This is a genomic window from Williamsia herbipolensis, from assembly GCF_036153515.1.
Taxonomy (GTDB): Bacteria; Actinomycetota; Actinomycetes; order Mycobacteriales; family Mycobacteriaceae; genus Williamsia_A; species Williamsia_A herbipolensis.
Map to the genome: position 1 here is coordinate 4,470,849 of NZ_CP108021.1, position 230,686 is coordinate 4,701,534.

The window sequence follows — 230,686 nt, forward strand, 5'->3', positions numbered from 1 at the left end:
CGCGGATCTCACCGATCAGATCGGCGTGGCGCGGACGGTCGAGCACGACGACGGTCACGTCACCGACCTCGATGCCCTTGGCGTCGGCGACGGCGCGGACGTTCCACTCGACGGGCTTGGTGATGTCGATCGATCCGGCGGCCTCGGGACCGACGGCGATCTTCTCCATGTAGAACACCGCCGACGGGTCGAACATGGTGCCGCGCTCGGACACCGCGATGACGGCGATCGAGTTGGGGCGGCCCTCGGCCATCAGGGTGGTGCCGTCGATCGGGTCGACGGCGACGTCGACCTCGGGCCCCTGGCCGTTGCCGACCTCCTCGCCGTTGTAGAGCATCGGCGCCTCGTCCTTCTCGCCCTCACCGATGACCACCACGCCGCGCATCGACACCGTCGACAGCAGTTCGCGCATCGCGTCGACAGCGGCCTTGTCGCCACCGTTCTTGTCTCCGCGACCCACCCACCGGCCCGCGGCCAGCGCCGCGGCCTCGGTCACACGCACCAGCTCCATCGCCAGGTTGCGGTCCGGGGCCTGCGGGTTACGGGTGGGGGTGGACATCTACGGCCTCCTGGGGTCGTCTGGTGTGGTGGGGTAATCCTGTCACGAGCGGGGTGGATACTGGTCTGGTGGCTGCCAAACCCCGGATCCTCACCGATCACAAGGACATGATCTGGTCGCTGATACCGCTCATAGCGATCTGCGCCATCATCGCCGTCGTCTCGGGCAACTGCTCGGTGGGTCTCACCGGGGGTGCGAGCGACGACAAGACGCCCGCCTACGACGTACGGGCCGGGCTCACCGCCAACGCCGCGTCGCTGCCGTTCCCGGTACGTCTGCCCGAGACACCGCAGGGCTGGAAGCCCAACACCGGCAGCACCGCGGGCATCGACGCCACCTCGGTGAGCAACACCGGATACCTCACCACCGACGGCGCGTACATGCAGCTCAGCCAGACCAACGCGCCCGAGGACTCGCTGGTCGGATATCTGTCACCGGGCCAGGCCCTGGGCCGCGGGACCATCACGGTCGGCGAGAAGCAGTGGGTGCAGTACCGCACCGACAACGACCGGTCGATCTGGGTCGCCAACCTCGGCGACGTCCGCATCGGGCTCTACAGCAAGGGCGGTGACGGGGACTTCACCACGATGGCCATGGCGGTCCTGGCCGCCCCCGTCATCCCGCGCAGCGCGCTGCCCGTCCCGACGGGATAGGCCGCGGCGCGCGGGCGCTCAGTCGTCGAGGTCGTCGTCATCGGCGAGATCGCCGTCTGCGTCGTCCGCGTCGACGTCACCGAGCGCGGTCTCGATCCGCTCGCGAGCACCCTCGAGATGTTCCTCACATCGGCGCGCCAACGCCTCGCCGCGTTCCCACAACGTCAGCGACGCATCGAGATCGAGGCCGCCCTGCTCGAGGGTCCGCACCACACCGATCAACTCGTCGCGCGCCTGTTCGTAGCCCAGCGACTCGATCGACTCCTCGGCGTCCGACCCCCCGGAACTTCCGTCGGTCGCGGCGTCGGGCTTGCGGGTGGCCATGATCAGCGGTCCTCACGTCGGGTGATGGGTTTCTCGGCGGCCTGCATGACCGCGGCGCGCATCGCGCCGTCGGCCACGCGGACCCGGATCTGCGACCCGATGGGCATGTCGTCGACCGAACCGACCACGTGTGGGGGGTCGTCGCCCGAGATGCGTTGCACCACGGCGTAACCGCGGGCGAGGGTCTGTGCGGGTCCCAGTGTGGCCACCCGCGACGACAGGTTCTCGATGCGCTGCTCCTCGTAGCCCACGAAACGCGCCACCTCGCGGCGCAACTCGCCGCGGGCGCGCTCGATGCCGGCCACGCGTTCGTCGATCATGCGCAGGGGATCGGCGAGTACCGGCCGGGCACGCAGGCCCGCGAGCCCGTGCTGCTCGCGCGATACCCAGTTCCGCAGCGCGCCGGCGCATCTCGCACGCAGCTCACCCAGCAGGGCCAGTTCGGCGGCGACATCGGGAACCACGCGTTTGGCGGCGTCGGTCGGGGTCGCGGCACGCAGATCGGCCACGAGGTCCAACAGCGGGTGGTCGGGTTCGTGGCCGATCGCCGAGACGATCGGCGTGCGGGCCCGCGACACCGCGCGGCACAGGGCCTCGTCGGAGAACGGCAACAGATCCTCCACCGAACCACCGCCACGGGCGATCACGATGACCGACACCGACCGATCCGAGTCGAGATCGGCGAGAGCCTTGAGTATCGCCGGCACCGCCGTCGGTCCCTGAACGGGCGTGTTGCGCACCACCATCCGAACCGACGGCCACCGGCCCTGCGCGACGCTCACCACGTCCCGCTCGGCCGCACTGGCCCGTCCGGTGATCACACCGACGCCGTGCGGCAGGAAGGGCAGTGGTCGTTTGAGCCGGTCGTCGAAGAGTCCCTCGGCGGCGAGAAGGCGGCGCAGACGCTCGATGCGCGCGAGGAGTTCCCCGATGCCGACGGGCCGGATCTCGGTGACCCGCAACGAGATCGTCGCCCGCCCGGCGTAGAAGCTGGGTCGACCGGCCATGATGACGCGGGCACCCTCGGTCAGCGGTACCTCACAGCGGTCGATCACCGTCGGCGAGCACGTGATGGTCAACGAGATGTCGGCCGACGGGTCCCGCAGCTGCAGGAACGCCGTCTTCGTGCCCGGCCGTCGGCTGATCTGGGTGATCTGACCCTCCACCCACACCTGCCCGAGCCGGTGGATCCAGTCACCGATCTTGGCGTTGAGCGTCCGCACCGGCCACGGCGCCTCCGGTGTGGACTTGCCGGGCGCGGTCACCGTGTGGAGAAACGGGTTCGGGAGTCGGCGGGGACGGTGTCCACGCTGATCACTTCGCCGATGCGGCGGTGATCCGGTTGTCGAGCATCGTCTGGAACGGGGCGCGTCCGCGGTGGCCGCGCTCGTAGTCGGCCAGCGCGCGCAGGTCGTCGAGATCGACCGAACGGATCTTCGCCCGCAGCTGGGCGAGGGTGAGGGCGTCGTAGTCGAGGAACTCGACGATCTCGGGGGCATCGGCCGCCGGGGCGGCGGGGGAGGACTCGACGTCGGACTGCAGCACGGTCTCGGGGGCAGAGCTGTAGAGCGCGAAACGGCCCTTGCCCGGGGCGCCGGTCTCGTCGTCCGATGCGTTCGCGGCCGGTGCCTTCGCGGCGGCCTTCTTCGCGGGCGCCTTGGCCGGGGCCTTCTTCGCGGGTGCCTTCGAAGCAGCGGCCTTCTTGGCGGGTGCCTTCTTCGCCGGGGCTTTCTTCACCGGCGGGGTGGGCTCGACGGTCTCGGCCTGGTGCTCGGGCATGTCGGCGGGTGTTGCCGCCGCGGCACCCGGTGCGGCCGAGATCGGCGTGACGGTGGCGCCGCCGTCGGCGTCGGCGGTCCGGCTGTCGTCGGGCTCCGGCGAGTCACCGGCGTCCTGGGCGGCGGCAGGGGAGCGGTCGGCGCGTGTCGGCGACGGGTCCATGAACGCGTCGTCGTCGTCGAAGGTCGCCCACTCGGGCTTCTCCTCGGCGCGGTGGAAGAGGGTGTCGAACACCTCGTCGCCCTTGATGGCCAGTTCGGCGATGTTCTGTTGCCACCGCATCGCCGCCTGCACCGTGGAGCTCACGGCGGTCATGGGCAGTGTGACCGCGGTGGTGGGAAGCTTTTTCGTCTCCTCGATCGCGGTCACTATCAGACCGGTGACCACTCGAGCCGCAAACGGTGGGCGAAACATGGCTCAACTCTGCCTCATCAGGGCGGCGGTGACCACTGACGGGGTGGTCGCCGACACCATCGGCGTCGGATCCGCCGGAACCCCGACCATCGAACGGGGGCCGTAGGCTGGAGTACATGACCACCACTGCCGAGCCCACCAAGCGAGTGCTGTTGGCCGAGCCGCGCGGATACTGCGCCGGCGTGGACCGCGCCATCGAGACCGTCGAGAAGGCCCTCGAGAAGCACGGCGCGCCCGTCTACGTCCGCAAGGAGATCGTCCACAACCGCCACGTGGTGGAGACGTTGACCGAGAAGGGCGTCGTCTTCGTCGACGAGACCGACGAGGTGCCCGAGGGCCAGCTCGTCGTGTTCTCCGCGCACGGTGTGTCGCCCGCCGTCCACGAGACGGCGGCGTCGCGCAACCTGCGCACCATCGACGCGACCTGCCCCCTGGTGACCAAGGTGCACCAGGAGGCCAAGCGTTTCGCCCGCGACGACTTCGACATCCTGCTCATCGGCCACGAGGGCCACGAGGAGGTCGAGGGCACCGCGGGTGAGGCCCCCGAGCACATCCAGCTCGTCGACGGACCCCAGAGCGTCGACGGCGTCACCGTCCGCGACGAGTCGAAGGTGATCTGGCTGTCGCAGACCACGCTGTCGGTCGACGAGACGATGGAGACGGTGTCGAAGCTGCGCGAGCGGTTCCCGCTGCTGCAGGACCCGCCGAGCGACGACATCTGCTACGCCACCCAGAACCGTCAGGTCGCGGTCAAGGCCATGGCCCCGCACTGCGACCTCCTCATCGTCGTCGGGTCGACGAACTCCTCGAACTCGGTCCGGCTGGTCGAGGTGGCGCTGCAGGCCGGCGCCCGGGCCTCGTACCTGGTGGACTACGCCCGCGACATCGACACCAGCTGGTTCGAGGGCGCGCAGACCGTCGGTGTCACCTCGGGCGCCTCCGTGCCCGAGGTGCTGGTGCGCGGTGTCGTGGACCTGCTCGCCGAGCACGGTTACGGCTCGGTCGAGACCGTGACCACCGCCAACGAGACGCTCACCTTCGCCCTGCCGCGCGAACTGCGACCGGCCCGCAGCGCGGGCTGAGGACCACCGGTGTCGGGGGACGCCCACGAACGATCCGAAAACGCCGACCACCGCGACACCGTGACGGTCGAGCGGTCGCCCGTCGTCGATGTCGCCTACGCGCGACTCGAGGTCGGCGGGCGACCCGGTGTGCGGGTCGGCACCCTCATCGAGTCGATCGACAGCGACCACGTCCAGCTCCACGGCGCCCCGCGCGGGATCGGTGACGCGTGGGCGCAGGCGTTCGGCGACGTCGTCGGACCGCACCTGCCGCAGTCGCTCACCATCGCCCACCCCACCACGTGGGGGAGTCGACGCGCGGGGATCGTGATCGACGGGGCGAGGACCGTCGTCGCACGCGCCGCAGCCGCGACGACCGTGCACGCCGCCCCTCGCGCCGTCCTCGTGGCGGCGACCCATCTCGAACCGTCGGCGCGGGTCTGCGTGGTGGCCGAGACCCACGACGGCCGCCTCGACGTGCATCGCATCACCCGCGACGACGACGGATGGCACGTGGCACGGACCGACGTCCTCGACGACCCCTCCGACCCCGCGGTCGTGGGCGAGCTGGTCGACGACACGGTCGAGGCGATCCTCGTCGACGGCGACAACCGTGACCGGCTCGCCGCCGCGATCCGCCTGTTCGAGGACGCGACCCCGACCGGCCGTGTGGCCGCCGTCGAACGGGCACTGATCCACCGATTCGGGGGAGAGGTGCTCCCCTCGAGCCCACCGCCGCGACCCCCCGACACCACCGCCGCACGAGGGCCGAGCCGTCGCGCCCTCGTCGTCGGCGCGGTCGCCGTCGGTGTCGTGATCGCCGCCGTCGTCGCGGGCACGGTCGCCTTCGGCGGGTCCGACGACACGCCCTCGGTGACCGCGGCCCCGGCGACCTCGGTACGCGCCGACGTGGGCCGGGTGTCAATGGTGGTGCCCGTCGACTGGCGCCGCACGAGCGACGCCGTCGACGACACCGGCGCCATCCCCTTCACCACCTTCGCCGCGCGCACCGACGACCGCCGGATCATCGTCGTGCAGAACGCGGTGCGGATCGATTCGACCCCGACGACGGTCGCGACCAGCCTGCGCAACCGGCTGCGGCAGAGCGGCGGTGACACCGTGTCGGAGTTCTCGGCCGTCACCCGGTACGCCGACCGCGACGTGATCAGCTACCGGGAGACGCCCGGCTCGGGTGCGGCGATCCGGTGGTACGTGATGGTCTCGGCGGCACTGCAGGTGAGCGTCGGGTGCCAACCCGGTACCCGCGGTGAGTCCGTCGACGACGCGTGCGCCGCCGCGGTCGGCTCGGTCACGATCGCGCCGCTGCGCTGAGGAGCATCAGAGCAGGTGAGGCGCCCAGGGAGGCGTTTTGACCGGCCCGGGGCGACCCCGTACTCTGAACCGCTGGTGCGCGGCACCCCGCCATGCGGGGCGAACCGGGTCCCCGGGTCCCCACTGGTCGCCGGGAATCACCCCGCCGTCGCATCCGACCAGCTCCACACCAACGGAACGGAACACCTGTGTCCACCTACACCCCGAAGGCCGGTGACATCACGCACGCGTGGCACGTCATCGACGCCACCGACGTGGTGCTCGGCCGGCTCGCCGTGCAGACCGCCCATCTGCTGCGCGGCAAGCACAAGCCGACCTACGCCCCGCACATGGACGGCGGTGACTTCGTCGTCATCATCAACGCCGAGAAGATCGTGCTCACCAGCAACAAGGCCGAGCGCAAGCTCAACTACCGGCACTCCGGGCATCCGGGTGGTCTCACCTCGCGTACCACCGCACAGCTGCTCGAGACCCACCCCGAGCGCGTGATCGAGAAGGCCGTCAACGGCATGCTCCCCAAGACCAAGCTGGGTCGGGCGATGTTCGGCAAGCTCAAGGTCTACGCCGGCCCCGACCACCCCCATGCGGCACAGCGTCCCGCTCCCTTCGAGATCAAGCAGGTGTCCCAGTGACCGAGCCCCAGTCCGACGTGTCCCCGTCGACAGAGAACACCATCGGCGATGCCGTCGAGGGTGAGTACGCCCCGGTCGATGTCGCCGCGGCCGAGGTCGCCAGCGACGACTACGTGGTCGACGAGGCCACCGGTACCGAGGCGCTCGACGCCACCCCGGCGCCGGCCCCGATCCACCTCGACCGTCCGATCCAGACCGTCGGTCGCCGCAAGGAGGCCGTCGTCCGCGTGCGGATGGCCCCCGGTTCGGGTCAGTTCACGCTGAACGGCCGCACCCTCGAGGCGTACTTCCCCAACAAGGTGCACCAGCAGCTGATCAAGGCCCCGCTGGTCATCGTCGAGCGCACCGAGTCGTTCGACGTCCACGCCAAGCTCGTCGGCGGCGGACCGTCGGGACAGGCCGGCGCGCTGCGTCTGGCGATCGCCCGCGCCCTCATCGAGGTCGCCCCCGACGATCGTCCCGCGCTCAAGAAGGCCGGGTTCCTCACCCGTGACCCGCGCGCGGTCGAGCGCAAGAAGTACGGCCTCAAGAAGGCCCGCAAGGCATCGCAGTACTCCAAGCGTTGATCACGGCGCCTGTGCGCTGATCTCCGCCTGCACCGAGCAGGTGTTCAGGATCCTCTGGACACCTGCTCGAGTGCGTTCTGTGACACCTTTCTCCCGATCGAACAGGGGTACCCCATGGGACGACTCTTCGGCACCGACGGCGTTCGCGGTCTCGCCAACGCCGACCTCACACCCGAGCTGGCCGTGAGCGTGGCCCGCGCGGCCGCCGACGTGCTGGCCACGCCGTCCACCGACGTCGGCTCCCGTCCCCTGGCGGTCGTCGGGCGTGATCCGCGAGCCTCCGGTGAGATGCTCGAGGCCGCAGTCTGCGCCGGTCTCGCCGCCGCCGGGGTCGACGCGTTGCGCGTGGGTGTGCTGCCGACGCCCGCCGTCGCCTTCCTCACCGATCATCACCGCGCCGCCTTCGGCGTGATGATCTCGGCGTCGCACAATCCCATGCCCGACAACGGGATCAAGCTCTTCGCCGCCGGCGGCCACAAGCTCGCCGACGACATCGAGGAGCGCATCGAGGCGGCGATCGCCGCCCCCGCGGACGCTCTGACACGGCCGGTGGGCGCGGGCATCGGCCGGATCCTCGATGCCGCCGACGCCGCGCGCCCCTACCTCGACCACCTCGCCGCCGCGGTGTCCGCACCCCTCGACGGCATCACCGTCGTCGTCGACTGTGCCCACGGCGCAGCGAGTCTCACCGCCCCGGCCGCCTACCGTGCGGCCGGCGCCACCGTCATCCCACTGAACGCCGAGCCCGACGGGCTCAACATCAACGACGGGTGCGGCTCGACCCACCTCGACGTGATCCGCAAGGCCGTCATCGAGCACGGCGCCGACATCGGGTTGGCCCACGACGGCGATGCCGACCGCTGTCTCGCCGTCGACGCGACCGGTGACGTCGTCGACGGCGACGCGATCCTGGCGGTGCTCGCGGTGGCGATGAAAGAGTCGAACACGCTGACGCACAACACCCTCGTCGCCACCGTGATGAGCAACCTCGGCCTGCACATCGCGATGCGGTCGGCCGGTATCGACCTGCGCACCACCGCCGTCGGCGACCGGTACGTGTTGGAGGAACTGCGCTCGGGTGCGTTCGCGCTCGGCGGCGAGCAGTCCGGACACGTGGTGCTCCCGTCGTTCGCCACCACCGGCGACGGCATCCTGACCGGGCTGATGCTGATGGCGCGCATGGCGCAGACCGGACGCGATCTGGCCGACCTGGCGTCGGTCATCACCACGCTGCCGCAGATCCTCATCAACGTCCCCGTCGCCGACAAGGACGCCGTCGCCGGTGCGGAATCGGTGCGCGAGGCGGTCGTCACCGCCGGCGCCGAACTCGGCGATTCCGGGCGAGTTCTGTTGCGCCCGTCGGGAACCGAGCAACTCGTGCGAGTGATGGTGGAGGCGACCACCGCGCACGAGGCCGACAGCATCGCCCGGCGGATCGCCGACGTCGTCGGATCGGTCGGGCAGTGACCGGAGACGACGGGCGGTCTCCGACCGGGGACGACGGGCGGTCTCCGACCGGGGACGACGGGCGGTCTCCGACCGGGGACGACGGGCGGTCTCCGACCGGGAAACCCGCGGCGGTCCTCTTCGACTTCTCGGGCACCCTGTTCCGCTTCACCGAGCGGGCCGAGTGGTTCACCGAGCTCCATGACGAGGACGGCGCCCCGATCGACGGGCACCTGCAGGCGGAGTTGATCCGCCGGATGACGGCCCCCACCGGTGTACCCGCGGAACTCGACGACGAGATGCGCGCGGCCTGGCTGCGCCGCGACCTCGATCCCGCTCTGCACCGGGCGTCCTATCTCGCGGTGCTGCGCGCATCAGGTCTTGCCGTGCCCGGCCACGCCGAATCCCTGTACGAGCGGGTCCTCGCCGCCGAGTCGTGGGATGCCTACCCCGACACGGTGTCGGCGCTGACACTGCTGGCCGAGCGCAGCATCGCCATCGGCATCGTCAGCAACATCGCCTTCGACCTGCGGGCGGTGTTCGCCCGCCACGGCGTCGACCACCTCGTCGACGTGTGGGCGCTGTCGCACGAGGTCGGGATCACCAAACCCGATGCGGGGATCTTCCGATTCGCGACCGATCACCTCGACGTCGATCCCTCCCGCACGCTGATGATCGGTGACAGCGAGGAGGCCGACGGCGGCGCACGCGGCATCGGTTGCTCGTTCGCCCTCGTCGAACCCCTCCCGGTGCCCGACCGCCCACGCGCGCTCCTCGACGCACTGTCCGCGGCGCACATCGCCTGAGGCGCCTGCCCACCGATCTGTCGTATCAGGGGAACCCATCGGGCCCGGTCGGCGTCCTATCATCGTCGAACCGAGAATCGGCGGGTCAGGGACGGACAGAGGGACAGGGGGCGCGCATGGACGAGTCGTTGCGGATCGACGTCGGCGGCGTCGTGGAACTGGCCGACGAGGTGCATCGGGCCGGCGAGTCGCTCGCCGCCGCCACACGCGCCGTCGACATGCCGGTGTTCGGCCCCCGATCGGTCGGCGCCGCATACCTCGGCCACGCCGAGGCGTACGTCGCGGGCATGCACGCACTGCACCGGGAGATCTCGGCGATGTGTTCGTCGATCGAGCGGCTCGCCGACGGATCGCGCACGGCGGCAGCTGTTCTCGCCGACACCGACTCTGGATCTGCCGGCCGGATCGGTGGATCGGGACTGCCATGACCACCGCACAACCCATCGACAACCGTGTCGACACCCTGCGTCCCGCCGCGCTGGCGGGGCTGCGCTGGTTCGCGGTCGTGCGCCCCATCGCCACCGCGATCGGGGTGGCGGTCCCCTCCGACGCCGACCTCGCCGCCCGGTTCGAGGTGACCGAAGGGATCGACCTGTCCGCGCTCATCCACGACGCGTCGGCCCTGCGGTCGGTCGTCACGGCCGCCACCGACGCCACCAGGAGCGTCGATGCCGTCGGTGACCGGATCCCCGCGGTGTGGACCGGCGTGGCCTCCGACGCCATGGGCGCGGCACTCGACCGACACGTGGTGCGGGCCGACGACGCCATCGATCAGATCCGCGACGTCGCCACCACCGTCGAGGCGACGGCTGCGGCCCTCTCACGTGTGCTGGTCGCGAAGTACCTCTCGATCGCGGCCCTCGCGACCGACCTCGTGGCGGGTCGTCCGATGACGTCGGTCACGGTCGCCGACGCCGAGGAGAACCGCGATGCGATCGCGGCCGACATCGCCGCCAAGACAGCGTTGTTCGGTGCCGCCGTCGAGGTCGCCGACGCCGCCGTCGGTGAGATCCTCACCGTCCTCGCCGCGTCGTTCGAGGGACTCGCGACCCGCGCGCCGTATCCGGACGGTCTCACCGTCGTGGCGCAGGGCGTCCGATCCCACCGCCCGACGTCCCCTCTCGGCGGGACGCGAACCGACATCGCGCTCGCGGCACCCGCGGGCGGGGCGGTGTCGCGAGCGGTCGCGCCGACAGGTCGAACCGGCGGCGGTCGCGGTGACGGGGCCCGCATCGTCGAGCCCGACGTCGCGCCGGCCGGCGTGGGGCACCCGGCGACGATCGGGGGAGTCGACCCGGTACCGCTGGCGTCGGCCCTGGCCCAGGCCGCCGTGGCGTCGGTATCCGCGGTGGGGATGGCGGCCGCCGGGGGACTCGGCGCCGTGTTGAACCTCGCCGTCGAGGCACTCGGTGGCGCGCAGGATCAGGGCCGCGGTGGCCTCCTGCCCGACGCGTCCACGAGATCTGGTCCGACGCTGTCGCTGAACCTCGACCTCGGCCTCGACATCGGCCACGACCAGGACCAGGGCCGTGATCGCGACGCCGGCGACTCGGATCACCCGCGCGACACCGCGCCCGAGGGCCCGCAACCGAGATCGGTGCCGCGCGCGGTCGTGCCCGAGACCGTGTCGCCACCCGCCCCGCCGTCACCCTCTCCGGTGTCGCCGACTCCGCCGACGCCTGCGCCGGCAACGCCGTTCGTCGACGAGGAGAGCCGGGAGGCACCGACGCCTCCCGATCCGCTGTCACGTCCCGAGCCGACCGTCGGCCCCGGTTCGTCGGCCGAACCGAGAGTCCGTCCCGATCGCGTCGAGGAGCCCGCCGCCGACACGAGCCGTCCACCGCGTGCGAGCCCCGACCCCGGAGACGACGGCGGTCTGGCGCTGGCCGGTGACCGGTGAGACCCGCCGATCAGATCGAGGAGATCCTGCACACGGCGACCGAGACGCTGGAACGTGCACGCAACCGTCACCACCGCGCGTCGATCACGGCCGCGCAGGCGTGGCGGGACCCGGCGCCCTCTGATGACGATCCGGACGACGACGATCGCACCGAACGCGACTCCGACGGTCGCGACCGCGACCCGGGTGAGGACAACGTGAAGGTGCGGCGCCGACGACCGATCCTGGACTCCGAACCGCGATGACCGGGGCCCGGTGAAGCGGGAGCCGCCGGGTCAGCTGCGCAGCAGGCGGGTGATCGGATCGGTGGTGTCGATCTCGACACCGGCGGGATCGACGGTCTCGAGCTTGCCGATGGCGACCGACGGGTCGGCGAAGTCGGAGTAGGTGGGGTCGCCGATCGCGGTCTTGCCGCGTACCGCCGTGCCCCCGAGGTGCGCGAGCAGGAATCCGGTCAGCATGGCGCGCGTGGCCTTCTGCGTCTTCGAGTGGTCCGAGCCGTCGCCCAGGCGCTTGCGCACGCTGAACCCCTCGGCGAGTCCGCGGTTGGTCGACTTCGGGACCGTGCGCAGCGCGACCCGGTCACCCTGCAAAGAGTTGCGCAGCGCCAGCGCGTTGGAGGTGATGCCGTCGAGGTCCTTCGGCGCCGCGAGGATCAGCGCCGGCACGCGGGCGCGGTGCGCGGCGGGCAGTACCGCCGGCCCGGTCGGGGCGGGGAACAGTGCGGCCAGCGCCTTCGCTCGCTGTGAGTCGCCGGCGGCGAGGACGGCCGCCGAGGCGCCGAGACCGTGTCCGGCCAGTGCGAGTCGCTCGGGGTGCACGGTGATCGCACCGGAGCCCAGTCGAACACTCGAGATGATCGCCAGCGCGGTCTCGAGATCGACGGCGAGTGCGCGGTCCGACGCCAGCGGGCCGCGCTCGGTGTCGGGGACGGCGACGACGATGCCCCACGAGGCGAGGTGCTCGAGGGTGTCGCGGTACTGCCTGCTGTGGGTGAGCCATCCGTGGCCGAACGCCACGCCGGGCAGGTCGTTGCCCGATTCGGGGGTGTAGACCAGGCCCGGGAGTCCGACGATGGCCATGTCGCCCCGCAGCACACGGTGCGGTCCGCGACGGGACAGCTGCGCAAACAACTTCTTCACCGAGGTCACGGCTCGACCCTATGACACCCGGGGTGCCGAACGTGCCGCCCGACCCCCGGTAACCTGTGTCGAATGTGCGGAATCGTCGGATACGTGGGTCACCGGGACGCCCTGGAGATCGTCGTGGAGGCCCTGCGCCGGATGGAGTACCGCGGATACGACTCCGCGGGCGTCGCCATTCTCGACGGAGCCGGTCACACCGCCGTCGAGAAGAAGGCCGGTCGGCTCGAGAACCTCGACAAGCAGCTCGCGACGGTGGGTCGCGAGGCGTTCGCGGGTACCAGCGGGATGGGCCACACACGGTGGGCGACCCACGGGCGGCCCACCGACCGCAACGCCCACCCGCACGTGAGCCGGGACGGCAAGTTCGCCGTGGTCCACAACGGGATCATCGAGAACTACGCCGCGCTGCGCGCCGAGGTGGAGGCGGCCGGGGTCGAGTTCAGCTCCGACACCGACACCGAGACCGCGGTCCACATGCTCGACCTCGAGTACGCCAACGGTGCGAATGCGGGTGACTTCGTCGCGTCGGCCTACGCCGTCCTCGGTCGGCTCGAGGGTGCGTTCACGCTGGTGTTCACCCATTCCGATCACCCGGGCACCATCGTCGCCGCCCGGCGGTCGACCCCGCTGGTGGTCGGCGTCGGGGTGAACGAGATGTTCGTGGGCTCCGATGTCGCCGCGTTCATCGAGCACACGCGCGACGCCGTCGAGCTCGGACACGACCAGGTGGTCGTCATCACCGCCGAGCGCTACACCATCACCGACTTCGACGGCACGCCGCAGGAGGGCAAGCCGTTCCACATCGACTGGGATCTCGCCGCCGCCGAGAAGGGTGGCCACGACTTCTTCATGCTCAAGGAGATCGCCGAGCAGCCGCAGGCGCTCGCCGACACCCTCGTGGGCCACTTCGAGAACGGTCGCATCGTCCTCGACGAGCAACGCATCACCGATCAGGACCTGCGCGACATCGACAAGATCTTCGTCGTCGCGTGTGGCACCGCCTATCACGCGGGCATGTTGGCGAAGTACGCGATCGAGCACTGGACCCGGCTGCCGGTCGAGGTCGAGTTGGCCAGCGAGTTCCGCTACCGCGATCCGGTCCTCGACCGCTCCACGCTCGTGGTCGCCATCTCGCAGTCGGGGGAGACCGCCGACACCCTCGAGGCGGTCAGGCACGCCAAGGAACAGAAGGCGCGCGTGCTGGCGATCTGCAACACCAACGGTGCGCAGATCCCGCGGGAGTCCGATGCGGTGCTCTACACCCACGCCGGACCCGAGATCGGCGTCGCGTCGACCAAGTGTTTCCTCGCGCAGATCGCCGCGGCGTACCTCGTCGGCCTGGCGCTCGCGCAGGCCCGGGGTACGAAATACCCCGACGAGGTCGCGCGCGAGTTCCGTGAGCTCGAGCAGATGCCGCACGCGGTCGAGCGCGTTCTCGAGACCGTCGAACCCGTTCGTGCCCTGGCCCGTTCGCTCGTCGACGCGCGCACCGTGCTGTTCCTGGGACGCCACGTCGGCTATCCGGTGGCGCTCGAGGGCGCGCTCAAGCTCAAGGAACTGGCCTACATGCACGCCGAGGGCTTCGCGGCGGGCGAGCTCAAGCACGGCCCCATCGCGCTCATCGAGGACGGCCTGCCGGTGATCATCGTGATGCCGTCGCCGAGTGGCCGACCGCTGCTGCACTCGAAGATGGTCAGCAACATCCGGGAGATCCAGGCGCGCGGCGCCCGCACCATCGTCATCGCCGAGGAGGGCGATGTCGCCGTGGCCGGGTTCGCCGATCACCTCATCGAGATCCCGGTGACCTCGACCCTGTTGCAACCGCTGGTCTCCACCGTGCCACTGCAGGTGTTCGCCGCGGCGGTCGCGCAGGCGCGCGGTTACGACGTCGACAAGCCGAGGAACCTCGCCAAATCGGTGACGGTCGAGTAGTCGGCGTGATCGGCCATCACACCGCCGACGAGATCCGGGCGGCCGAGCAGGCGACGGGTGAGCTGTTGACCTCGGGCGTGCTGATGCGCCGCGCCGCAACCGGTCTCGCGCACGTGATCCTCTCCGAACTCCGCCTCCGGCGGGGCGCGATCTACGGGGCGCGGGTGGTGCTGATCGTCGGCGCCGGTGACAACGGGGGCGACGCGCTCCACGCCGGTGCACTCGTACGCGCCCGGGGTGTGGCCGTCGACGCCGTGCTCACCGCACCCGACCGCGCGCACCCCGGCGGTCTGGCCGCGCTACGGCGAGCGGGTGGTCGCGTCGTGTCGGTCGCCTCCGGGGCATACGACCTCGCCGTGGACGGAGTCGTGGGTATCGGGGGATCGGGTCCGCTGCGCCCGACCGCGGCTGCGGCATTCGAGCATGTCACCGCACCGATCATCGCCGTCGACATCCCGTCGGGTGTCGACGCCGACACCGGACAGGTGCACGATCCGTCGGTCGTCGCCGAGGTGACCGTCACCTTCGGTACCCGTCGCCGAGCCCACGCACTGGCCGCGCACCGCTGCGGTCGCATCGAGTGCATCGACATCGGTATCGACCCGCCCGCAGCGCATCTCGTCGCCCTCGGCGACGCCGAGATCGGTGACCTGTGGCCGGTCCCGGGCCCCGCCGACGACAAGTACACCCAGGGCGTGACCGGGGTCATCGCCGGATCGGATCGCTTTCCCGGTGCTGCGGTCCTGTGCACGGGAGCCGCCGTCGCCGCGACGTCCGGAATGGTCCGGTACGCGGGATCGGCCGCATCGCAGGTGGTGTCGCGTCATCCCGAGATCGTCGCGTCGATGGTGCGCGAGGCGGGCGATCTCGACGACGTGGGTCGGGTCCAGGCGTGGGTCATCGGTCCCGGGGCCGGGACCGACAGCCGCGCCGCAGATCTCGTCGCTGCCGTGCTCGACACCGATGTCCCCGTCCTGCTCGACGCCGACGCCATCACCGTCGTCTCCGAGCACCGGTCGTGGGTCGCCGACCGCGTGGCGCCGACCCTGCTGACGCCGCACGCGGGCGAGTTCGCACGACTCGCCGGACGCCCGGTGGGTGCCGATCGGGTGGCCGCGGTGACCGACCTTGCCGTCGAGCTCGGCGCCACCGTGCTGCTCAAGGGCCGCGCGACGCTCGTCGCCGACGGCGCGGGACCGGTACTGGTCAACGACGCCGGATCGTCCTGGGCGGCGACCGCGGGCGCGGGAGATGTGTTGTCGGGCATCGCCGGTGCGTTGCTGGCGGCCGGCCTCGCCCCGCGGCCGGCCGCCGCGGCGGCCGCACGTGCCCACGCCCGGGCGGCGTCGCTGGCGGCACAGGGCGACGGTGACGGCCGGGGCGCGCCGATCGGGGCATCGGATCTGCTGGCTGCGGTGCGCCCGGCCATCCGCGTCCTGCGCAGCGTCGGAGACGGGCAGCGATGACCGCCGACATCACCGCAGCGCCCGCGCTCTCGGCGCCCGCCCTCGAAGCCGTGGTCGACCTCGACGCGATCGCCCACAACGTGGGGGTGCTGCGTGAGCGCGCGGGCGCCGACGTGATGGCGGTCGTCAAGGCCGACGGCTACGGTCACGGCGCGGTCGAGGTCGGTCACGCCGCGCTCGCCGCCGGTGCCCGCGCCCTCGGTGTCGCCACGGTGACCGAGGCCCTCGCCCTGCGCGCAGGTGGTGTCGTCGCTCCCGTTCTGGCCTGGTTGCACTCCTCGGCCACCGATTTCGCGGCCGCCGTCGCCGCCGACATCGACATCGCGGTCTCCTCGACCGCGCACCTCGACGCCGTCGTGACCGCGGCACGGGGGCTCGGACGAACGGCCACGGTGACGATCAAGATCGACACCGGACTCGCCCGCAACGGAGTCGGCCCGGCCGACTGGCCCGACCTGCGCGACGCCGTCGCCACGGCCGTGGCCGAGGGATCGATCGTGCTCGGCGGCATGATGTGCCACCTCGCGCACGGCGACACCCCCGACCACCCGCTCAACGACTCCCAGGCCGCGCGACTCGACGCCTGCGTCGCCGAGATGGCACGCCTCGGGGTCAGACCGCAGACGGTGCACATCTCGAATTCCGCTGCGGCACTCACTCGTCCGGACCTCTCGCGCGACCTCGTCCGCCCCGGTATCGCGGTGTACGGGCTCTCCCCGCTGCCCCACGGCTTCGACGACCTCCCGCTGATCCCCGCGATGACGCTGACGGCCGAGGTGGTGATGGTGAAGGCCGTTCCCGCAGGACAGGGTGTGTCGTACGCGCACACGTGGACCGCGCCGCACGACACGACGCTCGGGCTGCTTCCGGCCGGATACGCCGACGGTGTCCCGCGCCTGCTGTCGAACCGATTGCGGGTACGCATCGGCGACCGCGTCTACCCGGGCGTCGGGCGGGTGTGCATGGATCAGATGGTGGTCGACCTCGGCGCGGACACCACCGTGCGCGAGGGCGATCGGGCCGAGCTCTTCGGTCGCGGCACGCAGGGCGGACCGACCGCCACCGAGTGGGCCGACACGATCGGCACCATCGACTACGAGATCGTCAGCGGCATCCGCGGGCGCACGGTCCGCCGCCATCGCGGCGGACCGCAGAGTGGCTCGACGCGATGACCGTCCACCGTGGGAGGAGTCCAGGATGAGCGGAGACCAACGGCCACAACGACTCGGGATCCTCGCCGGTGTCGCGGGCGTCGCGGCGCTCGGCGCGGTCACCATCGGCGGTGTCGCCCGCAACCTCACGCGCCGCCCGTCCGGCCGTGCCGACCCGAACGCGGAGGAGAACTTCCGCACCATCTACTCCGACCGCGCCAGCATCGTCACCGCCGACGACGGGGTACCCCTGGCCGTCCGCGAGGTGGGACCGCCCGATGCGCCGGTGACCGTCGTGTTCTCCCACGGGTTCACAATGAGACTGTCCAGCTGGCACTTCCAGCGCCGGCGGCTCGAGGAGGTGTGGGGCGACCGTGTGCGTCTGGTGTTCTTCGACCACCGCGGGCACGGGAAGTCCGGTGCGGCACCGGCGCACACGGCGACCATCGCCCAGCTGGGCGCCGACATCGCCACGGTCATCCGCGCCGTGGTCCCCGACGGCCCCGTCGTCCTCGTCGGTCACTCGATGGGCGCCATGGCCATCATGGGTCTCGCCACGCGTCGTCCGGAACTGTTCGGCGACAAGATCATCGGCGTCGGGCTCATCGCGACAGCCGCGAAGGGCATCACCGAGGCCGGCCTGGGTCAGGGATTGCAGAACCCGCTGATCGACGCGTTCCGGTACTCGGTACGCACCGCGCCGCGCGCCGTACAGGCCGGACGCGGGGTGACCCGGGTGATCATGTCGCCGATGTTCACCGCCGCGGCGTTCGGTTCGACGTTCCACTCACCGGCGACGAGTGCGTTCGTCTCGGCGATGATCCAGAGCACCCCGATCGACACCGTCGTCAACTTCCTCCGGTCGCTCGAGAGTCACGACGAGACCGGCGCGCTTCCCGTCCTGGCCCGGATACCCACGGTGGTGGCGTGCGGTTACGAGGACAAACTCACCCCGCTGCCCAACTCGGTCGACCTGCACGCCGCGCTGCCCGGCAGCGAACTCGTCGGCGTCCCCGACTGCGGGCACCTCGTGCTCCTCGAACGGCCTGCCGTCGTCACCGACGCGATCGAGAGACTCGTGCAACGCAGCGTGGCCCCGTGACGACCGACCGGACGCAGACGCTGGCGACGGTTCACGACACCGAGGCCTTCGGGGCGGGACTGGCCTCCGAGCTCTCCGCCGGTGACCTCGTGATCCTCGACGGGCCGCTGGGTGCGGGCAAGACCGCCCTGACGCGGGGCATCGGCGCCGGACTGCGCGTGCAGGGACGCATCACCTCACCGACGTTCGTGATCGCCCGCGTGCACCCGCCCGGCACACCCGACGGGATCGGACTGGTGCACGTCGACGCCTACCGGCTCGGCACCACCGGGTCGGACGTGCTCGCCGACCTCGACGCCCTCGACCTCGACACCGAACTCGACACCGCCGTGGTCGTCGTCGAATGGGGCGCCGGTGTCGCCGAACGACTCACCGACCGGCATCTGCTCGTACGCCTACAGCGCAACCCCGACGGATCCGATCCCGACTCGGACGAGCGCACGGTCACCTGGGGTTGGCGCGCGTCGGCCGACCTCACCTAGGCTCGGCGACCGTGCTTGTTCTGGCCATCGACACCTCGACACCCACGGTGACCACCGGGGTCGCCGAGGTGATCCCGGGCGACGGGATCGTGGTGCGCGCCGAACGCGCCGTCGACACCCCGCGCGGCCACGCGGAGATCCTCACCACCCTGATCCTCGACTGTCTCACCGAGGCCGGCGTGGCCCGCGCCGACCTCGACGCCGTCGTGGTGGGGTGCGGGCCGGGTCCGTTCACCGGGCTGCGTGTGGGGATGGCCACGGCGGCGGCATTCGCCGACGCGCTGGGACTGCCGCTGCACGGGGTGTGTTCGCTCGACGCGATCGCCTCCGACGCCGCCACGACCGGCGCAGGGCGGGTCCTCGTCGTGACCGACGCCCGTCGTCGTGAGGTCTACTGGGCGCTATACGGACCCGACGGCCGCCTGGCCGGTCCCGCCGTGGACACCCCTGCAGACCTGATCGAGTGGTTGCGCGGCGAGCAGGCCCCGGACGTCACGGTCGGGTCGCCCGACCACGTCCGCCTCATCGGAGCGCAGCACGTCGACGCGGCCACGTCACCGACCACCGCAGGTCTGGTCGCGACGGCGCGTCCCTCGGTGGAATCGTGGGCCACCCCCGAACCCGTTGTCCCGCTGTATCTGCGGCGCCCCGACGCCGTCGCCACCGCGGATCGCGCCCGATGATCGGTCCACTGGCCCCCGCCGACGCCGCGCGCTGCGCCGAGCTGGAGGCGATGATCTTCCCCGACGAATCGCCGTGGCCGGTCGAGGCGTTCACCGCGGAGATCGCCTCGCCGCACAATCGCTATTTCGCCGCCCGTGACACCGACGGGCAGACGCTCATCGGGTACGCGGGGATCTCGCTGCTGGGTCGGATCGGGACGTTCGAATGCGAGATCCACACCATCGCGGTCGATCCTGTGCACCGCGGCGCCGGGCACGGTGCAGCGCTGATGGCGGCCATGCTCGAGGTGGCCGACTCCCATCGGGCCGAGGTGTTCCTGGAGGTCCGCACCGACAACGACGTCGCCATCGACATGTATCGCCGAAACGGCTTCGAACAGATGGGGCTGCGCAAGCGCTACTACCAACCCAGTGGTGCCGATGCGTACACGATGCGACGACCGCCGCGCAGCAGCGGCGAGGCGTCGTCGCGGCAGGGGGGCGGTGACTCGTGATCGTGATGGGGATCGAGAGTTCGTGCGACGAGACCGGTGTCGGTATCGTGCGGTGGAACGACGACGCGACGACCACCCTGCTCGCCGACGAGGTCGCCTCGAGCGTCGCCGAACACGCGCGCTTCGGCGGCGTGGTGCCCGAGGTCGCCTCGCGTGCCCATCTCGAGGCGATCGTGCCGACCATGACCCGCGCCCGTGATGTCGCCGGCGTCGACCGTCCCGACGCGATCGCGGTGACGATCGGGCCGGGTCTGGCGGGCGCCCTGCTCGTCGGGGTAGCGGCCGCGAAAGCCTATGCGGCAGCGTGGGACATCCCCCTCTACGCGGTGAACCACCTCGGCGGACACGTGGCCGTCGACACCCTCGAACACGGTCCGATGCCGCAGTGCGTGGCGCTGCTGGTGTCGGGTGGGCACACCCACCTGCTGAGGGTCGACGATCTCGGTGCGCCGATCGTCGAGTTGGGCACCAGCGTCGACGACGCGGCCGGCGAGGCCTTCGACAAGGTGGCCCGCCTGCTCGGGCTCGGCTACCCGGGTGGCCCCGCGCTCGATGCCGCCGCCGAGCAGGGAGATCCGACCGCGATCCGGTTCCCGCGCGGCATGACCGGCCCGCGGGACGCGCGCTACGACTTCTCGTTCAGCGGACTGAAGACGGCGGTCGCCCGATTCGTCGAGAAGTGTGAGCGGGCCGGCGATCCGATCCCGCTCGCCGATGTGGCCGCGTCGTTCCAGGAGGCCGTCGCCGACGTGTTGAGCCTCAAGGCGATGCGTGCCTGTGAGGACTCCGGCGTCGACACGCTCGTCCTCGGCGGTGGCGCGACCGCGAATTCCCGCATCCGGTCGTTGACCGCGCAGCGATGCGCCGATGCCGGTGTGACGCTGCGGGTCCCGCGTCCGCGCCTGTGTACCGACAACGGGGTGATGATCGCGACGCTGGGTGCCCACGTCATCGCCGGAGGTGCACAGACCTCGCCGCTGACGGTGGCCACCGATCCGGGGATGTCGGTGCAGATCAGCGCGTACTGACCCGCGAACCGTCGTCCACGGGGGCGGCGGCGGCCGCGAAATCGTCGGCGCCGCAGAGCGACCCGGTGTCGGCGTCCACCGTGGCGGCACGAAGGATCGCACGCTGCACGGGGCGCGCTCGCTCGTAGAGGTCGCGCCCGGCTGTGGTCAGCGCGGTGAACACCGATCGACGGTCGTTCTCGCACATGGTCCGCTGCGCGAGGCCGTTCTTCTCCAGACCCGCGACCAGTCGCGACAACGCGCTCTGACTGAGGTGCACCTGGCCGGCGAGTTCACTCATCCGCAGGGAACAGTCCGGTTGCGCGGCAAGCAGTTCGAGGACCTCGAACTCGCTCCCGCTGATCTGGTGGCTCGCCTCGAGGGTCCGGTCGATCTCGCAGTGCAGCCGGTGATACCGGACGGTGAGCTGATGCCACGCGGCCGCGAGGGCGTCCTCGTCACAGGAGCCACCCGAGGTGGGTGTGTGCACGTCGTCGGACATGGGCCGATGCTACCAGATGTGGTCGCATTATTTGCAGGCAAATTATTTGTAGACACATTCAATGCAATTGCATATGGTTCTCCGCATGACAGTTCATTCACCGGTCACACCAGCGGACGACCCGACCGACGTCGGGTCACGAACAGAGGGGGAAGCCCGGGCGGGGACGGCGCATCAGGGGAGCGACGCGCACGAGGTGACATCGGCGCGAGGGTGGGCGACGGCGACGTGGATCCTGCTCGTCGTGCTTGCCGGCGCCCTGTTCCTCGACGGTCTCGACATCTCCATGGTGGGCGTGGCGCTGCCGTCCATGGGCGCCGATCTCGGCATGGATCAATCGCACCTGCAGTGGATCGTCAGCGGTTACGTGCTCGGGTACGGCGGGTTCCTGCTGTTGGGAGGACGTGCGAGTGACCTCTTCGGGCGTCGGCAGGTCTTCCTCGCGGCGCTCGCGGTGTTCGGTGTCGCGTCGATCGTCAGCGCGGTCGTCCAGGTCGATGCGGCGATCATCGCCCTGCGTTTCGTGAAGGGGGTCGCCGCGGCGTTCACCGTCCCGGCGGGCCTGTCGATCATCACCACGACGTTCGCCGAGGGCCCGGCCCGCAACCGGGCGCTGAGCATCTACACCGTCTGCGGCGCCAGCGGGTTCTCGCTCGGCCTCGTGTTCGGTGGTCTGCTCACCGAGGTCTCGTGGCAGGCCACGCTGCTGTTCCCCGGACCCGTCGCCGCACTGCTGTTCCTCGCCGGCATGAAGGTGATCCCGAGGACCGGGCGCCCGGCGATCACCTGGTCGCACCTCGACGTCGGCGGAGCCCTCGCCAGCACCGGCGCGCTGCTCGTCCTCGTCTACGCGGTGGTCGCTGCCCCGGAGGCGGGGTGGGCCGCGCCCTCGACGATCGGGCTCTTCGTCGCCGCGGCGGCGTTCGGTGTCGCGTTCGTGCTGATCGAGGCGCGTCACGGCAACCCGCTCCTGCGACTGGGCATCCTGCGGTCGTTGACCCTGGTGCACGCGAACGTGTCCGCGGCGGTGATGTTCGGCAGCTACGTGGCCTTCCAGTTCCTCGTCACCCTGTACCTGCAGGACACGTTGGGATGGTCGCCGATCGCGATGGCGCTCGGGTTCCTGCCCGCCGGTCTGCTGGTGGTCGCCAGCGCCCTGCGGATGGATCGGGTGCTCGACCGGGTGGGCACGCCGATCCTGATCGCGGTCGGGCTCACGGCGTTCGTCGGTGGGTACCTGCTGTTCCTGCGTGCCCAGCCGGGCATGGGGTACGTCGACTTCCTGCTGCCCACCATCGTGTTGCTGGGCATCGGCTTCGCGCTCTGCTTCCCGTCGGTGAACGCCCAGGCGACCACCGGGGTGTCCGACGACGAGCAGGGCCTCGCGTCGGGGCTGGTGAACACCAGCATCCAGGTCGGCGGTGCGGTGATGCTCGCGGTGGTCACGGCCATCGTGACCAGTGCGCAGGCCGGCGGTGAGCAGGGTTCGGGGCTCCCCGCGGGCATGTCGTCGGCGATCGTCCTGATCTCGGTGTTGTCGGTGCTCGGCGTCCTCGGGAGCCTGGTCGTCATCGCGGTGCGGCGTCGGCGGGCCACGGTCGCGCCGCTGGCACTCCCGGGTACTTGAGTGCTGGCACTCGCATGTATAGAGTGCCAGGTGGCACCGAGTGAGGTTTCGGCTCCCGCGACGACGGAACCGAGCAAGGCGCCGTAATCATCTGTCATCAGAAAAACGGGCACGGACGCCCCAGTCCGGCCCAGTACCCCGAAAGTGGAGGGCTCACATCGTGGCGAGCGTGAACATCAAGCCCCTCGAGGACAAGATCCTCGTCCAGGCCAACGAGGCCGAGACGACGACCGCCTCCGGTCTGGTCATCCCCGACACGGCCAAGGAGAAGCCCCAGGAGGGCACCGTCATCGCCGTGGGCGAGGGACGCGTGACCGAGCAGGGCAACCGTGTGCCGGTCGACGTCAAGGAGGGCGACACCGTCATCTACAGCAAGTACGGCGGCACCGAGATCAAGTACTCCGGCGAGGAGTACCTGATCCTCTCGGCACGCGACGTGCTGGCGGTCATCTCCAAGTAGTCATCACCCACCGACCCGCCACCGCCCTGCGGTGACGGATCGGTGACGGTTCCCGCCCCGGGCGCTCCCTCACGGGGGCGACCGGGGCGGGCTCGTCTGTTCGCCCGCCCGACCTCGCATCACCGAAGCACCCGCACCACCCACCACCTCTCAGGAGTGCAGCCACACATGGCAAAAGACATCGAATTCAGTGACGCGGCGCGTCGCTCCCTCGAGCGCGGCGTCGACAAGCTCGCCGACACGGTCAAGGTCACGTTGGGGCCCCGCGGCCGCCACGTGGTGCTCGCCAAGGCCTTCGGTGGACCCACCGTCACCAATGACGGCGTGACCATCGCCCGCGAGATCGACCTCTCCGACCCCTTCGAGGACCTCGGCGCGCAGCTGGTGAAGTCGGTCGCGACGAAGACCAACGACGTCGCCGGCGACGGGACCACCACGGCCACCGTGCTCGCACAGGCCATCATCAAGGCCGGACTGCGCAACGTCACCGCCGGCGCCAACCCCATCGAGCTCGGCTCGGGCATCTCGAAGGCCGCCGACGCGATCTCCGAGGCACTGCTCGCCGCGGCCACCCCGGTCGAGGGCGCCACCGCCATCGGCCAGGTCGCCACGGTCTCCTCGCGTGACCCCGAGATCGGCGAGATGGTCGGCAAGGCCATGACCGAGGTCGGCGTCGACGGCGTCGTCACCGTCGAGGAGAGCTCGGGGCTGGTCACCGACCTCGAGGTCACCGAGGGCGTGCAGTTCGACAAGGGCTACCTCTCGCCGTACTTCGTCACCGACGTCGACAGCCAGGAGGCCGTCCTGGAGGACGCCCGTGTGCTCCTCTTCCGCGACAAGATCACCTCGCTGCCCGACTTCCTCCCGCTGCTGGAGAAGGTCGCCGAGGCCGGCAAGCCGCTGCTGATCATCGCCGAGGACATCGAGGGCGAGCCGCTGTCGACGCTGGTCGTGAACTCGATCCGCAAGACCATTCACGCCGTCGCGGTCAAGGCGCCGTTCTTCGGCGACCGCCGCAAGGCCTTCCTCGAGGATCTCGCGGTCGTCACCGACGGCACCGTGATCAGCTCCGACATCGGGCTGTCGCTGGCCGAGGCGGGTCTGGACCTGCTCGGTTCGGTGCGCCGCGTGGTCGTCACCAAGGACTCGACGACCATCGTCGACGGCGCGGGCACCAGCCAGGCCATCGCCGACCGGTCGGCGCAGCTGCGACGCGAGATCGAGGCGAGCGATTCGGACTGGGACCGCGAGAAGCTCTCCGAGCGTCTGGCGAAGCTCTCCGGCGGCGTCGCGGTGATCCGCGTCGGTGCGGCCACCGAGACCGCGCTCAAGGAGCGCAAGCACCGCGTGGAGGATGCGGTCGCCGCGGCCAAGGCCGCGGTCGAGGAGGGCATCATCCCCGGCGGTGGCTCGGCCATCGTCCAGGCCTCGGCGGCCCTCGACGATCTCCAGGCGACCCTGTCGGGTGACGAGGCCCTCGGTGTCTCGGTGGTCCGCACCGCCGTGCGGGCCCCGCTGCACTGGATCGCCACCAACGCCGGCGTCGACGGCTCGGTGGTCACCGCCACCGTCGCCGCCGCCGAGAAGGGCCACGGCTTCAACGCCGCGACCCTCACCTACGGCGATCTGCTGGCCGAGGGCATCGTCGACCCGGTCAAGGTGACCCGGTCGGCGATCGTCAACGCCGCATCGGTGGCACGCATGGTGCTCACCACCGAGAGCGCGATCATCGAGAAGCAGGCCGGCTCCGACGAGCACGCCGGCCACGGTCACGGACACAGCCACTGAGCGGTCCGACATGATCGGCTGAGACAGAGCGAACACGAAGGGCACCCGGGAGAACCCGGGTGCCCTTCGTCGTGGACATGGTGTGCGGCGCGATCAGCCCGCCATGCGGCGACCGACGCCGCGCTTCATGAGGATGCTGCGCTCGCTCTCGGAGAGGCCGCCCCAGATCCCGTAGGGCTCGGCGACGGCGAGCGCGTGCTCGCGGCACTGGGCGATCACGGGGCACTGGTGGCACAGTTCCTTGGCGCGGCGTTCGCGGTGTGCCCGTGCCCGGCCGCGCTCACCGTCGGGATGGAAGAACATCGACGAGTCGACACCGCGGCACAGGCCCTTCATCTGCCAGTCCCAGATGTCGGCGTTCGGTCCGGGAAGGTGGTTTGGCTGAGGCAATGTGGAGCTCCTTGTACGTGCCGATTTCGGCGTGAACTGGTTGGGTGAAGCAGTTCTCCGGAGTCGAGTACGACGTTGTCCCCGCCCGACTCGCTCAACGTAGGCGACGGTCGGAAAACCAGTCAACAAGCCCGCACGGCTGAGCAAAACCCTTGGTGGGACACCAGATGTTAAGCAGATGTTGCGTCGGTGCCCGGTCTGATCGAAGGCCACATCGGACGTCGCGGCGGGCCGTGAACAGAGGTGAATCGCCACGCCACAGGGCACTTCGCGCCGTGCGTGGCAACCGTGTCGGCACGCGGCCGGATGTCCGTCGGTGTCCGATCGGGTCCGAGTGGTTAACGTCGCGGACATCCGCGGGTGACCTCGGGGTGACACCCGGGCCGAAATCGGTCGGTCACGAGCAGGTTAACTTTTCGCTAAATCGGGGCTCGGATGCCCTGAAGGAGGCCCACAGCTGTGATCGACATCGCTTTCGGGGCCCGTCCCGACGCCGTCGTCGGTGCCTCGTCCGGGGTCGACGACGGCGTGACCGGCCACGACAGATGGCTGCGCGCGGTCGCCCTGGGCGCGGGCGGTCACTACGCACGCGCACTAACAGAACTGCAGCGGTCGCGCGCAGCGACGGCGGCCGGGCCGCACTCGTCGGCGCTGCTCTCCCTCGTCGCCTCGACGCAGGCGTCGCATCTGCGCCAGTGCGGCCGGCATGCCGACGCGCGTCGTCTCGACGGGGACGCCCTGGCGCTCGCGGTGGCGGCGCCCCCGTCACCCACGGCGACCTCGGCGACCGCGGACGCCCTCGTGGGGCTGGCCGCCGATCATCTCGGACTCGCCGCCTTCGATGTCGCGGAGCGTCTCCTGGATCGCGCCGTGTCGGGGTCGGCGGATCGCGACGGGATCGGACGGGCTGAGTCCGAGGGCGACGCGCACCTGTGGACATGGGTGCACGGCGGCCGACTCGCGCTGCGCGCAGCGTGGGTGCGGACCGAGCTGTGTCTGTATCGCGGCGATCCCGTGGGCGCCCGGCGCAGCGCGGACACCGCCATCGCCGCGGCGCAGGGGTGCCCGTCGGTGCGGCACGTGCTCAAGACCGACCTCATCGAGGCGGCGACGCGCGCGACGTGCGGCGACATCGGCGGCGCGATCGATCTGGCCGCCGACTGCGTCCGAGGGGCCGATCGTCTGGGGCTCGACCCGTTGCGATGGGCTGCGGCGGCGCTGCTCGTGGGTCTGTCGCCGCACCTGGACCAGCCCACTTCACGCTGGGCGGACGAGCAGGAGGCGCGGGCACGTCAGGCGGTGAACGCACGCGGCGGGCACCTGCAGCCGGCTCGGTAGGTGCAGAGGTGTCCGGTCGGATGCCAGGACACCGATGTGACCCTTCGACCGCTCGCTAAGCTGACTACCGAGTTGGCGCCGCACGACGGCCCACCCCGCCGGCTCTCCTCCGCCGCACGCCGGTCCGACCACCCGAACCGCCCCGCCCACCCGAACTCCGACGCATGTAACGCAGGGACCTCACTCGACGATGATTCTCACAGGTGACGAGTTGGATCGCGCTGTCGCCGCCGCAGGGCGGGGTAGTCGGTCTGCTCTCTCCGATGTACTCGAGAGTGTTCGACCCCTCGTCGTGCGGTATTGCCGGGCGAGGGTGGGGGCAGGCGAACGGCACACGCTGTCCGCCGACGATGTGGCGCAGGAGGTCTGTATGGCCGTGATGACCGCGCTGCCCAGGTATACCGACCAGGGGCGGCCGTTCATGGCCTTCGTGTACGGCATCGCCGCACACAAGGTGGCGGACGCGCATCGTGGTGCCGCGCGGATCAAGTCCGATCCGTTCGAGACCATCCCCGAGACGATGGACGTCGACGACGGCCCCGAACAGGCCGCTCTGAACGCCGATGCGAGCAGGCGGATGGATCGCCTGCTGAGCAGGCTGCCGGAGAAGCAGCGCGAGATCCTCGTGTTGCGCCTGGTGGTGGGGCTGTCGGCCGAGGAGACCGCCGATGCGGTCGGGAGCACGCCCGGCGCGGTGCGCGTCGCGCAGCACCGGGCCCTGAACAAGTTGAAGAACGAGATGACGAGAGCAGGTGAGGGACGATGAACGACGACGATCGCACGTCGCCCTTCGGTCGAGGTCCGTCCGGACGTGACCGCTCTGGTCGGTGGGAAACAGTGAACGCACACGGCGGAAACGCACCCGACGGAGCCGACGCGGTGACGGTCGACATGGAGGCCGTCCGCGCCGACGATCGCCTCCTCGACGCGCTGGCCCGCAACCAGATGCCCGGCGGCTTCGGTGCCGACGCGTCCGATCAGCAGCTCGCTTCCCTCCTCGCGGGCTGGCGGCACGAGATCGACGCCGTCCCGATGCCCTCGGGACCGACGATCGACGAGATCGAGGCGGAGATCGCCCGTGGCGGCCGAATGGACTCGCGGAGGACGGCCATGCGTCGCCTGCGGGTCGTCGCCGGTGCGGCCTCGGTCGCGCTGGTGGCGTTCGGTGCGGTCACGGTGCTGGCCCAGAACTCCAACCCCGGCGATCCGCTGTGGGGTGTGAAGCAGGCGATGTTCGGTTCCGCGGCCAGCGCGACCGTGGCCTCGGCCGATGCGCAGTCGAACCTCGAACAGGCCGAACAGGCCCTGTCGACGGGAGACAAGCGCCGTGCTGCGGAACTGTTGGTGGAGGCGCAGAAGAAGGTCGGCGGCATGTCCGGCGACGACTCGCGTCAGCGGATGCAGGACTGGACGCAGCGTCTGGCCCAGCAGGTCGGACCGATCCCGAACAACCCGCTGACGTCCATCACGAATCTGCCGTCGATCTCCGGGATCCCGCCGATCCAGCTGCCGTCAGACGTCACGCTTCCCTCGATCGAGATCCCGTCGAACGTCCCGGACCCACGCACGCTGTTGCTGCGTCCGATGCCCCCGAAGTCGACCGCGCCGACCACGACGACCCCGCTTCCGTCCAGTGCGGCGCCGTCGGACACGACCACCACCACGACGACCACGACCCCGGCGCGCTAGCTACCGGAGCCCTCGGCCAGGTGAGGACCGAGGTTCGCGAGCTCAGTCCTCGTCGGTGTGCATGACCGCGTCGGCGTAACCGCGGCAGTAGTCCCACGTCACGTACGCCTCGGGCGACGGGTCGACGGCGGGCTCGTGCGGGCGGACGGTGCCCTCGACCAACAGCTGCAACAGGTTCGCGCGCAGCATGTCCCAGTCGTGGTAGTGGTCGAGCTGACAGTCGTCGCAGACGACGACGAGACCCCGGACACCGCGTCGGGCCAAGAGGGCCTCGTACACCGCGAGATCGGCGAGATCCTCCTCGACCGCGAGGCGTTCCTCGGCGTCGAGCGGCTGCGCCGGTTCCACCGAATCCAGGGCCGCGCAGGGGTCGCTCGGATCATCGGCGAAGGGATCCGGGGGCAGGCCCGGCGGCAGGTGGTCGCGCACACGGCCACCGTAGTCAGCGACACGCGTCGGGCGCCACCTCAGTACTCCCGCTGATCGCAAATGCCACCGACGGATCCTCGTCACCCCGGTCTTCTCGGGGCTTATACGATGGGACGACACGTCGGCACCCCACGGCAGCGTCGTCCATCCCGAGGACGTCGCGCGATCGCCACCCACGCCCGTTGAGATCGGCGCGGACGGTTGACCCCGGAATCCGACGACACCATCGAGAGGTTGATCTGACGATGACCCCACCCACCGACCACCAGGCCTCCCTCGACACCACGCCGAGCACACCGGCCGTGCGCACCGGCGGCGACGACCCCGGCAAGGTCGCGATGATGGGTCTCACCTTCGACGACGTGCTGCTGTTGCCGGCGGCGTCGGACGTGATCCCCAGCGAGGTCGACACCTCCTCGCAGGTGACCCGCGAGATCCGACTCAAGGTGCCGCTGGTGAGCTCCGCCATGGACACCGTCACCGAATCGCGGATGGCGATCGCCATGGCGCGGGCCGGCGGTATGGGCGTGCTGCACCGCAACCTGTCCATCGACGACCAGGCGGGTCAGGTCGAGACGGTCAAGCGGTCCGAGGCCGGCATGGTCACCGACCCGGTCACGTGCAGCCCCACGAACACCCTCGCCGAGGTCGACGCGATGTGTGCGCGGTTCCGTATCTCCGGGCTGCCGGTCACCGACGCCGACGACAACCTGCTGGGCATCATCACCAATCGCGACATGCGGTTCGAGGTCGACCAGAACCGCCCGGTCTCGGAGGTCATGACCAAGGCGCCGCTGATCACCGCCCAGGAGGGCGTGTCGGCCGAGGCCGCGTTGGGTCTGCTGCGGCGCAACAAGCTCGAGAAGCTGCCCATCGTCGACGGCAACGGCAAGCTCACCGGTCTGATCACGGTGAAGGACTTCGTGAAGACCGAGCAGCACCCCGACGCCACGAAGGACTCCGACGGTCGCCTGCTCGTCGGCGCCGCCATCGGCACCGGTGATCAGCAGTGGGCCCGGGCGATGGCGCTCACCGACGCCGGCGCGGACGTGATCATCGTCGACACCGCCCACGCCCACAACCGTCTCGTCCTCGAGATGGTGGCCAAGCTCAAGGCCGAGGTCGGCGACCGTGTGCAGATCGTCGGCGGCAACGTGGCGACGCGCGAGGCCGCCCAGGCACTCGTCGACGCGGGCGCCGACGCGGTGAAGGTCGGCGTCGGGCCCGGATCCATCTGCACCACCCGTGTGGTCGCCGGCGTCGGGGCGCCGCAGATCACCGCGGTGATGGAGGCGGTCGCGGTGTGCAAGCGCGCCGGGGTCCCGGTGATCGCCGACGGCGGCTTGCAGTTCTCCGGCGACATCGCCAAGGCGCTGGCCGCCGGTGCGTCGACGGTGATGCTGGGCTCGCTGCTCGCGGGCACCGCCGAGGCGCCCGGTGAACTCATCCTCGTGAACGGCAAGCAGTTCAAGAGCTACCGCGGCATGGGATCGCTCGGCGCGATGCAGGGACGCGGCGAGAAGAAGTCGTTCTCCAAGGACCGCTACTTCCAGGACGACGTGCTCGCCGAGGAGAAGCTCGTCCCCGAGGGCATCGAGGGTCGGGTGCCGTTCCGCGGCCCGCTCACCCAGGTCATCCACCAGCTCCGCGGCGGGCTGCGCGCGGCGATGGGCTACACCGGTTCGGCCACCATCGAGCACCTGCAGGAGGCCCGCTTCGTGCAGATCACCGCGGCCGGACTCAAGGAGAGCCACCCGCACGACATCACCATGACGGTCGAGGCACCGAACTACTATTCGCGCTGATCGCCCCGATCAGAGGGTGCCGCCGGTCTTCGGCGACACCCGCGGGGGAGCGGCTCACAACGGAAAGGTGCACCGGTGCGTGACCTGGTGGACATCGGCATGGGCAGAACGGCCCGGCAGACCTTCGAACTCGACGACATCAACATCGTGCCGTCACGGCGGACCCGCTCGTCGAGCGAGGTGTCGACGGCGTGGCAGCTCGACGCCTACCGCTTCGACACCCCGATCCTGACCCATCCGACCGACGCGTTGGTCTCGCCGGAGTCGGCGATCGAACTCGGTCGACTGGGGGCGCTCGGCGTCCTCAATGGTGAGGGACTGTGGGCGCGGCACCGCGACGTCGAGGCGAAGATCGCCGAGGTGATCGCGATCGCGATCGAGGAGGTCGATCCGTCGGCGGCCATCCGACGCCTGCAGGAACTCCACGCCGCCCCGCTCGACACGGGACTGCTGGGGGAGAACGTCGCCCGCGTCCGCGAGGCCGGGGTGACGACCGCGGTGCGCGTCAGCCCGCAGCACGCGCAGGAGATCACGCCGACACTCGTCGCCGCCGGGGTCGACCTGCTGGTCATCCACGGCACGATCATCTCCGCCGAGCACGTCTCGCACGACGGCCGTGAACCGCTGAACCTCAAGACATTCATCAGCGAGCTCGACATCCCGGTGGTCGCCGGCGGCGTCCACGACCACCGCACCGCGCTGCACCTGATGCGGACCGGCGCGGCGGGCGTGATCGTCGGATACGGCTCGGCCGAGGGGTCGACCACCACCGGCGAGGTGCTGGGGATCGGTGTGCCGATGGCGACGGCGATCGCCGACGCCGCGGCCGCGCGCCGCGAGTACCTCGACGAGACCGGTGGCCGCTACGTGCACGTGATCGCCGACGGCGACATCCACACCTCGGGTCACCTCGCCAAGGCGATCGCGTGTGGCGCCGACGCCGCGATGCTGGGTACCCCGCTCGCCGCCGCCGCGCAGGCGCCGGGTCAGGGCTGGTTCTGGACCGCAGCGGCCGCTCACCCCTCGCTTCCCCGCGGCGCCCTGCTGCAGGTGGCCCTCGGCGACGACCGTCCCGGCCTCGATGTGGTGCTGCACGGTCCGTCGTCGGAGCCGTTCGGGCAGCTCAACGTCGTCGGCGGTCTGCGCCGGTCGATGGCGAAGGCGGGCTACTCCGATCTGAAGGAGTTCCAGAAGGTCGGGCTCACCGCGCACTCCTGACCGGTGTGACGAGGGCTGTGCGGGAACGTGGACAGTTCGTCGAATCTGACAATGGGTGTTGTACGATGAGGTCTGCGTCATAGCGGTTCAGTCCGTCTCCGGTGACGCGATCACACGATCTGTCGCGAGGTGACCCGATGCCCACTCCCGGTACGCACGACTACGACGTCCTGATCATCGGATCGGGTTTCGGCGGCAGCGTGAGCGCGTTGCGGCTGGTCGAGAAGGGCTATCGCGTCGGTGTCATCGAGGCCGGCCGTCGGTTCGAGGACCCGGATTTCGCCAAGACCAGCTGGCGTCTCAACAAGTTCGTGTGGGCGCCCAAGTTGGGGCTGTTCGGGATCCAGCGGATCCACATGCTTCGCGACGTGATGGTGCTCGCGGGCGCCGGCGTGGGCGGCGGTTCGCTGAACTACGCCAACACCCTCTACAAGCCCCCGACGCCGTTCTTCACCGATCCGCAGTGGGGACACATCACCGACTGGGACGACGAGCTCGAATCGCACTACGACCAGGCGCGTCGCATGCTCGGCGTGGTCACCAACCCCACCTTCACCAATTCCGACCGTGTCATGAAGGAACTCGCCGAGGAGATGGGTGTCGCCGACACCTTCGGCCCCACCCCGGTCGGTGTGTTCTTCGGCGAGAAGACCGGTGGCGAGGGCAAGCCCGGGCAGACGGTGCCCGACCCCTACTTCGGGGGCGCCGGACCGGAACGCACCGCCTGCACCGAGTGCGGGTCGTGCATGACCGGCTGCCGGGTGGGCGCCAAGAACACCCTGCTGAAGAACTACCTGGGTCTCGCCGAGCGGAACGGCGCGCAGATCCTCGACCGCACCACCGTCACCGGGTTGCACCCGCACGCCGACGGTTCGTGGTCGGTCGACACCGAGCGCACCGGCACCTGGACCCGTCTCGGCGCGCGTCGGCGCACGCTGACCGCCGGTCAGGTGATCGTGGCCGCCGGCACGTACAACACCCAGAAACTGCTCCACCTCGCCAAGGACGACGGGTCGCTGCCCGCCCTGTCCGACGCGCTCGGTCAGCTGACCCGCACCAACTCCGAATCGATCCTGGGGGCCATGCGCAGCAAGGTCGACCCGACCGACGACTTCTCCGAGGGCGTCGCCATCACCTCGTCGATCCACCCGGCGTCGGACACCCACATCGAGCCGTGCCGATACGGCAAGGGCTCCAACGCGATGGGGCTGCTGCAGACGATGCTCACCGACGGTGAGCCCGGGCGGAACCGCTTCCTCAAGTTCCTCGACGAGGTACGGAAGAACCCGTTCGCGTTGCTGCAGCTCATCAACGTGCGCAACTGGTCGCAGCGCACGGTGATCCTGCTGGTGATGCAGAACAAGAACAACTCGCTGTCGACGTTCGTCCAGCGGTTCGGGCCGTTCCGGTTCGTCAACAGCCGCCAGGGCCACGGCGAACCCAACCCGACGTGGATCCCCAAGGGCAACGAGGCGGCACAGCGCGTCGCGGCGAAGCTCGGGGGACTGGCCGGCGGGACCTGGGGCGACGTGTTCAACATGCCGATGACCGCGCACTACCTCGGCGGGTGCGTCATCTCGGACTCGCCGTCGAACGGCGTGATCGACCCGTACCACCGGGTGTGGAACTACCCGACGCTGCACATCACCGACGGTGCGTCGATCAGCGCGAACCTCGGCGTGAACCCGTCGCTGTCGATCAGCGCGCAGGCCGAACGTGCGATGTCGTTCTGGCCCAACAAGAACGAGGCCGACACACGTCCGTCGCAGGCTCAGCCCTACCGTCGCCTCGAGGCCGTCGCCCCGCAGGCGCCGGTGGTCCCCGACAGTGCACCGGGTGCCCTGCGGCTGCCCATCGTGGCGATCACCTCGGGTGGAACGGCGCCGCGATCCGATGACGCCCTGCTGCCCACCGCGCAGGTCAGCCGCGACGGGGTCAGCGCCTAGACTGAGCGGCGTGACCGCACCCGAACAGTCGAGCCCGGCCGCTTCGTCGCCTGCCGAATCGGCCGCCCCCCGCCCCGTCCTCGTCGTCGATTTCGGCGCGCAGTACGCGCAGCTCATCGCACGGCGGGTCCGCGAGGCGCGTGTCTACTCCGAGGTGATCGCCCACTCGGCCTCCATCGAGGAGATCAAGGCCAAAAACCCGGTGGCGCTGGTCCTCTCGGGCGGCCCGGCGTCGGTCTACGCCGAGGACGCGCCGGGTCTCGACCCCGCCGTCCTCGACCTCGACATCCCCGTGTTCGGCATCTGCTACGGCTACCAGGCCATGGCCAACGAGCTCGGCGGGGTGGTGGCCAACACCGGCGGCCGTGAGTTCGGCCGCACCACCCTGTCGCTGACGGGGGAGTCGGTTCTGCACTCCGGTCTGCCCGAGAGCCAGCCGGTGTGGATGAGCCACAACGACGCCGTGCAGGAGCCCCCCGCCGGGTTCACCGTCACCGCGTCGACCCCGGGTGCGCCGGTCGCGGCGTTCGAGAACCTGGAACGCCGGATGGCCGGAGTGCAGTACCACCCGGAGGTCATGCACACCCCACACGGCCAGCAGGTGCTCACGCGCTTCCTCTACGAGGTCGCCGGGCTCGAACCGAGCTGGACGGCGGCCAACATCGCCGACGCCCTCGTCGAGCAGGTGCGCGCCCAGGTCGGCGAGACCGGTCTCGCGCTGTGCGGTCTGTCGGGCGGCGTCGACTCCGCGGTCGCCGCGGCGCTGGTGCAGAAGGCGATCGGGGATCGGCTCACGTGCGTCTTCGTCGACCACGGTCTGCTGCGTGCCGGCGAGCGCGAACAGGTCCAGAAGGACTTCGTCGCCGCGACCGGGGCCCGCCTGATCACCGTCGACGCCGAGGAGACCTTCCTCCGTGAGCTCGCCGGGCACAGCGATCCCGAGACCAAACGCAAGATCATCGGTCGCGAGTTCATCCGGTCGTTCGAGGGTGCGGTCTCCGACGTGATCGGCGATGCCGACTCGAGTGTCGATTTCCTGGTGCAGGGGACGTTGTATCCCGACGTCGTCGAGTCCGGCGGGGGCAGCGGCACCGCGAACATCAAGAGTCACCACAACGTCGGCGGACTGCCCGAGGATCTCGAGTTCGCCCTCGTCGAACCCCTGCGCCTGCTGTTCAAGGACGAGGTGCGGGCGGTCGGTCGCGAGCTGGGTCTGCCCGAGGAGATCGTTGCGCGCCAACCGTTCCCGGGTCCCGGCCTGGCGATCCGCATTGTCGGTGAGGTCACCGCGCAACGGCTCGACATCCTGCGCGCCGCCGACCTGATCGCCCGTGAGGAACTCACCGCGGCCGGACTCGACGACACCATCTGGCAGTGCCCCGTGGTGCTGCTCGCCGACGTCCGCAGTGTCGGGGTGCAGGGTGACGGGCGGACCTACGGACACCCGATCGTCCTGCGGCCGGTGTCGAGCGAGGACGCCATGACCGCCGACTGGACCCGCGTTCCCTACGAGACCCTCGAGCTCATCTCGACCCGCATCACCAACGAGGTCGCCGAGGTCAACCGCGTGGTCCTCGACGTCACCAGCAAGCCCCCGGGCACGATCGAGTGGGAGTAGCCCCCCAGTTCGGCGCCCGACAACGCCAGCTGGGCACGTAACGACGCCGGTTGGGCACGTAATGCCGTCGGTTGGGCGGGTAGTGCAGCCCCGGTGCAGTGTGGTGCCCAACTGCGTTATTTACGTGCCCAACTGCGGTATCTACGTGCCCAACTGCGGTATTTACGTGCCCAACTGGGGTGGGGTCAGTGTTTGCGGCGACTGACGCCGCCGACGACGATCAGCGCCACCCCGAGGATCACGGCCACCCCGACCGCGGCCCATCGCAGGACAGCGGTGTCGGTGACCTCCGGTGATCCGGCGAGTCCCCAGAGGGCGATCGCGAGACCGGCGACCCCGACGAGTGCCTGGGCGGGCCGCAGGCCCCGTTCGTCATCCACGATCCACCGTCACCTGTCCGAGGACGTTCGAGATGTCCACGCGCAGAACCGGACCCGCGGTACCGTCGTCACCGCCGTCGACACCGCTCGGGCACGTCTGGTCACCCACGATCACCCGGCACCGGGTGTCGAGGTTCATCCCCTTCGCAGCGATGACCCGGATCTCGCCGACGCCGCCGCGTACCCGCACCGACCGGTCGGCGGTGAGCGTCACCGATCGTAGGTCGAGTGTCGCCTGCCCCACCGAGTGGTCGTATTGCGCGGCGATGTCGGCCTCGGTCAGCGGTCGCCATTCACGTTGTCCCACGCCGCCTCCGGGCAGCAGATCGCTGCCCGACAGCAGTGACCCGCCGACGACGCCGACCGCGAGGATCACCGCGAGCCCGACGAGGCCCGAACCGCGCCGCGACACCACCCCGACGAGCAGACCGACACATACGACGGCCAGCGACAAGGCCATGATGCGGACCGGTGTGAGGGCGGAGACGCCGGCGAATGCCGCGGTCGTCGCTGCGGCCGCGACCAGTAGGGCGACACCCAGGGTGATCGGGGTGAGAGCCGAGCGCGGTCTCCGTGTGGCGGGCGGATAGGTCGGAGCGGGATCGGAGGGTTCGGGCAGATCCCAGGCGAACGGGGCGACACCCAGGGGATCCCACGCCGGTGGTGTGCGCTGCATCTCTGTCGTCGGCCCGGTGTCGGAGTCCGTGTCGGCGGTTGCCGAGCGGTCCTTCGTCAGGTCGACAGGTGCTGCGGCCGTGGCGCCGGCGGCGGCCGGGTCGGTCCAGGCACGGGGAGTCCAGCGGGTGAAGGTCTCGGTGGCTGCCAGGGTGGCCGCGCCGACGGTGTCGGCGGAGGTGCCGGCCACGGGATCGGGGCACCGTTGATACAGCAGCCACCACGCGAGGAGCATCAGCGCTGCTCCGAGGAGGCCACCCGATCCCCAGGCCACGTTCGGGCCGAACGAGGTGACGGCGACGACGAGTATCACCAGCACCACGACCGGCGGCGACAGGTGCGGCCCCCGACCGTCCTGTCCGTGAACGTGCCGCCGGCGCCCGCGACGACCACGCGCGGCCCGGAACCGGTCGCGCCGATCGCGTCGCGACACGCCGTCGGAGACGCCGTCGGACGGGAAGGTGACCCACGCGGCGATGTAGAGCACGATGCCGCTGCCGCCGAACAACGTGGCGACGACGAACGCGACCTTCACGAGCGTCGGATCGATGCGGTATCGCTGTGCGACACCGCCGCACACGCCGGCGACGGTGCGGTCGCCGCCTGTGCGGACGGGCCGCGTGTCCCACATCCGGTGCAGCGTCTCGGAATTGATCGCGCCGGGATTCGGCGTGCCCGGGTTCCGGTTCGGAGTCTCCGTGTCCATGCCGACCATCCTGGTGCGCCGACGGGTCGCGCACCATCGGTGTTCACCCTGAATCGGTGCGTCGATTCCGCGCGCCCGGTCAGGGTCGTCCCTGATGTGCGGTGCGGGGTGTGCGTGTCACCATCTAGGCGTGAACGGGCAGGACGAGGGGCGCGCGCACGACGCCGCGGTGCGCGCGGGGGTGCCCGGCCGTGTCCTGCGTCGCGACGGCGGCCGGATCATCGGTGGCGTCGCCGGCGGTGTCGCCGACCACCTCGGCGTCGACGTGGTGGTCGTGCGGATCGTGTTCGTGGTGCTCAGCGCCCTCGCCGGCGCCGGGGTGTGCGCGTACGGCCTGCTGTGGTTCTTCTGCCCACCGGGTACCGACACGCGACCACCGCCGCGCGGCGAACGTGCCCAGGCCTACGGTCTGGCGCTCGTCGGTCTCGCCGCGGTGGTGGTCGTCGGCTTCGCGGCATCGGGGACGCCGGCGGAGTACCTGGTCCCGCTGGTGGTGGTCGCGGTCGGCGCGAGCCTCGTGTGGCGCGAGTTCGACACCGGCCACGGCGGTACCCGCAGCCGGGTGATGACCTGGACCCGCGTCGCCGGCGGAGGCGTCCTGGTGATCGGTGGACTCGTCGTCGCGGTCCTCGCCACCGACCGGTCGTTCGGCGGTCTCGGGACCACCCTGCTCGCCGTGGTCGCGACCCTGCTCGGCGTGGTGCTGCTGACCGTCCCGCTGTGGATGCGGATGCTGCGCACCGTGAACGCGGAACGCGCCGCGCGGATCCGCGCCGCCGAGCGCGACGAGATCGCCACCCACCTCCACGATTCGGTGCTGCAGACACTCGCGTTGATCCAGAAGCAGGCCCATCGCCCCGAGGAGGTCACCCGACTCGCGCGCGGACAGGAACGCGAGTTGCGGCGATGGTTGTTCGGCGAGACCGACCGGGCGGGCAGTTCACTCGCCGCGGCGGTGAAGCTGATGGCCGGCGACGTCGAGGACGCGTACGGCATCGAGGTCGACGTGGTGACCGTCGGCGACCTCACGTGGCCGCACGGATCGCCGCGGTCCGACGTGCCCGACACCAAGCGGTGGGCCGCGCTCGTCGCAGCCATACGCGAGGCATTGATCAACGCGGCCAAGCACTCCGGTGAGCACAAGGTCGATGTGTTCGCCGAGGTCACCGCAGACGGCGTCGAGGCCTTCGTGCGCGACCGCGGGCGGGGTTTCGATCCCGACGCGGTGCCCCACGACCGACAGGGTCTGGCGAAGTCGATCCGCGGGCGCGTCGAACGCCACGGGGGCTCGGTGGTCGTGAAGACCGCGATCGGCCGCGGCACCGAGGTCGTCTTGTCGATGCCGCGTGAGCATCACGCATCCGAGAACGCGACCGACGGCGTGCACACCGTGCCCGCCGAGAGCGGGGAGAACCGATGACCGACGTCACCACGACGTGCCGGGTGTTCCTGGTCGACGACCACGCTGTGTTCCGCTCCGGGGTGCGCGCCGAACTCGCGACGGCGAGCGGCATCAGCATCGTGGGGGAGGCGGGGACGGTGGCCGACGCGGTGGCCGGGATCGTCGAGGCCACACCGGATGTCGTGCTCCTCGACGTCCACATGCCCGACGGGGGCGGCGTCGCCGTCGTCCGCGGTGTCGCCGATTCGCGTATCGCGCAACCGCCGGTGTTCCTGGCGCTGAGCGTGTCCGACGCCGCCGAGGACGTCATCGCCACCATCCGCGCCGGTGCCCGCGGGTACGTCACGAAGACCATCGCCGGCACCGAGCTCGCCGACGCCGTGCGCCGGGTCGCCGACGGTGACGCGGTGTTCAGCCCTCGCCTGGCCGGGTTCGTCCTCGACTCGTTCACCGGACGCTCACCGATGCCCGAACCGCACCTCGACCCCGAGCTGGACTCCCTCACCCCGCGGGAACTCGAGGTGCTGCGCCTGCTGGCCCGCGGTTACACCTATCGCGAGATCGCCGAGGACCTCTTCATCTCGGTCAAGACGGTGGAGACCCACGCCTCCAACGTGTTGCGCAAGACCCAGCAGTCCAACCGCAACGCATTGACGCGATGGGCGGCGAACCGCCACATCCGTTGACACGGAACCGACGTGGTGTGACGGCAGGCACGTAGCGACCCCACAGCAATCGTCGCGGTGACCGCACAGATTCGGTTCCTACCTTCACGGGTGTCGGCAAGAGATGCCGACACGAGAGAAGGAGTCCGACATGGCATTCGCACAGCAGAACCCCACCCCCAACCGCACCGCCCCGAAGCGTCGTCAGCGCACGTGGGATCCGCGCACCCGTCGGTGGACCTGGATCTGGCGCTGACCCGGTCCCTCGCCACGCCGGTGTCACACCGTTCTCTGGGGCCCGCGATCATCGCGGGCCCCAGAGCTGTTGTGCGCCCGGATCACAGCCGTCACCTCGACAACCGGAGAACCCCATGACCTTCACCGCCGCCCTACGCCGTTTCGGGCCCCTGTTGCGTCCCGATCGCGCCACGATCGGACTGGCCGCACTCCTCCTGTCGGTGGCCGCCGCGTGCGAGATCGCCGCGGTGTTCTTCCTCTCCGACCTGATCGACTCCGCGCTGAGGGCGGAGTCCACCGCCGACTTCGTCGAGTCGGCCGTCATCTGGTTGATCGTCACCGCTGTCGCCGCCGCAGCCGGCTACGTCGGTCTGCTCACCGCGGTGGGTACATCGGAACGCTTCGTGCTGGCATTGCGCACGAAGCTCTATGCGCACATGCAACGGCTGAGTCCCCGCACGCATCGCCGCATCGGGATCGGTGATCTCGTCGCCCGCCACACCGGCGACATCGAGGCCGTCGAACACATGACCGCGTCGGGGCTGTTGCAACTCGCGATCGGGCTCGCCCATGTCGTGGGACTGCTGGTGGTCGCGATCGTCATGAGCTGGCAGGTGTCGACCGTCGCCGTGGCGGCCATCGTTGTCCTGGCGGCGTCGTCGGCGCTGTTCGGTCGGTCCCAGACCGCGGCCACGCGTGCCGAGCGGGTCGCCACCGCCGACATCGGTGTCGCGGTCCACGAGAGCCTGGCCGGCCTCGAGACGACCGTGGCGTACAACCAGCAGGACCGCGAGCAGCACGTCCTGTCCCGTCACGGTCGGTCGTGGCTGGCGGCCCGGATGTCGCAGACCCGCGTGGAGGCGGGCTTCGGTGCCGTCATGAACGTCGGCCAGGTGCTCACGATGTTGGCCGTCGCCGTCGTCGGTGCCTGGCAGATCCGCGCGGGCGCACTCAGTGTCGGTGGTCTCGTCGCTCTCACCGGCTACCTCGGGTACCTCTATCCGAAGGTCCAGGAGATCGCCGAGATCCGCCTCGCGATCGCCTCGTCGGTGGTCAGTGCCGACCGCGTCGCCGAGATCCTCGACATGCCGCCGTCGACCGTCGACGAACCCACCGCCCATGCGCTGCCCACCGTCCGTCCGCGCCTGGAGCTGTCGGGCGTCGCCTTCGGCTTCGATCGGCCGCTGCTCACCGACGCGACGCTGTCGGTGCGTCCCGGAGCGATCGTCGCGCTCGTCGGGGCCAGTGGGTCCGGGAAATCGACTCTGGCGGCGCTGATCACGCGCCTCGAACGCCCCCACGGCGGGACGATCCGAGTCGACGGGAACGACATCGCCTATGCCACAGCGGAATCAGTGCGCAACACGATCACGTTGCTGCCCCAGCAGGTGGTGATCCGCACCGGCACCATCGCCGACAACATCGCCTTCGGGCGACCGGATGCGACCCCCGAACAGATCGCCGACGCCGCGCGCGCGGCCGACGCCCACGGCTTCATCTCGGCCCTGCCACAGGCCTATCAGACGGTGGTGACCGACGGCGGTCTGTCGTTGTCCGGTGGTCAACGTCAGCGGATCGCCATGGCTCGCGCCCTCATCCGCGACACACCGGTCCTCGTCCTCGACGAGCCGACGACCGGTCTCGACGCCGAGTCGGTGCACCGGGTCATCGCGCCGATCCGGCGACAGGCGGCCGGACGGGCCACCCTCATCATCACCCACGACCGCCGCCTCGCGGCGATGGCCGACGAGGTGATCGAGCTGCGCGACGGGGTCACGCGACGCATCGATCAGAAGGCGACGACGACGATGACGAGCAACACCACGAGGAGAACCACCACGGCCACGCCGATCAGGGCGGGTGAGATCGGGCTGACCGGTTCGGGAGTCGGCGGCGGTGGCGTCACCGGAGGAGGTGTGGCCGCCGGTGGTGCGGGGGAGACGGTCGCGCCGGTGATCTCACTGCGGGGACGGCTCGGTGCACCGGTGGGCTGACCGGTCGGACGCGGACCCGTCGATGACGGTGCATGCGACGTCGTCGGGTGTACGCGCGCCGCGGGCAGTCCCGTCTCGGTGCGGGGCGCGCTTCGTGAACCCCGTGTCGTCGAACGTCCTCCGAGACCCCAGATCGGGATGGCGCTGTCGGTGCGCGGCAGTGGAGAGGCGAGCACCGCCGCCGGGTTGCCGCCCGGTCCGGCCGCCACGGCGGCGAGCAGATCGCGAGCCCGGGCCATCGTCGGTCGGTTGCCCGGGCTCGGCTCGAGCATCGCCAGCAGTGCCGGCGTCAGATCACCGGCGCGCACAGGCGGATTGATCTCTCCGCGCGCGACGCGGTGCAGCAGTTTCAGGGAGTCCTCGTCGACACCGAACGGCGGTTCGCCCTCCACCATGGTGAAGACTGTCGCACCCAGCGAGTACACGTCGGAGGCCTCGGTGGGCTCCGCCCCGCGGGCCACCTCGGGCGCGAAATAGGCCGGGGTACCGGTGATCACGCCGGTGTCGGGTCCGGCCGCCTCGTCCTTGGCGCGGGAGATGCCGAAGTCGGAGATCTTCACCGTCCCGGCGTCGCGGCCGGTGTTGGCGATCAGGATGTTGCCGGGCTTGATGTCGCGGTGGACGATGCCGTCGCGGTGCGCGGTCGCCATCGCCGATGCGACCTGGGCGCCGATCTGCGCCGCGTGGCGCATCGACAACGTGCCGGTGGTGTGCAGGATCTGCGCGACGCTGCGCGAGGGCAGGTACTCCATCACCAGCCAGGGCTCGCCGCCGTCGACGGCGATGTCGTGCATGGCGATCGCGTTGCGGTGGGCCAGACGCGCCGCCATCCGTCCCTCCCGCAGGGCGCGGGTACGCACGTCGTCCGCGGACTCCTCGGTGAGCCCCTCGGTCGACACCACCTGCTTGACGGCCACCTCGCGGTCGAGCAGCTGATCACGCGCCAGCCACACCGCACCCATGCCGCCGCCACCCAGCTTCGACCGCAGTCGGTACCGGCCGGCGACGAGCGAGCCGGGGCCCCGGATCTCGCGGGGTGTACGTGGAGCGGTCACGGGAATCGAGGTTAGTGGACGAACTGTGTGCTCGTGCGGATGTACACCTCAATCGACCCGCGGCGTCGGTCCTCAGCGGGCGATCACGTGGGAGGCGGTGACCTCGGCGAGTTTGTCGGGGTTGCGGACGACGTACACCCCGGAGATGGTCGTACCCCTGCTCTCGAGGACGAACACCGAGTCGACGGCGCCGGCGGAGGTGATGATCACCGCGGGTGACCCGTTGTAGCGCGCGGGCTCGAAACCGGGTTCCGGGATCCCCCGCCGGGCGATGCCGACGAGGAAGCGGCTGACGGCATCGGCGCCGTGGATCGGTCGACGGGCCGCGTGGACCTTGCCGCCACCGTCGGAGATCAACACCGCATCGGGCGCCAACATGTCCATCAGCCCCTGGACGTCCCCGGTCATCGCCGCGGTGAGGAACGCGGTGGTGACCTCGGTGACATCACCGTCGGCGTCGAAGCGTCGCCGACGCGACTGCACGTGCGACCGTGCACGATGCGACATCTGACGGACCGCGGCGACCGAACGTCCCACGGCGGCGGCGATCTCGGCGTGGGAGAACCCGAATACCTCCCGCAGCACGAACACCGCCCGCTCGTCGGGACCGAGGGTCTCGAGGACGACCATCATCGCCATCGACACCGACTCGCTCAGCACGACATCGGCCTCGGGGTCACTGTCGTCGAGACGCAGCGGCTCCGGAAGCCACGGCCCGACGTAGTCCTCGCGTCGACGGGATGCCGAACGCAGCGCGTTCAACGATTGGCGCGTGACGATCGCCGCGAGATACGAGCGGTCGGCGTCGACCGTGTCGAGATCGACGTCGGCCCACCGCAGGTAACTCTCCTGCAGGACGTCGTCGGCGTCGGTGGTCGAACCGGTGATCTCGTAGGCGATCGTGAACAGCAGCGGTCGCAGCGCGGTGAAGACCTGCGCGTGATCCCGGACCGGACCGGTCACCGCCGGGGTCCGCGTGTCCAGGAGTACGAGCCGCCCTTGCGGCCCTCGCCGGCGAGCCATCGCACCGTCATACGGCACACCTGCTCCTTCACGAGCCCACCGGCGCGCCCACCGATGTGCACTCGCCGAGGTCGGTCGGATCGATCGGTGAGCACGACGGTGCCGCCGTCGCGGCCCAGACCGATGCACTGCGCCGCGAAGCCCTGGTCGACACGGCGGGGTGGCGTGCCGTCGAGCAGCGCGGTCACCGTGCCCGCGGCCTGCGCCCCCAGCGGCAACGCCGCCTGGCAGCTCATCCGCAGGTCGATGCCGTCGACCACCACAGCGTCCCCGGCCCCGACGACCCCCGGATCGGACACGCTCACCAGGTGGTCGTCGACACGCAGTCGACCGGAGTCGTCGGTTGCCAGCCCGCTGTCGCGGGCGAGTGGGGGAACACCGAATCCCGTTGTCCAGACGGTGATGTCGGCGGCCAGCGTGCGACCGTCGGCGAGAGTGACCTTGCTGTCGGAGACCTCGCTCGCCGTGGTGCCGTCGACGACGTCGACCCCGAGACGTCGCAGGCGCCGCGCGACCGATCGTGCCCCGCTCGCCCCGGCCGTGGGCACCAGACCGCCACCGGCCACCAGCGTCACCGACCCGTGCGGTCGGACCTGTGCCATCTCGGCGGCCACCTCCACACCGGTCAGGCCGCCGCCGACCACCACGATCGCGGCGTCGCGGGGTGCGCCGGCCAGTCGGTCGGCGAGCCGCTGCGCCTCGTCGGCGTCACCCACCCGGTCCGCGAACTCCGCGACGCCGGGAACCGACGACGAGCCGGTCCCGCTGCCGACGGCGTAGATCATCGCGTCGTAGGTCAGTGATCGTTCGCCATCGCCAGCGCCATCGCTATTGCCATCGAGGACGACGCGGCGGGCGGGTCCGTCGATCCGCGTGACGGCGGCCTGGACACGGGTGATCTCCGGATGCAGCAGGGTCGCGAAGTCGAGAGTCGCGGCGCCGGTGCCCGCGGCGAGCTGGTGGAGCCGGATGCGTTCGACGAACTGCGGATGCGGATCGATCAGGGTCACCCGCGCGGCACCGGTCGCCTGCAGTCGGTTGGCGGCCATGCATCCCGCATAGCCGGCCCCGATGACGATCACGTGATGGTCGGTCATGGTCTTCCTCTCGCCGGGTCGGTGGCGACACTTGTCGGCGTCGTCACCCCCTTCAGACACCGGTCGGACCGAGAACGTGACAGGCGCTGGTCTACGGGGTGTTGTCGAACCGGCTGCGCGCGGCCACCCATCGGTGGAGCACGTCGTCGGTCGGCACCACGTCCCCGTCGGGGGAGCGGGTGTCGGAGCCCCGGATCTCCTCGTGCAGGTGTTCCATCGTGGCATCGAGTCGGTGTGCGGTCTCGGCCGCCTCGGCGAGTTCGTCGAGCAGACCGGCGGGCACCACCGTGTCGTACTTGTAATAGATCTTGTGCTCGAGGCTGGCCCAGAAATCCATGGCGATGGTGCGGATCTGGAGTTCCACGGTCACGGTGACCACCCGGTCGCTCATGTTGACCGGGATCGCCAGCAGCGCGTGCAGGCTGCGGTAGCCGTTGGGTTTGGGGCGGGCGATGTAGTCGCGGATCTCGATCACCGTCACGTCGTCCTGGCGGGTCAACATGTCGAGCACGCGGTAGACGTCGGACACGAACGAGGTGGTGACGCGGACCCCGGCGATGTCGGTGATGGCCGCGCGGATGCCGTCGAAGGTCGGCGGGCACTTCTTACGACCGATCTTGTCGAGGATGCTGTCGGGTGACTTCAGTCGCGAGGACAGGTTCTCGATCGGGTTGTAGTCGTGCAGGTGGGTGAGCTCGTCGCGCAGGATGGCGATCTTCGTGTGCACGGTGTCGATGCCGAATTTGTACTCCATCATGAAGCGCGCGAAGTCATCTCGCAGCTGCCGCATGTCGGCCTGCCCCACACCGTCGGGGAACATCTCGGTGGGGATCAGGTCGGGCAGCCGTGGGTTCGAGACTGTGATGTCCGATTCGGTCACGCCACGACTGTACGTATCGCCAGGGGAGTCAGTCATCGGTGCGCACGTGCGCGCGCTCGCCCTGCTTGCCGAACAGCATGAGCACCTCGGCCGGGCCCCGATCGGTGGTACCGATCCAGTGCGGTAGGTGGGTGTCGAATTCGGCGGCCTCACCGGGAGCGAGTTCGAGGTCGCGGTCGCCGAGGACGAGGCGTACGCGGCCGTCGAGCACATAGAGCCACTCATAGCCCTCGTGCGATCCGGTGGTCACGCGGTCGCCGGGGCGTGCGGTCGGGATCACCACCTTGTAGGCCTGCAGTCCGCCGGCTCGACGGGTCAGCGGGAGGTAGGTCCGGCCGTGTCGGTCGATGGGCCGCAACGTGATCCGCGGATCCCCGGTCTCGGGCGCCCCCACCAGATCGTCGAGGGCGACGCGGTACTCGCGCGCGAGGGGGAGCAGCTGCTCGAGCGTCGGCTTGCGCTGGCCGGATTCCAGTCGCGAGAGGGTGCTGACCGAGATCCCGGTCGCGTCGGAGACCTCGGTGAGGGTGGCCTCGCGCCGGGTGCGGAGCGTGCGCAGCCGTGGTCCGACGGCGGCGAGCACGGAGTCGGTGTCGGTGATCGGATCGGTCATTCGCTCACTTTGCCATATCGGCAAGAATGTTTGCCAGTATCCGCGGTGGGGTTGCAGTGTGGTTCTCACAACCGATGACCGGAGGAGAACGTGGTGGACGAGATGGTGGATGTGGCCGTGATCGGCGGCGGGGCAGCAGGGTTGGCGGCGGGGGTGACCGCGAGTCGGTCACGTCGATCGGTGCTGGTGATCGACGCGGGATCGCCACGCAACGCCACCGCCGCCGGGGCGCACAACGTCCTCACCCGCGAGGGGATCTCACCAACCGAGTTGGGGTCGCTCGGCCGTGCCGAGGTGGAGCACTACGGCGGTGTGGTCGTCAGCGGGACCGCGGTGCGCGTCGACGGCGGCATCGGGGACTTCACGGTGGTCCTCGACGACGGACGCACGGTGCGGGCTCGGCGGATCGTGATCGCCGCCGGCGTCGCCGACGACCTGCCCGACATCCCGGGCCTGCGCGAGCGCTGGGGGCGCGACGTCCTGCACTGCCCGTTCTGTCACGGGTGGGAGGTGCGTGATCAGGCCATCGTCATCATCGCGACCGGGTCGACGTCGGCGCATCAGGCGCAGATGTTCCGTCAGTTGAGCGAGAACGTCACGATCGCCCGCAACACCGCACCCGAGTTCGACGCCGAGACCCTCGAGCAGCTCACGGCCCGCGGCATCCGCGTCGTCGACGGGGCCGTGGCAGAGGTGGTGGTGGTCGACGACCGGCTGGTCGGGGTGCGCCTGGCGTCGGGTGAGGTGATCGACTGCGACGCCGCGGTCGTCGCGACCACGGGTCGCGTGTTCGGTGCGGTGGTCGAGTCGCTCGGTCTCGCGGTGTCGGAGGTCCGCTTCGGCGACCATCTGATGGCCACGGCGATCGACACCGACCCGATGGGCGCGACCACCGTTCCCGGCGTCTTCGCCGCGGGCAACGTCGCCGACGCCCGTGCGACGGTGATCGCCTCGGCCGCGGCGGGGGTCAACGTCGCGATGGGCGTGCACGCGAGCCTCATGGCCGACGACATCGCCGGCGCGCTGGCCGCGCATCGGGAACGGTCCGGCGCGGCCGTCTGAGAGGTCGTACCCGATCGGCGCACTGCCGATTGACGGTTGTCGGACCCCGCACCTACGATCAGAATCGAAAACCTGTTCGAACGGTCGTGAGTGTTCGCACCTTCCCTGCGCACACCTTCCCCGCGACTCCCATGAGGTGTTGAGGCTCGAGGTGTTGAGGAATGGTGCGATGACGTCTGTAGACGTGAGGGAAGCCGACAAGCGGGTCGCGGACACGCTGGCGGAATTGCGCAAGAAGCTCGCCACGGTCTCGTCGACCAAGGCGAAACCCGTTGTCCCGCAGAACCAGAGAACGGTCACGGTCGCCGCCTCGGAGCAGGTCGACAAAGAGATGCTGCCGATCCCGGCCCCACTCGCGCAGATCATGCCCGGTGGGGGCCTCGCGCGGGGATCGGTGGTCGCGGTCGACGGCGCGCGGTCGGTGCTGGTCTCGATCATCGCCGAGATCACCGCCTCGGGCGGATACGTGGCGGTGATCGGCCTGCCCCACCTGAGCCTGCACGCGGTGGAGGAGATGGGCGGCGACCTGGCGCACGTGGCGGTGGTGTCCGGACAGGGCGATCCGGGGGTCTTCGACCCCGTGGAGGTGGCCGCGGTGTTGCTCGACGGGCTCGATCTGGTGGTGGTCGGTCTGGGCGGGGTGTCGGTGCCGCCGTCGCGGGCGCGGGCGGTGATGGCCCGGGCTCGGGCCAAGGGGTCGACGCTGATGGTGACCGACGGACGGTGGTCGGGTGTGCAGGCGACGCTCAGCGCCCAGGTCGCCGATTATCGGCACCTGCCGTTCCGGGCGGCCGGGCACGGTCGGATCTCCGGGTTGTCGTTGTCGGTGCAGGCGCGTGGTCGCGGTACGCGGGTGACCGAGACCCGGATCGATGTGGTGCACGCCGACGATCGGGTCCGGTTGGTCGCCGCACGCCCGGTCGGCGCCGTCGCCGCCCCGGTCACCGCCACCGGTGGACTCACGATCGCCCATGCGAACTGATGTCAGGGGCGAACTGATGACGTCCGCACCCGCGGGGAGGCCCCGACGCACTCTGGCGCTGTGGTGTCCGGACTGGCCCGCGGTGGCCGCCGCGGCCGACGCCGACATCTCCCCGGACGAACCGGTCGCGGTGATCTCGGCCAACCGCGTGGTCACCTGTTCGGCGACCGCGCGGGCGGCCGGGGTGCGCCGCGGGATGCGCAAGAGGGAATCGCAGGCGCGCTGTCCCTCCCTGCACGTGATGACCGCCGATCCCGGGCGTGACGGCCGACTCTTCGAGCCGCTGGTGGCTGCGGTGGCCGAGGTGATCCCCATCGTGGAGGTGTTGCGACCGGGTCTCATGCTGCTCCCCGCCGCGGGCGCGGCCCGGTACTTCGGGGGCGAGGAGGTGGCGGCGGAGAAACTCATCGACGTCGTATCCGTCTGCGGTACGGAGTCGTTCACCGGGATCGCCGACGAGCTGTTCACCGCCGTGGTGGCCGCGCGGCACGGTCAGATCGTGCCCGCCGGCGGTGACGTCGATTTCCTCGCACCGCTGTCGATCGCGGAGCTCGGAGCCGAGCCCAGCCTGTGCGGCGACGACCGGGACCACCTCATCGATCTGCTGTGGCGGTTGGGTGTGCGCACGATGGGCGCCTTCGCGGCGTTGTCGGTGACCGACGTCGCGACGCGCTTCGGTGCCGACGCCGTCGTCGCCCACCGGGCCACCCGTGCCGAGGCCGGCCGGTCGGCGTCGGGTCGCCTGCCCAGCACCGACGTCGTCATCGACCACGAGTGCGATCCGCCGATCGACCGGGTCGACGCCGCGGCGTTCGTCGGTCGCCGACTGGCCGATGAACTGCACCGTGCGCTGATGGCGGCGTCGGTGGCCTGCACCCGACTCACCGTCCACGCCTCCACCACCGGTGGGCAGCACTCGTCACGCACCTGGCGATGCGCCGAGCCGTTGACCCCGGAGGCCACCGCCGACCGCATCCGATGGCAGCTCGACGGATGGCTCAGCGGGAAGGATTCCGGCAACCGCCCGGACTCACCGATCTCCCGTCTGCGGCTGGAGCCGGTGGAACTCGTCGACTCCGGTGCCCTGCAGTTCGGCTTCCGCGGGGCGGGGATCCCCGGCGGCGACGGCGAGGTGGCCGATCGGGCCCGTCGGGCACTGGTGCGCGTGCAGGGTCTCCTCGGTGGTGAGGCCGTCCGTGTCCCGGTGCGCAGCGGCGGACGCGGTGTGGCCGAACGGATCACGCTCATCCCGCTGGGGGACGAGCTGACACCGGCGTCCGACCCCGACGCCCCCTGGCCGGGGCGGATCCCCGAACCGGCGCCGGCGGTGGTGCTCAGTGCGCCGGTGACGGTGCGCGATTGCAACGACGACCCCGTGCAGGTCACCCGCCGCGGGATGTTCAGCGCCGAACCGACCACGGTCACCTGGGGATCGCGGAGCTGGGATCTGCTCTGGTGGGCCGGTCCGTGGCCGGCCGACGAACGCTGGTGGGCCGCCCCCGGTGAACAGGTGGGCACCCACGCGAGAGCGCAGGTGCTGCTGAACGATTCGCGCGCCCTGCTGCTGCGATACCAGCAGCAGGGATGGACGGTCGAAGGCGTCTACGAGTGAGCCGCGGTGTGCACTTCTACGAGGCGGACGGGTCGTTCATGGTGCCGAGGAACACCGGCAGACCCGTTGCGGTGTCGACGATCTGGTAGACGAACGCCCGATCAGCGGTGAAGGTGACCGTCGGAGGTTGCGGAACACCGGTGATGGTCGTGACGCCGGTGGCCGCCGCGGCGACGGTGCCCCGTTCGCCGATGGTGATGACGCCGGCCTGCGCGGCGCCGCTGACCACCGCACCGGGTGCGATGCCGTCGAGCGACCCCGGTGCGAAGATCCGCCCCATCCCGAGCGCGCGCAACACCGGGCCGAGATCGATCGACGCCTCGGTCTTCCAGCGCGGCACCGTCACCTCCACACCCGGTGTCGGCGTCGCCGCGCGCAGGGCCCCCGACACCGACGCCAACACGGTGTCGGACAACACCGATCGCGTCGTGGCACCGGACGCCGGCAGGATCACCTGCATCGCCAGACCGGCACCGGCATACGGGAGTTCGGCGGCAGTCCACCCGGGCCCGTTCGCCAGACGGGTCGAGAAGGTCCCACCCATCAGCGGCGCCGACACGGTACGACCCGTCGCCGTGGTGAACGGCTCGTCACGCGTCGCGTCCGGACTGAACGGCGACGCCCAGGCGGCCGCCAGATAGACGGTGGTCAGCAGCGCGAGGTCGGTGTCGGAGCCGATCGGCACCGGTGCACGGGTGATCTGCCCGCCGGTGTTGACCGCCACCCACTCGTTCACCGCCTCCTGTGCCTGCGGTGTCGCGAAGTCCAGGGGATAGACACCGGAGTCGAAATAGCGTGCGAGATCGGTGAGATACGCCCGACGTGGCGGATGTGACCGCGCGATGAACGCGCCCGCACCCTGCTGATACACCGGGGGACTGGGCGGGTTGTCCACATCCACCGTGCCGGGATCGCCACCGATTGCACCGAGCTGACCCAACAGCGCCGCGATCGCCTCCGGACGGCTCGTGCCGAGCACACGGTCGATCTCCGCGGCCCCGGTGTCGTCGGCACCGGCCCGCACCATCCCGATCGCCGTCACCGCGCTCCACGGGGAGACGACGGTGTTCGGCGACCCCGTCGACGACGATGCCGACGCCATCGCGACGCCGACGCGCCGGACCCCGTCGACCAACGCCTCGGTGGCCGCGCGCTCGGTGTCGATGCCGATCTGTGCGAATGTCACACTCGGTGCCTTACTCAGTTGTGCCGTGTCGGGTGGCACCGCATCGGTGGCACACCCGCTGAACAGCAGGACCGTAGCCACGGCCACCGACACGGCCGTCCGTCGTCGAGAGGCGATGGAGCTCACGAGTTCGCTCCGGCATCCTGGGGAGCTCACGAGTTCGCTCCGGCATCCTGGGGAGCTCACGAGTTCGCTCCGCGAGCGAGGAGGGGCCATCGCCCGACCTCGCCCGCATCGGTCACCGCGACGAGGTCGTCGACGAGATTGACCGTGATGCACACATGGTTCGGCACCACCCGGACCACCGATCCGGCGTCGGGGAGCCGACCCTCGCTCACCACGGTCGCGTGGTGCTCGGACAGCGCGACGATGCGTGCGTCGGGAAGGTCGGGGAGCAGTCCGAAACCCGGTACCCAGTCGGGCTTCTCGGAACCCAGGATCTTGCTCCCGCAGTCGAGAACGGCGCGCCCCGGCTCACGACGGATGACCGTGGCGGCCACCGACAACGACACGTCGTCGAGTCCCGCGCGCCCCAACGCCACCTGCTGGGCGTCGTTGAACGGGTACACACCCGGACGGACCTCCGTCAGGACATCGGGATGGGCGAACTCGACCGTCGGCGTGGAACCGCCGCTGCGGACGATCGGATCGACCCCCACCGACGCCAACGCATCGGCGGCGTCGGAGATGGCCCGGGCCTCCTGATGCGCAGCGGTCTCGCGCCCGGCGGGGGAGTAGCCGTGGCCCGGGAACGTGAACACACCCACCACCCGCAGACCGTGCGCAACAGCCTGTGCAGCAACGATTCCGGCGTCGGCCGGGGCGGTACCCGTGCGATGCTGACCACTGTCGACCTCGACGAGCACCTCGACCGATTCGCGGGCGTCGCCGAGTGCCTGCGCCATCGCGATCGCACCGGCCACCGAGTCGACCGCCACCCGCAACGAGGCGTCGTGTGCCACCGACCGCAACCGCTCGGCCTTCGACGCGGTGAGCCACAGGGGATAGGCGATGAAGAGGTCGTCGAAGCCCGCAGCGGCGAACGCCTGCGCCTCACCGATCGTCGCGACGGTCAACCCGACGGCGCCGGAGGCGATCTGGCGCCGTGCGATGTCGGCGCACTTGTGGGTCTTGGCGTGGGGCCGGAGCGCGAGTCCCTGAGCGGCGACGCGCGTCGCCGTGGTCGCGATGTTCGCCTCGAGCACGCCGGTGTCGACGCGGACGTACGGGGTGTCGGCGAGAGGGGGTCGGGTCGGCATCACCGAGGACTCTACGACCCGATCCTGCCGCCGAGCGGACACCTGACCAGTTGTTTCCGATCGGTAACGATTGCCGTACGCCTGTTCTCGTATTCGGTACGTATGCGTACCGTGAGGGTCCCAGGTCGCGCACAGGGCGCGGCCCACCACGGAGGTCTGACATGCGTCTGCCCCGCGTTCTCGGCACGATGGTCGCCGCTCTGCTGGTCGCCGCCGCGGGTTCGGCCGCCGCGGTCGGCTCAGCCCACGCCGATCCGGTGGAACCCGTCTCACGACTCATCGCCGCAGGCGTCCCGGTCGATGTCGCGGTGCTGGTCCCGTTCGCGGCCCCCGCCGCGGCAACCGCAACCGTTCCGTTGTCCTCGGGCGGGTTCCCCGGAGTCGGGCTCGACGCGGTCATCGATCGCCAGGCCGGCACCGTCACCGTCATCCAGCGCTGGCTCGACTACCAGCCGTCGCGGCTCACCGTGGGGTGGGTCAACCTCGCCAACGGTCGGTCGGGCGTCTCGACGTTCTCCCGCACGCTGCCGGGGAAGGTGCCCGGGACCTCGTACCCGACGCTCGATCGGGCGGCCCTGCTGCGGACGGGAACCGGTCCGGTGGCGATCGTCGTCTACGGCGAGGTCCCGGGAACCGTGGCCCTCATCGGACTGTCCTCGGAGGCATACGGATACCTCACCCCGATCGTGCGGCTGCTCCAGGTGTGAGGCGGTGCAAGCGACGAACCGGACTTCGGGCAAGCACATCACCCGGGACGGGTCGCGGCGGTTACGCTGTGCGCATGCTCAAACGATCCTTCATGGCCATCCTGTGCGGCGTGATCGCCGCGGTCGGCCTGTCGGCGACCACCACCGTCACCGCTGCCTCCGCCGCGCCGTCGTGCGCGAACGTCGAGGTGCTCTTCGCCCGCGGTACCGCCGAGCCCGCGCCCCCGGTCGGACTGACCGGTCTGTCGTTCGGGCAGGCCCTTCGCGGTGCGTTGCCCGGTAAGTCGGTCGTGGTGCGCGGGGTGAACTACCCGGCGAGCGCGAACTTCCGCGACCGGATCGGCCTCGCGCAGACGGTGATCAACGGCGTGAAGGACACCCAGAACCGCATCACGTTCCTCGCCCGCACCTGCCCGCAGACCCGCATCGTCCTCGGCGGGTACTCCCAGGGCGCGGTCGTGGCGGGCTATGCGATCGCTCCTCGCGTTACGCTGCCCGCGCAGTACCGCGGCTCTGCGCCGACTCCGCTGCCGGCGTCGGTGGCCCGCAACGTCGCCGCGGTCGTGCTGTTCGCGCCGCCGAGTGCCCGTTTCCTCCGGGACGCCCAGGCGCCTGCGATCGAGGTCGGCCCGCTGTACCAGGGCAAGACGATCCGCTACTGCATCGCCGGCGACACCATCTGCAACGGCGCGCCCCTGGGCCAGCCGAACGGTCTGCACGTGCTCTACGCGGTCAACGGCGACACGGTGAACGCCGCCGGTCGCGTCGCCGCACGCATCTGACGCGGAACCGGTGCACCCGCGGGTTCTCTCCGACGGGTCGGTGATCCGCGCCGCGCAGCCCGGTGACGAGGCGGGCCTGCTGGCCGCGATCACCGCCCTCGCGGAGTACGAGCGCGAGCCCGACGCGGTCGACAACTCCGTCGACGCGCTGACCGCGGCACTGTTTGGCGACGACCCCGCGGTGTTCGCCCATGTCGCCGAACGCGACGGCGCCGTGGTGGGGATCGCGATCTGGTTCGTCACCTACTCCACGTGGACCGGGCGTCACGGCATCTGGCTCGAGGACCTGTTCGTGTACGAATCCGAGCGGGGACGCGGGTACGGCGTGGCCCTGCTGGCGTCGCTCGCCGCGGTGTGTGTGAACCGCGGATACGCGCGGCTGGAGTGGACGGTCCTCGACTGGAACGCGCCGAGCATCGCGTTCTACCGCTCGCTCGGTGCGCGCCCGATGGACGAGTGGACCACGCAGCGGCTGGTCGGGGACGACCTCGCCGCCCTCGCCGACCGCTGAGGCCGGCACGCGGATTCGACTCGAATACGTGTTCGATTCTCGGTACAGTCGGGTGTGGGTTGGAACGAGGGCCCGCCCACCTGGGCGGAGATGGAGCGGGTGCTGTCCGGGCGCCCGAACCAGGGCGGCCGACCGGGTGAGACGTTCCCCGGCGACGGCAGCGACAGCCCTGCGTGGTCACGCAAGCGCGAACCGTTCCGGGCCGACGACATCGAGCGCGGGCGCACCAGCACCCCGTACGCCGAGTTGCACGCCCACACCTCCTACAGCTTCCTCGACGGCGCGAGTTCTCCCGAGGAGATGGTCACCGAGGCGCACCGCCTCGGACTGTCGGCGCTCGCGGTCACCGATCACGACGGGTTCTACGGGGTCGTCCGGTTCGCCGAGGCCGCCCGCGAGTGGCGCATGCCGACGGTCTTCGGCGCGGAGCTGTCGCTGCAGCACGACGCCGCGCGCACCGGCGTCGCCGATCCCGGTGGCGCACATCTGTTGGTTCTCGCGCGCGGGCAGGACGGATACCGCCGGTTGTCGCGTCAGATGGCGGCCGCGCACATGGCCGCGGGTGAGAAGGGGTTGCTGCGCCACGATCTCGACACCCTCGCCGCGGCGGCCGACGATTCCTGGCTGATCCTCACCGGGTGTCGTAAAGGTGCGGTGCGACAGGCGTTGTCGACCGGTGGTCCCGACGCCGCCGCGATCGAGCTGCGGACTCTGATCGACCGGTTCGGCCGCGACAACGTCGTCGTCGAACTGTCCACCGCCGGATTGCCCACCGACGACGAACGCAACGCGGCGCTCGCCACGCTCGCCGCCGCCCACGGTCTGCACACGGTGGCGACCACCGGAGCCCACTTCGCCGCCCCGAACCGGCGGCGTCTGGCGATGGCCCTCGCCGCGGTGCGCGCACGGTCGAGTCTCGACGAGATCGCCGGGTGGCTCGGCCCGCTCGGGGGCGCGCACCTGCGCAGCGGCGACGAGATGGCGACCCTGCTCGCCGCACACCCCGAGGCCATCGACAACTCCGCGCAGTTCGGTGTCGACTGCGCCTTCGAGCTGCGTCTGATCGCACCGGAACTGCCGCCGTTCGACGTGCCGGCCGGGCACACCGAGAAGACCTGGCTGCGGGAGCTGACCATGCGTGGTGCCGCCGACCGCTACGGCACACCCGCGACACACCCCAAGGCCTACCGACAGATCGAACACGAACTGGCGGTGATCGATTCGCTGAACTTCCCGGGATACTTCCTGGTGGTGCACGACATCGTCGACTTCTGCAAACGGTCCGACATCCTCTGTCAGGGCCGGGGCAGCGCCGCCAACTCCGCGGTGTGTTTCGCCCTCGGTGTCACCAACGTCGACCCGGTGCGCAACAGCCTGCTGTTCGAACGGTTCCTGTCGCCCGAGCGGGACGGTCCGCCCGACATCGACGTCGACATCGAGTCCGATCGGCGTGAGGAGGCCATCCAGCACGTCTATTCGAAGTACGGCCGCGAGTACAGCGCACAGGTCGCCAACGTCATCACCTACCGTGGGCGGTCGTCGGTGCGGGACATGGCTCGCGCACTGGGGTATTCGATCGGACAGCAGGACGCGTGGAGCAAACAGGTCAGCCGATGGGGACGCACGGTCGACGAGGACGAGAACCCCGAGGCCGACATCCCCGCCGATGTCCTCGATCTCGCCGGGCAGGTGTCGGGGATGCCGCGCCATCTCGGCATCCACTCCGGCGGCATGGTGATCTGCGACCGCCCCATCGCCGACGTCTGCCCCACCGAATGGGCGCGGATGCCCGGCCGTAGTGTGCTGCAGTGGGACAAGGACGACTGTGCGGCCATCGGTCTGGTCAAGTTCGACCTGCTCGGCCTCGGCATGCTCTCCGCGCTGCACTACGCGATCGACCTCGTCGCCGAGCACAAGGAGCTGCACGTCGATCTCGCGCGGATCGACCTGGGGGAGAAGGCCGTCTACGACATGCTCTGCGCCGCCGACTCGGTCGGCGTGTTCCAGGTGGAGTCGCGCGCGCAGATGGCCACCCTGCCCCGGCTGAAACCCCGCGAGTTCTATGACCTCGTGGTCGAGGTGGCGCTCATCCGTCCCGGTCCCATCCAGGGTGGGTCCGTCCATCCCTACATCCGGCGACGCAACGGACTCGAGGTGACCGGATACGAGCACCCGTCCATGCGGGCGGCGCTCGAACGGACCCTCGGGGTCCCGCTGTTCCAGGAGCAGCTCATGCAGCTCGCCGTCGACGTCGCCGGATTCGACGCCGCCGAGGCCGATCAGCTTCGACGCGCGATGGGATCGAAGCGGTCGCCGGAGAAGATGCAGAAACTCAAGGAACGCTTCTACACCGGCATGGAGGAGACCCACGGGATCACCGGCGAGATCGCCGACCGGGTGTTCGAGAAGATGGCCGCGTTCGCCAACTTCGGCTTCCCCGAGAGTCATTCGCAGAGTTTCGCGGCGCTGGTGTTCTACTCCTCGTGGTTCAAGTACCACCATCCGGCGGCGTTCTGCGCCGCGCTGCTGCGGGCGCAACCGATGGGGTTCTACTCGCCGCAGTCACTGGTGGCCGATGCGCGCAGGCACGGTGTCGCCGTCCACGGCCCCGACATCAACATCTCACTGGCCCACGCGAATCTCGAGAACAGTGGTCTCGACGTGCGGATGGGGTTGGGATCGGTGCGTCACATCGGCGACGAGGTGGCGCAGGTCATCGTCGACCGCCGTGTCGCCGACGGCCCCTACCGCACCCCGGCCGACCTGGCCCGTCGCGCCGAACTCGGCGAGAGGCAACTCGAGGCGCTGGCGACCGCGGGTGCGTTCGACTGTTTCGGTGGCAGTCGGCGGCAGGCGCTGTGGGATGCCGGGGCGGCTGCGTTCGAGCGAGCCGATCAGCTCGCGCTCGAGGCGTCGCTGACCGCGCCGACACTGCCCGGTCTCACCGATGTGGAGACCGCGGCCGCCGATGCGTGGGCCACCGGGGTCACGCCGAACGTCTATCCCACCCAGTTCCTGCGGCCCCGCCTGACCGCGATGGGTGTCGTCGCGGCCGACGGTCTGCTCGCCGTGCCCGACGGGTCACGGGTCGTGGTCGCCGGGGCGGTCACCCATCGGCAACGCCCGGCCACCGCGTCCGGCGTCACCTTCATCAACCTCGAGGACGAGACCGGCATGGTGAACGTGGTCTGCTCGGTGGGCCTGTGGAAGCGCTACCGCCGCCTCGCCCAGAACGCCACCGCGCTGGTCATCCGCGGCACGGTGCAGAACGCCGAGGGCGCGGTCACCGTGGTCGCCGAACACCTGGAGAAGATGGACCTCAAGGTCGGCACCCGATCCCGCGACTGGCGATAGTGAGCCATGGCAACATGATCAGATGCGTGGTGGGCGAGACGAGAACGGGGTGACACACCCGTCTCAGGGGCAACCCCTGGGTACACCACACAGCGAGACCCTGCGTCCGACGCCGGACCGCACGCTGCGCGTGCCGAACGGCGCCGTGGACAGGAGAATTCGGTCGACTCGCCCGCCACGCATCCGGTGACGATCGAGGCCGTGCGAAAGTATCCGCGCTCGACGGCCGAGATGCTCGCCGCGATCGTCGATGCGGCCGATCCCGAGTGGACGCGAGCGGGTCTCGCCGATGCGCTCTCGGCGCACCGTCGCGGTCTCGACGACGCTCAGGCGGACGCCGTCGCGGGTCACCTTCTCGTCGCGTTTCCCCGCCAACCTCCGGATCGGCGTGACGCGATCGCCGGGCGCATCGTCGAACTGGCGATGCCGCCGCCGCGCCCGCGCCCGGCGCCGCGCGAGCTGTGGGACGGTCTGCCGCGCTACGCCGACTACTCCGCCCTCGCACTCGCCTATGACATGACCGTGCCCGAGCTCGACTGGCTGGCGGACCGCGGAACCTGGTTGCGGTCGAGAACCGGTCCGTTGCAGCACTATCGCGTGACCCCCATCCCCAAACGGCGAGGTGCCCGCGTCCTCGAGATCCCGAAACCGCGACTCCGTGAGACACAGCGACGCATCCTGCGCCGTGTCCTCGACCGGCTGCCGCCTCACCCTGCCGCACAGGGATTCGTCGCCGGGACGTCGCCGGCGACGTTCTCGAGCCCCCACGCCGGTCGGCCGGTGGTCATTCGCATCGACCTCCGCCGGTGCTTCGAGACGATCACCGTCGCCCGCGTTCGTGCGGTGTTCGCCGCGGTCGGATACCCACCCGCCGTAGCCGGCGCGCTGGCCGACCTGTGCACCACGACAACACCGGCGGAACGCCTCGTCGGCGTGGACCCCGTGCACGCGGCGATCCTGCGATCCCGCCACCTGCCGCAGGGGGCGCCGACCTCGCCCGCTCTGGCCAACCTCGTGATGCGCACTCTCGACCGCCGCATCACCGGCTATGCCCACCGACACGGACTCGTCTACACGCGCTACGGCGACGACATGGCCCTGAGCGGCACCATCGACGACCCGTCGGCAGTCGTGTGGGTGGTGGGGCAGATCGTCGCCGACGAGGGTTTCACCGTCCACGGCGACAAGACGCGCATCATGTACGCCCACCAGCAGCAGCGCCTCACCGGATTGGTGATCAACGATCGTCCGCGCGTGTGCCGATCCGAATACGACGATCTGCGGGCGTTGTTGCACAACGCGATACGGACCGGGGCCGGGGCCCAGAATCGCGACGACGTCGGGGACTTCGAGGCCCACGTCCGCGGACGGATCGCGTGGGTCGGGGCGACGAGCCCCGCCCGGCGGCAGAAGCTTCTCGAGATGGCGTCCCGCGTGGACTGGAGCAGAGACTGATCCCGCTGTCATGGGCTCGATCTCGCGTGTCGGGGGTGACTCGCACGCTTGCGTGTCGTTCGCATGCCGTCGGGGGCGTGCGACCAGTGAGCAGGCGTGCAAACGGTGAGAGAGCGCGCGAACGCGATCAGCTAGACCGCGCCCTCGAAGCCGTTCTGACGCCAGGCCTCGTACATCACGATGCTCGCGGCGTTGGCGAGGTTGAGCGATCGGCGACCGGCGAGCATCGGGATGCGCAGTCGTTCGGTGACGTGCGGGTCGGCGAGGACCTCGTCGGACAGGCCGGTCGGCTCGGGCCCGAACAGCAGCACGTCACCCGGCCGGTAGTCGACCGCGGTGTGGAACTTCTCGGCGTGCGCGGTGAACGCGTAGACGCGTTCGGGGGCGAGCGCCTCCCAGGCGGCGTCGAGATCGCGGTGCACCGTCACCGACGCCATCTCGTGATAGTCCAATCCCGCCCGCTTCACCTTCGCCGCATCGAGATCGAAGCCGAGCGGTTCCACGAGATGCAGCTCACACCCCGTGTTGGCCGCCAGACGGATGGCGTTGCCGGTATTGGGGGGTATGCGAGGTTCATGGAACAAAATGCGGAACACAAGCGTCTACTGTGCCTGAGCACCTGTCGAGCACGACGGGGCAGGGCAGACCCAGCGCTTGGCGGTGGTCACGAAACGAACCGGGTGGGACATGCGGGACACGGTGCGCACCACGGCTGGCGTCGTCTGGCGTTATGTCCGGTCGGCGCCCGGCACCTATCTCTGGTTGGCCGTCCTGTTCGTCACCACGGTGATCGCCCATCGCGTCGCGCCCGACCAGCTGACGCACATCCTCCAGAACCGCTCCACCAACCTCCGACACCTGCTGCACAACCCGCTCCCGAGCCTGTTCCGCAGCGCCTTCTGGATCGACGGCAACGGTTGGTTCCTCTACGCGATCGTGTTCTCCCTCATCCACGCACCGGTCGAGCGCTGGCTCGGGACGGCGCGCTGGGTGGCGGTCGTGGTCATCGCCCACGTCACGGCGACCTACATCAGCCAGGGCATCCTCCTGTGGGCCATCGACAGCGGGCGTGCACCGCAGAGCGATCTCGCGGTCATCGACATCGGCGTCAGCTACGGGCTCGCCGGTGTGGCGGGGATCCTCGTCTACCGGATCGCGCGCCGCTGGCGCTGGCTCTACGGCGGTGCCCTGGCCGTCGTCTGCCTCACCCCGATCGTGTGGCCCCTGGTGCACGGCACCCACTTCACGTTCACCGACATCGGCCACCTCTGCGCCGCGATCGTCGGGCTCGCCTGCTACCCGATCACGCGGATCGGTCGACGACGGCCACGGGTCGTCGGCGACCTCCCGCCGGTGTCGCCGCTCCTCGTCGAGCACATGACCACCGAGCCCGCACTGCCCCCGGTGTCACCCCACCTGCTCGAACGCATGCCGGCACCCGCGGTCACGCCACCGGCCCGGCGACGGCGCATGATGGGCATCCATGACCGCCTACGTCGACCACACCTTCGACGAGGAGGACCTGTCGGGCCAGACGTGGTCGGGTGACACCTTCGACGACTGCACCTTCCTCGACTGCGACCTCTCCGAACTGACCACCGAGGCGGTGGTGTTCACGCGCTGCTCGTTCGTCGGCTGTCGTCTCGCCGACTCCGAGCACCGCAGGACCGCGTTCCGTACGTGCACCCTCGACCGTTGCCCGATGCCGGGCGCCACCTTCACCGACTGCAGCCTCCTGGGATCGACCATCACGCAGTCGCTGATGCGGCGGGTGGCCATGACCGACTGCGACATGTCCCTTATGTCGCTGGGTGGTCTCACCCTGCACCGGGTCGATCTGACCGGCTCGCGTCTGCGCGAGGCCAATCTGGCGTCGACGACCGTCACCTCGTCGACTCTGGCGGGCGTCGACCTGACCGGGTCGCGTGCCGTCGGTGCGACGGTCACCGACTCCGACCTGCGTGGGGCGCGGATCGACCCGGCGTTCTGGGTCGCGGCGAGGGTCACCGCCACCGTCGTCGACCACGACCACGCCGTCGACTACGCGCTGGCCCACGGATTGCGGTTGGCCTGAACGCAGGCCCACGGCCCCGATCGGGGACACTGGTGGCGTGACGGCGACAGCACTCGACGGCAAGGCCACCCGCGACGAGATCTTCGTCGACCTCGCGGCGCGCGTGGCGACGCTCCGTGAGGCCGGGGTCACCCCGGGCCTCGGCACGGTCCTCGTGGGCGACGACCCCGGATCGCAGGCCTACGTCCGCGGCAAACACGCCGACTGCGCGAAGGTCGGCATCGCGTCACTGCGCCGCGATCTGCCTGCCGACACCACCACCGAACAGCTCAACGCCGTCATCGACGAGCTGAACGCCGATCCGGCCTGCACCGGCTACATCGTGCAGTTGCCGCTGCCCCCGCAGCTCGACGACAACGCCGCGCTCGAACGCATCGATCCCGGCAAGGACGCCGACGGTCTGCACCCGATCAACCTCGGCCGCCTCGTGCTGGGCACCGACGCGGCACTGCCCTGCACCCCTCGCGGTGTCGTGCACCTGCTGCGCCGCTACGACATCCCCATCGCCGGCGCGCGCGTCGTGGTGGTCGGTCGCGGCGTCACGATCGGTCGCCCGATCGGACTGCTGCTCACCCGCCGCAGCGAGAACGCCACGGTCACGCTGTGCCACACCGGTACCACCGATCTCGCCGCCGAGGTCTCGCGCGCCGACATCGTCGTCGCGGCGGCGGGCGTACCCCACCTCATCACCGCCGACATGGTCAAACCCGGTGCGGCCGTGCTCGATGTCGGGGTGAGTCGCACCGACGCCGGTCTCGTCGGTGACGTCGCCCCCGAGGTGTGGGACGTCGCCGGTCACGTCTCGCCGAATCCCGGCGGTGTGGGCCCGCTGACCCGCGCATTCCTGCTCGTCAACGTCGTCGAGCGGGCCGAGGCCCTGCTGCGGCAACGCACGTCGTGAGCGGTCGCCGACGATGAGCAACCGCGGCCCCGGCCGCTCGGTCGACGATGTCCGTCGTGCGCGCCGTCGACGCTCGGTCCTGGTGCAGATCCCGTTCGTGATCGTGCTGGCGTTCGTGGCCGTGGCGCTGATCTTCCTCATCCTGGATCGCTGGCGACGGGGAGCGTTCGTGTTCGGCGGCGGAGCACTGATGGCGGCCCTACTGCGCGCGGTGCTACCGAGTTCGCGCGTGGGATTGCTGCAGGTGAGGGGCCGTTTCGTGGATGTGGTGGCCATGGCGATCGCCGGTGGCGCGATCATCTGGTTGGCCGCCTCGATCGACGCCCTGGGCACCGGTATCGATCAATAGTCGGTCGCTTTCGCATCGGCCCACCGACTATTCTGGGTCGCGATGACGGCCACTTCTTCGACCGATCCGCGGTCGCCGATCACCACTCTGGGGGTGTCGGCGGGCGGGGGCATGACGCACTTCGCCCTGGTCACCGTCGACGACCACGAGCGCCTCGTGGTCGATTCGCGGGTCATCGAGGTCGACGACACCGACCGGCTCGACCGTGCGGGCAGGGTGAACGCGGGCATCGATCTGATGCTCGGCAGCGCCGCGTCGGCGGGCCTGTCGGTTGCCGCGATCGGCGTCGCCTCCCGTGACTCGGGTCGCCGTGGGGGGTTCTCCTCGCCCGGCTCGGGTCCCCGACGGCAGATCCACCTCCTCGGCGACGCCGAATCGGTCGCCCATGCGCTGGCCGAGTCCGGCGAGATCGCCGCACACGACGAGACGATCCTGCTCGACTGCGGTGACACCGGTGTGACGATCTCGCGGCTGAACCCGGCGACGGGAAAGCTCACCGCCACAACGCGTTCGACCGTGATGTCGGGACACGCCATCGATGGTGCACTCGCCGATCTGGTCGGCGACGCCCTGCCCTCGACCACACGCGCCTCACGCCGGGCGCTGATCGGCGCCTGCCGTACGGCGAAAGAAGAACTCGCCGAACAGGATGCGACGACCGTTCTCGTGCGGGGACGATCGGTACAGCTCACCGCGGACATGGTCTCGGCGGTGAGCGAGCCGATGGCCGAGCTCCTCGCCGACGAGGTCACGGACTACGTTCGTGCCCAGTCGATCCCGGAGAGCACGCCTCTGGTGGTGGTCGGTGGTGTCGCGAACATCGCCGCGGTGCGGCGGGTTCTCGAGCGCGCGACGGAGCGGGCGGTCGTCGTCGCGTCGACGCCCGATCTCCTCGGCGCCGTCGGGGCCGCGCTGCTCGCGCGCCCCAACCGGTCCTCGGCGCTGCGCCTGGCGTTCATCGGTGGCCGCGGACACCGTGACTGGTGGTCGGCGGTACCGCTGGCGATCGTGGGGTGTTTCCTCGCGGTCGCGATGCTCGCGGTCTACGCCTTCACCGCCGCCCTCGACGGATCGTCCTCACCGGTGCGCGACGTCGAGATCACCGCGTCGACGGCAGCGCCGTCCGACGTGCCCACCGGAGGCCGGCCCGACACCGCCACGCCGGTCGTCCGGACGACCTCCGCCGGGGTCGGGGTGCCGAACGACCGGGTGCCCCCGCGGTCGACCGTCGTACCGCCGGCCGGGACGGCCGAGCTGCCCACCACCACGACATCGCCGACGCTGGGCTATCCGAACGGTGGGATGGACCGACGCGAGGAACGTCCCTGGGCGACAACCGAACTGGCGACCCCCGAGGACACCTCCGGTCCGACGTCGACCATCGCTCCCACCAGTCCGCCGCTGACCCCGGATGTGCCGGGGACCCCCGGACCATCGTCGGGGTCGGGTCCGCAGACCTCGCCACCGCTGGTGTCGCCGGTGGTGCCGTCGGATCCCCTCTCGCTCACGCCGTACCCGTTCGTCGCGATACCTGCACCGCGGTCGACGCCGGCGCCGGCGTCGGTCACGCCGACGGTGACACCCGCACCCTGACGCGCCGGGAACCCCGCTGTCCGACGGGTCAGCGGCGGGCGAGTTCCATCGTCCGCTTCAGCAGGTCGGCGATCGCGTCGAACTCGGTGAGGAAGCCGTCGTGTCCGCTGTCGGACTGGATGACGTGCAGCCCACCGACGCAGCCGGGCATGAGGTCGGCCAGCTCGGCCTGGGTCCGCAAGGGATACAACCGATCCGACGAGATCCCGCCGACGATCACCGGGACGTCGCAGCTGCGCAGCGCGGCTTCGGTGCCCCCGCGGTTGCGTCCGACATCGTGGTGGTTGAGCACCTCGCTGAGGACCACATAGCTGCTGGGGTCGAAGCGGCCGGCGAGCTTGTCGGCCTGGTGTTCGAGGTAGCTCTGCACGGCGTAGCGGCCGCCGGAGAGCGGGATCTCGTCTCCCTGAGCATCATTGGCGAACCGCTGGTCGAGTTCGATCTCCGAGCGATAGGTCAGGTGGGCGATGCGACGGGCGATGCCCAGGCCGGCGACCGGGCGCACATCGGTGCCGTGGTAGTCGCCGCCCCGCCAATCCGGGTCGGAGGTGATGGCTGCGATCTGCGTGGTCTGGGTGCCAATCTGATCGGCCGTGGCCCGCGGTCCCACGGCCAGCACGAGCCCGCTGCGGACCCGCTCGGGGTAGCCGATGAGCCACTCGAGTGACCGGGCGCCACCCATCGAACCGCCGAGAACCGCTGCGACCGCGCCGATGTCGAGCGCGTCCATGAGGGCGACCTCGGCGCGCACCTGGTCGAGCACGGTGATGTGGGGGAAGCGGGAACCCCAGGCCCGGCCGTCGGGCCCCGGCGACGCCGGTCCCGTCGACCCTCCGCAGCCACCCAGGACGTTCGCCGAGATCACGCACCACTCGTCGGTGTCGACCGCGCAGCCGGGTCCGATGAGCCCGTCCCACCATCCGGGGAGCGGGTGACCGGGCCCCGGGGCGCCGACGACGTGTGAGTCACCGGTGAGCGCATGGAGCGTCAGCACGACGTTGTCGCGGGCCGGCGACAACGTGCCCCAGCGCTGGAACGCCAGGGTCACGTCGTCGATCCGGCCACCGTTGTCGAGTTCCACCGAACCCACGGACGCGTACGTCAACTCACCGTCGGGGAGACTCTCCCAGTCGGGCGGCGTGGAGGCGCCACCGGCGACGGTGGACGTTCGGGATTCGGTGGTCACGATCAGTTCGCCGCCCGGAATCCCGTCTCGAGGTCGGCGATGATGTCGTCGATCCCCTCGATGCCGACCGCGAGACGCACCAATCCCGGTGTGACGCCTGCGGAGACCTGCTCCTCGGGCGTCAGCTGCGAGTGGGTGGTGGAGGCCGGGTGGATCACCAGCGACCGCACGTCTCCGATGTTGGCGACGTGGCTGTGCAGGGTGAGCGCGTCGACGAAACGCTTGCCGGCGTCGACGCCGCCGACGATCTCGAAGGCGACGATCGCGCCCTGGCCACGCGGTGCGAGCTGCTGTCCGCGCTCGTACCACGGCGACGACGGCAGGCCCGCGTAGGCGACCGACTCGACCTGGGCGTGACCCTCGAGGAACTCGGCCACCTTGCGGGCGTTGGCGACGTGGCGCTCGATGCGCAGGCTCAGGGTCTCGAGGCCCTGCGCGATGAGGAACGCGTTGAACGGAGCGATCGCCGCACCGGTGTCACGCAGCCACTGCACGCGCGCCTTGAGTGCGAACGCCGGTGCGCCGAGATCGGCGAACACCGCACCGTGGTAGCTCGCATCGGGGGTGGTGAAACCGGGGAAGAGGTCCTGTCCGTCGCGCTGTACCCGCCAGTCGAAGGTGCCGCCGTCGACGATCACGCCGCCGACCGCGGTGCCGTGGCCACCGATGTACTTGGTCGCCGAGTGCACCACGATGTCCGCACCATGGGCCAGCGGCTGGATGAGGTACGGCGTCGCCACCGTGTTGTCGACGATCAGCGGCACACCGGTCTCGTGCGCGAGCGCCGAGACGGCCGGGATGTCGAGGATCTCGTTGTTCGGGTTGGCGATGGTCTCGCCGTAGAACGCGCGGGTGTTCGGGCGGATGGCCGCGCGCCACGACTCGATGTCGTCGGGCTGCTCGACGAACGACACCTCGATACCCAGCTTCGGCAGGGTGTAGTGGAAGAGGTTGTACGTGCCGCCGTAGAGACGGGGGCTCGACACCACGTGACCGCCGGTCTCGACCGCGTTGAGGATCGCGTAGGTCTCGGCAGCCTGACCCGACGACACCAGCAACGCGGCGACGCCACCTTCGAGGGCGGCGAGACGCTGTTCGACGGTGTCCTGCGTCGGGTTCATGATGCGCGTGTAGATGTTGCCGGGCTCGGCGAGTCCGAACAGGTCGGCGGCGTGCTGGGTGTCGCGGAAGGTGTATGAGGTGGTCTGGTAGATCGGCAGTGCACGGGCCGAGGTCGCCGCGTCGGCGGTCTGCCCGGCATGGACCTGCTTGGTCTCGAAGGCCCAGTGGGAGGTGGGGTCGACCTCGACGGCGTCGACGGTTGCTTCAGACATCTTCGGAAACAGCTCTCTTTCGGTCGGTGGGGCGACAGTGCCCCGTGGGTCCGACCATCGGACCCGCGCTTGCTGCGGAGCGTCGCCTGCGGCGAACGCCCACAACCTGGTCTTTCACCCGGAGCACCCCACCGCGGTTGGAGGGTTGCCGATCAGCGAGCCGGGGCTTGGCGCTGATACTCATGACCTGGCGTCAAGGATATAACATCGCCGATTTCGTCCCGAAAGGATCCCGCGCAGCCGGATTCGAAAGAATCGACCTCGCGTACCGTGTGCGCGGAATCTTTTCCCGACCTCATGACGTTGAGAATCCCTGTGCGCGGCGACCGATCGCCGTCGATGCCCTGGCGCCCACCGGTGTGCGCCTCCCGAGTTCTGTCGCGAGAGGTTGCCTCATGCCCGTGTCCACCACCGCCCGCCGCAACGCCATCCTCGCGCTGGCCCTGGGTGGCTTCGGTATCGGCACGACCGAGTTCGTGTCGATGGGACTGCTGCCGAGCATCGCCGACTCGCTGCGGATCTCCGAGCCCACCGCCGGCCACGTCATCTCCGCCTACGCACTCGGCGTCGTCGTCGGGGCACCCCTGATCGCCGCGGCCACCGCGCGGATGTCGCGACGTGCCCTGCTGATCACCCTGATGGTGGCGTTCACAGTCGGCAACGGCGCGACCGTCGTCGCCCCGACCTACGGCACCCTCATGGCCGCACGCTTCGTCGCGGGCCTCCCGCACGGCGCCTACTTCGGCGTCGCGGCCCTGGTGGCTGCGCACCTCGCCGGGCCGGGCAGCCGCGCCAAGGCGGTCGGTCAGGTGATGCTGGGACTCAGCGTCGCCAACGTCGTCGGTGTCCCGGCCGCCACGTGGCTCGGTGAGGCGTTCGGCTGGCGCACCGCCTTCGGTGTGGTCGTCGTCATCGGTCTCGCCACCATCGCGTCACTGCTGCGGCACCTCCCGTCGCTGACGGGCATGACCGCGAGCAACCCGGTCACCGAGCTCGGCGCCCTCGCGCGCCCGCAGGTGTGGTTCACGCTGCTCATCGGCGTGGTCGGATTCGGTGGCATGTTCGCCTTCTACACCTACATCCACACCACTCTGACCGACGTCTCCGGTCTGCCCGGCGGTCTCGTCCCGTTCGCGCTGATGCTGTTCGGCATCGGCATGGTGGTCGGCAACATCGTCGGCGGTGCGCTCGCCGATCGATCGGTGATCGGCACCATGGTGGCGGGACTCGTGGCCATCCTGGTCAGTCTGGTGGTGTTCGCCGTGGTGGCGGGGACCGTGTGGGCCGCGCTGCCGTTGGTGTTCGCGGTCGGGGTGACCGGCTCGGCGCTCGTCCCGGCGTTGCAGACGCGTCTGATGGATGTGGCCGACGACGCACAGACACTGGCGGCCGCACTGAACCACTCGGCGCTCAACATCGCCAACGCCGCCGGTGCGTGGCTCGGTGGCCTGGTGATCAGCGCCGGGTACGGCTACCGCGCCCCGTCGCTGCTCGGTGCGGCGCTCGCCGCGGCCGGGCTGGTGGTCCTCGGGGTGACGCTGCTGGCGCACCGTCGCTCCGACGAGGTGGTGGCCCACGACACCCACGCCGATCGCGGGAGCGCCCTCGGCGAGACGAAGCCGGTTGCGGCGCAGGAGATCACCGCCGTCCACTGATGTCGGGACCCCTCGCTACACTCGCCGCGTGTCCCTCACCATCACCTCGGTCAACGTCAACGGCATCCGCGCCGCGGTGAAGGAGCGCAATCCCGACAACCCGGGGATCCTGCCCTGGCTGGGCGCGCCCACGGGCCGTCGGTTCGTGCTCCTGCAGGAGATCCGCGCGTCCCGTGATCGGGCCGCCGAGGCGCTCGCACCGGCCCTCGACGCGGGGTGGTCACTGTCGATGACGGAATCGTCGGTGAAGGGCCATGCGGGCGTCGGGGTCCTCGGCACCGTCGCCCCCGATGCCGTGCGCGTCGGCTTCGGCAGCGAGGAGTTCGACGGCACCGGCCGCTACCTGGAGATCGACGTCGCCGCCGACGGTGACGTCCCCGCGCTGACCCTGGGGTCTCTCTACCTGCCCAAGGGCGCCTCCGACGGACCCAAGCGGGACGAGAAGTTCCGCTTCCTCGACGAGTTCGGCGCCCACCTCGACACGTTGTCCCGGCGACGGCGCGGGGTGGTCGTCGGTGGCGACTGGAACATCGCGCACAGCGAACTGGACCTCAAGGCGTGGAAGACCAATCAGCGCAGCCCGGGATTCCTCCCTGAGGAGCGTGCGTGGGTCGGGGGACTGCTCGACCGCTCCTGGGTCGACGTGACACGAGCGCTCGTCGGCGACGAGCCCGGTCCCTATTCGTGGTGGTCGTGGCGCGGCAAGGCGTTCGACAACGACTCGGGCTGGCGTATCGACTACCACCTCGTCAATCCGGTGATGGCGCGTCGGGCGCGCGCCACCCGCGTCGAGCGTGCCGACGCCTATGACCGGCGGTGGTCCGACCACGCACCGGTCACCGTCGAATTCGCTTGAGGCCGGATGAAACAATGCCCCTCATGAGCAACACCGCACGCGTCCTCTCCGGTATCCAACCGACAAGTGACTCCTTCCACCTCGGCAATTACCTGGGTGCGGTGCGGCAGTGGGTGGCGCTGCAGGACGATTTCGAGGCCTACTACTTCATCCCGGACATGCACGCGATCACCGCGCCCCACGATCCCGTGGCGTTGCGCGAGCGCACGCTGATCAGCGTGGCGCAGATGCTGGCCGTCGGCGTCGATCCGGACCGGTCGACGATCTATGTCCAGTCGCATGTGCCCGAGATCGCGCAACTGACGTGGGTTCTGTCGTGTATCACCGGCTTCGGTGAGGCCAACCGCATGACGCAGTTCAAGGACAAGGCGGCCAAGCAGGGCACCGATTCCGCGGGCGTCGGCCTGTTCACCTACCCCATCCTGATGGCCGCCGACATCCTCGCGTTCCAGGTCGACCGGGTGCCCGTCGGCGAGGACCAGCGCCAACACCTCGAGCTCACCCGAAACCTGGCGCAGCGCTTCAACTCCCGGTTCGGTGAGACGTTCACGGTGCCCGAGGCGCACATCGTGGCCGAGACCGCGAAGATCTACGACCTGCAGAACCCGACGGCGAAGATGAGCAAGTCGGCAGACTCCGACGCCGGCCTCATCAACCTGCTCGACGACCCGAAGCGTTCGGCGAAGAAGGTCCGCTCGGCGGTCACCGACAACGAGCGCGAGATCCGACTCGACTGGGAGAACAAGCCCGGTGTCAGCAACCTGTTGAGCATCCAGTCCGCGCTGACCGGCACCCCTGTCGACGATCTGGTGTCAGGATACGAGGGCAAGGGGTACGGCGACCTCAAGGTCGACACCGCCACCGTGCTGGCCGACTTCGTGGCACCTCTGCGTGGGCGTGTCGACGAGCTGATGTCCGACCGCGCCGAACTGGACGCGATCCTCGCCCGGGGTGCCGACCGTGCCCGGGAGGTCGCCGCGCAGACGCTGGCGAGCGCCTATGACAAGGTGGGGTTCCTGCCGCGACGATGACGCGCGCGAAGACGAGTCGACGAGCGGAGTGACCATGGCCGACACCGACGAGACATCGACCGAGAAGGGACCGTCGCGCCTCGAACAGCTGCGGGCGCGGTATCCCTGGCTCGACCACCTGGTGCGGGCCGGTGGACGCTACCAGGATTCCAAGGGCGACTTCTTCGCCGCCGGTGCCACCTACTTCAGCATCCTGGCGCTGTTCCCGCTCCTCATGATCGGTTTCGCCGCAGCGGGATTCGTCTTCACCGCCAGCCCCGGGCTCCTCGACGACGCGAAGAACAAGATCGCCGACTCGGTCCAGGGCGACATGGGCAATCAGCTCCAGGACCTCATGGACCAGGCAATCAGTTCCCGTGCGTCGATCGGCGTGATCGGTCTGGTGCTCGCGCTCTACTCCGGGCTGGGGTGGATGGCCAACCTGCGCAACGCCCTGACCGTGCAGTGGGGAGCCGAGCCCCCGGCGTCGACGTTCCTCAAGACCAAGATCGGCGACCTGGGTGCCCTGCTGGGGCTGTTCCTCGCGCTGGTGGTGTCGTTCGGACTGTCGGCGATCGCGGGGAGCGGACTGACCACGACGATCCTCGAGTTCGTCGGGCTCGATCACGTGCCCGGAGTGTTCATCGTCGTCCGCGTGCTGTCGATCGTGGTGTCGTTGGTCGCCTCGACGCTGCTGTTCACCTGGGTCATCGCCCGGCTGCCGCGGATCCCGCTGCCGTATCGCAACGCCGCGAAGGCCGGTCTGCTCACCGCGGTGGTCTTCGAGATCTTCAAGTTCATCGCGACCTTCTACCTGAAGGGCGTCACCAGCGGTCCCGCCGGAGCCACCTTCGGCCCCATCATCGGCATCATGGTGTTCGCCTTCTTCACCACGCGGATCATCCTTTTCGCGACCGCATGGGCGGCGACCGATCCGATGAACGCGCAATACCAGGCCGCTGCGGTGCCCGATCCGGTGACGATCGCACCCGTGGTCGCGATCCGGCCCGAGCCGTCGGCGGTCACCCTCGCGGCGACCGCGCTCACGGGCGCGGCGGCCGCACTCGGGTACTCACGACTGCGCGCGCGCCGTCACCGACGCTGAACGCGTCAGCGTGATCGGCGGTTGACCCGCAACGCCGCGTAGACCAGCCCGAGGATGACGACGAGCCCCACGCCGCCGAACAGCAGTCGGTCGGTCCACGGCGAGCCGGAGGCGCCGTCCTCGGACGAGGGGTAGGCGACCGCACCGCTGTGGCCGTCGCCCGACGACGCCCGGCCGGCCGACGGGTCCGACGCCGACGAGTCGGAGGTCGTCTCGTCGACCAGCCGCCCCACCGACTCGCCCGTCGGGATGCCGAATCCGAGATCGAGGAGCCCTTTCGCCTGGTCCCAGTAGGAGTCGTCGACCTCGTTGAGGCCATACATCTGCACCACGATCAGCGTGCGACCGGACCGCTCGACCGCGCCGACGAACGTCTTGCGGGCGTCGTCGGTGTACCCCGTCTTCCCGCCGATGATGCCGGGGTAGTCGTCGAGGAGCAGTCGGTTCTGGGTCTGCATCATGTAGCCCGGGTGCGGTTTGTCGTTCGGCACGTCGGCGAGCGGCGGGTAGCCCGGGAACGGCGCGTTCACGTGCGAGATGAGGTCGCGGAACGTCGAGTTCTTCAGGGCCGCGCGGAAGATCAGCGCGAGATCGTAGGGGGAGGTGCTCATCCCGGGGGCGTCGAGCCCCGAGGGTGACGCCGCGCGGGTGTCCTCGGCGCCCAGTCGGTGGGCCATCTCGTTCATCTTCCCGACCGCGACCTCGTAGCCGCCGAGTTCCCGGGCCAGTGCGTTGGCGCAGTCGTTGCCCGACACCATCAGCAGACCCTGCAGCAGTTGTCGCACGGTGTAGCGGCCGTCGGGACCGATCCCGGCCGAGTCGCCCTCCATGCTGTAGTCCGCGCGGGTACCGGTGACGGTGGTGTCGAGATCGAGTTCGTCGAGGGCGACCAGTGCCAGCAGCGTCTTGATGGTGCTGGCGGGACGGTAACGGCCGTGCGGGTCCTTCGCGGCGAGGACGGCGCCGGTTCCCGCGTCGGCGACCAGCCAGCCGGCCGAGGTGATGCCGCGGGGGATCGACGCGGCGTTGCCGGCGGTGACGACGCCACATGCGCCGAGCTTCTCGCCGCCGACCGGCGGGTCGGGCACCGGTAGCGGAGCCGGGGCCGCCTGCCCCGAGGGCGGTACCTCCGAGGTGTCCACGGCCGCCGCAGGGGATGTGCGGTAGGGGCACCTCTCGGTGTCGGGTGTGCTCGGCGGCCCTGCCGTCGGCGTCGGGACGACGGGGTCCGCCGACACCGCGGGGGCGCCGAACGTCGCGCACGCGACGACCACGGCGACGGCCGACACCGACGCGGCGAGGATTCGGGACGATCGGCGCAGGGCTGGCATCGAGGTCGAAAGTACCCCGACGAACCTCAGGCCCCGAGGAACCGCGCGGCGCGTGCTCCCCACTGTCGGACGTGGTCGGGTTCGGTGGCGATCTCGAGCGTCGCGTCGGGGAGGAGTTCGGCGAGCCGTTGTGCGGTGCTGACCGGGTGTCCGGCGTCGGTGTCCCAGGGCAGCAGCAGCGTGGGGTGGGTGATCTGCGTGACGCTCTCGACGTCGGGGAGGTCGGACTGCGCCGCGCCTCTCATCACCGAGGGCAACAGCCCGACGTCGACGGCGGGAGGACGCGGCTCGGTCGACCATCCGCCCGCGGTGATGATCGGCGGCGGAGGCATGGCGGACACCATCGCGAACAGGGCATCGAGACCCTCGTTCTCGAGGAGGGTCGCGGTGCTCAGGTACCCGCTCGAGTGGCCCGCGCGAGTTTCCCAGGCGGTGGGAGTGAGCGACAGGACGAGTCGTCGGAAGCGGTGGGGAGCGCGCAGGACGGCCCAGAGGATGGCCGCCGAGCCCATCGATGCACCGATGGCGTCGACGGGTTCCTCGGGCGACACCGCGTCGATCACGGCCAACAGGTCGTCGGCGAGCGCGGTCCAGATGTAATCCGCCGGGACCGGCCGTCCGGTCGACTCGCCGTGGCCGCGCGCGTCGAACCGCACGAGCTCGCGGTCGTCGCCGTCGACGGGCGTCCAGTCGAAGATGCCGCTCTCGTCGTCGAACCGGCGGCTGGAGGACATGCCGTGGGCGTAGACGGCGATCGGTCGCGCCCCCGACGGGCGGTCGACAGCGAGATCAGCACCGTCGCGGGGGATTCGGAGGTCGGTCACCGGGCAGACGATAGGCGTAGGCCGAAACTGTACGGATGTCGGGAACCGTTTTCGGGCTCGGGAACAATCCTCGGCCCGGATGGCGTTACATCACCCGACGGGCCCGATTCACTGCCCCGGGTACCACCCCATTTGCCGCCACGAGCGGCCTTCTGCCGAGAGGCGCAATGGCGGGTCCGTCCTCCGCGTGGCCGTCCACCCCCGATCGGGGTGGGCGGCCCGCTGTGCGTCGGCACCCGGTGAGCCGGTCAGATCTTCCCGGTGAACCGGTCAGATCTTGCTGTAGGCCTCGGTGAGGACGCCACGCAGGATCGATTCGATCTCGTCGAACTCGCGCTGCCCGCAGATGAGCGGCGGCGCGAGCTGCACGACGGGATCGCCGCGATCGTCGGCGCGGCAGTACAGCCCGGCCTCGAACAGTGCGTGCGACAGGAACCCGCGCAGGACCCGTTCGGACTCGTCCGCGGTGAACGTCTCCTTCGTGGCCTGGTCCTTGACCAGTTCGATCCCGTAGAAGTAGCCCTCTCCGCGGACGTCGCCGACGATCGGCAGATCCTTGAGTCGCTCCAGGGTCGAGCGGAACGCGCCGGCGTTGTTCTTGACGTTGTCGGTGATGCCCTCGCGCTCGAAGATGTCGAGGTTGGCCAGCGCGACGGCCGCCGAGACCGGGTGCCCGCCGAAGGTGTAGCCGTGGGCGAACGAGGTCACGCCGTCGTCGAACGGCTCGAAGAGCCGGTCGCTGGCGATCATCGCGCCGATGGGCGAGTACCCCGAGGTCATGCCCTTGGCGCACGTGATGATGTCGGGCACGTAGCCGAAGTCGTCGCAGGCGAACATCGAGCCGATGCGCCCGAAGGCGCAGATGACCTCGTCGGAGACCAGCAGCACGTCGTACTCATCGCAGATCTCGCGCACCCGCTCGAAGTACCCGGGCGGCGGCGGGAAGCAGCCGCCCGCGTTCTGTACGGGTTCGAGGAACACCGCGGCGACGGTGTCGGGGCCCTCGAACTCGATGGCCTCGGCGATGCGGTCGGCGGCCCAGCGCCCGAACGCCTTCGGGTCGTCGGCGTGTTCGGTGGCGCGGTAGAAGTTGGTGTTGGGCACGCGGAACGCCCCGGGTGTCAGCGGCTCGAAGTCCTGCTTCATCGCCGGGATGCCGGTGATGGCGAGCGCTCCCTGCGGCGTGCCGTGATAGGCGACGGCACGGGAGATCACCTTGTGCTTGTACGGCTTCCCCGTCAGCTTGAAGTATTTCTTGGCCAGCTTCCACGCACTCTCGACCGCCTCGCCACCGCCGGTGGTGAAGAAGACGCGGTTGAGGTCGCCGGGCGCGTGGTGGGCGAGTCGTTCGGCGAGCTCGATCGCCGGCGGTGTCGCGTAGGACCAGAGCGGGAAGAAGCCGAGCGTCTGAGCCTGATTCGCGGCGGCGCGCGCGAGCTCTTCACGACCGTGGCCGACCTGCACGACGAACAGCCCCGACAGTCCGTCGATGTAGCTGCGACCGCGGTCGTCGAAGATGCGATGCCCCTCGCCGCGCGTGATCACCGGCGGGGTGATGTGTTCGCCGTGACGGGCGAAGTGGCCCCAGAGGTGTCGGGCGCTGCGGGCGCCGAGGTCGGAACCCGCGGCATCGGAGGAGGAGCTCACGGGCATTGCTGTGGTGGTCATCGGGTTCCCCAGTTGTATTGCTGTTTGACGAGTTTCAGGTAGACGAGCGTCTCGGTCGCGGTGACACCGGGCTGGGTGCGGACCGTGCGGTTGAGCAGGTCCAGCAGGCCGTCGTCGTCCTCGCAGACGACCTCGATCATGATGTCGAAGCTCCCCGCGGTGAGGACGACGTAGTCGATCTCGGGGATCTCGGCGAGATTCTTGGCCAGTGCCACCGAGTCGCCCGTGCAGCGGATGCCGATCATGGCCTGCCGGGCGAATCCCACCTGCAACGGGTCGGTCACCGCGACGATCTGCAGAACGCCACTGTCGCTGAGCTTTTGAACGCGATTGCGCACCGCGGCCTCCGACAACCCGATCGACTTGCCCACCGAGGCGTAGGACCGACGGCCGTCGGTCTGCAACGCTTCGATGATCTGTTTGGAGACGTGATCGAGGTCTTTGGCCACAGCGCCATCGTGACGGATTCCGCAGATTCGTGCAACAAAAACCACCGATCCAGTGGTTTGCGACCAGATTTGATGGTGCATTTCGTCGTCATTCCCCTACGATCGAACGCATGCCGTCAACTCTGCCCGCCGGATGGATGTCCGGGAGGGACTTCGTCGCCGCGGGCCCCGTACACACCGTCGTCGACCCCTCGACCGACCTACCTGTCGCGCAGATGGCTTTGGCGACCGCCGCCGACGTCGACACCGCTGTCACCGTGGCGCGCGCCGCTCTACCCGGCTGGTCGGGTGCCACGCCGGCGACGCGCAGTGCCGTGTTGCGGCGTCTCGCCGCCATCCTCGAGCGCGAGTCCGCTGCCCTGGCCGCGCAGGAGGTGAGCCAGACGGGCAAACCGATCCGTCTGGCCACCGAGTTCGATCTCCCGGGCGCGGTCGACAACACCGACTTCTTCGCCGGCCTCGCCCGCGCACTCGAGGGAAAGGCCGCCGCCGAGTACTCCGGTGACCACACCTCCTCGATCCGCCGGGAGGCCGTCGGCGTCGTCGCGTCGATCACGCCGTGGAACTACCCGCTGGGCATGGCGGTCTGGAAGGTGATGCCCGCGTTGGCCGCCGGGTGCACCGTCGTCCTCAAACCGGCCGAGCTCACGCCACTCACCACGCTCACCCTCGCGCGCCTGGCCACCGAGGCCGGCGTCCCCGACGGAGTCCTGAACGTCCTCACCGGTACCGGCGCCGAGGTGGGCGCCGCACTCGCCGGTCACCGCGGCGTCGACGTGGTGACCTTCACCGGCTCGACCGGTGTGGGACGGCGTGTGATGGCGGCCGCCGCCACACGGGGTACCCGCGTACAGCTCGAGCTCGGCGGCAAGGCGCCGTTCCTCGTGTTCGACGACGCCGACCTCACCGCCGCCGTCCACGGAGCGGTCGCCGGGGCGCTCATCAACTCCGGTCAGGACTGCACCGCGGCCACCCGCGCCATCGTCGCGCGGCCCCTCTACGACGACTTCGTCGACGGCGTCGCCGAGGTGATGTCGCGGGTGACGATGGGCGACCCCACCGATCCCGCCACCGACATGGGCCCGCTCATCTCCCGCGCCCATTGCGACAAGGTGGCCGGGATGGTCTCGCGCGCAGCCGCTTCGGGCATCCGAGTGGTGACCGGCGGGACCGTCCCGTCGGGTCCGGGCGCGTACTACCCGCCGACCCTGCTCGCCGAGGTCGACGAGGACGCGGAGGTGTACCGCGACGAGGTGTTCGGTCCGGTGCTCACCGTGAGCGCCTTCGACGACGATGACGACGGCATCCGGCGCGCCAACGACACCGACTACGGGCTGGCGGCCTCGGCGTGGACACGTGATGTCTACCGCGCGCAGCGGGCTGCACGCGACATCCGTGCCGGATGCGTGTGGATCAACGACCACATCCCGATCGTCAGCGAGATGCCGCACGGTGGTGTCGGGGCGTCGGGATTCGGCAAGGACATGTCGGCCTACTCCCTCGACGAGTACCTCTCGATCAAGCACGTGATGAGCGACATCACCGGGGTGGCCCGCAAGCCCTGGCATCGAACGGTGTTCGCGGCAGCGGAGGAGGCGTGACCGTCTCCGCCTGGGCCGAGGAACCGACCGAACGTGGCCGTCGGATGATCGCCGATGCCGTGCGCCGACCGTTCTGGCTCGACCGTCCCGAACGCCCCGAGGCCCGTCCGGCGCTGCGCGGGGACCGTCGATGCGACCTGCTGGTGATCGGCGCCGGCTTCACCGGACTGTGGGCCGCGGTGCAGGCCATCGAGGCCGACCCCGACCGCCAGGTGATCCTCGTCGATCGCGACCGGGTGGCCGAGCAGGCGTCGGGACGCAACGGAGGATTCTGTTCGGCGAGCATCACCCACGGGCTGTCGAACGGGATGTCGCGCTTCGCCGACGAGCTGCCGACGTTGCTGCGCATGGGGGACGAGACACTCGACGAGATCGAGAAGGCGGTGCACCGCCTCGGTGTCGACGCCGACCTCGAACGGACCGGCGAACTCGACATCGCCAACTTCGACTGGCAGGTCGATGCGGTCCGTGACGGGGTGGAGGAGGCCGTCGCCCTGGGACGCGACACCACCTTCCACGACAAGGACGACGCCCGATCGAAGGTGCGCTCGCCGATGGTGGCGGCCGCCGCCCACGACCCGGCGGTCATCATGCTCGACCCGGCCAAGCTCGCGTGGGGGCTCGCCGCCGCCGCGGAGCGCCTCGGCGTCGTGATCTGTGAGAACACCGAGATCACCGGCCTCCGTCGCCGTGGCCGAGGTGTCCACGCCGAGTCACCGCGGGGGTCGGTGACCGCGAACAAGGTCATCGTGGCCACGGCCGCGGCGCGGCCCCTGCGGCGATGGAACCGGTGGGGGACGGTCCCGGTGTGGGACTACGTGCTGATGACCGCGCCGCTCACCGACGCCCAACGGGCATCGATCGGCTGGGACGGCCGCGAGGGGCTGGCCGACGGCGGCAACCGCTTCCACTACTTCCGGCTCACCACCGACAACCGGATCCTCTTCGGGGGATGGGATGCGGTGTACCGCTACGGATCCGACCGCGACGACCGCCACAGCAGCGACGACCACGAGTTCGCCGTCCTCGCCGAACATCTGCTGCAGATGTTCCCGCAGCTCGAGGGCATCGAGATCACCCACGCATGGGGCGGGGCCATCGACACCAGTTCGCGGTTCTGCGCCTACTGGCACACCAGCATGCGCGGACGGGTCGTGTCGGTGCTCGGATTCACCGGGCTGGGCGTCGGCGCATCGCATTTCGGCGCCCGCACCGCGCTCGACCTCGTCGACGGTCACGACACCGAACGCACCCGCCTGCAGATGGTGCGCACCCGGCCCATCCCGTTCCCGCCCGAACCACTGCGCTGGATCGGCATCACCATCACACGCCGACAGTTCGCGCGCGCCGACCGCTCACAGGGTCGCCGCGGGATCTGGCTGCGCACCATGGACAAGGTCGGGCTGGGCTTCGACAGCTGATCGCTCCGCGATCGGTTTCGACAGTTGATCGTCCGCGATCGGATGTACGGCGAACGACCTCGCGTACGTTTGGTGGGGTACGTCACCGTCGACTGCGAGGATCCCCTCATGACCGATCAGACCAGCGTCACCGTCGAGCGTCTCATCGACGCATCCGCCAAGGACGTCTTCGACATCCTGTCCAACCCCAAGCGCCACGTCGAACTCGACGGCTCCGGTTTCGTTCGCGGCGACGAGAACGGCGAGCGGATCAGTGCCGTGGGCGATGTGTTCACGATGAACATGGACGGCCCGCACATGGGTGGCGAGTACAAGACCGACAACCACGTCAGCGGTTTCGCCAAGGACAAGTTGATCGCGTGGAAGACCGCGCCCGCCGGCACCGAGCCGCCCGGATGGGAATGGCTGTGGGAGCTCGATTCCCAGGGCCCCGACTCCACCCTCGTGCATCTCACCTACGACTGGTCGAAGGTGACGGACAAGAAGCTGCTCGAGCAGATCACGTTCCCGCTCGTCAGCGAGGGTGAACTCGGGGACAGCCTCGGCCGCCTCGCGGCCGCGACGACCGGCTAGTCGCCCGGCCACCGAGGACGCCGACGCCTCAGTCGGCGGCCTTGGGCACCACGATCATCGGCGCGGTGGTGTTCCGCAGGATGCGAGCCGCCGTCGATCCGAGGAACGCGCGACTCGGCGGGCCCAGGCGCGCCGAACCGACCGCGACGAGATCACCCTCACCCCAGCGCAGGCTGTCGAGTGCCTCGGAGAGGGTGTCGCCGTCGGCGACCACCGATTCCACCGACAGCGTCGACGGCGCGCGCCGTGTCGCCTCGTCGAGGATGTCGGTCGCCGCGGAGATGTGGCGAGCACGGGTCTGCGCCGACGTCTCGGTGTCGAGATCGCCTGCGTCGTCGAGGGATACCAACGACACCAGGCGCAGCGCGAGATGTGCCTCCTCGGCGAGGGCCACCGCGAACGGCAGTGGGTTGTCGCTGCGACCGGTCGTCGGTACCGCGACGGTGAGGGAGTCGAGGACGACCTCGTCACGCTCGGCGTACCCCCGGGGTGCCAGCGCCACCGGCAGCGGTGACCAGTGCACGAGTTCGGAGCTGATGGAGCCCAGCGTGTGGCGGCCGAGCAGTCCGTCGCGCGTCCCGCCGACCACGATCAGGCGCGCACCGGAGGCGTCCGCGAAGTCGATCAACCCCTCTGTGAACGACTCCGCGACCGGTGTGTGGGCCTCGACGGTGAGGTCGTCGGGCACGAGATCGGCACCCGCCGCGACCCACTCGCGGGCGCGACGGATCAACATGTCCTGGTACGAGGCGCGGCCCGGCGTCCCGTCGGGCTCCTCCGACCGCACCACGCACACGAGATCGATGCAGGCCCCGGTGGCGCGGGCCAGGGCGACGGCGAGTGCGACACCGTCGTCGCCGGATGCGGTGGCCAGATAGCCGACGGTGATGCGCGCGGGCGTCGCGGGGGAGTCGACGGAGTTCGTCGTGTCAGTAGACATCGGGGACCTTCACCTCGGTGCCGGCGTTGAGAGAGCGGCCGCTGAAGAACTCCCGGCCGCCGGCCACGCACAGCAACATCAGGGGTATACCGAGCACCAGCATCCCGACGCCGAGGATGAACACCCCGCCGATGCCGCCGAACGACGTCGACCCGTAGTCGGGCTTGACCATGTCGATGGAGCTCTGCACGAACGCCCACGTCATCGCGAGTGCTCCGAGCAGCGGGAACAGCCCGCGCATCAGGAAGTTCCGCACCGAGGCGAACAGGGTGCGACGGAAATACCAGACGCAGGCGTAGGCGGTGATGCCGTAGTAGAAGGCGACCGCCAGCCCCAGCGACGACACCGAGTCGCCGAGCGTGTCCTCGCTGGCGAGGGCGAGCACCAGGTAGAAGAACAGGGCGGCTCCACCCATGACCGCGGTACCGAACGCGGGCGTCATGTACTTCGGGTGGATGCGGGCAAAACGTTGCGGCAGAGCCTGATAGACCGCCATCGACAGGGTGCCACGCGCCGTCGGCAGGATCGTCGACTGCGTGGACGACAACGCCGAGATCGACACCGTCAGCAGCAGCAGGGACGACATGACCACTCCGGCAACGGGATCACCGAGGATGGTCAGCACGTCGTCGGCGTTGTCGGGGTTGTTGAGGCCGATACCCGTCTCGCCGAATCCGGCGAACGACTGCACCGCGTAGGCGACCAGCACATAGGTGCACACGAGGATCAGTGTCGTCAGGACGGCCGCACGACCGGGGGTCTTCGTCGAGTCCTTCGTCTCCTCGCCGACGGCGAGACAGGCATCCCAGCCCCAGTAGATGAAGATGCACAGGATGATCGCCGCCGCGAGTTGCGAGGAGGTCACCCCGCTCGGCCACAGCCAGTCCCAGCTCGGTGAGATCGCCTGCGGTCCGGCCTTGTCGAAGCCGACCTTCACCAGCGCGATGACGCTGGCGACGATCAGGACCCCGAACTGCACCGCGATGAGGACGTTCTGCATCCGCTCGCTGATGAGGATCCCGCGGATGCTGACCCAGGTCATCGCGATGATGAAGAAGCACCCGACGCCGACCTTCACGAGGAGGTTGTCGGCCAGCGACTCCAGGCCGAGGAACTTGAAGAGGTAGATCGCGGCGATCTCGGCCACGTTGGCCAGCACGATGATCGCCGACACGGCCAGGCCCCAGCCGCCCATCCACCCGATCCAGGGACCGAAAGCCTTCGTCGCCCAGGTGAAGGTGGTGCCACAGTCGGGGGTGTCCTCGCCGAGTTCCCGGTACGCGAAGGCGATGAGCAGCATCGGGATGAACGCGAGGACGAACATGGCCGGCGCTTTCGTGCCGACCTCGGCCACGACGTAGCCCAGCGTCGCGGCGAGGCTGTAGGCCGGTGCCACGGCGGAGAGTCCGATGACGACGTTGCCGACGAGCCCCAGGGAACCGGCGCGCAGACCCTTGTCGGACGCGGGGGCCGGGAGCATGGGCGACGGCTTCGATACTGCCATGTGGGAACAGTACGGTTTCGGTCGTGATCACGCGTGACAACGACGGATTTGTTTTCTGTGCGGTAACACAACGACTGATTCAGTCGTCTCACGAACTGTGGCGGTAGTTTTCGTCGACCGCGTTCCGGCGCGGCTACTGTCTATGGGTGATCGATGCACTCGTCGAATGGTTGCTCGACCTGCCCCCATGGGTGGCGTTGGGTATGGCGTTCCTGTTCCCGGCCCTCGAGGCCTCGATCTTCATCGGCGTGGTGGTGCCCGGCGAGATCGCGGTTCTCATCGCCGGCGTCATCGCCAACGGCGGCCGACTCGAGCTGTGGGAAGTCCTCGTCGCCGCCGTCGCCGGAGCGATCATCGGCGACTTCATCGGGTTCGAGGTGGGTCGCCGGTGGGGCACCACCCTGCTCGAGAAGCTGCCCGAACGCCTCGTGAAACCCGAGCACGTCGAGCGCGGCCGGGAGGCGTTGCGCAAGCGCGGTGCCGTCGCGGTGCTGTTCGGCCGATGGATCGCGGCCCTGCGAGCGCTGATCCCGGGGCTCGCGGGGATGAGTGAGGTCCGGTTGCGGACCTTCGTGATCGCCAACGCCATCGGTGGCACCATCTGGGCGTGCGTGGTCGGATCACTCGGCTACATCGCCGGCAAGTCCTACAAGACCGTCGAGAAGGATCTCGGGTACACCTCGTACGTCTTCATCGCACTGTTCGTCGTCGTCGCACTCGGCCTCTACATCCGGCACCGCGTGCGGGCCGGCCGTGCACCGCAGTCGAATCCGCAGGCCGCCGATCAGTCGAAGAGTATGACCTGACGGATCGCCGTCCCGTCGGCGAGAGCATCCATCGCCGAGTTGATGTCGCTCAGGCGGATCCGCGACGAGATCAGCCTCTCGACCGGTAGCCGCCCCTCGCGCCACAGCTGCTCGTACACCGGGATGTCGCGGGCCGGGACCGCCGAGCCGAGGTAGCTGCCGACGATGGTGCGCGCACCGGCGACCAGTCCGAGCGGGGCGATCGACGACCGCGCATCCGGTGAGGGCAGGCCCACGGTGACGGTGATCCCGCCGGGTGCGGTCGCGGCGACGGCCGTCTCGAACGCCTTCGCGTTGCCCGCGGCCTCGATGACGATCGGTGCGGTGATGCCCTGTTCGGCGACCTCGGCGGGGGAGTAGACCGCAGCGGCGCCGGCATCGGTGGCGGCGGCGAGTTTCTCGGGCAGGGAGTCGACGGCGATCACGTCACCGGTCTCCAAGGAGAGAGCGGTCAACACCGCGGCCATGCCGACGCCGCCGAGTCCGACCACCATCACCGACTGCCCGGGCTCGGGTTTGCCGGCGTTGATGACGGCGCCGCCTCCGGTGAGCACGGCGCATCCGAGGACCGCGGCGATCTCGGCGGGTACGTCGGCGCCCACGACCACCGCCGACCGACGGTCGACCACCGCGTGGGTGGCGAAACCGGAGACCCCGAGGTGGTGGTGCACGGTCGCCTCGGGATCGGCGGGGTCGTGCAGGCGACGGTCGCCCTCGAGGAGGGTGCCGGCGTTGTTGGCCGCCGATCCCGGCGCGCACGGCAGCCGTCCGTCGGTGGCGCACTCGGCGCACTCGCCGCAGCGGGGCAGGAACGCCATGACCACGCGGTCGCCGATCGCGATGTCGTCGACGCCCTCGCCGAGGGATTCCACGATGCCCGCGGCTTCGTGTCCGAGGGCCATGGGCAGGGGGCGCAGGCGGTTTCCGTCGACGACCGACAGATCCGAATGGCAGACGCCTGCCGCTTCGATGCGGACGCCGATCTCCCCGGGGCCGGGCTCGTCGAGGTCGAGCTCGCGGATCACCATCGGGGTCGAGTCGGTGTAGGGCCGCGATCGGCCCGATTCCACCAGAACTGCTGCGTCGATCTTCATCGGTCGTCCCTGTCTCGTGTGTCGGTCTCGTCGGACGTCGTCGTGCGGCCGCTGATGTCGGCGGTGGTCAGCAGTGCGCGGATCTCGTCGGGGATCGGGACGGGTCGGCGCGTGGTGGTGTCGACGTAGACGTGCACCCACCGCCCCCGTGCGGCGATGGTGGGGGGTGCGGCCTCGGAGTCGGTCGGCCCGGCGAAGAGCCCGAGGTCGTAGGTCACGCTCGACGAACCGAGACGGGCCACGGCGATGGCGACGGTCACCGGTTCGGGGAACTGCACCGACGAGAAGTAGCGGCAGCCGGATTCGACCACGACGCCCTGCGCGGCAGATCGCGTCGGGTCGACCCCTGTCGCCTCGATGATCCAGGCGTTGATGGCGGTGTCGAACAGTTGGTAGTAGACGGCGTTGTTGAGATGGCCGTACATGTCGTTGTCGGCCCAGCGCGTCGTCATCGGCCGTGCGACCGGGAAGTGGCCGAGTGCGGGCCTGTCGTCGTTGTTCACCTGTGGCGCTCCTCGTCCCCGCTCCGGTCTGTCCCGTCGGCACACCTCGAACCCGATTTCCGCCCGGTCGGTACCGGTGGGACGATATGCCGTGATGAACCCGCCACCGACACCCGCCGCCGATCTCGAACCCGAGGATATCGGTTCCCGCATCGACCCCGTGCTCGCCCGTAGCTGGCTCCTGGTCAACGGGATCGCCTTCGATCGATTCCAGGCCGCGTCCCATTCCCGCGCCGACATCGTGGTGCTCGACATCGAGGACGCCGTCGCCCCGAAGGACAAGGTCGCCGCGCGGGAGAACGTCGTCCGATGGCTCGAGGCGGGCAATCGCGACTGGGTGCGTGTCAACGGGTTCGGCACCCAGTGGTGGGAGGCCGATCTCGCGGCGCTCCACGACGTCGGTGACAACCTGGGCGGCGTGATGCTCGCGATGGTCGAATCGGTCGACCACGTCACCGAGACCGCCAAGAAGCTGCCCGGCATCCCGATCGTGGCGTTGGTGGAGACCGCGCGCGGCCTCGAACGGATCAGTGAGATCGCCTCGGCGAAGGGCACATTCCGCCTCGCCTTCGGCATCGGTGACTTCCGCCGCGACACCGGCTTCGGGGAGCATCCCGCCACTCTCGCCTACGCCCGTTCGCGTTTCACGATCGCGGCGAAGGCAGCGCACCTGCCGAGCGCCATCGACGGCCCCACGGTGGGGTCGTCGGCGTTGAAGCTCAGCGAGGCCACCGCGGTCAGCCGCGAGTTCGGGATGACCGGCAAGATCTGCCTGAGCCCCGACCAGTGCGCCTCGGTCAACGAGGGACTCTCGCCCTCGCAGGAGGAGATCGCCTGGGCGCGTGAGTTCTTCAGTGAGTTCGAACGCGACGGAGGTGAGATCCGCAACGGCTCGGATCTTCCCCGCATCGCTCGTGCGACCAAGATCGTCGACCTGGCGCGGTCCTACGGCATCGAGGTGCACGCCGAGTACGACGACCCCGATCACGCCCCGGCGCCCTCGGACACCTATCACTACTGAGGCTGCGCACTCGTTCTCGCGCAACGGCATCCGGTGGGCGGCGAACCTCAGCCGATCCGCAGCATGGCGGTGTCGCCGCCGGCGACGGTGATGCGGATCGGTGCGCCCGCGTCGACGATCTGACGTCCGGTCCAGAGGTCGGTCACCGCTCCCTGCGCACCGACGGCAGAGCGATCGACCGTCACAGTCCGGGCGTCGGCGGACGAATTCGTGACCGACACAGCCGTTGTCCCGTCGGCCATCCGCTTGGTCCGTGTCAAGCCGTCGGCAGACACCGACCGCGCCGGGGCGGTCGTGTCCTGATCGATCGCGAGGATGCCGGGCGAGGAGAGCAGTGACCGTGTCGCGGGGTCCATGCGGGTGAGGTCGTTGCCGGCGATGAGCGGTGACCCCGCCATCGCCCACAGCGCGAGTTGCGACCGCTGTTGAGCCTCGGTGAGCGCGGTGCCGACACCGATCTCGAGCATGTCGAGATCGAGCCATCGTCCGGAGCGGGTATCGGCCGATGCGCTCGCCGACGCCGCGGCGATGTCGAGAACCCCCTGATATCCCGAGACACCCGCTGACGTACTCCACTGCGCGGTGATGTCGTTGGTGAGGCGCGTCATCGTCGCGACACCGCCCCAGTCGTGGGCCGCGCCGGGGACCGCGGCGGTGTCGGCGTCGGCGGGGAGCGCGATCCCGCTGTTGGGGTTGATGCTGTAGACCATCGGCCGTCCGGTCGCGCGGATCGCGTCACGCATGGCCACGAAGGCGTCGCGCTGGTCGCCGACATCGGACTCCGACGAGCACCAGTCGTATTTCACGTAGTCGACGCCCCAGGAGGCGAAGGTCGCGGCGTCGGTGGCCTCGTGGCCGCGGCTGCCCGTGGCCCCGGGATAGGTCCCCGACAACTGTGCGCAGGTGCGATCGCTCGCGCCGGCGTAGATGCCGAATCGAAGACCCCGGGCGTGCAGGTAGGCGCCGAGTGCGGCCATCCCCGACGGGAACCGCGACGACGACGCGGTCAGTCGGCCTCCGGCGTCACGGGTCGGGGTGTACCAACAGTCGTCGACGACCACGTAGCGGTAGCCGGCCGCCGCGAGTCCGGACGAGACGAGGGCATCGGCCTGCGCCCGGATCGTCGTCTCGTCGATGTCGCAGCCGAAGGTGTTCCAGCTGTTCCACCCCATCGGTGGTGTGGCCGCGACGCCCGCGATGGCGGGGGCGGAGCCGCCGAGGTCGTGGGGGAGTGCGGTGGCGCATCCGGACACGACCGCGGCCGACACCACGAGCGCAGACGCGGCGCGACGCAGGCGGTGGGTGGTCATCGACGGCGAGTGTAGGGAGCCGACCTGGCAACCGACTGCGGTGTGACTGTGCGGCCTCTTATAGCGTGGACATGTCCACGGTGGATGGACCTGCTGACGAGGGGTGGGAGTGTTCAAACGGCTCGACGCCCTGCAGCGTCGCAACCGCGGTGTGGGTTTCGTCTTCGCGGTGATCTACAAGTTCGTCGACGACCAGGGCGGCTACCTCGCGGCTCTGGTCACCTATTACGCCTTCCTGTCGCTGTTCCCGCTGCTGTTGCTGTCGACGACGATTCTCGGGTTCCTCCTCGCCGGTGATCCCGGTCTGCAGGAGCGGCTGCTCAACTCGGCACTGGGTGAATTCCCCATCATCGGCGATCAACTCGGCGAACCGCGCCGCCTCGGTGGCGGGTCGACCGGTGTCGTCATCGGTGTGATCGGTGCCCTGTACGGCGCGTCGGGTATCGGGCAGGCCACGCAGAACGCCATGAACACGGTGTGGGCGGTCCCGCGCAACAGTCGCCCCAACCCGTTCCTCGCCCGCATCCGCAGTGTGCGCCTGCTGCTGGTGCTGGTCGTCGCCCTCGCCGGGACGACGACGTTGTCGTTGCTGGGCAACATCTTCGACTCGTTCGGGTCGGTGTGGACCGCGGTCTCCGTGGTCGGCGCGGTCGTCATCAACGCCGTCGTGTTCGCCTACGGATACCGCATCGGGACGTCTCGTGATCTCGCGATGCGTCAGGTGCTCCCCGGTGCGGCGGTGATGGCGGTGGTGTGGCAACTCCTGCAGACCTTCGGCGCCTACTACGTCGAACGGGTGGTCCGGAACGCCAGCGCCACCAACAGCGTGTTCGCCGTGGTACTGGGCCTCATGGCGTTCCTCTACCTCACGGCCATCTCGGTGGTGTTCACCGCCGAGATCAACAGCGTGCGCGTCGACAAGCTCTATCCCCGCGCTCTTCTCACCCCGTTCACCGACGACGTCGTGCTCACCCGCGGCGATCGCCGTGCCTACACCAATCAGGCCAAGGCCCAGCGCGCCAAGGGTTTCGAACAGATCGACGTCACCTTCGACAAACGCCCACCGCCCGAGGATCCCGACGACGACCCTCGGGGCTGATCGCACGGACGCAGTGCGGCCCGCAACGCACGATCCCGGCGACCTGATCGGTCGCCGGGATCGGGTGGAGATGCGCGAGTCGTCTAGCGCGAGAACATCAGTGCGCGCTTGACCTCTTGGATCGCCTGGGTGACCTGGATGCCACGGGGGCATGCGTCGGTGCAGTTGAAGGTGGTGCGGCAGCGCCAGACGCCGTCGACATCGTTGAGGATGTCGAGACGCTCGGCGGCACCCTCGTCACGGCTGTCGAAGATGAACCGGTGCGCGTTGACGATGGCTGCCGGACCGAAGTAGCTGCCCTCGTTCCAGAACACCGGGCAGCTCGTGGTGCAGCAGGCACACAGGATGCACTTGGTGGTGTCGTCGAACCGCGCGCGATCGGTCTGGCTCTGGATGCGCTCGCGGGTCGGCTCGTTGCCGCTGGTCATCAGGAACGGCTTCACGGCGCGGTATGCGTCGAAGAACGGCTCCATGTCGACGATCAGGTCCTTCTCGACCGGCAGACCACGGATGGGCTCGACGGTGATGGTGACCTCTTTGCCCTCCTTGAAGGCGCCGTCTTTGTCGGTCGGGAGCATGTCCTTCATCAACAGCTTGCAGGCGAGACGGTTCACGCCGTTGATGCGCATCGCGTCGCTGCCGCAGACGCCGTGTGCACAGCTACGACGGAACGTGAGGGTGCCGTCGAGGTAGCCCTTCACGTACAGCAGCAGGTTGAGCATGCGGTCGGTCGGCAGCGCCGGTACGCGGAAGCTCTCCCAGCCGTGCGCGTCCGGGTTCTCCGGATCGAAACGGGCGATCTTCAGGGTGACCATCGTCGCCTCGTCGGGGACGGGCGGCAACGGCGGATCGTCGGACGCGGGGGTCTTCGAGACCTCGGGTGCGATGGTCATCAGTACTTGCGCTCCATCGGTTCGTAGCGGGTCTGCACCACGGGCTTCCAGCCCAGTTCGATGTCCGAGAGCAGCTCGCTGCCCTTCTTGTAGGCCATCGTGTGGCGCATGTAGTTGGTGTCGTCGCGATCGGGGTAGTCCTCGCGGGCGTGTCCGCCGCGCGACTCCTTGCGGTTGAGCGCACCGACGACGGTGACCTCGGCCATCTCCAACAGGAACCCGAGCTCGATGGCCTCGAGCAGGTCGCTGTTGTACCGGGTTCCCTTGTCGTGCACCCGGATGTGGTTGTACCGCTCCTTGAGACCGTGGATGTCGGTCAACGCCTGCTTGAGCGTCTCCTCGGTGCGGAACACCGACGCGTTGGCGTCCATCGACGCCTGCAGCTCTGTGCGGATGTCGGCGACACGCTCGTGACCGTGCTCGGACAACACCAGCTCGAGCCAGTTGTCGACCATCGAGGTCGGGTTCTCGGGCAGCGCGACGAACTCCGCCTTCTCGGCGTACTCCGAGGCGTAGATCCCGGCGCGACGACCGAACACGTTGATGTCCAGCAGCGAGTTGGTGCCCAGACGGTTCGCGCCGTGCACCGAGACGCACGCACACTCACCGGCGGCGTAGAGACCCTTCACCACGGTGTCGGGGTCGGAGAGGACCTCGCCGCGGATGTTGGTCGGGATACCGCCCATGGCGTAGTGGCACGTCGGGAAGACGGGCACGTACTCGGTCACCGGATCGACACCGAGGTAGGTGCGGGCGAACTCGGTGATGTCGGGGAGCTTCTCCTCGAGCACCTCGGCACCCAGGTGGGTCACGTCGATGTAGACGTAGTCCTTGTTCGGTCCGGCGCCGCGGCCCTCCAGCACCTCCAGGACCATCGAGCGCGCGACGATGTCGCGAGGTGCGAGGTCCTTGATGGTGGGGGCGTAGCGCTCCATGAACCGCTCGCCGTCGGCGTTGCGGAGGATGCCGCCCTCGCCGCGGACCGCCTCGGAGATGAGGATGCCCAGGCCCGCGAGGCCCGTCGGATGGAACTGGTGGAACTCCATGTCCTCGAGGGGGAGTCCCTTGCGGAAGACGATGCCCATGCCGTCACCGGTGAGGGTGTGGGCGTTCGACGTCGTCTTGTACATCCGACCCGAACCGCCGGTGGCGAGGATGACCGACTTCGCGTGGAACACGTGGATCTCGCCGGTGGCCAGCTCGTAGGCGACGACGCCGGTGGCGACCTGCTCGCCGGCCTCGTTCTCCGACAGGCAGAGGTCGAGAGCGTAGAACTCGTTGAAGAACTCGACGTCGTTCTTCACGCAGTTCTGGTAGAGCGTCTGCAGGATCATGTGACCGGTGCGGTCGGCGGCGTAGCACGACCGGCGGACGGGGCTCTTGCCGTGGTCACGGGTGTGGCCGCCGAAGCGACGCTGGTCGATCTTGCCCTCGGGGGTGCGGTTGAACGGCAGCCCCATCTTCTCGAGGTCGAGGACGGCGTCGATCGCCTCTTTGCACATGATCTCGACCGCGTCCTGGTCGGCGATGTAGTCGCCGCCCTTCACGGTGTCGAACGTGTGCCACTCCCAGTTGTCCTCTTCCACGTTGGCCAGCGCGGCACACATGCCGCCCTGGGCCGCGCCGGTGTGGCTGCGCGTGGGATAGAGCTTGGTGAGCACGGCGGTCCGCGCTCGGGGGCCGGCCTCGATGGCTGCGCGCATACCCGCGCCACCGGCACCGACTATGAGGACGTCGTAGCGATGTTCTTGCATCTGTGGTTCCCCTCTGGAGCCTGTGGCTGATGGCTGGATGTCAGACGGATGTCAGCTGACCGAGTTCACGTCGAAGGTGAGGATCGCGTAGGTGCCGAGTCCGACGGTCAGGATCATCGACAGCGCGAGGACCACGTTGAGCCAGAAGCGGGTCGAGTCCTTGCGCGAGTAGTCGGCGATCACCGTGCGGACGCCGTTGCCGCCGTGCAGCTGCGCGAGCCACAGCATGCTCAGGTCCCAGATCTGCCAGAAGGGCTGGCTCCACCGCTGGGCGACGAACGATGCGTCGATGCGATGCACGCCGCTGTCGAGCGTCAACATGATCGTCATGTGACCGAGCGTCAGGAAGATCAGCGCGATGCCCGAGAAGCGCATGAACAGCCACGCGTTCTTCTCGAAGTTGCCGCTCTTCGGACGCCGCGGCGACCGCGGGTTGTCGAGGCTTGCGGGGCGGTCGTGGGCGGTGCCGACCGTCTTGGCGAGCTTGGGTGCTTCTGAGGTGGTCATCGTTGTCCTCCCCTCCTAGACGTGATCGATCAGGATCGCGAGCAGCCGGACTGCGGCTGCGGCGAAGACGACGAAGAAGATGCCGAGGATCGTCCAGAGCATCTGACGCTGGTACTTGGGGCCCTTCGACCAGAAGTCGACCAGGATGATCCGCACGCCGTTGAGCGCGTGGTAGAGCACGCAGGCGACCAGACCGATCTCCATGAGACCGATGATCGGCGACTTGTAGGTGTCGATGATCTGCGTGTACGTGTCCGGGTTCACACGGATCATCGCGGTGTCCAGGACGTGGACGAACAGGAAGAAGAAGATCGACACGCCGGTGATGCGGTGCAGGACCCAGGACCACATGCCTGGATCACCGCGGTACAGGGAGCGGCGGCGGATCGGCTCCGGCGCGACCTCGGTCTGAGTACTCATCGAAAAAATGGCCTCCAACATCGGCGGTGGATGCGATGAACCCGGCGTGCTCCGGCTCAATCGTCGACCTACCTCATCGACTTTAAACCTAAGCTGACGGCGGTAAGAATCGGTATGAGTCGAAGCGCGAACAGCGGTGTTTGCGAATAAGGCTTGCCTTACTTGAGTTTCGGCGCCGGGAGTCGCCCCGGACGCCCCGCGAAGGCCGGACGGGGAGGGCCCACGGTGACCGCAGAAATCGACTGGGATCTGTTGCGTGACAAGGCGACAGAGGTGATGCGCACGGCCTATGCACCCTATTCGGACTATCCGGTCGGTGCGGCCGCACTCACCTCCGATGGACGTGTCGTCGTCGGATGCAATGTGGAGAATGTCTCATACGGTCTGGGTATCTGCGCGGAGTGTTCCCTGGCCGCGGACCTGCACCGGACCGGTGGAGGCCGTCTGAGAGCGGTCAGCGTGGCCGACCGACGTGGTCAGATCCTCATGCCCTGCGGTCGCTGCCGACAGATCCTGTTCGAGCACGGCGGAGGCGAGCTCCTCGTCGACCACCGCGCGGGACCGCGCCCGCTCGCGACGCTGCTGCCCGACGCGTTCGGCCCCGACGACCTGTCGGCCGGCCGCACGACCGACCCGGCGGCGGGGTCATGACGGTCCCCGACGCGGTGTCGGTGATCGCGGCCAAACGTGACGGCCACGCACTGACCGACGAGCAGATCGACTGGGTCGTCGACGCCTTCACGACCGGCGGCGTCGCCGACGAGCAGATGTCGGCGCTCGCGATGGCGATCCTGCTCCGCGGGATGGACCGTCGGGAGGTCGCGCGGTGGACCGCGGCGATGATCGCCTCCGGGGAGCGGATGGACTTCACGGGTCTGCGGCGCGGCGACCGCTCGCTGCCGACGGTGGACAAGCACTCGACAGGCGGTGTCGGGGACAAGATCACGCTCCCGCTCGCACCCCTGGTCGCCTCGTACGGGGTGGCGGTCCCGCAGCTGTCGGGCCGGGGCCTGGGCCACACCGGCGGAACCCTCGACAAGCTCGAGTCGATCCCGGGCTGGCGGGCGGACCTCACCACCGACGAGATGATGACGCAGCTCCGCGACGTCGGCGCGGTCGTCTGCGCTGCGGGTGCGGGTCTCGCTCCGGCGGACAAGAAGCTCTACGCCCTGCGAGACGTGACCGGCACCGTCGAGTCCATCCCACTCATCGCCTCGTCGATCATGAGCAAGAAGATCGCCGAGGGCACCGGCGCGCTGGTCCTCGACGTGAAGGTGGGTACCGGCGCGTTCATGAAGACCCTCGACGACGCACGCGAGCTCGCGCAGACCATGGTCGCTCTCGGCGCCGACTCGGGCGTGGCGACGGTGGCGCTGCTGACCGCGATGTCGACACCGCTGGGACGGACCGCCGGCAACGCCCTCGAGGTCGAGGAGTCCCTCGAGGTACTCGCCGGCGGCGGCCCCGCGGACGTGGTGGAGCTGACCGTCACCCTGGCGCGCGAGATGCTCGCGGCGGCCGGCGTCGACGTCGATCCCGCCGAGCACCTGCGCAACGGACGGGCGATGGACAGCTGGCGGTCGATGATCTACGCCCAGGGCGGCGATCCCGACGCCCCGCTTCCGACCGCGCACCACACCGAGGACGTCCTCGCCGCCGACGACGGCGTCGTGACACGGCTCGACGCGATGGCCGTCGGGGTGGCCGCCTGGCGCCTGGGGGCCGGTCGAGCACGCCAGGGGGCACCGGTGCAGGCCGAGGCCGGGGTGCGATGGCATGTGGTGCCTGGTGATCGTGTCCGGCGCGGCCAACCGCTCATGACGCTGGCGACGCAGACCCCCGAGCGATTCGACGCCGCGCGTGCCGCTCTCGCCGACGCCGTCGACATCGGGCCCGTGCCCGCCGGCGACAGCGATGCGATGTCGGCCACGATCGGCGGGCCGTTGATCATCGAGCGCGTTACCGTCGGGTCATGACCGCCGCCGCTGATCCGTCGTTCTCACCCACCCCCGCCGCGATGGATCTGTCGTCGGTGGCGCTGGCCCCGAAAGTGTTGCTCCACGACCACCTCGACGGTGGTCTGCGCCCGGCGACCGTACTCGAGCTCGCGCACGAGGTCGGGTACTCCGAGCTGCCCGCCGACGACGCCGACGGTCTGGCCCGCTGGTTCCGCGAGTCGGCCGACAGCGGGTCGCTGGTGCGGTACCTCGAGACCTTCACCCACACCGTCGCGGTGATGCAGACCGCCCCCGCCCTGGCGCGGGTGGCCCGCGAGTGCGCGCTCGATCTCGCGAACGACGGTGTCGTCTACGCCGAGATCCGCTTCGCCCCCGAGCAACACCTGACGACCGGCCTGAGTCTCGACGAGGTCGTCGAGGCCGTTCTGCGGGGGTTCGACGAGGGCGCCGCCGAGGCCGCCGACGCAGGACGCCGCATCGAGGTCCGCTGCCTCGTCACCGCCATGCGCCACGCCGCACGGTCCCGCGAGATCGCCGAGCTGGCGGTGCGGTTCCGTGACCGGGGGGTCGTCGGCTTCGACATCGCCGGCGCCGAGGCGGGCTACCCGCCGAGCCGACACCTCGACGCCTTCGAGTACATGCGAGCCAACAACGCGCCGTTCACGATCCACGCCGGCGAGGCGTTCGGACTGCCCTCGATCCATGAGGCGATCAGCTTCTGCGGCACCGATCGGCTGGGCCACGGGGTGCGGGTCATCGACGACATCACGCTGCCCGCCGGGACCGATCTCGCCGCCCACCAGTTCGCTGGTGCGGAACTGGGCGTCATCGCGAACTATGTGCGCGACAAGCGCATCCCGCTGGAACTGTGCCCGAGTTCGAACGTGCAGACCGGGGCGGTCTCGAGCATTGCCGAGCACCCCTTCAACGTGCTGGCGCGTCTGCGTTTCCGTGTGACGGTGAACACCGACAACCGACTGATGAGTGACACGTCGATGAGCAAGGAGTTCATCACGCTGCACAACCAGTTCGGTTACGGCTGGGCCGATTTCGAACGTTTCACGGTCAACGCGATGAAGTCCGCATTCGTTCACTTCGACGAGCGCCTCGCGCTCATCGACGACGTGATCAAGCCCGGCTACGCGGTGCTGATCGGCTGACCGGCCCCGTGGCGCCGACCGCTCACTTCACGGTGAGGCGGTCCTCGAGCTCGTGCACCAGCGCGCGCCACGCCTCGGACTCGTTGTCGAAGGGTCCGCTGGGAGCCAGCCGCTTCGGGTCCGGGTTGATCGCGTAGTTGACGAACCACCCGAGTGGGGTGGTCGATCCCAACGCCTCGGACACCGAGTCGTCGTCGGCGAAGTCGGCTGCGTCGTTGAGCAGTTCGACCGCGAGCTCGAGCTGCTTGCGGTCGATGCGACGCGGGCCGTCGGTGATGTCCTCGGCGAGCCCGGGGAGCACGTAGACGTTCTCGTCGAAGACGTCGATCTCGAGGGAGCCGTCGGTGGCGGCCACCTGGATCTCCGGGTAGGTGCTCACCTCCGACAACTCGTGGTCGGTGTTGTCGGCGAGGTACCGGACGAGCGCGCGCTCGGACGTGAAGACGTAGATCGAACCGTCCTTGCCCAGGAAGATCGGGTCGTCACCGAGGTAGCAGCGCAGCGTGAAGTACTCCGAGGCGTCGGTGACGATGCGGATCGGGTCGATGCCGACCCCACCCCAGAAGTCGTCCTCGAGGTCCTGCTCGTCGGCGTCGTCCTCGTCGTCGGCGGCTGCGGCGTGGCGGCCGCGCGACTCCGACGCGTCCGAATCCTCACCGGGCGTGACGATCTCGACGTCGTCGTCCTCGCCGGGCTCGTCCTCGTCCTCGGCGCTCGCCGCGGCCTCGAGCTCGGCTTCGGCCACCGACACCGCCGATGCGTCGACCTCGGGCGTGGAGATCACGTCGTCGATGGCGTCGACCACGTCGTCCCAGTGCTTGTCGATCAGGCCGCCGATGCGTCCCCAGAGCTCCTGGCCCTCTTTGCCGATGAAGTTGCGGGTGCCGGTGGTGACCGCACCCAGGATCGGGTTGCCGTTGAAGAACTTGGTGACGGTGGTGAGTTCGCAGACCTCGCCGATGATCCGCACGATCTCCAGGACGTCCTCGAGCTCGGCGATCACCTCGGGGGAGGGGTCCTCGGAGGCCAGTTCGGGCACACCGATCAGGTCGTACGACTTGTCCTCCGCGGGGACCAGTTCCTCGGCCTGCAACCCCACCACGGTCTCCCAGGCGGGGTGTTCGACGAGATCGTTGTCGTCGTTGGTGCGGATGAACGCCACGAGATGGGCGACATCGCCGAAGCCGTAGAGGTCCTCGTCGAGCCCGAGGAAGGCCTCCCACTCGTCGTCACCCTCACGCCACCGAGGCGCCCACAGGGTGAAGGCGTTCCCGTCGGTCAATCCGAGTTCGATCGGTACGATGTCTCCGGCCATGGGAACGAAGCCTAGCCACCGATTCTGATGAGCGGCCACGTGCCCTGGTGAACATCGTGTGTGCGTCTCGTTCGCACCGTATGCCCGGTCATCGCGGGCGGTAGAAGCCCTCGAAGGTCTGATCGAGATTCGTGGTCCGGATGGGTGACAACCCGACCGGATCGCCCGCCTCGATCATCTGGCCGTTTCCGACGATCATCGCGACATGCCCCGACCAGACGGCCAGGTCTCCCGGTAGCAGTTCCGACCGATCCACACGGAACCCTGCGGTGTCCTGGTCCTGCGCGAGCCGGGGGAGCTCGACCCCGGCCTGGCGATAGGCGTATTGGGTCAGGGCGCTGCAGTCCAGTCCGCGCCCCGGTGTGGTGCCGCCCCAGGCGTATGGGACGCCACGCTGGCTCAACGCGGCACGAACCGCCGTGGCCGCACGCTGGTTCGGCGCCCAGGCGACCGAGCCGTCGGGCAACGTGACCGGTACCGCGCCGGGGGTGGGTGGGCGCCCAGCGGGCGCGGTCGCGTGGGGATCGCCGGCCGACGCCGCGTGGGTGGACGCGCCGGACGAGGTGGCGGGACGGTCGGTCTGTCGACCGGGTCGCGACGACGACGGTCCGGCAGACGTGCCGACCTGTTTCATCAGCGTGGCGAGATCGGGCATCGATGCCGGTGCGGCCTGCCGACCCAGGCGCTGCGCGCGCCGGGCCAGCGCACCGAGGCGATCGTGGGTGCGCCGCACCACCGCGAGGGCGCGTCGGAGGTGTTCGGCGGCGATCGGGATCAGCGCGGCGACACCGTTCGGGGTGTACACCGACGGCCCGAGGGCGTCGGCCGCGGTGACGAACGAGTCGAGAACGGTCCGCAGCTCTCGGGCGGCCGCGGCGACCTCCGCCCGACCCTCGTCGAGGAGGTCGGCGACGTCGGCGCTGTCGTCGGCGAGTTGCCGGCCATGGCGGCGGTGTGCCCCGATGGTCTGCTCGGCGGAGTCGGCCGCCCGTGACCGCCACTGCGACAACGCCTTCTGCGTCGCACCTTCGAGGTCGCGCGACGACCCCTCCAGACGACAGCAGCAGTCGCGCAGTTCCGCCGCGGGATCGGCGCCCGGCATCTCGCCGGTTCCGACCGAGGCCAACAGCGTGCGGATCGGCGTGGCCAGGAGATCGATCGGGCTGCTCATGCGAGCCTCCCGTCGAGGGACCGTGCCGCATCGGTGTCGGAGCGCAGGTACGCCACCCGCGTCGCCTCGACGGCTGCGCCGATCAGGGCGAGCCGACGCCCGTGATCGGCGACCGATGTGGTGTGTCGGGTGGTGGTGTCGAGGATGGCCTCGGCGAACTCGGCCCCGATCGGGCCGATGGTGGCGGCGAACGGCGCCATGGCGGCGACCGCGGCGTGCGGCGCGACGACGGACGCGGCGAGCGCGGTGACGGTGTGATGTAACTGCGACAGTGCATCCGGGGTGACCGATACGGAATCCATGCCCCCTACGACGGGGTGGTGGCCCGCGCGGTTCCCGCGGATCTCCATTCGTCGTCGCGACGGCTCTAGGATCGCCCCATGGACGTGACGGTCGTCGACCACCCACTGGCCCGAGCTCGACTCACCACCCTGCGTGATCGACGCACCGACAACGCGTCGTTCCGCGGGGCGCTCGCCGACCTCACCCAGATGCTGATCTACGAGGCGCTGGCGTCGGCCGAGGTCGCCGACGTCTCGATCACCACCCCGGTCTCCGACACCGTGGGCGCGCGGTTGGCGAACCCGCCGCTGCTGGTGCCGGTGCTCCGTGCCGGACTGGGCATGGTGGAGCAGGCCCACGCAATGGTGCCCGAGTCGAACGTCGGCTTCGTCGGCATCGCCCGCGACGAGGCGACACATCAGCCGGTCCCGTACCTGGAGTCGTTGCCCGCGGACCTCTCGACGACGCCGGTCTTCGTTCTCGACCCCATGTTGGCGACCGGGGGGTCGATGCTGCACACCATCGACCTTCTGCGGCAGCGCGGTGCGGTCGACGTGACCGCGGTGTGTGTCGTCGCCGCTCCCGAGGGTGTTGCCACGCTGGAGGATTCAGGCCATCCGATGCGACTGATCACCGCGGCCGTCGACGACGGCCTCAACGGCGACGCCTACATCGTGCCCGGCCTCGGCGACGCCGGCGACCGTCAGTTCGGCCCGCGCTGACCCGGTGAGGTGGCCGACCACCGTCCGTCGGTGCGGCGCAACTCCACCGGGTGCGCGAAGCACTCGGTGATCGTCGTCGAGGTCAACGAGTCCGCGACCGGACCCTGCACCACGCTGCGACCGTCGCGCAGGAGCAGGGCGTGTGAGGTCGACGTCGGCAGGTCCTCGAGGTGGTGGGTGACCAGGATGCTCGCGAGATCGGCGACCTGAGAACGCAACTGATCGATCCCGGCGAGGAGTTGTTCCCGGGCGGCGAGATCGAGGCCGGTCGCCGGCTCGTCGAGCAGGAGCAGCGACGGTTGCGCCATGAGGGCACGGGCGACGAGGGTGCGTCCCCGCTCGCCCTGGCTCATCGTGGTCCACCGCAGTTCGCGCCGGTCGGCCATGCCCAGGATGGCGAGCAGGTCATCGGCGCGCTCGTGCTCGGCGCGGGTGTAGGTGCGGCGGTGGTCGAGCTCGGGGGTGTTGGTGAGGCCGGTGAGGACGACGTCGTGGACCGGCAGCGGCAGGTCGAGCCGATGCCGTGGGTCGACGTGGCCGATGTGGGTGCGCAGCTCCCGCATGTCGACTCGTCCGAGCCGGGCCCCGAGGACGTCGACCGTGCCGTGGGTGGGATGTCCGAAGGCGCCCAGGATGTGCAGCAGCGTCGACTTCCCCGCGCCGTTCGGACCGAGCAGCGCCCAGTGTTCCCCGGCGGAGACCTCGAGCGAGATGTCCCGCAACAGGAACCGCCCCCCGCGGACCACGTCGACACCCGACACCGCGACGACCGGGCCGATCATCGGAGGTCACCGAGTTCGCGCGCTGCGGCGCGCAGGTCGTCCAGCAGGGTGTCGGCGCGACGCTTGTCCTCGTCGAGACGTTCGGGGCCGCCGGCCGCGACGACGACCTCGAGATAGAACTTGACCTTCGGCTCGGTGCCCGAGGGGCGGACGATCACGCGGACGTCGTGGCCGGGGGAGTGGCCGGTGAACTCGACGGCGTCGGTGCGCAGATGGTCGGTGCGCGTGGCGAAGTCGCAACGGGCGACGGCGACGCCGCAGAGCGTCGCCGGGGGACGGTTGCGCAGGCGGGTCATGATGGCGGTGATGTCGTCGGCGGTGTCGGTGCGGACCGACACCTGCCCGGTGCGGTGGACGCCGTGGCGCGCGAACAGCTCGTCGAGGGCTGCGGCGAGATCCTGTCCGGCAGATCTCTGTTCGTGCGCGAGCGCCGCGAGAGCCACCGCCGCACTGATGCCGTCCTTGTCGCGGACGGCGTCGGGATCGACACAGTGTCCGATGGCCTCCTCGTAGGCGTAGCGCAGGCCCTCACCGGCCCGGACCAGCCATTTGAAGCCGGTGAGCGTGCGGGTGTGCCGCGCTCCGGCGGCCTCGGCGATGCGGCCGAGGAGGCTGCTCGACACGATGGTCGTGGCGACCAACGGCATGCTTGCATCGGTCGACGAATCGTGCTGCGACAGTGCGGTCGTGGAGAGCAGCGCACCCGTCTCGTCGCCGGTCAGCATCCGCCACGCGCCGTCGACGACGGCGCCCACGGCGCACCGATCGGCGTCGGGATCCAATGCGAGCGCGATGTCGGCGTCGGTTCGGGCGGCCAGCTCCAACAGCAGATCCGCCGCTCCCGGCTCCTCGGGGTTCGGGAAGGCGACGGTGGGGAAGTCGGGGTCGGGGGCGAACTGCTCGTCGACCACCACCACATCGGTGACACCCGCGGCGGCCAGCGCGCGGAGAGCGAGATCACCGCCGACACCGTGCATCGGCGTCAACGCCACGCGCAGGGTCGACGAGCGGGAGCCGTGTCGCTCGAGCAGCCGCGACAGGTAGGCCTCGACCGCGTCGACGGCCCGCGGATCGGAGACCGCCGCTCCGGCGGCGGGCACCACGAGCGAGTCGACGGCGATCCGCGCGATACGTTCCTCGATCTCGGCGTCGACGGGCGGGATGATCTGCGCCCCGGCGTCCATCGGCCCACCACCGAGGTAGACCTTGTACCCGTTGTCGGCCGGCGGGTTGTGGGACGCGGTGATCATCACCCCGGCGACCGCGTCCAACCGACGGGTGGTGAACGCGACGACAGGCGTGGGAACCGATGTGGCGAAGGCGATGACGTCGAATCCGCGATCGCGGAGCACGCCGGCGGCGTCGGCGGCGAAGGGGAGCGAACCGTGGCGGGCGTCGTGCCCCACCACGACCGATCCGCCGGCGTGACCGGCGTCGATCAGCCAGTCGGCGAGAGCAGTGGTCGTGTGGATCACCACCAGGCGGTTCATCCCGTCGGGCCCGCCGCGGACCGGCCCGCGCAGTCCCGCGGTCCCGAAATGCAGACGGTCGGCGAAGCGCTGCGCCAGCGCGGTCGGATCGAGTCCGGTGAGCTCGTCGCGCGTCACCGGGTCGGGATCGGCGGCGATCCACGCCTCGACGGCTGTCGTGTGGTTCGAGGTCACAGGCGCTCGATCACCTGCGCCAGCAGGTGACCCATGTCGCCCGCCGACCGACGGCCGACATCGAGGACCTCGGTGTGATCGAGAGGCTCCCCGGTGATCCCGGCGGCGAGGTTGGTCACCAGCGACATGCCCAGGACCTCCATGCCCGCGGCGCGGGCGGCGATGGTCTCGTGCACGGTCGACATGCCCACGAGGTCCGCGCCCATCGTGCGCAGCATCCGGATCTCGGCGGGGGTCTCGTAGTGCGGGCCGGGCAGTCCGGCGTAGACACCGTCGGCGAGGTCGCCGCGCACCTCGCGGGCGATCGCGCGCAGCCGCGGCGAGTAGGCGTCGACGAGGTCGACGAACTGCGCGCCCACGAGCGGTGACCGCGCGGTGAGGTTCAGGTGGTCGCTGATCAACACCGGTTGACCGACCGACATGTCGTCGCGCAGCCCGCCCGCGGCGTTGGTGAGCACGACCGTCGTCGCCCCGGTGGCGGCGGCGGTGCGCACCGCGTGTACGACACGCGCCAGGGGATTGCCCTCGTAGGCGTGGGTGCGTCCGAGCAGGACCAGCACCGATCGGGAACCGATGCGCACCGAGTGGACGAGGCCGGAGTGTCCGGCGGCGCTCGGGGCCGTGAAGCCCGGCAGGTCCGCCATCGCGACTGTCGCGACCGGGGAACCGAGGGCGTCGGCGGCCGGCGCCCACCCCGAGCCCAGCACGACGGCGACGTCGTGTGTCGGCACGCCGGTCGCCTCGCCGATCGAGGCCGCGGCCGCGTCGGCGGCGGCGGTGGGGTCAACGGTCGGGTCGGGATCGCTGGACGCGGGTCCGCTGCTCATGGGTCGAGGGTAGATCGACGCCGACGCCTGCGCCGCGGGAGGATATGGTCGTGCGATGCCGTATCTGACCCGCACCGATGACATCTGGGAGCTCTACCTGGGTGCCGAGGGATCCGAACTCGATCCGGACAACCCGGAGAACCGATTCGCAGGTTCGTGGATCACCGAGGTCCGCGGTCTGCTCGAGACCGTCGCCGACGACGCCACCGGGGCACTGGTGATCACCGCGACCGGGAAGTTCTTCAGCAACGGACTCGAGATCGCCGAGGTCGCCGATCCGACGAAGCTCGAGGGCTACCTCGATTCGGTGCACGACATCTACGCCCGGGTCCTCACGCTCCCGGTGGCCACGGTCTCCGCGGTCAACGGCCATGCCTTCGGTGCCGGAGCCATGCTCGCACTGTGCGCCGACCACCGTGTCATGCGCACCGAGCGCGGCTACTGGTCGCTGCCCGAGGTGGCGCTCGGCATGCCGTTCCCGCTGGGAATGGCGTCACTGCTGCACGAACGGCTGCCCGAGTCGGTCCGCACAGAGGCGATGACGACGGGACGCCGCTACGGCGGCTCCGAGTCGGCGCAGCTCGCGATCGTCGAGGAGGCCGTCGACGTCGACGAGCTGCTCACCCGCGCCCGCGCCGTGGCCGCCGAACGCACCGCATTCGCCGGCGCCAACCTCCACGCCATCAAGAAGGGGATGCGTCGGGCTCTGCTCGCCGACCTCGCGCCGCAGACGTCGTGATGGACCTCGTCGACGCGTGGCTCGCGACGCACGAGACCGAGATGATCGGCTGGCGCCGAGACCTCCACGCCCACCCCGAGCTGTCACGCCAGGAACACCGCACCACCGAGTTCGTGATGGCCGAGCTGACAAGCGTCGGTCTGCACCCCCAACGGCTGCCGCTCGGCACCGGTGTCGTGTGCGACCTCGGTCCGGCGGGCCCGCGTATCGCACTGCGCGCCGACATGGACGCGTTGCCGATCGCCGAGCGCACCGGGTTGCCGTTCACCTCCACCATCGACGGGGTCTCGCACTCCTGCGGCCACGACGCACACACCGCGATCCTGGTCGCCGTCGCGAAGATCCTGGCCGCCGCCGGCGATCTCCCGGTCGGTGTGCGCCTGGTGTTCCAGGCTGCGGAGGAGGTGATGCCCGGAGGCGCTCGTGACGCCGTCGAAGCCGGTGTCACCCAGGGCATCTCACGATTCTTCGCACTGCACTGCGACCCGAAGCTCGAGGTCGGCAAGGTGGGACTGCGGGTCGGCCCCATCACCTCGGCAGCCGACCACATCGATCTGCAGCTGCACTCGCCCGGCGGCCACACCTCGCGACCACACCTCACCGGTGACCTCGTGCACGCCATGGGGACGGTCATCACCGGCCTGCCCGCCGTGCTGTCGCGCCGTATCGACCCGCGCACCGGGACGGTGATGGTCTGGGGGTCGGTCCATGCCGGCAACGCCGCCAACGCCATTCCCCAGGAGGGACGTCTGCGCGGCACGGTTCGTACCGGCGACCACGCGACGTGGGCTCTGCTGGAGCCGCTGGTGACCGAGGTGATCGCCGGTCTGCTCGCCCCGCTCGGTGTGCGTCACCAGTTGAACTACCACCGCGGCGTGCCGCCGGTGGTCAACGATCCCGAGGCCACCGAGATGTTGCGGCGCAGCGCGCAGGCCGTGGGTCCCGACACCGTCGCCGACACCGCGCAGTCCGGTGGTGGCGAGGACTTCTCGTGGTACCTCGAACACGTCCCGGGATCGATGGGCCGTCTCGGCGTGTGGAGCGGCGACGGTGCGCAGGTCGACCTGCACCAGCCGAATTTCGACCTCGACGAACGCGCCATGGCCGTCGGCGTCCGTACCCTCGCGGGACTCGTGCTCGGCGCTCCCGCGGCCTGACGGTCAGGTGTTGAAGCTCTCCCCGGGACCGGGACCGACGTTGCGGGCGTCGCGCACGCGCAGGGCGTGCACGTAGTCGGCCGGTGCGCCGGCGATCTCGGCCGCCTCGGCCATCACGCCGATGTAGCGGGCCGAGGGCAGTCCGCCCTCGAAGGCGTCGAGCACATAGAGCCACGCGAGTACGGCGCCGTCGGCGGTGTCGATGCGTGCGCGGATCTTGCGGTGGATCCCGAGTTCGGATCCCTCCCAGCTGTCCAGCGAGCTCTCGTCCTCGGGTGTCACGTCGTAGAGCACGACGAACACGCGCGCGTCGGGATCGGACTTGTCCTCGGTGACCGTGGCGAGGGCGCCCTCCCAGCCGATGTCACCGCCACCGAAGGTGAGTCGCCACCCGTTGAGCCAGCCGGTGCCGGCCATGGGGGAGTGCGGGGCGCGTTCCATCATCTGGTCCGGATGCATGTTCGATCCGTACGCGGCGTAAATCGGCACGGCGAAAGCCTAGATGGTCCCGTCCGCACGGGACAGGGCGCGGTCGGCGAAGTCGTCACCGATCGAGCTCTCGTGTCGGATCGACTAGGTTTTGGGTCAGGGCGGGCACAACCCGGCGCCGTGGACGACGCCGGATTCGAGGATCCAGGAGTGATGCACACGTGACGACCATCGCGATCATCGGCGGCGGACCGGCCGGTTACGAAGCGGCCCTGGTGGCCGCCGCGTACGGGGCCGAGGTCACGGTGATCGACGCCGACGGCATCGGTGGCGCGTGCGTGCTGTGGGACTGCGTCCCCTCGAAGACGTTCATCGCCTCGACCGGTATCCGCACCGAGGTGCGCCGTGCGGTCGACCTGGGCATCAACCTCCACCACGACGACGCCGTCGTCTCCCTCCCACAGATCCACCAGCGGGTACGCGACCTCGCCTACGCGCAGTCGGCCGACATCCGCTCGCGACTGCTCAGCGAGGGCGTGACGGTGATCGCCGGACGCGGCCGGCTCGGTGACGTCGAGACGGGCATGTCCACCCACACCGTGATCGTCACCCCGATCGGTGACGACGGTGCCGCCGACGGCGAGGAGCAGACGGTCCTGGCCGACGTGGTCCTCATCGCGACCGGGGCGTCGCCGCGCGTGCTGCCCTCGGCCCAGCCCGACGGCGAACGGATCCTCACGTGGCGTCAGCTCTACGACCTGGAGGACTTGCCCGAGCACCTCGTGGTCGTCGGATCCGGTGTCACCGGCGCGGAGTTCGTGCACGCCTACACCGAGCTCGGCGTGCAGGTGACCCTGGTCTCCAGTCGGGATCGCGTGTTGCCCGGTGAGGACGAGGACGCGGCGCTGGTCCTCGAGGACGTCCTGGCCGAACGCGGGGTCACGCTGATCAAGCATGCCCGCGCCGATGCCGTCCGACGCACCGACGACGGTGTCGACGTCCACCTCGCCGACGGCCGGGTCATCACCGGATCGCACGTGCTGATGACGGTCGGGTCGGTGCCCAACACCGAGAACCTGGGGCTCGACAAGGTCGGGGTCGAACTGTCGTCCGGCGGCTACCTGTCGGTCGACCGGGTGTCGCGTACCGGGGCATCGGGGGTCTACGCGGCCGGCGACTGCACGGGACTGCTACCCCTCGCCTCGGTCGCCGCGATGCAGGGCCGTATCGCGATGTACCACGCCCTCGGCGAGGGGGTGGTGCCGATCAAGCTCAAGACCGTCGCCTCGGCGATCTTCACCCGTCCCGAGATCGCGACCGTAGGTGTGAGCCAGCAGGCCATCGACGACGGTGAGTATCCCGCCCGGACGGTGATGTTGCCGCTGGCGACCAACCCCCGCGCGAAGATGAGCGGACTGCGTCGCGGTTTCGTGAAGATCTTCTGCCGACCCGCGACCGGTGTCGTGATCGGTGGTGTCGTGGTGGCGCCCAACGCATCCGAGCTCATCCTGCCCATCGCTCTGGCCGTGCAGAACAAGCTGCCGGTCAACGATCTCGCGCAGACGTTCTCGGTGTACCCGTCGCTCACGGGTTCGGTGACCGAGGCGGCGCGGCAGCTGATCCGCCACGACGACCTCGACTGATCTTTCTCAGATATCGGGAATCGTATTCCATTTCCTGGAGGCGGCGGCGTAGCGTCGTCGACGGGACATCCCCGCCATCTCTGGTGACCACACGCATCACCGACTCTTCTCGCCCCTGTCGGAGTGTGTCGTGCCTTCCTCCTCTTCTCTCGTCTCGCCGCCTGTCCACCCGTCGCGTTCGGCTGCCGCCGTGCCGGGATCGGCCATCCGAGACCTGCTGCGGCTGACCGAAACGCCCGCGGTCCTGAGCATGGCCGGAGGACTGCCCGCGACCGAGCTGATACCGGCACAGCGCATCGCCGACGCCACGGCCGCGGCCGTCGGTGACCGGGATCTGCTGCAGTACACCGCCAGTGCGGGTCTGCGGCGCACGCGCGAGTCGATCGCCCGCCACGAGGCCGTGGCTCCCGAGCAGGTCCTGGTCACCCACGGTTCGCAGCAGGCGCTGTCGCTGCTCGCCGCGGCGCTGGTCGACCCCGGCGACGTCGTCGTGGTCGATGACCCGGTCTACGTGGGCGCGATGCAGGTCTTCGCATCGGTCGGAGCCGACATCCGAGGGCTGCCCCTGACCGAGAAGGGCATCGACGTGTCGCTGCTCGCGCGGTGGTGCGCCGACGGGCTTCGGCCGACGATCGTGCACACGGTCACCGCCTTCCACAATCCCGGGGGCGTGAGCGCCGACGCGGCTCGACGACGTGACCTCGCCGAGCTCGCCGATCGTCACGGCTTCTGGGTCATCGACGACGACCCATACGGCCGCCTGCGATTCCGTGGTGACGTGCCGGCACCGACGCGCAGCTTCGGCGACCGCGTCATCACCCTCGGTTCGGCGTCGAAGATCCTCGCACCCGCCCTCCGCGTCGGATGGCTGATCGCCCCGCCGCAGGTCGTCGCACTCGTCGAGCGGCTGCGCCAGAGCGCGGACCTGTGCGGCTCGGCCTTGTGCCAGGCCGTCGTCGGCGACCTGCTCGACGACACGGACTGGCTCTCCGCGCACATCGCCGCGGTCGCCGGAGCCTACAGCCGGCGTGCCCATGCACTCGTCGCTGCCCTCGACGACGTCTTCGGTGAGGCCATCGAGACGTCGGTCCCCGACGGCGGCATGTTCTGCTGGGCGCGGCTTCCCGGCGTGGACACCACAGCGCTGCTCGACGCGGCGGTCGGTCATGGGGTGGCATACGTTCCGGGACAGGCATTCTCGGTGCGTCGAGATCTGTCCGATCGACTCCGTCTCAGCTTCGCGACGTTGACCGAGGATCAGTTGCGCACGGCAGCGGGCCGGCTACACGCGGCGACGGCCGCTGGTTAGAGTGAGGTGCCCGTTCGTCGTGTCCGGTCGTGAAGGAGCACCCATGCCCACAGTTCTCGTCACCGGAGCCGGCCGCGGAATCGGCCTCGCGACGACCGAGCGGCTCGCCTCCGCAGGCTGGCAGGTCTACGCCGGAGCGCGGTCGGCCGACCATCTCGCGGCCCTGGGTGCGCTCGCCGACGTGCACCCGGTCCGCCTCGATGTCACCGATCCCGATGACGTCGCCGCTCTCGTCGACGTTCTGCCCGACCGTCTCGACGCCGTGGTGAACAATGCGGGGATCGTGGTGCAGGGACCGGTCGAGGGTGTCGCGCCGGCCGACATCTCCCGCCAACTCGACGTGAACGTCACGGGTCAGATCGCGGTGACGCAGGCGGTGCTGCCGTTGCTGCGGGCGAGCGCGGGTCGGATCGTGTTCATCTCCTCGGTGAGTGGGCGTGTCACCACGCCGGGTACCGGCGTGTACAGCGCATCGAAGTACGCGCTGGAATCACTGGCCGACGCCCTGCGGATCGAGTTGCGTCCGTGGAAGATCGGGGTCAGCCTCATCGAGCCGGGCACCACACACACCGACATCTGGACCGGCATGCTCGACGACTTCGATGCCATGGTGTCGGGGCTGAGCGACGAGCACCGCCGCCTCTACGCCTCACAGAACGCAGGGATGCGTCGACTCCTCCCGCGTCTGCAGAAGACCGCCGTGCCGCCGGAGAAGGTCGCCACCGCCGTCGAGAAGGCGCTGACCGATCGGCGGCCGAAGCCGCGTTACCTCTGCGACGCACCGAGTCGTGCCCAGGTCGCGCTCAGCGCCGTGACCCCGACGCGTGTCACCGATCTCGTGTTGTCGGTCGCCACGCGCAAGCGCTGAACCGCGGTAGGTCACATCCGCGGCCAGGAGGTGCCGGTCTCGGTCTCGGCGCGTTGCCAGAGGCGTTGCGCGAGAGCGTAATCACTGGCCTGGGCGGTTCGTCCGGCCAGAGTGGGACCGCCCTTGAGCCCGAGGCGGCTGTCGATGCCGACATAGCTGCCCGGCGGGATCGGTTCGGTCATGCAGTAGAGCGTGGGTGCCGCGCCGGCGTCGGTGTCGTTGGCGAGGGTCTTCGCGATCGTCTGGGTCATGGTGTGGAACACCGACATCAGCGGCGCGTCGGAGACGTTCGACAGATTCGACGCGACCCACCCCGGGTGGGTCAGAGCGGTGGTGACCGTCGAGCCCGACTCGCGGAGGCGTCGGTCGAGTTCGAGACCCCACAGCATGACGGCGAGCTTCGACCGGCCGTAGGCGCCCATCGGGTTCCACCGCGCGCGGGTGAGGTGCAGATCGTCGAGGTCGAGCGTCGCGAACTTGTGGGCGTCGGAGCCGACGTTGACGATCTGCGAACGGACACGCGGTGCCACGAGGTTGGTCAGGGCGAACGGCCCGAGGAAGTTGGTCCCGATCGACATCTCGAAACCGTCGGTGGTCGTCTCGCGCTTCTGCGCGACCAGTCCGGCGTTGTTGACGAGGACGTCGACGTCATCGGTGAGCCGGTCGGCGAACGCGTGCACCGACGCGAGGTCGGACAGGTCCACGTGGGAGACCTCGGTGGACCCACCCATCTCGGCGGCTCGCCGTTCGCCGAGTTCGACGTTGCGCACCGCGAGGATGACGTGCGCACCGGCCCGGGCCAGGGCGTGGGCGGTCGCGAGCCCGATGCCGTTGGTCGCGCCGGTCACGATCACCCGCTGACCGCTCCGGTCGCCGAGTCGTGCGGGTGTCCACTGCTGATCGCCTGCCATGCGATCCACAGTAGAGGCGGACTCACCCTCGCAGGTCAGGCCGCCCAGGGTCCGACCCCACCGACCTTGTCGATGCGGATGCGGGTGATGAAGCCGGGAGGTGCGTCGGGCGGCGGGAACGCGGTGCCGGGTGGGGCGAGGGTCGCGGCGAGTTCGGTGAGGAGTTCCGGCGCACCACCTTCGATGATCTCCGCGGTGCCGCTGATCGACAGATAGGGCGTCATCATCGACCCCGGGTCCGAACCCAGGATGGTCAGCGCGACCCGTCCGTCGCGACGGACGTTGCGCACCTTGCGGTAGACACCCAGGTGGGCGGTGTGCAACTCGTCGCCGTCGGGCGTCCGCCGCAGGGCGACCCACACCACCGACACCTGCGGGCTGCCGTCGGGATCGATCGTCACCAGCGTCGCATCCGCTCCCGCGCCGATCAGGTTCCGTGCCGATTCGTCGAGTTCCATGCCGAGATCAACGCGTGGGTGCCGCGTCCATTCCGGGGTTGTGCCCTCGACGGTCAGGTCTGGCAGGTGGTGCAGTGGTAGAGCACGCGGTCGGTGTCGGAGAAGCCGTCGGGCTCGCCCAGGAAGTTGCGGCTCACCGGCGTCCCGCATCGGAAACACGGCCGACCGCCGCGCCCGTAGACGTGATACCGCCTGCCGCTGACCGTGACCCCGGTGGTCGTACGGACGCGATTGGTGCGGTTGGCCTGGAGGAGCCGATGGCACAGATCGACCATGGCCGGGATGTCGACATCACCGACCGAACGGCGCGGATCGACGCCCCGCAGGAAACAGGCCTCACAGCGGAAGACGTTGCCCACCCCGGCCATCAGGTGCTGGTCGAGCAGGGCCAGCCCGATGGGCCGCGCCGGATCGGCGGAGATCAACGCGACGGCGCGGTCGGCATCCCATCCCGGACCGAGCAGGTCGGGGCCGAGGTAGGCCAACGCCGCGTCGGGTGCGGCCAGCATCTCGGTCGTCCCCAGGTCGAAGCCGACCGCCTCTGCGGCATCGGTGCGCAGCACGATGCGGGCCGTGTACGCCGGCTTGCGCCAGCGGGTCCCGATCCGGTGGACGTGCCAGGCGCCCTCCATCTTGAGATGTGAGTGGATGGCCAGGTCGTCACCGACGTCGATCAGCAGGTGCTTGCCGATCGACCGGACCGATTCGACGGTGCGTCCGGCGAGGTCGGTCGTGGCGTATCGCGGCACACGGAACTGCGTGTACTCCAGCGTCTTCTGCTCGAACGCACGCCGGATACGCGCCGCCGCCTGATACACGGTGTCACCCTCGGGCATCTCAGCGCGCCATGTGCCGCAGTCGTATCCCGCGCGGGGTGGCGGTGAAACCGGATTCGACGAATGCCGCGGCGATCTCGGTGCCGTGGACCGCCTCACCGTCGACGCGTTCGATCTGCAGTTTGCTGACGCGCCCGGACCGCACCACCTCGGCCAGGGCCGCAGCGGCCGGGGCCACGCGGTCGGGGACGTCGCCGAAGGTGAGCACGGTCTTCCCGCCGCGCTCGACGAACAGCGTGAGGTGGCCGTCGACGATCACCACCAGCGCACCGGGTTTGCGGCCCGGACGGTGCCCGCTGCCCTCGGTCTGTGTGGACTCGGGCCACGGCAGCGCGGCACCGAACGGGTTGGCCGGGTCGGTCGAGGCGAGCACGACGGGGACCGGGGGCTCGGAACGGTCGTCGGTGGTGTCGACGGAATGCTCGCGAAGCGCGTCGACGGTGCCGACCGCCGCGAACTGGGCGCCGCCGAGTCCGTCGATGTAGTAGCCGCGACGGACCTTGCCGCTGTCCTCGAAACCGCTGAGCGCCTTGTAGACCCGGGCGAAACCGCCGGGCACCTCCTCGCCGGTGACCGATCCCTTCGTGACCACCCCGTAGCGTTCCAGCAGCTGCTCGCAGATGCCGTGGACCGCCACCGTCGCGTCGTCGATACGCCCGGGCAGCGCGAACCAGCGGCCCGCCACCGTCGGCGGGGTCGTACGGGTGCCGAGCTGGTTCTCAGTGAGATAGCGCGTGGTGAGGCGGTGGGCGCGCAGTCGAGGAGCCCGCCCACGACTGCGGTGTGTCGGGTTGCCGCGGGGTGCGCTGCCCACCCGCCGCGGGCTCAGCAGGGCCCGCACCGCGCCGAACGAATCGGTGCTGACATGCCCGGCCCACACCAGGTCCCACAGCGACCGCTCGATGTCCTCGTCGGTCGGTGCGGCGACCGGCTGTGCTGCATCTTTCTGGGCCGGATCGTTCTGGGCGGGATCGTCCTGGGACGCATCGACCGCCGCCGAGGGCACCGTCGCCAGTTGGCGGAACTGGTAGGCCCCTCCGCGGGCGAGCGTCTCGATGATGGCCTCGTGGGTGGCGGTGGTGTCGATGTCGATCGGCTCGGGCAGGGTGACCGGCGCGAGGTCGGTGGGGTGCAGGCTGATCCACCCGTCGGAGGTGCCGAGCCGGCCGTGGCCGGCCCACGCGATCTCGCCGGAGGCGAACAACTCGTCGAGCATCGCGGGCTGGTAGTCGACGACCCGGCTGGGCAGCACCAGTGATTCCAGAGCCGAGGCCGGGACGGGCAGTCCGGCCAGCTGGTCGATGGCCGTCGCGACACCGTCGATGCCGCGCAGGCGGGACTTCGCGTTCGGGGCGACGTGCTGCCAGTCGAGCAGGAAGCGTGTGAACGCGTCGGTCGTCACCGGGGCGATCTCGGCCCGGCTCGCGGCGAGTGAGCCGCGACGGATCTGCGCGAGCACGTCGGTGTTGCACCATTGCTGCGAGTCGCCGCCGGTACCGGCGGGCTCGGGGCGGAAGTCGCCCTCGATGACGCGTCGCGCCGCAGCGAGGCGGGCCAGGGTGTCGCGGACGACCGCGACGGGCAGACCGGTGGAGGTGCTCGCCTCCGCCACGGTGAACGGCGCGTGGGTACGCGCGTAGCGGGCGACGATGTCGCCGACCGGATCGTCGACGGGCTCGGTGAAGGCGGCCGGGATGCCCAGCGGGGCCGGGATACCCAGTGCGTCACGCAGGCGCGCGGTGTCCTCGACGGCCGCCCACAGCACGCGCCCGCCGTGGTTGACCGAGATGATGCGCCCGGTGGTCTGCAGCGTCGCGAGCAGAGGTGTCGGATCCGGTGGTGTGCGGACACCGTCTGTCGCGGAGTCGTCGGGCTGGGCTTCGGTGGACTGGGCCGTCGGATCGGCGAAGCGATCGGCGATCTCGGCGTCGGTGAGCGGTCCGAGCCACCGCAGCAGATCGGCGATCCCCTCGATGTCGTGCGCACGCCGATCGGGATGCGTCCGTTGCAGTTTCGCCTCGACGTCGGCGATGACGCCGGGATCGAGCAATTCGCGCAGGTCGACCCGTCCGAGGAGCTGCGCGAGCAGCGCGGTGTCGAGTGACAGCGCTGCGGCCCGCCGCTCGGCGAGGGGTGCGTCGTCGGCGTACATGAACGCGCCCACGTAGCCGAACAGCAGCGAGGCCGCCAACGGCGACGGCGTGGTGGTCTCGGTCTCGACGATCCGGATGTTCCGCGACGAGATGCCGGTGAGGAGATCGGTCAGCGCGGGCAGGTCGTAGACGTCCTGCAGGCATTCGCGCAACGTCTCGAGGATGATCGGGAACTGCGGATACCGTGCCGCGACCTGCAGCAGGGCAGCGCTGCGCTGGCGCTGCTGCCACAGCGGTGCCCGGCGGCCGGGGTTGCGGCGGGGCAGCAGCAGTGCCCGCGCCGCGCACTCGCGGAAACGACTGGCGAACAACGACGATCCGCCGAGCTCGTCGGTCACGAGCTGCTCGACCTCGTCGGGGTCGATGGTGAACATCGCGGTGCCCGGCGGTTCGTCGTCGGTGTCGGGGAGACGCACGATGATGCCGTCGTCGGACGCGGTGACCACGCCGTCGAGCCCGAGCCGCTCGCGCAGGCGGGCCCCGATGGCACTCGCCCAGGGCGCGTGCACCCGTAATCCGTAGGGCGAGTGCAGGATCACGCGCCAGTCACCGAGCTCGTCGCGGAACCGTTCGATGACGAGGGTCTTGTCGGTGGGGAGATACCCGGTGGCGTCCTTCTGTTCGGCGATGAGCGTGGCGAGGTTGTCGCGGGCGTAGGTGGTCAGCCCGAGCTCGCGGGCTCGGGTGTCGAGTGCGCTCGACGACGCGGCGGTCAGACCGTCGGAGCCCTCGCCGCGCGCCCCGACACCGCCGAGGCCCTGGCCGATCTCGCCCACGAACTTGCCGATGGCCTCGCCGAGCTCGCTCGGGCGACCGACGGCATCACCGATCCAGAAGGGCAGGCGACCCGGCGAACCGGCGGCGGGGGAGACCAGGACCCGGTCGTGGGTGATGTCCTCGATCCGCCAGCTCGATGCACCGAGCGCGAAGATGTCACCGACGCGGGACTCGTAGACCATCTCCTCGTCGAGTTCGCCGACGCGCGTGCCCTTCTCGCCGACCATGAACACGCCGAACAGGCCTCGGTCGGGGATGGATCCGCCGGAGGTGACGGCGAGACGTTGGGCGCCGGGCCGTCCGGTGATGGTGCCGGCGTCGCGATCCCAGACCACGCGGGGACGCAGCTCGGCGAACTCGTCGGACGGGTAGCGGCCGGCGAGCAGGTCGAGGGTGGCGTCGTAGGCCGAGCGCGGCAGCGTCGCGTACGGCGCGGCACGGCGAACGGTCGAATACCACTGTTCGACGTCGAGGTCGTCGACGGCCGACGCCGCGACCGTCTGCTGGGCGAGGATGTCGAGGGGGTTGGCCGGTACCCGGATCTCCTCGATGAGACCGTCTTTCATCCGCGACACCGCGACGGTCGCGTGGATGAGGTCGGCGCGGTGCTTCGGGAACAGCACGCCGCGGCTGATCTCGCCGACCTGGTGGCCCGCGCGCCCGATTCGCTGCAGACCGCTGGCGACCGAGGGCGGCGTCTCGACCTGGATCACGAGATCGACCGCGCCCATGTCGATGCCCAGTTCCAGCGAGCTGGTGGCGACGACGCACCGCAGACGGCCGGCCTTGAGATCATCCTCGATGAGCGCGCGCTGCTCCTTGCTCACCGACCCGTGGTGGGCGCGGGCCAGCACCGGGTCGGCGCCCTGGCTGGTGCCGCTGGCCATCACGAGTGCCGGCGCGCCGCCCGGGACGGCGTCGTTCGATTCCTCGTCGCCGCCCGCGCCGGTCCGCTCGGCGTGGATCTCGTTGAGGCGGGCGGTCAACCGCTCCGAGAGACGACGCGAGTTGGCGAACACGATCGTCGACCGGTTCTTCTCGACGAGGTCAACGATGCTCGATTCGACGAACGGCCACAACGATCCCGCCGTGGGGGCCGCCTCGTCGTCGAACTCGTCGGGTCCCGGCGGCGCCGGGATGTTGGCCATGTCGGGGACCGGCACGTCGACGGTGAGGTCGAAGGTCTTGGCCGCGGGCGGCGAGACGATGGTGCACGGCGCCGAACCGGCCAGGAACCCGGCCACACGTTCGGCGGGCCGCACCGTGGCCGACAGACCGATGCGTTGCGCGGGTGTCGTGAGCAGGTCGTCGAGACGTTCCAACGACAGCGCGAGGTGGGTGCCGCGCTTGGTGCTCGCCACGGCGTGCACCTCGTCGATGATCACCGTGTGCACCGACGTCAGCGTCTCGCGGGCCGACGAGGTGAGCATCAGGAACAGCGACTCGGGCGTGGTGATGAGGATGTCGGGCGGGGTCTTGAGGAGGAGCCGACGCTGCGCGGTGGGGGTGTCGCCGGAGCGCACCCCGACGGTGATCTCGGGTACCGGCAGACCGAGGGCCGCCGCCGACCGCGTGATACCCGCCAACGGTGCACGCAGGTTGCGTTCGACATCGACCGCGAGTGCCTTGAGCGGGGAGATGTAGAGAACGCTGGTCTGCCGCTTGGCCGCCCCGTCCTTCGTCGACGTCGTGGATCCGGCGGGTGTCGCCGGTGCGGCGGGCTCGCGGGCGAGCCGGTCGAGCGCCCACAGGAACGCCGAGAGCGTCTTGCCGGACCCCGTGGGGGCGACGACGAGGGTGTGTGACCCGTCGGCGATCGCGCTCCACGCCCCCGACTGGGCGGGCGTGGGTTCGCGGAAGGCTCCGGTGAACCAGTCACGGGTCGGCGCGCTGAAGCGTTCCAGCACCTCGACGTCCGTGGATGTGGTCATCGGTCCATGATCCACCACCGGTCCGACAGCCCGCGTCTGCCGTCTGATGAGGTCGACCGGCGCCACACCGGAGCGCACTGGTGTTGACCAGCGGCGATCGCCACCCATACAGTTCACCCAGCCGAGCACACGGAGAATCCGGTGACATTCCGGAACGGTCGCGCCACTGTGTGGTCCCCTGCAGGTCAGGGGACTCGAGTCAGATATCCGATGCACGGTCATCCCATCCACACCACGCGGGACGCGTCATCCCGCGAGAGGAGATCCATGTCCACCACATCCGTCGCCACCCGCAGGGCCTCGGGCCCGCTGGTCCTCGACACCCCCGACGTCTCGGTGATCAACACCGCGCTGTGGCTCACCGCCACCACCGCGGTCGCCGCGCTCGCCTACTACTTCCTCGGCTACGACCAGGGAGCGGTCTCGGTCTTCGGCGCCGACACCCACGTCCACGAGTTCGTCCACGACGCTCGTCACTTCCTCGGCTTCCCCTGCCACTGATCCCCCTCCCGGTCGCAGAGAAGGAAACCGACAACTCCATGGAGAAGAAGTTCATCGGCGCAGGCCTGGTCTCGGGTCTGGTCGCCGGATTGTTCGCGTTCGTGTTCGCCCGCATCTTCATCGAACCGCAGGTCGCGAAGGCCATCGACTACGAGTCGGGTCGCAGCCACGCCGAGGAGATCCTCGCCGGGGAGCACGGGGCCCATGAGCACGGTGAGGTGTTCACCCGGTCGGTGCAGGAGAACATCGGAGCCGGCGTCGGCTCGATCGTCTTCGGCCTGGCGATGGGTGCGATCTTCGCGGTCGTGTTCACCGTGCTGTGGGCCTACGTCGGTCGGCGGTACCCGCTGGTGGACCCGCGCCTCGTGGCCGGCCTGCTGGCGTTCGGCGGTTTCGTCGCGGTGTACCTGGTGCCGTTCGGCAAGTACCCGGCGAACCCGCCCGCCGTCGGCAACGACGACACCATCGGCTCGCGCAGCGGGTCCTACCTGACGATGACGCTCGTGTCGCTGGTCGTCGCGATCGCCGCCGTGGTGCTGGCGTTCTGGTTGCTGCCGCGTATCGGCGGTCTCTACGCGCTGATCGTGTCGACGGTCGGCTACCTGGCGGTGGTCGGTGTCGCGATGGCGGTGTTGCCGAGTTTCGACGAGGTCCCCACCGCCCTGAGGTCGCCGGACGGCACGATCGTGTTCCCGGGCTTCCCCGGGGACGTGGTCGGGACATTCCGGTTCTACTCGATCGCGAATCAGATGATCCTCTGGGCGGTGCTGGGGCTCGTGTTCGCGGTGGTCCTCACCCGCCTGTCCCGCCGGTCGACGGGTGCGCAGGGCACCCGGCCGGACGCCGCGCAGGTCCGCTGACCATCCGGCTCGTCGCAGCCGCTCGCTCCGCACCGAACCGCGCCCTGCGGTTCGGTGCGGAGTCGTCTGATCTCGACGACCGGGGTCGGCGCGACGCGCGCACACTCGGCGAGTCCCTCGGCGCCGTTCCCGACGTGGTCCTCAGCGGACCGGAGGCGTCGGTTCGCCAGACCGCTCGGGCCCTGGGCGAGCGCGTGCACGTTGTCCCGGAGCTGCGTTCGGTCGACCTGGGGTCGTGGACGGGCCGCCTTCCCGAGGACATACCGGTCGAGGCGCTCGCACTCTGGTTCTCCGACGTGACGAGTACCCCCCACGGGGGCGAGAGTGTCGCCGCGTTCGTCGCGCGGGTCGCCGCGTGGTTCGCACACCACATCGGATCGCCGGCCGAGGCGCCGTCGACTCCGCCTCCACCCTCGACGGTCGTCGTCGTGGCCAAGCCCGTCGTGCAGGCCGTCGTCGCCCATCTGGGGACGGCCGGGGTGGCCGGGTACTTCGCGGTCGACGTCCGTCCCGCCTCGCTGCACACGGTCTCGGGCGGAATCGTGCGCGCCGGGTTGTAGACATCCGCGGATGTAACTGTCACCCTGGTGAGCGGAACTGAAACAGAATTCATTTTTTGTGTCGTGGACGGCACGAGGAGGAGTGGGCATGTACGAGTGGTCCGACGAGGATCTGATGATCCGCGACGCTCTGCGGGGCTTCATCGACAAGGAGGTGCGCCCGCACCTCGACGAGCTCGAGACCGGCGTGCTCCCGCCGTACGACATCGCGCGGAAGCTGTACACCACCTTCGGCGTCGATCAGATGGCCCGCGAGGGCCTGGAGAAGGAACTCGAGTCCGAGGCGACCGGCGAGGCCAAGCCCGGTGCGGTCAGCGGCGGGATGGGTGACAGCACCTTCATGCTGCTCAACACCGAGCTCGCCGGCGTCAGCCTGGGCATCATCGCGTCGCTGGGTGTCTGTCAGCTGACCGTCGGCACCATCCGGTCCAAGGGCACGTTGGCGCAGAAGAAGCGCTGGCTGCCCGAGCTGGTGACCCTCGAGAAGATCGGTGCCTGGGCCATCACCGAACCCGACTCCGGCTCCGATGCTCTCGGCGGCATGAAGACCACCGTCAAGCGCGACGGCGACGACTACATCCTCAAGGGCCAGAAGACGTTCATCACCAACGGTCCCTACGCCGACACCATCGTCGTGTTCGCCAAGCTCGACGAGGGCGACGGTACCCCGATCCGCGACCGCAAGGTCCTGTCCTTCGTGCTCGACAAGGGCATGGAGGGTCTCACCCAGGGCAAGCCGTTCAAGAAGATGGGCATGATGAGCTCACCCACCGGTGAGTTGTTCTTCGACAACGTGCGCGTGTCGCCGGACCGTCTGCTCGGCGAGACCGAGGACACCGGCGCCGACACCCGCGGCGGCGAGGGCGCGAAGGCCGGCTTCACCATGGAGCGTGTCGGCATCGCCGCACTGTCGCTCGGCATCATCAACGAATGCCTGCGCCTGTCGGTCGACTACGCCCGCAACCGCACCCTGTGGGGCAAGAACATCGGGCAGTTCCAGCTCATCCAGCTCAAGCTCGCCGAGATGGAGATCGCGCGGATCAACGTGCAGAACATGATCTTCAGCGCCCTCGAGCGCGGCAAGGACCGGAAATCGATCAGCCTCGCCGAGGCGTCGGCGATGAAGCTGTACTCGTCGCGGGCGGCCACCGACGTCGCCATGGAGGCCGTGCAGCTCTTCGGCGGCAACGGCTACATGGCCGAGTACCGCGTCGAGCAACTCGCCCGCGACGCGAAGTCGCTCATGATCTACGCGGGCAGCAACGAGATCCAGGTGACCCACGTGGCCAAGGGACTCCTCGCGCCGAAGTAGGCACACGCACACACGACACGACCGCCGAGCCCTCGGGGCCCGGCGGTCGTGTCGTGTGTGCTGGTGTCGGTCAGGCGCCGATGGCCCGGCCGAGCTGCGGCCACGACCGGTGCAGCTCGTCCTCCCAGTAGCCCCACGAGTGGGTGCCGGTGCCCGGGAAGTGGAACGTGGCGGGGATCTTCAGCTGCGCGAGACGGGTGCGCAGCTGCTGGGTGCAGCCGTCGGTGGCGGCCTCGATCGGGCCACCGAGGATGATCTGCGAGGCGAGGTCGTTGCCCGGTCGGACCCCCGCCGGGTTCTCGTACTTGCCCGGGATGCCGCTGCCCGCCGACACGTAGAGGCTGGTCCCGCGCAGCTTCGCGGCGTTGAGCACGGCGTCGTGATCGCGCCAGCCCTGCCCGGCGTACGGGCCCCACATGTTGGTGGCGGTGGTGCCGCCGCGCGTCTCGACCACGAGGCGCACATACGCCTGGCCGAGCGGGCTCGACGTGGCCGCGCACCCGCTGTAGGAACCGACGGCCGAGAACACCCCGGGGTGTTCGATGGCGAGGTCGAGGACCGCCGACCCCGATGACGAGATGCCGGCGATGGCGTTGCGGCCGCTGGTCGCGAAGGCCTTGTCGAACACCTGCGGCAGTTCGACGCCGAGGAAGGTCGACCACTTGTTGCGGCCGAGCACCGGATCGTCGCGCTGCCAGTCGGTGTAGTAGCTGTAGGCGCCGGAGTTGGGCGTCACCACGTAGGCGTTCTTGTCGGAGAAGAACTTCACCACGTCGGTCTGTCGTTCCCAGGTGGCCGCGTCCTCGCCGCCGCCGGCACCGTTGAGGAGGTACAGCGTCGGACGGGCCACCGAGCGATCGCGGGGGAGGATCACCGACAGCGGCACGACGCGGTTCATGGCCGCCGAGCGCACCTCGATGGTCAGCTGACGGTCGTTGACCGGGGTCACCGACACCAGCGACGAGCCGTCGGCCGACGTGACGCCGGGTGCGGGCAGGTCGGCGGGTGCGGCCGACGCGGTCGACAGGGGGGCGAGCAGACCGACGGCGAGCGCGGCGGTCACCACGGCGACGCGCAGCGGCGCGGTTCGCACACGAGGAGTCCTCGAGAACACTGATGGAGCCTTTCGATCGTCACGCAGGTGCACGTGGAGGAGACATCGCGGCACGCGGGACGGGTGTCACCCCACGTCGTCGAGTCGATCGTACGATGCGCGGCCCGGTCGTGGCCCCACCGCGGTGATCACGGTATCGGGGGCGACCGGTCTCGGTCAGGTATCGGTCGATCCGCCGGGCGGGTTCGGGGTGTCGTCGACCTCGAGTCCCAGCGCCCCGGTGACGAAGCGGGTGACCACGGTGATGCCCGCGGCCAGTGCGTCGTCGCGTCCGGGACGCGCCGAGCCGCCCACCGTCGCCCGCGTGTCGTCGACCGGATCGGACCACACCGCGGCCACGAGCTCACCGGTGGTCGGTTCGCAGACCGCCCACACGAAGCGCGACTCGTCGGCCCAGGTGCGTGCGGCATCGGTCACGAACCGCGCAGGTGCGGCGTCGTCGGGCCAGTCGATGCCGGTGTCGCGCAGTGCGTACACGTCGCTGACCCGGTCGTCGTCGCGCAGCCCACGCAGATACCAGGCGCCGGCGTTGATCTCGACGGTCTCCATGGTGTCGGTCAGCCCGTCGGGCGCCGCGAGGTGTCGCGCTACTTGATCTCGAGCAGGACGGTGCCCTGGGTGACCGCCGAGCCCGGCTCGACCGACAGGCCGGTGACGACACCGTCCTTGTGGGCGGTGACCGGGTTCTCCATCTTCATCGCCTCGAGGACCACGACGAGTTCGCCGGCGGTGACCTCCTGGCCCTCGGTGACGGCGACCTTGACCACGGTGCCCTGCATCGGTGCGGCGATCGCGTCACCCGACACCGCGACGTTGCCGCCCTTGGTGCGGGTACGCGACTTGGGCTTCTTGCGGATCGCGCCACCGCCGCCGGAACCGTTGGATCCGGCCAGGGCGAGGTCACCGGGCAGTGACACCTCCACGCGACGACCGCCGACCTCGACGATCACGTTCTGACGCGGTGCGACCTCGTCGTCGTCGATCGGCTGTCCGCCGGTGTAGGGCTCGATCGGGTTGTCCCAGTCGGTCTCGATCCACTTGGTGTAGACCTCGAAACCCTCCCCGTCGCCGATGAACGCGGGGTTGGACACGATGTGGCGGTGGAACGGCAGAACGGTCGCGAGGCCCTCCACCTGGAACTCCTCGAGGGCGCGACGTGAACGCTCGAGCGCCTGATCGCGGGTCTCACCGGTGACGATGAGCTTGGCCAGCATGGAGTCGAAGCCGCCGCCGATGACATCGCCCTGCACCACACCGGAGTCGACACGTACACCCGGGCCCGTCGGCTCCTTGTACACCGCGATCGGTCCGGGGGCGGGCAGGAAGCCACGACCGGCGTCCTCACCGTTGATGCGGAACTCGAACGAGTGGCCGCGCGGGGTCGGGTCCTCGGTGATGGTGAGTTCCTCGCCCGCGGCGATGCGGAACTGCTGACGCACCAGGTCGATGCCCGAGGTCTCCTCGGTGACGGGGTGCTCGACCTGCAGGCGGGTGTTGACCTCGAGGAACGAGACCAGGCCGTCGGAGCCGACGAGGAACTCGACGGTGCCCGCACCGTAGTAGCCGGCCTCGCGGCAGATGGCCTTGGCCGAGGAGTGGATCTTGGCGCGCTGCTCATCGGTGAGGAACGGCGCGGGCGCCTCCTCGACGAGCTTCTGGAAACGCCGCTGCAGCGAGCAGTCACGGGTACCGGCGACGACGACGTTGCCGTGCTGGTCGGCGATGACCTGGGCCTCGACGTGGCGGGCCTTGTCGAGGTAGCGCTCGACGAAACACTCACCGCGACCGAACGCGGCGACGGCCTCGCGGGTGGCGGAGTCGAACAGTTCGGGGATCTCGGCGATCGTGTAGGCCACCTTCATGCCGCGGCCGCCACCACCGAACGCCGCCTTGATCGCGACGGGGACACCGTGCTCCTCGGCGAACGCGACGATCTCCGAGGCGTCCTTCACCGGGTCCTTGGTGCCCGGGGCCATCGGCGCGTTCGCCTTGAGTGCGATGTGGCGGGCGGTGACCTTGTCGCCGAGGTCGCGGATCGACTGCGGCGACGGACCGATCCAGGTGATGCCCGCGTCGATGACGGCCTGGGCGAAGTCGGCGTTCTCGGACAGGAAGCCGTACCCGGGGTGGATCGCGTCGGCACCGGACTTGCGCGCGGCGTCGAGGATCTTGTCGAACACCAGGTACGACTCGGCCGAGGTCTGACCGCCGAGTGCGAACGCCTCGTCGGCGAGCTTGACGAACAGCGCGTCGGCGTCGGGCTCGGCATAGACCGCGACGCTTCCCAGTCCCGCATCACGCGCCGCGCGGATCACGCGGACGGCGATCTCGCCCCGGTTGGCGACGAGGACTTTGCTGATCACCGAGCTGGCATGACTGGGCACTGTTTCTCCTGTTGCGTACTGAGGATCTTCGTGTCTGGGGATCTTCGTGGTGGGCGTCGTCGTCGGGGCGTCTGCAAGGCTTCCCGGCGGACCCCGAAGAGCACCCTAACGCACCGAGCGATTGATCGGTCCTGTCAGTCCACGCGTTGCGCGAAGGTGCTGCGGTCGCCGACTTCACGGACCACCCTGCCGAACTCGATGAGGAATCGGCTCACCTCGGAATGTGTGCGTCCGAGGGCGGGGAACCGCGCGGAGATGCGCACGCCCGACGGTGTCCGGTTGACCCAGATGAAGACCTCGTCGTCGGCGTAGCTGTGCGAGCGCAGGACCCGTGCCGCGCCGGCGTCGGCGGCGGCGGCGTTGGGTGCGTGGCGGGTGTCGATGAACGACACCACGAACTTGGGGTCACCGGTGTAGCCGAGCAGCTCGGCCACCCGCAGGAACGGCAGTCCAGCCGCGGTCCGGGTGGCTCGCAGCTCGCCGGTCGCGCGGGCGACGACCTGGTCGAATGCCACCAGGCCGGAGGTGTCGAGGCGTAGCGGTGTGGTCGACACGAACCACCCCAGCGACCCCAGCCAGCGTCCCTCGTCGCGGGTGTGGCGCGGGGTGATCGCGCGGAACACGCCGCCGCCGCATTCGCGGTAGGCGATGGCCAGCGCGGCCAGGATGCCTGCGAAGAGGTTCCCGCCCGCCGCCGAACACACGGCGGTGAACCGGTTGGCCTCGTCGTCGTCGAGCAGCTCCATAGTGACCGACGACTGCGGTGGCCCCGTGGCGTCGCCGGGATCCTCCGCGGTTGCCCTGCCCTCCTCCCGAGCGGCGCCCGGCGCGTCGTCCTGCGCGGGCCGGGTGTGCGACTCGCCCGAGACGTCGAAGCGCGGCATCTCGTTGCCGTTGTCGGCGAGGTAGTCCCGCCACGCCGCGACCGCGGGGTGGTCGGCGTCGGCCTCGTCGGCGACCCGTCGTTCGTGGGCGCTGAAGTCCACGTAGCTCCCGACGGGGCCGAGTCGGTCGTCGCGCCGCTCGCGGGCGGCGTGATAGAGCTCGATGAGTTCGTGCTGGGCGAGGATCAGCGAATAGCCGTCGAGCAGCGAGTGGTCGCCCGCGAAGAGCAGGGTGAAGGTCTTCTCGCGCGCCACGGTCGCGAAGAGGTATGCGGGCCACTGCAGCGGCGCGGTGGCCCGGTCGAAGGCCCCGGCGAGCTGGTCGAGCAACGGGCCGGCCTCGGTGTACCAGCCGACCCGACCCATCTTGAGCGTTACCGACCCCGGTGGCGTCGACAACCGTTGCATCCCGGTGTGTTTGACCACGACGTGGCTGCGCAACACCTCGTGACGATCGATCCACCGGGTGAGTGCGGCGCGGATCGCGGGCACCGACATCGGTTCGTCGAACTCGATGGCCAGACCCAACCACGACTCACGACCACCCTCGCGGCGGGTGCGCCAGCGGTATTCGAGGGCCGAGCGCAGGTGCAGCTCGTGGTTGTGGGAGGTGGGCCGCGGATCGGTGTGCCAGTGGGCGAACCCACCGGGGGTCTGCGCCGACCACTCGACGAGACCACCGGGTTCCACCGGCTGGTCCATCATCTGGGTGAACTTCACTCCGGCGGCGCTCCGGGACCTAGGCGGGGTCGGTCGCGGTCTGTGCGGCGACCTGGCTCTTGATGCGCGCCAGCATCCCGGCCATCCCGCGCAGACGCAGCGGGCTCACGACGGTGTCGAGATGGAGGTCGGTGTAGAAGTCGCCGGGGACCGCGACGATGTCCGACGCGGTCGCGCCGTCGAGTCCCTGGTGCAGGATCGACGCGAACCCGCGGGTGGTCGGCGCCTCGCGCGGCGCGCTGAAGTACAGCCGCACCGCGGTGGCGTCGGACGCGTCGACGGACAGGTAGACCGGCGACTGGCACTCCGGGACCGGTTCCATCGCCTCGGTCTGCAGGTGCTCGGGCAGGGCCGGCAACTCGTTCGCGAACTCCAGCAGCAGGGTGACGCGATCGGACTCGACGAGCGCGCCGAAATCGTCGACGATCTCGGCGAGCGCGGCGGGCAGCGTCACCGGGTGCCGGGTTCGGGGCCGGTCACGATCGGCGCCCGGACCGCGTTGCCCCACTCCGTCCAGGAACCGTCGTAGTTGCGGACGCGGGTGAAACCGAGCAGATGGGTGAGCACGAACCAGGTGTGCGACGAGCGTTCGCCGATGCGGCAGTAGGCGATGGTCGGCTGGTCGGGCGCGAACTCGCCGTAGATCTCCTCGAGTTCGGCGCGACCGCGGAACCGCCCGTCGGGTGCGGCGGCCTTGGCCCAGGGGATCGACACCGCCGTCGGGATGTGGCCACCGCGGAGCGCGCCCTCCTGCGGGTACTCCGGCATGTGGGTGCGTTCGCCGGTGTACTCCTGCGGCGACCGCACGTCGATCAGCGGTTCGGTGCCCAGCACGTCGCGCACCTGATCGGCGAACGCACGGATGGTGGTGTCGTCCCGCTCGACGACGGGGTAGTCCGACCGGGGCAGGTCGGGGACGTCGAAGCTGGTCTCGCGGTCCTCGGCGAACCAGGCCTGGCGGCCCCCGTCGAGCAGGCGCACGTCGGCGTGGCCGAACAGCGTGAACACCCACAGGGCGTAGGCCGCCCACCAGTTGCTCTTGTCGCCGTAGACGACGATCGTGTCGTCGCGACGGATTCCCTTGCTGCGCATGAGCTCGGCGAACTGCTCACCGTCGATGTAGTCGCGTGTGACCGGATCGTTGAGGTGCAGGTGCCAGTCGATCTTCTGCGCGGTGGGGATGTGGCCGATGTCGTAGAGCAACACGTCTTCGTCGGACTCCACCACCTTGAGGCCCTCGGTGCCGATGTGGGCGCTGAGCCATTCGGTGCTCACCAGCCGCTCGGGATGGGCGTAGGCGGCGAAGCCGGGATGGGGATCGGTGGGGACTGTCACTGCGAGGCTCCCGCGGTCTAGAAGATGATCGAGCGCTGCTTGCCCACCGAGCCTAGTGGTCACCCTCGTCGGACGTCACACGCCCGCGAGTCATGTCGCCCGGTTGGCTGTGCTCTGTCGCAGGGTTTCCGCCGCGGCATGTCGACCCACGCCGCCGAGGAACGCGTCCATCGTCGCCCGGGCGACCGCGGTGTCGGGGTAGCGGGTGCGCAGGGCGAGTCCGCTCTCGGTGCGCGAGATCCAGAACTGCGCGTCGTCGGCCGAGGTCACGTTGGAGATGTGGTGGGCGTCGAGGAGATCGTGCGCGTGGGCGCCGGGCAGCCGGCGGTAGTCGACGTAGGAGACCATGAAGATGTCGGTCCGACCGGCCCGGAGACCGCCGATCGTCTCGAGCACCCGGGGGATCGGGATCTCCCCGAGCGCGACGGCCTCGCGGACCGCCGGCCCGGCCCGGGCGATCGTCGCGGGCAGGTCGGTCTCGACGGTGATCGTGACCGGGGCGTTGGTCGTGAACCAGCCCATCGCGTTCTCCCACCGGCGGGATCGCCGGGTGTGCATCGGGAACAGCACGGGCATCTCGGAGCCGCCACCGAGATCGTGCACCGCATGGGCCATGGCGGACAGGATCCCGGCGTAGACGCTCGACCCTGACTCCGCGCACGACGCGGCGAAGGTGGCGGTGTCGCGCGGCCCGAGGAGCGTGCGGACATCCACCGCCTGGCGCGCCCGTGCACCCGGCGCGAGTCCGAGGTCGAGCGGGAACTCCGGTGGCCGGCGGTCGTGGCGGGCGAAGAACTCGACCCAGCGATCCATTCCGGGATGTCGGGAGAAGTCGCGGTCGTCGCCGGCCTCCTCGGCGCAGTAGTCGACGAAGCTGGCCGCCGGCGGCAGGACGCGGGGGTCGAACGCACCCGGTTCGGCGCGGTACCCCCCGTAGAGACGCGCCAGGTCGTCGACGACGATGGCCATCGAGTAGGCGTCGACGTGCGCGTGATCGAAGCCGCAGAGGATCGTCGAGCGATCGGCGCGGTCGATGGTCGCGAGGTGGCAACCGGGCCCGCCGAACGGTGTGCATGCGTGGCGCAGTCCCCCCCGCAGGGCATCGCGCACCGCCGACACGGTGGTCAGCGTTCTCGGTGGCGTGACGATCACCCGTAGCGCCGCGGGATCGTGCAGATGCCGGACGACACGTCCGCCGTCGCGGACGAATCCGCTGTGCAGGGTGCCGTGGCGGGCGATGAGGGCGAGGAAGGCGCGCTCGATCGCCTTGAGGTCCACGGGCCCGTCGACGTCGAAGGAGGCCGCGAGCCAGGTGCTCTCCCCGGCCGGATCGGCGGCCGCGGAGGCCAGGTGGTGGCTCTGGTTGAACGACGGTGGGATCGCCGACGCCACACCGGTGCTCGCGCTCGCGTCGACCGCCCACTGCACGACGGTGCCCGGAGCCGGCGCGAATCGGTCAATCGTGGTGACGCGCAAGCGACGACCTCTTCACACCGGCGTCGCCGACGGCGCCGATCACGTGGTCGCCGGTCGACACGATGTCGGCGAAGATCTCCCGGATGCGGCGGTGGTGGGCGGCGAGCACCGTCGCCGCGCGCGGCGTGTCGGGGATCTGTGATCCCAGGTAGAGGCTGCGATCGTCACGGTTGAACCACATCGAGGCATTCGCCGTCCGACCCTCCCCGGTCGATTGCATCCCGCGGTCGTAGGCCGGTGTGCCCGCCATCGGGAACCGACGGAAGTCGATGTAGGACAACAGCTGTGGCGTGACGAGAACCCGTTCGGGTGCGGTCCCGGCGGCGAGCAGTGCACCGATCACCGTCGGCACCGGGACCTCGGAGCACGCGGCGCCGCGTTCGCAGGCGGACTGTGCCGTGCCGACGAGGTCGGTGAAGGTCCGCGCGGTGTCGACGCCGAAGGCGACGGGTGCGAATCGGCAGAACCAGCCCTGGGTCAGTGTGACGTCGGCGAGGGCGCGGTCGGCGAGGGCGGTGATCGTGAAGTAGTCGTCGACCCCGGCGAGTTCGCGATCGACGATCGCGAGCACCGCGGTGATGCCGCCGATCATCCGCGCCCCGTGTGCACGGCAGATCGCCTCGAACTCGGCGGCACCGGCCGCGTCGAGGACGTCGAACTTCACGGGCTTCACCGGTGCGCTCTCCCCGTCGGCCAGGCCGAGATCGATGGGGAACCGGGGCATCCCGCCTCCGGTGGGCGCGGCCGCCGAACACCACGCCTGCACCTCGGGGGACTCGGGTGTGAACCGTGCGGCACGTTCCCGCTCGGCGACGGCATACGCGAGCGCCGATCCGGTCGGGGCGTCGGTGAACGGGCCGACGTCGGTCCCGTCGCGTTCGGAGTAGTAGAGGTCGGCCACCTCGGCCAGCGCCAACGCCTGCGACACACCGTCGCTCAGGGCGTGGTCGCACCCGATGTACACCGTGAAATCGTGTGGTCGCACGACGACCCCGACGGAGAATCCGGGCCAGTGCAGGGCGTTCGCCTCGCGCGCGAACCGGGCGGTCACGTGGTCGCGGAAGCGGTTCGAGTCCACCGCCCCGGTCAGGTATCCGTAGTCGTCGACCTCGCCCACACGCTCGACACGGAAGTCGACGTCGTCCGCATCGACGAGATGGCGGGTGACCACACCGTCGGAGATGTCGAACCAGCATCGCAGCCCGTCGTGGCGGGTGGTGAAGCGCCGCAGCGCACCGACGAGGGCTGCTGCGTCGAAGTCGCCGTCGACCTCGGTGGTGGCCGTGAGGTAGGCGCAGTGCCGGTCGCCGCGGTCGGCGGCGGCACGTGTCCCGCGCAGATGGTTCTCCTGCAGGAACGACGCCGGCGCCGGATGTGCCTGCGCGGCAGCGGCAGCCGCGCGCGATTCCTCGGTGGCGAGCACCTCCATCACCGTCCCTCGCCCGGGGTTCCAGTGGGCGAGCATGTCGATCATCACCGGGTCATCACCCCGCGGCCGAGACGTCGGTGGCACCGACGGTGTCGTGGCGGGCACGGCGTCCGACGGGAAGTGCGAGCACGGCGTTGAGTCGGTGCAGGAAGCCGTGCACGCTCTCCGTCGCCACCCGGTTGCCGGGGAACCGCGCCGACACCGAGATGCCCTTGGGAGAGCGGACGATCCACAGGTACACCTCGTCGTCGGAGTCCGCGGACCCCCGGAGTGTGCGTGCCCCCCACCGCGACCAGTGCGACGATTCCGGGACGTACCTCGCGTCGATGTAGGACACGACGAACCGGGGCGTCGCGTCGATGCCGGTGATCTCGGCGACGCGGGGGAACGGGAACTGCGCCAACGACTTGCGGTCGGCGATGGCGGCTCCGGTGGTCGCGAGGCATTCCTCCAGTGTCTGCGCGCCGGCGAGGTCGATCTCGATCGGGACGACGCCGACGAACCATCCGATCGACGACGAGTACCGGGTGTCGCTGCGGGTGTGCATGGGCATGGCGAACCGGATCGACTCCTGACCCGACAGCGAGCGCACGGCCACCGCGAGCGCCGCCATCACCGCGGTCTGCATCGAGTGGCCGGATGCGCGCGCCCACCGGTTGATGTCGTCGGCTTGCTCCGCCGACAGCACCCACGACGACATCCCGCTCTGATTCCGACGCCGGGTGGGGGCGCATGCGGTGACGGGGTCGTCGGTCACCGGCAACGGGAAGCCCGGGAACCGGTTGCCCTCGCGCGACAGGAACGCCTCCCACGTCCGTACGGCGTCGTGTCGATCGTGGAGATCCTCACCACGTCTGCGGTCCTGCTCGCTGAAGTCGACGTGACTTCCGACCTCGGCGGGCCGCTTCGGCGTCCCGGCCAGTTCGGCGGCATACAGTCCCTGGATCTCACCGATCGCCAACAACATCGAGTAGGCGTCCATCACCGAGTGGTCAGCGCCGAACACCAGGAGGAACTCGTCGTCACCGATCTCGGGGAGGTCGTCGAGATGGTCGGCGCCGGTGTCGGCGTCGGCGGGGGTGATGGTCGCGAGAACGCAGTGCGGCCAGTGCAGCGGCGACAACGTCTCGAACCGTCCGAGCAGGTGGTGGTGGACCTCGGTGCCGCTGGACAGCGTGCCGACGGACGTCTCGGTCACCTCGACATCGAGGTCGGTGCCACGTCGACGCAATACCGGGCCGTCGTCGTCGAGAGACCGTTCCACCGTCGTGCGGAACACCTCGTGGGTGCGCATCCAGGTCGTCAGCGCCCGTCCCAGTGCGGCCCGATCGTGGCGGTGGGGGACGACGAACACCGCTCCGAGCCACGACCCGGGGTGGCCCTCGTCGTCGCTGCGCGCGCTGCGGGCGATGCTGCCGCGGGTGCAGTACTCCTCGTGGAGATAGCTGAGCGGCCTCGGATCGTCGCTCCAGGTGCGGTCGGCGCACTCGCGGCCGATCAGTCGCGGGATCCACTCGGTCACCTCACCCGCGGGGAGGGGGTAGTCGGCCAGTTCGGTGAATTCCACTGTCACCTCTCGGTATTCGCGATGTGCGACGTGGGCGGGGGTTGGTTCGACACACTCGCGCGTCGTCGGGCGAAAGGGCCCCGTGGTGCCGCTGCGGGCGACCCGGGGAGTCGATGGGGCAAGTCTAGGGCGGCCCGCGGAGATTGTTCACTCGAGTAACCAGTGTGCTTGCTCACTGGCCGCGGTCGTGATGACGGGCACCACGCCGAGAGGTGCACTGCTCGCCAAAAGCCCAGCATCGCAGGGGTATTTGAGATCTCGGATGGGCGGTACGCACGTACCATATATGTCCGGGGTGTTACACGGCCGTGAAATCGATTCGATCACTGCGGTTTTGACGCGCCCGCGCGATCGGTGCCCGCTGCGGAGGCCGTCGACGGATGCCGTGCCCTGGATAGACTCCCACCAACACGCCACCGGAGGTCGACCGAACCCGCGGGCTCGTCGACGTGGACAGGGAGGGGACATCGTGAGCGATGTCGATGTCGCAGCCATCGAGACGATGGGACTGGGAAAGCGTTTCGGCGGCAAGGTGGCCGTCTCCGGTGTCGATCTCACGGTCCCGCCCGGATCGGTGTACGCGGTGCTCGGTCCGAACGGTGCCGGCAAGACGACGTTGGTCCGGATGCTCGCGACACTGCTCCGTCCCGACGTCGGCTCGGCGCGGATATTCGGTCACGACGTGGTCGCGCACGCGACCGAGGTCCGTTCGTTGATCGGTCTCACGGGTCAATACGCCTCGGTGGACGAGGATCTCACCGCCATGGAGAACCTGATGATCTTCGCCCGCCTCCTGGGTCGCTCACGGGCCGACGCCAGGGTGCGTTCTGCCGAACTGCTCGAGTCCTTCGCGTTGACCGAGTCGGCCTCGACCATCGTGAAGACCTTCTCCGGTGGCATGCGACGCCGACTCGATCTCGCGGCCAGCCTGGTGTCGCGTCCACCGTTGATCTTCCTCGACGAACCGACCACCGGGCTCGATCCGCGTACCCGCGTGCAGATGTGGGAGACGGTCCGGTCGCTCGTCGACGACGGCGCGACCGTCCTGCTGACGACGCAGTATCTCGAGGAGGCCGACCAGCTGGCCGACCGGATCGCGGTCATCGACCGGGGGACGATGGTCGCCGAGGGAACCGCCGACGAACTGAAGTCCTCGGTCGGTTCGTCGAGCCTGCTGCTGACCCTCACCGATCCGGGGGACCACGCGGTGGCGGCCGGGGTGATCGGTCGGCACACGTCGACCATCGTGACCGCGGGCGAGGCGCAGCCGGGCCGGGGCTCCGGCAACCGTGTGATGACCCTGTCGGTCCCGATCGACGACACCGCCCTGGTCGGCACCATCCTCGTGGCGCTGAGCGCCGCCGGGGTCGAGGTGGCCGAGATGTCGGTCGCCCGTCCCAGTCTCGACGACGTCTTCTTCGCACTCACCGCGCGGCCGGACCGTCCCGCCGCGCCGGATTCCATCGACACCGAGGAGGACGCGGCATGAGCGTCGACACCACCAGCGCCGTGGCCGTTCCCATCGCCGTGCGGGTGTCCCTCGCCGACGCGGTGTCGCAGTCGTTGACGATGGCGGCGCGGGGGCTGCTGCGCATCAAACACAACCCGCAGTTGCTGTTCGACGTCATCATCCTGCCGATCGTGTTCACCGTGATGTTCTCGTCGATCTTCGGAGGCGCCATCGCCGGCGACGTCGTCGGCTATCTCCCGATCCTGATCCCTGGCGTGCTGGTGCAGGTGGTGCTCGCCGCGTCGGTGACCACCGGGGTCCAGCTGCGCGAGGACATGGACAAAGGGGTGTTCGACCGGTTCACCTCGCTGCCGATCGCACGGATCGCGCCGTTGGCCGGGTCGCTGCTGTCGGACATGGTGCGGTACGTCGTGGGCACGACCATCACGATCATCGTCGGACTGATCATGGGTTACCGTCCCGCCAGCGTGATCGGGACGATCGGCGCCTGCCTGCTCGTCGTGGTCGTCGCCTTCGCGCTGAGCTGGGTGTTCGCCCTCATGGGGGTGTTGATGGACAAGGCGTCGACCGTGCAGGGGGTGTCGATGTTGGTTCTCATGCCACTGACCTTCATGTCGAACGCCCTCGTGCCGGTGACGACCATGCCCGGATGGATGCAGGCCTTCGCCCACGTCAACCCCGTCTCGCATCTGGTGTCGGCGGTGCGTCAGATGACCGACGGGCGTTTCGGCGCCGAGATCGCATGGTCGCTGCTCGGTGCGGCGTGCGTTCTCGCGGTCGTCGCACCGTTGACGCTCCGGGTCTACATGCGACGTGCCTGACGCCCCATGGTCGCCGGCGTTGTCGCCTGCGATCAGGGGACGACGCGATCCACTCTGCGCCGCAGCAGGTTTCGTGCCGAGAAACCGCGGGCCTCGGGATCCCAGCTGCGGATCAGCAGAAGACGAGCCACGTGGACCGCGGTGACCCAGGGGATGTAGAGGATCCATGCGCCCACCCCGAGCGCGTACCGGCGGTGCAGGAACAGGGTGCGGGGGAGGAAGCTCATGTAGCGGACGAACGAGAAGACCCCGGTCTCCATCCGCCGCGGTGAGACGCCCACCCCGAGATGCGGGAGGAATGCGTTGCGCCCGCCGATCTCGCCGACGCAGAGCCCGGTGTCCACGTCCTCGAAGATGTCGCGGCGCATGCTGACCGCGTCGCGGACCGCCAGCCAGGTGGAGCGGCGCAGCACCATGTTCGAGCCGTAGAGCACCATGACGGGTCGGACGTCGGCGGCCGAGGCGTCGGGCCGAGAGGTGAAGGGCACGAACCGCAGTCGCCTCTTCACCCCGGCCATCGCGTCGCCGTACGGGAGTCCGTAGGCCTCGCCCCGCCCACACAGCGCGGCCCACTCGTGGTCGGTGTCCGCCTCGAGGAAGTCGAGGATGTCGCGCGCCCAGGTCGGCCCGACCAGGGTGTCGGAGTCGATGCGCGCGATCGCGTCTCCGGTGGCGGCGTCGAGCCCAGCGTTGCGGGCGAACACGAGACCCTGTCGCGACTCGGTGATCATCCGCACCTGAGGGTAGCGATCGACGTACGTCGCGACGATGTCCGCGGTCTTGTCCCGAGAATTGTTGTCCACCACGACGATGTCGGCGATCTGATCGATCTGTGCGACCAGGCGGTCGAGGCAATCGGCGACGACATCCTCCTCGTCGAACGTCGGGATGACCACCGACAGGGCGAGCCCCGATGGATGCGCTGCCTCCGACACGTCGTGTCCCCTCTGGTCGACGAAAGGTGCTGTCCGATCACGACACTAGGTGATCCGACCTGGTACGGCCGGGTGAGCGCCACCCAAGGTGGCGACCATCACTGATGCTGTGCGACGGTCGATTCCACCACCGCTGCGGCACCGTTGGCGGCAGCGTCGGCGGGGACGAGGCGGCGACGCAGTGCCGCGGCCGCGTCCCTGGTCGACGGGGTGTCCACACGCGCGATCGCATCCCGCAGGGTCTCCGCGGAGACCGTCGCCTGGGAGAAGGCGGTACCCACGCCGAGACGGGTCACCGCCCGACCCCAGAGCGGTTGATCGGCGCCGAGCCAGCAGATCACGGTCGGCAGTCCCGATCGCAGCGCTGCCGCGGTCGAACCCGCACCTCCGTGATGGACCGCGACCGCGCAGCGTGGCAGCACCGTGGCGTGATCGACCGTGCGCACGACCCTGATCCGATCTCCGGAGTCGACCAGCCGTTGTCGCACATCCGGATCGAGCGACTCGGGCCGGAGGAAATCACTCCACCCGGTGGCGACGAGCACACGGTGCCCGGCCGTGCCGTCCAACACCGCGGCGGCGAGTCGGTGCGGATCGACCGCGCTCATGCTGCCGAACCCGATGTACACCGGTGCGGGCCCCGCATCGAGCCAGTCGTCGAGGTCGTCGGTGTCGTGTGCATCGCCGATCATCGCGCGGGTGGCGGGGTCGAGATCGAGGAAGCCGACGAGTGGGCGTCGTTGTCCCCATTCGCGTCCCAGGTCGGCGAACATCGCGGGATCGTAGGCCTGGACCTCGGGAACCCCCTGTGCCACGATCCGTCGGGCGGTCGGGCCGTGGGCGGTCGGCAGACCCAGTTCTGCGCGCAGACGGTTCTCACCGCCCCGGCCCGCCCACCACAACGCCTGCTCGATCAGCCACCATGACGCACGTGTGGACCGCGGACCGAGGTGTCGGCCCCACGGCGCCACGAGCGCGACCGACCGGTTCGACCGCATGGGGCACAGGTGGATCGGCAGATAGGGCACACCGAGCGCCTCGGAGACGTTGAGCACCCGTTCCTGTCCGACGCTGCCTCCCACGATCGCGTCGGTGCCGGCAGCCAGGTCCATCAGGTCGGCCTGGGCGGCGAGTCCGCCCTGCAACGCCAGTTCGGCGATCGCCCGACCACGGCGCACCGGGTTGCGCGACCTGCTGTGCGACACCACGAGATCGGAGGCGAGCAGTTCGCCGGTGTCGGGTCCGCACGCCCGGGCGTCGAGCCCCGACCGGGCGGCGAACTCCACGAGGTTCGGTGGGACGGCCAGCACGACCGAATGACCGCGGTCGGCGAGCGTCCTGCCCAGCGCAACGCCCGGTTGCACGTCACCACGACTCCCGTGGAACGCCAGGACGAGCTGCATGAACCGACCACCCCCGCCCGGCAATCCGGCTCTCGGATCGCCGAGTCCGACGGTAATCACAGATCTCGTCCAGGGCAGCGCGAGACCTCGTGCTCCGGCGTGTCCTGCGGGCGGCTCTCGGCGGCATTACCGTTCGCAGACGACACGGGCCGCTCGGACGAGTGGCTCGGGAAGGTGGGCGTGAGACGTCTTCACGGGCAGGACTTCACGTACTGGTTCATGCACCGGGCGTTCGGATGGTCGGTGGTGTTGCAGCTGGTCTGGACGTTCCCGTGCGCGGTGTCCCGCGGCGATCTGGACGCGGTGAACGCGGCGTTGGGCGCCGGTCCCCTCAACCGGCGGGTCACCCGCGCGTCGGTGATGACCGCACGTCCGCGGTGGGGACACGCACCTGCGGTACCCGACGTGATCTGTGACACCCGCCCCATCGCGAACGATGGCGTCGAGGCTTGGGCCGCAGAGGAACTCGACACCGTCCCCCTCGACCCCGAGCACGGTGCCACCTATCGACTGCGGGCGGTCCCGACCGAGGACGGCGGTTGCGTGGTGTCGCTGACCGCGCTGCACCTCGTCACCGACGGCAAGGGTCTCGTGACCGCGGCCGCCGACGCCCTGGCCGGGCGCGCCACACCCGACACCCTCGGGATCGACCCGGGACCGTCGCCCCGAACGGTCGTCGCCGACACGGGGGACGCCGTCGCCGGCGTCGTGTCCGCCGGAACGGGGATCGCGACCGCGGCAGGCGCTCTCATCCGCACTGCGGTGACCGGGCGATCACGGCGCGCGCTCCCCGTGACCGGTGCGGAGCCGTCTCGTCGTCGCCGACCCCGGACGCCGATCCGGGACCGGTCGCCCCGGGCGCAGACGACCTGGGCGATCGTCTCGGTCCCGGCGGCCGAGTTCGCCGCCGTGGCACAGCGCCACGGCGGGACCGTGAACACGCTCTTCATCGCCCTGATCACCGGAGCATTGCGATCGGCGTCGCCGACCGGACCCGGCGAGCACCTCAAGGTGGGGATCCCGGTCGATCAGCGGGGGATCGACGACGACCGCGCGAACGCGACGGCGGGGGTGTCGGTGCTCGTGCCCGGGTCCCTGCGCGCGGGAGATGATCTCGGGTCGCTACGGCAGGACTGCAAACACGCTTACTCCGCACTGACCGCCGGCGAGCGGGCGATGATCGTGCATCTGCAGCCGGCGCTGCGGCTGCTGCCCCTGTCGGTGGTGGTGGCGGCCGTCACCTCCGGGGACGGCATGCCCGACGTGATGACCTCGAACATCGGGTCCTATCCCGGCGACGTTGCGACACTTGCGGGAATGCAGGCCACCGGCATGGCTTTTCGCGGCGATGCGATCGGTGTCGACCCGGGTGGGCCCCACCGCTTCGGCGACGGCCTGCAGGCCTGGCTGCTGCAGGCCGGTGACACCGTGACGATCTCCGTCGCGGCCTTCGACGAGTCCGCCTTCGCCGACGGCGCCGCGCTCCGGTCGGGGTTGGCGGCCGAACTCGACAGGTGGGGTGTCCTACATCGCATCTGGTGAGCTCGCGCTGCGGTGCTACGCAGCAGCAACTACCGTGATCCCGATGGATCGAGTGACCGGTAACGACGAGTCGTATCTGTTGGCGGAGCAGCTCTTCGGGCTCTCGGCGCCGATCCAGTTCTGCTGGGTGCTGCCGCACGAACCCGGTCCACGTGCCCTCGCCGACCTGCACGCCGAGTTGTGTCGTGGACCGTTGTCGCGCAAAGTCGTTCGATCCAAGGTGCCGTTCGCCCGCGATCGATGGGTGCGCAGCGAACGCCCCGCAGACGTGATCGTGTCGAGCGAGGCGATCGACGACGCCGACGTGGCCGGGTGGTTCGACTCGCGGGTGCGGTCGGTGCGCCTCGACCCGGCGGGTGGTCGCGGTTGGGAACTCGAGGCCGTCGCGCTGCGATCGGGGCGCATGGCGGTCTCACTGTTGGTGTCGCACATGGTCTCCGATGGCCAGGGGGTGTACCGAGCCCTCGATGCCGCGGCCGCGTCCGCCTCGCACACCACGCTCGCATCCGAGTCGGCGGTCCGTGGGATCGGCGGTCTCCGCGCCGACGCGGTCGATGCGGTGGTCCAGATCGGCGCCGCCGCACGGTCACTCGGCCTGTTGCTCGCCGCGACACCGCGGGCCCTGCTGGTCTCCCGGCGATCCCCGTCACGTCCACGTCCGCCGAGGCCGACGGCGAACACCCCGGTGTCGTCGGAGGACGCTCCCGAACCCACGCTGGCCTTCTACGACCTCGACCGTGACCGATGGCGTTCTCGCGCAGGGGAGCTGGGGGGCACGTCGAACAGTCTGTTCACCGGGTTGATCAGCGGTCTGGCGCACCGGGCGGGTGTCGCCGCCGACACCGGGGACATGCGTGTGTGCATGGCGGTGAGCACACGGGAGGGCGAGGAGGACCTGCGTGCGAACGCCTCGGGCGGCGTGTGGATCACGGTCCCGACGCCGACGTCCGCGTCGACCGGCCTCTCGGCGATCCGCGCTGCGAGCAAGCAGGCCTTCGCCGACTACGCCGCCACCGGTGACAGGCAGGCCGCCGACAACCTGCAACCAGTGGTGCGGCTCCTCCCACGGCGACTCATCGCGACGATGATGCGGTCGATCCCGGGCCCCGACACCACGGTGTCCAATCTGGGCGCCGTGCCGGAGTCGGCCCTGCGGATCGGCGACGTCACCGCCGAGTCGTTCTCCATCCGGGCGCTGATGCAGGGCCAGACGCCGGAGATGCGTCGGATGACGGGTCCGGCGCTGGCGGCGTGGGCGGTGGAGTACGGGTCGACGGTCACCATCGCGTTCTTCGGGATCAGTCCCGACCACTTCGGTGACGCCGACGCCCTGCACGACGACATCCGGGCCGAACTGGAGTCCTGGGAACTCGCCTACTCGGCGTGGTGAGGCCGGTGCGTCAGCGGGCGGTCGCGGGAATCCTCGGGCCGACCGCGGCCAACCGTTCGGTGACCACGGCGATCAAGTCGTCGACGAGACCCTTCACGACAGTCGCGGCGGTACCGGTGTCGGGGTAGCGGGTACGCAGGTGCACGCCGTTCTCGTCGCGCCAGAACCACGCCTGGAGGGTGTCGGCACGGCCGTCGCTGGAGACGTGGTGGACGTTGTGGTGCTCGAGGCGGTCGAACCGCCGATAGTCCATGTAGGACACCATGAAGACGTCGTGTCGAGGCTTGACCATCCGGCTCCCGAACGTGCCGTAGACCGTCGTGAGGTCGACCTCGGCGAGAGGCAGTGCGGCCGAGAGTGCCGCGGTCGCCGACGCCATGGCGGTGTCGATGTCGCCGGTGGCGTCGAGGACCATGGGCGCGTTCGCCACGAACCACCCGACCGACCGCGACCACAGATCGCTGCGCCGGGTGTGCACGGGGAGCACCAGCGGCAGTCGGTCCGGTCCGCCCAGGTCGCGGGTGGCCACGGCCAGCGCCGCGAGCAGCGCGGGGTAGAAGCGGATGGACCGCGACGCGCACAACGCCGAGAACCGATGGGCCTGTTCGGCGGTCAACACCGTGTCCACATGGATACGGGCCGGCGCGAACTGTCCCGGCGCCACCCCGAGGTCGATGGGGAACTCCGGCACCGTCCACCCGGTGGAGGCGAGGAACTGGCCCCACTTCTCCACGAGCGTGCCGTCACCCGTGCTCTGCCGCGCCAGTTCGGCGGCGGCGGCCTGATGATCGAGGAAGCTCCCCGCCGAACGCGGGGCCTCGCCCTCGTAGGCCGACAGCACGTCCTCGGCGATGACCGCGAGGGAGTGCGCGTCGACGTAGCAGTGGTCGAAACCGCAGATGACCGTCGTCGTGGTGTGCCCCTGCACCGCGGCCAGCACATGTGACCCGGGCGTCAGCGCGGTGCACCCGTCGATGATCGCCGCGCTCAGAGCCGCGCGGTTGTCGCCGGCGGCGGAGTGATCGACGCTCACGACGTCGGAGACCTCGAGGCTGCCTGCGGGGTGCAGGAAGCGACGGATGGCGTCGGGTTCGGTGGGATGGAGTGCGAAGTGGGCGCGCAACACCTCGTGGTGGTTGACCACCGTGGCGAACGCCGACCGCAGACGCGCGAGATCGAGTGTCGCCGAATCGATGTCGAAGGTGATGGCGAGCCACCCCAGTCCGCCGTCGCGCACCGCGTCGAGGTGGAAGCGTTCGTTCTCCGAGGGGCCGGTCGGGTGCGGGACCGGTGCCGACCGCGTCGACACGGTCCAGCGGTGCAACGCGCCGCCGGCGATGTCGAGGTTGTCGAACGTGGTGAGTTTCACCGATCACCCGCCGCGGCACTGACGGGGACGCCTGCGGCGTCGCCCGCGGGGGCCGCGCCCGCCGCGTACTCCACGAGGAACGCGATGGCGCGGTCGTGGAAGGCCTCGACCGACGCGATCGACGTGGGGTTGTCGGGGATGTGGGTCAACAGGTGGATCCCCTCGTCGTTGCGATTGACCCAGAGATTCGCGTTGCGGGTGCGTCCCGACCCCGGCATCACCCCGGCGGCGGCGATCTCGGGGGAGTCGGCATCGGCGAGCCGACGGAAATCGAGATAGGACACCATCTGTGGACTCGTCGCGTCGGGCGCGAAATCGCCGGTCGCGGCGAGCAGTCCGAGGACGGCGTGGGCGGGAACCGGGACCAGATCGCGGTTGGCGCGCAAGGCGTTCGACGCGGCGACGACGAGGACGTCGGCGTCTGGTTCGGCCCCGTCGACGGCGACCGGCGCGAAGTTGCAGAGCCAGCCCTGCGTCCCCGGGAACTGCGGATCGCGGGTGGACAGGACCGTGGAGGTGAAGAAGTCCGCCTCGCCGGTCACCTCGTATTCGCCTCGGGCCAGGGCCGCGAACATCGACCCGGCCAGCGAGCCGCCGGCGGCGCGGGCGCGACGTTCACACGCCTCGGTCTGTTCGGCGGTGAGCATCGCCCGGATCACCTCGGTCGACGGTGCCGGGTCCGGACCGGTGAGGCCCAGGTCGAGCTTGCACCGCGGGACGGTGCGGCCGTGGTCGCGGAGCACCGTGCGCCACACGTCGACCGCGGGATCGTCGGGCGTCACCTGCGACGCCCGTCGGTACTCGTCGACGATGTCGGTGAGGTGGCTGCCCGCCGGGGGGAGGTCGGGGGCGACACCCTGCTGGTGCGCGCGGTAGCGCGTGAAGATCTCCGACAGCGCCTGGATCGAGGCCGATCCGTCGGTGTGCGAGTGGTCGGAGATGGTGTAGAACGCGAACGACGATCCGGCGTCGACCGCACCGAAGATCACGCCGGGCACCCGGTCGTAGGTGGCCTCGGCGTCGATGCGGATCAGGAGGCGTTCGGTCAGCGCTGCGTGGGTCTCGCCTCCGTCGGCGGGGGTCGCCACCATCGTGATGTCCTCCGGCGCGGCGACGTGGCGGATCATGTCGCCGTCGTCGGTCACGTCGAAGAAGCTGCGCACCTCGTCGTGGGCGCGGACGTAATCGGTGATCGCGGCGGCCATCGCCTCGGCGTCGAGCGGTTCGTCGATGCGGGTCGTGGTGCCGACGGTCGCGCGGTGGGGGAGGCCGGTGGCCCGTTTGGCCTTCGCGGCCGCGAGATGGTCACGCTGCAGGAACGACGGCCCGACGGCGTCGATGCGGGCGTTCGAACGCGCCGTCGCCTCGTCGGCGACGAGCCACTCGACGTGCCGGCCCGGGGCCGGTGCCCACCCGTGCAGGGTGCCTGCCTTCACGACGTGCTGCCTCGTGACTGCACGTCGACCGACGACAGGGAGGGCGTGTCGTAGGTGGTGTCGGAGTTCTCGACGACCTCGAGCAGCACGTCGGTGAACGTCCGCAGGAAACGGTGCACGTCGTTCGCGCCCGGGTGGCCGCTCGGGAAACGGGTCGAGAGGTTGGTACCGGTCGCGAACCGGTTGATCCAGAAATAGACCTCGTCGGACTGTGCGCACGCGCTGCGCAGGACACGCGCGTCGATGGCCTCCCACTGATCGGCGCCCTCGGCCGCGCGCAGATCGATGTAGGACACGACCAGTTGCGGCGGGGTCTGATGGCCGACGAGATCGGCGATCGGGTGGAACGGCACGGTGCCGAGGTCCTTGTACTCGCGGGCGCACTCGGCGACCGGACCGATCGCCTCGGAGAAGGTGCTCGCCGGACCGGGCTTGAGGTGGACCGGGATGAGGCCGACGAACCATCCGGCCGCCTCGCCCCACTGGAGCTCGGTGCGGGTGTGCACGGGGCTGATGAAGCGCAGTTCACCCGAACCCGACAAGCGATGGGTGGTGATCGACAGGGCGGTGTAGATGCCGGCCTGCATGTTGGCGCCCAGTGCCTTGCAGGTGGCGTGGAAACGCTGGGTCTGCTCGGCGTCGAGCAGCCACGTCGACAGGCTGCCCTGGAAGGTCGAGGGGACGCTGCCGACATGGGGGATGGGGTCGGCGTGTCCGGTCGCGGGCTCCGGCTCCGGCAGAGGACGGGGGAAGGCCGGCATCGGGTCGGGCTGCGACGGTGTGTGTGACCGCAGGAAGTCGGCCCACCGGGTGACCTCGACGGTCTCGGCGTCGAGGCGCGCGCCGCTGGCGCGTTCGGCGTGGCTGAAGTCGAGGTAGCTGCCGAACGTCGCCAACGCGTCGTCGTGACCCAGCAGAGCGGACTCGTAGAGCTTGGTGAGCTCCTTGATCGCGAACACCTGGGTGTAGGCGTCCATCACGGTGTGATCGGCGCCGAAGATGACGAGGAACGAGTCGGAGGTGTCGTCGGGTTCGACGGTGAGCACCCGGCAGTGCGGCCACTGCAGCGGGGTGATCGTGGTGTTGAACAGCTCGTTGATCCGCTCGTAGACCGCGCTGCTGCTCGAGCTGTGGTCGTCGCGGGCGACGGAGATCGACACCGACTCGGCGGCGATGATCCGTCGTCCGAACTCGTCCTCGACGCCGGTCTCGGCGGACACGGGCTGCGGCACGACGGTCGAGCGGAACGCCTCGTGGCGCGCGAACCAACGGATGAGGGTGGTGCGCAGGGCGTCGGCGTCGAGACGGTGGGCGATGCGGAAGGCGGTGCCGATCCACTGGCTGTACCAGTCGTCACCCACCTCGAGCGCCCGACGGGCGTGCTCGAGATGTGCGTACGAGAGGCGTCGCTCGTCGTCGGTCCAGTCACTGTCGACCGCCGAGGGGGTCCACTCGGTCACGGTCCCCGCGGGGAGCGGGTAATCGGCGAGTTCGGTGTATTCCATCGGAGATCTCCTCACTGTCCATGCTCGTGTCGATCTGGGCACATCGTCGATCTCGAACACGAAACGGTCGTGTCGACACGCTTCGCCCGGCGGTCGGACCCCCGGCACACTACCGAGAGACTAACGCGAACATCGTCGATATTTAATGGTCGGATCCCACGCCGTCGTGGGATTCACAGACGCTTCCGGACATATCCCCCGCTCCGATGCGGGGAATATGTCCGGCGTGCGACAGGACGTAACAGGAAAGTCGCCTTCCGTTATCCCGTAACGCCCAAGCCGCGCGAAAGAATGGGCCAACTGCGCTTCATCTGCACCTGCCAATACGGCCAGGAATGCGTGCCGTGGGCCTCGAAATCGAACGTCGCCGGGATGCGCCGTGCGGCGAGGGTGTCGGCGAGCCGGTGGGTGCAGAAGTTGGCTCCGGCCTCGATGCCGCCGCCGATGATGTAGCGATCGGTCGGGTTGTCGTTGCCGGGGTACTTCGGGTCGTCGAACGGACCGGGGAGTCCGCTGCCCGACGACACGTAGACGGTGCTGCCACGCAGGCCCTCGGCCCGCAACAGGACGTCGTGGGCGGCCCATGCCGGGTTGTTCGGCGGGCCCCACATGTTGTTCGCGTCGCCGCCGAAGGCCGCGACGACACCGCGCGGGATGCCCTGTGAGAGAAGGTCTGCGGTGGAGTAGCAGCCGCTGTAGGAGCCGACGGAACGGAAGAACCCGGGATTACGGGCGGCGAGCATCAGTGCCGAGCCCGCACCCATCGACAGGCCCGCGATCCCGCGAATCCCGTTGCCGTTGAAGCGCGCATCGATCAGCGGGGGCATCTCCTTGGTGAGGAATGTCTCCCACCGGTACCGCCCGAGCTTGGGATCGTCACGCTGCCAGTCGGTGTAGAAGCTCCCGTTTCCGGCGAGGGGGAACGCGACGGTGACGTTCTTGTCCCGGAAGAAGTCCTTCGCGTCGGTCTTGCGGAACCACATGCTGTTGTTCGGGTCCTCTTCGCCGAGGCCGCTCAGCATCGTCAGCACCGGGCGCGGTCCGCGTTCGACGGCGGGAACCAGCACCTGCACCTTGATCGTCTTCGCCATCGACGCCGAGTAGATGTATGCGGCGAACTGATTGGGTCCCTCCGATTCCACCTTCTCGAGAGAGGAGACACCGGGGGCTGCCGACGCGACTGCACTCAATGATGTACCGAAGAACAACGAGACGAGTGCGACGCTGAGAAATGTCACAAACCTTCGCGAACGACGCGGCAAGCCGGTGTCCGTAGACGAAGATGTGCGCGCCGCGCGAGAGCTTTCAGAAGGCATGGATTTCCTTTACGTGAGTCAGGCCACAGTGTCTCATAGGCGAGCGAAACGATCGACACGAGTATGGAATTCGCCGACAGACGTCACAGTGCGGACTCCATCGTCTCGACTGCGGCATTCGCTGCCGTCTCGGGGTCGATCATCGCACCGGCGAACACCGAGCACCTATTCGCGACATCGTCGTCGAGAATTGCCGACAGCGCCGACGCCAGAACGGCCGGATCGGTCAATCGCCCGACCGGGCAGGTCGCGCCGAGTCGGGAATCAACGATCGCTCGACCCCACATCGGCTGATCTGCGCTGAAGGCCGCGACCAGGGTCGGCAGTCCCGCGCGCAGGCTCGCACCGGTGGTGCCCGCGCCGCCGTGGTGGACCGCGGCCGCGCACCGGGGGAGGACGGAGGCGTGGTCGGCCGAACCGACCACCCGCACGTCCGGGCTCCCATCGATCGATCCCGGCTCGGTCGACCCGGGTTCGGTCAAGGCAGCCAGGTTCGGTCCTGCGCCGACGAGGACCCGCCTCCCGCGGTCTCGCAACGCCTCGACGACGGCGCCGACGGTCGCCGCGGCGTCGGTCAGCGGCATGCTGCCGAACCCGACGTAGACCGGCGCCGGGCCGGCATCGATCCAGGCCGACGTGGCGGCGTCGTCGGCACCGGTGTCCGCACTGTCGGGTGCCGTGGTGAGGAACCCCGTCATCGGACGGTGCGCACCCCACTCGTCGGCCAGCCGGGGGAACAGTCCCGGTTCATAGGCCTGGATCTCCGGGGTCTCGGCGTCGGCGAGACGATCGGCGAGCGGACCGCTCGCCGGCGCCATCCCGAGGCGTTTCCGGAGCGCGGCGTCGGAACTCTTCGCCGACAGGTGCCAGTAGGCCAGTTCGACACCGCGCCACACCGCCACGCTCAGACGGGGGACGGCGGCGAGGTGGGCGAGTGGCCCCAACGGCACCGGCACGCTGCGACTCGGACGGATGGGGCAGTAGTGCAGGGGGACATACCGTGCCCCGCGGTACTCGGCGATGGTCGCCGCGCGCTCCTGACCCATCAACCCGGTCACCACCAGGTCGGCGCCGTCACTGATCTCCAGGAAGCGTTCGTCCATGGCGGTCGCGCCGAACCCGGTCACCTCCCGCAGCGCGCGCGAGCGGGTACGCGGATTGCGCGACTTCAGGTCGCGTTGCACCAGCGGCGAGGCCAGGAGGTCCGCGGTGTCGGGGGCGAACACGGTGGCGTCGACCCCGTGCTCGCCCGCGAAGTCCAGCAGGTTCTCCGGTACGCCGACGGCCACGTCGTGGCCGCGTTCGGTCAGGGCCTTCGCCACGGCCAGGCCCGGCTGCACGTCACCGCGACTCCCGTTGAGCGCGAACGCCACCCGCATCGGGCTCACCAGTCCTCGGGCTCGAGTGACCAGCGCGCGAACTCGGCGTGCACGATGTCGGGGAGGGTGGAGCGGCCGAGGCCGTCGGGATCGAGACCGATGACCGAGAGGGTGGTGATCCCGCAGGCCTCGTTGGTCCACGCGGCCAGCCCGCCGCGCAGCGACCGCAACTTCGCGGCGGTCACGGCCTGGGTCGTGGAGCGGGTGACGACGCCGTTGGCGCGGTCGGGGTCGCCGAGGCCGGCGAACTGGCCGTCGAGGGTCCCGAGGTTCGAGGCCAGCGCCAACGGGGTCGTCGCCCCACCGCTCAGTGCCGCAACGGTGCGGTCGGAGAGAGCCTGCATCGCGGGTTGGAGGCGGACGAAGGTGCTCGGTCGGCCGGTGCCCACCGCATAGACCTCCTTGGCCAGGGTTCGGATGACCCCGAGGTCCTTCTCCAGCGCTGCCGACGCCGGGATGTCGAGGGACAGCCCGGTCGTGGCGTTCGCGCGGTCGTCGTCGGGGGTGCGCAGCGACATCGGGATGGAGATCCGGACCGTGTCGTCGGCCCCCACCCGGCCACTGGCCACGATGATGCCGAGCACGATGGCGACGAACAGGGCGTTGCTAGAGCCGCCGGCCTCGGCGGCCACGGCGCGCCAGGCCTCCGTCGGGACGCTCGTGATGCACAGCGGGGCCAGCGCGCCGTCGTTCTCCGCGGCGGTGGGATCGACATCGACGGTCCGGCTCGTCTTCGCCGTGACGGCCGCCCGGGTCGCGGTCTCATCCGGGTCGCGACGGACGCGGCGGGTCACGAGGTCGGTGGCCAGCGCCGCGAGGTTGGTGGTGATGGCGGCGGCCTGGCCGGTCGCGTCGCGGGCCTGCTCGAACACCGACGGCGAGCGCGCGTCGAAGCGGCCGGCGTCGTCGCCGCTCAACGCATCGAGGATCGCGCGCACGATCAGTGCGCCGTCCCCGGCGGCGTGCGCGACGCACAGGGTGACGATCGCGCCGCCCTGCTCCAGGGGCGCGGATCGGAGCTCCCACACCGGGCCCTCGGTCAGGTCGAACCGGGTCGACGCCGCGGCGTCGATCCACGCGGTGACACCGCCCTCGGGCACCGGGGTGTCGTCGACGACCCGGCCGCCCGATCGCGTGGGTTCGGCGACCCAGTGGTCGCGGACCAACGGCAACGAGCTGCGGCGGAGCAGACGTCCGATGCGACCGACGGCGAGGCGTTGTGCGAGCAGGTCGAGTTCGGCGTCCGACGGCAGGGAGTGCAGTCGCCACACGGCCTGGTTGACCACGGGCACCCCGAGGGCGCGATCCATGCGGATGAACAGGTCGTCGTCGACGGTCGTGCGCAACACCGAGGGCATCGTGGCGTCCACCTCTCTCACGGCTGGGACGTCTGCCGTCCCGTGGGACGGACGAGACGAGTGGGAGCCTAGCGATCAGAGCTTGCGCAGATAAATCCGGACGGTCAACGGCGCGAGAACCGCGATGAGCACGAGCGATCCGATCACCGAGTACGCGAGGTGGGAGTCGACCCGACCCTCGCCCGCGAGCAGGCGCACAGCCGACACCAGCTGCGACACCGGGTTGAGGTCGGCGATGGTGCGCATCCAGGCCGGCATGGTCTGTGTCGGCACGAACGCGTTGGACATGAAGCCCAGGACGGTGAGGATCAGCGCCGAGAAACTCTGCACCGCCGAGATCTTCGACAGCATCACGCCCATGAGGGCGAACACCCAACTCAGCGCGAACGCGGAGAACACGACCAGCAGGACCGACGCCACCACGCCGGGGATGCTGCCCGGGCGGTACCCCATGGCCAGGCCCACGCCGATCGTGATGAACCCGGCGATGAGGTAGCGCAGCAGCGCGGCCACCAGCAGACCCGACAGGGGTGCCAGGCGCGAGATGGGCAGCGACACGAACCTGTCCATCAGGCCCTTGTCCATGTCCTGTCGCAACTGGATCCCGACGACGACGGTGGAGCTCACGGCCACGTTGACCAGCACCCCGGGCACCAGCAGCGGGAGGTAGGACGCGACGCTGCCGGCGACGACGCCGCCGAAGATCGTCCCGAGCAGCACCGTGAGGATGATCGGGACGACGATGACGTCGACGAGCAGCTGCGGGGAGTGCTTGAACTTCAGCAGGCCGCGTCGTGCCAGCGTGAGGGTGTCGAGGACGGCCTTGCCGAACCCGACCCGTTCGGTGACCGTCGCCATCGGGATGGTCGTGAAGCGGTTCTCGAGGTCGTCGACGGCGTCGAGGCGACCGAATGCGTCGGTGGTCATGTGGGCCGCCGTTCCTCGGTGAGGGCCAGGAACACGTCGTCGAGCGACGGCGCGTGCACCCCGAACTCGTCGACGCTGATGCGGCGGTCGGACAACGCGGCGATCACCTGGGCCGCGCGGGCCGAATCGGGCACCGGGACGGTGAGTTCGCCGGTACGACGGTCGATGTCGACGGGGTGGCCGAGCAGACCCTCGATGGTGTTCGCGGCGGTCGAGCCGTGCCCGGGGTCGGAGAGTCGGACCGAGAGGGTGAAGGTGCCGACCTGCTTCTTCAGCGTCTCCGGGGTACCGCGCCCCACCACCCGGCCGTGGTCGATCACGACGAGTTGGTCGGCGAGGGCATCGGCCTCGTCGAGGTACTGCGTGGTCAACACCACCGTGGTGCCCGCCGCGACGACGTCGCGCACGATCTCCCACAGCTGTGTGCGCGTGCGCGGGTCGAGACCGGTGGTCGGTTCGTCGAGGAACAGCAGGGCGGGCCGGCGGATCATGCTGGCGGCCAGATCGAGTCGCCGGCGCATACCGCCGGAGAACTGTGCGATGGGGCGCTTCGCGGAATCGGTGAGCCCGAACTGCTCGACCAACTCCGCCGCGCGGCGACGCGCCTGCGATCCGCGCAGGCCGACGAGGCGGCCGTAGATGTCGAGGTTCTCCAGCGCGGTGAGGTCGTTGTCGACCGAGGCGTACTGCCCGGTGAGCGAGATGACCGACCGGACGGCCGTCGAGTCGGACACCGCATCGCGTCCCAGCACGCTGATGTGACCGGCGTCGGGACGCAGCAGCGTCGCCATCATCCGCACGATCGTGGTCTTACCCGCCCCGTTGGGGCCGAGCAGTCCGCACACTGTTCCGGCGGGGACCGAGAAGTCGACCTCGTCGACGACGCGGCGGCCACCGAACACCTTGGTCAGTCCGACGACATCGACGGCCGGGGGACCGTTGGTGGCGGCATCGGGGCTCGGAAGATGGATCGGATCCCGCAGCGGCGGGCGGACGTACGAGGTCTCGACAGGAGTCGGGTCGGGCTCGGGGTCGCGGCGTGCGTGGCGTCCGACGCGCGCAGTCGTCCCCGGCGGGCTCTCCCCGTCCGTCCACGGTGACCCGTGTGGAATCGACATGGTGCAGACCTCCCCCGACGTCGTTCCCATGACGTCATCGCCCGTCAGGGTACTGGGAGGCCGCCCGACCGACGCGGTGGAGCGGTCCGGAACCCGGCGATCGTGACCGGTGTCATCCCGTCGACCACAGATCGGCGACCGCGACCCCGACCTCGCCGAGAAGCCGGCGCACGAGCGGCAGGCCGATCCCGATGACCGACGACGGGTCACCGTCGATGCCGTCGATCAGCCATCCGCCCAGACCGTCGAGGGTGAACCCGCCCGCGACCTCGAGCGGTTCGGCCGAGGCGACGTAGGCGTCGATGGTGGCGTCGTCGGCGTCGGAGAAACGCACGACCGTCGACGAGGACTCCCGGGCGCGGGCGGTCACCGAGCCGGCGGAGACCCGCAGCACGCAGTGCCCGGTCATCAACTCGGCGGATCGTCCGCGCACCGAACGCCAGTGCGCGCGGGCGACGTCGGCGGTGTGGGGTTTGCCGCTCAGACGACCGTCGAGGAGCAGCATCGAGTCGCAGCCGATCACCACCGCGTCGGGCGGGACGTCGGTGGAGTCGACCAGCATGCGTGCCACCGCGTCGGCCTTCGCCTCCGCGAGACGCGTGACCACCGTCGACGGGGCGGTGTCGGGACCCAGTTCGGCGACGACGGCGTCCTCGTCGACATGGGACACCATCACCCGCGGATCGAGACCCGCGGCGCGCAACACCCGCAACCGGGCGGGCGACGCCGACCCGAGGACGACGACCGGTGGCTGCGGACTCAGTAGCCGAAGGTGAGGTTGGGGAAGGCGTTCGGTGCGAGCGGCCACGCGGGACGCAGGCGATCGGTCGGCGTGCCCCACAGGTCCCGCGCCGGCGGCGGTCCGCTGTCGTCGCTCCCGCCGGCACCGGCCAGCACGGCGACGAGCACCGCGACGTCGGTGTCGGTCGGGTTGCCGCCGACGATGCGCAACAGCGGACGAGCCGGTGTCGCGGCGTCGGAGGCCGTCGCGTCGGTGTCAGGGGTGTCGTTCACGGCGTCATCTCCGTTCGCTGCGCTCACAGTGACATCGGTTTCGTTCGCTGCGCTCACAGTCACATCAGGCTCGTTCGCTGCGCTCACAGTGACATCGGTTTCGTTCGCTGCGCTCACAGGGGGATGTTCCCGTGCTTCTTCGGCGGCATCGAGACCATCTTGCGCTCGAGGAGCTTGAGGGCGGTCGCGATCTGGCCACGGGTGTGCGACGGCGGGATGACCGCGTCGACGTAGCCGCGCTCGGCGGCGACATACGGGTTCACCAGCGTGTCCTCGTACTCCTGCTGCAGCTGCAGACGCAACGCGTCGACGTCCTCGCCGTTGGCCGCGGCCTCCTTGAGGCGGCCGCGGTAGACGAACCCGACAGCGCCCGAGGCGCCCATGACCGCGATCTGGGCCGTCGGCCAGGCCAGGTTCACGTCGGCACCCATGTGCTTGGAGCCCATGACGTCGTACGCGCCGCCGTAGGCCTTGCGGGTGATGACGGTGATCTTGCCGACGGTCGCCTCGCCATACGCGTAGAGCAGCTTCGCGCCGCGGCGGATGATCCCGTTGTATTCCTGCTCGGTGCCCGGCAGGAAGCCGGGGACGTCGACGAGGGTGATGATCGGGATGTTGAAGCAGTCGCAGGTGCGCACGAACCGGGCCGCCTTCTCCGAGGCGTTGATGTCGAGGCAGCCGGCGAACTGGGTCGGCTGGTTGGCGACGATCCCGACGCTGCGGCCGTCGACCCGACCGAACCCGACGATCACGTTCGCGGCGTACCCCGCCTGCACCTCGAGGAACTCGTCGTCGTCGAGGATCCGGCGGATCACCTCGTGCATGTCGTAGGGCTGGTTCGGCGAGTCGGGGATGAGGGTGTCGAGCTCGATGTCCTCGTCGGTGAGCGTGTCCTCGATCGACCCGGCCGCGGGTTGGTCGACGGGCAGACGCGGAGCCCCGCCGCGGTTGTTGCTCGGCAGGTACCCGAGCAGTTCGCGGACGTAGTCGAGGGCGTCCTCCTCGTCGGAGGCGACGTAGTGCGCCGTACCCGACTTCGACATGTGGGTCTGCGCGCCGCCGAGATCCTCCATCGTGACGTCCTCGCCGGTGACGGTCTTGATGACGTCGGGGCCGGTGATGAACATCTGGCTGGTCTTGTCGACCATGACGACGAAGTCGGTGAGCGCCGGGGAGTAGACGTGGCCACCGGCGGCGGCACCGAGGATCAGCGAGATCTGGGGGATGACACCCGACGCGCGGACGTTGCGGTGGAAGATCTCGCCGTAGAGGCCGAGGGACACCACGCCTTCCTGGATGCGGGCGCCGGCGCCGTCGTTGATGCCGATCAGCGGTCGGCCGGTCTTCACCGCGAGATCCATCACCTTGACGATCTTCTCGCCGTAGACCTCACCGAGGCTGCCGCCGAACACCGTCGAGTCCTGGCTGAAGACACACACCTCGCGGCCGTCGATGGTGCCGTACCCGGTCACCACGCCGTCGCCGAGCGGGCGGCGTGAGGCGAGCCCGAAGTTGGTGCTCCGGTGCCGGGCCAACGCGTCGAGTTCGACGAACGATCCCTCGTCGAGGAGGTGGGTGATGCGCTCGCGGGCGGTGAGCTTGCCCTTCTCGTGGACCTTCTCGATCGCGGCCGGCCCCACCGGTTCGGCGGCCTCGGCGAGGCGTCCGCGCAGGTCGGCGAGCTTTCCCGCGGTGGTGTGGATGTCGGGTGCGCTGTCGGCGTCGCGCGAGGCAGTCGTCATGGCAACGATGCTAACGAGCGCACGCTCGGTCGTGCGGACCGACCCAACCTGAGTGTGTCTCATGTTTGGTCGGCGACGCCCCCGTGGACCCGCCGGGCCTAGGGTGATCGCATGTCTGCGGCGCCTCCCGAACCCGTCCCGTTCGAGCCGGTGCGGCCCGACGCCGTCGAAGCGGCCGCCGGGCCCTCGTGGGGTCCGATCGAGGTGGTGGACCGCACCGGGTCGACGAACGCCGACCTGGTGGCCCGCTGTGCCGAGCAGGACTGTGTCGGTGCGGTGCTGATCGCCGAGGAGCAGGTCGACGGGCGGGGCAGGCAGGGGCGTCGGTGGGAGTCGGTCCCGGGTACCCACCTGGCGATGTCGATGGTCGTCGACGCCCACGGCCCGGCCGCGGCCGGCGCGCTGGGATGGATCCCGCTGCTCACCGGTGTGGCGGTGGTCTCCGCGATCGCCGAGATCACCGGCGTCTCGTCACAGGTGAAATGGCCCAACGACGTACTTGTCGAGGGTTTGAAGGTGTCGGGGATCCTCGCCGAACTCGCGCACGGCCCGCAGGCCCCGGAGGTGCGACGGTCGGTGGTGGTCGGTGTCGGCGTCAACACGGGACTGTCGGCCGACGCGTTGCCCGTACCGACGGCGACGTCGCTGAACCTCGTCACCGGCACATCGGTGGACCGTTCACGGTTGGCCGGGGCGATCCTGGCCTCGATGGCGCGGGAACTGTCCCGATGGCCCCACGACCTCGGCGCGCTCGCCGAGGACTATCGCGCGGTGTGCGGGACGCTCGGGACGCGCGTGCGGGTCGACCTGCCGCAGTCGAGGACCCTGGTCGGGACGGCGTCCGACGTCGACGAGACCGGACGGATCGTCATCACACCGGAGTCCGGCGGGCCCGCGATCGCGGTCAACGCCGGCGACGTGACCCATCTGCGACCGCAGGGCTGATCAGCGGTAGCTCTCCACGCTCTTCGAACCCATCGCGGAGATGAGGAACAGGATGGGCAGTCCGATCACGAGGTGCATGATCGCGGTGCCGATGCCGGTGGTCCACTCCTGCGACAGCAGCAGGGGCAGCAGGACCGCGGCGGCGATCAGCAGGCCCACGATCCAGCTGAAGAACTGATCGGGCGACGGCGTGGTCAGCTGCAGCACGTACCAGAGCGCACCGGCGAGCAGCGCGCAGAGCGCCCCGACGACGGCGAACCAGTACTCGTCCTGCGACACCGGGTTCCAGACCCCGAACTTGCCGGTCTCGGTGATGCGCTGGCTGATGACCCGGATGATCCACGCGATCAACCACGCCGCGAGGGCGGTGACGACCGCGGTCGCCAGCACGCCGCCGATGAACAGTCCGGTGTTGATCTGCGGTCCGCGCCGCGGCGGTCGAGGCGCGCGGGCCCGCTTCGCCTGCGCCGGGTAGGGATCGGCGTAGCGGTCGCGCGCGTAGGGATCGTTGCCGTACGAGTCGGCCGCGTACGAGTCGGCCGCGTAGGCGGAGGTGTTGCCGTAGGAGTCCCCGCGGTACGCATCGGCCCGGTACGGGTCGTGGTCGGCCTGGCCGTACGCGCGCGTGCGCGGGTCGTCGGGCTCGTTCGGGTACTGGGGTCGTGGGCTCATCGGGCGCCTCCCGCTCGGGTGTGTTCCCGCCGCCGGGACCGGCGTTCGGTTCGGAGCGATCGTCGCCCGAGTGTAGCGAGTCGGCACCCGCCGACACCGCGACACGGGGCCCGCGATGTCCGATCTACGGCTAGCCTCATCATCGCCGCACCCGCGCGGACACCTGGCGAAAGGCGCACCGATGGGGTACCCGGAGAACATCCTCGCCGACGGCGAGCACGTCGTCCTGCACCGTCATCCGCACTGGAAGTGCCTGATCGTGCCCACGCTGATCTTCCTGGTGGTCACCGCGCTCGCGGGCGTCGCCGCGGGCTACACCTCGAGTGATCTCTCCGGATCGACACGGTCGGTGCTGTGGATCGTGATCGCGGTCGTGTGGGCGGTGGTGGTCGTCTGGTTCTTCCTGCGACCCCTGATCTCCTGGCGCACCACGCACTTCGTCCTGACCGACCGGCGTGTCACCTTCCGCAACGGGATCCTCACGCGGTCGGGCATCGACATCCCGTTGCAGCGGATCAACTCCGTCGAGTTCCGACACGGCGTGATCGATCGGATGCTGCGCACCGGGACCCTGATCATCGAGTCGGCGTCGGAGGATCCGTTGTCGTTCGACGACATCCCGCAGGTCGAGAAGGTCCATTCGCTGCTCTACCACGAGGTGTTCGACCCCGAGTCCGGCACGCGGCCCGGGGACGGGTTCGACGGCGGTCGACGGCGCTGATCCGTACCGTGTTCTCGTGACCGACGTATTGCTGGCCGAAGACGACGAGGCCATCGCCGGGCCCCTGGCCCGTGCACTCACCCGCGAGGGGTACGGGTGCGAGATCGTGACGACCGGACCCGACGCGCTCGAACGGGCCCGCGACAACCGGTTCGAGCTGCTCGTCCTCGATCTCGGGCTGCCCGAGATGGACGGCCTCGAGGTGTGCCGTCGTGTGCGCGCCGCGCGGCCGCAACTCGCCGTCCTCATGCTCACCGCCCGCACCGACGAGGTCGACTTCGTGGTGGGACTCGACGCCGGTGCCGACGACTACGTCGGCAAACCGTTCCGACTCGCCGAGCTGCTGGCCCGGGTGCGCGCGCTGCTGCGCCGCAAGCAGGGCGTCGACCTGGTGCTCGAGGCCGGCGACATCCAACTCGACGCCCGCGGTCGTCGGGTGTTGGTGGGCGGCAAGGACGCGACGCTGGCCAACCGCGAGTTCGACCTGCTGCGCTTCCTGATGGAACGGGGCGGCGAGGTGGTCAGCCGCGAGGAGATCCTCACCGAGGTGTGGGGATCGGCGGATCTGCGATCGTCGAAGACCCTGGACATGCACGTGTCGTGGCTGCGGCGGAAGATCGGGGACGATCAGGCCGGTCGCACCAAGCGGATCGTCACCGTGCGCGGTGTCGGCTTCCGGTTCGATCCCGACTAAATCCCCATCACCGACCGAGAAGAGGCGCGCGGTGCGCAGACGGATCCTGCTGTCGATGATCGCCATGGTGATGGGCATCGGGTTCCTGCTCGGGCTGCCGCTGATGTTCACCGCGTGGTGGTGGGTCGACGACCTCGCCCATCAGGATCTCGACCAGCGGCTCAAGCGGGTGTCGGGTGAGCTGATCGACCAGGAATCCGACGGCGGGCCGAACGCCGTGGCCCTCGACACCGCCCCGTTCCGTCTCCTGCTCCCCGCGGGCGGTCGTCTGGAACTGGAGTACCCGGCGGCGCCCGGCGAGAGTGACCGCACCGCGATCGGCGACACCCTCGACGGCGCGACGGTGAGCGAGTCGGTGAGCCTCGGCGACGCCGGCGCGATCACCATGGAGATCCCGTTGTCGCAGGTGCGCGGCAATCAGTGGACCGCGGTGGGCGTGGTCGCCCTGGTCCTCACCGCGTCGGTCGCGGCCGGCACCGTCGTCGCGGCGGTGACCGCGAAACGCCTCGCCGACCCCCTCGAGGAACTCGCCGAACGTGCCTCGAGCATGGCGCAGGGCGACTTCCACTCCGCGTGGAAATCGCACGGCATCGTCGAACTCGACCGGGTGTCGAGCGCGCTCGAGGTCGCCAACCGCGAGATCGCGCTGCGCCTCGAACGCGAGGGCGAGATCGTCGGCGAGGTGTCCCATCAGCTACGGAGCCGTCTCACCGCGATCCAGCTGCGGCTCGACGAGCTCTCCCTGCATCCCGACCCCGATGTCGTCGACGAGGCCGAGGCGGCACACGAGCAGGTCGAGCGACTCAACCGCGAACTCGACGAGCTGATCGCGGTGTCCCGCGACTCCGCCGTGCTGCCGACGGGGCCGATCGACGTCCACGGCACCGTCGATCCGTTGGTCCGGGACTTCACCGAGTCGTTCCACCAGGCCGGGCGTGAGCTGGAGGTGACCTACTCGGGCGAGAGCACCGCCTGGGCGACCCCGAGCCGGCTGCGCGAGGCGGTCTCGGTGCTCATCGACAACTCCCTGCGCCACGGCGGCGGGGTGTGTCGGGTGGAGGTCGCCGAACTGGTGGGGGCGGGCATGTTGCGGGTCGCGGTGGGTGACGAGGGGTCCGGCGTCCCCGACGACCGCGTGCAGCTGATCTTCCGCCGCGGGTACTCCGCGGCCGGCTCCAGCGGCGTCGGACTGTCGCTGGCGCGTGCGTTGGTCGAGGCCGACGGCGGGCGACTCGAGCTGACGACCCGTCGTCCGGCGACGTTCAGCATCGTGGTACCGACCGGCGAGGGCGGGCCGCTCACCGGTCCGCGTGATCGGGTGGCGGTGGCCGTCCGCGAGCCACGCTGAGGCGTCGTTGCCGTCAGCGACGTCCGAGGGCGTCGGGATCGGCGTCGCCGATCGTGACCTGACCGCGACGGCCGAGCGCGTCGGGGTCGGCGTCGCCGATCGTGACCTGACCGAGACGGCCGAGCGCGTCGGGGTCGGCGTCGCCGATGGTGACCTGACCGGTGGCGAGGGCCTCGACCTCGGCGTCCTCGTTGCCCTGTGTCTCGGGGAACGCGAACTTCCGCAGCGCCCAGAACCGGAACACCATCTGCAGGACGTTGCCGATGACGTATCCGAGGATGAAGTCGATGACCACGAGCGCGGCGACGCTCGCGTGGTTGCGGACGTCGAACAGGTTGTTGGCGATGAACAGGGGCGCGGCCTGCAGGACCACACCCATACCGCTGATCACGAAGAACAGCAGCGCCTCGTGGTGGGTCTCGCGGCCGCCGCGGTTCTTGAACGCCCACTCACGGTTGAGGACGTAGCTCAACAGGGTCGCGAGCGTGCCCGAGATGACCTTCGCGATCACGGGCTTCTGCTCGAGGATCGTGAGGCTCAACGAGTAGAAGATGGCCATGTCGAAGACCATCGTGGTGCCACCGACCATCGCGAACTTGATCAGTTCGTGGTGGCGGAGCGCCAGTCGCCGGATCGGCGCCGGGGTACGGGCGATGAGCCCGTCGATAGTCGACACAAGTCACGAGTCTACGAAACGATCGGCGAAACATTGTCATCGTGGCGGTGAACTGCGGGGTCGGTGGGTGACCCACCCCGACGGCGGTGCGTCGTCGCCGAGCGGGTCGGACGTGACACCATGGTCAGCCGTGAGCCAAGAGTCGACGGGTCAGAACAGAGCGCCGCGCGCCGTCGCGAGCGGGCCGGGCGCGTTGCCGACGGTGGCGATGATCGGCGGTGGGCAGCTCGCGCGGATGACGCACCAGGCCGCGATCGCGCTGGGGCAGCGGCTCCGGGTGTTGGCGGCCTCGGCCGACGAACCCGCGGCACTCGTCACCCCCGACGTCGTGCTCGGCTCCCACGACGACCTCGACGACCTGCGACGGGTCGCCGCGGGCGCGGTCGCGGTCACCTTCGATCACGAGGGGGTCCCGACCGACCTCCTGCACGCGCTGGTGGCCGAGGGCGTGAACGTGCTGCCGCCGCCCGAGGCGCTCATCCATGCGCAGGACAAGTCCGTGATGCGCCGCAGACTGTCGGAGATGGGGCTGCCGGTTCCCGACTTCGTCGACCTCGACGGCCCCGACGCCGAGGCGACGCTGCGCGACTTCTTCGCCCGCCACGACGGGCGCGTCGTGCTCAAGGCGATCCGCGGCGGGTACGACGGTCGCGGCGTGTGGATGCCCGACGACCTCGACGACGCCGTCGCGGTGCTGACACGATCGGTCGCCGACGGCACGCCCTTGCTGGCCGAGGCCCGGGTCGCGATGCGCCGCGAACTGTCGGCGATGGTGGCGCGCTCGCCGTTCGGTCAGGGCGCGGTGTGGCCGGTGGTGGAGACCGTGCAGCGCAACGGGCAGTGTGCGGTCGTGATCGCCCCCGCACCGGATCTCTCCGACGAGCTCGCCACCCAGGCGCAGACGATCGCGCTGCGACTGGCGAACGAACTCGGCGTCGTCGGGGTGATGGCGGTCGAGTTGTTCGAGACACAGGACGGCCACCTGTCGATCAACGAGCTCGCGATGCGTCCGCACAACAGCGGTCACTGGTCGATGGACGGGGCGGTCACCGGGCAGTTCGAGCAGCACCTGCGTGCGGTCCTCGACTATCCGTTGGGGGACACCCGCGCCCGTGCGGAGGTCACCGTGATGGCCAACATCCTCGGCGCCGACTCGGCGCCGGAGATGTCGATGGACGAGCGGTGCCACCACCTGATGGCCCGGATGCCCGACGCCCGCGTGCACCTGTACGCGAAAGGTGAACGGCCCGAACGCAAGATCGGTCACGTCAACATTGTCGGTGCACCCGGCGACGATGTCGCGGCCGTGCGCGAACGCGCCGAGCGGGCGGCGCACTGGATGTCGACCGCGGTGTGGACCGACGGGTGGGATGAACATGGGCGGGAATGAGCTGGGCGGGATGAGCACTGGCGGGAATGAGCCGGATGGGATGAACACGATGGATGATGCGACGCGACCCGATCCGATCGCCCCCGATCCGGCCGGCACGAGTCCCTCGGGTCCCCGTGTGGGCCTCATCATGGGCAGCGATTCCGACTGGCCGACGATGGAGGCCGCTGCCGAGGCGCTCGCCGAGTTCGAGGTGCCGTTCGAGGTGGGTGTCGTCTCGGCGCACCGCACCCCGCAGCGCATGCTCGACTACGCCGCCGGGGCCGCCGACCGCGGCATCTCGGTGATCATCGCCGGTGCCGGCGGCGCCGCGCACCTGCCGGGAATGGTGGCCTCGGCCACGCCGCTGCCGGTGATCGGTGTCCCCGTGCCGCTGAAGTATCTCGACGGCATGGACTCGCTGTTGTCGATCGTGCAGATGCCGGCCGGGGTGCCGGTGGCGACGGTGTCGATCGGTGGGGCCCGCAACGCGGGGCTGCTGGCGGTGCGGATCATCGCCACCGCCGACCCGGTCCTGCTGGCCCGGATGCAGGCGTTCCAGCGCAACCTCGAACAGATGGTCCTCGAGAAGGACGCGGCGTTGCGCCGCACCCTCATCGGCGACTGACGCCGCGCTACCCGGTGGGCAGCAGTCGCCGTCGGAAGAGATCGAGCACCTCGTCGAGAGCCGCACGCGTCGGTTCGCCCGGAGCGTCGACGAGATGCTCGGTGAGCACCGAGTGCGGCGGGGCCAGTGCGTCGGGGTTCGCCGCGTCGTCGGGGATCTCGATCGCGGTGAACGCGTCGCCGAGTTGTTCGGCGAGCCACCGAAAGCGCGCGGGAGGGCAGGCGCGATCGCCCGCGAACCGCAGTCCCAGCACGCCGAGATCGCCGGTGGCGCAGCGGTTCTTGACCGTGGCGAGGTCGGCGGGGGAGATGTCGATGTTGTGGGTGCGATTCCGGCTGACGCCGAACGGCAACGACGGCTGCGACAGCACCGGCGCGATGAGGCGGTCGTCGGCGGCCATGGCGAGCGCGAACCCTCCGGTGAAACACATGCCGACCGCGCCGATGCCGGGACCGCCGCAGCGCTCGTGCTCGGCCGCACCGAGGGCGCGCAGCCACCGCACCACCGGTGACGACTTGCCGGTCGCCAGCACCGTGAACTCGCGGCTGATGCAGGCCGGGACGATGGCGCGGGCGATCGTCGACACCGCCCCGAGTGCGGGGATGCGCGCGTCGAGGGGGTCCTTGCCGTCGACGCCGAACAGGTGTGGCATGACCGCGGTCAGTCCCACGCCGGCCACGGTGCGCGCGAACCCCGCGACCGCGGGGGTGATGCCCGGCATCTCGGAGATGACGATCACCGCGGGCCCCGTCCCGAGTCGGTACACCGGTGCGGTGCGTCCCTCGGCGGAGAACTCGATGCGGTCGAAGTCGGCGAGGGAGTCATTCGTCACGGGGTCCTCCGGGGGCTGTCGGCATGGCGCAAGCGTCGCAGAGTGCGTGCCGTCACACCAGCGTCGCGCCGGTTACCGCCCGGTAACACTCGTCGGGTCGAGGGTTAGCATGGGAGGTGACACATCACATTTGAGGAGACGCGACATGTCCGGCAACCCAGATTTCGACCTCTTCGCGCTGCCGGAGGAGCACGAGGCGCTGCGCGAGGCCATCCGCGCGTTGTCGGAGAAGGAGATCGAGCCGCACGCGGCCGACGTCGACGAGAACTCCCGCTTCCCGCAGGAGGCCCTCGATGCCCTCAACGCATCGGGCTTCAACGCGATCCACGTCCCCGAGGAGTTCGAGGGACAGGGTGGCGATTCGGTCGCCGCCTGCATCGTGATCGAGGAGGTCGCCCGCGTCGACGCGTCGGCCTCGCTGATCCCCGCGGTCAACAAGCTCGGCACGATGGGCCTGATCCTCAGCGGATCCGACGAACTCAAGAAGCAGGTCCTGCCCGACATCGCCTCCGGTGGTCTGCTCGCCTCCTACGGTCTGTCCGAGCGTGAGGCCGGTTCCGACGCCGCCTCCATGCGGACCCGGGCCAAGAAGACCTCCGAGGGCTGGGTCCTCAACGGCGGCAAGGCGTGGATCACCAACGGCGGCAAGTCGACCTGGTACACCGTCATGGCCGTGACCGATCCCGAGCAGGGCTCGAACGGCATCTCGGCGTTCATGGTGCACAAGGACGATCCGGGTTTCTCGACCGGTGGCTACGAGCGCAAGCTCGGTATCAAGGGCTCGCCCACCGCGGAGCTCTACTTCGAGAACTGTGAGATCCCCGCCGATCGCCTCATCGGCGAGGAGGGCACCGGGTTCAAGACCGCGTTGCAGACCCTCGATCACACCCGTCCCACGATCGGCGCGCAGGCGGTCGGCATCGCGCAGGGCGCGCTCGACAAGACCATCGAGTACGTCAAGGAGCGCAAGCAGTTCGGCAAGACGATCTCGCAGTTCCAGGGCGTCGAGTTCATGATCGCCGACATGGCGATGAAGGTGGAGGCCGCGCGACTCATGGTCTACACCTCCGCGGCACGCGCTGAACGCGGCGAGCCCAACCTCGGCTTCATCTCCTCGGCCTCGAAGTGCTTCGCCTCCGATGTCGCGATGTCGGTCACCACCGACGCGGTGCAGTTGTTCGGCGGCGCGGGCTACACCCGTGACTTCCCGGTGGAGCGGATGATGCGCGACGCCAAGATCACGCAGATCTACGAGGGCACGAACCAGATCCAGCGGGTCGTGATGTCGCGCGCGCTGCTGCGCTGACCTCCGCCCACCCCACTACGGACACGGGCGGCCGTCTCACGACAGTGAGACGGTCGCCTTTTCCGTGTCGGCACGCCCCGCCATCGCATGGGCGTCGGCGTGGGAGACGTGGACCAGGCTCCCGCCGACGACAGGTGTCGCGAGCACGCCGCGGATGAGGCCGTCGGCGGTGTCCCAGCGGCAGGTCGACATCACGCGGGAACCCGCGGTGATGGTGTCGGCCGCCGCCCGGGCGGTCGCGGCGGTGACGATCTCGGAGACGGTGCGGCCGTCCAGCGCGGCGGGACCGCCCACGATCGGTGCGAACTGGTCGCCGTGCACCCGCACCCCCGACCCGAAGTCGGTGACGCCGATCGGGAGGTCGGCGACGGGGAGCGCGAACGGGTCGAGCGGTGCCACGACGACCTCGTCGACGTCGGCGTGCGCGTCGAGACGGTCGTGGGCGCAGAACGCGACCGACACCGACGGATCGCTGCCGAGCACCACCTCGGCACCGGCCCACCAGGCGCCGAGCAGGATCGTGAACGTCTGCCAGTGCTCGGGCAGGTCGACGGCCACCCGGTCGCCGGGTGCCACGCCGATCTCGTCGCGCAGGAAGTTCGCCGTCTTCGCCGCCCAGTTCACCGCGGTCAGCGTCGACAGCTCGGTCCGTTCCCCGGAGGCATCGTCGTAGAAGGTGAACAGCGGGCTCGCGGGGTCGGTGGCCAGGGCCGGGCCGAACACCGCGTCGGTGACGGTGGCGACATCGGGCGCAGGACGAGTGCTCATGACGATGATCCTGTCGGTACGCGCCCGGGTCGGCTGCGACGGGGCAGCCGCCCGGGTCGGGGAGGGGTCAGTTGACGCAGGCCGGACCCGACCCCGACGCCGTGATCGGTGGTGTGGTGGTCGAAGTCGAGGTCACCCCCGCCGGTGTCGCGGCGGTGTCGGTGCTACCCGGCTGTGCGCCGGTGTCGGTGATCGATCCCGGGCCGGTGTAGGCGTCGGTGAGCATCAGCTTGAGGTGTCCGGAGGGGATCGACGGATCGACCTGCACCGGCAGGCCGCCCATCTGGCGGGCGAGGTCGGTCGCCGCGGCGTTGCGTTCCGACGTCATGACCGCGCTGGTGGCGTCGGGGCTCGAGGCGTTGCCCGTGGTGCCGCGCAGGAACCCGCGGCTGGTGGCGATGTTGGAGACGTTCGTGGCGAGTCCGTCCACCGAGCCGGCGTTGACGACGTCGACGGTGTAGTCGGCCCGGTCGAGGCGACCGGGCGCGGGCTTCGTCAGCAGGGCGCTGGTCCACCGCTGCACCGCGACGGGGTTGACGGTGACGACGGATTGCTGCCCGTCCTCGCTCCATCCCTGCTCGTCGGTCACCGGGATGGTCGCGAACTTCACCTTGCCGCCGCTGAGGTCCTTGAGCTGCTCGACGAACTTGAGGATGTCCCAGTTGTCGTCGATCACGATCGACCGTGACACCGCCTGCTCGAGATCGGACAGCTTGCCGGGGTTGGTGAGCGTCCCCGCCGAGAGCACCTTCTGGGCCAGCGACGCCATGAACACCTGCTGCCGCACGATGCGGTCGAGGTCGCCCCGGGGGAGGTCGTGACGCTGGCGGACGAAGCTCAGGGCCTGAGCGCCGTCGAGGACCTGCCTGCCGGCCCGGAACCGCGCCCCCGACAACGGTTCGTCGACCGGGTTCTTGAGGCACACGTCGACGCCGCCGACGGCGTCGGTGAGCAGGACGAACCCGACCAGCCCGACCTCGGCGTAGTGGTCGACCTGCACCCCGGTGAGCTTCGCGACGGTGTCGATGAGCGCCTTGCGGCCGGCGGCGGTCGATTCGGTCTGGGCCTGTTCGGGCGAGGTGCCCGACTCGACGAGCGCCTCCCGGCGTGCCTCCTTCGTCGCCCCGTAGGCGGCGTTGATCTTGCTCATCCCGATACCCGGTACGTCGACGTAGGAGTCACGGGGGATCGAGATGGCCGTCGCCGACGAGCCGTCGTTGGGGATGCGGATCAGCAGGATGGTGTCGGTGTTGGTGGCGACCTCGTCGCCCGCGTGGAGCTTCGCGGCCTCGGCCGGCGACAGCGGGTTGCCCTGGGCATCGGTGCGGGAGTCGGTGCCGACCATGAGGATGTCGACGGCGCCGTCCTGGCCCGACCCCAGCGACAGACCGCCGAGCCGGGTGACGTTGTTCTCGAGGTCGGTGATGCCGTTCCACGCGTACCCGGTGAGGACGAGGACGGCGACCGACGCCAACGCGATCGCCAGCCGTCCGGCCATCGGTCCGCGACGCACCGCGGCGGCGTCCGGCGTGGGCGCGACGGGTCTGCGGGCTCCGGATGCCTTCGCCGTGGGTCGGGCGGCGGTGCGGGTGCCGGGCGTACCGGCAGCCGGAGGTGGGGTCCGGGGGATCGAGGACTGGGGAATCGAGGACTGGGTAGTCGAGGTGCGGGGGCTCGTGGCACGCGGGGCCGTGGTCCGTGACGCAGCCGGGCGGGCGCGGGGCCCGTCGGCCCGACCACCGCGCCGAGGGGCGGCACGACGACCGCGGGGGTCGTCGGGTGGCTGCTGCACGTGGGCCTCTCGATGTCGTGACGGGTGGGGCGGATGGGACAGACGGGTCTGGACGGAACCGATCTCACGGTACGTCCCCGAGGACCCCGAACCGGGGAACGCAACGCCGCACGGTCGGCGTCGTTCCCCCGGACTCGCGCGAACGCGTCGATCGGTGGAGGCGGTGACCGGCCGATACGCTCGGTCGCGAGATGTGGGGTTGCGTCGAACGAGGGGACGGGGTCTACCGGTGATGAGCGACACACACGATCAGGACACGCAGGGACAGGCGGGGACTCGACCCGGCCGTCTCATCGTGATCGGTGCCGGCGGGCAGGTCGGCCGTCTGCTCGCCACCGGACCCGCAGCAGTGGCCATGGGTCGCGCGGACATCGACATCGCCGACGCCGCGCGAGTGGACCGCGCGCTCGGCGACCTCACCCCCGACGACGTCGTCGTCAACTGTGCGGCCCACACCGCGGTCGACGCGGCCGAGACCGACGTCGAGGCGGCCCGGCTCGGCAACGAGATCGGTCCGGCGAACCTCGCGCGGGCGACCGCGCGGCACGGCGCGCGACTGATCCATCTCTCCACCGACTACGTGTTCCCCGATGCGGCGGGCGGTCGCCGGGTCCCGTGGGAACCCGGCGACCTCGATCCCGAGGCGCAGCCGGCGTCGGTCTACGGCCGCACCAAGCTCGCCGGTGAACGCGCCGTCGCCGGGATCGACCCGCGCGCGACCGTCGTGCGGACGGCATGGGTCTACACCGGCGCACGCGGCGGCAGCGACTTCGTCGCCACGATGCGCCGCCTCGAGGCCGAACGCGACACGGTGTCGGTGGTCGACGACCAGGTCGGATCACCCACCTACGCCGTCGATCTCGCGGCCGGGTTGCTCGCGCTCGCCGACCGTCCCGACCTCACGGGCGCGACCCTGCACGCGACCAACGCCGGGAGCTGCTCGTGGTTCGACCTCGCCCGTGCGGTGTTCGACGGGGTGGGCGCCGATCCGCAGCGGGTGACCCCCACGACGACCGCGGCGTTCCCCCGCCCCGCGCCCCGCCCGTCCTATTCGGTTCTGTCGGGTCGGTCATGGGCGGCCGCGGGGCTACCGCCGCTGCGCGGCTGGCGTGCCGGACTCACCGCGGCGCTGGCCGCAGACGGTGTGGCCGGGCCGAGTGTGTGAGAACCCGCCCGGGCGGTCGGTCGGCGACGGTTGGTTACCCTTGCCCGGTGACTGACCTGGCTGTGGTGACCGTGACCTACTCGTCGGGGGACCATCTCACCGCCTTTCTCCGCAGCCTGCGCACCGCGACCACCGTCGACCACCGGGTGATCATCGCCGACAACGGATCGACCGACGGCGCCCCCGAGGCCGCCGAACGCGAGTTCGACAACGTCACCCTCGTCGACACCGGCGCCAACATCGGCTACGGCGGTGCCGCGAACCGCGCGGTCGCCGAGGTCGACCCCGCGGTCGAGTTCGTGATCGTGGCCAACCCCGACGTCGAATGGACCCCGGGGTCCATCGACGAACTCCTCGCCGTCGCGCGCCGCCGTCCGCGCGCCGGATCGATCGGCCCGCTGATCCGCGAACCCGACGGCACCGTCTACCCCTCCGCCCGGCGCGTTCCCGACCTGGTGTCGGGAACCGGGCACGCCGTCCTGGGCAAGGTGTGGAAGTCCAACCCCTGGACCGCCGGCTACCGCCAGCAGGACGCCGACATCGCCGAACGGACCGTCGGGTGGCTGTCGGGATCGTGCCTGCTGCTCCGTCGCGCCGCCTTCGACTCCATCGACGGGTTCGACTCCCGCTACTTCATGTACATGGAGGACGTCGACCTCGGCGACCGTCTGGCGCGGTCCGGGTGGCTCAACGTCTACGCGCCGAGCGCCGAGGTGATCCACCGCAAGGGGCACGTCGCCGGCGAACACCCCGAACTGATGCTGCCCGCCCACCACCAGAGCGCCTACCGCTTCCAGGCCGATCGCCATCCGGGCGCCCGGTGGGCGCCGTTGCGCGCGGGGCTCGGTGCGGGCCTGTGGGTCCGGTCGAAGGTGGCGGTGGCCTCGGCCCGCCGGGCCGCGAGAAACCGCGCGGACTCGCCTACTGTGAACGCAGTTCAACCACCCACGATGGAGGCATGAGTGGCACCGACCGATGGCGACATCACGCACACCGGCACACCTGATGGCAGTGTCCAGGCCGTGATCCTGGTGGGCGGCAAGGGAACACGGCTGCGGCCGCTCACCCTGTCGGCACCCAAGCCGATGCTTCCCACCGCCGGCATGCCGTTTCTCACCCACCTGCTGTCGCGGATCGGTGCCGCGGGCATCACCGACGTGGTGCTCGGTACGTCGTTCAAGGCCGAGGTGTTCGCCGAACACTTCGGTGACGGCTCGAAGCTCGGCATGCGTCTGTCGTATGTGACCGAGACCGAGCCCCTGGGCACCGGTGGGGCGATCCGCAACGTGCTCCCCGAGCTCACCGCGGACACGATCCTCGTCTTCAACGGGGATGTGTTGGGCGGCACCGACGTCCGTGCGGTGCTCGACACCCATCACTCGTCGGGTGCCGACGTCACGATCCACCTGGTGCGTGTCGGCGATCCGCGTGCGTTCGGGTGTGTCCCGACCGACGACGACGGTCGCGTCACGGCGTTCCTGGAGAAGACGCAGGATCCGCCGACCGATCAGATCAACGCGGGGTGCTACGTCTTCAAGCGGTCGGTGATCGAGGAGATCGACGCCGGCCGACCGGTCTCGGTGGAACGTGAGGTGTTCCCCGGTCTGCTCGCGCACGGCAGGCACGTCCACGCCCACGTCGACACCGGCTACTGGCGCGACATGGGGACCCCGGAGGACTTCGTACAGGGTTCGGCGGATCTGGTGCGGGGCATCGCGCCGTCGCCGGCGTTGTCGGGGCCGCGCGGTGAGTCCCTCGTGCACGAGGGTGCCGGCGTCGCACCCGGCGCCGTCCTCGTCGGCGGCACGGTCGTCGGGCGCGGAGCCGAGATCGGTGCCCGCGCACGACTCGACGGTGCGGTGGTCTTCGACGGCGCCGTGATCGAGGCCGGAGCGGTCGTGGAGCGCAGCATCATCGGGTTCGGTGCCCGTATCGGTCCCCGGGCGTTGGTGCGCGACGGGGTCATCGGCGACGGCGCCGACATCGGTGCGCGGTGCGAACTGCTGCGTGGCGCACGCGTGTGGCCGGGGGTCACGATCCCCGACGGTGGGGTGCGGTTCTCCACCGACGTGTGATGACGCGACCCATGATCGATCCGGACCGAGCCGTCACCCGGTTCGTCGCCGTGGGGGACTCGTTCCCCGAGGGTGTCGGCGACGACGAACCGTTGTGCCCCAACGGTGTCCGTGGGTGGGCGGACCGCACCGCGGAGGTGCTCGCACGTCGTGCGGCGCGTCGCGGTGACGAGCCGCTGCGCTACGCGAACCTCGCGATCCGTGGGAAGTTGCTCGGTCCGGTGGTGGCCGATCAGCTCGACCCCGCACTGCATATGGCGCCGGATCTGGTGGCGATCTGCGCGGGCGTCAACGATCTGCTCCGCCCGTCGGTCGACATCGACGACCTCATGGCGCGATACGACTCCGCGATCGGGGCGCTGGCCGACACCGGTGCACTGGTGTTCACGTTCACCGCGTTCGACACCGCGGCCCGACCGCTCTTCGCCGCGCTGCGTGGGCGTTTCGCGATCTACAACGAACTACTGCGCGAGATCGCCGATCGCCGCGGGGTCCATCTGGTCGACTTCTGGCGGATGCGCGAGTTCGCCGATCGGCGGATGTGGGAGTTCGACCGGATGCACCTGTCGCCGGCCGGCCACCACCAGATGGCGATCTGCGTGCTCGAATCCCTGGGCGTGGCCCACGATCTCGTCCCCGTCACCTTCGGTCCCGCGGAGGAGATCTCGGCCGCACAGCGCCGGAAGGGCAACCGACAGTGGGCGACCCAGGCCGCGGCGCCGTGGATCGGGCGTCGCCTGCGGGGTCGGTCGCGCGGGGACAACATGACGCCGAAGTATCCCGAGCTCACCGAGCTGGCGCCCACGCCCTAGGTGTAGCGACCCGCCCGGGCGTCGGTCATGCGTCGTCGGTCGGGGCGGTGCGTGCGGCGGCGAGCAGACCGCGGCCGAGCGGGATGACGACCGGCAGCAGACCGTCGTCCTCGGAGATCATCAGGGCCGCGGTGCGGGCGGCCGAGGTCTCGGGGTCGGTCTGCGACGGGTCGGCGATCCGCCCGTCGGCGGTGGCGTCGTGCACCAGCAACACGCCGCCGGGCCGCAGGAGTCGGAGCCCCTCGGTGACGTAGCGCGGTTGGTCGATGACGGCGCCGTCGACGAACACCACGTCGTAGGACGCGTCGGCGAGGCGCGGCAGGACGTCGGCGGCGCGACCGTTGATCAGGCGGGTCCGCGACGAGGCGACGCCGGCGGCGGCGAAGGCCACCCTGGCGGCCCGCTGGTGCTCGGAGTCGGGATCGATGGTGGTGAGCACCCCGTCGGCCCGCATCCCGGCGAGCAACCAGAGACCACTCACACCGGCACCGGTACCGATCTCGACCACGTTGCGGGCATCGGTCAGCCGGGTCAGCAGGCAGAGAGTCGCGCCGACGGCGGGGGAGACGGCGGCCGCACCGAGTTCGTGGGCGCGTTCTCGCGCGGCGAGGAGGGTGTCGTCCTCGGCGATCGCCGATTCGGCGTACTCGCGGAGCGATTCATGGCCGGGGTCGCGGGTCGGCGGGTCGGTCGGCTGGTCACCGGGGGTGTCGGACACGCAGACAGGTTAACCGTCACGGGTCGCTCGATCGGCCAGGTCGGGGTCGTCTGCGCGTGGCGGCGACGGATGGTCGGTGCCGTTACGGGGCCTCGTCGTGACTCTCAGGCAACGCTCAGGCCACTCATACGGCTCACATACCCCGATGTACCAGAGTCATGGACAACGACACAGCGATCGTCACCGCGGGACACCGCGGACCGCGTCGGTTCGGGAACATCCCGGACCATGACGAGGTTCTCCTGGCAGAGATGACATCCCGCGCGTCGACCCCGAGAGGAAGTGGAGCCGCGCACATGATCGACACCCCCCGATCCGCCGACATCGCAGACCACACGCAGGCCACGGCCGAGACCGTCGCGTCCACCGAGTCCGTCGCGGGGGAGCGATCGGGCACCGCGCGGTTCGACGAGACCGGTGACGGTGCGCTCATGCCGTCGTGGGACGAGTTGGTCCGCGAGCACGCCGACCGCGTCTACCGCCTCGCCTACCGCCTGTCGGGCAATCAGCACGACGCCGAGGACCTGACCCAGGAGACGTTCATCCGGGTCTTCCGGTCGCTGTCGAACTACCGTCCCGGCACCTTCGAGGGCTGGCTGCACCGCATCACCACCAACCTGTTCCTCGACATGGTCCGCCGTCGCGCGAAGATCCGTATGGAGGCGCTGCCCGAGGACTACGAGCGCGTCCCCGGTTCGGCGCCCGATCCGGGCCGCGCGTACGACGAGGCGAACCTCGACCCCGATCTGCAGCAGGCCCTCGACGCCTTGGCGCCGGAGTTCCGTGCGGCGGTCGTCCTGTGTGACATCGAGGGGCTGTCCTACGAGGAGATCGCGACGACGCTCGGGGTGAAGCTGGGCACGGTGCGCAGTCGCATCCACCGCGGTCGGCAGGCCATCCGCGACCACCTCGCCGCCAACGGCCACACCAGCAGCCGCTCGGTCACCACCTCGATCTGATCCCGGCGGCCCGCGGGGAGCCGTCCGGCGGGAACCCGGCGGGGTCGGTGATCGTTGTCCCCTCGGTGCCGGACACACGACACCGCCGAGAGCTTTCGCTATCGTGGGGCACGCCCGCGGCTCGTCGCTCTCGGGTTTCGACCGTGAGAGACCGCCGACTCGAAGGGGTGATGACCGTGGACCGGCTACGAGGTCCGTTCGGCCCCGATCCTGACGATGCAGATCAGCGTGACGCAGGTTCTCGTGAACGCCGAACGTCTCGGCGTCCGGCGTCGTCGTCGCTGTCGCCGAACACCGACTACCGCGCGCCCGGTTCGGCCGGAGGGCGTTCGTTCGCCCCCACCGACCATCTCGCCACCGAGGCCGTCGCCGCCTACGTCGACGGCGAACTGCGCATGAACGCGCACCTGCGCGCCGCGCGTCACATCGCGGCCTGCGCCGAGTGCGCCGCCGAGGTCGACGCGCAGGGCGCGGCACGTACCGCCCTGCGTGGCTGCGCGGACATCACCATGCCCCTGGGTCTGTTGGGTGCCCTGGCCGACATCCCGAGCCGGGAGATCGATCTGCGCAGCGCCCTGGAGCGTTCGCGCGACACCGATCGCCGCAACCCCGATCGCGGTGGACCGCTGTCGGCTCCCGGTTTCCCCGTGCATCGTCCGAGCCGTTGGCGCCATCGGTGATCCCGGCCCCGGCCGAGGGCATCACGCGATGACCCCGCCCCCACCCGACGACACGGCGGAGACGTCCTCGCTTGGCCAGTCGGAGACGTCCTCGTCCGGCCAGTCGGAGGCGTCCTCGGATGTCTCCCCGGTGAACACGTCGAAGACCGATCCGGGTGCGGGTCCGCGCCGGGGCCGGCACTCGCCGGTGTCGCCGCAGACCGCCGCGGTGTTCGGTCGACCTGCGGGTGTCGACGGTTCGTTCGCCGCCCCCGAGCATCAGCGCGCGCGGGCCGTGCAACCGGTGGTCGGTGCACCCGATCCCGTTCTGCGGGAGGCGTTCTCCCGTCCACCGGGCGCCGATGAGGCCGTGCAGCGTGATCCCGACTCGCGCTACGGCGAGACCGTCATGCCGTCGACGCCCCCCGACCCCTGGCGTGATCCGGCGAGCGTGGCCGGTCTCGACGCACCGGCGCTGGCCGCCGCACCGGCGCCCACCCCGGTGTTGCCCGGCGCGAAGCTCGGCGTCCGCGAACTGCTCTTCGACCGCATCGTCAGCTGGCGGGCGTTGGCGATCCTCGCCGTCGTCGCCCTGGCGGTCGGTCTGGTCGGCGGCCTGTTCGGTCGCCTGACCGCCGAGGTCGTGCCGCCCCTGCACTCGAGCACGGTCTCCCTCGGCAACGGCGACAACGCCCCGCGGGCCGGCGGCGGACGTGTCGCGCAGGTCGCACAGGCGGTGGAGAGGGCGGTGGTCGCGATCAACGTCCGGACCGCGAACTCGATCGGCACCGGTTCCGGGGTCGTCCTCGACAAGTCCGGTTACATCGTCACCAACAACCACGTCATCTCCCAGGCCGCGACCGAGCGCGCGTCGCTCGAGGTGACGTTCTTCGACCGTCAGCGGGTCCCGGCCCGCATCGTCGGTCGCGACATCCGGACCGACCTCGCGGTCATCAAGGTCGACGGCGTCGACAACCTGACGGTCGCATCTCTGGGGAACTCCGCGGATCTCGAGATCGGCCAGGAGGTCATCGCGTTCGGTTCACCGTTGGGTCTCGACCGCACCGTCACGAGCGGGATCGTGAGCGCGACGCATCGCGCGGTACCGCTCCGCCCGGACGACACGTCCGACACCGACGCGGTGATCGACGGCATCCAGACCGACGCCGCCATCAACCCCGGCAACTCCGGTGGGCCGCTCGTCGACGACAACGCGCGCGTCGTCGGGATCAACACCGCGGGTCTCGTGCCCGGTGGCGGTTCCATCGGTCTCGGCTTCGCGATCCCGATCGACGAGGCGCGCACGGTGGCGCAGGCGCTCATCCGCGACGGCAAGGTCACCCACGCCCAGATAGGTGTCAGCGCCAGCTCGGTGCGCAACGACAAGGTCCTCGGCGCGCGTATCGGCAACATCGTCGGTGGCTCCCCGGCGGCGGGTGCGGGTCTGCGCGAGGGCGACGTCATCACCGAGTTCGACAACCGTCCCATCGACGGTGCCGACGAGCTCACGGTCGCGGTCCGGACCTCGACCATCGGCAAGTCGGTGCCGCTGAGCTACTGGCGAGACGGTCGAACCTTCACCGCGTCCATCACGCCCGCGGCCGACTGAGTAGCCTGCAACTGTGTTCAGCAGTGTCGGATGGGGCGAGCTCCTGGTACTCCTGGTGGCCGGTCTGGTCATCCTCGGACCGGAGCGGTTGCCCGGTGCCGTCAGTTGGACGATGAAGTCGCTGCGTCAGGTGCGCGAGTACGCGGCCGGGGCGACCAACCAGCTCAAGGACGACCTCGGACCGGATTTCGAGGACTTTCGCAAACCGCTGGCCGAGCTCAACGAGCTGCGGGGGATGACGCCGCGGTCGCTGATCACCAAGCACCTGCTCGACGGCGACGACTCGTTCTTCTCGGGCAACTTCGATGACGACACCCGGATCAAACCCGTCTCGGCACCCATGCCCGAGATCAACCCGACCCCGGCGCCCGCACTGACGACCGACGGTCCCGGCCCGTCGCTCACCAAGAAGACCTCGCCGGACCTGTCGAAGGCGGCGAGACCGGACGCCGAGAAACCGGCGCCACGCACGCCGACGCCGGATCAGCCGACGAAGCGCTCGGTCGTCGACTGGGACGCAACCTAGCGGTCCGGACTCCGGGCGGTCAGGCGTTGCGCGCGGTGTCGATGCCCAGCGACATCCCCGCCAGGCCCCGACGACGTACGGCGAGGCGCTGGGCGATGTCACGCAACGCGGCCCCGGCAGGTGATGTCGGGTCGGAGAGCACGAGCGGCACGCCGCTGTCGCCACCCTCGCGCAGCGCTGTCTCCAACGGTATCGAGCCGAGCAGGGCGACCTCCGAGCCGACCGCGCGGGTGAGCCGTTCGGCCACCAACGCGCCGCCGCCGGAACCGAACGGCTCGATGCGGCTGCCGTCGGGCAGTTCCATCCACGACATGTTCTCCACCACGCCGGCGATCTTCTGTCGTGTCTGCAGTGCGATCGCCCCGGCGCGCTCGGCGACCTCGGCGGCGGCCTGCTGGGGAGTGGTGACCACGAGGATCTCGGCCCCGGGGATCAGCTGGGCGATGGAGATGGCGATGTCGCCGGTGCCCGGCGGGAGATCGAGGAGCAGCACGTCGAGGTCGCCCCAGTAGACGTCGGCGAGGAACTGCTGCAGGGCGCGGTGCAGCATCGGCCCGCGCCACACGACCGGCGTGTTGCCGCTGGTGAACTGGGCGATGGAGATGAACTTCACGCCGTGCGCCATGGGCGGCATGATCATCTTCTCGACCTGTGTGGGCTTGGCGTCGTTGCCCATCATCCGGGGCACCGAATGGCCGTAGATGTCGGCGTCGAGGACGCCCACGGTGAGACCGCGTTCGGCGAGGGCGGCCGCGAGGTTGACGGTGACGCTGGACTTGCCGACACCGCCCTTGCCCGAAGCGACGGCGTACACGCGGGTCAGCGATCCGGGTTGGGCGAACGGGATCACCGGTTCGGCCCGGTCGCCGCGCAACGACTTGCGCAGTTCGGTGCGCTGCTCGTCGTCCATCACGTCGAGTTCCACCCGCACCGCACCGACGCCGGGGACGTCGGAGGCGGCGGTCGTGACGCGCTCGGTGATCTCGGTGCGCAGGGGGCAGCCCGACGTCGTGAGGTAGATCCCGATGTCGACGCTGCCGTCGTCGGCCACGGTGACCGACTTCAGCATGCCGAGGTCGGTGATCGGTTTCCCGATCTCGGGGTCGGTCACCTTGGCCAGGGCGGTGCGGATCGCGGATTCGGTGTCGTCGTTCATCGTCACTCAGCGTATCCGCCGGCGAGCGACCCCTGATCCGCCGGTGGGCGAGCGGGCGGTTCTACGGTGCGAGGGCCAGCGACGGTGTGGGCCGCAGGGTGAGCGAACGGATCACACACGGTCCGGTGGGCGCGGCCGCCGCGGTCAGGGCGCCGCTGAGCTCGCCGGCGAGCCCGATCGGACCGCACCGCGTACCGAGGGCGTCGACACCCACACCGGTGACCTCGACGGTGGTCGGGCCGGTCGGGGTGATCGTCCAGGGGAGCGCCGCGGTACGGGCGATGGCGCAGAGCGGGTTCTGTCCGCTCAGCACGGCCTTGCCGACCGTCGCCGACGTGCCGTCGGGGGCGACCGTGACCGTGAGGTCGACGGTGCAGGACACCGGTCCGGCCGGCGAGGTCACCGCGATCGTGGCCGGGACATCGAAGGCGGCCTTCGCCAGGCGCAGGCGTGCGGTCGGTGCCGGTGGTGTCGCGCCGGGTGCGCCGGGCGTCGGGGAGGCGCCGGGCGCTCCCGACGGTGCCGGCGGCGTGCCGGGTGCACCGGGTGTCGGCGCGGCGCTGGTCGCGGGTCGCTTGACCTCCAGGACCGATGCGGTCGGCACCGCGCCCGTCGCGTAGGCCAGAGCCCAGGTCAGGACGTTCGAGACGTACTCGAGGGAGTTGTTGTAGCGGAGTACGGCGGCGACGCGGTGCTGGGGGCTCATGATGTCGCTGACCCCGGCGCACAGGTACCGACCCGCGGAGTAGGTGGCGTCGAAGATGTTGTTCGGGTCGGCCCGGCCGTCGCCGTTGCCGTCGGATCCCCAGGCCGCCCAGGTACTGGGGATGAACTGCATCGGACCCATGGCGCGATCGTGGACCGGGTCGCCGTCGATGGCTCCGCGGTCGGTGTCGGTGATGACCGCGTTGCCCGCGAGACTGCCGTCGAGCACCGGACCGGCGATGGGGTTGATCGTGGTGCCCGAGGCGTCGACCGATCCGTCGCCGGCGTGCCCGGACTCGATGCGGCCGATGCCGGCCAGGAGGAACCACGGCAGCTTGCACACAGGGTTCTCGGCGCCGACGCGGTCGGCGGCGAGCTTGTAGGCGCGCAGCATGATCCCCGGGATCCCCAGGGGGCCCGAGGGCAGTGCGGGGGCGAGGGTGCGCACGCCGGCTGTGACCACACCCACCCCCGTGGCGGTCGCGGGTGCGGCGGGCGGGGCGAAGCCCAGCGTGCGGGGGGCGGAGTCGACGATCGCCGCGGCGGGGGTGACCTCGGCGGCGGCCAGGGCCGACGCCGGTTGACGCTGCGCACTCGAGGTCGCGGCCCCGAGGACGAAGACGCCGACCAGCAGTGTCGCGACCCCCATCGGGACGTAGCGGGCGGCGTTCATGGAGGGCCGCCCGGAACGTCCCCCTCGACCGGATTCACGGGCACGTTGTCGCGCCAGGGCCGCGTCGATGACACCTCGGGACTGCACAGGGGCACCGCTTTCTCACACACGAGTTCGCCGACGGGACAGTCGACTTCGACGGTGGCGTGTCGATCGCGCCCGGTCGGTACCGTCCCCCGGACCGGGCTGTGATCCACGATACATATGGGACGAGCGTGCGGGAGGCGAACGGTCAGGTACGCGGTCCCCGGCGGTGATCGGTGTCGGAGGCGTCGGCGTTCTCGGGGTCGCGGAGCGCCACGCGGAGCTCGGTCAGCAGGTCGTCGAGTTCACGTCGCAGGTAGTCGCGGGTCACGGTGTCGCCGACGGCGAGGCGCACCGCGGCGAGCTCGCGGGCGAGGAACTCGGTGTCGGCCTTGGTCTGTTCCGCGCGCATCCGGTCCTCCTCGAGGGCCACCCGGTCGCGGTTCTCCTGACGGTTCTGGGCCAACAGGATCAACGGTGCCGCGTAGGCGGCCTGGGTCGAGAACGCGAGGTTGAGCAGGATGAACGGGTAGGGATCCCACTGGATGCTCAGCGCCACCATGTTCAGTGCGATCCACACGATGACCACGACGGTCTGGATGGCGAGGTAGCGGCCGGTGCCGAGGAACCGAGCGAGTCGTTCGCTGTACACACCGACGATGTCGGCGTCGAGATGGAACGGCAGACGGCGCCGGCCCTTCGTCGGGGTGTCGAGGCGGCGTCCGCCCCGTGCGGAGGAGTCGGGGCTCACGACAGGCCTCCCCGCACCCTCGACCGGCCCGCGGCGACGGTGTCGTCGTCGTCGGGTTCGTTCTCACGCCAGTCCTCGGGCAGCAGATGGTCGAGGAGGTCGTCGACGGTGACCGCACCGAGGAGGTGCCCCTCGGCGTCGACGACCGGTCCGCACACGAGGTTGTAGGTGGCGAAGTAGCGGGTCACCGCCTCGAGCGAGTCCTCGGGACCCAGTCGTGCGAGGTCGGTGTCAAGGATGCCGCCGACGAGGTCGGCCGGCGGTTCGCGCAGCAGCGCCTGCAGGTGCACGCACCCGAGGTACTTCCCGGTCGGCGTGGCCGTCGGCGGGCGGACCACGAAGGTCAGGCTCGCCGACGCCGGGGTGAGGTCGGGGTTGCGCGCACGGGCCAGCGCCTCGGCGATGGTCGTGCTGGCCGTCACGATGAGCGGCTCGGGTGTCATGAGGCCACCGGCGGTGTCGGGGGAGTGCGACAGCAGCCGTCGCACCGGCGCCGATTCCTCGGGGTCCATCCGCTGCAGGAGGGCCTCGGCCTCGGTGTCGGGCAGCTCACCGAGGAGGTCGGCGGCATCGTCGGGATCCATCGCCTCGAGGACGTCGGCGGCCCGGTCGACCTCCATCCGGCCGATCAGTTCGGTCTGGTCGTCGACGGGGAGCTCCTGGATCACGTCGGCGAGGCGTTCGTCGTCGAGGGCCCCGGCGATCTCCTGGCGGCGTTTGGAGGGCAGCTCCCGCAGGGCGTTGGCGACGTCGGCCGCGCGCATCCCCTCGAACTGCGAGAGTGCCTGCGTCACACCCTGTCCGGGCTGCTCGAGGCTGCTGTGGGTGAGACCGCGCACCGACGACCAGCCCACCACGTGGGTCTCGCCGCGTCGGCCGAGTCGCGAGCGGGTGCCGCGCAGCGCGACCCGGGAGATCACCCAGTCGCGGGTGCGGTTGCGCTCGATGCCCAGGTCGACCACGTGCATGTCGGCGCCGGCGAGTTCGGGGAGATCGGGGTCGACGACCTGCACGCGACTGTCGAGGATCTGCCCGATCGCCAGCGACTCGCCGGGACGCAGGTTCAGCCGCCGCATGCTCACGGTGCCGGTGTTGAGGTTCACCGACGTCGGTTCGATGCTGGTCACCCGCAGCATGGGCACGAAGATGCGTCGCCGGGTGCTGAGTTCGACCGCCAGACCGAGTGCCCGCGGTGGGGCCGAGTCGAAGCGCAGCGACAGGACGAGATCGCGTACCCGACCTATCGACTCGCCGTCGGGGCCCAGGACCGCGAGGCCCGCGAGCCTGGCCACGAACACCTTGCTCACTGCTGCCATGGCTGACAGGGTAGTGCGAGCCCTCGGCTGGTCGACGTGGTGTGTCGATGATGACACCCGGGCGGACCGTGATGCCGGAATACCGACCGCGATGCCGGGATCTCCAGAGACCGTGGCGTCGTCGACGTGACGGGAGACGCGATGGATCGGGTGGACCCCCGGGGTGTGTTGCGCCGATCGGTCCTGGCGGTGCCAGGCAGTTCGGCGGCCATGCTCACCAAGGCGCGGGCGCTGTCGGCCGACGAGGTGTTCTGCGATCTCGAGGACGCCGTGGCCCCCGACGCGAAGGTCGCCGCCCGGGCCGCGGTCGTCGACGCCCTCAACGCCGACGACTGGCGATGCGCGCGACGGGCCGTGCGGGTCAACGCGTGGTCGACGCCGTGGACCCATGCCGACGTGATCGACGTCGTCGCCGGGGCGGGCGCCCGCCTCCACTCCGTCGTGCTGCCGAAGGTCGGTCGGGGTGCCGACGTGATCGCACTCGACCTCCTCCTCACCCAGCTCGAACGGATCCACGACCTCCCGGTGGGCGCCATCGGCATCCAGGCCCAGATCGAGGACGCTAGGGCGCTGCGTCGGATCGACGAGATCGCTTCCGCCAGTGTGCGTCTCGAAGCGTTGGTACTCGGCCCGGCGGACATGGCGGCGAGCCTGGGCATGCGCACCCTCACCACCGGTGAACAGCCGCAGGGGTACACACTCGGCGACGCCCACCACCATGTGCTGATGAGTGTGTTGGTGGCGGCCCGTGCGCACGGGCTCGCGGCCGTCGACGGACCGTATCTGGCTTTCGACGCGCCGGATCGACTGCGCGCCATCGCCTCTGCTGCCGCAGCACTCGGTTACGACGGCAAGTGGGTCATCCACCCGTCGCAGATCGCCGTCGTCAACGAGGTCTTCACACCCCGCCAGGCCGACTACGACGCGGCCGAGGACCTGCTCGACGCCTACGCCACGGCCACGTCGACGGCGGGCGGAGCCCGCGGCGCGGTGCGGCACCGCGGTGAGATGATCGACGAGGCGAGTGCGGCGATGGCGACCGCGCTCGCACGCACCGGACGCGCCGCGGGTCTCACCCGGACGCCGCCGGGCGACGACCGCACCACCTGAGCACGACAGCGAGCGAGAACCACTGCGACCGCGAACCACCATCGACCGAGCGCGACGACGAAGGGCACGACATGACCAACCCGATCCGACCCGGAGGACGCGAGGCCCCGGGGCTGCCCACACCCCCGTCGGGCTGGCCCATCGGTTCCTACCGCACCTACGCCGAGGCGCAGAAGGCTGTCGACTACCTCTCCGACGCCGAGTTCCCGGTGCAGGACGTGACGATCGTCGGAGTCGATCTCATGCAGGTCGAGCGCGTGCTCGGTCGACTCACCTGGGGCAAGGTCATCGGTGGCGGTGTCGCCTCGGGCGCGTGGCTCGGCCTGTTCTTCGGTCTGCTGCTGAGCCTGGTCGTCACCGGGAGCATTGTGGTGCCCATCGCCTTCGGCATCATCGGGGGCATCGTGTTCGGCGTCATCTCGACGTCCATCCCGTATGCGGCCACGCGTGGCACCCGCGACTTCGCCTCCACGATGCAACTGGTGGCGGGTCGTTATGACGTGATCTGCGATCCCAAGAGCGCCCCGCAGGCGCGCGATCTGCTGGCCCGTACCACCATCTGAGGTCCGAATGTGCCCGTTCGGGCATCTGATGGGACCCGCGGCGTCGATTCCGACACGAGTTGGCACGTTCATGCCGAATGTGTTGCGCGTCACGAATTGCCACCTATAACGTAACGCCTCAGGCATTCGAAGGTGCACGCCGAGGTCGACGCGTGCGCTCCGGTCGCAAGGAGGCGTACGTGGCGGGCAAGGGACACACCAGCGGGAGCGGTAGGCGGGCGAAACTCGCCGTCGCCGCTCTCGCGGCCGCAGCGGTCGTGCTGCCGGCGGTGAGCGCGTGCGGATCCGGGTACACACCCCGGACGCTCAACGCGTACGCACCGGCCGACGGTGCCTCATTCATCGAGCAGGTCGGCAAGAAGTGCAGTGCCGCATCGAACGGCGAGTACAACATCGTCACCCACGCGCTGCCCAAGGCCGCCGACGACCAGCGGCTGCAGCTGGCGCGACGGCTCGCGGGCAACGACGCCGGACTCGACCTCATGGGCATGGACGTCGTGTGGACCGCCGAGTTCGCCGACGCCGGTTGGCTCGAACCCGTTCCCCAGGATCTGGTCTCCGACATCAGCTCGCAGTCGCTGCCCGGCCCGTTGGAGACCGCGGAGTGGAAGACCAAGTCCGACAATGCCAAGCGGCTCTACGCGATCCCGACGTGGACCAACACGCAGCTGCTCTGGTTCCGCCCGGACATCCTCAAGCAGTACCTGGGGTCGACGAAGGCACCCTCGACGTGGGACGAGGTCCTCGCGGCGAACGAGAAGATCCGCACGGCCTGGAAGGGTCCCGGCGCGGCACCGAGTTACATCGAGGTCCAGGGCGCGCAGTACGAGGGACTCATGGTGTGGTTCAACACACTTCTCACCAGCGCGGGCGGTTCAGTGGTCGACGCCAACGATCCGACCAAGATCACGCTGAACGACACCCCGGCACACCGCGCCGCCACCGAGAAGGCGCTCGAGATCATGCGTTCGGTCGCCCGCGCCCCCGGTGCCGACCCGTCGCTGAGCAACAACAAGGAGAACGAGGGACGCCTCGCCATGGAGAACGGCCTGGCGACCTTCCAGATCAACTACCCCTTCGTGTTCCCCAGCATGCGGTCGAACGCCGCATCCGGTGACGTCGCGTTCTTCCCCGAGATGAAGAAGTACGCCAACCTCTACGCCGATCCCGACAACCCGCCGAAGGACTCCGAGCTCGGACCGGTGAACCAACTGGTGCGCACCCGATTCGACTTCGCGCGCTACCCCGGTGTTACCTCCGGCAGTCCGGCGAAGGTCACCGTGGGTGGGGTGAACCTCGCCGTCGCGAGCACCTCGAAGCAGAAGTCGTTGGCGTTCAAGGCGGCTGCGTGTCTGACGAACTCCGACGCGCAGAAGGTCTACTCGATCAGTGGCGGCACACCCCCCACGATCGCGTCGATCTACGACGATCCCGACTTCAAGCAGACCTACCCGATGGGCGACGACATCAAGGCCCAGCTCGAGTCGAACGCGTCGTCGAACCGGCCGGCATCGCCGGTCTACCAGGCGATCTCGACGCTGCTCGTCGCGAAGCTCAGCCCTCCCGGTGGACTCGATCCGAAGAGCGGTGTGGATGTGCTGGCCGACCAGGTCCGCAAGGCAATCGACGGTAAGGGACTGATTCCATGACAGCGGCGGATGGGGGCCTCTCACAGCCCCGGGGACGTCACGCGCGCAGCGAGGCCGACCGGCCCGCGCCCACGACCGTGGCGCGCACGAAGACCGCCGGCGCGCCGCCCACGGCGAAGAACGTCAGTGACGGCAAGACGGCCGATCGGCGCCTCGGGCTGCTGCTGATCGCGCCGGCCGCGATCGTGATGCTGGTCGTCACGGGGTACCCGATCGTGTACTCGGTGTACCTCAGCCTGTTCAAGGCGAGCCTGTCGGCGCCGGGCAAGAGCGAGTTCGTCTGGTTCACCAACTACGTGACCGCGCTCAGCGACAGCTACTGGTGGACCGCGTTCGGGATCACCCTGGGCATCACCGTGGTCTCGGTCGCCATCGAGTTCGTGCTGGGCCTGGCGATCGCACTCGTCATGCACCGCACCATCTTCGGCAAGGGACTCGTCCGCACGGTCGTGCTCATCCCGTACGGCATCGTCACCGTCGCCGCCGCGTTCTCGTGGTACTACGCGTGGACGCCGGAGACGGGCTACCTGGCGAACCTGCTGCCCGCCGGGTCGGCTCCGCTGACCCACCAGCTGCCGTCGCTGGCGGTGATCGTCCTCGCCGAGGTGTGGAAGACGACACCGTTCATGGCGCTGCTGTTGCTGGCCGGTCTCGCGCTCGTCCCCGACGACCTGCTCAAGGCGGCCCAGGTCGACGGGGCGGGGGCGTGGACGCGGTTGATCCGCATCACGATCCCGTTGATGAAGCCGGCCATCCTGGTCGCGCTGCTGTTCCGCACCCTCGACGCGTTCCGGATCTTCGACAACATCTACGTGCTGACGAAGGGCGCGAACACCACCTACTCGGTGTCCGTCCTGGGATACGACAACCTGTTCAAGGCGTTCAATCTCGGTGTCGGCTCGGCGATCAGCGTGCTGATCTTCCTGGCCGTCGCGATCATCGCCGCACTGTTCATCAAGGGATTCGGTGCGTCGGCGCCCGGATCCGACAACGAGGGGCGGTAGCGCCGGACATGAATCAGACGGTGGGAAAAAAGGTCGGCTGGTCCGTCATCAATCTGCTGGTCGTTCTCTACGCCCTCATCCCGGTGCTGTGGATCGTCAGCCTCTCGTTCAAGCCCCCGGGCTCGGTCACCGACGGCAGCTTCATCCCGAAGAAGTGGACGTTCGACAACTACAGCGGCATCTTCGACACGAACGACTTCACGAGTGCGCTCATCAACTCGATCGGCATCGGTCTCATCACCACGGTGATCGCGGTGGTGCTCGGGACCGTCGCGGCGTATGCGGTTGCGCGCCTGGACTTCCCGGGTAAGAAGTTGTTCATCGGTGCGGCGTTGCTCATCGCCATGTTCCCGCAGATCTCGCTGGTGACACCGCTGTTCAACATCGAGCGCAAGATCGGGCTGTTCGACACCTGGCCCGGCCTGATCCTGCCGTACATCACCTTCGCGCTGCCGTTGGCGATCTACACGCTCTCGGCGTTCTTCCGCGAGATCCCGTGGGAGCTCGAGAAGGCGGCCAAGATGGACGGCGCCACCCCGGCACAGGCCTTCCGCAAGGTGATCGCCCCGCTGGCCGCACCCGGCATCGTCACCGCGGCGATCCTGGTGTTCATCTTCGCCTGGAACGACCTGCTCCTGGCGATCTCGTTGACCTCGACCAACAACTCGATCACCGCGCCGGTGGCCATCTCGAACTTCACCGGTAGCTCGCAGTTCGAGGAGCCGACCGGGTCGATCGCGGCGGCCGCCGTGGTGATCACCATTCCGATCATCGTCTTCGTACTGTTCTTCCAACGTCGTATCGTTGCCGGCCTGACCTCCGGCGCTGTGAAGGGATAACCATGGCCGACATCGTTCTGGACAAGGTGAGCAAGAAGTACCCCGACGGCTCTCTGGCGGTCAGTGAGGTGAACATCGAGATCGCCGACGGCGAGTTCATCATCCTGGTGGGACCCTCGGGCTGCGGTAAGTCGACGACGCTGAACATGATCGCGGGCCTCGAGGACATCTCCTCGGGCGAGCTGCGCATCGGCGGTTCACGCGTCAACGAGAAGGCGCCGAAGGACCGCGACATCGCGATGGTGTTCCAGAGCTACGCGCTCTACCCGCACATGTCGGTGCGCGACAACATCGCCTTCCCGCTGACCCTGGCGAAGCTGTCGAAGTCGGAGATCGCGTCGAAGGTCGACGAGGCCGCCAAGATCCTCGATCTGGGCCAGTACATGGACCGCAAGCCCGCGAACCTCTCCGGCGGTCAGCGCCAGCGGGTCGCCATGGGTCGCGCGATCGTCCGCAACCCCAAGGCGTTCCTCATGGACGAGCCGCTGTCGAACCTCGACGCGAAGCTACGTGTGCAGATGCGCACCGAGATCTCGCGCCTGCAGCAGCGTCTGGGCACCACGACGGTCTACGTGACGCACGATCAGACCGAGGCCATGACCCTCGGCGACCGTGTCGTGGTGTTGCGGGGCGGTCACGTCCAGCAGATCGGTTCCCCGCAGGAGCTCTACGCCAACCCCGCGAACCTGTTCGTGGCCGGCTTCATCGGCTCGCCGGCGATGAACTTCATCCCCGGCACCCTCGGCGCCCACTCGGTGCAGACGGCCCTCGGCGACATCACCGTTCCCGAGCACCAGCGCGCGGTGTCGGCGGCCCGGTCGGTCGGCAGCAACGGCGAGGTGCTCGTCGGCATCCGCCCCGAGCACTTCGAGGACGCGCGCCTGCTCGACCCCGCGGCGCGCGGCACCGGCGGGACCTTCACGGCCCACGTCGAGGTGTTGGAGTCGATGGGTTCGGACAAATTCGCGTACTTCACCGTCGACGGTCAGCGGGCATCGAGCGACGCCCTCGCCGAACTCGCCGCGGACTCCGGCGCCGACTTCGGGTCGAACCAGCTGATCGCGCGCCTCTCGCCGGAGTCGTCGATCACCAAGGGCACCAACGCCGAACTGTTCTACGACGCCTCCAAGGTGGCGTTGTTCGACCAATCGAGCGGACACAACCTGCTGCTCCAGTAGCACACCTGCACACACGACACCGCCGCCCTCCGACGACCACGTCGCGGGGCGGCGGTGTCGTGTGGGGGAGTCAGCTCAGTTTGCGCGGGGCGAGGTCGCGGAGCTCGTCGATGATCGACTCGTCCCAGATGTGTTTGCGCACCAGGCGGTAGCGCTCGCAGGCCAGCCACATGTAGAGCTCGGCGTCGCTGGTGACCCGCGGCAACACCTCTGCGCGCCGCGCCATGCGGACCACCGGCAGGAACTCCTCGCCGAACCAGCGCCGGGCCACCTCGCCACGTCCGAGGAACTCGCCCACCTCCTGGCTCAGACGGAAGCCCCAGGCCTCGACGTTCTCGGCCAGCTCGGCGTAGTCGAACGGATCGGCCACGGTGATGGCCTCGGCCTGCTTGCCCTGCAACGGGACCCGCGCGAGGAACAGCCGACGGTGGTCCTTGAGCAGGAGGTCCGACGGTGCGCTGATCCCGTCGGGGGAGATGCGGGTGTGGATCTCGGTGACGTAGGCGTCGATGGTCTTGAGGTGACGCGCGATCGCGATCGACACACGGTGGTGCCCGTCGACCACGAAGTGCATCGAGCCGACCCGGTAGAGCACGATGGGCGGCATCGCCTCGCCGCGACGTTGGGCCGCGGCCAACCGCTGCCACCGCGCCCGGACACGGGTCGAGGTGGGGCGGAAGTAGCGGTCGAAATCCCTGGTGCGGTCGACGCTGCCGACGATCGACGACACCTCGACCACGACGAGACCCGGGGCGGTCTCACCGGTGCGGCCGAGTGCGGTGACGACCTCGTCGAACGGCAGGATGGTGTTGACGTCGGCGGGCGCACGGGTGAACCACGCCGACAGGCGCGCCAGTTCGGCCTGTCGCCGGAGGCGGCTGAAGTCGTTCTCGGCGTCGGCGTCGGGGAATCCGGTGTCACGAGCCATGTCGTCGCCTCCGCACGGTGATGCCGGTACCGCCGGCCTCGATGTCGAACACGGTGTAGCCCACCGTGTTCAGCGAGAGTGTCGAGGTCGCGGGGGTCGCGTCCTCGTCGTTCGTCGGACGCCGCGAAGGGTCGGCGTCGCGGTCCAGCGGTATCCGCCGGTCCTGGGGCGTCTGACCGTAGGGGTGGATGTGTCCGTGGATCAACGCCTGGGGCCGCAGCGACTGCACGAGATCGACGAGACAGCGGAAACCGATGTGCGGGCCGTCGTCGCCGTCGCCGTAGCCGCGGGCGGGGCTGTGGGTCAGCAGGATGTCGACCTGCGGGTCGCAATGTGGTCGCGCGCCGATCCGTCGGGTCCGCACCGCGATGCGGTGACGCCAGCGGAGCAGATCCGCGCGCCGACGCTGCGCGCCCTCCCGATACTGGTTGGGGCCGTCGTTGTAGCGGATCGAGCCCCCGAGGCCCGCGATGCGGAGCCCGGCCACGGTCACGACGCGGCCGTCGGCGTTGACCGCGCCGGCCGGCCCGGGGTCGTTCGCCGGGAGCCCGGCCCGCGTCCAGCCCGACCGCCCACGGTGGAATCCGGCGAGGTCGCGGTCGTGGTTGCCGGGGACGAACACGCACGGGGCGCCGCTACGGGTCGACAACGTCTCGAGGTAGTCGAAGGGCAGGTCGCCGGCGCCGAGGATCAGGTCGGGGGCGAGCTGCTCGACGAGGCCGTGGGTGAGTCCGTCGACCACCTCGTCGGCCACCGCCAGCACCCGCACCATGCGACGAGGCTACCGCGCGCGATGGGTGCGGCCGGAGTGCGATGGTGTTGACTCGTAGGCGATGAGCACCTCCGTCACCGATCGGGTCACCGACCATCTCCGCGCGGCCCTGCCCGGCGATCCGCAGCGCGCCTCGGTCACGTTCCTCGGCGTCGAGGCGATCGACGTCCTCCGGTTCACCGACGCCGGCCGCGCCGACGTCGTCTTCGCGTCGGTCGGGTGCTCCCGGCACCCGATGGCCGACCCCACCGACCTGGGTGCCGACCCGGTACGCGGACCCCGCGCGGAGATCGTCGTCCGTATGCACGCCGGCGACCCGCTGGTGGACCTGCACCGCAGTGTCGCCCTGCTCGCCGCGACCCCCTCGGTGGAGGGTGTCGTCTTGCTGGCCGACGCGCTGGTCGATCTCGGCGAACCGCTGTGGTCGGGATCGGCGTGCACCGCGGTCGTGCTCTCGGTCGACGAGATCGCCGACTGTCCTCTCGACGAGCCGATGTCGCCGGTCACGTTCCTGCGGGCCATCCCCATCACGGCGAACGAGGCCGCGTGGGTGCGTCTGCGGGGGGTCGACGAACTGCGCCGCGCCTGGGAGGAGGCGGGCATCGACGTCGCCGACGTGCGCCGCGTGTCCGCCACGCCGGGGCGGGCCTGACCCTAGAGCCAGTGGTTGCGCCGGAAGGTACGCCACAGCGTCACCGAGACCACCGCGAGGAATCCGAGCACGCAGTAATAGAAGTAATGCCAGTGCAACTCGGGCATGTTGTCGAAGTTCATGCCGTAGATCCCGGCCACCATCGTCGGTACCGACGCGATCGCCACCCACGACGTGATCTTGCGCATGTCGGTGTTCTGTTGGATCGCGACCTTCGCCGACGCCGCCTCCAACAGCGACGTCAGGACCTCGTCGAAGGTGGAGATCTGCTCGACCGCGCTCGTGTGGTGGTCGGCCACGTCGCGCATGTACCGCCGGACCTCCTTGGGGCACAGGTCGTTGTCGGAGGAGGTGAGGCGTTGCAGCGGGACCGTCAGCGGCGCCACCGCGCGACGCAGTTCGGTCATCTCGCGTTTGAGCAGGTACACCGAGTCGATGTCTATCGCGCCGCTGGGGGAAAAGATCGCCTCCTCGATCGCGTCGACGTCGTGTTCGACCGCAGCGGTGACCTCGAGGTAGGTGTCGACGACGTGGTCGGCGATGGCGTGCATCACCGCGTACGGGCCGAGGGCGAGCCGATCGGGTCGGTTCTCCAGGTATTGGCGGACGCCGGCGAGGTGGGTGAAATCGCCGTGGCGCACGGTGATCACGAAGTTCTTCCCGACGAAGATCATGATCTCGCCTGTCTCGACGACCTCCTTCGTGGTGGCGAGCGAGTCGTGTTCGACGTACTTGACGGTGCGCAACACGATGAACTGGGTGTCGTCGTACCGTTCGAGCTTCGGTCGCTGGTGGGCGTGGACGGCATCCTCGACCATCAGTTCGTGGAGCCCGAAGGTGTCGGCGACCCCGGCCATCTGTTGATCGTCGGGGGCGTGCAGACCGACCCACACGAAACCCTGCCCGGTCGCGGTGACCTCGGCGAGCGCCTCGCTGTAGGAGCGCCGCCCGGATTTGCGTTCCCCGTCGACGTAGACCGCGCAGTCGACCACCGCGCGCGCGGGCGGGATGGGCACCCGGGGTCGCGGCGGACCGCCGCCGGAGGGGCGCAGTGACGGCAACGACGGCATGGTGCTACCTCCTCGGGTTCGGGCGTGACGACCTCGCGGCATCATCGTACGGGTGGCCGCCTCGACTAGCGTGGACGCCGTGATCGTCCACCGAGCCCCCACCGTGTCGTCCCGCCGGCGGGTCCGCGTCGCAGCGGTGACGGTCTCGCTCATCGCGGCGGTCGCCGTCGTCGCGGGGTGTTCGTCGTCGGTGTCGGAGCCCGATCGCACCCTCGTCGTCGGCAGCGGCCCGGGCACGGCCCCGGCGATCGCTGCCGACATCTACGCCGAGGTGCTGCGGCACGAGGGGGCGACCGTGCGCTCGGGCCTGGTGACCGGTTCCTACCGGCAACTGCTCGACGACGTCGACGGCGGCACGGTCGATCTGTTCGGCGCGTTCAGCGGATCGCTGCTGTCCGCACTCGCGCCCGGCTCGACCGCGACCTCCACCGACTCCGTGTACGACGATCTCAACCGCGCTCTGCCGCAGGGCGTCTCGGTCGGCGACCCGACCACGGTGGTCGACCAACTGCAGGTGGTGGTCGCGGCCTCGACGGCGTCGGCGGTCGGCGTCGACGAACTGTCGGAGTGTTCGCGGCTGCCCGCGGGCCTGCCGGTGGTGAGCGACCGTACCCCCGACGAGGGCACGTTGGCCGCACTGGCGGCGGTGGGGTGTCGGTTCGGGCCGTTCCGGAAGGTCGCCGATGTCGCGTCGGTGACCGCCGAGGTGACCTCGGGCCGTGCGGTGGGTCTCGTGTCGACGCTGTCGAGCGCGGGCAACGATGCCGCGCTGACGGTCCTCGCCGACAAGAAGCAGGTGTCGGCTGACGCCCGTGCCGATCCGACCGCCACCGGCGCACCGGACCCGGCGGATCAACCAGCGATCAGGGCACAGAACCTCGTCCCTGTCTTCGCCACCGCCGCCCTCGACCGAGATCTCATCAAGGCGGTCAACACGGTCGCGGGCGAACTCACCACCGCCGACCTCGCCGCGATGGCCCAGAAGGTCTCGACCGGCGGAGCCACCGCCTCGGCGGTCGTCACCGACTGGCTCTCCGAACACAACCTCTGACGTGGCCGCCGAGCCGACAGTGGACGTGACGTGGTGGGGACACTCGACCGTCACCGTCGTCGATGCCGGTGTGCGGGTGCTCACCGATCCGGTACTCACCGCCGGTGTCGCACATCTGCGCCGCCGTCGCGGTCCGATCCCGTCCGCCGCGGCCCGCGACGCCGACGTCGTGGTGGTGTCGCATCTGCATTCGGATCATCTCCACGTCCGTTCGCTGGCGATGCTCGATCCCGCCACACCCATCGTGGTGCCGCGGGGGACGCGTGCCGCGGTACCGGGCATCATCCGGCTGCGCGGCCGTGATGTCCGCGAGGTGGCCGTCGGTGAGGTGGTGGAGATCGGTGGCGTCGAGATCCGCGCGGTGCCGGCACGCCACGACGGTCGCCGGCACCCGCTGGCGCGGCACTCGGTCGAGCCGCTCGGTTTCGTCGTGACCGGTTCGGCGCGAACCTATTTCGCAGGTGACACCGACATCTTCCCCGGGATGGCCGAGGAGGTCGGCGACTGCGATCTGGCTCTGCTGCCGGTCGGGGGTTGGGGGCCGGGGCTCGGTGAGGGACACATGGACGCCGACCGTGCGGCGGCCGCGGCGGGGATGCTGGGCGCGCGCCACGCCGTTCCGGTCCACTTCGGCACGTTCTGGCCGATCGGCCTGTCGGCGGTCGCGCCGGAGGAGTTCCTGCCGCCGGGTGCGAGATTCGTCGAGGCGGTGACGTCGGCGGCGCGCGACTCCGCGACGTCCGTCACCACGGCGCACGAACTCGTCCCCGGACAGTCGCTGTCAGTCTGAGCGGGTCCCCACGCCCGCGACCGTCCGGCGGGTGCGCTCGAGCAGACGGCGCCGCAGCACCCAGATGGGGAACGGCTTGCCGCTGCGCAGCTTCCGCAGCATCCGATAGCGGTCGTAGAGCGTCACGATGAGCGAGATGAGCAGCAGGAAGAACAGCGACGGCAGCGGGGTGACGGTGGAACCACCCGGCGTCGGCAGGAGCACCAGCGCGACGACCACGCCGGCGTTGATCGCCGAGACGGCGATGAACTGCGAGACCGTCGAGGTCCACTCGGTGCCGCGACCGGCGATCCAATGACTCACCACAGAGTTGGCGACCACCAGGATGATCACTGTCACGACGATCTGTGTGTTCGTCGCGCGCACACCGGGCACGATCCGCGAGAACACCAGCAGCAGCATCGACACCAGGACGATCTTCTCGATCAGTGGCCCGCGGAGGAACGCGCTCTGGGAGGCGCGGACGTTCGCGGGCACGCGGGCGACGTTGCCGCCCCGCGTGCGGGCCGACACGACGAACCCGAACGGCCAATCGCCCTCGGGCAGCCGGGAGACACCGGCTCGGACCGCGACCGCCAGCGCGGCGAGTACCGCCAGGGCCACGATCACGACCCACCACCGATGGGCGACGGCGGTGCCCCACCCGTCGGCCAGGCCGACACCGAACACCTTCGTCTTCACCTCGTCGGTCACGTCGAGTTCGGCGATGTGCAGCCACCATTCCTGGGGCAGCTTGATGACGATCCAGATGCCCGCGGCCAGTGCGATCAGCGCGCGGCGATTCAGGCGCGTGGGCGCCCACCGACACCGGATGACCTCGTAGGCGATGAAGAAGTACTCGAAGGTGTTGGGGAACACCAACAGCAGCCATCGGGAGTCGCTGAACTCGAACGCGACGACGCCGACGAGGCGGTAGTAGAACAGGAACCGCGCGATGCCGAAGGCGAAAGGATCCGACCAGTTCTGCAGCGTCGACAGGTAGGCGATCGCGAGGTAGTAGACGTCGAGCGCCTTGTCGTACTGCTGGTAGCCGGCGATGTCGAGGCCCGGGACCTGTTGGAAGATGGTCTGGTCGACCGCGTCGAGCACCAACGCCGCGATGATCGCGGGGACGGGAAACCGCGGGATGAGCAGCGGTACCAACAACCGTCCAGCGATCACGAGAAGAACGACGGCTGTACCCACCGCGACACCCTATCTCGGGTGTGGCGCAGGTCAGGCGTCGAGACGCAGGCGCAGGAACGTCCCCAGGTGGTCGACCGCGTCGGCGGCCTCGACGAGCATCCCGGCCTGCTGATGACCGACATGCCACAGCCGGTCGAACTCGAGGAGGTCGACCTCGACGTCGGACGCCCGCAGCTTCTCGGCGAACCGGATCACCTGCGCGTACAGCGCCTCCCGGCGACCGATGTGGATCACCGTCGGCGGCAGACCGGTCAGGTCGCCGTGCAGCGGCGCGTAGCCGGGATCGGTGGGGTCACCGCCGCCGAGATACGCATCGGCGCAGAATCGCGACCATCCGCGGTTGACGACGGAGTCCGTCGACCACGTCTCGTGGGTGTCGTCGCCCGGATCGACCCACGGCGAGATGAGACCGAGTGCGGCGGGGGTGATCTGGTGGTCGTCGAGGAGCCGACGAGCCGTGGCCACCGACAATCCGCCGCCGGCCGAATCGCCGGAGATCGCGAGACGATCCGCTGAGTAACCGTGGTTGTCGACGAGATCGCGATAGGACGCGACCGCGTCGACGACCGCGGCCGGGTACGGATCCTCCGGCGCGAGCCGGTAGTCGACCAGGAAGATCGCGGCCCCGGTGACCGCGGCCAGGTGCGCACCGAGGTGGCGGTGCGAGTGCGGCGAACCCAACGTGTACCCGCCGCCGTGCAGGAACAGCACGGCGGTGTCGGTCTCGGTGGCGCCGACGGTCACCCGCTCGGTGGGGCGTCCACCGACGGTGAGCGTCCGGACGACCGTGTCACGGGGGAGTGGTTCGACGTCGAGCGCGCGGTCGGCCAGCGCGCGCTGGGTCGACAGCGGGAGCCGTGGATGCAGCATGGCCCGGTACATGATCCGGGTCAGCGGCTCCACGACGCCGATGGGCAGCTTCGGCCCGGCGGGACGGTACGACATCGGGTCAGCGCGGCTTCAGGGTCGCGCCGGCCGCACGTGCCACGACCGGCATGTACTTCGGGCCGAGGACGCGCACGAGCTTGTCGAGGAACTGCGCGTCGGCGCCGACGAGGATGCGGGCCTTGTTCTTCTCGGCGCCCGCGATGATGATCGACGCCGCCTTGGCCGCGGTCATCCGCGCCAATTTCTTGTCGAACAGTTCGGCGAACTGTGCGATGTCGCTGCCCTCGTTGACCGTCGCGTTGCGGGCGATGGCGGTCTTGATGCCACCGGGGTGCACACACGACACCGACACCGGGTAGCCGGCGAGCCGCATCTCCTGCACCAGCGACTCGGTGAACCCGCGCACGGCGAACTTCGCTGCGTTGTAGGCGCTCTGGCCGGGGATGGACAGCAGACCGAAGAGCGACGACGTGTTGACGATGTGACCGTCGCCGGAGGCGATGAGATGCGGGAGGAACGCCTTGGTGCCGTTGACCACGCCCCAGTAGTCGACGTCCATGATCCGCTCGAAGGTCTTGAACTCGGTCAGCTCGACCTCGCCGTGGTGGGCGATGCCGGCGTTGTTGAAGATCGCGTTGACCTTGCCGAAGTGTGCGAGGACGGTGTCGGCGTATTCGAGCATCGCCTCGCGCTCGGCGACGTTGAGCAGCTGCGAGTGCACCTGCGCGCCCTTCGCCTCCAGCAACCGTGCGGTCTCCTCGAGCCCACTCGGGTTCATGTCCGAGATCGCCAGTCGCGCACCCTTGTCGGCGAGCTGGAGCGCCAGTTCCCGTCCCATGCCCGATGCCGCTCCGGTGACGACCACGACCTTGCCTGCGAAGTTCTTCATGATGGTGGTGCCTCTCAGGAGTTGACCGTCGCGGGGCTGCGATCGGACGTGCCCGTGGTGTCCGCACGGCTGGTGTCGTAGGCGGCGATGTCGAAGTTCTTGGTCGCCTTGCGGAAGTTGAAGGTGAACCCGGGCCAGAGCGTGGTGATGTTACCGAACTCGTCCTTGTACCAGCTCGCGCAGCCGCCGTTCTCCCAGACGCTGGTCGACAGCGTCTTCTGGAGGTTCTTGTTGTAGACCTTCTGGTCGGCGGCGCGCACCTCGGTGCGTGCGATCGCGTTGCGCTCGGTGGTCTTGAGGAAGTCGATCAGGTAATTGAGCTGCGACTCGATCATGAACACCATCGAGGTGTGGCCGAGACCCGTTGCCGGACCGACCATCAGGAACATGTTCGGGAACCCGTGCACCATCGCACCCTTGTAGGCGCTCATGCCGCCGCGTGCCCACACCTGCGCCAGGCTCTCGGAGTCCTTGCCGATGATGTGCTCGAAACCCGGGGAGTCGGTGACGTGGAAGCCGGTGGCGACGACGATCGCATCGACGTCGCGCACGGTGCCGTCCTTCGTGACGATCCCGGTGGGGGTGACGTGGTCGATCCCGTCGGTGACGACGTCGACGTTGTCCTGGCCCAGAGCCGGGTAGTAGGTGTTCGACAGCAGGATGCGCTTGCAGCCCACCTTGAACTTCGGGGTCACCTTGGCGCGCTTGACCGGGTCGGCGATGCCGCGGCGGATGTTGGCCTTGCCCGCGGCGTGGGCGGGGCGCAGGACATCGGGACGGTGGGTGAGCCCGTAGGAGACGAGCTCGTGGGCCAGGTAGATGCCGCTGCGCGAGAGGCGCTGGATGCCGGGAACCTTGCGGAACAGCCAGTTCTCGACGCGCGTGTAGTGGCGGTCGGCGCGGGGGAGGACCCACGGAGCGGTGCGCTGGTAGACGTCCATGTGGCCGATCTTCGGCGCGAGCTCGGGGATGATCTGGATGGCCGAGGCGCCGGTCCCGATCACGGCGACACGTTTGCCGCGGAGGTCGGTCTCGTGGTTCCAGCGTGCGGAGTGGAAGATCTCGCCGGCGAAGTCGCCGATGCCCGCCACGTCGGGCAGGCGTGGCTCGCACAGCGGGCCGATCGCGCCGATGAGGATCTCCGCACGGACGGTGATGTCGCCGTGCTCGGGGTGGCTGGTCTCGATGATCCAGCGGTTGGCCTTCTCGTCCCACCGCGCGTCGGTCACCTCGGTGCCGAAGCGGGTGCGCCGGGCGAGGTCGTATTTGCTCGCCACGCGGTTGATGTAGGCGTGGATCTCGGGCTGCTTCGAGAACGACCGCGACCAGTCGGGGTTGAGCTCGAAGGAGTACGAGTACAGGTGCGACGGGACGTCACACGCCGCGCCGGGATAGGTGTTGTCGCGCCAGGTGCCGCCGAAGTCCGATCCACGATCGAGGACGACGAAATCCTCGAATCCGTTCTGGTGCAGCTTGATCGCTGCTCCCATGCCGGAGAAGCCCGCACCGATGATTGCGATCTTGACATCGTTCATAGGAACGATCGTACACCCTATTGACGACGGGTCAATAGCTTATTGACCCATGTTCAGTACACTGATCGCCATGACGCAGGCCAAGCGCACGCGGATGAGTCCGGAAGCCCGTCGGGAGCAGCTCATCTCCCACGGGATGTCCATGCTGTCCGACCGGCCGCTCGATCAACTGACCATCGACGCCATCGCCGAATCGGTCGGGGTGTCGCGAGCCCTGCTGTTCCACTACTTCGAGTCCAAGCACGACTTCCATGTCGCGATCGCCCGCGAGCAGAGCCGCCGGATGCTCGAGTGCACCGAACCGGATCTGTCGCTCGAGGACCCGATCGCGATACTGCGGGCATCGATGTCGGAGTTCGTCGACTATGTGTCGGCGAACCGGCACGTCTACCTGACCATGCTGCGCGGGGCGGTCGGCGCCGACCCGGCGATGCAGGAGGTCTTCACCGACACCCGGCGGGTGATGGCGCAGCGTGTCCTCGATCGGGCGGGTTCCCTCGACATCACCCCGACACCGATGATCCGTATTGCCGTCGACGGGTGGATGGCCTTTGTCGAAGAGGTCGTCGTCGCCTGGTTGACCGACGACGACGGCATCCGCCGCGAGGCGCTGCTCGACCTGATCACGTCCTCGCTGCCGCTGCTGGCCGCAGCGGCAGCGAGTGAGTGAATCACCGGGTCGGTCGGATCACCCGAATGCCGATGCGGAGCGCCGGAGGCGATCACGCATCACCCGAAGGCCGGTGCGGAGCGCCGGAGGCGATCACGCATCACCCGAAGGCCGGTGCGGAGCGCCGGAGGCGATCACGCATCATCCGAAGGCCTTGTCGATGATCTCCTGCTGTTCGACGGCGTGGACCTTGCTCGATCCCGACGACGGTGCGGACATCGCACGACGTGACACCCGCTTGAGGTTGCCGAAGTACTCCGGCAGCACCTCGGGCAGGTGCAGGCCGAAGAAAGGCCACGGTCCCTGGTTGGCCGGTTCCTCCTGCACCCAGAAGAACTCCTGGACACCGGGGTACTGCTCGAGGACCTGACCGAGCCGACGGTGCGGGATCGGGTAGAGCTGCTCGATGCGCACGATGGCGATGTCGTCGCGACCGTCCTTCTCCTTGCGCGCGGCGAGCTCGTAGTAGAGCTTCCCGCTCACCATCAGCACGCGGGTGACCTTGTCGCGCACCTTCTGGTCGGTGATCGACGGGTCGTCGATGACCGACTTGAACTTGCCCTCGGTGAAGTCCTCGACGGGGCTCACCGCGGCCTTGTTGCGCAGCATCGACTTCGGGGTGAAGACCACGAGCGGCCGGCTGATCCCGTCGAGCACGTGACGACGCAGCAGGTGGAAGTAGCTCGCCGGGGTCGACGGCAGCGCGACGGTCATCGAGCCCTCGGCGCACAGCTGCAGGAACCGCTCGATACGGCCCGACGTGTGGTCGGGCCCCTGACCCTCGTGGCCGTGGGGGAGCAGCAGCACCACGTCGGACAGCTGGCCCCACTTGGCCTCACCGGAGGAGATGAACTCGTCGATGATCGACTGCGCGCCGTTGACGAAGTCGCCGAACTGCGCCTCCCACAGCACGAGGGAGTCGGGGTCGCCGACGGAGTAGCCGTACTCGAAACCGACGACGGCGAACTCGCTCAGCGCCGAGTCGTAGGCGTTGAACCGACCGCCGGTGTTCTCGCCCTCGGTCTGCACCAGCTGGTTGAGCGGGGTGTACTCCGCGCCGGTCTTGCGGTCGATGATGACCGAGTGCCGCTGGCTGAACGTGCCGCGCCGGGAGTCCTGGCCGGAGAGCCGGACGCGCCGTCCCTCTTCGACCAGCGAACCGAACGCGAGCAGCTCGGCGAACGCCCAGTCGATGTTCCCCTCGCGGGACATCTCCTGGCGCCGCGTGAGCACGGGCTTGACGCGCTGGTGGACCGAGAATCCCTCGGGCACGTTGCCGAAGGCGTCGCCGATGGCCTCGACCGTCGCGCGGTCGATACCGGTCATCAGCTTCGTCGGCAGGGTCTGGTCGGACTCGACCGACGGGCTGGGCGCCGCCTGGTACTTCTCGAGCTCCTTGACCTCGTTGAAGACCCGTTCGAGCTGTCCCTGGTAGTCACGCAGGGCGTCCTCGGCCTCCTTGGTGGAGATGTCGCCGCGGCCGATCAACGCCTCGGTGTAGCTCTTGCGGACACCGCGCTTGGTGTCGATCACGTCGTACATCGCCGGCTGCGTCATCGAGGGGTCGTCGCCCTCGTTGTGACCGCGACGGCGGTAGCAAACGAGGTCGATGACGACGTCCTTGTGGAACTCCTGGCGGTAGTCCACGGCGAGCTTGGCCGCCCACACACACGCCTCGGGGTCGTCGCCGTTCACGTGGAAGATCGGCGCACCGATCATCTTGGCGACGTCGGTGCAGTACTCCGACGACCGCGAGTGCTCCGGCGCGGTGGTGAAGCCGACCTGGTTGTTGACGACGATGTGGACGGTGCCGCCGGTCTGGTAGCCCGGGAGCAGGGCCAGGTTGAGCGTCTCGGCGACCACTCCCTGCCCGGCGAACGCGGCGTCGCCGTGGAGCATCAGCGGGAGCACCGAGAACACGCCGTCGCCGCGGTCGAGCAGGTCCTGCTTGGCGCGCACGAGACCCTCGAGCACCGGGTCGACCGCCTCGAGGTGCGAGGGGTTGGCGGTGAGCGAGACGTTGATCTCGTTCTCGCCGAACATCTGGTAGTACTTGCCCTCCGCGCCGAGGTGGTACTTCACGTCGCCCGACCCGTGCGCCTGCGACGGGTTCAGGTTGCCCTCGAACTCCGAGAAGATCTTCGAGTAGGGCTTGCCGACGATGTTGGCCAGCACGTTGAGGCGACCGCGGTGCGGCATGCCGACGACGACCTCGTCGAGTCCGTGTTCGGCGCTCTGGTCGATCACGCCGTCCATCATCGGGATGACCGTCTCGGCGCCCTCCAGTGAGAAGCGCTTCTGCCCGACGTACTTGGTCTGCAGGAACGTCTCGAACGCCTCGGCGGCGTTGAGCTTGCTCAGGATGTACTTCTGTTCGCCCACAGGCGGTTTGGAGTGCTTGATCTCCACGCGCTCCTGCAACCACTGCTGCTGCTCGGGCTCGAGGATGTGGGTGTACTCCACGCCGACGTGGCGGCAGTAGGCGTCGCGCAGCACCGACAGGATGTCGCGCAGCTTCATCGTGTCCTGGCCGTGGAATCCGCCGACCTTGAAGTCGCGGTCGAGATCCCACAGGGTCAGGTCGTAGGTCAGCACGTTGAGATCGGGGTGCGCCGCGCGTGCGTCGGAGTCGATCATCAGGGGATCGATGTCGGCCATGAGGTGACCGCGGTTGCGGTACGCGGCGATCAGTTCGAGCACACGGGCGTTCTTGTCGACCGACGGCGACGCGATGTCCTTGCGCCAGCGGATCGGCTCGTAGGGGATGTGGAACGCGGTGAAGATCTCGTCGAAGAACGCGTCGTCGAGGAGCAGGTTGTGGATGGTGCGCAGGAAATCGCCCGACTCCGCGCCCTGGATGATGCGGTGGTCGTAGGTCGAGGTCAGCGTCATCAGCTTGCCGACGCCCATCTCGGCGATCCGCTCGTCGCTGGCGCCCTGGAACTCGGCCGGATACTCCATCGCACCCGCACCGATGATCGCGCCCTGACCCTTCATCAGCCGCGGCACCGAGTGCACCGTGCCGATCGTGCCGGGGTTGGTCAGCGAGATGGTCACACCGGCGAAATCGTCGGCGGTGAGCTTGCCGTCGCGCGCGCGACGCACGATGTCCTCGTACGCGGCGTGGAACTCGCCGAACTTCATCCGCTCGGTGTTCTTGATGGCCGCGACGACGAGGGACCGGCTGCCGTCCTTGCCGGGCAGGTCGATGGCGAGACCGAGGTTGATGTGGGCGGGGGAGACGGCGTTGGGCTTGCCGTCGACCTCGGCGAAGTGCCGGTTCATGTTCGGGAACGCCTTGACCGCCTGCACGATCGCGTACCCGAGGATGTGGGTGAACGAGATCTTGCCGCCGCGGGTGCGCGCGAGGTGGTTGTTGACCACGACGCGGTTGTCGATCATCAGCTTCGCCGGGATCGCGCGGACGCTGGTCGCGGTCGGGATCTGCAGCGACAACGCCATGTTCTTGGCCACCGCCGCGGCGGCACCCCGCAACACCTTGCTGGTGTCCTCGGCCGGGGCCGACGCGGCCTCGGTGGAGGAGTCGGTCGATGCCGAGGCCTTCTTCGCCGTGCCGTTCGTGCTCGAACCGTTGCCGTTCGTGGAGCTCTTCGCTCCGGAGCCGGTGCCCTTGTTGGGGTTCGGCGCCTTCGCCACGGCCTTCTCGACGGGGACGGTCTTGGCGACCGGTGCGGTGCGGGTGGGCGGCGGCGTCGCGTCGCTGCCCGCCGAACTGTCACGGCTCTCGATCGCCTGACCCGACGCGGCCTTCGTGGCGGGGGCCTCGCTCACGCCGTTCGACGAGCGTGACGACGACGCCTCCATCGACGACGACGACCGCGCGCCGGCCGACGCCGTCGAGGCGCCGGTTCCGTTGGTGGACTTGGTCTTCGCGGCCGAGCCGTTCGCGCCACCCGCCTTGGGGGTGTAGGTCTCGAGGAAGTCGTGCCAGCTCCGGTCCACCGAGTCGGGATCGGCGCGGAAGCGCTCGTACATCTCCTCGACCAACCACTCGTTCTGTCCGAAGTCTGAAACCGAACTACTGCTCACGGCAGAATCTCGCCTCTATTCCCTGATCGTCTGTTCGTCGTCGTGCACCGCGGTCGTCTCGGCGTGAGGTCCGGAGCGAACCCGTCGAACGCGTACGGCCCCGTGGAACAACGCCTGCCACGTCGAGGTTAGTCCCCGCTCACCTGCGTCGCATACGGACTCCGTGGACTGTCGGTCACACGGCCGTCGAGGTGGGGCCGGGCCTGTGACGGACGGTCCACCGGGGGCGCCGACGTCGTTGTCGGCCGGTCGGGCAGCGCCGACGTCGGTGTCGACCGGCCGATGGTCTCGACGGTCAGTGTCGACCGTTCGACACGGGGTCGGCCGTGGCCATCCCGTTGTCCCACAGCTCGCGGTACTTCCCGTCCAACGCCAACAGCTCGTCATGAGTTCCGAGCTCGATGACCGCGCCCGACGACACCACGGCGATCCGGTCGGCGCGCGCGGCGGTGGCGAGGCGGTGGGCGACGATCACCGACGTGCGGGCACGGGTCAACCGTCGGCTCGCGTCGAGGACCTGGGCCTCGGTGGCCTGGTCGAGGGTGGCGGTCGCCTCGTCGAGCAGCAACAGGTCGGGATCGACCAACTCGGCGCGGGCGAGGGCGATCAGCTGGCGCTGGCCTGCCGAGAGTCCCTGCCCGCGCTCACCGACCCGATGCAGCATGCCGCCGCGCTGGCGGGCGATCATCTGCGTGGCACCGACGGCGGTCGCCGCCGCGACGACGTCGGCGCGCGAGGCACCGGGGCGGCCGTAGGCGATGTTCGACGCGATCGTGCCGGTGAACAGGTGCGGCTCCTGCGGTACCACCCCGAGCCGAGCCCGGTAGGCGGCGAGGGGATGGCTGCGGATGTCGGTGCCGTCCATCCGGACCGACCCGGTGGTCGGATCGTAGAAGCGGGCGAGCAGCTTGACGATCGTCGACTTGCCCGCGCCCGTCTCGCCGACCAGGGCCAACGACGTGCCGGCGGGGATGTCCAACGACACCCGGCCCAGTGCGTCGCTCGAGGCACCCGCGTAGCGGAACCCGACGGCGTCGAGTTCGGCGTGACCGTCGAACCGCAGGGGCGCGATGTCCTCCCGGTCGACGATGCCGTCCCCGTCCGACCTGTCCCCCTCCGACATATCACCGTCGGGCGTGATGACGCTGCTCGGCGTCCGCAGGAGGTCGCCGATCCGACGCAGCCCGACGACGGCCTGCTGGTAACCGTCGAACACCTGCGAGAGCTGCTGGACCGGCGCGAACAGCATGCCGAGGTACAGCACGAAGGCGACGAGGGTGCCCGGCCCGGCGCTGCCGTCGAGCACCTGACGCGCACCGATCGCGACGACCCCGGCGGTGGCGAGATCCGACATCAGGCTGATGAAGGGGAAGTACAGCGAGATCGCCCGCTGCGACACCATCCGCGCGGCGACGTACTCCCCGGCACGTCCGGCGAAGCGCTCGTCGGCGCGCTCGGCGTTGCGGTAGAGGAGCGTGGTGCGCAGACCCGACACGTTCTCCTGGAAGTCGGCGTTGACCACGCTGACGAGTTCCCGCGACCGGGTGTAGGCGCGTGACGACACGCGCTGGAACACGACGGTGGCGACGATCAGCGGCGGGAACACGATCAGCATCACCGCGCCGAGGGTGGGGTCGGTGAGCACGAGGGCCACCGCGACCCCGACGATCGTCAGCACCGAGATGACCGCCGTCGACAGACCGGTCTGCAGGAACGACGACAGCGCGTCGATGTCGGTCGTCATCCGCGTCATGATGCGGCCGGAGAGCTCGCGCTCGTAGTAGTCGAGACCGAGGCGCTGCAGGTGCGCGTAACTGCGGACCCGCAACGTGAACAGGATGCGTTCGCCGGCACGGGTGCTCGTGATCGTCACCACCGACAGCGCGACCCAGCCGATCGCCACCAGCCCGAGTCCGGCGATCGAGGCGACCAGGAGGTTGTCGAGATGATCGGCGGTCGAGGCGTTGACGCCGACGCGCGCCAGGGACGGGAACGCGAGCCCGACCAGGGTGTCGATCGCGATCGCGCCGATAGCCACCGCGAGGAGGAGTCGCACCGGTCGCAACAGACCGCGCAGGGAGAACGAGGGGTCGTGGCGGCGGGCCCGGTCGACGTCGACGTCGGGGTCCTCGTCGGCGGGTGGCAACGCGTCGACGGCGCGCAGCAGGGCGGGGGTCGCCGGCATCGATCCCAACGCACCCGACACGCCGCCTCCGCCGCGGCGTCCCACCCGGGCCGGGGCGACCCGGGGTGCGCCGAGGCCGGCCTGATGCGCGGCCGGGTCGAGGGTGTCGGTGTCTGCGGAGACCTCGGGGTCGTCGGGCCACAGCGCGGTCGGGTCCACGACGCGCTCGTCCGCATCGGTCGGCTGTACCTCGTCGGTGTGCGCGACCACCGGCGCGGCCGGCGACATCAGCGCACGGAACAGCGGGCACCGCTCGTCGAGCTCCGCCGGCGTCCCGGAGTCGATCACACGGCCCTCGTCGAGGACGACGACACGGTCGGCGACGGTGAGCGTCGACGGGCGGTGGGCGACGAGCACCAGTGTCCGGTCGCCGGTCGAGCGCAGGGACCCGAGGATCGCCGCCTCGGTGGTGGCGTCGACGGCGGAGGTGGCGTCGTCGAGCACCAGCAGCGGGGGATCGGCGAAGAAAGCTCGGGCCAGGGCGATCCGCTGGCGTTGCCCACCCGAGAGCGTCAGCCCCCGTTCGCCCACGACGGTGTCGTAGCCGTCGGGCAGCGCGGCGATGAAGTCGTGGGCCGCCGCGCGCCGGGCGGCGGCCTCGATACGGGTGCGGACCGATCCGTCGCGGCCGTCCTCGCCGTGGTCGCGATCCGAGCCCGGCCCGAGACCGATGTTGGCGGCGATCGTGTCGGAGTAGAGGAACGGTTCGTCGAACACGATCCCGACGTGTTCCCGCGCGCTGTCGGGGGCGAGATCGGCGAGCGGGTGGCGGGTGCGTCCCGTCCCGGCGTGGGCGCCGACGACCGAGACGGTGAGGTCGAGGTCGCCCGAGTCGGGACGGTAGATCCCCCCGATCAGCGCGGCCAGCGTGGACTTGCCGCTGCCCGGCGGACCGACGACGGCGACGCACTCGCCCGCCGCGATGTCGAGGTCGACCCCGGAGAACAGCGGGGTCCCGTCGGGGAACGTGAACCGCAGGTCGTGGGCGTGCAGTCCGACGGGCCCGGGGGACAGCCGCCCGGTGTTCGCCAGCGCGGGGTCGGTCGGGTGGTCGATGACGTCGTAGACGCGCTCGACGGCGGCGCGCGCGAGTTGCGCCGACACGATGAGGTTCGTCAGCAACCGGGCGAGCCCGGTCATCGTGGTGATGTAGGTGGCGAAGGCCAGGAACGTGCCGACGGTGATGTCGCCGCGGGCGGTGAGGTAGCCGCCGAGAGCGATCACCGCGACGAGGGCGATCTGGGGGATCGCGTTCATCGTCGGGGTGAAGCGGGAGTTGATCCGCGCGGCCCGCATCCGTTGGGCGAACAACCGCCGACCGTGGCCGACCAACTCGTCCACCGAGCGGTCTTCCTGGCCGAAGCCCTTCACCACGCGCACCCCGGTGACGGTCTCCTCGACGTGCTGGGCGACGTCGGCGGCCGACTGCTGGGCCGACCAGGTCGCGGCGAACAGGGCCTTACGGGTGCGGAACGCGACGACCGCGATGGCCGGGATCACCAGCAGGGCGACGACGGTCAGCAGCGGCGACAGGTAGGCCATGATGCCGAACGCCAGGACGACCTGCAGGAGCGCGCCGATCGACAACGGCACCATGGCGAGCAGTCCCTGCACCAGTTGCAGATCGGAGATCGAGCGCGACACCACCTGACCGGTGACGATCTGGTCCTGCGCCGTGCCGTCGAGACGCAGGAGGGTCCGCAGCAGGGACAGGCGCAGTGTGTTCTGCACGTTGAGCGACAGCCGTCCGGCGGTCAGGCGCCGCAGATACGCCGAACCGAACCGGACGACGCCGGCGATCGCGAGCATCACCGCGAGGGTGTCGATGGAGAACCCGTGCGACGCCGTGCGCGTCGCGGTGTCGATGGCCGCCTTCGCGATCAGCGGGACACCGAGGTCGATGGCGACACCGATGACGGTGACCGTGAGGGTCACGGTCACCAGGGTGCGGTTGTGCAGACATTCGCGCGCCAGACGCGCGACCCAGCCCGATCTCACCGACGGCCGGTGTTCGCGGGGCCCTTCTCGTCGTCGGGCCCCGCTAGGGCCGAGATCGGATCGACGACGGTGCCCTCGATCGTCCAGGCGGGCGGCGGCGGACCGAATGCCTCGGTGGCGTTGGCGATGATGCGTTTGCCGAGGGCACGGTTGCCCGCACCGCCGATGGCGGCGCCCACCCCGGCGGGCAACATCTTGCCGATCATCAACGGCGCCCGACGAGCGGCGTACTTCTTGATGATCCGTTTCATGAGCGCCTTGTTGAGGTTGTTCAGCGCGGGCGTCGGGATCGCGCCGCCGGCCATGCTCTTCAGCGGATTGCGCTTGGAGCCCAGGGCCTTCCCGAGCGCCAGGACGCCCTCCTCGCCGAGGACCACGGCGAGGACGAGGGTCTTGCGCCGTTCGGCGTGGTCGATCGGGATGCCGTGCACCTCGGCGACGGCCAACGCCAACAACGCCGACGCCTCGACGAAGAACGCGGACTCACCGCCGATCGCCGCGATCGAGGCGATGGTGCCCACGCCGGGTACGGCGGCCGTGGCGCCCGCGGCGCCGCCGGAGGACATCACCGTCGTGAGGTAGCGCTTCTCGAGTCGCTCGATGATCTGCGCGGGGGTGTCGGCGGGATGTGCCGACCGCATGCGACGCACGTAGGCCGCGACGGCCGGTGACTGCAGGCGCTGTGCCCGATCGATGATCGAGACGATCGTGCCGGAACTGCCCTCCTGCTTGGCCACCGCCGCCGACTGTGCGCCCGCGTCGTCGCCGTGCGAGCGGTTCCAGATCACAGCGGGTCCGCGGCGACCGGCGCGGCATCACGCGGCGAGACCTGTTCGGCCGCGGGCGGCGGGGGAGGCGGGGTGCCGTCGCCGAACGGGCGGCCGCCGAGCTCCTCGCGGTGATGCGGGGTGTTCCATCCGCTCAGATCCGGTCCCTGCGGGACGATCCCGGTCGGGTTGATGTCGGTGTGGACCATGTAATAGTGCTGCTTGATCTGGGTGAAATCGGTGGTGTCACCGAAACCCGGGGTCTGGTACAGATCGCGTGCGTAGGCCCACAGGACCGGCATCTCCGACAGCTTCGACCGGTTGCACTTGAAGTGTCCGTGGTAGACGGGATCGAAGCGGGCCAGCGTCGTGAACAGGCGGACGTCGGCCTCGGTGATGGTGTCGCCCACCAGGTATCGCTGGCGGGACAGGCGTTCGCTGATCACGTCGAGGTGGGTGAAGAGACGGGCGTAGGCGCGCTCGTAGGACTGCTGACTGCCGGCGAACCCGCATCGGTACACACCGTTGTTGATCTCGGTGAACACGCCGTGGTTCACCTCGTCGATCTCCGCCCGCAGGTGCTCGGGATACAGCGCGGGGGCGCCGTCGCGGTGGTACTCGGTCCACTCCGTCGAGAAGTCGATGGTGATCTGCGGGAAGTTGTTCGTCACGACCTGTCCGGTGGGGACGTCGACCATCGCCGGGACGGTGATGCCCTTCTCGTAGTCGGGGAAGCGGGCGAGGTAGGCGTCCTTGATCCGCGGGATCTGCAGCACCGGGTCGACGCCGCCGGGATCGAGGTCGAAGGTCCAGCTGTCGGCGTCGTGCGTGGGGCCGCACAACCCCATGGAGATCGCGTCCTCGAGCCCCAGCAGCCGGCGGACGATGATCGTGCGGTTGGCCCACGGGCAGGCCCGCGCCACGACCAGCCGATAGCGGCCCGGCTCGACCGGGTAGCCATCGGACCCGTCGCGGGTGATGCGGGTCTCGATGTAGTTGGTGTCGCGGACGAAGTCCGAACCCGGCTCGACGTACTTGCCGGGCGTGGTCCACGTGCTGTTGCCGCTGGCGTCTGACTCCTGTGTGCTCATCGATTCCCAGGTTAGCGGCTCCCGGTGACACGTCGGCGGATCGACGGACACGGTTGCCGCGGAGATGATCGATGTGCGAATATTCCACGCGGAACATATGCCGATCGATCCTCGACGGGAGGGACTCGATGACGACCGACCACGTGGCGTCGACCCATCCGGGCGGGGCGCCGACGGCGACCGCGGTCGACCGCGCCATGACCCCGCTCGCCGTGCTGGTGCTCGGTCTGGCCGCCGAACGACCGATGCACCCCTACGAGATGCTCCAGACCCTCCTCGCCCGCAAGGAGGACCGGTTCGCCAACATCCGACCGGGGTCGCTGTATCACACCGTCGACCGGCTGCTGGCGCGAGAACTGTTGTGCGTCAGCGACATCGAACGCTCGGGGAACAGGCCCGAGCGCACGGTCTACGCCATCACCGACCACGGGCGGGCGGCCCTGGCACATCGGCTGACCGTGCTCCTCCAGACGCCGTCGGCGGAGTACCCCGAGCTCTACCTCGGGCTCGCCGAGGCCCACGAACTGCCCGCGGCGACCGTGATCGAGTCGCTCGCGGTGCGGATCGATGTCCTGACCGCCGAGCGAGCCCTGTTCACCGTGGCCGCCGAGCAGGCGACCGGTCGCGGGGTGTCGGAGATCTACCTGCTCGACATCGGTTGTCGCTGCGCCACTCTCACCGCGCAGATCGACTGGCTGACCGACCTGCACGCCCGACTCGTCGACGGGACGCTGCCCTGGGACGCCGTCCGCGGGTGCCGCGGCGGCGGTCCACCGCTCACATCCGACGACTTCGCCACCGACCCCACGACCCGAGAAGAGAGCCCACGATGACACAGGTACATCCCGCACCGGCGAAGTTCGTGCCGGTCACCGACAGGCCGTGGGCCGCGCTCGGTGCGCTCTGCATCGGGTTCTTCATGATCCTCGTCGACATGACGATCGTGGCCGTCGCGCAGCCGAAGATCCAGGAGGGCCTCGACACCGACTTCAACGGCGTCATCTGGGTGACGAGCGCCTACCTGCTGACGTATGCGGTGCCACTGCTCATCACCGGTCGCCTCGGCGATCGTTTCGGCCCGAAGCTCATGTACCAGGCCGGACTCGTCGTCTTCACGATCGCCAGCGTGTGGTGCGGACTGTCGGGATCGATCGGTGAGCTGATCGCCGCACGCGCCCTGCAGGGACTCGGCGCCGCACTCATCACACCGCAGACGATGTCGCTCATCACCCGCATGTTCCCGGCCGAGAGGCGCGGTGCCGCAATGGGATTGTGGGGCACCGTCGCCGGTGTCGCGACCCTCGTCGGCCCCCTGCTCGGTGGGGTCCTCGTCGACGGCCTCGGTTGGGAGTGGATCTTCTTCGTCAACGTCCCCGTCGGCGTCGTCGGTCTGGTGCTCGCCTGGTGGCTGGTGCCGACCGTCGAGACCACCGGACGCCAGTTCGACCTGATCGGTGTCGCGCTGAGCGCCGCCGGCCTCACCGCGCTGGTCTTCGCCATCCAGGACGGCGAGAAGTACGACTGGGCGGCCTGGATCTGGGTACTGGCCGCGGCCGGTGTGGCCATCATGGGCGTCTTCGTGTGGTGGCAGTCGAAGATCCGCACCCAGCCGCTGGTCCCGCTGTCGCTGTTCCGTGATCGCAACTTCTCGCTGTCGAACATCGGCATCGCCACCATGGGCTTCGCCACCTCCGGACTGTTCGTGCCGATGATGTTCTTCCTGCAGCTCGTCGGCGGCATGACCCCGACGCGATCGGCGCTCATGCTGGTGCCGATGGCCCTGATCACCGGAGTGCTCGCGCCCGTCGTCGGTCGCCTCGTCGACACCGTGCACCCGCGCTACATCATCGGTACCTCGCTGGCGCTCAACGCCATCGCGATCGGCAGCCTCGGTGTCCTCGCCCGTCCCGACACCCCGGTGTGGGTCCTGCTGCTGCCCATCGCGCTCATGGGTCTGGCCAGCGCCGGCATCTGGGCACCGTTGGCCGCCACGGCCAACCGCAACCTGCCGATGGCGCAGGCCGGCGCCGGTGCCGGTGTCTACAACACGATGCGCGTGGTGGGGTCGGTGCTCGGCAGCGCCGCGGTCGGCGCGCTGCTGCAGACGCGGCTCGCCGCCGAACTACCCGGCGCGCAGGTCGCCTCGTCCGGCGCCACCGATCGGATCCCCGAGATCGCCCGTGACGGGTTCGCGACCGCGATGGGTCAGTCGATGTACCTGCCGGCCGCGGTGCTGGGTCTCGGCGTGATCGCCGCGCTGTTCCTGGCCCGTCCGCGGCACATGTCGGTCCCGCCGACGGCGCCGGTGGCCGCACCGACCGCCGCGGCCGCCGATCCCACCCCGGTGCACGGCACCTCCGCGCCCGCCGCGACACCGACGTCGGCGGTCGGGCAGAGCTGAGCGCTTCCGCGGTTGACGCTGCCTGACCAGGTCGGATGTACTGGGCCGATGTTGTCGCGCCTCTCGATCGATCAGCGCCGTGTCCAGCTGATCGACTGCGCTCTCGACCTGGCGCAGCGCACCGGTATGTCCTCGGTGACCGTGCGCGCCGTGGCCGAGGAGGCCGGCGTCTCCCTGGGGATCGTCCACTACTGCTTCGACAGCAAGGACGCCCTCATGGCCGCCATGATCGAGCGTGCGGTCGGCGACCATCTGGCTGCGTTCCTGCGGGTGGAGAGTCTCGACGACCTCGGAGGCGACGTCGCGGCGGCCGACGTGTCCGGTCCGGTCGGCGCCGACGAGCTGCGTGCGCTCCTCACCGGAGCCCTCACCTCGGTGCTCGACGTGGTCCAGGAGGCGCCTGAGCGATGGTTGGTGCTCATCGAGTCGACGGTCGTGTCGTTGCGGGCGCCGTCGACCTCGGGCGCATACTCGACCGCGGCGCGACAGAACGACCTCGCCGAGGACTACGGGTTGCGCTACCTGTCGGCGATCGGGGCCCGCACCGCGATGACGTGGGACGGGTCCGAACGTGCGGTGGTCCGGGCTGCGCTGCAGCTGATCTACGGGATGATCCAGTGGTGGCTGGTCGACCGCGACGACGACCGGGCGCGGACATCGATTGCGCTGCTGTGTGACTGGATCACCGAGCGCGCGACACCCGTCGAACCGGGGGCGCTCAGCGCACGGTGACCGAGATGGAGTGCAGGCCGGTGGCCCCGTCGGGATCGGGGCGTGACTCGACCGCCGACTGCTGGCGACCCTCGCCGTCGATCGCACGCACCGTGAGAACGTGGTCGCCGGGCGCGGCGTCCCACTCCCAACTCCACAGCCGCCACGTATCGACGAGGTCGGGCGCGCGCAGGGTCGCGGTGCGCCACGCGCCGTCGTCCACCCGCACCTGTACGGCGTTGATGCCGCGCGGCTGCGCCCACGCCACACCGCCCACCATCACGCGGCCTGCGCGTACGTCGGCGAGGTCACGGGGCACGTCGATCCGTGAGCTCGTCTTGATGGGTCCCTTCTCCGACCACCCGCGCGTCGACCAGTAGGCCTTCGCCCGGTCGAACCGCGTGACCTCCAGCGAGGTGACCCACTTGGTCGCCGAGACGTACCCGTAGAGCCCCGGCACCACCAACCGCGCGGGGTATCCGTGTTCGACCGGGAGCGGAGCGCCGTTCATCGCCACGGCGAGGATCGAGTCACGGTCGTCGGTGAACGCCTCGATGGGGGTGCCCGCGGTGAACCCGTCGGAGCTGCGTGAGAGCACCATGTCGGCGTCGGGCGACGGTCCGGCGCGGGCCAGCAGGTCCCGCACGCGGTACCCGGTCCACGTCGCGTTGCCGATCAGCGTCCCGCCGACCTCGTTCGACACGCAGGTGAGCGTGACCATCTTCTCGATGGCGGGCATGCGCCGCAGCTGTGCCATGTCGATCTCGAACTCGCGGTCGACCATGCCGTGGACGCGCAGAGACCATGCGCCGCTGGTGATCTGCGGCGGGGACAGCGCGGTGTCGATGCGGTAGAAGTCGCTGTTCGAGGTGATGAACGAGGGCAGCCCGTCGCCACCGTCGGCGGCGGTGTCGACCGAGTTCGTCGCGTCAGGCACCACGAAATCGGCACGATCGCGACCGACGTCGTTGAGACGGTGGTCGAGGGCGACGCCACCGACCCCGGCGATGACCGCGCCCGCGCCGGCCGTGCCGGCCCCGATGAGGAATGCACGTCGGTCGGTGGTGGGGACCGTCTGCGTGTGGACCGGTTCGTCGGTCGAGCCCCCGGGGGCGTCGCGGATCGGGTCGGGCGCCGGATCGAGGCGGCGGGCCATCCACTGCAGGAACACGATCCCGGCGACCACGCCGACGACGGTCGGCACGAACCAGTCGGCACCACCTCCCGGTCGGGTGACCGCGGCGGCGACCCCGAGGATCCCGAACGCGGCGAACATCGCCGACCCCCAGGAGCGTGACCGACGTTCGATGACACCGGCGATCACCGCCAGGACGGCGACGATGATCCCGATACCGACCAGGAGCGCGACCTTGTCTCCCGTGCCGAAGGTGCTGATCGCGAATTCGCGCACGTCCTTGGGCGTCAGATCGATGACCGCCGATCCGACCGCGTAGAGCGGTGAGGCCGCGCGATCGAACAGCGCCGCGACGAGTTGACCGACACCGATCGTCACCGCCGCCGCGACGACGCCGTTGAGTGCACGCAGGGCGATCACGGCCCGCTCGGGGCCGCGTCGCGGGGTCGCCCTGTCGGGCGTGCCCGAGTCGGGTTCGTCGAGACGGTCGGGGGTGGTGGTCACCCGATCCAGTATCCACACGGTGGGCGGCCACGCCTGCGTGGTTCCCGGGACCTGTCGGTACCCGCCCCTACGGTGGGACCATGCGCATCCTGCACACCTCCGACTGGCACATCGGTCGGACCTTCCACGGCGTCGAGCTCCTCGACGATCAACGCCGTGCGCTGGCAGATCTCGCGCGACTGGTGGCCGACGAGCGCGTCGACGTCGTGGTGGTGGCGGGCGACGTCTACGACCGGTCGGTGCCCGGATCCGACGCCGTCGAGGTCTACGACGGGGCGCTGCAGGCGATGGCGGCCGCCGGCGCGACGCTCGTCGTCACCTCCGGCAACCACGACTCGCCGACCCGCCTCGGAGCGGGGTCGTCGTTCGCCGCGGCCGGTGGTCTGCACCTGCGGACCACCCTCGACGCCATCGACGAGCCGGTGGTGCTGTCCGACGTCCACGGCGAGGTCGCGGTCTACGGCATCCCGTACCTCGAGCCGGACACCGTCCGTGACCGACTCGGGGTCCCGCAGGCGCGCAGCCACTCCGAGGTGCTCGCCGCGGCGATGGATCGCGTGCGCGGCCATCTGGCCGGGAGTCCGCGCCGCTCGGTGGTGCTCGCCCACGCGTTCGTGGTGGGTGCGGTCGCCACGGGGTCGGAGCGGTCCATCGCGGTCGGCGGCGTCGAGACGGTCCCGGTCGACACCTTCGACGGCGTCGACTACGTCGCGCTGGGCCACCTGCACTCCCCGCAGGTCGTGCGGGAGACCGTGCGCTACAGCGGTTCACCTTTGCCGTACTCGTTCGGCGAGCGCAGTCACACCAAGGCGGTGACCATCATCGACCTGGGTGCAGACGGGGTCACCGACATCCGCACCGTCGAGCTGGCGCCGGTTCGCGGGCTGAGCTCACTGCGCGGCACCCTCGACGAGCTCCTCACCTCCCCGCAGCACGAGACCGCGCTCGAGCACTATGTCGAGGCGTCGCTCACCGACGCGGTCCGGCCCGTGGATGCGTTGCGCCGCCTGCGAACCCGGTTCCCGCGCGTCGTCCACGTCGAGTGGGATCGCCCGCACTCCGCGGACGGCATCGATTACCGCAGCCGCGTGGTGAACCGGTCCGACACCGAGATCGTGCGCTCGTTCGTCAGCGACGTGCGCAGCGCCCCGACGCCCGGCGAGACAGCATTGCTCGACCTCGCGATCCGCGCCGTCGTCGGCGAACCCGAGTCCGACCACCCGGTCGAGCTGACGCTGTTCGAGCTCGACCCCGGCCTCACCGCATGAGGCTGCACACCCTGCAGATGAGTGCTTTCGGCCCCTTCGCCGAGGAGGCCGCGGTCGATTTCGACGCCCTCGGGTGCGACGGGTTGTTCCTCCTGCACGGCCAGACCGGGGCGGGCAAGACCACCGTCCTCGACGCGGTCGCGTTCGCCCTGTTCGGACGCGTTCCGGGTGCACGGGACGAGGATCGGCGGCTGGTGTCCGATCATGCACCGGCCGGCGACATCCCCCGCGTCGTTCTCGAGGCCACCATCGGCGGTCGACGTATGCGCGTGTCCCGGTCGCCCGAGCACCGCCGTCGGAAGAAGCGGGGGGAGGGGTTCACGACCGTCCCCGCCGCCGGCACGCTGGTGTGGCTCGACGGGTCCGGTCCGTCGTTGAGCCGTCTGAGCGACATCGGCGAGGTGATCTCCCGCATCCTCGGGATGAGCGCCGAGCAGTTCTTCCAGGTGGTTCTTCTGCCGCAGGGGGATTTCGCCCGCTTCCTGCGCGCTGCCACCGACGACCGGGAGAAGTTGCTCGAGAAGCTGTTCGAGACCGATCGCTTCAACGATCTCGAGGCGTGGCTGCGTGATCGGGCGCGATCGACCCGCGCCGAACGGAGCGATCGCGAACAGACCGTCGACCGGATCGCGGCGCAGATCGCCGGGCTCGTCGGCGACGAGCAACCGATGGAGGCCGATCCCGACTGGGCGCAGGCCCATCTCGAGGCCGCCCGCGTCGACGCGGCCGACGCCGCCGCCGCACTGCAGCGAGCCCGGGACTCCGCGCAGACCGCCGACGCCGCACTCGCCGCCGACACCCGCACGCACGACCTGCAGTCGCGTGCCGCAGTCGCCCGCACCCGCCTCGACGCGCTCGACGGCAGTCGCGAGCTCCTCGACTCCGCGCGCGACGCCCTCGACGCGGCACGGCGCGCCGAGCCGATCCGGCCCCTGATCGACGACCGCGACCGGGCCCACGCGCTCAGCGCTCGAGCACAGGCGTCGCTCGCCGACGCGACCCGATCACTGGTCGACCTCCCCGAGGGGGCGGGTCTGCTCGGCGAACTCTCGTGGCCCCCGGCGCACTCCGACACCGCGACCATCGACGCCCACATCGATCGCTGGTCGGCCGAGTCGGGTCGGCTGGCCCCGATCGCCGAGCGTGCGCGGCGGCGACCGCAGATCGTGGCCACGATCGACGGACTCGAGGCCGAGTCGGCGGCCGCGGTCGCGACCCTGGAGGAGATCGACCGCGAGTCGACGTCGCTGCCGGCCGCACTGGCGGCGGCGCAGGAGGCGGTCGACGCATCCCGGACGATGGGCTCCCGACTGCCCGGCCTGCGGGAGCGGCTGACCGCGGCGCGATCGAGACACGCAGCGGCGCAACGTCTTCCCGAGCTCGACGAAGCGCTGACCCGTGCCCGTACCGCCGCGGCGGCGGCCCACGAGCGTCACCTCGCCACGCGGGAGCGACAGCTGACGCTGCAGCAACGCCGTATCGACGGGATGGCCGCCGAGCTCGCCGGGCGTCTGCGCGCGGGCGAGCACTGCGCGGTCTGCGGTGCCGTCGAGCACCCGGCTCCCGCGGTCGCGAGCGGTGCCCCGGTGTCGGAGGCGGAACAGATCGACGCGGACTACGCCGAGAAGCAGGCCGCCGACCGCCGCGCGGCCGCCGTCGATCGAGTCGCGACGGCCGAACGGGAACGTGCGGTGGTGGCCGAGGCCTGTCGCGGTGTGACGATCGAGGACGCCGCAGCCGAGGTGGTCCGGCTCGCCGACGAGGCGGACACCGTCGAGACGATCGCCGCGGCCCTCGACGCCCGCATCGCCGCCACCGACGAGATCGCCTCGCGCGTCGACGATCTCCGCTCGCGCGCCGCCGCGACACGCGAGAAGCAGGCCGGTCGCCGCGAACGCATCGCGACCCTGGGCGCCGACCTCGCCGATCTCGACGCGGAGGTGTCGGCGGCGACCGACGGCACCGGGACGGTGCACGAGCGTCGCGACCACCTCGCAGCCCTGTGTCGGTCGTCGACCGCGCTGCGGGACGCGCGCGTCGCCGCCGAGCACGCCGACGCCCGGGCGCGGGAGATCACCCGGCGGATCGAGACCCTCGCCGCCGAGGCCGGATTCGTCGACGTCGCGCAGGCCTGTGCGGCCCTGGCCGATCCGGCGACGGTCACCTCCTGGGACGAGCAGATCCGGCAGGCGTCCGCGATCCGCGCGGCCGCGGTGGCGACCCTCGACGACCCGGAGGTGGCCGCGGCCGCCGCCGGGGACCCCGTCGACCTCGCTCACCGCGCACGGGACCGCGAGGCGAGCGCGACGGCACTCGACGCGGCCACGCATCGACACTCGCGCGCCGCCGACCGCTTCGCCCGACTGCAGGACCTCGCGGCGGGGTACTGGTCGGCGCTGTCGGTGCTCGCTCCGGTGCTCGAACGCGACCGCGAGGTGCAGGGGCTGGCCGATCTGGTCGCCGGGCGGGGACAGAACTCCCGCCAGATGTCGCTTCGCTCCTACGTGCTGGCGGCCCGACTCGAGGAGGTGCTGGTCGCGGCGTCGACACGACTGCGCGAGATGTCCTCGGGGCGGTACGAATTCGCCCACACCGACGCGGCGGCATCGCGCGGACGCCGCAGCGGTCTCGGGATCGAGGTGCGCGACGAGTACACCGGCGCGGTACGCCCCGCCACGACACTGTCGGGCGGGGAGACGTTCTTCGCATCCCTGGCGCTCGCGTTGGGCCTCGCCGACGTCGTGTCAGCGGAGTCCGGTGGTCGCGTCCTCGACACCATGTTCATCGACGAGGGCTTCGGCACCCTCGACCCCGAGGCGCTCGATCTCGTGATGCGCGTGCTCGACGACCTCCGTTCCGGGGGGCGGGTGGTCGGTGTCGTGAGTCACGTCGACGAGATGAAGGCGCGGATACCCGCGCAACTCCACGTGATCCGCGCCGAGGCCGGTTCCCGTCTGGCCATGGTGGGCGCGGCGGTCTGACCCGTCGTCGCACTCCCCACCACCGACTTTGGGGGCGGGGTCGCCGGTGCGATAGTCTTTCCCTCGCCCATCGAGCCCCCGTAGCTCAGGGGATAGAGCGTCCGCCTCCGGAGCGGAAGGCCGCAGGTTCGAATCCTGCCGGGGGCACCACACATCTCTCGCCCTGCGGTCGTATCCCGGCGAATCTAGGCTCTTCCCATGAGAATGCTGCTGTCCTTCTACGGCAGTCGAGGTGACGTGCAGCCGGGCCTGTGCCTGGGACTCGAACTCCTCCGCCGCGGCCACGACGTCGAGATGGCGTTGCCCCCCAACTACGTCGACGTCGCCGAGGCGATGGGCCTGCGGGCTCACCCGGTGGGACTCGACAGCGAGTCGTACTGGGAGTCCGATCGCGCCCGTCGCATCCTGTCGACCGGCAATCCCGTCACGAAATTCCGTCTGGCGCAGGCGCAGGTCCGCGAGGGGTTCGCCCGGTTCGACGCCGACCTCGCGGCACTCGTGCGCGACCTGGCGGACACCACGGCCCTCGACGGTCTCATCAGCGGACCGCTGGGCCAGGACCGCGTCGCCGATCTCGCCGAGTACCTCGACGTCGAGATGGCCACGGTGCGACTTTGTGCGATGTCGGAGAACGGTGCGATCTGTGCCGTCCCGACCCGTCACCGGCTGCCGCCGGTGGTGAATCGGGCGTCGTGGCGCCTGGTGGACACCCTCACGTGGACCTTCTCACGGTCGTCGCAGAACCGGTTCCGTGCGTCGCTGGGGCTGCCGGCGGCGTCGCAGTCGATGCCCGAGCGCCTGCGGCGGTCGAACACGCTGCAGATCCAGGCCTACGACGCCGCGCTGTTCCCCGGCCTGGCCGCGGAATGGGACGACCGCAAACCCGTCGTCGGCTTCTTCGACCTCCCGGCCGGCAGGCGCCCTGCCGGCGACACACCGTCGGGGACCGGCGGACTCGACGACTGGCTGGACGGGGGAGCGCCGCCGGTGCTGATCGCCTTCGGCAGTGCGCCCGTCGGCGGCCCCGAGGCGGTACACCGTGCCGTCGCCGAGGCCACACGCCGGGAGGGGGTGCGCGCGCTGGTGGGTGTCGGCGGCCGACCCGTCGGCGTCGATCCCGACAACCCGCACCTCTTCGTCGCCGGACGGCTCGACCATCCCACCGTGCTGCCCCGACTCGCCGCCGCGGTGCATCACGGCGGTGCGGGCACCACCGCGGCCACCCTGCGTGCGGGCCTGCCGACGATGGTCTGCGCGGCCGGCGCCGACCAGGCGCACTGGGGTGCACAGATCACCCGGCTGGGTGTGGGGACGGCGACCAGGCTGTCGGGGCTCGACGCCGACACGCTGGCCGCGGGGCTGCGGGTGCTGGCCGATCCGGCCACGGTGGGGCGCGCACGCGCTCTCCGCACGCAACTGACCGCACCGGACGTCGCGGTGAACGATGCCGCGAAACGCATCGAGTCGGCGTTCACCCGCATCGCGGTGTGAGACGCCGACTCGATGGTCGCGCTGTTCTCGGGCGGTTCTCACCGCCGGGTGATCAGCCCTTGACGCAGGTGAACTGCATGACGTCGATCATGTCCTTGCGGAACGACGCGGCGCAGCCGCTCAAGTACTTGACGTAGGTGTTGTAGTTCGCGCGGCCGCACAGGGCGATGGCCTCGTCGCGGTGCTCGCCGAGAGCCTTGCTCCACGCGTCGAGGGTGCGCGCGTAGTGCAGCTGCAGCGGCTGGATCTTCTCGACGGTGAAACCGGCGGCGGTGGCGCCGTCGGTGACCTGCTTGGGCAGCGGGAGCTGTCCGCCGGGGAAGATCTCGGTTGCGATGAAGCGCAGGAACGCGAAATCGTCCTTGCTGATCTTGTTGCCGGTCTCGTGGTGGTGCGAGAGGCCGTAGGCGGTGATGGTGTGGAGCAGCATCTTGCCGTCGTCGGGCAGCGCGTTGTACGCGAAGTTGAAGAACTGCTCGTAGCGCTCGAAACGGAAGTGCTCGAACGCGCCGATGCTGACGATGCGGTCGACCTTGCCGTCGAACTCCTCCCAGCCCTGCAGGCGGATGTCGCCCGAGAGACCGGTCTCGGCGGCCTTGGCCTCGACGAGCTTCTTGACGTGGCCGTACTGGTTCTTGCTCAGCGTCAGGCCGATCACGTTGACGCCGTACTTCTCCATGGCGCGCAGCGCGGTGGCACCCCAGCCGCAGCCGACGTCGAGGAGGGTCATCCCGGGCTCGAGGCCCAGCTTGCCCAGCGACAGGTCGATCTTCGCGAGCTGTGCCTCGTTCAGCGACATGTCCTCGCGCTCGAAGTACGCACAGCTGTAGGTGCGGGACTCGTCGAGGAAGAGGGCGAAGAAGTCGTCGCTCAGGTCGTAGTGGGCCTGAACGTCCTCGAAGAACGGTGTTTCGGTGGTCACAGGTGAACCTCTTTCGTGTGTGCTTGCACCAGCGAGGAGCCAGTGGTCGTGTGGTGCCCACACTGCGGTGGGCTCGATCGGTGATTGCGCGCCGGCGTGATGACACCGGCGCCGCGGTCATCTCAGCGCCACCGTGGCGGTTGCGCGACCGAAGATCCGCTTGCCCCGGAAGGTCGCACCGAGCGCGATCGTAGCCGTCCTCGCCTCGTCGTCCAGCGATTTGACGCGTCCAGTGTATTCGACCTCGGCGGGGGCATCCTCGGCGACGTAGGCGATTCCGGTGAACCGCACACGATAATCGCGAACGGCTGTCGGATCTCCCACCCACCCGGTGACGAACGACGATCCGATGCCCATCGTCAGCATCCCGTGCGCGGCGCAGGTGTCGAGTCCCACGACACCCGCTGCCCGCTCGCTCCAGTGGATGGGGTTCCAGTCGGCGGAGATGCCCGCGTAGTTCACCAGGTCACCGCGGCGGAGGGTCACGGTCTTCGGCGGCAGCACATCGCCCACGGAGACATCCTCGAACCGCGGCACGGCTGCGTCGAGATCGTGGTCCCAGGTGCCGATCGGTGGGGTGGGAACCCCGTCGATCTCCTGCCAGCCGGTCGTCGTGGGCGGCGAGAAGTCGCCCATCATCACATCGGAGAGCGCGGCGGCGAGTTCGGGTTCGGCGTGCGCACCGCGCCGACCCGCCGCGGTGGTCAGGAGCGTGGCGACGAGCTCGCCACTGTCGTTGATCAGCAGCCCCTCGACGATGATCGTGTCGCCGCCGGCCTTCTGACGGATGGGCGTCAGACCCATGGTCAGCGAGAGACGGTCGCCGGCGTGCATGGGCCGGTGGTAGGTGAACACCTGGTCGGTCTGGACGAACGCGCTGGTGTCGTACTCGAGCAGCACGTTGTCGAGCAGCCAGTTCAGACCGCTGCCGGCGAGGCGGGCGGTGAAGGTCAGGGGCGCGACCAGGCCGCTGTGTCCGCGGTCGGCGGCGGCCTTCTCGTCCCAGTGGACGATGTGACCGTCCTTCATCGAGCGGGCGAACTCCCGGATCTCCTCGCGACCGATCTGATAGTGGTCGTCGGGCCGGTAGTACTGCGTCCAGTCACGATCTTCGGAGCTGACGTCCTCGGGCTTCACGATCTCCTCTGTGGTTGGCGATCACTTGTGATGGGTCGAGAATCGCCGATCATCGTCGCACACGACCGCGGGCGGCGACGATCGTGTGCGACGCGCGTCCGCGTGCGGTCGCGGGGCTCAGTTCATCGACAGCGGTGCGACGCCGCGTTCGGTCAGCATCGCCGTCATCGTCTGCGCCTCGTTCTCCTGCGTGTTGATCATCTGCTGCGCCAGGGTCCGTACATAGTCCTGCGAGACGTGCCCGGGATCGGCCGCGTACTCCATCATGGGCAGGCCGCCCTGGTGGTGTCGCAGCATCAGTTGCAGGAAGTAGGCGTCGAGCGCGGTCCCGCTCATGGTCCGCAGCCGGCTCATCTCACTCGCCGTCGCCATGCCCGGCATGAGCGGCGTCGTGGTCCCGTTGCCCGCGGTCATCGTCATCGGGCCCGACATCGATCCACCCGACATGGCCCCACCCGACATGGAGTGGTGATCCGCCATCCAGTCCATCGCCGTCGACGGGTTGTCCAGCGGGTAGCCCCACCGGGTCAGCCACGACTGCATCTGGCCGATCTGGTTGGTCTGCTGGGTGAGGATGTCGTAGGCAAGCGACCGCACCTGCGGATCGGATCCCTTGCTCAGGGCGATCGTCGCCATCTCCACGCCCTGGGAATGATGGGTCGACATGTCCTGGGCGAAACCGACCGCCGCGGAGTTCGAGGCGGGTGTGGCGTCGGAGCCGGTGCTCGAGTCCACCGTCCGACCGACCACCAGGCCGAGACCCACGCCGATCAGCAGCAGCGCCACCCCGCCGAGCACGAGCAGGGCCGGGAGCTGCCTGCGCAGCGACGATCGCCGGTCGGGTTCGCTGTCGGTGTCGTGTGCGGCGAGGGTCGTGTCGGTGCTCATGACCTCAGCCCGCCGGGGTCGAGGTCGGGGCGGGGACGGTGGCGCCCCCGGTCGCGCCCGCCTCGTCGGTCGCCTGCTGAGTGCCCGCGCCGTTCATGGGCACCGCGTTCGCGGGCACGGGTCCGGAGTCGGCCGGCGGCGGGTTGCTGGGGTCGAAGGCGCCGGGGATGGCGGCACATTCGGCGCCGACCTCGGGATACGACGACTGCTGCGGCTGGCCGGGGTAGACGTTGGTCTGCGAGTTGCGGCGCAGCGCGGTGATGAAGTGGTCGACACGGGAGTCGCTCGCGGAGTCGAGCTTGAGCTGGTGGCCCCACGACTGCAGCGAGATCGGTGTGCTCAGACCCGGGTAGGGCGACATGAGGGTGTACGGCCTGCCCTCGACCTTGCTCTTGAGGATGTCGACGTCGCCGGCCTTCACCGTCTGGGGGTTGTAGGTGATCCAGATCGAGCCGTGCTCGAGGGCGTGGACGGCGTTCTCGGTGCGCAGCTGGTTCGGGTAGACGATCCCGGTGCAGGTGGCCCACACCGCGTCGTGCGGACCGCCGAACGGCGGCGACTGGTCGTAGGCGACGCGCTGGGTGGGGGAGACGTGCTGGCCCGCGGGATAGAAGATCTTCACCACACCGGGGATGTCGTCGGACGGGTCGGGATTCGAGGCCGAGGGGACGAACTTCTGGGTCTCCTCGCGGTCGATGTACTTCGGGGCCAGATAGGCCGCGAGACCACCGACGATGGCCACGACCACCACGACCGCGGCGATCGTCATCCACGGGATCGGGCGGCGTCCGCCCGCCTTGACCACGGGAACGGTGCCGGGCTTGGTCTTCTTCTTCTGGGAGGACGGCGTGCGGGGGACCGGCGGAGCCGACGGGGTGTTCGTCGAGCTCGTGTTCGGTGCCGGCCGGGGGCTCTCGGTCGCCATCACTGCCTTTCGGTTCGAGGATGCGCGGCACAGTCTACTGGCCACCGGCGCGGCGCCGGTCGATCGCGAACGCGGTGGGCAGCCGTGACCGCGATTGTCGCCACGCCGCGGCAGGCCAATAGGATGGTGCCTCGTGACTCCCACCGATCTGTCCACCGTGTTGCGTGATGCCACCACCACGGTGCTCACCCGGCGCGGACTCGACACCTCGGTGGTCCCCGAGACGGTGGTGGTCGAGCGGCCTCGCAACCCCGACCACGGCGACTACGCCACCAACATCGCCCTGCAGATCGGCAAGCGGGTCGCCACGGCGCCGCGCGATCTCGCCGGGTGGCTCGTCGAGGAACTCCGGTCACAGCCGAGCATCGCCTCGGCCGAGATCGCGGGTCCGGGATTCGTCAACCTGCGGCTCGCCGCGGCGACTCAGAACGCCACCGTCGCGACCGTGTTGTCGGCCGGGTCCGACTACGGGCGGGGCACCGACCTGCAGGGCACCGCGATCAACCTGGAGTTCGTCTCGGCGAACCCGACCGGTCCGATCCACCTCGGGGGCACCCGCTGGGCCGCGGTCGGTGACGCCCTGGGCCGCGTGCTCGATGCGCAGGGCGCGGCGGTGACCCGCGAGTACTACTTCAACGACCACGGCACCCAGATCGACCGGTTCGCGCGGTCGCTGCAGGCGGCGGCCCTGGGCGAACAGACCCCGGAGGAGGGGTACGCGGGCGCCTACATCGGCGAGATCGCCGCCGACGTCGTCGCCGCGAACCCCGGCGTGCTCGAACGCCCCGAGGCCGATCGACTCGAGGTCTTCCGGTCGACCGGTGTCGAGCTCATGTTCGACCACATCAAGCGGAGCCTCGACGATTTCGGGACGCACTTCGAGGTGTTCACCCACGAGAACTCGATGTTCACGTCCGGCAGCGTCGACGAGTGCATCGCGGAGTTGAAGGCCAACGGCAACCTCTACGAGAACGACGGCGCGTGGTGGTTGCGCTCCACCGACTTCGGTGACGACAAGGACCGCGTCGTCATCAAGCGGGACGGTGAGGCCGCCTACATCGCAGGCGACATCGCCTATTTCCGCGACAAGCGGCGGCGCGGGTTCGACCTGTGCATCTACATGCTCGGTGCCGATCACCACGGATACATCAAGCGCCTCAAGGCGGCTGCGGGCGCACTCGGTGACGACCCGGCCACCGTCGAGGTGCTCATCGGTCAGATGGTGAACCTGGTGCGCGACGGGGTGCCGGTGCGGATGAGCAAGCGGGCGGGCACGGTCATCACCCTCGACGACCTCGTCGACGCGGTGGGGGTGGACGGCGCCCGCTACTCGTTGATCCGGTCGTCGGTCGACGTCAACCTCGACATCGATCTGGATCTGCTGACCACGCAGTCGAACGAGAACCCGGTCTACTACGTGCAATACGCGCACGCGCGTCTCTCGGCGATCGCGCGCAACGCCGCCGACCTCGGGATCACCGCATCCGACGCGCATCTGGAGTTGCTCGCCGAACCCGCCGAGGGCGAGCTCATCCGTACCCTCGGCGACTTCCCCGGAGTGGTGGCGACCGCGGCGCACCTGCGCGAGCCGCACCGGATCTGTCGATATCTCGAGAGTCTGGCCGCGTCCTACCACCGGTTCTACGACCGGTGCCGCGTGCTGCCCCAGGGCGACGAGGAGCCCGGTGACATCCACTCCGCCCGCCTCGCCCTGTGCTCGGCGACGCGGCAGGTGATCGCCAACGGCCTCGACCTCGTCGGTGTCAGCGCACCGGAGCGGATGTGATGGCCCACCCCGCGGGTCCCCGCCACGCCGAGGACGCACCGCGCTCGCACCCGTCGGAGCGTCCCGCGTCGACCGACGAGCTCGTCGAGCTGCCCGCCGCGGTGTGGCCGCGCAACGCCACCCGTCGCGACGACGGTGTCGTGACGCTGGCCGGAGTCGGTGTCGACGCACTCGCCGCCGAACACGGGACACCCCTGTTCGTCATCGACGAGGCCGATTTCCGTTCACGCTGTGCCGACATGCTCGCCGCGTTCGGCGCGACCGGTCGGGTGCACTACGCCTCGAAGGCGTTCCTGTGCACCGAGATCGCGCGATGGGTCGAGCAGGAGGGCCTCTCGCTCGACGTCTGCTCGGGTGGCGAGCTCACCGTCGCGCTGCGCGCCGGGTTCCCCGCCCATCGGATCGCGTTGCACGGCAACAACAAATCGCCCGAGGAACTGCAGCAGGCGGTCGAGAGCGGGGTCGGACACATCGTGGTCGACTCGGCCATCGAGATCGAACGCCTCGACGCCGCCGCCGGTGCGGCCGGGGTCGTCGCCGATGTCCTGATCCGCGTGACCGTCGGCGTCGAGGCCCACACGCACGAGTTCATCTCCACCGCCCACGAGGACCAGAAGTTCGGGTTCTCGCTCAGCGGCGGTGTCGCGATGGACGCGGTGCGCCGTGTCTTCGCCGCCGACAACCTCCGACTCGTGGGCCTGCACAGCCACATCGGGTCGCAGATCTTCGATCTCGACGGCTTCGAACTCGCCGCCCATCGAGTGCTGGGTCTGCTCAGCGACGTGGTCGCCGAGTTCGGCGTCGACAAGACCGCCCAGCTGTCGGTGCTCGATCTCGGTGGGGGACTGGGAATCTCGTACATCCCCAGCGACGACCCGCCGCCGGTCGACGAGGTCGCCGCGACCCTCGTCGACATCGTGACCCGGCAATCTGCCCAGCTCGGACTGCCCACCCCGATCCTCGCCGTCGAGCCGGGACGCGCGATCGCCGGTCCCGGCACGGTCACCCTGTACCGCGTCGGCACGGTGAAGGACGTCGCCATCGGCGGTGGCGCACACCGTCGCTACGTGTCGGTCGACGGCGGCATGAGCGACAACATCCGCACCTCGCTGTACCAGGCCGAATACGACGTCCGGCTGGTGTCACGCACCTCGGCGGCCACCGCCGTGGTCAGCCGCGTCGTCGGAAAGCACTGCGAGAGCGGCGACATCGTCGTCAAGGATTGCTGGCTGCCGTCCGACGTGGCCCCCGGTGACCTCCTCGCCGTGGCGGCGACCGGTGCGTACTGCTACACGATGTCGAGCCGGTACAACATGGCGACGCGTCCGGCCGTGGTGGCCGTGCGTGACGGTGTGTCGCGACCGGTGCTGCGACGGGAGACCGTCGCGGATCTGTTGAGTCTGGAGGTGACCGAATGACCGAACACTCGCATCGACCCATCGGGGTCGCGGTACTGGGTATGGGCAACGTGGGGGCCGAGGTGGTCCGCATCCTGTTGCAGAACGCTGACGACCTCCAGGCCCGTGTCGGCGCGCCCATCGAGATCCGTGGCATCGCCGTGGCTGACCTCGGCAAGGCGCGCGCGTGTGCGACATCGCTGCTGACCGACGACCCTGCCGCCCTGGTGAAGCGCCCCGACGTCGACATCGTCGTCGAGCTCATCGGCGGGATCGACGTCCCCCGCACGCTGATCGCCAGTGCACTCGAGCACGGCAAGTCGGTCGTCACCGCGAACAAGGCTCTGCTCGCCGACTACACCGGCGAACTCGCGACGCTCGCCGCCGACGCGAAGGTCGACCTGTACTTCGAGGCGTCGGTCGCCGGTGCCATCCCGGTGATCCGTCCGTTGATGCAGTCGCTCGCCGGCGACACGGTGCAGCGGGTGGCCGGAATCGTCAACGGCACCACCAACTTCATCCTCTCCGCCATGGACGCCGACGGCGAGGACTATGACGTGGTCCTCGCCGAAGCCGGACGCCTGGGATACGCCGAGGCCGACCCCACCGCCGACGTCGAGGGATACGACGCGGCGGCCAAGGCCGCCATCCTCGCGTCGATCGCGTTCCACAGCCGCGTGACCGCGGGTGACGTCCACCGTGAGGGCATCTCCTCGATCACCGCCGCCGACCTGGCCTCGGCGGCGACGCTGGATTGCACGATCAAGCTCCTGTCGATCTGTGAGCGGATCGTCGATTCCGCGGGACGGCAACGGATCTCGGCGCGGGTCTACCCGGCACTGGTCCCGTTGACCCACCCGCTGGCGAGCGTCAACGGTGCGTTCAACGCCGTCGTGGTCGAGGCGGAGAACGCCGGTCGGCTGATGTTCTACGGACAGGGCGCGGGCGGTGCACCCACCGCGTCGGCGGTCCTGGGTGACCTCGTGATGGCCGCGCGCAACAAGGTGCACGGTGGCCGTGGCCCCCTCGAGTCGACCTATGCGTCCCTCCCGATCGCACCGATGGGCGATGTGAACACCCGCTACTACGTCTCGATGAAGGTGGCCGATCGGCCCGGTGTGCTGGCGACCGTGGCGGGGGAGTTCTCCGCGCGCAACGTCAGCATCGCGACCGTGCGCCAGGAGGGTGCCGAGGAGAACGCCCGGCTCATCGTCGTCACACACCGTGCGCCCGATTCCGCGCTGTCGGAGACGGTCGACGCACTCACCGAGCTCGACTCCGTGTTGAGCGTGTCCAGCGTCCTGCGCCTGGAGGGAACAGATGACTGACAGTGGAACGCAAGGTCGGGCCGTCCACCGAGCCTGGCCGGGTCTCATCGAGGCCTACCGGCACCGACTCCCCGTCGAACCCGATGGCAAGGTGGTCACCCTGCTCGAGGGTGGCACCCCGCTGATCAGCGCCCCGCACCTGTCGGAACTCACCGGGTGCGAGGTCTACCTCAAGGTCGAGGGGGCGAACCCGACCGGGTCGTTCAAGGACCGGGGCATGACGATGGCGGTCAGCAATGCAGTCAACCAGGGCAAGACCGCGGTGCTGTGTGCCTCGACCGGCAACACCTCGGCGTCGGCCGCCGCGTACGCCACCCGGGCGGGCATCACCTGCGCCGTGCTCATCCCCACCGGCAAGATCGCCATGGGCAAGCTCGCCCAGGCTGTCATGCACGGGGCCAAGATCATCCAGGTCAAGGGCAATTTCGACGACTGCCTCGAGCTCGCGCGGAAGGCCACGGCGGAGTTCTCCGAGATCGAGCTCGTCAACTCGGTCAACCCGGCGCGGATCGAGGGCCAGAAGACCGCGGCGTTCGAGATCGTCGACGTCCTCGGTCGCGCCCCCGACGTCCACGCGTTGCCGGTCGGCAACGCGGGCAACATCACCGCCTACTGGAAGGGCTACGCCGAGTACCACGCCGACGGCGTGTCCTCCTCGCGTCCCCGCATGCTCGGTGTGCAGGCCGCGGGCGCGGCGCCGCTGGTCAGCGGGCATCCGGTCAAGAACCCCGAGACCGTCGCCACCGCCATCCGTATCGGCTCGCCCGCGAGCTGGCAGCAGGCGGTCGACGCGAAGGACTCCTCGGGCGGACAGTTCCTCGCCGCCACCGACGAGAAGCTCCTCGAGGCCTACCGTCTCGTGGCCGGGCGAGAGGGCGTGTTCGTCGAACCGGCGTCGGCGGCCAGCGTCGCCGGGCTGCTCGCCGCACGTGCCGACGGTTGGATCTCCGCCGGTGAATTGGTGGTGTGCACGGTCACCGGCAACGGCCTGAAGGACCCCGACACCGCGCTGGCCGGGATGCCCGAGGTCCAGGCCATCGACGTCGACCCCGCCGCCGTCGCGCGCGCACTCGATCTGAGCTGACCGCCGCGATGAATCAGCCTCTGCCGCTGGGCGTCTCGTGCTCGGTACGGGTCCCGGCGTCGTCGGCCAACCTCGGGGCGGGTTTCGATTCACTGGGCCTCGCGCTCGACATCTACGACGATCTGACCGTCACGACCATCGCGTCGGGCGTGCGGGTCAGCGTCGACGGTGAGGGCGACGGCGCCGTCCCCCTCGACGACACCCATCTCGTGGTCCGGGCCCTGTTGCGTGGACTCGACGCCGGCGGTGTCGGATCGACCGGACTCGAGATCGTGTGTCGCAACGCCATCCCGCACGCGCGGGGGCTCGGGTCCTCGGCGGCCGCGGTCGTCTCGGGCCTCGCCGCGGCCTCGGGGCTGATGGCGAAAAGCGGTTTGAGGCAACCGTTCTCGACCGAGGAACTCATCCAGCTCGCGAGCGAGTTCGAAGGCCATCCCGACAACGCCGCGGCCAGCGTCCTCGGGTCGGCGGTGGTGTCGTGGACCGAGTTCGTCGACGGTGTCGCGCGCTATCACGCCCGACCGCTGGCCGTGCACCCGGCGATCGCGGTGACCGCGTTCATCCCGTCGACCGAGTCCTCGACGTCACTGACCCGCGGACTGCTCCCCGACGCGGTCCCGCGTTCCGACGCGGTCTTCAACGTGAGCCGCAGTGCGCTGGCCGTCGTGGCGCTGACCAGTGATCCCGGGTGCCTGCACGCCGCGACCGCCGATCGCCTCCACCAGCACTATCGCGCACCGGTACTCCCCGACACGACCCATGTCGTCGACGAACTGCGCGGTCGCGGGGTCGCGGCGTTCGTCTCCGGCGCCGGGCCCTCGGTCCTCGCCCTGCACGACCAACCGCTACCCGCGGCCGCCGTCGAACACGCCGCACGCGTGGGCTTCGCGGCCCGGTCCCTGCGGGTGGCCGGTCCCGTCGACGTGCGCTGACCGCGACCGCTCGTCGAACCCGGCCACCGCGACGCGCCGGGAGGCCCGGTATTGCCCGACGTCGGGTTCGTGGTTAGCATGAAGAGGTCTCGCTGCGGACGTCTGTCCACATTGCGCCTCTTCGCCGATATCCCTGCACACGGTGTCTGCCCGACCATCGGGCGTGCCGGCACACCATCGGGACTCGATCGACGACGGCGCACCTGCAGACGCCATCACGGCGGCAGACCCACCACACTTGACCCCGTCCTTCTCGACGGGCACGAGATCCGCGCCGCCATGGCGGGGATGATCGCCACCCCCGGCGCAGGCTGAAGACCTGCGGGGGAACGAAAGGAAATCCGTGACCGATACGGACCTCATCTCGACACCTGCGGCCGACGCGTCGTCGGGGACGACGGCGACCGCCGCACCCACCAAGACCAAACCCGCCCGCGCCGGCGGTCTGAGCTCGATGGTCCTCACCGAACTGCGTCAACTGGCCGGGGAGCTCGGTATCAAGGGGACCTCGGGGATGCGCAAGGGCGACCTCGTCGCGGCCATCGCCGACCGGCAGGGCGGCGATTCCTCCCGCGCCTCTCGGGAGCGGACCAACCAGGCTCCTGCCGCGGCCAAGGCCACCGAGGCGCCGGTCGACACGACCGCTCGCGCCGACGTCGCGTCCGGCCGGACGGCCGACGGAGCCCCGGCAACCGACGGTGCCTCGACCAGCAGCGCCACGAACGACGGCGCGAAGAACGACGGCGCCACGGACGACAGCGAGAAGAACGGCGGGGCCCAGAACGGCGAGACGGCGACGGGCGACACCGCAGGTGACCGCACCCGGCGCCGCAACCGTGACGGATCCGGACGTGACGCCGGCGAACGGGAAGCCACCCAGCGTGAGGGCGGCGCGGACCGCCCCGCCCAGGATCGTGCGGCCACCGACCGCGGCGAGCAGGACGGCTCCGGTCGGACGCGTGAGGGTGGACGCAACGCCAACCGCGGCGAGGGTGGCGGTCGGTCGGGCAACGCCAACGGCGGCAATCGTGGCGACAACGCCAACGGTGGCAATCGTGGTGAGAACGCCAACGGTGGCAACCGTGGTGAGAACGCCAACGGTGGCAACCGTGGTGACAACGCCAACGGCGGCAACCGCGGCGACAACGGCAACGGTGGCAACAACGGCAACCGCGGCGAGAACAACCGTGGCGACAACACCAATCGCGACGGCAGCCAGAACCGTGACGGCAACCGCAACAACGGTCCTCGCGACGACGACGATGACGGCACCGGCCGGGGTCGGCGCGGTCGTCGCTTCCGAGAGCGTCGTCGTGGACGCGATCGCGACGGCCAGGGCGGCGGCAACAACGAGCGCGAGCCGCAGGTCAACGACGACGACGTGTTGCAGCCGGTCGCGGGCATCCTCGACGTTCTCGACAACTACGCCTTCGTGCGGACCTCCGGTTACCTCGCCGGGCCCAACGACGTCTACGTGTCAATGAACCTCGTGCGCAAGAACGGTCTGCGCCGCGGCGATGCGCTCACCGGCGCGGTGAAGCTGCCGCGCGACGGTGAGCAGCAGAGCAACCAGCGCCAGAAGTTCAACCCCCTCGTACGTCTGGACTCGGTGAACGGTGCCGACGTGGAATCGGCGCGCAACCGCCCCGAGTTCGGGAAGCTCACCCCGCTCTACCCGAACGAGCGACTGCGCCTCGAGACCCGTCCCGAGCAGCTCGACACCCGCGTGATCGACCTGATCATGCCGATCGGCAAGGGCCAGCGCGCCCTCATCGTCTCGCCGCCCAAGGCCGGCAAGACGACGATCATGCAGGACATCGCGAACGCGATCTCGATCAACAACCCCGAGTGCTACCTCATGGTGGTCCTCGTCGACGAACGGCCCGAAGAGGTCACCGACATGCAGCGATCGGTGAAGGGTGAGGTCATCGCCTCGACCTTCGACCGGCCGCCGTCGGATCACACCTCGGTCTCCGAGCTGGCCATCGAGCGCGCGAAGCGCCTCGTGGAGAACGGCAAGGACGTCGTCGTCCTCCTCGACTCGATCACCCGACTCGGGCGTGCGTACAACAACGCGTCGCCGGCATCGGGCCGCATCCTGTCCGGTGGTGTCGACTCCACCGCGCTCTACCCGCCGAAGCGATTCCTCGGCGCGGCCCGCAACATCGAGAACGGTGGGTCGCTCACCATCATCGCCTCGGCGCTGGTGGAGACCGGGTCGACCGGTGACACGGTCATCTACGAGGAGTTCAAGGGCACCGGCAACGCCGAGCTCAAGCTCGACCGCAAGATCGCCGAGCGCCGCGTCTTCCCCGCGGTCGACGTGAACCCGTCGAACACGCGCAAGGACGAGCTGCTGATGTCGCGCGAGGAGTTCGCCATCGTGCACAAGCTGCGTCGCGTCCTGTCGGGGCTCGATTCACAGCAGGCGATCGACCTGTTGATCTCGCAGCTCAAGAAGACGACCACCAACATCGAGTTCCTGATGCAGGTGCAGAAGAACACCCCGAACGTCCCCGGCCAGGAGTGACGTCACGCCGGTGACGGCCGTTCGGCCGTCGCCTCAGGCGTCGGGTACGGCGTCGGCTGGTAGCGGAGAGGCGTCGAACCGCGGCGGGTCGGCGACGTCGTACACGCCGGTCGCCGCGCACGTCCCGCCGACCTCCGGGTGTCCGGCGTAGCGGCGGTCCTCGGGATACACACCGAGCCGTCCGTTCTGCCGTGTCGCGGTGATGAACTCGTCGATGCGGGGGTCGTCGGCCCGGTCGACCTTCAGTTGGTGTCCCCACGACTGGATCGAGATCGGTCGGTCCAGGGTGGGGTAGGGCGACATCAGCGTGTGGTCGCGTCCCTGCACCCGGGCGGCGAGTGCCGCCACTCCTACGGCGTCGACCCGCGCCGGGTCGTAGGTCACCCACACCGCGCCGTGCTCCATGGAGTGCACAGCGTTCTCGCTGCGTAGGGCGACGGGGTAGACGATGCCGGTGCAGGTCGCCCAGACCGCGTCGTGACGACCCCCGATCGGCGGGGAGAACTGATAGCGGACGCGTTTGCCCGGACCCACATGGCCGCCCACGTAGAACTTCTTCACCACGCCGGGGATGCGCGTCGCCGGATCGGGGTCGTCGACGGTGGGCACGAACCCCGAGGCAGATGCATCGGAGTCGTCGGTGATGCCGGGGCGGGTGAGCGCGAACACGCCGACGCCGAGAACCACGGCCGCCACCAGCACGCCGATCACCACGTCCAGCACGCGTCCGCGTCGTATGTGCGCCATCGATGTCCCCTCGGTCCGCGGCGATCGCCCATCGCCGGCCGCCACTGTAGTGCCCTACGAGGCCTCGGGAATTATCCCAGGTGAGCGCCGGTTGAAGCCCATGTCGGGTGCGATCGGCACCGGCGGCACCGATTCGGTCCGCAGGCGTCGTTCTGGCATACTCGTCACGGTTGTGCGCCACCCCGGTGCACATCATCACAGTCCGGTTCCGGTTCACACCGCCCCCGCACACGCGGAGATCGGTGACCCGGCGACCATGAAAGGGACACCAGATGAAGCAGGGCATCCACCCCCAGTACGTCGAGACCTCCGTGGTCTGCGGCTGTGGGAACACCTTCCAGACCCGGAGCACGAAGGAGAGCGGCCAGATCACGGTCGAGGTCTGCTCCCAGTGCCACCCGTTCTACACGGGCAAGCAGAAGATCCTCGACACCGGCGGCCGCGTCGCACGGTTCGAGAAGCGCTACGGCAAGCGCAGCCCCAAGGGCGCCGCGGCCACCGAGGCCGACGCCTCGAAGTAGCCCGTCCGTCGACGCCCGTCCCGTGCACACGCACGGGGCGGGCGTCTTCGCTTTCTCCACCCCTCATCGCCAGAACGGAGTCGTATCGTGACCGAGAAGCCCGCGGGAACCGCGATCGACGACGTGCTGGCCGAGTACGCAGGCCTCGAGTCGCAGATGTCGGATCCGTCGCTCCACGACGACCCCACGACCGCGCGGCGTGTCGGCAAGCGTTTCGCCGAGCTCGCCCCGGTGATGACGACCCACACCCGGTTGTCCACTGCGCGTGACGATCTCGAGGCCGCGCGGGAACTGGCCGCCGCCGACCCCTCGTTCGCCGCGGAGATCCCCGAACTCGAACTCGCGGTCGCCACCCTCGACGCCGCGCTCACCGATCTTCTCGCCCCGCGCGATCCGCACGACGGTGATGACGTGGTCCTCGAGATCAAGTCCGGCGCGGGCGGTGAGGAATCGGCACTGTTCGCATCGGATCTCGCGCGGATGTACCTGAAGTACTGCGAACGCCACGGCTGGAAGGCGCAGATCCTCGGCGTCACCGAGTCCGACCTCGGTGGCTACAAGGACGCGACGCTGTCGATCAAGTCGGCGGGGGACTCGCCCGACGGGGTGTGGTCCCGACTGAAGTTCGAGGCCGGAGTCCATCGCGTACAACGGGTTCCGGTCACCGAGTCCCAGGGCCGCATACACACCTCCGCCGCCGGGGTGCTGGCGTACCCCGAACCCGACGAGGTCGAGCAGATCGAGATCGACGAGTCCGATCTCCGCATCGACGTCTATCGCAGCTCCGGCAAGGGCGGGCAGGGCGTCAACACGACCGACTCCGCCGTGCGCATCACCCACCTGCCCACCGGCATCGTGGTCACGTGCCAGAACGAGCGGTCGCAGCTGCAGAACAAGGCCCGAGCCATGCAGGTGTTGGCCGCCCGTCTGCAGGCCGCGGCCGAGGAGAAGGCCCAGGCCGAGGCATCCGAGGGCCGGACCGCCCAGGTGCGGACCGTGGACCGCTCCGAGCGGATCCGGTCCTACAACTTCCCGGAGAACCGCATCACCGATCACCGGATCGGATACAAGGCGAACAACCTCGACTCCGTCCTCGACGGCGACCTCGACGCTTTGCTCGACGCCCTGACCGCCGCGGACAAGCAGGCCCGGCTCGAGGCGCAGTGACCGGGTCGGATTCCCCGACCGTCGACCTGCGCGCGACGCTGCGTGCCGCGACCGACCTCCTGCGCGCCGCGGGTGTCGCATCGCCACGGGTCGACGCCGAGTTGTTGACCGCACACGTGCTCGACGTCGACCGCGGGCGGCTGCTCGTCGTCGACGCGATCGACGCCGGGCAACGTGACCGCCTCGAGGGCCTGATCACGCGCCGCGCGGCCCGAGAACCCCTGCAGCACATCATCGGTCGAGCGGCCTTCGGTCCGATCGACCTCGCCGTCGGGCCCGGGGTCTTCGTGCCGCGCCCGGAGACCGAGGCGTTGCTCGAATGGGCGGTGGGGGAGTGCGCCCGCCACGTCCCCGCGCCGGCGGTGGTCGATCTGTGTGCCGGCAGCGGTGCCCTCGCCCTCGCGGTGGCGGCCTCGGTCCCCGATGCGTCGGTCACCGCCGTCGAGAACGATCCCGCGGCGTGGACGTGGTTGCTGCGCAACGCCGGTGAGACCACCGACGCGGTGCGCAGACGGATCACGACCCGGCGCGCCGACGTGCTCGACCCCGACGCGATCGGCGACCTGCGTGCCGATGTCGTGGTGAGCAACCCGCCGTACGTCCCGCTCGGCGCTTCCCTCGACCCGGAGGTCGTCGACCACGACCCCGCGGTCGCGCTCTTCGGTGGCGACGACGGCATGTCGGTGATCGCGCCGATGATCGACGTGATCGCGGGCATCCTGCGCGCCGGCGGAGCGTGCGGCATCGAACACGACGACTCCACCTCCGACGCCGTCGTGGCGGCGTTCGAGGCCTCGGGTGCCTTCACCGACATCACCGCGCACGCCGATCTGGCCGGTCGACCCCGGTTCGTGACCGCCCGCCGGGTGACCGACGACCCCGGGTCGGCGGGCACGGGCGCGACCGATGGCGCCCGCGGGCACGTGCAAGGATGACTGCGTGAGCACGGTGTTCGATTGCAATGATGACCATTCCCGCAGCGCAGGGGTCCACGCGGCCGTCGGTGCGGTGCGGCAGGGTCGGCTCGTCGTCATGCCGACCGACACCCTCTACGGATTGGGTTGCGACGCCTTCGATTCCGACGCCGTCACCGCCCTTCTCGCGACGAAGAACCGGGGCCGCGACATGCCGGTGCCGGTGCTGGTGGGTTCCTGGGACACCATCGACGGCCTCGTGCTGTCGGTCAGCACCCGCATGCGTGAACTCGTCCGCGCCTTCTGGCCGGGCGGGTTGAGTCTCGTCGTCGAGCAGGCCCCGTCGCTGGCGTGGGATCTCGGCGACACCAGCGGGACGGTGATGGTGCGGATGCCCCTGCATCCTGTCGCGATCGAGGTCCTGCGCGAGGTCGGTCCGATGGCGGTGTCGAGTGCCAACCGGTCGGGACAGCCGCCGGCCACCACCGCCGAGGAGGCCCGCGGCCAGCTCGGCGACGACGTCTCGGTCTACCTCGACGGCGGTCCCGCCGCCCACGCCACGCCGTCGACGATCGTCGACCTGACCGGTTCGGCCCCACGCATCCTGCGGACCGGGGCCGTCGCCGCCGAGGAGATCGCCGAGGTGCTCGGCGTCGAGACGGCCACGCTCCTCGACTGACGCCCCGGGCGCCACATCCACGCCGGGCGCGTGCGGATGACCACATCGCGGTCGCGCACCAGTACCGTTGAGCCGTGTTTCTCGCGGCTGCAGACGTGTCCACCGGCGGTGCCGGTGTGCCCCTGCGCGAGTTGATGCTGGTCGGCCTCACCGCTGCCGTCATCACCTACCTCGCGACGGGATTCGTCCGTGTCGTGGCCACGCGGGTGGGCGCGGTCGCCGTTCCCCGTGTGCGCGACGTCCACGCGATCCCCACACCCCGGCTCGGCGGGGTGGGCATGCTCCTCGGGGTTCTCGCCGCGATCGTCCTCGCCCAACAGCTCCCTGCGCTCACGCGCGGCTTCGCCTACACCGACGACATGAACGCCGTGCTGGTCGCGGGGCTGGTCATCGTCGCGGTGGGCATCATCGACGATCGGTGGGGTCTCGACGCGTTGACGAAGTTCGTCGGTCAGCTGACGGCGGCGGGCGTCCTGGTGCTGATGGGCGTGAGCTGGACGGTCGTCCCCATCCCGATCGGCGACACCGGGACCGTCGTGCTCGACCCGCTGCAATCGGGCCTGCTGACCATCGCGATCACGGTCGCGACCATCAACGCGATCAACTTCGTGGACGGCCTCGACGGTCTGGCCGCGGGCCTCGCCTTCATCGCCGCGCTGGCCATCCTCATGTTCTCGCTCGGTCTGCTCCGCGACCAGGGGGGAGACGTCAGCTACTACCCGCCCGCGCTGATCTCGGTGAGCCTGGCCGGTGCGTGCCTCGGATTCCTCCCGCACAACTTCCAGCCCGCACGCATCTTCATGGGCGATTCGGGATCGATGCTCATCGGCCTGATGCTGGCCACGGCGTCGACGAGTGCCTCGGGTCGCATCGCGGTCAACGCCTACGGTCCGGCCGACCTGTTCTCGCTGCTCTCGCCGCTGATCCTCGTCGCCGCGGTCATGTTCATCCCGATGCTCGACATGCTGCTCGCGGTCATCCGTCGGACCCGTGCGGGCGTCGGTTTCTACACGCCGGACAAGATGCACCTGCACCATCGATTGCTCGAACTGGGACACTCGCAGCGACGCGTGGTGCTCGTCATCTACCTGTGGGTCGCGGTCCTCGCATTCAGTGTCGCGGCCAGCACGGTGTTCCCGGTGACCGTGGTCGCGCCCGCACTCGCCGCCGGCCTGGTCCTCGCGATGATCGCGACGATCGTCCCGCGACTGCGACGTCGCGCCGTCGACCGCCGCGTGGAACCCCCCGCGACGCCTGTTCCGGACGCGGTGAACCGGACATATTAGTCGGTGTAGTACTATGGCGCGTAGTAGGTCGGTCGACCTCAGCCGGGACCCGTCCCACCGAGCCCCACCCCACGTCACACCCCCGGCGGCAGGTTGATATGGTCACAGCAACCGGTGAGCTTACGTCCGCTTTACTTTGCGCGGCACGCACGCTCGATGGACAGTGCTCTGGCAACGGGCAGTGGACGACCGACCGTGAGGCCACCCGCCCGCACGACCGCGGCGCTCGACGACGAGCACCGCGCGCTCCCGACCCGAGGAGAGGCAGATGACGATGTCAGCCCCCGAGTCGACACAGTTCTATCCCGAGATCCCGCTCAGTCTGGCGCGCCCGGCGATCATCGCCGGCGTCGCGGCCACGGCGGTCCTCGTCATCAGTGCGGTGGTGGGGCACGTGTTCTTCGGCGTGTGGTTCGCCGTCGGCATGGTGCTCTCCCTCGCCAACGCGAAGATGGTCCAGGCGTCGGTCGGTGCCGCCACCGCCGACGACGAGAACCCCCGTAAGAAGCCCGTCGTACTCAACACGGCGGTGCGTCTGGGCATCATCACCGTCGCCGCACTCGCGGTGGCATTCATCTTCCGGCCCGAGGGACTCGGCGTGATGTTCGGGCTGGCGCTGTGTCAGGTGATCGTGGTCCTCTCCACGGTGATCCCCGTCATGAAAGGACTCCGCAAGCAGTCATGACCTCCGTATCCACATGGGCCGCAGAGGCCGAATCCGGGGCCGAGTCCGACTCCAAGATCGAGGTCGGACACCACATCGTCCGTGACTTCTTCGGGATGTCGTTCAACATCGACACCATCATCGGCACCGCCGTCGCCGCCATCATCCTGATCGGCCTGGCGTTCATCCTGCGGGCGAAGGTCACCTCGCGTGGCGTCCCCAACGGTGTGCAGCTGTTCTTCGAGGCCGTCACCAACCAGATGCGCGGTCAGATCGAGAGTTCGATCGGCATGCGCGTCGCGCCGTTCGTGCTCCCGCTCGCGGTGGGGTTGTTCACCTTCATCCTCATCTCGAACTGGCTCGCCGTGCTCCCCGCGCAGTACGGCAACTCCGAGGGCGTCGC

Annotated in this window: 207 protein-coding genes, 1 tRNA gene, 1 pseudogene and 1 riboswitch (2 of these 210 only partly in view); of the genes and pseudogenes, 116 read left to right on the forward strand and 93 right to left on the reverse strand. The window is 69.8% G+C overall.

Features of this window, described 5'->3' with window-relative positions:
* Nucleotides 1-559, reverse strand: the 5' portion of a protein-coding gene (gene glpX / locus OG579_RS20840; protein WP_045822059.1) for a class II fructose-bisphosphatase. Its footprint begins 455 nt before the window's first position; 559 of the gene's 1,014 nt are visible here — the first part of the coding sequence; its start codon is at nucleotides 557-559; the stop codon falls past the left edge of the window.
* A 68-nt stretch (nucleotides 560-627) separates the two neighbouring features.
* On the opposite strand from glpX, the gene OG579_RS20845 reads away from it, so the two are divergent.
* Complete coding sequence (locus OG579_RS20845; protein WP_328857505.1) at nucleotides 628-1,212, forward strand: DUF4245 domain-containing protein; 585 nt, start codon at nucleotides 628-630, stop codon at nucleotides 1,210-1,212.
* A gap of 18 nt (nucleotides 1,213-1,230) precedes the next feature.
* Here the strand turns inward: OG579_RS20845 and OG579_RS20850 are convergent, their stop codons facing one another.
* Genes OG579_RS20850 through OG579_RS20860 form a run of 3 tightly spaced genes read right to left on the reverse strand, consistent with a single transcriptional unit; the run spans nucleotide 1,231 to nucleotide 3,729 of the window.
* Entirely contained in the window at nucleotides 1,231-1,536 is a 306-nt protein-coding gene (locus tag OG579_RS20850) for an exodeoxyribonuclease VII small subunit (protein WP_328857506.1), read from the reverse strand.
* 2 nt (nucleotides 1,537-1,538) lie between these two features.
* Entirely contained in the window at nucleotides 1,539-2,801 is a 1,263-nt protein-coding gene (gene xseA, locus OG579_RS20855; RefSeq protein ID WP_328857507.1) for an exodeoxyribonuclease VII large subunit, read from the reverse strand.
* Nucleotides 2,802-2,850: 49 nt separating this feature from the next.
* On the reverse strand, nucleotides 2,851-3,729 hold the full coding sequence (locus tag OG579_RS20860) for a lipid droplet-associated protein (protein WP_328857508.1): 879 nt from the start codon (nucleotides 3,727-3,729) through the stop codon (nucleotides 2,851-2,853).
* 116 nt (nucleotides 3,730-3,845) lie between these two features.
* Here OG579_RS20860 and OG579_RS20865 point away from each other — a divergent pair, with 116 nt between their 5' ends.
* The 9 genes from OG579_RS20865 to OG579_RS20905 all read left to right on the forward strand — a co-directional run bounded on the left by OG579_RS20865 (nucleotide 3,846) and on the right by OG579_RS20905 (nucleotide 11,717).
* Nucleotides 3,846-4,811, forward strand: coding sequence for a 4-hydroxy-3-methylbut-2-enyl diphosphate reductase (locus OG579_RS20865; RefSeq protein WP_328857509.1), 966 nt, complete (start codon nucleotides 3,846-3,848; stop codon nucleotides 4,809-4,811).
* Nucleotides 4,812-4,820: 9 nt separating this feature from the next.
* Complete coding sequence (locus OG579_RS20870) at nucleotides 4,821-6,122, forward strand: type VII secretion-associated protein (RefSeq protein ID WP_328857510.1); 1,302 nt, start codon at nucleotides 4,821-4,823, stop codon at nucleotides 6,120-6,122.
* 188 nt (nucleotides 6,123-6,310) lie between these two features.
* Nucleotides 6,311-6,754, forward strand: a complete 444-nt coding sequence (rplM, locus tag OG579_RS20875) for a 50S ribosomal protein L13 (protein WP_045822065.1) — start codon at nucleotides 6,311-6,313, stop codon at nucleotides 6,752-6,754.
* 41 nt (nucleotides 6,755-6,795) lie between these two features.
* A complete protein-coding gene (rpsI, locus tag OG579_RS20880; RefSeq protein WP_328859309.1) occupies nucleotides 6,796-7,320 on the forward strand; it encodes a 30S ribosomal protein S9 in 525 nt (174 codons plus the stop codon).
* A 114-nt stretch (nucleotides 7,321-7,434) separates the two neighbouring features.
* Nucleotides 7,435-8,787 carry a phosphoglucosamine mutase gene (glmM, locus tag OG579_RS20885; RefSeq protein WP_328857511.1) on the forward strand — a complete coding sequence of 451 codons (1,353 nt, stop codon included), beginning with the start codon at nucleotides 7,435-7,437 and terminating at the stop codon, nucleotides 8,785-8,787.
* Nucleotides 8,784-9,572: an HAD family hydrolase gene (locus OG579_RS20890; RefSeq protein WP_328857512.1), complete on the forward strand. Its 789-nt coding sequence runs from the start codon at nucleotides 8,784-8,786 to the stop codon at nucleotides 9,570-9,572. Before glmM ends, OG579_RS20890 begins: the two co-directional genes overlap by 4 nt.
* 116 nt (nucleotides 9,573-9,688) lie before the next feature.
* Nucleotides 9,689-10,000: a type VII secretion target gene (locus OG579_RS20895; RefSeq protein ID WP_328857513.1), complete on the forward strand. Its 312-nt coding sequence runs from the start codon at nucleotides 9,689-9,691 to the stop codon at nucleotides 9,998-10,000.
* Entirely contained in the window at nucleotides 9,997-11,472 is a 1,476-nt protein-coding gene (locus OG579_RS20900) for a hypothetical protein (protein WP_328857514.1), read from the forward strand. Before OG579_RS20895 ends, OG579_RS20900 begins: the two co-directional genes overlap by 4 nt.
* Nucleotides 11,469-11,717, forward strand: coding sequence for a hypothetical protein (locus OG579_RS20905; RefSeq protein ID WP_328857515.1), 249 nt, complete (start codon nucleotides 11,469-11,471; stop codon nucleotides 11,715-11,717). The genes OG579_RS20900 and OG579_RS20905 overlap by 4 nt, the downstream gene beginning before the upstream one ends.
* Nucleotides 11,718-11,747: 30 nt before the next feature.
* On the opposite strand, the gene OG579_RS20910 is transcribed toward OG579_RS20905, so the two are convergent.
* Nucleotides 11,748-12,623, reverse strand: a complete 876-nt coding sequence (locus OG579_RS20910) for a dienelactone hydrolase family protein (RefSeq protein ID WP_328857516.1) — start codon at nucleotides 12,621-12,623, stop codon at nucleotides 11,748-11,750.
* 63 nt (nucleotides 12,624-12,686) lie between these two features.
* On the opposite strand from OG579_RS20910, the gene glmS reads away from it, so the two are divergent.
* From glmS to tsaD, 8 genes are read left to right on the forward strand one after another with little or no spacing between them, the layout of a single operon-like run.
* Complete coding sequence (gene glmS, locus OG579_RS20915; protein WP_055791484.1) at nucleotides 12,687-14,549, forward strand: glutamine--fructose-6-phosphate transaminase (isomerizing); 1,863 nt, start codon at nucleotides 12,687-12,689, stop codon at nucleotides 14,547-14,549.
* A gap of 5 nt (nucleotides 14,550-14,554) precedes the next feature.
* The gene (locus OG579_RS20920) at nucleotides 14,555-16,015 is read left to right on the forward strand and encodes an NAD(P)H-hydrate dehydratase (protein WP_328857517.1); all 1,461 of its coding nucleotides are present in this window, start codon (nucleotides 14,555-14,557) and stop codon (nucleotides 16,013-16,015) included.
* On the forward strand, nucleotides 16,012-17,187 hold the full coding sequence (alr, locus tag OG579_RS20925; protein ID WP_328857518.1) for an alanine racemase: 1,176 nt from the start codon (nucleotides 16,012-16,014) through the stop codon (nucleotides 17,185-17,187). Before OG579_RS20920 ends, alr begins: the two co-directional genes overlap by 4 nt.
* A 25-nt stretch (nucleotides 17,188-17,212) precedes the next feature.
* Nucleotides 17,213-18,268 (forward strand): alpha/beta fold hydrolase, encoded by a 1,056-nt coding sequence (locus OG579_RS20930; protein WP_328857519.1) that lies wholly within the window; start codon nucleotides 17,213-17,215, stop codon nucleotides 18,266-18,268.
* A complete protein-coding gene (tsaE, locus tag OG579_RS20935; protein ID WP_328857520.1) occupies nucleotides 18,265-18,750 on the forward strand; it encodes a tRNA (adenosine(37)-N6)-threonylcarbamoyltransferase complex ATPase subunit type 1 TsaE in 486 nt (161 codons plus the stop codon). Before OG579_RS20930 ends, tsaE begins: the two co-directional genes overlap by 4 nt.
* A gap of 11 nt (nucleotides 18,751-18,761) precedes the next feature.
* On the forward strand, nucleotides 18,762-19,433 hold the full coding sequence (gene tsaB, locus OG579_RS20940; RefSeq protein WP_328857521.1) for a tRNA (adenosine(37)-N6)-threonylcarbamoyltransferase complex dimerization subunit type 1 TsaB: 672 nt from the start codon (nucleotides 18,762-18,764) through the stop codon (nucleotides 19,431-19,433).
* A complete protein-coding gene (gene rimI, locus OG579_RS20945; protein WP_328857522.1) occupies nucleotides 19,430-19,927 on the forward strand; it encodes a ribosomal protein S18-alanine N-acetyltransferase in 498 nt (165 codons plus the stop codon). Before tsaB ends, rimI begins: the two co-directional genes overlap by 4 nt.
* Nucleotides 19,924-20,955 carry a tRNA (adenosine(37)-N6)-threonylcarbamoyltransferase complex transferase subunit TsaD gene (gene tsaD / locus OG579_RS20950; protein ID WP_328857523.1) on the forward strand — a complete coding sequence of 344 codons (1,032 nt, stop codon included), beginning with the start codon at nucleotides 19,924-19,926 and terminating at the stop codon, nucleotides 20,953-20,955. Before rimI ends, tsaD begins: the two co-directional genes overlap by 4 nt.
* On the opposite strand, the gene OG579_RS20955 is transcribed toward tsaD, so the two are convergent.
* The gene (locus OG579_RS20955; protein WP_328857524.1) at nucleotides 20,942-21,436 is read right to left on the reverse strand and encodes a MarR family winged helix-turn-helix transcriptional regulator; all 495 of its coding nucleotides are present in this window, start codon (nucleotides 21,434-21,436) and stop codon (nucleotides 20,942-20,944) included. The two genes, tsaD and OG579_RS20955, sit on opposite strands and share 14 nt — an antisense overlap.
* Nucleotides 21,437-21,521: 85 nt before the next feature.
* Here OG579_RS20955 and OG579_RS20960 point away from each other — a divergent pair, with 85 nt between their 5' ends.
* The 3 genes from OG579_RS20960 (at nucleotide 21,522) to groL (ending at nucleotide 25,311) form a co-directional block, all read left to right on the forward strand.
* A complete protein-coding gene (locus OG579_RS20960; protein ID WP_328857525.1) occupies nucleotides 21,522-23,063 on the forward strand; it encodes an MFS transporter in 1,542 nt (513 codons plus the stop codon).
* A gap of 160 nt (nucleotides 23,064-23,223) precedes the next feature.
* Nucleotides 23,224-23,523 (forward strand): co-chaperone GroES, encoded by a 300-nt coding sequence (gene groES / locus OG579_RS20965; RefSeq protein WP_045822080.1) that lies wholly within the window; start codon nucleotides 23,224-23,226, stop codon nucleotides 23,521-23,523.
* A 168-nt stretch (nucleotides 23,524-23,691) separates the two neighbouring features.
* Nucleotides 23,692-25,311: a chaperonin GroEL gene (gene groL / locus OG579_RS20970; protein WP_045822249.1), complete on the forward strand. Its 1,620-nt coding sequence runs from the start codon at nucleotides 23,692-23,694 to the stop codon at nucleotides 25,309-25,311.
* 93 nt (nucleotides 25,312-25,404) lie between these two features.
* Here groL and OG579_RS20975 read toward each other — a convergent pair whose 3' ends face one another.
* Entirely contained in the window at nucleotides 25,405-25,701 is a 297-nt protein-coding gene (locus tag OG579_RS20975; protein WP_045822081.1) for a WhiB family transcriptional regulator, read from the reverse strand.
* A gap of 459 nt (nucleotides 25,702-26,160) precedes the next feature.
* Between OG579_RS20975 and OG579_RS20980 the strand changes: the two genes are divergently transcribed.
* From OG579_RS20980 to OG579_RS20990, 3 genes are all read left to right on the forward strand, one after another.
* A complete protein-coding gene (locus tag OG579_RS20980; RefSeq protein WP_328857526.1) occupies nucleotides 26,161-27,039 on the forward strand; it encodes a hypothetical protein in 879 nt (292 codons plus the stop codon).
* A gap of 190 nt (nucleotides 27,040-27,229) precedes the next feature.
* On the forward strand, nucleotides 27,230-27,805 hold the full coding sequence (locus OG579_RS20985) for a sigma-70 family RNA polymerase sigma factor (RefSeq protein ID WP_045822082.1): 576 nt from the start codon (nucleotides 27,230-27,232) through the stop codon (nucleotides 27,803-27,805).
* A 113-nt stretch (nucleotides 27,806-27,918) separates the two neighbouring features.
* Entirely contained in the window at nucleotides 27,919-28,728 is an 810-nt protein-coding gene (locus tag OG579_RS20990; RefSeq protein WP_328857527.1) for an anti-sigma-D factor RsdA, read from the forward strand.
* A 42-nt stretch (nucleotides 28,729-28,770) separates the two neighbouring features.
* Here OG579_RS20990 and OG579_RS20995 read toward each other — a convergent pair whose 3' ends face one another.
* Complete coding sequence (locus tag OG579_RS20995) at nucleotides 28,771-29,157, reverse strand: DUF5319 domain-containing protein (protein WP_328857528.1); 387 nt, start codon at nucleotides 29,155-29,157, stop codon at nucleotides 28,771-28,773.
* A 245-nt stretch (nucleotides 29,158-29,402) separates the two neighbouring features.
* Between OG579_RS20995 and guaB the strand changes: the two genes are divergently transcribed.
* From guaB to guaA, 4 genes are all read left to right on the forward strand, one after another.
* Nucleotides 29,403-30,962 carry an IMP dehydrogenase gene (gene guaB / locus OG579_RS21000; protein ID WP_045822084.1) on the forward strand — a complete coding sequence of 520 codons (1,560 nt, stop codon included), beginning with the start codon at nucleotides 29,403-29,405 and terminating at the stop codon, nucleotides 30,960-30,962.
* 75 nt (nucleotides 30,963-31,037) lie between these two features.
* Nucleotides 31,038-32,180: a GuaB3 family IMP dehydrogenase-related protein gene (locus OG579_RS21005; RefSeq protein WP_055791445.1), complete on the forward strand. Its 1,143-nt coding sequence runs from the start codon at nucleotides 31,038-31,040 to the stop codon at nucleotides 32,178-32,180.
* A gap of 137 nt (nucleotides 32,181-32,317) precedes the next feature.
* Nucleotides 32,318-34,126 (forward strand): GMC family oxidoreductase, encoded by a 1,809-nt coding sequence (locus OG579_RS21010; RefSeq protein WP_328857529.1) that lies wholly within the window; start codon nucleotides 32,318-32,320, stop codon nucleotides 34,124-34,126.
* Nucleotides 34,127-34,136: 10 nt separating this feature from the next.
* On the forward strand, nucleotides 34,137-35,744 hold the full coding sequence (gene guaA, locus OG579_RS21015) for a glutamine-hydrolyzing GMP synthase (RefSeq protein ID WP_045822086.1): 1,608 nt from the start codon (nucleotides 34,137-34,139) through the stop codon (nucleotides 35,742-35,744).
* A gap of 185 nt (nucleotides 35,745-35,929) precedes the next feature.
* Here the strand turns inward: guaA and OG579_RS21020 are convergent, their stop codons facing one another.
* Nucleotides 35,930-36,124 (reverse strand): hypothetical protein, encoded by a 195-nt coding sequence (locus OG579_RS21020; RefSeq protein WP_328857530.1) that lies wholly within the window; start codon nucleotides 36,122-36,124, stop codon nucleotides 35,930-35,932.
* Complete coding sequence (locus OG579_RS21025) at nucleotides 36,117-37,505, reverse strand: PspC domain-containing protein (RefSeq protein ID WP_328857531.1); 1,389 nt, start codon at nucleotides 37,503-37,505, stop codon at nucleotides 36,117-36,119. Before OG579_RS21025 ends, OG579_RS21020 begins: the two co-directional genes overlap by 8 nt.
* 130 nt (nucleotides 37,506-37,635) lie before the next feature.
* Between OG579_RS21025 and OG579_RS21030 the strand changes: the two genes are divergently transcribed.
* The 3 genes and pseudogenes from OG579_RS21030 to OG579_RS21040 all read left to right on the forward strand — a co-directional run.
* Nucleotides 37,636-38,925: an ATP-binding protein gene (locus OG579_RS21030; protein WP_328857532.1), complete on the forward strand. Its 1,290-nt coding sequence runs from the start codon at nucleotides 37,636-37,638 to the stop codon at nucleotides 38,923-38,925.
* A complete protein-coding gene (locus OG579_RS21035; RefSeq protein ID WP_045822088.1) occupies nucleotides 38,922-39,593 on the forward strand; it encodes a response regulator in 672 nt (223 codons plus the stop codon). Before OG579_RS21030 ends, OG579_RS21035 begins: the two co-directional genes overlap by 4 nt.
* A gap of 350 nt (nucleotides 39,594-39,943) precedes the next feature.
* Nucleotides 39,944-41,434, forward strand: a pseudogene (locus tag OG579_RS21040) (ABC transporter ATP-binding protein); the annotation flags it as partial.
* Between the two features lie 164 nt (nucleotides 41,435-41,598).
* On the opposite strand, the gene OG579_RS21045 reads toward OG579_RS21040, so the two are convergent.
* The 5 genes from OG579_RS21045 to OG579_RS21065 form a co-directional block, all read right to left on the reverse strand.
* On the reverse strand, nucleotides 41,599-42,858 hold the full coding sequence (locus tag OG579_RS21045) for a serine/threonine-protein kinase (RefSeq protein ID WP_328857533.1): 1,260 nt from the start codon (nucleotides 42,856-42,858) through the stop codon (nucleotides 41,599-41,601).
* Nucleotides 42,859-42,930: 72 nt separating this feature from the next.
* The gene (locus OG579_RS21050) at nucleotides 42,931-43,821 is read right to left on the reverse strand and encodes an RNA polymerase sigma-70 factor (protein ID WP_328857534.1); all 891 of its coding nucleotides are present in this window, start codon (nucleotides 43,819-43,821) and stop codon (nucleotides 42,931-42,933) included.
* On the reverse strand, nucleotides 43,818-44,978 hold the full coding sequence (locus OG579_RS21055; RefSeq protein ID WP_328857535.1) for an NAD(P)/FAD-dependent oxidoreductase: 1,161 nt from the start codon (nucleotides 44,976-44,978) through the stop codon (nucleotides 43,818-43,820). The genes OG579_RS21050 and OG579_RS21055 overlap by 4 nt, the downstream gene beginning before the upstream one ends.
* A 91-nt stretch (nucleotides 44,979-45,069) precedes the next feature.
* Nucleotides 45,070-45,798, reverse strand: a complete 729-nt coding sequence (locus OG579_RS21060) for a GTP pyrophosphokinase (protein WP_328859310.1) — start codon at nucleotides 45,796-45,798, stop codon at nucleotides 45,070-45,072.
* A gap of 88 nt (nucleotides 45,799-45,886) precedes the next feature.
* Nucleotides 45,887-46,471 (reverse strand): helix-turn-helix domain-containing protein, encoded by a 585-nt coding sequence (locus OG579_RS21065; protein WP_328857536.1) that lies wholly within the window; start codon nucleotides 46,469-46,471, stop codon nucleotides 45,887-45,889.
* Nucleotides 46,472-46,573: 102 nt separating this feature from the next.
* Between OG579_RS21065 and OG579_RS21070 the strand changes: the two genes are divergently transcribed.
* From OG579_RS21070 to OG579_RS21080, 3 genes are all read left to right on the forward strand, one after another.
* Nucleotides 46,574-47,533 carry an NAD(P)/FAD-dependent oxidoreductase gene (locus tag OG579_RS21070; protein ID WP_328859311.1) on the forward strand — a complete coding sequence of 320 codons (960 nt, stop codon included), beginning with the start codon at nucleotides 46,574-46,576 and terminating at the stop codon, nucleotides 47,531-47,533.
* A 169-nt stretch (nucleotides 47,534-47,702) separates the two neighbouring features.
* Entirely contained in the window at nucleotides 47,703-48,515 is an 813-nt protein-coding gene (locus OG579_RS21075) for a hypothetical protein (protein WP_328857537.1), read from the forward strand.
* Between the two features lie 16 nt (nucleotides 48,516-48,531).
* Entirely contained in the window at nucleotides 48,532-50,127 is a 1,596-nt protein-coding gene (locus OG579_RS21080) for a DNA polymerase Y family protein (protein ID WP_055791418.1), read from the forward strand.
* 16 nt (nucleotides 50,128-50,143) lie between these two features.
* On the opposite strand, the gene OG579_RS21085 is transcribed toward OG579_RS21080, so the two are convergent.
* Nucleotides 50,144-51,313, reverse strand: coding sequence for a serpin family protein (locus OG579_RS21085; protein WP_328857538.1), 1,170 nt, complete (start codon nucleotides 51,311-51,313; stop codon nucleotides 50,144-50,146).
* Between the two features lie 182 nt (nucleotides 51,314-51,495).
* Nucleotides 51,496-52,572 carry an alanine racemase gene (locus tag OG579_RS21090; RefSeq protein WP_328857539.1) on the reverse strand — a complete coding sequence of 359 codons (1,077 nt, stop codon included), beginning with the start codon at nucleotides 52,570-52,572 and terminating at the stop codon, nucleotides 51,496-51,498.
* A 161-nt stretch (nucleotides 52,573-52,733) separates the two neighbouring features.
* On the opposite strand from OG579_RS21090, the gene OG579_RS21095 reads away from it, so the two are divergent.
* The 5 genes from OG579_RS21095 to OG579_RS21115 all read left to right on the forward strand — a co-directional run bounded on the left by OG579_RS21095 (nucleotide 52,734) and on the right by OG579_RS21115 (nucleotide 59,381).
* A complete protein-coding gene (locus tag OG579_RS21095) occupies nucleotides 52,734-53,279 on the forward strand; it encodes a hypothetical protein (protein ID WP_328857540.1) in 546 nt (181 codons plus the stop codon).
* 74 nt (nucleotides 53,280-53,353) lie between these two features.
* Complete coding sequence (locus OG579_RS21100) at nucleotides 53,354-54,061, forward strand: cutinase family protein (protein WP_328857541.1); 708 nt, start codon at nucleotides 53,354-53,356, stop codon at nucleotides 54,059-54,061.
* A gap of 40 nt (nucleotides 54,062-54,101) precedes the next feature.
* Nucleotides 54,102-54,572, forward strand: a complete 471-nt coding sequence (locus OG579_RS21105) for a GNAT family N-acetyltransferase (protein ID WP_328859312.1) — start codon at nucleotides 54,102-54,104, stop codon at nucleotides 54,570-54,572.
* 54 nt (nucleotides 54,573-54,626) lie between these two features.
* Nucleotides 54,627-57,926: an error-prone DNA polymerase gene (locus tag OG579_RS21110; protein ID WP_328857542.1), complete on the forward strand. Its 3,300-nt coding sequence runs from the start codon at nucleotides 54,627-54,629 to the stop codon at nucleotides 57,924-57,926.
* A 201-nt stretch (nucleotides 57,927-58,127) separates the two neighbouring features.
* A complete protein-coding gene (locus OG579_RS21115; protein WP_328857543.1) occupies nucleotides 58,128-59,381 on the forward strand; it encodes a reverse transcriptase family protein in 1,254 nt (417 codons plus the stop codon).
* 131 nt (nucleotides 59,382-59,512) lie between these two features.
* Here the strand turns inward: OG579_RS21115 and OG579_RS21120 are convergent, their stop codons facing one another.
* Entirely contained in the window at nucleotides 59,513-59,977 is a 465-nt protein-coding gene (locus OG579_RS21120; RefSeq protein WP_045822098.1) for a tRNA (cytidine(34)-2'-O)-methyltransferase, read from the reverse strand.
* A 103-nt stretch (nucleotides 59,978-60,080) separates the two neighbouring features.
* Between OG579_RS21120 and OG579_RS21125 the strand changes: the two genes are divergently transcribed.
* The 5 genes from OG579_RS21125 to OG579_RS21145 are packed head-to-tail and all read left to right on the forward strand — an operon-like array spanning nucleotide 60,081 to nucleotide 64,298.
* Nucleotides 60,081-60,929 carry a rhomboid-like protein gene (locus tag OG579_RS21125; protein ID WP_328857544.1) on the forward strand — a complete coding sequence of 283 codons (849 nt, stop codon included), beginning with the start codon at nucleotides 60,081-60,083 and terminating at the stop codon, nucleotides 60,927-60,929.
* Nucleotides 60,865-61,455, forward strand: coding sequence for a pentapeptide repeat-containing protein (locus OG579_RS21130; protein ID WP_328857545.1), 591 nt, complete (start codon nucleotides 60,865-60,867; stop codon nucleotides 61,453-61,455). The genes OG579_RS21125 and OG579_RS21130 overlap by 65 nt, the downstream gene beginning before the upstream one ends.
* A gap of 37 nt (nucleotides 61,456-61,492) precedes the next feature.
* Nucleotides 61,493-62,356 (forward strand): bifunctional methylenetetrahydrofolate dehydrogenase/methenyltetrahydrofolate cyclohydrolase, encoded by an 864-nt coding sequence (locus OG579_RS21135; protein ID WP_328857546.1) that lies wholly within the window; start codon nucleotides 61,493-61,495, stop codon nucleotides 62,354-62,356.
* Between the two features lie 13 nt (nucleotides 62,357-62,369).
* Nucleotides 62,370-62,705 (forward strand): DUF3017 domain-containing protein, encoded by a 336-nt coding sequence (locus OG579_RS21140; protein ID WP_045822100.1) that lies wholly within the window; start codon nucleotides 62,370-62,372, stop codon nucleotides 62,703-62,705.
* A 42-nt stretch (nucleotides 62,706-62,747) separates the two neighbouring features.
* On the forward strand, nucleotides 62,748-64,298 hold the full coding sequence (locus OG579_RS21145) for an Hsp70 family protein (RefSeq protein ID WP_328857547.1): 1,551 nt from the start codon (nucleotides 62,748-62,750) through the stop codon (nucleotides 64,296-64,298).
* 28 nt (nucleotides 64,299-64,326) lie between these two features.
* Here the strand turns inward: OG579_RS21145 and metX are convergent, their stop codons facing one another.
* Together metX and OG579_RS21155 are read right to left on the reverse strand one after the other, a co-directional pair.
* The gene (metX, locus tag OG579_RS21150; protein WP_408068833.1) at nucleotides 64,327-65,490 is read right to left on the reverse strand and encodes a homoserine O-acetyltransferase MetX; all 1,164 of its coding nucleotides are present in this window, start codon (nucleotides 65,488-65,490) and stop codon (nucleotides 64,327-64,329) included.
* Nucleotides 65,487-66,818 carry a bifunctional o-acetylhomoserine/o-acetylserine sulfhydrylase gene (locus OG579_RS21155; RefSeq protein ID WP_045822101.1) on the reverse strand — a complete coding sequence of 444 codons (1,332 nt, stop codon included), beginning with the start codon at nucleotides 66,816-66,818 and terminating at the stop codon, nucleotides 65,487-65,489. Before OG579_RS21155 ends, metX begins: the two co-directional genes overlap by 4 nt.
* A 60-nt stretch (nucleotides 66,819-66,878) precedes the next feature.
* Nucleotides 66,879-67,006, reverse strand: a riboswitch (SAM riboswitch).
* Nucleotides 67,007-67,213: 207 nt separating this feature from the next.
* On the opposite strand from OG579_RS21155, the gene OG579_RS21160 reads away from it, so the two are divergent.
* The 4 genes from OG579_RS21160 to yhjD are packed head-to-tail and all read left to right on the forward strand — an operon-like array spanning nucleotide 67,214 to nucleotide 71,444.
* Nucleotides 67,214-68,473, forward strand: a complete 1,260-nt coding sequence (locus OG579_RS21160) for an MFS transporter (RefSeq protein WP_328857549.1) — start codon at nucleotides 67,214-67,216, stop codon at nucleotides 68,471-68,473.
* Nucleotides 68,474-68,501: 28 nt separating this feature from the next.
* On the forward strand, nucleotides 68,502-69,329 hold the full coding sequence (locus tag OG579_RS21165) for an exodeoxyribonuclease III (RefSeq protein WP_328857550.1): 828 nt from the start codon (nucleotides 68,502-68,504) through the stop codon (nucleotides 69,327-69,329).
* 23 nt (nucleotides 69,330-69,352) lie between these two features.
* The gene (gene trpS / locus OG579_RS21170) at nucleotides 69,353-70,360 is read left to right on the forward strand and encodes a tryptophan--tRNA ligase (RefSeq protein WP_328857551.1); all 1,008 of its coding nucleotides are present in this window, start codon (nucleotides 69,353-69,355) and stop codon (nucleotides 70,358-70,360) included.
* A gap of 34 nt (nucleotides 70,361-70,394) precedes the next feature.
* Nucleotides 70,395-71,444 (forward strand): inner membrane protein YhjD, encoded by a 1,050-nt coding sequence (yhjD, locus tag OG579_RS21175; RefSeq protein WP_328857552.1) that lies wholly within the window; start codon nucleotides 70,395-70,397, stop codon nucleotides 71,442-71,444.
* Nucleotides 71,445-71,449: 5 nt separating this feature from the next.
* Here the strand turns inward: yhjD and OG579_RS21180 are convergent, their stop codons facing one another.
* The 4 genes from OG579_RS21180 to OG579_RS21195 form a co-directional block, all read right to left on the reverse strand.
* Nucleotides 71,450-72,775: a D-alanyl-D-alanine carboxypeptidase family protein gene (locus OG579_RS21180; protein WP_328857553.1), complete on the reverse strand. Its 1,326-nt coding sequence runs from the start codon at nucleotides 72,773-72,775 to the stop codon at nucleotides 71,450-71,452.
* A gap of 26 nt (nucleotides 72,776-72,801) precedes the next feature.
* The gene (locus OG579_RS21185; protein ID WP_328857554.1) at nucleotides 72,802-73,599 is read right to left on the reverse strand and encodes an alpha/beta fold hydrolase; all 798 of its coding nucleotides are present in this window, start codon (nucleotides 73,597-73,599) and stop codon (nucleotides 72,802-72,804) included.
* A gap of 270 nt (nucleotides 73,600-73,869) precedes the next feature.
* The gene (locus OG579_RS21190) at nucleotides 73,870-75,267 is read right to left on the reverse strand and encodes an aspartate aminotransferase family protein (protein WP_045822106.1); all 1,398 of its coding nucleotides are present in this window, start codon (nucleotides 75,265-75,267) and stop codon (nucleotides 73,870-73,872) included.
* Complete coding sequence (locus tag OG579_RS21195) at nucleotides 75,264-75,716, reverse strand: Lrp/AsnC family transcriptional regulator (RefSeq protein ID WP_408068710.1); 453 nt, start codon at nucleotides 75,714-75,716, stop codon at nucleotides 75,264-75,266. The genes OG579_RS21190 and OG579_RS21195 overlap by 4 nt, the downstream gene beginning before the upstream one ends.
* Nucleotides 75,717-75,826: 110 nt before the next feature.
* Here OG579_RS21195 and OG579_RS21200 point away from each other — a divergent pair, with 110 nt between their 5' ends.
* From OG579_RS21200 to OG579_RS21210, 3 genes are all read left to right on the forward strand, one after another.
* Nucleotides 75,827-77,317, forward strand: coding sequence for an aminobutyraldehyde dehydrogenase (locus OG579_RS21200; RefSeq protein WP_328857555.1), 1,491 nt, complete (start codon nucleotides 75,827-75,829; stop codon nucleotides 77,315-77,317).
* The gene (locus OG579_RS21205; protein ID WP_328857556.1) at nucleotides 77,314-78,738 is read left to right on the forward strand and encodes an NAD(P)/FAD-dependent oxidoreductase; all 1,425 of its coding nucleotides are present in this window, start codon (nucleotides 77,314-77,316) and stop codon (nucleotides 78,736-78,738) included. The genes OG579_RS21200 and OG579_RS21205 overlap by 4 nt, the downstream gene beginning before the upstream one ends.
* 108 nt (nucleotides 78,739-78,846) lie before the next feature.
* Nucleotides 78,847-79,311 (forward strand): SRPBCC family protein, encoded by a 465-nt coding sequence (locus OG579_RS21210; protein ID WP_328857557.1) that lies wholly within the window; start codon nucleotides 78,847-78,849, stop codon nucleotides 79,309-79,311.
* 28 nt (nucleotides 79,312-79,339) lie between these two features.
* Here the strand turns inward: OG579_RS21210 and OG579_RS21215 are convergent, their stop codons facing one another.
* Nucleotides 79,340-80,251 carry a universal stress protein gene (locus OG579_RS21215; RefSeq protein WP_328857558.1) on the reverse strand — a complete coding sequence of 304 codons (912 nt, stop codon included), beginning with the start codon at nucleotides 80,249-80,251 and terminating at the stop codon, nucleotides 79,340-79,342.
* A complete protein-coding gene (locus OG579_RS21220; protein ID WP_328857559.1) occupies nucleotides 80,241-81,755 on the reverse strand; it encodes an APC family permease in 1,515 nt (504 codons plus the stop codon). Before OG579_RS21220 ends, OG579_RS21215 begins: the two co-directional genes overlap by 11 nt.
* Nucleotides 81,756-81,901: 146 nt before the next feature.
* Here OG579_RS21220 and OG579_RS21225 point away from each other — a divergent pair, with 146 nt between their 5' ends.
* Nucleotides 81,902-82,561: a DedA family protein gene (locus OG579_RS21225; RefSeq protein ID WP_328857560.1), complete on the forward strand. Its 660-nt coding sequence runs from the start codon at nucleotides 81,902-81,904 to the stop codon at nucleotides 82,559-82,561.
* Here OG579_RS21225 and OG579_RS21230 read toward each other — a convergent pair.
* Both OG579_RS21230 and OG579_RS21235 read right to left on the reverse strand, forming a co-directional pair.
* On the reverse strand, nucleotides 82,540-83,655 hold the full coding sequence (locus tag OG579_RS21230) for an alcohol dehydrogenase catalytic domain-containing protein (RefSeq protein WP_328857561.1): 1,116 nt from the start codon (nucleotides 83,653-83,655) through the stop codon (nucleotides 82,540-82,542). The two genes, OG579_RS21225 and OG579_RS21230, sit on opposite strands and share 22 nt — an antisense overlap.
* Entirely contained in the window at nucleotides 83,652-84,107 is a 456-nt protein-coding gene (locus OG579_RS21235) for an acyl-CoA thioesterase (protein WP_328859313.1), read from the reverse strand. Before OG579_RS21235 ends, OG579_RS21230 begins: the two co-directional genes overlap by 4 nt.
* 145 nt (nucleotides 84,108-84,252) lie before the next feature.
* Between OG579_RS21235 and OG579_RS21240 the strand changes: the two genes are divergently transcribed.
* The gene (locus tag OG579_RS21240) at nucleotides 84,253-85,179 is read left to right on the forward strand and encodes an HpcH/HpaI aldolase/citrate lyase family protein (RefSeq protein WP_328857562.1); all 927 of its coding nucleotides are present in this window, start codon (nucleotides 84,253-84,255) and stop codon (nucleotides 85,177-85,179) included.
* 47 nt (nucleotides 85,180-85,226) lie between these two features.
* On the opposite strand, the gene OG579_RS21245 is transcribed toward OG579_RS21240, so the two are convergent.
* A complete protein-coding gene (locus tag OG579_RS21245; protein ID WP_328857563.1) occupies nucleotides 85,227-86,489 on the reverse strand; it encodes a glycoside hydrolase family 27 protein in 1,263 nt (420 codons plus the stop codon).
* A 103-nt stretch (nucleotides 86,490-86,592) separates the two neighbouring features.
* On the opposite strand from OG579_RS21245, the gene OG579_RS21250 reads away from it, so the two are divergent.
* Nucleotides 86,593-87,588 carry a YihY/virulence factor BrkB family protein gene (locus tag OG579_RS21250; protein WP_328857564.1) on the forward strand — a complete coding sequence of 332 codons (996 nt, stop codon included), beginning with the start codon at nucleotides 86,593-86,595 and terminating at the stop codon, nucleotides 87,586-87,588.
* A gap of 83 nt (nucleotides 87,589-87,671) precedes the next feature.
* Here the strand turns inward: OG579_RS21250 and OG579_RS21255 are convergent, their stop codons facing one another.
* The 4 genes from OG579_RS21255 to sdhC are packed head-to-tail and all read right to left on the reverse strand — an operon-like array spanning nucleotide 87,672 to nucleotide 91,162.
* Nucleotides 87,672-88,481: a succinate dehydrogenase iron-sulfur subunit gene (locus OG579_RS21255; RefSeq protein ID WP_055791336.1), complete on the reverse strand. Its 810-nt coding sequence runs from the start codon at nucleotides 88,479-88,481 to the stop codon at nucleotides 87,672-87,674.
* Entirely contained in the window at nucleotides 88,481-90,235 is a 1,755-nt protein-coding gene (gene sdhA / locus OG579_RS21260; protein ID WP_055791333.1) for a succinate dehydrogenase flavoprotein subunit, read from the reverse strand. Before sdhA ends, OG579_RS21255 begins: the two co-directional genes overlap by 1 nt.
* Nucleotides 90,236-90,286: 51 nt before the next feature.
* Complete coding sequence (locus OG579_RS21265; protein WP_045822116.1) at nucleotides 90,287-90,742, reverse strand: succinate dehydrogenase hydrophobic membrane anchor subunit; 456 nt, start codon at nucleotides 90,740-90,742, stop codon at nucleotides 90,287-90,289.
* Between the two features lie 15 nt (nucleotides 90,743-90,757).
* A complete protein-coding gene (gene sdhC, locus OG579_RS21270; protein WP_082079961.1) occupies nucleotides 90,758-91,162 on the reverse strand; it encodes a succinate dehydrogenase, cytochrome b556 subunit in 405 nt (134 codons plus the stop codon).
* A gap of 225 nt (nucleotides 91,163-91,387) precedes the next feature.
* Here sdhC and OG579_RS21275 point away from each other — a divergent pair, with 225 nt between their 5' ends.
* Genes OG579_RS21275 through OG579_RS21285 form a run of 3 tightly spaced genes read left to right on the forward strand, consistent with a single transcriptional unit; the run spans nucleotide 91,388 to nucleotide 94,280 of the window.
* On the forward strand, nucleotides 91,388-91,813 hold the full coding sequence (locus tag OG579_RS21275) for a cytidine deaminase (protein ID WP_328857565.1): 426 nt from the start codon (nucleotides 91,388-91,390) through the stop codon (nucleotides 91,811-91,813).
* The gene (locus OG579_RS21280; protein WP_328857566.1) at nucleotides 91,810-93,138 is read left to right on the forward strand and encodes a thymidine phosphorylase; all 1,329 of its coding nucleotides are present in this window, start codon (nucleotides 91,810-91,812) and stop codon (nucleotides 93,136-93,138) included. The genes OG579_RS21275 and OG579_RS21280 overlap by 4 nt, the downstream gene beginning before the upstream one ends.
* 41 nt (nucleotides 93,139-93,179) lie before the next feature.
* Nucleotides 93,180-94,280 (forward strand): adenosine deaminase, encoded by a 1,101-nt coding sequence (locus OG579_RS21285; protein ID WP_328859314.1) that lies wholly within the window; start codon nucleotides 93,180-93,182, stop codon nucleotides 94,278-94,280.
* 22 nt (nucleotides 94,281-94,302) lie between these two features.
* Here OG579_RS21285 and OG579_RS21290 read toward each other — a convergent pair whose 3' ends face one another.
* The 3 genes from OG579_RS21290 to OG579_RS21300 all read right to left on the reverse strand — a co-directional run bounded on the left by OG579_RS21290 (nucleotide 94,303) and on the right by OG579_RS21300 (nucleotide 97,068).
* Nucleotides 94,303-95,595 carry a primosomal protein gene (locus OG579_RS21290; RefSeq protein WP_328857567.1) on the reverse strand — a complete coding sequence of 431 codons (1,293 nt, stop codon included), beginning with the start codon at nucleotides 95,593-95,595 and terminating at the stop codon, nucleotides 94,303-94,305.
* 88 nt (nucleotides 95,596-95,683) lie between these two features.
* Nucleotides 95,684-96,766: a C40 family peptidase gene (locus OG579_RS21295; RefSeq protein WP_328857568.1), complete on the reverse strand. Its 1,083-nt coding sequence runs from the start codon at nucleotides 96,764-96,766 to the stop codon at nucleotides 95,684-95,686.
* Nucleotides 96,763-97,068, reverse strand: a complete 306-nt coding sequence (locus OG579_RS21300; protein ID WP_328857569.1) for a type VII secretion target — start codon at nucleotides 97,066-97,068, stop codon at nucleotides 96,763-96,765. Before OG579_RS21300 ends, OG579_RS21295 begins: the two co-directional genes overlap by 4 nt.
* A 78-nt stretch (nucleotides 97,069-97,146) precedes the next feature.
* Here OG579_RS21300 and upp point away from each other — a divergent pair, with 78 nt between their 5' ends.
* Nucleotides 97,147-97,770, forward strand: a complete 624-nt coding sequence (gene upp / locus OG579_RS21305) for a uracil phosphoribosyltransferase (protein ID WP_328857570.1) — start codon at nucleotides 97,147-97,149, stop codon at nucleotides 97,768-97,770.
* On the opposite strand, the gene OG579_RS21310 is transcribed toward upp, so the two are convergent.
* Genes OG579_RS21310 through OG579_RS21320 form a run of 3 tightly spaced genes read right to left on the reverse strand, consistent with a single transcriptional unit; the run spans nucleotide 97,752 to nucleotide 101,043 of the window.
* Nucleotides 97,752-98,552 carry an ABC transporter ATP-binding protein gene (locus OG579_RS21310; protein ID WP_328857571.1) on the reverse strand — a complete coding sequence of 267 codons (801 nt, stop codon included), beginning with the start codon at nucleotides 98,550-98,552 and terminating at the stop codon, nucleotides 97,752-97,754. The genes upp and OG579_RS21310 overlap by 19 nt on opposite strands.
* On the reverse strand, nucleotides 98,549-100,216 hold the full coding sequence (locus tag OG579_RS21315) for a phospho-sugar mutase (RefSeq protein WP_328857572.1): 1,668 nt from the start codon (nucleotides 100,214-100,216) through the stop codon (nucleotides 98,549-98,551). The genes OG579_RS21310 and OG579_RS21315 overlap by 4 nt, the downstream gene beginning before the upstream one ends.
* Nucleotides 100,213-101,043 (reverse strand): purine-nucleoside phosphorylase, encoded by an 831-nt coding sequence (locus tag OG579_RS21320; protein WP_328857573.1) that lies wholly within the window; start codon nucleotides 101,041-101,043, stop codon nucleotides 100,213-100,215. Before OG579_RS21320 ends, OG579_RS21315 begins: the two co-directional genes overlap by 4 nt.
* Nucleotides 101,044-101,098: 55 nt before the next feature.
* On the opposite strand from OG579_RS21320, the gene OG579_RS21325 reads away from it, so the two are divergent.
* Nucleotides 101,099-101,782: an enoyl-CoA hydratase/isomerase family protein gene (locus OG579_RS21325; RefSeq protein WP_328857574.1), complete on the forward strand. Its 684-nt coding sequence runs from the start codon at nucleotides 101,099-101,101 to the stop codon at nucleotides 101,780-101,782.
* Entirely contained in the window at nucleotides 101,782-102,939 is a 1,158-nt protein-coding gene (locus OG579_RS21330; protein WP_328857575.1) for an amidohydrolase, read from the forward strand. Before OG579_RS21325 ends, OG579_RS21330 begins: the two co-directional genes overlap by 1 nt.
* Nucleotides 102,940-102,942: 3 nt before the next feature.
* Here the strand turns inward: OG579_RS21330 and OG579_RS21335 are convergent, their stop codons facing one another.
* Entirely contained in the window at nucleotides 102,943-103,428 is a 486-nt protein-coding gene (locus OG579_RS21335) for a gamma-glutamylcyclotransferase (RefSeq protein WP_328857576.1), read from the reverse strand.
* A 161-nt stretch (nucleotides 103,429-103,589) separates the two neighbouring features.
* Here OG579_RS21335 and OG579_RS21340 point away from each other — a divergent pair, with 161 nt between their 5' ends.
* The 3 genes from OG579_RS21340 to OG579_RS21350 all read left to right on the forward strand — a co-directional run bounded on the left by OG579_RS21340 (nucleotide 103,590) and on the right by OG579_RS21350 (nucleotide 107,188).
* Nucleotides 103,590-105,011: an NAD(P)H-quinone dehydrogenase gene (locus OG579_RS21340; protein WP_328857577.1), complete on the forward strand. Its 1,422-nt coding sequence runs from the start codon at nucleotides 103,590-103,592 to the stop codon at nucleotides 105,009-105,011.
* Between the two features lie 130 nt (nucleotides 105,012-105,141).
* A complete protein-coding gene (locus OG579_RS21345; RefSeq protein WP_328857578.1) occupies nucleotides 105,142-106,320 on the forward strand; it encodes an aminotransferase-like domain-containing protein in 1,179 nt (392 codons plus the stop codon).
* Between the two features lie 43 nt (nucleotides 106,321-106,363).
* The gene (locus tag OG579_RS21350; protein WP_328857579.1) at nucleotides 106,364-107,188 is read left to right on the forward strand and encodes an SDR family oxidoreductase; all 825 of its coding nucleotides are present in this window, start codon (nucleotides 106,364-106,366) and stop codon (nucleotides 107,186-107,188) included.
* An 11-nt stretch (nucleotides 107,189-107,199) separates the two neighbouring features.
* Here the strand turns inward: OG579_RS21350 and OG579_RS21355 are convergent, their stop codons facing one another.
* From OG579_RS21355 to OG579_RS21370, 4 genes are read right to left on the reverse strand one after another with little or no spacing between them, the layout of a single operon-like run.
* On the reverse strand, nucleotides 107,200-108,099 hold the full coding sequence (locus OG579_RS21355; protein WP_328857580.1) for an SDR family NAD(P)-dependent oxidoreductase: 900 nt from the start codon (nucleotides 108,097-108,099) through the stop codon (nucleotides 107,200-107,202).
* 35 nt (nucleotides 108,100-108,134) lie between these two features.
* Nucleotides 108,135-108,557 (reverse strand): PPOX class F420-dependent oxidoreductase, encoded by a 423-nt coding sequence (locus OG579_RS21360; protein WP_328857581.1) that lies wholly within the window; start codon nucleotides 108,555-108,557, stop codon nucleotides 108,135-108,137.
* Between the two features lie 53 nt (nucleotides 108,558-108,610).
* Nucleotides 108,611-109,393 (reverse strand): DNA-formamidopyrimidine glycosylase family protein, encoded by a 783-nt coding sequence (locus OG579_RS21365; protein WP_328857582.1) that lies wholly within the window; start codon nucleotides 109,391-109,393, stop codon nucleotides 108,611-108,613.
* Between the two features lies 1 nt (nucleotide 109,394).
* Nucleotides 109,395-114,254: an ATP-dependent helicase gene (locus tag OG579_RS21370; protein WP_328857583.1), complete on the reverse strand. Its 4,860-nt coding sequence runs from the start codon at nucleotides 114,252-114,254 to the stop codon at nucleotides 109,395-109,397.
* A 267-nt stretch (nucleotides 114,255-114,521) separates the two neighbouring features.
* On the opposite strand from OG579_RS21370, the gene OG579_RS21375 reads away from it, so the two are divergent.
* From OG579_RS21375 to OG579_RS21390, 4 genes are all read left to right on the forward strand, one after another.
* Complete coding sequence (locus OG579_RS21375) at nucleotides 114,522-114,755, forward strand: CbtB domain-containing protein (RefSeq protein ID WP_045822276.1); 234 nt, start codon at nucleotides 114,522-114,524, stop codon at nucleotides 114,753-114,755.
* A gap of 38 nt (nucleotides 114,756-114,793) precedes the next feature.
* Entirely contained in the window at nucleotides 114,794-115,615 is an 822-nt protein-coding gene (locus tag OG579_RS21380; RefSeq protein ID WP_328857584.1) for a CbtA family protein, read from the forward strand.
* 44 nt (nucleotides 115,616-115,659) lie between these two features.
* Entirely contained in the window at nucleotides 115,660-116,175 is a 516-nt protein-coding gene (locus OG579_RS21385) for a histidine phosphatase family protein (protein WP_328859315.1), read from the forward strand.
* 88 nt (nucleotides 116,176-116,263) lie between these two features.
* On the forward strand, nucleotides 116,264-117,487 hold the full coding sequence (locus tag OG579_RS21390) for an acyl-CoA dehydrogenase family protein (RefSeq protein WP_045822136.1): 1,224 nt from the start codon (nucleotides 116,264-116,266) through the stop codon (nucleotides 117,485-117,487).
* A gap of 70 nt (nucleotides 117,488-117,557) precedes the next feature.
* On the opposite strand, the gene OG579_RS21395 is transcribed toward OG579_RS21390, so the two are convergent.
* The 9 genes from OG579_RS21395 to OG579_RS21435 form a co-directional block, all read right to left on the reverse strand.
* A complete protein-coding gene (locus OG579_RS21395; RefSeq protein ID WP_328857585.1) occupies nucleotides 117,558-118,580 on the reverse strand; it encodes an alpha/beta hydrolase in 1,023 nt (340 codons plus the stop codon).
* Nucleotides 118,581-118,757: 177 nt separating this feature from the next.
* Complete coding sequence (locus tag OG579_RS21400; protein ID WP_328857586.1) at nucleotides 118,758-119,150, reverse strand: hypothetical protein; 393 nt, start codon at nucleotides 119,148-119,150, stop codon at nucleotides 118,758-118,760.
* A gap of 38 nt (nucleotides 119,151-119,188) precedes the next feature.
* A complete protein-coding gene (locus tag OG579_RS21405) occupies nucleotides 119,189-120,985 on the reverse strand; it encodes an acetyl/propionyl/methylcrotonyl-CoA carboxylase subunit alpha (protein ID WP_328857587.1) in 1,797 nt (598 codons plus the stop codon).
* 134 nt (nucleotides 120,986-121,119) lie between these two features.
* Nucleotides 121,120-122,589 (reverse strand): condensation domain-containing protein, encoded by a 1,470-nt coding sequence (locus OG579_RS21410; RefSeq protein ID WP_328857588.1) that lies wholly within the window; start codon nucleotides 122,587-122,589, stop codon nucleotides 121,120-121,122.
* A gap of 19 nt (nucleotides 122,590-122,608) precedes the next feature.
* Nucleotides 122,609-123,043: a SufE family protein gene (locus OG579_RS21415; protein ID WP_328857589.1), complete on the reverse strand. Its 435-nt coding sequence runs from the start codon at nucleotides 123,041-123,043 to the stop codon at nucleotides 122,609-122,611.
* Nucleotides 123,040-123,924: a sulfurtransferase gene (locus OG579_RS21420; protein ID WP_328857590.1), complete on the reverse strand. Its 885-nt coding sequence runs from the start codon at nucleotides 123,922-123,924 to the stop codon at nucleotides 123,040-123,042. Before OG579_RS21420 ends, OG579_RS21415 begins: the two co-directional genes overlap by 4 nt.
* A 90-nt stretch (nucleotides 123,925-124,014) precedes the next feature.
* On the reverse strand, nucleotides 124,015-125,400 hold the full coding sequence (locus OG579_RS21425) for a condensation domain-containing protein (protein ID WP_328857591.1): 1,386 nt from the start codon (nucleotides 125,398-125,400) through the stop codon (nucleotides 124,015-124,017).
* Complete coding sequence (locus tag OG579_RS21430) at nucleotides 125,381-126,874, reverse strand: condensation domain-containing protein (RefSeq protein WP_328859316.1); 1,494 nt, start codon at nucleotides 126,872-126,874, stop codon at nucleotides 125,381-125,383. Before OG579_RS21430 ends, OG579_RS21425 begins: the two co-directional genes overlap by 20 nt.
* 10 nt (nucleotides 126,875-126,884) lie before the next feature.
* Nucleotides 126,885-128,396, reverse strand: coding sequence for a condensation domain-containing protein (locus OG579_RS21435; RefSeq protein WP_328857592.1), 1,512 nt, complete (start codon nucleotides 128,394-128,396; stop codon nucleotides 126,885-126,887).
* Nucleotides 128,397-128,898: 502 nt separating this feature from the next.
* Here OG579_RS21435 and OG579_RS21440 point away from each other — a divergent pair.
* Together OG579_RS21440 and OG579_RS21445 are read left to right on the forward strand one after the other, a co-directional pair.
* Entirely contained in the window at nucleotides 128,899-129,885 is a 987-nt protein-coding gene (locus OG579_RS21440) for an ATP-binding cassette domain-containing protein (protein ID WP_328859317.1), read from the forward strand.
* On the forward strand, nucleotides 129,882-130,688 hold the full coding sequence (locus tag OG579_RS21445) for an ABC transporter permease (RefSeq protein WP_328857593.1): 807 nt from the start codon (nucleotides 129,882-129,884) through the stop codon (nucleotides 130,686-130,688). Before OG579_RS21440 ends, OG579_RS21445 begins: the two co-directional genes overlap by 4 nt.
* A gap of 32 nt (nucleotides 130,689-130,720) precedes the next feature.
* Here the strand turns inward: OG579_RS21445 and OG579_RS21450 are convergent, their stop codons facing one another.
* The gene (locus OG579_RS21450) at nucleotides 130,721-131,623 is read right to left on the reverse strand and encodes a glycosyltransferase family 2 protein (protein WP_328857594.1); all 903 of its coding nucleotides are present in this window, start codon (nucleotides 131,621-131,623) and stop codon (nucleotides 130,721-130,723) included.
* 98 nt (nucleotides 131,624-131,721) lie between these two features.
* A complete protein-coding gene (locus tag OG579_RS21455; RefSeq protein ID WP_328857595.1) occupies nucleotides 131,722-133,026 on the reverse strand; it encodes a glycosyltransferase in 1,305 nt (434 codons plus the stop codon).
* 180 nt (nucleotides 133,027-133,206) lie between these two features.
* Between OG579_RS21455 and OG579_RS21460 the strand changes: the two genes are divergently transcribed.
* Entirely contained in the window at nucleotides 133,207-134,568 is a 1,362-nt protein-coding gene (locus OG579_RS21460; RefSeq protein ID WP_328857596.1) for a WS/DGAT/MGAT family O-acyltransferase, read from the forward strand.
* 43 nt (nucleotides 134,569-134,611) lie between these two features.
* Nucleotides 134,612-135,958, forward strand: a complete 1,347-nt coding sequence (locus tag OG579_RS21465; protein ID WP_328857597.1) for a hypothetical protein — start codon at nucleotides 134,612-134,614, stop codon at nucleotides 135,956-135,958.
* Between the two features lie 10 nt (nucleotides 135,959-135,968).
* On the opposite strand, the gene OG579_RS21470 is transcribed toward OG579_RS21465, so the two are convergent.
* The 11 genes from OG579_RS21470 to OG579_RS21520 form a co-directional block, all read right to left on the reverse strand.
* The gene (locus OG579_RS21470; protein ID WP_328857598.1) at nucleotides 135,969-137,327 is read right to left on the reverse strand and encodes a condensation domain-containing protein; all 1,359 of its coding nucleotides are present in this window, start codon (nucleotides 137,325-137,327) and stop codon (nucleotides 135,969-135,971) included.
* Nucleotides 137,324-138,763 carry a condensation domain-containing protein gene (locus OG579_RS21475; protein ID WP_328857599.1) on the reverse strand — a complete coding sequence of 480 codons (1,440 nt, stop codon included), beginning with the start codon at nucleotides 138,761-138,763 and terminating at the stop codon, nucleotides 137,324-137,326. Before OG579_RS21475 ends, OG579_RS21470 begins: the two co-directional genes overlap by 4 nt.
* Nucleotides 138,760-140,268 carry a condensation domain-containing protein gene (locus OG579_RS21480; RefSeq protein WP_328857600.1) on the reverse strand — a complete coding sequence of 503 codons (1,509 nt, stop codon included), beginning with the start codon at nucleotides 140,266-140,268 and terminating at the stop codon, nucleotides 138,760-138,762. Before OG579_RS21480 ends, OG579_RS21475 begins: the two co-directional genes overlap by 4 nt.
* Nucleotides 140,269-140,528: 260 nt before the next feature.
* The gene (locus OG579_RS21485; RefSeq protein ID WP_238981201.1) at nucleotides 140,529-141,506 is read right to left on the reverse strand and encodes an alpha/beta hydrolase; all 978 of its coding nucleotides are present in this window, start codon (nucleotides 141,504-141,506) and stop codon (nucleotides 140,529-140,531) included.
* Nucleotides 141,507-141,667: 161 nt separating this feature from the next.
* Nucleotides 141,668-142,963, reverse strand: a complete 1,296-nt coding sequence (locus tag OG579_RS21490) for a glycosyltransferase (RefSeq protein WP_328859318.1) — start codon at nucleotides 142,961-142,963, stop codon at nucleotides 141,668-141,670.
* Between the two features lie 5 nt (nucleotides 142,964-142,968).
* Entirely contained in the window at nucleotides 142,969-144,342 is a 1,374-nt protein-coding gene (locus OG579_RS21495; protein ID WP_328857601.1) for a hypothetical protein, read from the reverse strand.
* Nucleotides 144,343-144,396: 54 nt separating this feature from the next.
* Nucleotides 144,397-145,248: an ABC transporter permease gene (locus tag OG579_RS21500; RefSeq protein WP_328857602.1), complete on the reverse strand. Its 852-nt coding sequence runs from the start codon at nucleotides 145,246-145,248 to the stop codon at nucleotides 144,397-144,399.
* A complete protein-coding gene (locus tag OG579_RS21505) occupies nucleotides 145,245-146,366 on the reverse strand; it encodes an ATP-binding cassette domain-containing protein (protein WP_328857603.1) in 1,122 nt (373 codons plus the stop codon). The genes OG579_RS21500 and OG579_RS21505 overlap by 4 nt, the downstream gene beginning before the upstream one ends.
* A gap of 112 nt (nucleotides 146,367-146,478) precedes the next feature.
* On the reverse strand, nucleotides 146,479-147,129 hold the full coding sequence (locus OG579_RS21510) for a Maf family protein (RefSeq protein WP_328859319.1): 651 nt from the start codon (nucleotides 147,127-147,129) through the stop codon (nucleotides 146,479-146,481).
* Nucleotides 147,126-147,380 carry an acyl-CoA carboxylase subunit epsilon gene (locus OG579_RS21515; protein ID WP_328857604.1) on the reverse strand — a complete coding sequence of 85 codons (255 nt, stop codon included), beginning with the start codon at nucleotides 147,378-147,380 and terminating at the stop codon, nucleotides 147,126-147,128. The genes OG579_RS21510 and OG579_RS21515 overlap by 4 nt, the downstream gene beginning before the upstream one ends.
* Nucleotides 147,381-147,493: 113 nt before the next feature.
* Complete coding sequence (locus OG579_RS21520) at nucleotides 147,494-149,122, reverse strand: acyl-CoA carboxylase subunit beta (protein WP_328857605.1); 1,629 nt, start codon at nucleotides 149,120-149,122, stop codon at nucleotides 147,494-147,496.
* A 111-nt stretch (nucleotides 149,123-149,233) separates the two neighbouring features.
* Between OG579_RS21520 and OG579_RS21525 the strand changes: the two genes are divergently transcribed.
* Nucleotides 149,234-150,067: a biotin--[acetyl-CoA-carboxylase] ligase gene (locus tag OG579_RS21525; protein WP_328857606.1), complete on the forward strand. Its 834-nt coding sequence runs from the start codon at nucleotides 149,234-149,236 to the stop codon at nucleotides 150,065-150,067.
* Here OG579_RS21525 and OG579_RS21530 read toward each other — a convergent pair whose 3' ends face one another.
* Nucleotides 150,068-150,739, reverse strand: a complete 672-nt coding sequence (locus OG579_RS21530; RefSeq protein WP_328857607.1) for a DUF6069 family protein — start codon at nucleotides 150,737-150,739, stop codon at nucleotides 150,068-150,070.
* Nucleotides 150,740-150,920: 181 nt separating this feature from the next.
* On the opposite strand from OG579_RS21530, the gene OG579_RS21535 reads away from it, so the two are divergent.
* The 3 genes from OG579_RS21535 to OG579_RS21545 are packed head-to-tail and all read left to right on the forward strand — an operon-like array spanning nucleotide 150,921 to nucleotide 153,502.
* Entirely contained in the window at nucleotides 150,921-151,460 is a 540-nt protein-coding gene (locus OG579_RS21535) for a PH domain-containing protein (protein WP_328857608.1), read from the forward strand.
* Between the two features lie 16 nt (nucleotides 151,461-151,476).
* On the forward strand, nucleotides 151,477-152,154 hold the full coding sequence (locus OG579_RS21540; RefSeq protein ID WP_055791205.1) for a response regulator transcription factor: 678 nt from the start codon (nucleotides 151,477-151,479) through the stop codon (nucleotides 152,152-152,154).
* Between the two features lie 31 nt (nucleotides 152,155-152,185).
* The gene (locus OG579_RS21545; protein WP_045822154.1) at nucleotides 152,186-153,502 is read left to right on the forward strand and encodes a sensor histidine kinase; all 1,317 of its coding nucleotides are present in this window, start codon (nucleotides 152,186-152,188) and stop codon (nucleotides 153,500-153,502) included.
* 13 nt (nucleotides 153,503-153,515) lie between these two features.
* Here OG579_RS21545 and OG579_RS21550 read toward each other — a convergent pair whose 3' ends face one another.
* A complete protein-coding gene (locus OG579_RS21550; RefSeq protein ID WP_328857609.1) occupies nucleotides 153,516-154,178 on the reverse strand; it encodes a GtrA family protein in 663 nt (220 codons plus the stop codon).
* A 130-nt stretch (nucleotides 154,179-154,308) separates the two neighbouring features.
* Here OG579_RS21550 and OG579_RS21555 point away from each other — a divergent pair, with 130 nt between their 5' ends.
* On the forward strand, nucleotides 154,309-155,568 hold the full coding sequence (locus tag OG579_RS21555) for a 5-(carboxyamino)imidazole ribonucleotide synthase (protein ID WP_408068711.1): 1,260 nt from the start codon (nucleotides 154,309-154,311) through the stop codon (nucleotides 155,566-155,568).
* A gap of 49 nt (nucleotides 155,569-155,617) precedes the next feature.
* A complete protein-coding gene (purE, locus tag OG579_RS21560) occupies nucleotides 155,618-156,175 on the forward strand; it encodes a 5-(carboxyamino)imidazole ribonucleotide mutase (RefSeq protein WP_328859321.1) in 558 nt (185 codons plus the stop codon).
* A 7-nt stretch (nucleotides 156,176-156,182) separates the two neighbouring features.
* On the opposite strand, the gene OG579_RS21565 is transcribed toward purE, so the two are convergent.
* Nucleotides 156,183-157,007: a dienelactone hydrolase family protein gene (locus OG579_RS21565; protein WP_328857610.1), complete on the reverse strand. Its 825-nt coding sequence runs from the start codon at nucleotides 157,005-157,007 to the stop codon at nucleotides 156,183-156,185.
* 145 nt (nucleotides 157,008-157,152) lie between these two features.
* Between OG579_RS21565 and OG579_RS21570 the strand changes: the two genes are divergently transcribed.
* A complete protein-coding gene (locus tag OG579_RS21570) occupies nucleotides 157,153-158,313 on the forward strand; it encodes an acyl-CoA dehydrogenase (protein WP_045822159.1) in 1,161 nt (386 codons plus the stop codon).
* Nucleotides 158,314-158,349: 36 nt separating this feature from the next.
* Here OG579_RS21570 and OG579_RS21575 read toward each other — a convergent pair whose 3' ends face one another.
* On the reverse strand, nucleotides 158,350-159,081 hold the full coding sequence (locus OG579_RS21575; RefSeq protein ID WP_328857611.1) for a TIGR03089 family protein: 732 nt from the start codon (nucleotides 159,079-159,081) through the stop codon (nucleotides 158,350-158,352).
* A gap of 67 nt (nucleotides 159,082-159,148) precedes the next feature.
* Nucleotides 159,149-160,579, reverse strand: coding sequence for an LCP family protein (locus tag OG579_RS21580; protein ID WP_045822290.1), 1,431 nt, complete (start codon nucleotides 160,577-160,579; stop codon nucleotides 159,149-159,151).
* 526 nt (nucleotides 160,580-161,105) lie between these two features.
* Between OG579_RS21580 and rfbD the strand changes: the two genes are divergently transcribed.
* From rfbD to OG579_RS21600, 4 genes are read left to right on the forward strand one after another with little or no spacing between them, the layout of a single operon-like run.
* Nucleotides 161,106-162,038 carry a dTDP-4-dehydrorhamnose reductase gene (rfbD, locus tag OG579_RS21585; RefSeq protein ID WP_328857612.1) on the forward strand — a complete coding sequence of 311 codons (933 nt, stop codon included), beginning with the start codon at nucleotides 161,106-161,108 and terminating at the stop codon, nucleotides 162,036-162,038.
* A gap of 47 nt (nucleotides 162,039-162,085) precedes the next feature.
* Nucleotides 162,086-163,000: a glycosyltransferase family 2 protein gene (locus OG579_RS21590; protein ID WP_203225420.1), complete on the forward strand. Its 915-nt coding sequence runs from the start codon at nucleotides 162,086-162,088 to the stop codon at nucleotides 162,998-163,000.
* Nucleotides 163,001-164,113 (forward strand): mannose-1-phosphate guanylyltransferase, encoded by a 1,113-nt coding sequence (manB, locus tag OG579_RS21595; protein WP_238981203.1) that lies wholly within the window; start codon nucleotides 163,001-163,003, stop codon nucleotides 164,111-164,113. It abuts the gene before it with no gap.
* An 11-nt stretch (nucleotides 164,114-164,124) separates the two neighbouring features.
* Entirely contained in the window at nucleotides 164,125-164,925 is an 801-nt protein-coding gene (locus tag OG579_RS21600; RefSeq protein WP_045822292.1) for an SGNH/GDSL hydrolase family protein, read from the forward strand.
* 25 nt (nucleotides 164,926-164,950) lie between these two features.
* Here the strand turns inward: OG579_RS21600 and OG579_RS21605 are convergent, their stop codons facing one another.
* The gene (locus tag OG579_RS21605) at nucleotides 164,951-165,643 is read right to left on the reverse strand and encodes an O-methyltransferase (RefSeq protein WP_045822163.1); all 693 of its coding nucleotides are present in this window, start codon (nucleotides 165,641-165,643) and stop codon (nucleotides 164,951-164,953) included.
* Between the two features lie 296 nt (nucleotides 165,644-165,939).
* On the opposite strand from OG579_RS21605, the gene sigE reads away from it, so the two are divergent.
* The 4 genes from sigE to tatB all read left to right on the forward strand — a co-directional run bounded on the left by sigE (nucleotide 165,940) and on the right by tatB (nucleotide 169,396).
* Complete coding sequence (gene sigE / locus OG579_RS21610; protein ID WP_045822293.1) at nucleotides 165,940-166,602, forward strand: RNA polymerase sigma factor SigE; 663 nt, start codon at nucleotides 165,940-165,942, stop codon at nucleotides 166,600-166,602.
* Nucleotides 166,603-166,772: 170 nt separating this feature from the next.
* On the forward strand, nucleotides 166,773-167,282 hold the full coding sequence (locus OG579_RS21615; RefSeq protein ID WP_328857613.1) for a hypothetical protein: 510 nt from the start codon (nucleotides 166,773-166,775) through the stop codon (nucleotides 167,280-167,282).
* 28 nt (nucleotides 167,283-167,310) lie between these two features.
* Nucleotides 167,311-168,870: a S1C family serine protease gene (locus OG579_RS21620; RefSeq protein ID WP_408068712.1), complete on the forward strand. Its 1,560-nt coding sequence runs from the start codon at nucleotides 167,311-167,313 to the stop codon at nucleotides 168,868-168,870.
* A gap of 13 nt (nucleotides 168,871-168,883) precedes the next feature.
* A complete protein-coding gene (tatB, locus tag OG579_RS21625) occupies nucleotides 168,884-169,396 on the forward strand; it encodes a Sec-independent protein translocase protein TatB (protein WP_328857615.1) in 513 nt (170 codons plus the stop codon).
* Between the two features lie 19 nt (nucleotides 169,397-169,415).
* Here tatB and OG579_RS21630 read toward each other — a convergent pair whose 3' ends face one another.
* The 4 genes from OG579_RS21630 to OG579_RS21645 all read right to left on the reverse strand — a co-directional run bounded on the left by OG579_RS21630 (nucleotide 169,416) and on the right by OG579_RS21645 (nucleotide 174,021).
* Entirely contained in the window at nucleotides 169,416-170,552 is a 1,137-nt protein-coding gene (locus OG579_RS21630; RefSeq protein WP_328857616.1) for an Mrp/NBP35 family ATP-binding protein, read from the reverse strand.
* A gap of 61 nt (nucleotides 170,553-170,613) precedes the next feature.
* Nucleotides 170,614-171,930: a lytic murein transglycosylase gene (locus tag OG579_RS22040; RefSeq protein ID WP_408068713.1), complete on the reverse strand. Its 1,317-nt coding sequence runs from the start codon at nucleotides 171,928-171,930 to the stop codon at nucleotides 170,614-170,616.
* A gap of 232 nt (nucleotides 171,931-172,162) precedes the next feature.
* Nucleotides 172,163-172,705: a DUF1003 domain-containing protein gene (locus OG579_RS21640; RefSeq protein WP_045822168.1), complete on the reverse strand. Its 543-nt coding sequence runs from the start codon at nucleotides 172,703-172,705 to the stop codon at nucleotides 172,163-172,165.
* Entirely contained in the window at nucleotides 172,702-174,021 is a 1,320-nt protein-coding gene (locus OG579_RS21645; RefSeq protein ID WP_328857617.1) for a magnesium transporter MgtE N-terminal domain-containing protein, read from the reverse strand. Before OG579_RS21645 ends, OG579_RS21640 begins: the two co-directional genes overlap by 4 nt.
* A 141-nt stretch (nucleotides 174,022-174,162) precedes the next feature.
* Between OG579_RS21645 and OG579_RS21650 the strand changes: the two genes are divergently transcribed.
* The 6 genes from OG579_RS21650 (at nucleotide 174,163) to OG579_RS21675 (ending at nucleotide 180,364) form a co-directional block, all read left to right on the forward strand.
* Entirely contained in the window at nucleotides 174,163-175,131 is a 969-nt protein-coding gene (locus OG579_RS21650) for an HpcH/HpaI aldolase/citrate lyase family protein (RefSeq protein WP_328857618.1), read from the forward strand.
* A gap of 71 nt (nucleotides 175,132-175,202) precedes the next feature.
* Nucleotides 175,203-175,694 carry a general stress protein gene (locus tag OG579_RS21655; protein WP_045822170.1) on the forward strand — a complete coding sequence of 164 codons (492 nt, stop codon included), beginning with the start codon at nucleotides 175,203-175,205 and terminating at the stop codon, nucleotides 175,692-175,694.
* Nucleotides 175,695-175,771: 77 nt separating this feature from the next.
* On the forward strand, nucleotides 175,772-177,343 hold the full coding sequence (locus OG579_RS21660; protein WP_408068714.1) for an extracellular solute-binding protein: 1,572 nt from the start codon (nucleotides 175,772-175,774) through the stop codon (nucleotides 177,341-177,343).
* Entirely contained in the window at nucleotides 177,340-178,347 is a 1,008-nt protein-coding gene (locus tag OG579_RS21665) for a carbohydrate ABC transporter permease (RefSeq protein WP_328857620.1), read from the forward strand. Before OG579_RS21660 ends, OG579_RS21665 begins: the two co-directional genes overlap by 4 nt.
* An 8-nt stretch (nucleotides 178,348-178,355) precedes the next feature.
* Complete coding sequence (locus tag OG579_RS21670) at nucleotides 178,356-179,186, forward strand: carbohydrate ABC transporter permease (protein ID WP_055791164.1); 831 nt, start codon at nucleotides 178,356-178,358, stop codon at nucleotides 179,184-179,186.
* Nucleotides 179,187-179,188: 2 nt separating this feature from the next.
* Nucleotides 179,189-180,364 (forward strand): ABC transporter ATP-binding protein, encoded by a 1,176-nt coding sequence (locus tag OG579_RS21675; protein WP_328857621.1) that lies wholly within the window; start codon nucleotides 179,189-179,191, stop codon nucleotides 180,362-180,364.
* Nucleotides 180,365-180,434: 70 nt separating this feature from the next.
* Here the strand turns inward: OG579_RS21675 and OG579_RS21680 are convergent, their stop codons facing one another.
* Together OG579_RS21680 and OG579_RS21685 are read right to left on the reverse strand one after the other, a co-directional pair.
* Nucleotides 180,435-181,292, reverse strand: coding sequence for a chromosome partitioning protein ParB (locus OG579_RS21680; RefSeq protein WP_328857622.1), 858 nt, complete (start codon nucleotides 181,290-181,292; stop codon nucleotides 180,435-180,437).
* Nucleotides 181,282-182,064 (reverse strand): metallophosphoesterase family protein, encoded by a 783-nt coding sequence (locus tag OG579_RS21685; RefSeq protein ID WP_328857623.1) that lies wholly within the window; start codon nucleotides 182,062-182,064, stop codon nucleotides 181,282-181,284. Before OG579_RS21685 ends, OG579_RS21680 begins: the two co-directional genes overlap by 11 nt.
* A gap of 61 nt (nucleotides 182,065-182,125) precedes the next feature.
* Here OG579_RS21685 and OG579_RS21690 point away from each other — a divergent pair, with 61 nt between their 5' ends.
* Nucleotides 182,126-182,716, forward strand: coding sequence for a suppressor of fused domain protein (locus tag OG579_RS21690; RefSeq protein ID WP_328857624.1), 591 nt, complete (start codon nucleotides 182,126-182,128; stop codon nucleotides 182,714-182,716).
* Between the two features lie 2 nt (nucleotides 182,717-182,718).
* On the opposite strand, the gene OG579_RS21695 is transcribed toward OG579_RS21690, so the two are convergent.
* Complete coding sequence (locus tag OG579_RS21695) at nucleotides 182,719-183,786, reverse strand: magnesium and cobalt transport protein CorA (RefSeq protein WP_045822177.1); 1,068 nt, start codon at nucleotides 183,784-183,786, stop codon at nucleotides 182,719-182,721.
* Nucleotides 183,787-183,865: 79 nt separating this feature from the next.
* Here OG579_RS21695 and OG579_RS21700 point away from each other — a divergent pair, with 79 nt between their 5' ends.
* Both OG579_RS21700 and OG579_RS21705 read left to right on the forward strand, forming a co-directional pair.
* On the forward strand, nucleotides 183,866-184,837 hold the full coding sequence (locus tag OG579_RS21700) for a glycine betaine ABC transporter substrate-binding protein (RefSeq protein ID WP_328857625.1): 972 nt from the start codon (nucleotides 183,866-183,868) through the stop codon (nucleotides 184,835-184,837).
* Between the two features lies 1 nt (nucleotide 184,838).
* Nucleotides 184,839-185,627: an MBL fold metallo-hydrolase gene (locus tag OG579_RS21705; RefSeq protein WP_328857626.1), complete on the forward strand. Its 789-nt coding sequence runs from the start codon at nucleotides 184,839-184,841 to the stop codon at nucleotides 185,625-185,627.
* On the opposite strand, the gene OG579_RS21710 is transcribed toward OG579_RS21705, so the two are convergent.
* From OG579_RS21710 to OG579_RS21725, 4 genes are read right to left on the reverse strand one after another with little or no spacing between them, the layout of a single operon-like run.
* The gene (locus OG579_RS21710) at nucleotides 185,619-186,812 is read right to left on the reverse strand and encodes a hypothetical protein (RefSeq protein ID WP_328857627.1); all 1,194 of its coding nucleotides are present in this window, start codon (nucleotides 186,810-186,812) and stop codon (nucleotides 185,619-185,621) included. The two genes, OG579_RS21705 and OG579_RS21710, sit on opposite strands and share 9 nt — an antisense overlap.
* Nucleotides 186,813-186,842: 30 nt before the next feature.
* Nucleotides 186,843-187,757, reverse strand: a complete 915-nt coding sequence (locus OG579_RS21715) for an alpha/beta hydrolase (protein WP_328857628.1) — start codon at nucleotides 187,755-187,757, stop codon at nucleotides 186,843-186,845.
* A gap of 4 nt (nucleotides 187,758-187,761) precedes the next feature.
* Nucleotides 187,762-188,589: an SDR family NAD(P)-dependent oxidoreductase gene (locus OG579_RS21720; RefSeq protein WP_328857629.1), complete on the reverse strand. Its 828-nt coding sequence runs from the start codon at nucleotides 188,587-188,589 to the stop codon at nucleotides 187,762-187,764.
* A 14-nt stretch (nucleotides 188,590-188,603) separates the two neighbouring features.
* Nucleotides 188,604-190,124 (reverse strand): flavin-containing monooxygenase, encoded by a 1,521-nt coding sequence (locus OG579_RS21725; protein ID WP_045822180.1) that lies wholly within the window; start codon nucleotides 190,122-190,124, stop codon nucleotides 188,604-188,606.
* 49 nt (nucleotides 190,125-190,173) lie between these two features.
* Here OG579_RS21725 and OG579_RS21730 point away from each other — a divergent pair, with 49 nt between their 5' ends.
* The gene (locus OG579_RS21730) at nucleotides 190,174-190,794 is read left to right on the forward strand and encodes a TetR/AcrR family transcriptional regulator (RefSeq protein ID WP_328857630.1); all 621 of its coding nucleotides are present in this window, start codon (nucleotides 190,174-190,176) and stop codon (nucleotides 190,792-190,794) included.
* 141 nt (nucleotides 190,795-190,935) lie between these two features.
* Here the strand turns inward: OG579_RS21730 and OG579_RS21735 are convergent, their stop codons facing one another.
* The 4 genes from OG579_RS21735 to OG579_RS21750 form a co-directional block, all read right to left on the reverse strand.
* Nucleotides 190,936-194,790 carry a multifunctional oxoglutarate decarboxylase/oxoglutarate dehydrogenase thiamine pyrophosphate-binding subunit/dihydrolipoyllysine-residue succinyltransferase subunit gene (locus OG579_RS21735; protein ID WP_408068834.1) on the reverse strand — a complete coding sequence of 1,285 codons (3,855 nt, stop codon included), beginning with the start codon at nucleotides 194,788-194,790 and terminating at the stop codon, nucleotides 190,936-190,938.
* A gap of 349 nt (nucleotides 194,791-195,139) precedes the next feature.
* On the reverse strand, nucleotides 195,140-199,027 hold the full coding sequence (locus OG579_RS21740; protein WP_328857632.1) for an ABC transporter ATP-binding protein: 3,888 nt from the start codon (nucleotides 199,025-199,027) through the stop codon (nucleotides 195,140-195,142).
* Nucleotides 199,024-199,764 (reverse strand): hypothetical protein, encoded by a 741-nt coding sequence (locus tag OG579_RS21745; RefSeq protein ID WP_328859322.1) that lies wholly within the window; start codon nucleotides 199,762-199,764, stop codon nucleotides 199,024-199,026. The genes OG579_RS21740 and OG579_RS21745 overlap by 4 nt, the downstream gene beginning before the upstream one ends.
* Before the next feature lie 47 nt (nucleotides 199,765-199,811).
* Nucleotides 199,812-200,885, reverse strand: coding sequence for a glutathione S-transferase family protein (locus OG579_RS21750; RefSeq protein ID WP_045822182.1), 1,074 nt, complete (start codon nucleotides 200,883-200,885; stop codon nucleotides 199,812-199,814).
* Nucleotides 200,886-201,013: 128 nt separating this feature from the next.
* Here OG579_RS21750 and OG579_RS21755 point away from each other — a divergent pair, with 128 nt between their 5' ends.
* Genes OG579_RS21755 through OG579_RS21765 form a run of 3 tightly spaced genes read left to right on the forward strand, consistent with a single transcriptional unit; the run spans nucleotide 201,014 to nucleotide 204,018 of the window.
* Complete coding sequence (locus OG579_RS21755) at nucleotides 201,014-201,718, forward strand: PadR family transcriptional regulator (protein ID WP_328857633.1); 705 nt, start codon at nucleotides 201,014-201,016, stop codon at nucleotides 201,716-201,718.
* Nucleotides 201,715-203,286: an MFS transporter gene (locus OG579_RS21760; RefSeq protein ID WP_328857634.1), complete on the forward strand. Its 1,572-nt coding sequence runs from the start codon at nucleotides 201,715-201,717 to the stop codon at nucleotides 203,284-203,286. Before OG579_RS21755 ends, OG579_RS21760 begins: the two co-directional genes overlap by 4 nt.
* Before the next feature lie 48 nt (nucleotides 203,287-203,334).
* Nucleotides 203,335-204,018, forward strand: a complete 684-nt coding sequence (locus OG579_RS21765) for a TetR/AcrR family transcriptional regulator (RefSeq protein ID WP_328857635.1) — start codon at nucleotides 203,335-203,337, stop codon at nucleotides 204,016-204,018.
* Here OG579_RS21765 and OG579_RS21770 read toward each other — a convergent pair.
* Nucleotides 204,005-205,636 carry a molybdopterin-dependent oxidoreductase gene (locus tag OG579_RS21770; RefSeq protein WP_328857636.1) on the reverse strand — a complete coding sequence of 544 codons (1,632 nt, stop codon included), beginning with the start codon at nucleotides 205,634-205,636 and terminating at the stop codon, nucleotides 204,005-204,007. The genes OG579_RS21765 and OG579_RS21770 overlap by 14 nt on opposite strands.
* A gap of 80 nt (nucleotides 205,637-205,716) precedes the next feature.
* On the opposite strand from OG579_RS21770, the gene OG579_RS21775 reads away from it, so the two are divergent.
* The 4 genes from OG579_RS21775 to OG579_RS21790 all read left to right on the forward strand — a co-directional run bounded on the left by OG579_RS21775 (nucleotide 205,717) and on the right by OG579_RS21790 (nucleotide 211,376).
* On the forward strand, nucleotides 205,717-206,904 hold the full coding sequence (locus tag OG579_RS21775) for an exonuclease SbcCD subunit D (RefSeq protein ID WP_328857637.1): 1,188 nt from the start codon (nucleotides 205,717-205,719) through the stop codon (nucleotides 206,902-206,904).
* Complete coding sequence (locus tag OG579_RS21780; protein WP_328857638.1) at nucleotides 206,901-209,885, forward strand: SMC family ATPase; 2,985 nt, start codon at nucleotides 206,901-206,903, stop codon at nucleotides 209,883-209,885. The genes OG579_RS21775 and OG579_RS21780 overlap by 4 nt, the downstream gene beginning before the upstream one ends.
* Before the next feature lie 74 nt (nucleotides 209,886-209,959).
* A tRNA-Arg gene (locus OG579_RS21785) sits at nucleotides 209,960-210,035 on the forward strand.
* A gap of 48 nt (nucleotides 210,036-210,083) precedes the next feature.
* Nucleotides 210,084-211,376, forward strand: a complete 1,293-nt coding sequence (locus tag OG579_RS21790) for a glycosyltransferase (RefSeq protein WP_328857639.1) — start codon at nucleotides 210,084-210,086, stop codon at nucleotides 211,374-211,376.
* 52 nt (nucleotides 211,377-211,428) lie between these two features.
* On the opposite strand, the gene OG579_RS21795 is transcribed toward OG579_RS21790, so the two are convergent.
* From OG579_RS21795 to OG579_RS21810, 4 genes are all read right to left on the reverse strand, one after another.
* Nucleotides 211,429-212,298 (reverse strand): cyclopropane mycolic acid synthase family methyltransferase, encoded by an 870-nt coding sequence (locus OG579_RS21795; RefSeq protein ID WP_045822188.1) that lies wholly within the window; start codon nucleotides 212,296-212,298, stop codon nucleotides 211,429-211,431.
* A 117-nt stretch (nucleotides 212,299-212,415) separates the two neighbouring features.
* A complete protein-coding gene (locus OG579_RS21800; protein ID WP_052688807.1) occupies nucleotides 212,416-213,435 on the reverse strand; it encodes a fused (3R)-hydroxyacyl-ACP dehydratase subunits HadA/HadB in 1,020 nt (339 codons plus the stop codon).
* A 117-nt stretch (nucleotides 213,436-213,552) separates the two neighbouring features.
* Nucleotides 213,553-214,323, reverse strand: a complete 771-nt coding sequence (locus OG579_RS21805; RefSeq protein ID WP_045822190.1) for a DUF305 domain-containing protein — start codon at nucleotides 214,321-214,323, stop codon at nucleotides 213,553-213,555.
* Between the two features lie 4 nt (nucleotides 214,324-214,327).
* Nucleotides 214,328-215,248: a DUF3105 domain-containing protein gene (locus OG579_RS21810; RefSeq protein WP_328857640.1), complete on the reverse strand. Its 921-nt coding sequence runs from the start codon at nucleotides 215,246-215,248 to the stop codon at nucleotides 214,328-214,330.
* 133 nt (nucleotides 215,249-215,381) lie between these two features.
* Here OG579_RS21810 and argS point away from each other — a divergent pair, with 133 nt between their 5' ends.
* From argS to rho, 6 genes are all read left to right on the forward strand, one after another.
* Complete coding sequence (gene argS / locus OG579_RS21815) at nucleotides 215,382-217,034, forward strand: arginine--tRNA ligase (RefSeq protein ID WP_328857641.1); 1,653 nt, start codon at nucleotides 215,382-215,384, stop codon at nucleotides 217,032-217,034.
* Nucleotides 217,031-218,452, forward strand: a complete 1,422-nt coding sequence (lysA, locus tag OG579_RS21820) for a diaminopimelate decarboxylase (RefSeq protein ID WP_328857642.1) — start codon at nucleotides 217,031-217,033, stop codon at nucleotides 218,450-218,452. The genes argS and lysA overlap by 4 nt, the downstream gene beginning before the upstream one ends.
* The gene (locus tag OG579_RS21825; RefSeq protein ID WP_045822195.1) at nucleotides 218,449-219,759 is read left to right on the forward strand and encodes a homoserine dehydrogenase; all 1,311 of its coding nucleotides are present in this window, start codon (nucleotides 218,449-218,451) and stop codon (nucleotides 219,757-219,759) included. Before lysA ends, OG579_RS21825 begins: the two co-directional genes overlap by 4 nt.
* Entirely contained in the window at nucleotides 219,752-220,843 is a 1,092-nt protein-coding gene (thrC, locus tag OG579_RS21830; protein ID WP_045822196.1) for a threonine synthase, read from the forward strand. Before OG579_RS21825 ends, thrC begins: the two co-directional genes overlap by 8 nt.
* Nucleotides 220,844-220,851: 8 nt before the next feature.
* Nucleotides 220,852-221,775: a homoserine kinase gene (gene thrB, locus OG579_RS21835; RefSeq protein ID WP_328857643.1), complete on the forward strand. Its 924-nt coding sequence runs from the start codon at nucleotides 220,852-220,854 to the stop codon at nucleotides 221,773-221,775.
* Nucleotides 221,776-222,118: 343 nt separating this feature from the next.
* Nucleotides 222,119-224,305, forward strand: a complete 2,187-nt coding sequence (gene rho, locus OG579_RS21840; protein ID WP_328857644.1) for a transcription termination factor Rho — start codon at nucleotides 222,119-222,121, stop codon at nucleotides 224,303-224,305.
* 33 nt (nucleotides 224,306-224,338) lie between these two features.
* Here rho and OG579_RS21845 read toward each other — a convergent pair whose 3' ends face one another.
* Complete coding sequence (locus OG579_RS21845) at nucleotides 224,339-225,052, reverse strand: DUF3105 domain-containing protein (protein WP_328857645.1); 714 nt, start codon at nucleotides 225,050-225,052, stop codon at nucleotides 224,339-224,341.
* A 272-nt stretch (nucleotides 225,053-225,324) separates the two neighbouring features.
* Between OG579_RS21845 and rpmE the strand changes: the two genes are divergently transcribed.
* From rpmE to atpB, 7 genes are all read left to right on the forward strand, one after another.
* Nucleotides 225,325-225,573 (forward strand): 50S ribosomal protein L31, encoded by a 249-nt coding sequence (gene rpmE, locus OG579_RS21850; protein WP_045822200.1) that lies wholly within the window; start codon nucleotides 225,325-225,327, stop codon nucleotides 225,571-225,573.
* A gap of 87 nt (nucleotides 225,574-225,660) precedes the next feature.
* Nucleotides 225,661-226,740, forward strand: a complete 1,080-nt coding sequence (gene prfA, locus OG579_RS21855) for a peptide chain release factor 1 (protein ID WP_408068715.1) — start codon at nucleotides 225,661-225,663, stop codon at nucleotides 226,738-226,740.
* Complete coding sequence (gene prmC, locus OG579_RS21860; RefSeq protein ID WP_328857646.1) at nucleotides 226,737-227,675, forward strand: peptide chain release factor N(5)-glutamine methyltransferase; 939 nt, start codon at nucleotides 226,737-226,739, stop codon at nucleotides 227,673-227,675. The genes prfA and prmC overlap by 4 nt, the downstream gene beginning before the upstream one ends.
* A gap of 4 nt (nucleotides 227,676-227,679) precedes the next feature.
* A complete protein-coding gene (locus OG579_RS21865) occupies nucleotides 227,680-228,333 on the forward strand; it encodes an L-threonylcarbamoyladenylate synthase (RefSeq protein ID WP_328857647.1) in 654 nt (217 codons plus the stop codon).
* 134 nt (nucleotides 228,334-228,467) lie between these two features.
* Nucleotides 228,468-229,619, forward strand: a complete 1,152-nt coding sequence (locus tag OG579_RS21870) for a glycosyltransferase family 4 protein (RefSeq protein ID WP_328859324.1) — start codon at nucleotides 228,468-228,470, stop codon at nucleotides 229,617-229,619.
* Nucleotides 229,620-229,887: 268 nt separating this feature from the next.
* The gene (locus OG579_RS21875; protein ID WP_045822203.1) at nucleotides 229,888-230,304 is read left to right on the forward strand and encodes an ATP synthase subunit I; all 417 of its coding nucleotides are present in this window, start codon (nucleotides 229,888-229,890) and stop codon (nucleotides 230,302-230,304) included.
* A protein-coding gene (gene atpB / locus OG579_RS21880) for a F0F1 ATP synthase subunit A (protein WP_045822204.1) crosses the window boundary here: on the forward strand, nucleotides 230,301-230,686 show its 5' portion. Its footprint extends 397 nt past the window's final position; 386 of the gene's 783 nt are visible here — the first part of the coding sequence; its start codon is at nucleotides 230,301-230,303; its stop codon lies off the right edge, out of view. The genes OG579_RS21875 and atpB overlap by 4 nt, the downstream gene beginning before the upstream one ends.

What these genes read in the sequence shown, in the direction of transcription:
- OG579_RS20850 (WP_328857506.1), bottom strand. Translation starts at nt 1,536, where the DNA reads ATGGCCACCCGCAAGCCCGACGCCGCGACCGACGGAAGTTCCGGGGGG.
- OG579_RS20860 (WP_328857508.1), bottom strand. Translation starts at nt 3,729, where the DNA reads ATGTTTCGCCCACCGTTTGCGGCTCGAGTGGTCACCGGTCTGATAGTG.
- OG579_RS20865 (WP_328857509.1), top strand. Translation starts at nt 3,846, where the DNA reads ATGACCACCACTGCCGAGCCCACCAAGCGAGTGCTGTTGGCCGAGCCG.
- glmM (WP_328857511.1), top strand. Translation starts at nt 7,435, where the DNA reads ATGGGACGACTCTTCGGCACCGACGGCGTTCGCGGTCTCGCCAACGCC.
- OG579_RS20895 (WP_328857513.1), top strand. Translation starts at nt 9,689, where the DNA reads ATGGACGAGTCGTTGCGGATCGACGTCGGCGGCGTCGTGGAACTGGCC.
- OG579_RS20900 (WP_328857514.1), top strand. Translation starts at nt 9,997, where the DNA reads ATGACCACCGCACAACCCATCGACAACCGTGTCGACACCCTGCGTCCC.
- glmS (WP_055791484.1), top strand. Translation starts at nt 12,687, where the DNA reads ATGTGCGGAATCGTCGGATACGTGGGTCACCGGGACGCCCTGGAGATC.
- alr (WP_328857518.1), top strand. Translation starts at nt 16,012, where the DNA reads ATGACCGCCGACATCACCGCAGCGCCCGCGCTCTCGGCGCCCGCCCTC.
- OG579_RS20930 (WP_328857519.1), top strand. Translation starts at nt 17,213, where the DNA reads ATGAGCGGAGACCAACGGCCACAACGACTCGGGATCCTCGCCGGTGTC.
- rimI (WP_328857522.1), top strand. Translation starts at nt 19,430, where the DNA reads ATGATCGGTCCACTGGCCCCCGCCGACGCCGCGCGCTGCGCCGAGCTG.
- OG579_RS20955 (WP_328857524.1), bottom strand. Translation starts at nt 21,436, where the DNA reads ATGTCCGACGACGTGCACACACCCACCTCGGGTGGCTCCTGTGACGAG.
- OG579_RS20960 (WP_328857525.1), top strand. Translation starts at nt 21,522, where the DNA reads ATGACAGTTCATTCACCGGTCACACCAGCGGACGACCCGACCGACGTC.
- groL (WP_045822249.1), top strand. Translation starts at nt 23,692, where the DNA reads ATGGCAAAAGACATCGAATTCAGTGACGCGGCGCGTCGCTCCCTCGAG.
- OG579_RS20985 (WP_045822082.1), top strand. Translation starts at nt 27,230, where the DNA reads ATGATTCTCACAGGTGACGAGTTGGATCGCGCTGTCGCCGCCGCAGGG.
- guaB (WP_045822084.1), top strand. Translation starts at nt 29,403, where the DNA reads ATGACCCCACCCACCGACCACCAGGCCTCCCTCGACACCACGCCGAGC.
- OG579_RS21010 (WP_328857529.1), top strand. Translation starts at nt 32,318, where the DNA reads ATGCCCACTCCCGGTACGCACGACTACGACGTCCTGATCATCGGATCG.
- OG579_RS21025 (WP_328857531.1), bottom strand. Translation starts at nt 37,505, where the DNA reads ATGGACACGGAGACTCCGAACCGGAACCCGGGCACGCCGAATCCCGGC.
- OG579_RS21035 (WP_045822088.1), top strand. Translation starts at nt 38,922, where the DNA reads ATGACCGACGTCACCACGACGTGCCGGGTGTTCCTGGTCGACGACCAC.
- OG579_RS21055 (WP_328857535.1), bottom strand. Translation starts at nt 44,978, where the DNA reads ATGACCGACCATCACGTGATCGTCATCGGGGCCGGCTATGCGGGATGC.
- OG579_RS21060 (WP_328859310.1), bottom strand. Translation starts at nt 45,798, where the DNA reads ATGTTCCCCGACGGTGTGGGGCAGGCCGACATGCGGCAGCTGCGAGAT.
- OG579_RS21065 (WP_328857536.1), bottom strand. Translation starts at nt 46,471, where the DNA reads ATGACCGATCCGATCACCGACACCGACTCCGTGCTCGCCGCCGTCGGA.
- OG579_RS21070 (WP_328859311.1), top strand. Translation starts at nt 46,574, where the DNA reads ATGGTGGATGTGGCCGTGATCGGCGGCGGGGCAGCAGGGTTGGCGGCG.
- OG579_RS21075 (WP_328857537.1), top strand. Translation starts at nt 47,703, where the DNA reads ATGACGTCTGTAGACGTGAGGGAAGCCGACAAGCGGGTCGCGGACACG.
- OG579_RS21080 (WP_055791418.1), top strand. Translation starts at nt 48,532, where the DNA reads ATGACGTCCGCACCCGCGGGGAGGCCCCGACGCACTCTGGCGCTGTGG.
- OG579_RS21090 (WP_328857539.1), bottom strand. Translation starts at nt 52,572, where the DNA reads ATGCCGACCCGACCCCCTCTCGCCGACACCCCGTACGTCCGCGTCGAC.
- OG579_RS21095 (WP_328857540.1), top strand. Translation starts at nt 52,734, where the DNA reads ATGCGTCTGCCCCGCGTTCTCGGCACGATGGTCGCCGCTCTGCTGGTC.
- OG579_RS21100 (WP_328857541.1), top strand. Translation starts at nt 53,354, where the DNA reads ATGCTCAAACGATCCTTCATGGCCATCCTGTGCGGCGTGATCGCCGCG.
- OG579_RS21130 (WP_328857545.1), top strand. Translation starts at nt 60,865, where the DNA reads ATGACCGCCTACGTCGACCACACCTTCGACGAGGAGGACCTGTCGGGC.
- OG579_RS21140 (WP_045822100.1), top strand. Translation starts at nt 62,370, where the DNA reads ATGAGCAACCGCGGCCCCGGCCGCTCGGTCGACGATGTCCGTCGTGCG.
- OG579_RS21145 (WP_328857547.1), top strand. Translation starts at nt 62,748, where the DNA reads ATGACGGCCACTTCTTCGACCGATCCGCGGTCGCCGATCACCACTCTG.
- OG579_RS21155 (WP_045822101.1), bottom strand. Translation starts at nt 66,818, where the DNA reads ATGTCTGAAGCAACCGTCGACGCCGTCGAGGTCGACCCCACCTCCCAC.
- OG579_RS21160 (WP_328857549.1), top strand. Translation starts at nt 67,214, where the DNA reads ATGCCCGTGTCCACCACCGCCCGCCGCAACGCCATCCTCGCGCTGGCC.
- trpS (WP_328857551.1), top strand. Translation starts at nt 69,353, where the DNA reads ATGAGCAACACCGCACGCGTCCTCTCCGGTATCCAACCGACAAGTGAC.
- yhjD (WP_328857552.1), top strand. Translation starts at nt 70,395, where the DNA reads ATGGCCGACACCGACGAGACATCGACCGAGAAGGGACCGTCGCGCCTC.
- OG579_RS21180 (WP_328857553.1), bottom strand. Translation starts at nt 72,775, where the DNA reads ATGCCAGCCCTGCGCCGATCGTCCCGAATCCTCGCCGCGTCGGTGTCG.
- OG579_RS21190 (WP_045822106.1), bottom strand. Translation starts at nt 75,267, where the DNA reads ATGACCACCACAGCAATGCCCGTGAGCTCCTCCTCCGATGCCGCGGGT.
- OG579_RS21200 (WP_328857555.1), top strand. Translation starts at nt 75,827, where the DNA reads ATGCCGTCAACTCTGCCCGCCGGATGGATGTCCGGGAGGGACTTCGTC.
- OG579_RS21210 (WP_328857557.1), top strand. Translation starts at nt 78,847, where the DNA reads ATGACCGATCAGACCAGCGTCACCGTCGAGCGTCTCATCGACGCATCC.
- OG579_RS21215 (WP_328857558.1), bottom strand. Translation starts at nt 80,251, where the DNA reads ATGTCTACTGACACGACGAACTCCGTCGACTCCCCCGCGACGCCCGCG.
- OG579_RS21220 (WP_328857559.1), bottom strand. Translation starts at nt 81,755, where the DNA reads ATGGCAGTATCGAAGCCGTCGCCCATGCTCCCGGCCCCCGCGTCCGAC.
- OG579_RS21230 (WP_328857561.1), bottom strand. Translation starts at nt 83,655, where the DNA reads ATGAAGATCGACGCAGCAGTTCTGGTGGAATCGGGCCGATCGCGGCCC.
- OG579_RS21235 (WP_328859313.1), bottom strand. Translation starts at nt 84,107, where the DNA reads ATGACGACGCGCTGGGCCGACAACGACATGTACGGCCATCTCAACAAC.
- OG579_RS21240 (WP_328857562.1), top strand. Translation starts at nt 84,253, where the DNA reads ATGAACCCGCCACCGACACCCGCCGCCGATCTCGAACCCGAGGATATC.
- OG579_RS21245 (WP_328857563.1), bottom strand. Translation starts at nt 86,489, where the DNA reads ATGACCACCCACCGCCTGCGTCGCGCCGCGTCTGCGCTCGTGGTGTCG.
- OG579_RS21255 (WP_055791336.1), bottom strand. Translation starts at nt 88,481, where the DNA reads ATGACCATCGCACCCGAGGTCTCGAAGACCCCCGCGTCCGACGATCCG.
- sdhA (WP_055791333.1), bottom strand. Translation starts at nt 90,235, where the DNA reads ATGCAAGAACATCGCTACGACGTCCTCATAGTCGGTGCCGGTGGCGCG.
- OG579_RS21265 (WP_045822116.1), bottom strand. Translation starts at nt 90,742, where the DNA reads ATGACCACCTCAGAAGCACCCAAGCTCGCCAAGACGGTCGGCACCGCC.
- sdhC (WP_082079961.1), bottom strand. Translation starts at nt 91,162, where the DNA reads ATGAGTACTCAGACCGAGGTCGCGCCGGAGCCGATCCGCCGCCGCTCC.
- OG579_RS21280 (WP_328857566.1), top strand. Translation starts at nt 91,810, where the DNA reads ATGACGGTCCCCGACGCGGTGTCGGTGATCGCGGCCAAACGTGACGGC.
- OG579_RS21285 (WP_328859314.1), top strand. Translation starts at nt 93,180, where the DNA reads ATGGATCTGTCGTCGGTGGCGCTGGCCCCGAAAGTGTTGCTCCACGAC.
- OG579_RS21290 (WP_328857567.1), bottom strand. Translation starts at nt 95,595, where the DNA reads ATGGCCGGAGACATCGTACCGATCGAACTCGGATTGACCGACGGGAAC.
- OG579_RS21295 (WP_328857568.1), bottom strand. Translation starts at nt 96,766, where the DNA reads ATGAGCAGCCCGATCGATCTCCTGGCCACGCCGATCCGCACGCTGTTG.
- OG579_RS21300 (WP_328857569.1), bottom strand. Translation starts at nt 97,068, where the DNA reads ATGGATTCCGTATCGGTCACCCCGGATGCACTGTCGCAGTTACATCAC.
- upp (WP_328857570.1), top strand. Translation starts at nt 97,147, where the DNA reads ATGGACGTGACGGTCGTCGACCACCCACTGGCCCGAGCTCGACTCACC.
- OG579_RS21310 (WP_328857571.1), bottom strand. Translation starts at nt 98,552, where the DNA reads ATGATCGGCCCGGTCGTCGCGGTGTCGGGTGTCGACGTGGTCCGCGGG.
- OG579_RS21320 (WP_328857573.1), bottom strand. Translation starts at nt 101,043, where the DNA reads ATGAGCAGCGGACCCGCGTCCAGCGATCCCGACCCGACCGTTGACCCC.
- OG579_RS21325 (WP_328857574.1), top strand. Translation starts at nt 101,099, where the DNA reads ATGCCGTATCTGACCCGCACCGATGACATCTGGGAGCTCTACCTGGGT.
- OG579_RS21330 (WP_328857575.1), top strand. Translation starts at nt 101,782, where the DNA reads ATGGACCTCGTCGACGCGTGGCTCGCGACGCACGAGACCGAGATGATC.
- OG579_RS21350 (WP_328857579.1), top strand. Translation starts at nt 106,364, where the DNA reads ATGCCCACAGTTCTCGTCACCGGAGCCGGCCGCGGAATCGGCCTCGCG.
- OG579_RS21355 (WP_328857580.1), bottom strand. Translation starts at nt 108,099, where the DNA reads ATGGCAGGCGATCAGCAGTGGACACCCGCACGACTCGGCGACCGGAGC.
- OG579_RS21360 (WP_328857581.1), bottom strand. Translation starts at nt 108,557, where the DNA reads ATGGAACTCGACGAATCGGCACGGAACCTGATCGGCGCGGGAGCGGAT.
- OG579_RS21365 (WP_328857582.1), bottom strand. Translation starts at nt 109,393, where the DNA reads ATGCCCGAGGGTGACACCGTGTATCAGGCGGCGGCGCGTATCCGGCGT.
- OG579_RS21370 (WP_328857583.1), bottom strand. Translation starts at nt 114,254, where the DNA reads ATGACCACATCCACGGACGTCGAGGTGCTGGAACGCTTCAGCGCGCCG.
- OG579_RS21375 (WP_045822276.1), top strand. Translation starts at nt 114,522, where the DNA reads ATGTCCACCACATCCGTCGCCACCCGCAGGGCCTCGGGCCCGCTGGTC.
- OG579_RS21380 (WP_328857584.1), top strand. Translation starts at nt 114,794, where the DNA reads ATGGAGAAGAAGTTCATCGGCGCAGGCCTGGTCTCGGGTCTGGTCGCC.
- OG579_RS21390 (WP_045822136.1), top strand. Translation starts at nt 116,264, where the DNA reads ATGTACGAGTGGTCCGACGAGGATCTGATGATCCGCGACGCTCTGCGG.
- OG579_RS21400 (WP_328857586.1), bottom strand. Translation starts at nt 119,150, where the DNA reads ATGGAGACCGTCGAGATCAACGCCGGCGCCTGGTATCTGCGTGGGCTG.
- OG579_RS21430 (WP_328859316.1), bottom strand. Translation starts at nt 126,874, where the DNA reads ATGATCGACATGCTCGCCCACTGGAACCCCGGGCGAGGGACGGTGATG.
- OG579_RS21440 (WP_328859317.1), top strand. Translation starts at nt 128,899, where the DNA reads ATGGGACTGGGAAAGCGTTTCGGCGGCAAGGTGGCCGTCTCCGGTGTC.
- OG579_RS21445 (WP_328857593.1), top strand. Translation starts at nt 129,882, where the DNA reads ATGAGCGTCGACACCACCAGCGCCGTGGCCGTTCCCATCGCCGTGCGG.
- OG579_RS21455 (WP_328857595.1), bottom strand. Translation starts at nt 133,026, where the DNA reads ATGCAGCTCGTCCTGGCGTTCCACGGGAGTCGTGGTGACGTGCAACCG.
- OG579_RS21465 (WP_328857597.1), top strand. Translation starts at nt 134,612, where the DNA reads ATGGATCGAGTGACCGGTAACGACGAGTCGTATCTGTTGGCGGAGCAG.
- OG579_RS21480 (WP_328857600.1), bottom strand. Translation starts at nt 140,268, where the DNA reads ATGGAATACACCGAACTCGCCGATTACCCGCTCCCCGCGGGGACCGTG.
- OG579_RS21490 (WP_328859318.1), bottom strand. Translation starts at nt 142,963, where the DNA reads ATGCGGGTGGCGTTCGCGCTCAACGGGAGTCGCGGTGACGTGCAGCCG.
- OG579_RS21500 (WP_328857602.1), bottom strand. Translation starts at nt 145,248, where the DNA reads ATGACCACCGACGCATTCGGTCGCCTCGACGCCGTCGACGACCTCGAG.
- OG579_RS21505 (WP_328857603.1), bottom strand. Translation starts at nt 146,366, where the DNA reads ATGTCGATTCCACACGGGTCACCGTGGACGGACGGGGAGAGCCCGCCG.
- OG579_RS21520 (WP_328857605.1), bottom strand. Translation starts at nt 149,122, where the DNA reads ATGACGACTGCCTCGCGCGACGCCGACAGCGCACCCGACATCCACACC.
- OG579_RS21525 (WP_328857606.1), top strand. Translation starts at nt 149,234, where the DNA reads ATGTCTGCGGCGCCTCCCGAACCCGTCCCGTTCGAGCCGGTGCGGCCC.
- OG579_RS21530 (WP_328857607.1), bottom strand. Translation starts at nt 150,739, where the DNA reads ATGAGCCCACGACCCCAGTACCCGAACGAGCCCGACGACCCGCGCACG.
- OG579_RS21535 (WP_328857608.1), top strand. Translation starts at nt 150,921, where the DNA reads ATGGGGTACCCGGAGAACATCCTCGCCGACGGCGAGCACGTCGTCCTG.
- purE (WP_328859321.1), top strand. Translation starts at nt 155,618, where the DNA reads ATGGATGATGCGACGCGACCCGATCCGATCGCCCCCGATCCGGCCGGC.
- OG579_RS21570 (WP_045822159.1), top strand. Translation starts at nt 157,153, where the DNA reads ATGTCCGGCAACCCAGATTTCGACCTCTTCGCGCTGCCGGAGGAGCAC.
- OG579_RS21575 (WP_328857611.1), bottom strand. Translation starts at nt 159,081, where the DNA reads ATGAGCACTCGTCCTGCGCCCGATGTCGCCACCGTCACCGACGCGGTG.
- OG579_RS21580 (WP_045822290.1), bottom strand. Translation starts at nt 160,579, where the DNA reads ATGGCCGGACGGCTGGCGATCGCGTTGGCGTCGGTCGCCGTCCTCGTC.
- rfbD (WP_328857612.1), top strand. Translation starts at nt 161,106, where the DNA reads ATGAGCGACACACACGATCAGGACACGCAGGGACAGGCGGGGACTCGA.
- OG579_RS21600 (WP_045822292.1), top strand. Translation starts at nt 164,125, where the DNA reads ATGATCGATCCGGACCGAGCCGTCACCCGGTTCGTCGCCGTGGGGGAC.
- sigE (WP_045822293.1), top strand. Translation starts at nt 165,940, where the DNA reads ATGATCGACACCCCCCGATCCGCCGACATCGCAGACCACACGCAGGCC.
- OG579_RS21615 (WP_328857613.1), top strand. Translation starts at nt 166,773, where the DNA reads ATGACCGTGGACCGGCTACGAGGTCCGTTCGGCCCCGATCCTGACGAT.
- OG579_RS21620 (WP_408068712.1), top strand. Translation starts at nt 167,311, where the DNA reads ATGACCCCGCCCCCACCCGACGACACGGCGGAGACGTCCTCGCTTGGC.
- OG579_RS21630 (WP_328857616.1), bottom strand. Translation starts at nt 170,552, where the DNA reads ATGAACGACGACACCGAATCCGCGATCCGCACCGCCCTGGCCAAGGTG.
- OG579_RS22040 (WP_408068713.1), bottom strand. Translation starts at nt 171,930, where the DNA reads ATGAACGCCGCCCGCTACGTCCCGATGGGGGTCGCGACACTGCTGGTC.
- OG579_RS21645 (WP_328857617.1), bottom strand. Translation starts at nt 174,021, where the DNA reads ATGGCAGCAGTGAGCAAGGTGTTCGTGGCCAGGCTCGCGGGCCTCGCG.
- OG579_RS21650 (WP_328857618.1), top strand. Translation starts at nt 174,163, where the DNA reads ATGGATCGGGTGGACCCCCGGGGTGTGTTGCGCCGATCGGTCCTGGCG.
- OG579_RS21655 (WP_045822170.1), top strand. Translation starts at nt 175,203, where the DNA reads ATGACCAACCCGATCCGACCCGGAGGACGCGAGGCCCCGGGGCTGCCC.
- OG579_RS21660 (WP_408068714.1), top strand. Translation starts at nt 175,772, where the DNA reads ATGTGTTGCGCGTCACGAATTGCCACCTATAACGTAACGCCTCAGGCA.
- OG579_RS21665 (WP_328857620.1), top strand. Translation starts at nt 177,340, where the DNA reads ATGACAGCGGCGGATGGGGGCCTCTCACAGCCCCGGGGACGTCACGCG.
- OG579_RS21670 (WP_055791164.1), top strand. Translation starts at nt 178,356, where the DNA reads ATGAATCAGACGGTGGGAAAAAAGGTCGGCTGGTCCGTCATCAATCTG.
- OG579_RS21675 (WP_328857621.1), top strand. Translation starts at nt 179,189, where the DNA reads ATGGCCGACATCGTTCTGGACAAGGTGAGCAAGAAGTACCCCGACGGC.
- OG579_RS21680 (WP_328857622.1), bottom strand. Translation starts at nt 181,292, where the DNA reads ATGGCTCGTGACACCGGATTCCCCGACGCCGACGCCGAGAACGACTTC.
- OG579_RS21685 (WP_328857623.1), bottom strand. Translation starts at nt 182,064, where the DNA reads ATGGTGCGGGTGCTGGCGGTGGCCGACGAGGTGGTCGACGGACTCACC.
- OG579_RS21690 (WP_328857624.1), top strand. Translation starts at nt 182,126, where the DNA reads ATGAGCACCTCCGTCACCGATCGGGTCACCGACCATCTCCGCGCGGCC.
- OG579_RS21695 (WP_045822177.1), bottom strand. Translation starts at nt 183,786, where the DNA reads ATGCCGTCGTTGCCGTCACTGCGCCCCTCCGGCGGCGGTCCGCCGCGA.
- OG579_RS21715 (WP_328857628.1), bottom strand. Translation starts at nt 187,757, where the DNA reads ATGTCGTACCGTCCCGCCGGGCCGAAGCTGCCCATCGGCGTCGTGGAG.
- OG579_RS21720 (WP_328857629.1), bottom strand. Translation starts at nt 188,589, where the DNA reads ATGAAGAACTTCGCAGGCAAGGTCGTGGTCGTCACCGGAGCGGCATCG.
- OG579_RS21725 (WP_045822180.1), bottom strand. Translation starts at nt 190,124, where the DNA reads ATGAACGATGTCAAGATCGCAATCATCGGTGCGGGCTTCTCCGGCATG.
- OG579_RS21730 (WP_328857630.1), top strand. Translation starts at nt 190,174, where the DNA reads ATGTTCAGTACACTGATCGCCATGACGCAGGCCAAGCGCACGCGGATG.
- OG579_RS21735 (WP_408068834.1), bottom strand. Translation starts at nt 194,790, where the DNA reads ATGTACGAGCGCTTCCGCGCCGATCCCGACTCGGTGGACCGGAGCTGG.
- OG579_RS21750 (WP_045822182.1), bottom strand. Translation starts at nt 200,885, where the DNA reads ATGAGCACACAGGAGTCAGACGCCAGCGGCAACAGCACGTGGACCACG.
- OG579_RS21755 (WP_328857633.1), top strand. Translation starts at nt 201,014, where the DNA reads ATGACGACCGACCACGTGGCGTCGACCCATCCGGGCGGGGCGCCGACG.
- OG579_RS21760 (WP_328857634.1), top strand. Translation starts at nt 201,715, where the DNA reads ATGACACAGGTACATCCCGCACCGGCGAAGTTCGTGCCGGTCACCGAC.
- OG579_RS21765 (WP_328857635.1), top strand. Translation starts at nt 203,335, where the DNA reads ATGTTGTCGCGCCTCTCGATCGATCAGCGCCGTGTCCAGCTGATCGAC.
- OG579_RS21775 (WP_328857637.1), top strand. Translation starts at nt 205,717, where the DNA reads ATGCGCATCCTGCACACCTCCGACTGGCACATCGGTCGGACCTTCCAC.
- OG579_RS21780 (WP_328857638.1), top strand. Translation starts at nt 206,901, where the DNA reads ATGAGGCTGCACACCCTGCAGATGAGTGCTTTCGGCCCCTTCGCCGAG.
- OG579_RS21790 (WP_328857639.1), top strand. Translation starts at nt 210,084, where the DNA reads ATGAGAATGCTGCTGTCCTTCTACGGCAGTCGAGGTGACGTGCAGCCG.
- OG579_RS21805 (WP_045822190.1), bottom strand. Translation starts at nt 214,323, where the DNA reads ATGAGCACCGACACGACCCTCGCCGCACACGACACCGACAGCGAACCC.
- OG579_RS21810 (WP_328857640.1), bottom strand. Translation starts at nt 215,248, where the DNA reads ATGGCGACCGAGAGCCCCCGGCCGGCACCGAACACGAGCTCGACGAAC.
- OG579_RS21825 (WP_045822195.1), top strand. Translation starts at nt 218,449, where the DNA reads ATGACCGAACACTCGCATCGACCCATCGGGGTCGCGGTACTGGGTATG.
- thrC (WP_045822196.1), top strand. Translation starts at nt 219,752, where the DNA reads ATGACTGACAGTGGAACGCAAGGTCGGGCCGTCCACCGAGCCTGGCCG.
- thrB (WP_328857643.1), top strand. Translation starts at nt 220,852, where the DNA reads ATGAATCAGCCTCTGCCGCTGGGCGTCTCGTGCTCGGTACGGGTCCCG.
- OG579_RS21845 (WP_328857645.1), bottom strand. Translation starts at nt 225,052, where the DNA reads ATGGCGCACATACGACGCGGACGCGTGCTGGACGTGGTGATCGGCGTG.
- rpmE (WP_045822200.1), top strand. Translation starts at nt 225,325, where the DNA reads ATGAAGCAGGGCATCCACCCCCAGTACGTCGAGACCTCCGTGGTCTGC.
- OG579_RS21870 (WP_328859324.1), top strand. Translation starts at nt 228,468, where the DNA reads ATGCTGGTCGGCCTCACCGCTGCCGTCATCACCTACCTCGCGACGGGA.
- OG579_RS21875 (WP_045822203.1), top strand. Translation starts at nt 229,888, where the DNA reads ATGACGATGTCAGCCCCCGAGTCGACACAGTTCTATCCCGAGATCCCG.